Here is a 230,686-nt window from a genome sequence, read left to right as displayed (position 1 = left end):
TTTACTTAGATAATAAGGCTATATGTGCTATTTTATATAGCAAGACCTGTGAAGCAAAAGATAAAAATATTGATTTTATTTGTGATATTAAAGATAAGAAACTAAATCTTCCCTTAAAAGAATACGAGATTTCAGAAGTTCTTAGTAATCTAATTGATAATGCATTTGAGGAGACTTTAAACTTTGAAAGTAATAGAAAAGTATATTTAACAATTGATACTATAAAGAACAATCCTTATATAGAAATAAAGAATATGAGTAGACCAATATCTTCTGAGCATATAAGAAAAATTTTTGATAAAGGGTTTTCCACAAAAGCTAAGGAAGGTAGAGGGTATGGTTTATATAATGTTAAAAAAATAGCTAACTTTTATAATGGTAAAATTGAATTATCATACGAAGATGGATATGTTATATTTAAAGTTATATTTTAGATATTAAACTGTAATAAATATTATTATGGTGTAAATTATATGAGCTATATACTAATGAGATAATTAATATTAAATATCATAAACATAATTCACCATTAAAAAGTACATATTTACCATTAAATTTTGACATGAAAGGCCCAAATTTAGTTATAAAAGAAAGGAATTTAAATCTTTTATAACGATAAATTTGACTTTCATGTCTTTTTTATTGATTTAATATTTTAAAAAAATATAATGAACTTATAGTGAAATTTATCACAAATTCATAACAAAATTGCAACAAATATTTAACATTTAATTTTAAAGTAAGATTGAATAAATTATATTCTAAGCACATGAAAGTAATAGTTTTAAAAATGGCTTAATTAGCTATATAAAACTGTTAACCTATAAATCAAAGCAAAAAGGAGGTTTTATAAAAGAAGCGGGAAAGAGTTTCAGAAAATAAATATGTATTCAAAATGTTAGGTACAACTCAAAATTAAGATGGGGGGGATAAAAATGATTAATTTAAAAAAGTTGCTTAAACCTATTTCTCTTAGTTTACTATTATTAGGAACGCAGCTTGTATCTCCGGTGTATAATCAAGTAGCTCATGCCGCTACAAATGATTTAATACAACAAGAACCTAAAATATATGCATTCAATGATGAAGAAGAGCTAAAGGCAAAGATTTTTAACGATCCTAATTTTATTAAAAAATATGCCACTCTTGGCGATAGACTAGGATTTGGATGGTGTGGAGGTACTAGGTCTCAATATGTAGGAGAGGATTTTGATTTTTATAAGTCAGGAGATAGCTATGTTTTAAAAGGTCATTATGATCCAAATGACCCCCTATGCAGATGGATATAGGGCTAGTGAAACATTAAAAATGACAATTTCTAACGTAAAATTCTATATAGATCCTAAGACTCTAGTTACAGGAGAAACAAAAATTACAGAAATGAAAGAGGCAATAGCAGGGAATGCTAACTTAGATAACTTAGGACCAACTACCGATAAAGTTACATCAAAGCTTAGTTATCAGTTGAATACAACAACTTCCCATGCTTCTACTTATAAATTTGCAGAGGGCCTTGGAATAAAGGAGACTTTTAAATTTAACGGAGGACTGCCAGGGATAGCATCAACAGAAAAAAGTACAGAATTAAGCTTTACTTTCACAGCAGAACAAGGATGGACAGACACTGAACAAAAAACAGTATCAAATACTTTTGAAACAGCTTATACTGGAGATGTTCCTGCAAATAGTAGAAGACACTTACAGTTAATAGCAGTAACTAATAAAGCAGAAATACCATATAATGCAAAAAAATTATGTTGATTATACTATTACTTTTGAAGGATTCTTGAGACATGGAGGTAATGCTAGACCAGATCATACTAAAGATAGGCCTACAATTTGGTAAAGCAGGTCAAAAGAGTGCTGCAGAGGATATAGTAGATCAATATATTCATAGAAATATACCAGGATATTCATATTGGGATTGGAATTGGATGATAAATCAATATGGAGCCGATGCAGTAAGATGGAATTTAGGTGATTGTTCAAACAAATTAGGTGCAGTACAAAAAGGTGTTTTCAAATTTGATAATGCTAGCACTATGAATATTAGGGCAGAAGCGCCTACAGCTATCCCAGTTAATACAAGTAATATGCAAGCTTCTTCTAGAACTTTAAGATCTATACAAGAGAGATCTTTGGAGCCAGTAGCTAGTGCTTTAGTGGCAGCAGAGCCAAATGCTTCAACATCAAATACAGTAATTAATAATTTTGTAGATAATAAGCTTCCACAAGTTATAATTGATGATTTGGATATAAGTGGTGGTGGAATTATATCAGGAGTAGAAGATTCATTAACAAGAAATATAAAAGATATAAAAAGCAAAAATATATCTATAAGAAAAAGGTTAGTAACTAAAAAAGATAGAGAAAAGAGTTTAAATCAAAAAGGAATAGTAATATGGCTTACTGGAATGCCAGGATGCGGAAAGAATGAAATAGCAGTGAAGCTTGAAAAAAAATTATTTGATCTTGGACGTAAAGTGTATTATATTGATTCTTCTCATGTAAGATTTGGATTAAGTTCTGATTTATCATTTACAGGAAAGGATGCGCACGAACAAACAAGAAGAATTGCAGAAGTTGCTAATATGTTTGCAGATAGCGGAACAATAACAATAGTTACATCTGTAAGTAGATTTAAAGATGATAGGGAATATGCAAGAAATACAATAGGTAAAGAAAATTATATAGAAATATTTGTAGATGCCCCAGAAGATATATGCAAAAAGAGAAATTCAAATGCCTTTAAAGAGGATGGAGATGGATTACTTTCCTATGAAACTTCAGATTACCCGGTTACAGCTTTATATATAAAGGATGCTGAATTTAACTCTGATAAAAAAGTACAAGATATTTTAGATATAATAAAATAAAAATTTTTATTTAAATTATAAAAGTCAATGTTTCTAATAAAAGAACCATTGGCTTTTTATGTCCCTACTAGTATAGTAAATAATTCTATGATGAAATTTAGATTTAGGTTTAGTAGTATAAATAACTATATAATGCTATGAAAATAATATTATTTAAATGTTTACTAAAATCTAAAAATAAAGCATATACTATTTTTATATATGTATATTATTTAAATTATGATAAAATTATATTAATTACATTAGTATAAAAAGAAAAGTAAGGGGTTGTTTTTATGTCAGAAGAAATAACAATGAAAGACATGATGGAAGAAATAAATTCTTCAATGAAAAGAATTCATAAAGGAGAACTATTAAAAGGTAAAGTAATCTCAGTTTCAGATAAAGAAGCAGTATTAAACATAGGCTACATATCTGATGGAATATTACCTAAGAATGAAGTTATAGATAATGAAGATATAAATCTTAAGGATATAGTAAATGAAGATGATATAATCTCCGTTTGCGTATTAGAAGTAAATAATGGTGAAGGAAATGTACTTTTATCTAAGAAGAAAGCAGATGTTATTGAAGCATGGTCAAATTTAGGAAACGCATTTAAAAACCAAGATTTATTAGAAGTTAAGGTAGAAGAAATAATAAAAGGAGGAGCTGTAGCACATATAGAAGGTATAAGAGTATTTATACCAGCTTCTCAAATAGATAACAAATACGTTAAAGATCTAAATGTATTTAAAGGTGAAATGTTAAAAGGAAGAATAATAGAATTAGATAAACAGAAAGGAAAAGTTATTTTTTCTAGTAGAATAGTAAAAGAAGAAAAGCAAGCTAAAAAAAGAGAAGAACTATGGAGTAGTCTAGAAAAAGGACAAAAAATACATGGAGTTGTAAGAAGACTAGAAAAGTTTGGAGCTTTCGTAGATATAGGAGGAATGGATGGATTAGTTCATAATTCACAGCTATCTTGGGGAAGAGTAAATCATCCTTCAGAAGTTGTGTCTAGTGGAGATAAAGTAGAAGTTTATGTTTTAGATTTTGATAAGGAATCTAATAGAATATCATTATCTTTAAAAGATGTTAAAGAAGATCCATGGAATAAAGCAAAGAATAAGTATGCCGTAGGTAGTGTCGTAGAAGGAACTGTAGTTAAATTGTTAAGCTTTGGAGCCTTTGTAGAAGTTGAAAGTGGTATAGAAGGATTAGTTCATATATCAGAAATAACTGATGAAAATATAGCTAAGCCATCAGAAAAATTAAATATAGGTGATAAAGTTAAGGTAAAGGTATTAGAAGTAAACTCAGATGAAAAGAGAATGTCATTAAGTATAAAAGATGCAACAGAAAAACCAAAGGAAGATTTCTCAAAATATGATGATTCTAAAAAAGATGATGTAACTTTAGGAGATTTATTTGGAGATAAATTAAAGGATTTATTTTAAATAGTATAAATATAGTTTTAGATTAACATAAAATCAAGATTTTTTATAAAATAGATGTTAAATAAAATATTTTTATGTACACATTTAATAATTAAAAATGGAAAGCTATAGGGAATAAGAATACTATATTCTATACCTATAGCTTTTTAAAATTATGGTTTAATTTTAGACAGGAATTAAATTTAAAATATAAAATTATAATTAGGAAGGTTAAATGAGGAAAATTATTAAAAAGTAAAGAATTTTTATAAATAGTATGATTAACATGATATATGCATTATAATATAAATAAGTTAAATATAAGTTAAAAACATTTTTATTAATAAATGTAGTTTATTAGATGTATATTAGGAGTGAATAGATATGTATATTAATACAACAGAAACAACAGTTAGATACGTAGAAACAGATCAAATGGGAATAGTGCACCATTCTAATTACTATCCATGGTTTGAAATGGGAAGAACGGAGTTTATAAAAGCTATAGGAATGAAATATACGGATATAGAGAACATGGGAATAATGATGCCTCTAACAGAAAGCCATTGTAAATATATAAAAGCAGCAAAGTATGAAGATGAGATTGTTATAGAAACATATATAGAAAAATTAACACCAGTAAAAATTGTATTTAGTTATAGAATTATAAAAAAAGATAATAATGAGTTATTGGCAAAAGGAGGTACTACCCAAGCCTTTGTAGATAAAGAAAATTTTAAAATAATAAATTTAAAACAATCTAATGAAAATTTATGGAATAGATTCATGGATTTAACCAAATAACTTATTATTAAAATACAATACATATTAAAATTTATTTTTTAAAATATATTAATAATGGTATAATTTACTTACAGTGTATAATTAAAATTTGAAATTTCTATAAAACTTTTCTAATGTGATTATATGGATAAGATATAAAACTTTTATGGGAATTTCATGATAAGGGGTGTTATTGTGAAAGTAGAAAGTGAAAAGGTGGCTAAGGCTTCGGTTAAAATGGCAATTTCATCAAGAGAAGAGGAAAAGATACTAATAGAAAAGTTTAAGTCAAAGGATATTTTAAGTACAGCAGTAGATGTAGGTGGAAACATAAATTCATCTATGAGTAAAATAATAGAAAGGGCACTAGTTGCCTCTAAAAGATGTGGACTTATAAAGGATTGTCATGTAGATGATGGAGCTGTGGTTGGGGCTACAAGAGAAGCACTACTTCAAATTATGGAAAAGGCTAATGGGCTGAATGTAGGTGGGAAAATAGGTATAGCAAGATCAGAAGAACATTTAAGTGTATGCATATTTATGAGTATAGGTCTTTTACATCTAAATGAAGTAGTTATAGGATTGGGACATAGATCAATTCCCAATGATTAAAAGTAATTAAAATAGTTTTAAAAAGATTTAGAAATGAATTTATAATTGAATTCCAATAAATATTGACAATAACATATGATTTATGATATCATTCCTAACTATAAGATTAAAGCAAAACAAAGCTTTAATGTGTAGTGATTAAATTTGTAGGTAAGAAATATAATTATATTATATTTTAAGTATTAGCCTAATATTGTATAGAAGTATAATATTAGTTATGTAGCATGGTAGATTAGTAGTATTAAATATAAGGGTTGTTAAAAGTAAGCTTATATTTGTGTAGTAAAGTATTACGGGTGATATGTTAAATAAAATATTATGTTTATATTTTCATTTGACAATATCAGTACAATAGTCTATTTAGAAAATGTAGTAATTAAGTAGGAAATTTAATGTATAGTAGTAAAATAAATTAAAAAGTATTATTAATGTATGTTAATATAATTTAAAAACAGTAGTATGGTAGTTTATATAGTAGGAGATATGGCGGTCTTTAATTAAAGGCTTTGTTTGAGTACTCTTCTACTGGAAGGGTTTTTTTATTTATGCAAATAAAATATTTACTAATTATTGTTTTTCATTATATTTTGCAAAATAAAATATATAAATTTAAATTTTGGAGGATGGTAGTATGGTAGTAAAAAGAAAAATTTCAATTCTATTAGCACTGATGCTTTCAGTTGCTATCTTTGGAGGTTGCTCAAAAACCTCATCATCAAAAGCTCTTAAGGATAAAGATGTTATAAAAATAGGTATAGCTCAAATTGTGGAGCATCCAGCTTTGGATTTGGCTAAAAAAGGATTTGTGGATAGATTAGCAGAAAAGGGATTTAAGGATGGAAAAAATCTAAAAATAGATTTTCAAAATGCTCAAGGGGATATGGCTACAATTCAAACCATAAATCAAAATTTTGTATCTCAAAAAAATGATATGATATATGCAATAGCCACACCTTCAGTTCAAGCGGCTTTTAATGCCACTAAAAAAATACCTATAGTTATGACAGCTGTTACAGATCCAGTACAAGCAGGAGTTGTAAAATCATTAGACAAATCAGGTACTAATGTAGCTGGTACTTCAGATAAAATATCCATAGAAGAAAACTTTAATTTAATAAAAAAAATATTGCCTGGGAAAAAAACAATAGGAATATTATATAATACTAGTGAAAAGAATTCTGAAATACAGGTTAAAGAAGCAGAGGAAAAGGCTAAGAAATTAGGATTCAAAATTGTTAAAAAAGGTATAACAAATGTTAATGATATTCATCAATCTTTAGCGGCTATATTAAATCAAATTGATGTTATGTTTATCCCTACAGACAATACAGTAGCTTCATCTATGCCATTTATAAGTAATGAATGTAATAAGAAGAATATACCAATAATAGGTTCAGAAAAAGCTCATGTAGAAGGAGGAGCATTAGCTACATCAGGTTTAGATTATTATAATTTAGGAAAAGAATCTGCAGACGTAGCCATAGAAATTATAAATGGAAAAGATCCTAAAGACATGAAAATAAGATTTATGAAAGATACTAAATTATCAATAAATATGGAAGCTGCAAAAAAATTAAATATAAAAATACCAAAAGATATAGAAGATAAGGCTGAAAAGATTAAGGGAGGCCAAAAATAATGGACATCATACTAGGAGTATTAGAACAGGGATTTATATTTTCTATTGTTTGCTTTGGAGTGTATATAACATATAAAATATTAGATTTTCCTGATCTTTCTGTAGATGGTACATTCCCATTGGGAGCAGCAGTTGCAGCCGCTTTCTTGGTAAAGGGTTATAATCCAATTTTAAGCTCTTTAATTGCTCTAATAGCAGGAGCTGTAGCGGGATTAGTAACAGGAGTACTACATGTTAAATTTAAAATAACTAATTTGCTTTCTGGAATATTAGTTATGGTAGGATTATATTCTATTAATTTAAGAATAATGGGAAAATCAAATATACCTTTGTTTAATAAAACACATTTATTTTCAAATACAACAGATCCTATAATTATAATTGCAGTATTTCTTTTAATATGCAAAATTGCCTTAGATCTATTTTTAAAAACCAAAGCAGGATTTATATTAAAAGCAACAGGTGATAATGAACAGTTGGTGTTATCTCTTGGTGTAAATAAAGATTTAGTTAAAATAATGGGATTAATGATATCTAATGGGTTAGTAGCATTAGGTGGAGCTCTAATGGCTCAATATCAAGGATTTTCAGATGTAGGCATGGGAACAGGAATAGTAGTTATGGGTCTTGCATCTGTAATTATAGGAGAATCCTTATTTGGAAGGATAAAAATCTTAAATGCAACTACAAGAGTGTTACTAGGTTCTTTAGTATATAAATTAGCAGTATCAATGGCTTTAACCATGGGGTTAGCTCCTACAGATTTAAAACTTGTAACAGCAGTGATTGTTGTAATAGCTCTAAGCTTAAATAAAAATCCTTTAAAAATAATAAAAAAGCAAAAAGCTAAAGAAGGAGGGATTTTAGATGCTTCAAATAGAAAATCTGTGCAAAGTGTTCAATAAAGACACTGTAAATGAAAATAATTTGTTTGGGGATTTTACTCTAGATGTAAAAGATGGCGAATTTATAACTATAATAGGAAGTAATGGAGCAGGGAAATCCACTCTTTTAAATATAATATCAGGAAGTATAAAACCAGATCAGGGAAAAATAAAGTTAGAGCAAAAGGATATAACTAGTAGAAAGGAATATAAGATTTCAAAATATATAGGTAGGGTATTTCAAGATCCATCTAAAGGTACGGCTCCATCTATGACTATATTAGAAAATATGTCTATGGCAGAAAATAAGGGAAAGAGATTCGGACTTACTTTAGGTATAAATAAAAAGAAAAATTCTAAATTTATAGATATGTTAAAAGAACTGAACTTAGGCTTAGAGGATAAACTAAATGTAACAGTAGGTTCATTATCCGGTGGTCAAAGGCAGGCACTATCATTAATTATGACAGCTATGAATAAGCCTAAAATATTGCTTTTAGACGAGCACACAGCGGCATTGGATCCTAAAACATCTAAAATAATAATAGATATAACAGAGAAAATAATAGAAGAAGAAAAAATTACAGCCTTAATGGTAACCCATGATCTAAACCAAGCCATAAATGTAGGAAATAGATTAATAATGATGCATAAAGGTAATGTGGTTTTAGACATAAAAGGAGAAGAAAAGAAAGTCTTAACAAAAGAAAAAATATTAAAATGTTTTGAAAATCTTAATATAGAAGATGGGCTAAGTGATAGAACCTTACTTTCATAGTTAATTTTAAATAATAAATATAAAAGATACCAAGTGATTATAATGATTTACTCCTTAATAATGGGGCTGTCGCACTAAGAATAAATCCTGCAATATATTGTGTTAAGTTTGAACTTGTAAAACAATATATTGTGATTAAATTCTTTAATGCTACAACCTCATTATTATATTTAAGTGAGTTTTTATAAGTATTACTTTTGTAATCATTTATATGAATTTTATTATTGTTAATCAGTATATTATAAAAAATTATACATATATTTTTGTTGTCACAAAAGCCATGGTGTTTATTGTATTAAGTATTAATAGGTATTATAAAATTTAGCAAAAAACATTTAGGGAATTTAACTTAAAATTTGAAATTAATGGTATAATTAATATAGTTTATAATTTGATTATGAATGGGAGGCTTAATATGCTTAGAGTAATATATATAATTACTTATGCAATAATGTGTTTACTTATGCTCTATTGGTCATACAATTCAATAGTAAAAAAGGAAATAAAAGTTTATGTTGGAGTACATAGAAAGATAACAGATAAAGATAAATTTACTAAATCCCTTGGAATAAATTATTTAATGCTTTCTTTATGTTTTTTATTTTATGCTATATTATTATATTTTGATCAAACTCCTAAGTATCCTATATTTACTATAGCTTTTATTATTCTTCTTATGGCCCCTTTTATGTTAGTAAATAAGTATACAAAGAAATAAAATATGAATTACTTGAAAACTGCTTATTTTTCTTAATAAATTGGCAGTTTTAATATTTTTAAAATTTATCATATTAATAAGACATTCTGATATTTTCTTTGTTAAGTAATACAATTATCCATCAAAGTTTATTTTTCTATAACTTAAGATTATGTTATTTTTATAAATTAATAATTAACTATAATTTACATGCTTTGACACAGAAAATAGCCATAATTATAATGTAAATTAATGAAGTTATAATTTCGAAATCAATAACATTTTGAATGAAATTATTTATATAACAGATAATTTGTACAATATGAACCTAGGGATATATTAACAATACATACTTTTATAGGAATAGTTTTTAAAGACACTGGACAATATAATTTAATAAAAAGATTTTTATTAAAATTTAGCAATTGCATTTGTAAAGGGAGGAATTTTTAATGGATAATCCTAATATTCAACGTATAGAATTAGAACGTATTTATGGAAAGATTAGTCCGTTTGAGCTTAAAAATAAATTAATTAGCCTTGCTAAAGGGGGACAAATAGCAAAAAGTGCCCATGCTCTTTTAGACGCAGGAAGAGGAAATCCAAATTGGACAGCAGCAGCCCCTAGAGAATCATTTTTTACTTTTGGTCAATTTGCAGTAGAGGAAACTCGTAGGGTATGGAATGACGGAGCACTAGCGGGAATGCCTAAAAAAGAAGGCATATATGAAAGATTAAAAGAATACATAAAAAAACATAAAGATGAACCAGGAATAGATCTTTTAAATAATATAGTTGATTATGGTGTAGAGGTGAAAGGTTTTAATAAAGATTGCTTTATATATGAACTGGCAGATGGAATTATTGGAGACAACTATCCAGTTCCAGATAGAATATTAATTCATATAGAAAAATTGGTACGAGATTATCTTATGCAAGAAATGTGTTACAATAAACCACTAAAAGGAAAATTTAATTTGTTTGCAGTAGAAGGAGCTACTGCAGCTATGTGTTATATATTTGATTCTTTAAGAGCTAATGAATTACTTCAAAAAGGAGATAGGATAGCTATTATGACTCCTATATTTACTCCATATCTTGAAATACCTTTAATACCTCGCTATAGTTGTGATGTAGTTAATATTAATGCAAGTGAGACAAATGAAGATGGAACTCATACTTGGCAATATCCTGAAGAAGAATTAGAGAAATTAAGGGACCCAAGTATTAAAGCACTGTTTGTGGTTAATCCTAGTAATCCCCCATCTGTAGCTATAAAACCGGATTCTATAAATAAAATAGTAGAAATTGTAAATCAAAGCAATCCAGATTTAATGATAATTTCTGATGATGTATACGGAACATTTGTAGATGAATTCCGTTCTCTAGTAGCGGATTTGCCGTATAACACAATAGGTGTTTATTCTTTTTCAAAATATTTTGGAGTAACAGGATGGAGACTTGGAACTATTGCCCTTTATGAAGATAATGTATTTGATAAATTAATAAGGCAATTACCAAAGGACAAGAAAGAAGATTTAAGAAAGCGATATGGAGCTCTTTCTACTAATCCAGAGCAAATTCCTTTTATCGATAGGATAGTAGCAGATAGTCGTCAAGTAGCCCTTAATCATACAGCAGGATTATCTACTCCACAACAAGTTCAAATGGCATTCTTTTCTGTGTTTGCTATATTAGATAGGGAAAATAAATATAAACAATTAACACAACAAATATGTAGACGTCGTCAAAAATTATTATATGAAGGATTAGGTATAAAATTTGAAAGACAAGAAGATGATGCTTCATACTATACAGAGTTTGATTTGCTTGAGTGGGCAGATTCTAATTATGGAGAAGAATTTAGTAGTTATTTAGAAAAACAGTATAAACCTGTAGATATACTATTACGATTAGCAGAAAAATCTTCTATAGTTCTATTAGGTGGAGGAGGATTCAATGGGCCAGAGTGGTCTATTAGAATATCACTTGCCAATTTAAATGATGAAGCATATTCTAAAATAGGAAAAGTTCTTCACAATGTATTAGATGAGTATGTAGGGGAATGGAAGAATTATAAATCATCCAAAAAATAAATTGTTGTTAAGATTTAAAGCTTTATAATATATAGGACCAATGGATTTAAATTTAATATATAAATAAAATAAAGATACAGTCAGTAAATAGAATTATTGATTGTATCTTTATTTTAATTTTAACGAGTTGTTTAATTTAAATAGATAATAATAATATTATTATTAATTAGATCTTTAGAATTACATTTAATTGTCCGATGATTTTTAATTTTTGTATAAAAATTAAAAAAATAAATATTGAAAATTATAAGAATTTATGATATCCTTTTCTTAAACAAAAGCTTACTTTATAAGCACTTGTTTAAGAAAAGGTTTTTAGAGGGGATAAATATGACAAATAGAGAAAAAGAAATTTTAGAATTAATAAAAAAAGATCCAATGATATCCCAAAAGGACTTGGCAGAAAAGCTAGGTATAACTAGATCTTCTGCAGCAGTGCACATAGCTAATCTTTTGAAAAAAGGGAATATATTAGGTAAAGGTTATATAGTTTCAAAAGAAGAGGAATATGTTTCTATAATTGGTGGAGCAAATATGGATATACAAGGATTCCCTAATGATCAGTTAATATATAAAGATTCTAATCCAGGAACAAGTAAAATATCCTTGGGTGGAGTAGGCAGAAACATAGGGGAAAACTTAACTAGATTAGGAGTAAATACGAAGCTCATAACCGCTTTAGGGGCGGATATGTATGGAACTAAGATATTAGAAGAAGCGAAACTTATAGGTATGGATATGGAACACTCCATAATAATGAGAGAAAATTCAACATCTACGTATCTTTCAATACTAGATGAAAAGGGAGATATGGTAGTTGCAATAGCTCATATGGATATATTTAATAAAATGCCATTAAGTTTTATTAAAACTAAAAAACATGTTATAGAGAATTCTGGAGTATGCATAATTGATACTAATATACCCCAGGATATTATAGAATATATAGTTAACAATTATACAAATACACAATTCTTTTTAGATACAGTATCTACTACTAAAGCTAAAAAGATAAAAAATATGGTAGGGAAATTTCATACTATTAAGCCTAATAAAATTGAGGCAGAAATGTTATCTGGAATTTCTATAAAAAAAGATAATGACTTAGAAAAAGTATCAGAGTTTTTTTTAGAAAAAGGAGTTAAAAGGGTGTTTATAACTTTAGGTGAAGAAGGGGTTTATTATAATGACGGAAAAGAAAAAGGTAAAATATCTACTCCTAAAGTTAAAGTTATAAATGTAACAGGAGCAGGGGATGCTTTTATGGCGGCTATTGCATATTGTTACTTAAAGGATTTTTCCATAGAAGAAACTGTGAAGTTTTCCATGACAGCTTCCATATTAGCATTGTCCCATGAAGACACTATAAATCCAAACATGTCAGTTTGGAACATAAATAATAAGATGAAGGAGATAGGATTATGTTAGAAAAATATTTAGACATTAATAAAGAAGTATTAGAGGCTTTAAAAGAAAATAAACCAGTAGTGGCACTAGAATCTACTATAATATCTCACGGAATGCCATATCCTAAAAATGTAGAAACTGCATTAAATGTTGAAAAAATAATAAGGGATAAAGGAGCGATACCAGCTACTATAGCAATATTAAATGGTAAATTAAAAGTTGGTTTAACAAAGGATGAAATAGAATATTTAGGTAAAAAAGGTACAGAAGTAATTAAAACTAGTAGAAGGGATATCCCATTTATATTAGCTAAAAAATTAGATGGAGCAACTACAGTAGCATCTACTATGATCATAGCTAGTTTAGCAGGAATAAAAGTATTTGGAACTGGTGGAATAGGTGGAGTTCATAGAGGGGCTCAAGAAACTTTTGATATATCAGCAGATCTTCAAGAATTATCTCATACTGATGTGGCAGTAGTTTGTGCTGGAGCAAAATCTATTTTAGATATAGGTTTAACATTAGAATATTTAGAAACTCAAGGAGTACCAGTAGTAGGATTTGGCACAGAAGAATTACCAGCATTCTATACAAGAAGAAGTGGATTTAAGGTAGACTATAAAGTGGATACACCGAAGGAATTAGCAGAAGCTTTAAAAGCTAAATGGGATTTAGGTCTTCAAGGTGGAATGGTAGTAGCTAATCCAATCCCAGAACAGTACCAAATGGACTATGATGCTATAACAAAAGCTATAAATGATGCAGTTAAAGAATCAGAAGAAAAAGGTATAAAAGGTAAAGAAAGTACACCATTCTTATTAGCTAAAGTAAAAGATATAACTGCAGGAAAGAGTTTAGAAGCTAATATACAATTAGTTTACAATAACGTTGCAGTAGCTTCAGAGTTAGCTATAGAATTATGTAAGCTTAATAAATAAATTAAAATAAAGATTTATAATAAATTTAAAGGGGCTGCGGCATTAAAGAATTTAAGCCAATATATTGTTTTATAGTTTAAAGTTAACACAATATATTGTAGCATTTATTCTTAGTGCCACAGCCACTTTTTTATGCTTTTATTATTATATGATGATATAATCTATAGAAAAGATGAAAACAATAAAGTATTAATTTGTCTGTGAATTTGTACTATTTTAGCATTTAAAAGATCAATTTTTATATAAATTTATACAGCAAGTTAATAAATATGGGGTGAGAGTATGAAAATTGCTATAATAGGATCTGGAGCTATGGGATCTTTATATGGAGCTTATTTACATAAAAATGGTGAAGATGTTTATTTAATTAATACATGGGAAGAGCATATAAATACTATAAATAAACAGGGATTAATAATAGAACAAGGAGAGAAAAAACTAAAATTTTATCCTAAGGCACTTGTAAATTCTAAGGGTATAGGAATAGTAGATTTGGCAATTATCTTTGTAAAATCCACAAAAACTGAAGAAGCTATTTTACAAAATAAGAGTATAATAGGAAAGAATACTTATGTTTTAACACTTCAAAATGGGTACGGTAACGGAGAAAAGTTAGAAAAATATATAAATAAGAATAAAATAATAATAGGGACTACGGGGGAAGGCTGTACTACAGTAAGAGCTGGACATATAAAGCATGCAGGCTCAGGAGATACTTATATAGGTATGTTCTCTGGGATAGAAAATAATATTTTAAAAGATTTAGAAACTATTTTAATTAATAGTGGTTTTAGGACATATATAAGCAAGGAGCCTAAAATTCTAATTTGGAATAAGCTAATTATAAATGTAGGAATTAATGCTATTACAGCTATTTTAAGAATAAAAAATGGAGACATTTTAAAAAAAGAATCTACAATGAAAATTATGAAATCTGCAGTTATAGAGGCAATAGAAGTGGCTAATGCTAAGGGTTTTGATTTTAATTGTGAGGAAATGATAAAAAAAGTAGAACAGGTAGCTTTAAAAACAGCAGAAAATAAATCCTCTATGTTGCAAGATATTTTAAATAATAAAAAAACAGAAATAGAAACAATAAATGGAGCAATTATAAAAGAAGGTAGAAAATTAAGCATAAATACATCTGTAAATGAAATATTAACTAATTTGATAATTTCCTTAGAAAATAAATAAGATCTTATAAAATTAATAAAATATAAAATAATATAATAATATAGTTATAAAAAATAATGTATAATATAAGATATATAAGACTATCAAATATAATTAATATTTGATATAACAAAAATAAATTAATAAGGTAGGCGGATTTCTATGCTAGATAAAAGTTGTAAAGAGTTTGTAGATATGCTATCTTCTAAGGGAGCAGTGCCAGGCGGAGGCGGTGCTTGCGCCTATGTAGGAGCTTTGGGCATGGCTTTAGGTAATATGGTAGCAAATCTAACTATAGGAAAGAAAAAATATAAAGATGTAGAAGATGAAGTAAGGGAAATATTAAAACAAGGAGAAATTTTAATAGAAAAATTAGAATCATTAGTTAACAAAGATGCTGAAGCATTTTATCCATTGTCAAAAGCCTATGGATTACCTAAAAATACAGAAGAAGAAAGAAAGTATAAAGATGAAGTTATGGAAAAGGCTTTATATGAAGCTAGTTTAGTACCACTACAAGTAGCCAAATGTGCAGCAGAAACTATAGATCTTCATTATAAGTTGGCTAAAATAGGAACACGAATTGCAATAAGTGATGTAGGAGTTGGAGTATTGTTTTGTAAGACAGCTCTGGAGGCTTCTAAATTAAATGTATATATAAATACTAATATGATGAAAAATAACGATGCAAAAAATTCATTAGAAGAAGAAATTAGTACATTAGTTTCAAAGTATTCAACTAAAGCAGATAAAGTTTATAGTTATATAGAGAATTTAATAAGGGGAAATGAATAGTGAGTAAAATATTATATGGAAATGAAGTAGGTTTAAAAATAAAAGAAGATTTAAAATTAAGAATAGATAAATTAAAAGAAAAAAGTATTATACCTAAGCTTGCTATCATACGCATTGGAAATAAACAAGATGACATTGCTTATGAAAAAAGTATAATAAAAAGTTGTGAAAAGCTAAATATAGAAGTAAAAGTACATGAACTAAAAGAAGATATATTACAAGAAGAATTTTTAAAATTAATGGAAATTTTAAATAATGACAAATACATTCATGGTATATTAGTATTTAGACCATATCCTAAACATTTAAATAACAATATAATAAATTCTTCTATATCATTAGAAAAAGATGTAGATTGTATGAATCCTTTAAATCTGGAAAAAATATTTGAAGGAAATTTAAATGGATTTATGCCTTGTACTCCGGAGGCTGTAGTAGAAATATTAAAGCACTATGATATAGATTTAAATAGCAAAAATATAGCTATTATAAATAGAAGCATGGTAGTAGGAAAGCCTTTAGCTATGATGGCTTTAGCTAATAATGCTACAGTTACTATATGTCATTCTAAAACTAAGGATTTACCAGCTATAACTAAAAAAGCAGATATAGTAGTAACAGCTATAGGGAAAGCTAAATTAATAAAAGAAGAATATTTTAATGAAAATTCTATAGTTATAGATGTAAGTATAAATGTAGATGAAGATGGGAAATTATGTGGAGACGTAGATTTTCAAAATGTAGAACATAAAGTAAGTGCCATAACTCCAGTACCAAGAGGAGTTGGAAGCGTTACAACTACCTTACTATTAAAACACATAGTAAAGTCAGCAGAAAAACATTAAACTATAAAGTTAATAAATAAAAGCAAAGCTTATTTTTTATATTAATAAATATAAAAAATAGGCTTTAATGTTTATATTTACAATATCTTAAGTTATCAATAAAATTTATTGATAACTTAACATTGTTCAAAAATCCCATGCATTTACATAAGGTTTTATAATGGTTTAATTATTATAATATATTATTTTTAAAAATAATATATGTTGTTAATTTTTAACACAAAGGTATTTAAGGTGAAATTAAACAAATATTTTAGTTATGCTATAATATAAAAGGATAAAAAATATATTATTAGGATATACAAAGTAGCATGTGATTTTCAAATATAAAATCACCATAATACAGAGGAGGAAAAACATGATAAAATTTATAGCTACAGATTTAGACGGAACACTAGTAAATAGTGATGGGAAAATATATAACAAAGTATTCAATTTAATAAATGATTTACACAAGAATGGAATAAAATTTGCAGCAGCTAGTGGAAGATTTTATTCTCAATTAAATGAAAATTTTAATAATGTAAAAGAAGGTATGATACTTATAGCTCATAATGGAGCACTTATAAAATATAATAAAAATGGACAAACTCTCTATGCCAATTATATAGATAAAAAATATATAAAATCAGTGGAAAATTTAAAGAGAAATTTTGGAGAAGAGTTGATTTTGGCAGGAGAAAATGAAGCGTTGGTTGTTAACCCATCTCAAAGTATTAAAGATGAGTTTAGTTTTTATAACGTACCTTATATAGAATACAAATCTTTTGATGATATAGATCAACCTGTTCAAAAGATAAGTTATTATGTTAAAGATGGTATTAAAGCTAATATGACGGATTACTTAAAAGAAAATTTAGATAAAAACCTTCAATTTGTAGCTTCAGGAGATAAATGGATAGATATTATGAATAAAGAAGTAAGTAAGGGTCATGCAATAGAAATACTTCAAAAAAAGTTTAATATAAATAAAGATAATACTATGGTTTTTGGAGATTATTATAATGATATAACTATGTTTAATCAGGCTTATTATAGCTATGCTATGGAAAATGCACCAGAGGATGTAAAGGAAAAGGCTAAATTTATAGCTGGCAACAATAATGATAATGCAGTATACAAAACTATAAATAAATATGTAGGCATGTGCTAATTCAACAACTACCAAAGTAGGCGTGATACAAAACACCCTTTGTATTAAATAACTAAATATAATAGCATTTAATATAAGTTCATATTGATTTTTTGATTTCTTATATTTTTTACAGTAGCTTTAAAAAATCTTTTCCTTATAATTTATTATCCATTAAAAATGTAAAGTTATATTATATAAAAATAATATGAGAACATTTTGAGAATAATATATAGTGAATTTAAATAATATAAGGAAGTGATTATATGAGTAAGAACTCTGATATAAAATCTAAAAATCAAAGTGCAATAAACAATAGTGAGAATAGCAAGAACTCTACTACAGGATATATGGATAGAGGAAATTCTAGCAAAATAGCAGCAAAACAAGGAATTAGAAATAAATAAAAATAATAAACCTACTGATAAATTATCGGTGGGTTTTATTAATATATAATAAAAAGCGTTGGAATTATTATATTTGGGTAAATATTAGCTAACTTTAACATATATATATAATAAAACCAAATGGCGTATAAAAATATGGAAATAATATAAGAATAATTATATTTGGCAATTAAAATTTAGGAGTGAAAATATTGATAATAAAAAATATAAAAAGCAATGCTATTAAAATATTATTAACCATAGATTTTATAATATATTTATTTATTTTAGTTATGGATTTTTTTCAAATTCAAAGTTTATACAAATATTCTTCAAATATAAAATTTATTAGTATAGTTATTTGCTTTGCCATCACCTTATTTATATCTAAACATAACATATATGATAGAGTAGATATAACTATTTTAAGACTAGCTTTATTTTTTACAACTGTAGCAGATTTTAATATGGTTATTTTACAAAATAATAAGGTAGGAATTTTATTTTTTATCATTGTGCAGAGCCTATATATAATACGACATGGAAGGTTTATAGATATAAATGGACAGGTACAATATAAACATAAAGATATTTATATGTTTATATTGTATATATTTATATTTGTTTTTATAAAAAATATAAATATATTTTCAAGGGAAAATACTATATTATCTTTGGCTTTAATGTATACATTATTGCTTATTCAAAGCTTAATAATAGCTTACAAAACATTTAATAATAATTTTTTTAAACCTGTAACCTGTAAAATTATAAGTATAGGTATTACCTTATTTTTTCTATGTGATTTAAATGTGGGTTTTTCTAATATTAGCTTTTATTTATTAAATATACAACATATTAAAAATTTAGAAAATATATTTTTACCTTTAATCTGGTTTTTTTATCTTCCAAGTCAGATATTAATTAGTTTAAGCGGATATAATATAGATCCCAAAAATAAAAGTAAATATTGATTATGCCAATATTACATGATAAAATCAAAATAAGAAATTATCAAGTAATAATTATTATTATATATTAAAAAGTAGAGAGAAGGTGATACTATGACTTGGTTTAAAGAATTGAATCCGATTATGCAGGCACTATTAGCTACATTCTTTACATGGGCCGTTACAGCATTGGGAGCTTCATTAGTGTTTTTCTTTAAAAATATAAATAAAAAAGTATTAAATGCTATGCTAGGTTTTGCAGCAGGAGTAATGATTGCAGCTAGTTATTGGTCACTTTTAGCACCAGCCATACAAATGTCTGAATCTCAAGGAAAAGTTGCATGGATACCAGCAGCAGTTGGTTTTTTATCAGGAGGAATATCTTTAAGGATAGTAGATAAAATTCTTCCGCATCTTCATATAGGTAAGGATAAAGAGGAAGCAGAAGGTATAAAAACAAGTTGGCAAAAAAGTGTTTTGTTGGTTTTAGCTATAACTCTTCACAATATACCAGAAGGATTAGCTGTGGGAGTGGCTTTCGGAGCTGTAGGTGCTAATATAGAATCTGCATCTTTGGCAGGTGCCATAGCATTAGCCTTAGGTATAGGAATTCAAAATTTCCCTGAAGGTGCTGCGGTATCTGTACCACTAAGAAGAGAAGGGAATAGCAGATTAAAGAGTTTTTGGTATGGTCAAGCTTCTGGAATAGTTGAACCAATAGCAGGTGTTATAGGAGCAGCTTCTGTACTGTTTATAAGAAACTTGCTACCTTATGCATTGTCTTTTGCGGCTGGAGCAATGATATTTGTTGTAGTTGAGGAACTAATTCCAGAATCACAGGAAGGAAATGATACAGATATATCATCTATGGGTGTATTAATTGGATTTACTGTAATGATGATATTAGATGTAGCTTTAGGATAAATACATTTAGCTAATAAAAAATACTATGATATAATAATTATAGCATAGTATTTTTTATATATATGCTTGGTGTATTATTAAGTGAACATATCTACATTAGATATGGTAAATTAAAAATTCAACTGAAAACACCCCTTTAATTTATAGCGAATATATGGGTAAGGAGGGCTTCCTAGATTTAATTTAGTAGGAGGTTTAAATCTAGAAAAATATTCACTATAAATCAAAGAGAGCTTTGTGTGGTTTCAATTAATTATATGTGATTGTTTCTTATGATAATAAGTATACAGCAAATGAAAATCAATTTCAATAGTAAAAGTGAAAAATTTTAAAAAATATTGACATATATTAATGAAAGTAATATAATCATAGTAAATAGATAGGAATACTATGAAAGAGGAGATTTTATGAAGATATCCACTAAAGGAAAATATGGAATAAAAGCTATAGTAGATTTAGCTATAAATTCTACTGAAGAAGTTGTTACTTTGAAAAGTATTTCTGAGAGACAAAACATATCGGAAGGATATTTAGAACAAATATTTTCCTTGTTAAGAAAAAATAATTTAATAAAAGGTAGAAAAGGAGCTCAAGGTGGTTATGTGTTAGAAAAGGATTCAGCACATATAACTGCAGGTGAAATATTAAGAGCTCTTGAAGGGGATCTATCTGTTGTAGAATTAAATGATAACTATTTAAATAATAGAATGGAAAAATCTATTAAAACAAATTTATGGGATAGAATTAATGAAAGTATAGAAAGAGTAGTAGATTCTATAACATTACAAGATTTAGTAGAAGCCTATAAAGCATCAGATAATGGAAATATAATGTACTACATATAATATTGTAGTACGGTTTATTTTAATATAAATACCTAGTAAACACATGTGAATAATTGGACTAAAAGGGGATGGTTTAATGTGTAGTCAGTGTATATTTTATAAAGAAACCGTAGAAATTAAAAACAAAGTTTTCAGTTTAAACCTAGCAAACTAATATGTGAACTCATACTGTATGTTAATAATAAACATTGAGAGGAGAAATAACTATGAAAAAAATATATAAAAATTTAACAGAATTAATAGGGAATACACCATTACTAGAACTTAACAAAATAAAAGAAGAAAATGAATTAAAGGCTAATATAATAGCTAAAGTAGAATATTTTAATCCAGCAAGTAGTGTAAAAGATAGAATAGCATTTGCAATGATAGAGGAAGCAGAAAAACAAGGATTAATAAACAAAGATACAGTAATAATAGAACCTACTAGTGGTAACACAGGGGTTGGACTTGCTTTTGTAGCAGCGGCTAAAGGATATAAACTTATATTAACCATGCCAGAGACCATGAGTGTGGAAAGAAGAGTTATATTAAAAGCTTATGGTGCAGAATTAGTTCTAACACCAGGAAAGGATGGAATGAAGGGAGCTATAGAAAAAGCAGTAGAACTATCAAAAGAATATAAAAACTCTTTTGTTCCACAACAATTTGAAAATAAGACTAATCCAGCTATACACAAAAAGACTACAGGGGTAGAAATTTGGAATGATACAGAAGGAGAAGTAGATATATTTATAGCAGGAGTAGGTACTGGTGGAACAATCTCAGGGGTAGGAGAATATTTAAAAGAAAAAAATAAGAATATAAAAATAATAGCAGTAGAACCAGAAGATTCACCAGTTTTATCAGGAGGAAATCCAGGACCACATAAGATTCAGGGAATAGGAGCAGGTTTTGTACCAAGTATTTTAAATACAGATGTTTTAGATGAAATAATTAAAGTGTCTAACACAGAGGCATTTGAATCAACAAAACATGTAGCAAAAACAGAAGGCCTATTAGTAGGTATATCTTCAGGAGCAGCAATATATGCGGCTATACAAATAGCTAAGAGACCAGAAAATCAAGGTAAAAATATAATAGTGTTACTTCCAGATACAGGTCAAAGATATTTATCTACAGGAATTTTTGAATAATAATTAATGATAAAACCATAGAATAGGAGAAAAAAATTGAAAATTTTTGATGAAAAATATTTATTACAATCAGTAGGAGTTCTTTTAAAATATGCTCATATAACTTTATCTATAGCTGTTTTATCTATGATTATAGCTGTTACATTAGGAGTTATATTGGCCATAATAAGAATGTATAAGATTAAAGGTATTTATAGAATAAGTGAAGTTTATATATCTTTTTTTAGAGGAACACCTATCCTAATACAGCTTTTCCTTTTTTACTATGGTATGCCTCAAATTATTCCCTCATTTAAAGAGATACCTGCATATATGGCAGTAGTAATTGCATTAAGTATGAATGGATCTGCTTATATGGCGGAAATAATAAGGGGTGCAATAATGTCTATAGATAGAGGACAAATGGAGGCTGCATTATCCTTAGGAATGACTGAATTCCAAGCTATGAAGAGAATAATTTTACCTCAAGCTTCTAGAATTGCAATACCTTCTTTAGGCAATAGTTTTATTGATCTTTTAAAAAGTTCATCTTTGGCTTTTACTGTAGGAGTTGCAGAGATATTATCAAAAGCCCAAATGAATGCAGCATCTAGCTATAGGTTTTTTGAAAGCTATTTAGCAGTAGCTTTAATATATTGGGGGATGATAGAATTATTTAATTTTATGCAAAGAGTATTAGAAACAAAAATGGCAAAAGCATATTAGGCTTAATATAAATACATGGAGGAAAAAACATTGAAAACAAATTATATAAAAAAATCATTTGTAAGTATTTTATTAGTTATAGCATTAGGAGTAGTATTAACAGCATGTTCTTCTAAAAATAAAGAAGCAGAAGGGAATACTACAATAAAAATAGGAACATCAGGACAGTATTATCCATTTACATTTGTGGAAAAGGATAGCAATAAAGTACAGGGATTTGAAATAGATATTTGGGAGGAAATAGGTAAAAGAACAGGATATAAACCAGAATTTGTAGTGGCAGAATGGACAGGTATTATGGGTATGTTGGATACAGGTAAAATAGATACTGTGGCTAATGAAATTACTGTTACAGATAAGAAAAAAGAAAAATATAACTTCTCAAAACCTTATGTTTATTCAGGAGTTCAGTTAGCTGTAAAAAAAGGAAATAATAATGTAAAATCTTTAAAAGATTTGGAAGGAAAAACTGTAGCTACTCAAGTAGGAACTAATTATTATAAGACTATAGAAGACTATAATAATAAAGGCGGAAATATAAAAACAAAACAATACAGTAGTTTTCCCGGAATGTTTCAAGATGTAGATTTAGGTAGAGTTGATGCTTTAATAGAGGATAGATTAGCATGTCTTACAAATATACAAAAATCAAAATTAAATTTACAATTAGCAGGGAAACCTATAGAAGAAATGGAAAATGCTTATCCTTTTGCAAAGAAAGAAGAAAATAAAGAAAGAATAGAAAAAGTAAATAAAGCTTTAGATAGCATGAGGAAAGATGGAACATTAGCAAAAATATCTAAAAAGTGGTTTGGAGAAAATGTTACAGAGAAAAGCAAATAATGATTTTATTCATTTAGTTTAATGTTATAAATATATAGTTAAAAAAATATTAATATAAAATGTATATTTACAAATAATAAAATAAAAAATAGTGGTGATTATATGAAAGACAAAATATACATGGATTATGCAGCAACTACTTATATAAAGGAAGAAGTATTAGAGTGTATGATGCCTTACTTAACAAAATACTATGCTAATCCTTCTTCTATATATAATATGGCTAATAATATAAGAGTTGCCATAGATGAAGTTAAGGAAGAAATTGCAGATTTTATAGGAGCAAGGTCAGATGAAATATTTTTTACATCTGGTGGAACTGAGGGGGATAATTGGGCTATAAAAGGAACAGCCTATGCGAATACAAGCAAAGGCAAACATATAATAACTTCTTCTATAGAACATCCAGCAGTTTTAAATAGTTGCAAATACTTAAAAGGAAATGGATTTGATGTAACATTTTTATCTGTGGATAGCTATGGTAAAATAGATTTAAATATATTGGAGAAAAATATAAGAAAAGACACAATATTGGTTTCTATTATGACAGCTAATAATGAAATAGGTACAATACAAGATGTAAAATCTATAGGTGATATATGTAGAAAACATAAAGTTTTATTTCATACAGATGCAGTTCAAGCTTTAGGGCACACGCCTATAAATGTAGAAGATATGAATACAGATTTAATGACTATAACAGCTCATAAAATATATGGGCCAAAAGGAATTGGGGCCTTATATATAAGAAAAGGAACAAAAATTCATAACCTTCTTCATGGTGGAAGTCAAGAAAGAGGAAAAAGAGCAGGAACGGAAAATCCAGCAGCTGTAGTTGGTTTTGGAAAAGCAATTTCATTAATAAAGGAAAAAGGCAAGTCTGACAATGATAGAATAGAAAAACTTAGGGATAAGTTTATAAATGGCCTTTTAAAGATAAAAGGTACAAAGATAAATGGTGCCTTAGGAAAAGAAAGACTAAGTGGAAATATAAATGTGAGTTTTAAAGATATGGATTCACAATTAATACTCATGATGTTAGATAATGAAGACATATGTGCTTCAGCAGGAAGTGCATGCTCAGCAGGGGCCTTAGAACCATCTCATGTACTTTCAGCTATAGGAATAGATGAAGATTTTTCTAGAGGAACTATAAGATTTACCCTAGGGGATAAAAATACAGAAGAACAAGTGGAGTATGTACTAGAAAAATTAAAAAAAATAGTAAAGTGAGTTTAAGACTCAGATTATATAAACTATTATATAGACCTATATAACTGAGTCTTAAAATCTTGTTATTATATGAAAATGTGTTTATGTATTATTTTTATAATATATATTGGAAGTCATATAAATGTAAAAAACAAGTAAGATGGGGATGATATGAAAATGAACTATAAGTATAATAATCTTATTAGTTATTTAAAAGAATTAGATAGTGTAGCAGTAGCTTTTTTTGGAGGAGTAGATAGTACATTATTGCTAAAAGCGGCAAAAGAAGCCCTAGGTGATAAGGCAGTCTCTATTACCATAGTGTCTCCTTATATTCCAAAATGGGAGATAGAAGAAGCTAAAGAACTTGCCCAAAATATAGGAGTAAAATCATATTTTTTAGAAGTACCAATGATTGAGGAAATAAGGTTTAATCCAGAGGACAGATGCTACATATGTAAAAAAGGTGTATTTAGTAAAATAAAAGAATTAGCAAAAGAAAAAGGTATTAAATATGTAATAGATGGAACAAATGTAGATGATACTAAAGATTATAGACCAGGTATGAGGGCTTTAAAGGAATTATGCGTGAAAAGTCCATTGTTAGAAAACTCTATAAATAAAGAAGAAATAAGAGATTTATCTAAAGAGCTAAGTTTAAAAACTTGGGATAAACCAGCTTATGCATGTCTTTTGTCTAGAATTCCTTACAATCAAAAAATAAAAGAAGAAGATTTGGATAGAATAGAAAAGGCAGAACTATATATGATGAAATTAGGGTTCAGAGCTGTAAGAGTAAGAAGTCATGGAGATTTAGCAAGAATAGAAGTGCCCCAAAAACAAAGAGGGAATTTGCTTAGAGAAGAAACTTTGGATAAAGTATCAAAAAGTCTTAAAGATTTAGGATTTAAATATGTTACTATAGATGCAGAAGGTTATAAAATGGGAAGTTTAAATGCCCAAATAGATAAAAAGTAAATTTATTATCTATTTTTATAGAATTATAAAGGAGGTGTATATTTTGAAAAAGAAAGTTTTAGTTGGTATGAGTGGAGGAGTAGATAGTTCGGTAGCAGCCTATCTTTTAAAACAGCAGGGCTACGATGTAATAGGCGTAACTATGCAAATTTGGCAAGATGATGAGGAATTTGTAGAAAAAGAAGGGGCATGTTGCTCTTTAAGTGCAGTAGCAGATGCTAGAAGAGTAGCTAATAAAATAGGTATACCTTTTTATGTTATGAACTTTAAAGATGCTTTCAAAAAAAATGTTATTGATTATTTTGTAGATGAATATATGGAGGGTAGAACTCCAAACCCTTGTATAGCCTGTAATAAATTTATAAAATTCTCTTCTTTCTTAGATAAAGCAATAGAAATGGGTATAGATTATGTCGCTACAGGACACTATGCTATCATAGAAAAGCAAAATGATAGATATGTGATAAAAAAATCAGAAGATGATAAAAAGGACCAAACTTATGCGCTTTATAATTTTACACAGTTTCAATTGGAGAGAACATTGATGCCGTGTGGACAATACAAAAAAACTAAGATTAGAGAAATAGCTAAGGATATAGGTTTTAGAGTGCACAATAAAAAAGATAGTGAAGAAATATGCTTTATACCAGATAATGATCATGGAAGATATATTAAAAATAGATTTCCAAACAGAGTTAAAGAAGGAAAGTTTGTAGATAAAAATGGAAATGTTTTAGGTACACATAAAGGAATAGTTTACTATACTATAGGTCAAAGAAAAGGATTGGGTTTAGCTTTAGGAAAACCTATGTATGTAGTAGATATAAATCCTTTTAGAAATGAAGTAGTATTAGGAGATTTAGAAGATCTTTTAAATACAGAGCTTATAGCTAAAGATGTAAATTACATACCTTTTGATAGTTTAAAAGAACCTATGGAAATAGAAGCTAAAATTAGATATTCACAAACACCTTCAAAGGCATTACTAATTCCTATGGAAGATGGCAGGGTAAAAGTAAATTTTAAAGAAAAGCAAAGAGCTATAACTAAAGGTCAATCTGTAGTTTTCTATAAAGGGGATTTATTAATAGGAGGAGGAATAATAGAAAAGTAAAAAATAAAAGAAGTTCTCAAGATAGAGGTACCATTTTAATCTTGAAGACTTCTTTTTTATTTTAGTATATTTGAATGTAGTTGTTTACTGATTTTAGTTATTAACTTTAGTTATGCAAAATAAAAATCTAAATTGGTAAAACTACCAAAAAATAAATATGGCATACTTTCTCTCACTGTGTTATATAAAAGTTACCATACAAATATAAACACAGGAGGTAAAAAGTATGCCAAGTACTAATATTGTATCCATTAATAATGAACTTTACAATTACTTAAATGATGTAAATTATGGAATGTCTAAGCCTCAATTTAATCATTTAACCAATATTGCCAATGGATTAATTAATTTACCTGGCACTAAAACTTTATCTGAAATTGCTAAAAATGTGTTGCATTCAAAAGACAAAAGTTGTATTTATAGATTTTTAAGCCATTCTAAATGGGACCATAGTCTTCTGAACAACAATAGAATTAGCTATTTAAACTTTTTCCTTGAGCATAATATTAAACCTAAATCCGTAGGGTTTTTGATTATAGATGATACTGTAAATCCCAAGAAATCAGCAAAGAAAATGCAAGGATTATCTTATAATTACTCTCATACAGAAGACAAAAATATTTGGTCACATTGTGTGGTTACTTCAAATTTTGTTGTAAATGATAAATCTATTCCTTTACAATATAAACCTTACTATAAAAAGGAATTTTGCAAAGATTTAAATAAAAATTTTAAATCTAAGATTGATATTGCAAAAAATTTTATAACTTCTTTTAAAACTCCATCTAATTGTGAAAAAATGTATTGTCTTATGGATTCATGGTATACAAATAATAATTTAATAGAAGCATCTTTAGCAAAGGGCTACCACCTAATAGGAGCAATTAAATCTAACAGAAAAATATCTCCATTAGGAATTTCAATGCAGTTATCAAAATTTGAAAAATTCCTTAGTCCTAACACCTTAGACCTTGTTACAGTTGAAGGTAAGGACTATAGAGTATATACCTATGAAGGTAATGTTTCTAAATTCCCTTATGCTAAAATACTTATTTGCTATGAAGTCACCCATGATGGATTCAAGAACCCAGTATATTTGCTGTCTACCGACATCTTATTAAATGCAGAAACTATAATTAAATATTATTCTCACAGATGGACTATAGAAACTTCATATAAATATTTAAAAAGCAATTTAGCTTTTGATAAATATAGAATGCGTAGCATTTTGTCTATAGAACGATATTTTCTTATAGTATTCTTAATCTATAATTTTTTAGAATTATTTAGAGTTAGTTCCAACCACGGAGATTTTAAGACTATAGGTGAAACTCAGAAATATCTAAACAGCCTGACGGCAAAAGCACTTGTGTGCTTTATATATGAAAAATCAAAACAGAATATTGAACTAAAAGATATTTTATGTGAGCTAAAAATCCCTTAGAGTTTTTAAAAATTCATCATATAAAATTGGGCAAGTGTTTTCATATTATATGGATAATATATCATAATAAGTATAATATAGTCTCAATAGGTAATTTAGCTTTTGAAATTGCCTAACTAAAGTTATTAAGTTTCATTATAAATTTTTTTAATAAGTATTATATAAGCAAATTAAATTGTAGCAAAATGGTTTAATGAAGTGAGCAATAAATTCAAAATTGATGATTATTATTAAATGTGATACCATTTATAATATCAATACGCTTGTAATATGTGTATGTTTTCCTATATTATATGCATAAAGGACATTATAATAATGAAAATATAATTAATGCAAGTGATTTTTATAATATAATTGATTTAAAGTTTATATAACAATAATCAAAACTTTAATGTTAAGTAAGGAGAAAAATAATGTTAGAAGTAATGATTTGTGAAGATAATGAGGTTCAAAGGGGAAAGCTTAAGCAACTTGTTGAAAATACTATTTTAAGGGAAAAGTTAGACTTAAATATAGCTATTTCCACAGGAGAGCCAAATGACATAATAAGTTATATAAAAGAGAATAATAGTACAGGAATATATCTTTTAGATGTAGATTTAAAAAGTGATATAAATGGTGTAAAGCTTGGTGAAAAAATTAGAGAACTAGATTCTCTAGGATATATAATATTTACAACCACTCATTTAGAAATGAGTTATTTAGCTTTTAAATACAAAGTAGAAGCTATGGACTATGTAATTAAAGATGATGATGACTTTAAAAATAGGGTAAATAGCTGTATTATTAAAGCTTATGATACTTATCACAGGCAACAATATAAAGAAGAGTATATTTCAATAGATACAGACACAAGGGTAATAAATATTAGACCAAGGGATATTTTATTTGTTGAAACTACAGGAACTCCCCATAAAATAAGAATACATGAGGAAAATAGACAGATTGAAATGTATGCTAATTTGAAGGATATTCAAAATAAGCTTCCACTTAATTTTTATAGATGCCACAAATCATATATTGTAAATAAAGATAAGATTAAGGAGATAGATAAAAAACACAACAAGATAATTATGATCAATGAAGAAGAGTGTTATGTTTCCTTTAGATATATGAAGGGATTGTTGTTATGACTTTAACTGTTTTTTTTGAGAGGATATTACGTTATTGGATTATACCAGCAATATTAAATAGTATTTTATGTTGTATTTCAATATACATGTTATATAAAGATGCTAGAACTATAAGTGGTTTTAAAAAGAATTTTATGGTTTCTTTTGGAGTGGGAATGGCTGTAGGTACTGGATCTTACATGATAATACTTCCTATATTGTCCATTATAACCATTGTTCAACTAAAAAATAATAAAAATCAACTAAAGATATTAATAACTATTTATAGTGTATATTTTGGAAATACAATATATACTTTAATATATACATTTTCAGGGGTTAACTTATATTATAATAAATCATTAAAACATGTATTAATTCAATTTATAATAATGCTATTTGTTATATTATTATCATGTTTAATTATAAATAGTATCTTATTAAATATAAAAAAACAAATTGCATCAGAACAAATAAGATTTAGAATAATAATAGGAATAGGTATATTAGTAACTATTATGATATTTTCAATTTTTATATTTAATAATACATCATTAATAGGAAATAAAAAGATAGAATTATTGATGGGAAACTTTGTTCCAGAAGTTCTACCTTTAATATCAATTATAATCACAAGTATCATAGTTTACTATTATGATAAGGGTGTTGAGTATAGAGTTAAGCTAATAAGAGAAACAGAAGAAAAAAATGAAATAAAAGAATATTCTCATATGGTAGAGGATATGTATAGCGAGACTAGAAGATTTAAACATGATTATATGAACATGCTAGTACCTCTTAAAGAATATATAGATAGTGAAGATATGAAATCACTTAGAGAGTTTTTTTATAACAATATTATTGACATGGATAAAAGTATAAAATGGAGCAATAGCAATATAGATAAACTTAAATATATTAAAGTTTCTGCCTTAAAAGCAATATTATCAACAAAACTTATAAAAGCATTGTCCATGAACATAGATATAAGTGTTAATATTGTAGAGAATATTGAATATGTACAAATGAATGTAATGGACTTGTGTAGAATAATAGGAATATTAATGGATAATGCTATTGAAGCTTCAATAGCATGTGAACATCCCAAAATAAGTATAGTTGTGGCAAATAAAAATAATTATGTGGTCATAGCCATACATAATAATTTCTTTGGAGAAAAGCCTTTAATACATAAAATATATAAAGAAGGATTTTCTACTAAAGGTAAGAGGCGAGGGCTTGGTTTATATACAGTGAAAAATATTATAGATACAAAATATGGAAATATATTTTTAGATACATCTATTGAAGGGAATACATTTATTCAAGAAATATGGATAAAATATATAAAAGGAGCATCTTAATTTAAGATGCTTTTTTATGTGTTATTTAGATTTTTATAATAAATATCATTTTGCATGCGTACTGTTAACTATATCTAAAATATATTTATTGAGTAGAAAATCAAAATTTTATTTCATAAGCGTGAAGTTTCATTTCATGACCGTTGCTATTAAAATATTGGTGAAAAAATTTAATAACATTTAAGAAAAATGAAAAAACACGATATATAATTTTGATAATATATTACTATAATTAAACATAAGGAGGTATAAATAAAATATGAAAAATAATAATTTTTTTAAATTTGAAAATAAAAATGTTGATTTCCCATTTTATAAGGATGAGCCATCAAATTTAACACCTGTAGCAAGTATACTTCTTTTTATAATAACTATTGGAAGTGTTATATTTTATGATTTTGCAGGAAGCATAATTCCTGGAGTTCTAGCTCCTTTTATTAATATAATTATTCCATTGGGTGCTCTTATCATTATAGTTAAATCAGATTGGAAAAAACTTTTTAGAAAAATTGATGGAAAAGATTTATTACTAGTAATAATTACCGTTATATTTCTTTTCTTTTGTAATATTATATTAGGATTATTATTAAATAAATTTTTTGGTGCTAAACCAAATCCACTTTCACATATTATTGAATCAAGTTCAGTTTATGAGATTATATTATTATTAGCTAAAACTATTCCAATGCTTTTAGGAGAAGAACTAATTACTATTATACCATTTTTAATTATATTACGATTTGGTACTCGCATATTAAAAGTTTCTAGAAAAAAAGCAATAATTATAGCATGGATAGTTACATCTGTTATTTTTGGCGCAATACATTTAAAAACATACAGTTGGAATATTATTCAAGCTGTCTTTGGAATAGGTATAGCTAGAATAATTCTTACTTACCCATACATTAAAACAAAAAATATTTGGATTTCTTTCCTTGTACATTTATTAAATGATTGGATTATCTTTTTACCATCATTATTGAAGTAAATAATATATTAGAATAAATTATACTATTAGTTTTTATAAAATTAACCTGTTGTACTAGTTAAATCTTTATAATCTTGAAAATACTATACTAATATGTTAAGTATTTATTATATTCAAAGTAAGTAATTTAAATATAAAAATTAAATTTATAAATCATTATTGCCTAAAAGGAGGAATTTTATGTTCTTATCAGAGACGAAATTAATTAGAGAAGCGAAAAAATCAAGACATTTATATAATGTTATTATTGGATATTTATTAATATTTTTATTTCTAATTGTAGGACAGTTAGCAGGGCTTATGGTATTTAATATAATAAAATCAGTTTTAAACATTTCCAGTAGTTCACCTATATATTTTTCTATTTCTTTAATGACTGATTTTTTATTCTGTACTTTAGCTGTATTTATTTGGGTAAAAAAATATGAAAAGCGTAGAATTAGTGGTATGGGATTTTATAGGGATAGATTTATTAAAAAATATATTTTAGGATTTATTGTTGGTGTTATATTATTTTCTTTAGTAGTATTACTTCTTACAGTTACAGGTCATATAAATTTATTAAGTGGAATAAATACTAGCAGCATAATTGGGTTAATTGTGGTTTTGCCAGGATGGATGATACAAGGTGCAACAGAAGAAATATTGGTTAGAGGATGGCTTATGAATGTATTAGGTGCAAAATATAATAGTACTACTATAGGCGTTATATTTTCATCTTTACTATTTGCTATTATGCATTTGCTTAATCCTAATGCTAGCTTAGTTGCATTTTTAAATTTATTTATAACAGGAATACTTTTCTCCCTGTATGTTATAAAGACAAAAAACTTATGGGGAGCCTGTGGACTTCATACTGCTTGGAATTTCTTTCAAGGAAATATATTTGGATTTGAAGTAAGTGGTTTACAACCAGGTGGTGGAAGTCTTATGAAACTAAAATTAGTGGGATCAAAGTTATTTACAGGAGGTTCTTTTGGTCCAGAAGCTGGGTTTGCATGTACTATAGTTTTATGTATAACTATAATAATATTATTTTATATGATAAAAAAGAACTATGATAATTAAATATATAGTATTTTAGTATACAATTAGCTTGGGGTAGAAAGTTGTTTAGAGATTATATTTTTATATAATTACTAAACAACTTTTTTTATTTGTAAGTTTACTTTTATAAAAGAAAGGTTAGTTTTTATAGAATATTATAAAAAATATGAATATTCCTTTCACAATTGAAAATATTCAAAAGGGTATAAGAATTGAAATAGACAAGGGGAATTTCCAAAGAATAAATAAGCTTTTAGTTTCTAATGATGTTAATGTTGAAAATTTATATTGTAAAGAAAATTTTTTAGAAGATTATAGTAGAGGAACTATGAAATTTTCTTTGATGACACCTATTAAAAAAGGTGAGTTTATAGTTGGTAAGTTTTTATTTATAGCTTTATATGCATTAATATTTTTAGTTGTAGGTTTTATTGGAAGCTATATGGTAGGCACTATTTCTTTTGGTCTAGGAGCTAAACGAGAATTTTTAAATACATTTATTAATAATTTGAAAGACTACGCTAGTGTACTATTACCTTTAATATCCTTTAGTACAGTTATAACCTTTATTGCACTAATTGTTAATAATAGTGGAGCTACTATAACACTAGGAATTGGAATAGATATTATTATGATTGTGATAGATCAAATGAAGAATATGGTTTACTATACCTTTTCTGGCGGAATGTATGCTCCTGGTATAGTTAATAATTTGAGACCTAATTCTACCTTAATATTTTCTTTTACTTCAATTATATATATAGTAATATTTATGTTACTTAGTATAATTATAGCTAAAAAGAAGGATATAGTGCTATAAAGTTTAATAAAATTAACATAGATATATTTAGTTATTTTAAAATATGAGAAGTAAGATTTCGTGAAAATAAAATAAGATTAATGAAACAATGTTTAGGGAATACTAAAATAAATTAAACTTAAAATATAATTTTGAAAGGATGATAGATGTGGATAGAAAAAATTTTATAGAAAAACCTATAGAAAAGCATGATACTGCTGCTTGGGCTAATATTAAAGATATGAAACCTATTTCTAAAGTACCTATACCAAGTGAAACTGAAGTAAGAAATGGTAAAGAATGGGTAGACACCAATGAAAAATAGAAGGGAATCTTATAGTTCCCTTCTATTTTTTATTTTTATTTATTTGATAAATTTTTGTAGTTTTCATATCTTTCACGTGCATGTTGTTCAGCCATATCTGACATTTTATCAGCAATATTAGGGAATACATTCATAAGTGAAGAATATCTAACTTCCCCTTGAATAAATTCTTTAAAAGGTTTTGTTGGTTCTCTTGAGTCCAATGTGAATGGGTTTTTTCCATCATCTTTTAAAAGAGGATTATACCTATAAAGATGCCAATATCCTGATTCCACTGCTTTTTTCTCCTCGGCTATACTTGTTCCCATGCCTGTTTTTATTCCGTGACTTATACAAGGTGCATATGCAATTATTAATGAAGGGCCCTTATATTCTTCTGCTTCAGTAATTGCTTTAATAGTATGATTCATATTTGCTCCCATGGCTATTTGGGTTACATATACGTATCCATAGCTCATTGCCATCATTCCAAGATCCTTTTTCCTAATTCTTTTACCAGCAGCAGCAAATTTAGCTACGGCTGCAGTTGGAGTAGCTTTTGAGCATTGACCACCAGTGTTAGAATATATTTCTGTGTCCATAACGAATATATTAACATCATCTCCAGAAGATAATACCTGATCTAATCCACCAAATCCTATATCATAAGCCCAGCCATCTCCGCCTATCATCCAATGAGATTTTTTTATTAGATAATCCTTTTTCTCCATTATTTCATTCAACATAGCATTATCTTTATAATTTTCATTTTTTATAGCTTCTAATATTTTTGATGTAGCCATTTTTGATTTTTCCCCATCATCCATTGATTCTAACCATTCTTTAAATGCATCTTTAATATCTGGAGATATTTCTGTATTTAATGCTTCTTCTATTAATTGAACTAATTTTTCTCTAATCTGTTTTACGGCAAGATACATACCATAACCATATTCCGCATTATCTTCAAATAGAGAATTACCCCAAGAAGGGCCTCGTCCTTGTGAATTTTTAGTATATGGTATTGATGGAGCACTGCCTCCCCAGATAGATGAACAGCCAGTAGCATTTGCAATCATCATTCTATCCCCAAATAGTTGTGTTAGTAGCTTAATATATGGAGTTTCTCCACAACCTGGACATGCTCCGTGAAATTCTAATAATGGTCTTATAAATTGGCTACCTTTTAATGTTTTTGGATTCATCAGAGATTCTTTAGTAGCAATATTAAGACCAAATTCCCAGTTTTCAGATTGCATTTCAATTTGTTCTTTAGCATTTTTCATAATTAAAGCTTTACCAGGAGCTGGACAAACATCTGCACAGTTGCCACAACCAGTACAATCCAATGGACTTATTTGAATACGATATTCTAGTCCTTCTAGTCCTTTTCCAGTAGCTTTTTTTGTTTCGAATGAATGAGATGCTTTTGCTTTTTCTTCATCATTCAATAAATATGCTCGTATTACTGAATGTGGGCAAACGTAGGAACATTGATTGCATTGTATACATTTTTCTATTTGCCATTCTGGAATCATAACAGCTATGCCGCGTTTTTCATATGATGTAGTTCCTAATGGGAATACCCCATCTTCCATTCCGTTAAAGGCACTAACTGGAAGGTTATCACCTTCATTTTTAGCCATAGGTCTTTGTATATTTTTAATAAAATCAGGCACTTTTTCTATGGTAGTTGGTGTGGTTTCAACATATTCCCATGAATCTGGAATGCTAACTTTATGTAATGCATTAATACCTTGGTCAATAACTTGTTTATTCATTTCTACAATGTTTTCACCTTTTTTACCATAAGTTTTTTCTACAGAATTTTTTAATAGTTCTAGGGCTTTAGCTACAGGTATAACATTAGCCAAATTAAAGAATACAGATTGCATTATCATATTAATTCTTCCACCCAAGCCTATTTTTTGTGCAATAGATATAGCATCTATAGTGTAGAAATTAATATTATTTTTTGCAATATACTTTTTCATAGAACTAGGTATATGTTGATCTAATTCTTCAGGGTTCCAAGGACAATTTAATACGAAAGTACCATTTTTCTTTAATCCTTTTAATACATCAAAATTATATATAAATGATTTATTATGACATGCAATATAGTCTGCATTATAAATTAAATAAGGTGATTTAATCTTTTGTTTACCAAATCTTAAATGAGAAATAGTGCTTCCACCAGATTTTTTACTGTCATAGGAAAAATATGCTTGAGCGTATAAATCTGTATTATCTCCAATAATTTTTACAGCAGTTTTATTTGCGCCTACGGTACCATCAGATCCTAATCCCCAGAATTTACAGCTTATAGTTCCATCAGGAGTAGTTTCAACTATATCTTTATTTTCAGATAAAGATGTATTGGTAACATCATCTACAATTCCTATTGTAAATCTATCTTTGGGTTGGTTTTGTTTCAAGTTTTCAAATACTGATATAATTTGAGATGGTGTGGTATCTTTAGATCCTAATCCATATCTACCACCTACAATAATAGGCTTATGCTCTGTATTATAGAATACTTTGCATACGTCAAGATATATAGGTTCTCCTAGTGAACCAGGTTCTTTTGTACGATCAAGAACAGCAATTTTTTTTACAGTTTTAGGCAGTGTCTTCATAAAGTATGTTGGGCAGAATGGTCTATATAAATGTATTTTTATAACTCCTACTTTTTCTCCTTTACCTATTAGATAGTCCACAGTTTCTTCTATAGTATCGCAGACAGAACCCATAGCCACTATGATATTTTCAGCATCAGAACATCCATAATAATCAAAAGGGTGATAAGCTCTTCCTGTAATTTTTTCTATTTCTCTCATGTAGTTTTCTACAATATTAGGTACAGCTTCATAAAATTTATTTGATGCTTCTCTTCCTTGAAAATAAATATCTGGGTTTTGAGCAGTACCTCTAAGTGTTGGATGCTCTGGATTTAATGCTCTAGCTCTGAATTTTTCTATAGCATCATAATCTACTAGTTTAGCTATATCATCATAGTTAATAACCTCAATTTTTTGATATTCATGAGAAGTTCTAAATCCATCAAAAAAATGTAAGAAAGGAATTCTAGATTTAATAGCAGATAGATGAGCTATGTTTGCTAAATCCATTACTTCCTGAACATTAGAAGCTGCTAATAACGCTACTCCAGTTTGTCTTGTAGCCATTACATCTTGATGATCACCAAAAATTGATAAAGCATGAGTTGCTATTGCTCTGGCACTTACATGAATTACACCAGGTAATAATTCTCCAGCCATTTTATAAAGATTAGGAATCATTAATAATAACCCTTGAGAAGCTGTATAGGTGGTTGTAAGAGCACCAGCAGCTAGGGACCCATGAATAGCCCCTGAAGCTCCAGCTTCAGATTGCATCTCAACAACTTTTACAGTCTGACCAAATATATTATTTTTCCCATGGGCAGACCACTCATCTATACCTTCAGCCATAGGAGTAGAAGGAGTAATTGGATAAATTGCTGCAACTTCAGTAAAGGCATATGATGCTTCTGCAGCTGCTTGGTTTCCATCCATTGTTTTCATGATTTTTGCCATAAAATATCTCTCCTTAATATGTTTTATTTTGCACATGGTTATTATTTGCCAGTAAAACATTATAAATGCATACGATATAAAATTATTAAACACAAAACATATATTGATATACATATATTTTTATAGTTAATAAAAAAATAATATATTTATTATCATAAATAACAATTAGTATGTTAAAATTTTATAAGAGGTGAGAATATGAAGAGTTTAATAGTTTTTTATTCATTAGAAGGACATACTAAATCCATTGCTAATATAATAAAAGGGGAGTTAGACTGTGATTTACTTCAATTAGAACCAGAAAAAGAAATCCCTAAAAAAGGATTTAGAAAGTTTTTCTGGGGAGGAAAAAGCGCCCTATTTAATGAAAAGCCAAGTTTGATAAATAAATCTCCCGATTTAGATAAGTACCATACAATATTTATTGGAACACCTATTTGGGCTGGCAGATATGCTCCACCAATAAATACTTTTATTTCTGAGAATAAAATTACAGGGAAAAATATTGCCATCTTTGCATGTCATGCTGGTGGAGGAGCTAAAAAATGTTTTGACAAATTAGAAGATATGTTAAAGGGCAACAATATACTTGGAACTACTGATTTTGTTGATTCTAAGGATGATGAGAAAGAAAGGGTGTCTAAAACAAAAGAATGGTTAAATACATGTATAATGCCTAATATAAATAGCTAAAATGGTTTATTTCGAAAGTCATAATTAAATTTATGAGATTATATAAACTATAAATTTAAAGATAAATGAAAAGTTTAATGAAAATAACATTATGAAAAAATTATACACAGATGTTTATTTAATATGTATTAATTACTTAGATTTTGAACAAGATATATAATATAATTTTAACATGATTGTTGACATTGTATTGGGAAAGTGATACAATTCATTCAAAACATTAAATTAAAAGCTGTGACGAGAATAAGTAAAAATGTGAATTCTTTTAAAGAGAGCTTCTGGTTGGTGAAAAGAAGAAAAGAACTATGTTTTGAATACATCTCTGAGCGGAGCACCAAATCCTTAGTTTAAGGTAGTAGGCTGTTTTCGGAATCCCTGCACCCGTTATAGTGCTAGAGTATAAAACTTTCATAGTTTAGTACTCGAAAAGGTTAGGTATGGTAACATATCTAATAAAACGAGGTGGTACCACGTGAGTATAACTCCCGTCCTCTAGTTAATCTAGAGACGGGATTTTTTGTATTTAAAATTAAAATTTATAAGCATAAAAATAGATTGTGTATTAAAGTATATAATGCTTATTAAATGCCAAATTGAAATTTTAAATAAATATAAAATATTGTTTAAACATTAGTTATGTTTGTTAAAAGTATAATTTTAATAAAAATAATTTATATAAATAAGCGCGGATTTATATAAAATTTAAGTATAAAAATATAACAAGTACCATATGCATATGGCCTTATAAAAATATAATTTTAGGAGGCTATAAAAATGAAAAGTATAGAAGAACAAATAAAGATAATATCTAAAGGTGTAGATGAGATCATAAATATAGAGGATTTAAAAAATAAATTAGAAAGATCTCAAAAAACAGGCAAACCTTTAACAGTTAAGTTAGGCTTAGATCCTACAGCCCCAGATATTCACATAGGTCATTCAGTAGTTTTAAGAAAAATAAGACAGCTACAAGACTTAGGACATAGAGCAGTTATAATAATAGGAGATTTTACAGGCAGAATAGGAGATCCAACAGGAAAATCAAAAACTAGAAAACCACTTACACAAAAAGAAGTTATGTTTAATGCTAGAACTTATGAAGATCAAATATTTAAGATTATAGACAAAGAAAAAACAGATTTAAGATTTAATAGTGAATGGTTAAGTAAATTAACCTTAAGGGATACAATAGAATTAACTTCAAAATATACAGTGGCTAGAATGCTTGAAAGAGAAGATTTTAAAAAGAGATTTGAAAGTCACTCTAGTATAGGGATACATGAATTCTTTTACCCATTATTACAAGCATTTGATTCTGTTAGTATAAAGGCTGATATAGAGCTAGGAGGAACAGACCAAAGATTTAACCTTCTTATGGGAAGAACTATACAAAAGGATTTTGATCAAGAAAGTCAAGTAGCTATCCTTATGCCATTACTAGAAGGAACAGATGGAAAAGATAAAATGAGCAAAAGTTTAGGAAACTATATAGGAATAAATGAAGAACCTAATGACATATATGGAAAAGTTATGTCTATACCAGATGATATGATAATTAAGTATTATGAATTAGCTACAGATATACATCCAGATGAAGTAGCAAAAATAAAAGAAAAATTACAAGAGGACAATGTTAATCCAAGAGATATTAAAATGGAATTAGCAAAAGAAATAGTAAGATTATATCAAGGAGAAGAAGCATCTATAAAGGCAGAAGAAAACTTTAAAAATATATTTCAACAAGGTAATATACCAGAAGATATAGATACTTTAAAAGCAAACTCAGATGAATCTATAGTAGATTTAATAGTTAAAGCTAAGTTTGCTCCTAGTAAAAATGAAGCTAGAAGATTAGTAAAACAAGGAGCAGTAAAAATAAATGGAGAAAAAGTAGATGAGGAATGTAAAGTAAAAAATGAAGATATACTTCAAGTAGGAAAGAAAAAGTTTATAAAAATATTATTGTAAGAATAATATATGTGATATTTGCTATTGGAATAGTATCATATTTATTTTACATATCATTTATAAATATAAATGATGGAGATTATATATTAAAAAATCTTCATATGTATTTGGAGCTTATATATGTTTACAGATAATAGCTTTCTTAATTACACCAAATAAGTATCTTAGATAGATAATTAAGTAGATAGATTTAAGATAAGTAAAAATTAAGTAAATAAAATAATAAGTAAATAAAAAATATATTTTATAAAATATTGACCTACTAACTTTCATGCAATCTATGGAAAAATTCTATTTAACCAAGATAATAAACAGTGGCAATGGACACAAACAAGTCACATTTTAAGTTATTTACAAGCGTATATTTGCTATTTTGCATTATATGCATTTTTATTTATGCTAGGATTATCAATAACTATGATTTATTTTAGGCTAAATAAATTAGGTCAATTAATAATATCAATTATTCCAGTTACAATAATTATACTTATAAATGAACTTTACAGATATATACCTGATGCAGTTTTTACATTTTTTCAGGATACCTTTGGAAATCTGTATAGGGCCACAATGATGTTTATTATACTAGCTATTTTAGGAATGATATTTCAATATATGCTAATTAAAAAAGCAGTTCCGGATAAAAATTAATTTTATAAGGGAGCTGTAGCATTAAAGAATTTAAGCACAATATATTGTTTTACAAGTTTAAAGTTAGCACAATATATTGTAGGAGTTATTCTGAGTGCTACAGTTCCTGCTTTTATTTTATGAGTAATCATATTAATTAATAATATGATAGTAAAAAAGTATATAATTCATGTGTCAGAATAATAAAATTAATGATATAATTATAAATTATATATTAAGTAGTGTATGCATTAGATTATACTAAAGAAAAAAATAAAGTGTGGTTTTTTTATTCATAGAGAAATTAATTTAAAATAGCATGAAATTTACAAAATAAAATAAATCATAATTAAATAAATGAATATAATATATATTTAATAAATAGTATAAATTTCAAATAAAACAATTTTGAATATAACTTTATAGTATACAAAGGAGGAAAATATATGGGTTGGAATTTAAAAAAATTTAATGAATTAACTACAGAGGAAATATATGAAATATTAAGAGTTAGAAATCAGGTTTTTGTTGTAGAACAAGAATGTGCTTATGAAGATTGTGATGGTAAAGATAAAAGTTCTTATCATTTATTTTATATGGAGGAAGGAAAGGTTATTTCTTATGTAAGAATACTACCAAAAGGATTAACCTTTCATGAAATATCCATAGGAAGAGTTTTGGTAAATAAAGACTACCGAGGAAAAGGATTTGCAAGACAGAATATATCAAAAGCTATAGAGTTTGTAGAAAATAATTTGAAGGAAAATTCTATAAGAATTTCAGCACAGCATTACTTACTAGAATTTTATAAAAGTTTTGGTTTTAAACCAGTATCAGAGGTTTATTTAGAGGATGATATACCTCATATAGAAATGTTATATAATAGTTAAATTGTTAAAGAAATAAAATTAAGCTTCCATGGAATTAGTTTTCCATAGGAAGCTTAAACTTTTTTCTAAAAAATTAAAATAATATTAAAGATTTAATATTAAATTAATAGCAGTGGAAACTATCTATTCTGTTTAGGTCAATTCCCGCATACACCCAATTACGTCCAGTCCATCTCCATCCTGAGATAGATTTTCTTCCTATATAAACAATCCACATCCAGAAAGGGTTTCCTCTGGATGGCCAAATGTAAGTAAATTTATATCTACAAAATCTTATAGCTCCAGGATCAATGGCTTTAACATTAGGTCCACTTTTAGCAGGTTTATTTGGAGGCCTATTTGGAGGTGGAGTAGATGGAGGGCCACCAGGTTGTGGACCCATAAAAGGTGGTCTTGGAGGAGGTGCTGGGCCTCTCATATAGTTATTATAATAAAAGCAGTAATAACAAGGATACATAAAGGTAACTCCTATAAAATTATTTACAATATTAATGTATTCTAAATTTTTAAAAATGCTAACAAATACTTAAATATTAAATACTTCATAATATAAGATCTTATGATATAAGTTTAAGCAAAAATAAATACATTATAATATTCACTAATATGTGTGTAAAGCAATAATATATAGAGGTGACAATTTTTAAGGCTTTTTCTAAAAAATAATAACCAGTTGTAACAGTTATTATTAGTAACCAAAAAGCTTGTCTATCATAAGATATAGTATAAAGTAAAAAAAACAAATTACAAAGAAAAAAGATTTAAAAAATATTTTTAAAACTTGGGAGGAATAAGTGATGTCAATGGAAGAAATGAGAGATAGTTACGATAATTCATATAAATCAGCTGATTGTGATTGCCATAAGGATTGCGGTAAGGTAATAGAAAGTAAAACTTTACCAATGTGTGATGGAACCAATCTAACTCCACCAGCTGTAACAACACCAGTTGTAGCTAAAATACCAGTAGTTCTTGCAGAAAGAGAAATACAAGTAGATATAGAAGCTAAAATGACATTAAAAGAAAAATATTATGAAATAAAAAGAATAAAAAAAGATGTATTCTTAACTCAATGTGAATTATTGCCAAGAGCTGGTACTATAGTAGGTGGCGTTCCTGTAACAGGAAAATTATTTATAAGTGGATATGTTAAAAAGAATATAGAATATGCTACTGCAGATTGCGTAAAACGTGATGTAGTAAGTGGAGAAATAAAACACACAACACAAAAAATACCATTCCACTGTGTAACAGAGGTAACTTATATAACACCTCCAGTAATAACTAATAGAGGAATTCAACAAACAACAGATCTATATTGTGGTGGATGTATGTGCGATTGCAACTGTGAAAAAGAACAATTAGGAAAACTTAATTGTCAAGAATATCTAGAAGACGTAGTTAACTATATAGAAAAACCATATTGTGAACTATTAGGCGCTAGAATATTCGAAACAGATATACAAAGACAACCTTGTTATGAACACGGTGAAAAAGTTTACGATGAACTATTAGAAAAAATGGTAGTTTATGTTAGAGTAAAAGTTCTACAATTACAACAAGTAGCTATAGGTGATGATGCTGCTACTAGAATAAATGGAAATAACTGCAAATAGTTATAAAAGATAAGAATAATAAGAACTGTATTATAAAATGATTAATAAACAACACTAAGATAATTTAGGAGAAAGAATTTCTCCTAAATTATCTAATTTTTATATGTGGATTTTTATTTGGAGCGGATAGGGTTTATTAATATTATATGGATAAATTAAATAATTATTCTCATAGTAGTAATATTTAAGGAGATTTTTCATTGTGAAAAATAATAATTTAAAAAATTTCATTATACTTATAATTATATTTCAATTACTACAAGAAGAACAAATAGAAAATAATACAAATAATTTAGTTAATCTATCCAATATAAATAAAATGGAAGGGTTAATTAGGAAAAGTAAAAAGGAAAACAGCTTAATAAATACTGAGGTAAATAAAGATAATTCCCTAAAAAACATTCAATTAGATGTGGAATCAAATAGAAATGTAGGAAATGACTATTTAAAAAAGGATAATAAAGAAAAAAAAATAGCTTTAAAAGATAATATTAAATCACATAATGTAAAGAAAAAACAGGCTGAAAATAAAACTAGTACAGTAAAGAATTTAGAAAGTAATCCACCTGAAAATCATGCCATATCAATAAATAATCAGATCTCAAAAAATAATATAGAATTAAATCATGAAAGAAAAAAACATATAGAAAATTTAAATATGAAAATTAAACATAAGGATGAATCAATTTTAAATAAAAATAAAAAGCTAAAGTATGAAGGAAAACATAATTATATAAACAGAGATATTGAATTAGATAATAGAGAGAAAAAGAAAGTTACAGAGGAAAATATAGAATTAGATAATTTAAATAATAAAGAAAAAGTTGATAATATTAAATTAAACAATGAAAATAATAATATCTCTAATAAAAATAGTAAATTAAATGATGAATATAATAATAAGGCTTCTAATAATATACAGGTTAATAATAAGGAAAATAAAAGGGTTGAAAAATGTAATGATAAAGCAAGTACTAAAAATCAAAAGCAAATTTTAAAATCTGATGCTCAGTTAAATAATAAAAAAAACAAACAACATTTCCAAAAGTGTGATAAACCTAATGTTAGTTATAATAAGCATACATGGCAAACAAATATTAAACCAAATGAAGAGAAAAAGAATGAAACTACTAATAATATTGAACTAAATAAACATAGTGAGTTTAATAATGAGGAACAGAAAAAAATTAAACGACAGAATGTTGAAATTAAGAATGAAAAAAATAATGAAGTTTTAAAGAACAATATGAATTTAAGCAATATAAATAAAAAAAAGTATGAAGATAAAGTAATAAAACTAGATGATATAGCGAAGAAACAGCTTAAAAGAAAAGATATTAAAACAAAAAAAATCGCAAAAGATAAATTTTTACAAGTTAATACACAATTCAATGATGAAAGAAAAAAATGTATACAAAATGGTGGTATGGAACTACAGTATAAATATAATAAGAATATATTAAATAATAGTGATATAAAAGAACAAAAAAATGAACAAACTTCAAAAAATATTGTTCATTTTAAACATAAAGAAAAAAGTTATAATTCCAGTGAAAATATTGCTATAAGTAATAAAAAATATAAGCATGTGACAAAACAGAATATTGATTCCAATGGAAATATGCCCATAAGTAACAAACAAAATGATTTGGCATTAAAGAAAAATAGTAATTTAAAGTATAAAGAAAAGAAACATGTATGGAAGAAAAGTGTTAATTTGGAACATGAAAAAAAGAAGCAGTCCAAAATAAAGGATATAAATACTGCAAATAAAGAACAAGTCTTAAATAAAACTGTTAAAGAAAATAAAGATATTTCAAATAAAAATACTGAAATAAAAAAAGAAGATATTGCAAATATTTCAGACAGAAATATTAAAATGAAAAAGGAAGATAACATACATGTTCCAGATAGAAATATTGAAATAAAAAAAGAACATAGTACACATATTCTAGATAGACATACTGAAATGAAGAAAGAAGATAGTACACACATTCCAAGCAGAAATATTGAAATAAAAAAAGAAGATAACACATATATTTCAAAGAAAAATACTGAAAAAAACAGTGATAGAAATAAACATGTTTCAAATAAAAATATTAAATCACATGGTGTAAATAAATTTACCAAAGTGCCTATAGTTATATCTAATTTTGAAACGGAAATAGTGGATAGGATTTTTACTAATATTGAAAATACATTTATAGACATAAAGGAAATCAAAAATAGTATTATTATTGAAAAAGCTGATTTAATAATATTAAATTCTAGTAAAGCTAAATTATTTATTAATGGATACATTAGAAGTTATATAGAATATATAACTTTAGATCAAATTAACAAGGAATTTATTGCAACTAAAACTGAAGGTATAATCTCACACAAAGATTTTAGCAAGTCTGTAAATATAGAGCTAATACTTTTTAATAATATAAAGGAAGGGAATTCTTTTAATGTAAACTTTAATAATGATGTAGAAGATAAAGGATCTTTGTTAGGGAAAATAGAAAAATTAGATATAAAATCAGCTAATCTTTATAAGAATATTAAGAGCTCTCCCCTTGAGAGAGAAAGGTGTTATTTAACACTACAACAAAATCTATCAATAATTATGAATATTAGCATTTTACAAAGAAATACAATTAGTTTATAACTGTATTATTAATTATAGAATCAAAAAAAATTATAATGAATATTATAAAAGTGTAACCAATACTAGAAAGGGATATATATGTGGAGACAACCTAATATAAGTTATATAGTTAAGCCAGGAGATAGTTTATTTAAGATTGCTAGATCTTATGGTGTAACTGTGGAACAATTAAAGGAATACAATGGACTTGTTTCTAATGATTTGTATGTAGGACAACAAATTTTTATACCTATATCTACTTATGAAGTAAAAAGAGGAGATAGTTTATATAGCATTGCTAGAAAATTTAATACTACTGTAGAAAGCTTAATGTTATTAAATAGCTTAGATAATATAAACTTAAATATTGGTCAAATTCTTTATATACCTCTTTATACAGAGGCTATAATGCAAGTACAAGGTGGAAATATAAGAAGTGCACCAGATGTAAACTCAGAAATATTATATAAAATGGATAGAGGTGCTAAGCTTCCTATTTTAGACGTTTATGAGGACTTTTATAAAATAAGATTATTCAATGGAAGAGACGGTTTTGTATCAAAAACTATAGTAGAATTTAGAACCTATGGAAATACCAAGCCTGTGGTGGCCATAGATGGATTTTATACATTAGAAGAAGGACCAGATTTACCAAGTTCTTATGATTCCTTTGTTAGAAATGTAAATTTAATATCTGAAATATGCTTATTTATGTTTAGGATAGATCCTAACGATGCTACAGCTATAGAGAATTTTGGGAATTTCACAGACCAGTATGTAGAAGAATTAGTGGATATTTCCCATAGAAATAATGTTAGAATATTAGCTGTTGTTCATAATCTATTATATAAGCCTGGTGGTACTACAAAGGCTAAAGATCTTATTAAAGAATTAGTTTCTACAAGAGAAAATAGAGAAACTTTCATAAATAATTTGATGAATTTAATAGAAAAGTACAATTTTGATGGAGTAAATATAGATATTGAAGATGTTTATATAGAAGATAAAGATAATTTATCTTCCTTATATGTGGAGATGGGAAGAGAATTTAGAAGAAGAGGATATTTCTTATCCGCTTCTATACCTTCAAGAGTTAGTGATGATCCTTCTAATCCTTTCTCAGATCCTTTTGATTATACAATTATAGGTAGTGCTGTAGATGAATTTATGGTTATGTTATATAACGAACACGGATGGCCAGGAAGCGGACCAGGTCCAGTGGTTTCTATAGGTTGGATGAATAGAGTATTGAATTATACTATAACCAGAGTTCCAAGAAATAAAGTAGTTGGTGCAGTTTCTGTGTTTGGATTTGATTTTAATCTAACTACAGGAAGAAATAACTATGTTACCTATGCAAGAGCAGTAGAAATAGCAGAAAGATATGGTAAAGATATAATCTTTGATGAAGAAACCAAGACTCCAATGTTTAGGTATACAGATGAAAATGGAAACAATCATGAAGTTTGGTTTGAGAATGATGAAAGCATATATGCAAAAGCAGAATTAGCTTTTAATAAAGGTATAAAAGGAATAGCATTATGGAGATTAGGTATGGAAGATAGTAAAATTTGGAATACCATACAAGAAGATATAGTAGTAGCCATGAAATGATGCTATAATTTAACTATTAACCCAGTACGTGGTACTGGGTTAGCTAGTATATAGATTAATATATAATTAAATCTTGATATTATTAATTATAAAAATAAATTAAGTATAAGATATAGTTCATACTATATAAGATATGTTAATAATATAATAATATATAACTGAACATAAGAGGTGAAACTATGAAAAAGAAAAATTCAATAAAACAAATAGAATTATCTGTTATAGAAAAAATGGGTATAGCTTATTGTTATGGAAAAATAAGTTTGGACTCATATGGTCAGTTAGAGGATTTTATTTTTACAGAAAGTAATGATCATTTTATAGATTTAACAGGGTTTACAAAAGAATACATAAAAAATAAAAAAGCTAAAGATATTAATCTTTTTCAAAATAATAGAATGAATATGATGATAGGTTTAGAAGAAATTTTATTGTATGGTAAAAATCAAACAGAATTTGAAGATTTCTTTTGTATTACGGAAAAGTGGGCTAAGATATCTATGTATTTACAAGAATACAACGAGATTTTTATAATATTATATGATATAACAGAATATAAAACTAAGGAATTAGAATTAAAAAATAACATCAAAAAATATAGATCTCTTATAGAATTAGCTGTAGATGCAATAATAATTAGAAATTTAAATGGAGACATAATATATTGTAACAGATCTTCTCTTAATTTATTTGGTTATTCTTTAAAAGAAATGAAAAGTTTAAATATGATAGATCTAATACCAAGAACATCTATGAAGGATACTAATTTTAACATGTCATTAGGAGATAAACCAGTTGAAAGAGTACATAAAAGAAAAGATGGAACACATTTTTATTCAGAAGAAACAACTAAGCTTATAAGTGTAGAAGGGGAACTAGGTATTGCAACTTATATAAGGGATATAACAGAGAGAAAGCTGTATAATGATAAGACTAAACATATGGCTTATTATGACTCTCTTACAGAGTTACCTAACAGAAATTCTTTTTTAAGACAATTGGATAACGAAATAAAATTAAGCAAAAAAAAGCAAACTTTACTGGCTATAATGTTTTTAGATCTTGATAAATTTAAAGAGGTGAATGATAATTTTGGTCATTGTACTGGAGATAAACTATTATGGCAAGTAGCTAAAAGGGTGAAGAATTCTATTAGTCCTAAAGACTTAATAGCTAGATTTGGTGGAGATGAATTTACTATACTAATAAGAGATGTAGTTCATGAAAAGCAGGTAGAAGATATAGCTAAGAGTATAATAGAAGTTTTTCATGAACCTATATATGTAGAAAGACTATATGTAGATATAAAAACTAGTATAGGTATAAGCTTTTTCCCAAGAGATGGTGATAAATCACAGGAATTAATACAAAAAGCAGACAAGGCTATGTATGAAGCTAAAAAAACAGGAAATAATAAATTTGAATTTTATAAAGATTAAGTAGAATTGTGCATAAAGTTTAATCATAATAAATTGATATTTTCAATAAAAATTAAGGATATATTTATATAAATAACAGTTAGATATTTGTATAAATATATCCTATTTTATTATATTATAAATGAATTTATTATGAATCTGAAAAATTTAGAGAAAATTTAAAAAAAATATTGAAAAAATCATTGAATAAAGTATACTAGAGGTAGAAGATTTCAAAAAAGTGAAAAACAAATCAAAAATATGAAATGTTTTGATTATGAAAATTGTTATACTGTAATATTGCTTTAACTTAGTAACATTACATAAATGCGTTTTACAAAATCATAGTTTAATATTTGATTAAACTTAAAGTACATAGTTTTGTTTTAAATATAAAGGTTTACATACACTTTGAGGAGGAAAAGATAATGAAGGATTTTAGTGTGTTTGATGTGATAGGACCAATTATGATAGGACCTTCTAGTTCACATACAGCAGGAGCAGCAAGGCTGGCTAAGGTGGCTTGTTCCATAGCAGGAGATAATAATATAGAAGAGGTTAAGTTTTATTTGCACGGATCTTTTGCTAAGACTTATAAAGGGCATGGTACAGATAAGGCATTAATAGCAGGTATGTTAAATATGGATCCATGGGATGAAAATCTTAGAAAATCTTTTGAGATAGCAGATAGAAAAGGATTAAAATATGAATTTATAGAAACAGATTTAGGAGATGCTCATCCTAATACTGTTAAATTTGTTATTAAGAAAACAGATGGCAATAAATCAGAGATCATAGGTTCTTCTATAGGAGGAGGAAACATAATTATAACATCTATAGATGGGCAAGATATGGAGTTTACAGGAAATAACACAACTATTGTAACTCATCATAGAGATGTTCCAGGAGTAATATCAAAGATAAGTACAATAATGTACTCAGAGGGTATAAATATTGGGGCTATGAAAGTTTTTAGAGAAAATAAAGGTAAAACTGCTACAATGACTTTTGAAACTGATGGGTTAATAACAAAAGAAACTATAGATAAAATAAAAGCTATTAAGGATATAGAAAATGTTAAAATTATAAATCCAATAAACTAGGAGGAAAAATTAATGTTCGTAAACACAGGTAAAGAACTTATAAAAGTATGTAATGAAGAAAATTTAAATATATGGAAATACACTTTAAAAATGGAAGCTCAAAATAGAAATATAAGTGAAGAAGAAGTATTTGAAACTATGAGAAATGCTTTAAAAGTTATGCAAAATTCAGCAAAAATAGGGAGAGAAAAAGAAATTAAATCTGTAAGTGGATTAATAGGTGGAGATGCTTTAAAACTAGAGAAGTATTCTAAAGGTGAAAATACATTAACAGGAAGCTTTATGGTAAGAGCTATGGCTATGGCTATTTCTACATCTGAAGTTAATGCGGCTATGGGAAGGATAGTAGCATCTCCCACAGCGGGTTCAGCTGGAATATTACCAGCAGTTGTAATAGCAGCAGGAGAGAAATTAAATAAAAGTGAAGATGATTTAGTTAAGGCATTACTTACTGCTTCAGGATTAGGAATATTGATTTCTAAAAATGCTACAACAGCAGGAGCAGAAGGTGGATGTCAAGCAGAATGTGGTTCAGCTGCAGCTATGGCATCTGCAGCAGTGGTAGAAATGATGGGAGGAAGTGTAGAGCAAGCTTTAGATGCAGGTGCTATAGTTATAAAAAACATATTAGGGCTTGTTTGTGATCCAGTGGCAGGACTTGTAGAAATACCTTGTGCCAAAAGAAATATTGCAGGAACGGTAAGTGCATTAACCACAGCAGATATGGTAATGGCAGGAGTTATAAGTCATATTCCTTTTGATGATACAGTGGAGGCAATGTATAAAGTTGGTAAACAGCTTCCATCTTGTCTTAGAGAAACAGCCTTAGGTGGAGTAGCTATTACTAAATCAGGATTAAAACTTAAAGAAAAAGTATTTGGATGTGAAGGTTGTAAAAAATAGATATATAGTCACAAAAAATCAAAGCTATGAAATTTAAAAATAACAATTTAATTTCGTAGCTTTCATTTTTTTTAGACATACTTTCCAAAGCTTTATCTGTAGAGGTTAAATTCTCAATAGAAGAATTTATTTCTTCTACTTCAGAAGCTTGAGATTGAAAAGAAACATTGATGTCATTTATATTTTTTGTAATATTAGAATAAAAATAAAATAATAATTATATATAAATATAATTTTAATTTATTTCCTATAATTTTTTTTATAATAAAGGACAAAATAGTAATATAACATTTAAAAGGAGGAAGACAATGAGTAAATATGAATTTGATATAAATGATATAAGAAATATGACTGTAGGAGATTTACCTTCTGCAAAACTTGGTATAATTGATAGTTTGTCAGGAAAAGATAAGCATAAAAATACTATAGAGCAGGATAAAATGGCTTCTTATATTACAGGACATAAATTAGGAACAGAAATAGAAAACTTGTTAAAAGGTGACCAAAGGGACTATTAACTAAATAACTGATTACAATTTATTTAAAAGATTTTAATAAACAAAGCTATGAATTTATATATTAATTTATAAATTCATAGCTTTAAATTTTAATGCAAATTTTATTAGTAAGTTATTGTAAATTTATTAACTAGAATAATTAATCTAATTAATAGAAAAATTTAATACAAGCTAAAATTAGCTTATATTAAAATTATCATACTTTTATACTTCTTATACTATCTAATACCATTTGTTGTCTTTTTTCTTGATTTTCGTCTAAATTAGAATCTGGTTTTCTTTCAAACATTCTATCGGTAGTTTCTTTAATATTATCTTTTTTTTGTGTAGTTTTATGATTCATGAATATTACCTCCTTAAAAGGATTGTTATTTTATTTATGAATATAAAATCTGTACATTTATAACTTAACCAGCATATATATAATGTATACTATAACCTTTTTTACTAGAATATAATAAAATGTATATAGTTGATGTTTTTGTTATTAACTATAATTTAATACATTCTTAAATTTTTGTGTTAATATAATTGTTATAGGTTAAAAAGTATAATGTTTAAATAAAAAACTAATATACATTAAACAAAACAAAAGACAGGGGGATGGAATAATGAATAATCTAAATATATGTATAGATATAGATGGTACAATTACAGATCCGTATTATTGGCTAGATATAAGCAATAAATATTTTAATAAAAATGTTAAACCAGAGGATGTAACTGTCTATAATATTGAAGAAGCTTTAAAAATAACAGAAGAAGAGTATATGGAATTTTACGAAAAGCATAAATTTGAAATTCATACAAAAGAACAGTTAAGACCAGATGCTAAAGCTATTCTAAATAAATTAAATAAGTATAATAATATATATTTTGTAACAGCAAGAGATGAATCATTAAGGGTTTTAACAAAATTGTATTTAAAGAATCATGGTATAAATTTTAATGGATTATATGTATTAGGAAGTCATTATAAAGTGGATAAGGCCCAAGAATTAAATTGTGATATATTTATAGAAGATAATCCCAATAATGTATTAGAACTTTCACAGGCGGGCTTTAAAGTTATTATAATGGATACTTATTATAATAGGTACATTAAAGAAAATGATAATATTATAAGGGTAGATAATTGGCATGAAGTATATAATATAGTTAAAGAAATTTCATCTACAGAGGAAAAAGCTATTTAAAGTAAAATTAATCATACAATTAAATTAATAATAAAAAACAATACCCAATATCTAAACTAATAATAAAAAACAATATCTAATATCTAAACTAATAATCTTATATGGTAACTGGTGGCACATGGTTAAGTAAACAATATGTTTACTTAACTTTTAGATATTAGTTTATCCTTATGAGCCATTCATTAACTAATGAGGTAAATAGTTCTTCCTGTTCTATTTGTAAATTATGTCCAGCTCTATCAAGTACAGCAAAAGTTGCTCTAGGAAAGTTGTTTAATATATTCCATGCATCTTTATATCCTACACAAGAATCTTGTTTACCTAATAATATAAGGGCAGGCTTATGAAATTTGTTATTTATGTGGTCTACATTAAATGAAAACTCATACCCATTTTTTTTAATAGACTTTAAAAAACTTTTGTTTGCTATTTTTATACCAGACATTATTTCCTTTGTATATTTCTTATAAATATTTTCATTTTGAACTACTGTCATAGAATTAAAACTTTTAGCATCTTGGGAAGATAATGTTGATAATAATTTATTATCTTTTACCAGTACAATATGCTTAGGAACATTTCTTTTTTTATGGTTTGCTATTATAACTGGACAAATTAATAGAACTCCATCTACCATATGAGGAAGTTTATAAATTATTCCTCTTGATAGATATCCTCCGTAAGACTCTCCAGCCAGTAGAAAATTTTCATTTGGTATAACATTATTTATAAATTCTATTACAATATCTAGCATAGTATCAGAGTTTGTAATCCACTGTGAACTTTCTGACTTTCCCATACCAGGTAAGTCTATATATATTCTTTTATAATTGCTTTTATGGTTGAAAATAGGTTCCATACATCCTTTCATTAATCTATGATCTGCAGCATATCCATGCAGCATAATAATAGGTTTTCCATTACCTATTATTTCGTAGTTTATAGATAGATCTTTTATCTTACATTCCATACTTAAATCTCCTTGTGAAAATTGTGTTATATTTTTGTAAGAATATAAACCAAGAGCTCTTGTTTATATCTTGATTATAGTTTGATATAAAATTATAATCAAGAGTGGAAAATTATTTATTTTTATATCATATATAAATAATTATAGCATTATTTTTAAATAGTTTATCTATAAAGATTCCTTTATAACTCTAAGAGTGTTCTTATAAAGTATTTTTTCTATTTCACTTTCATGAAAACCTTCATTTTGTAATGCATATATCAGTTTATTTATGTCATGAGAAAATTTTATTTCGCTAGGAATTTGTATGCCATCAAAGTCTGAGCCTACGCCTAGTACATCAATTCCACCTACATTTTTTACATGTTTTATATGATACACCATTTCTGATACCTTTCCTTTTTCACTTTCTCCTAAGAAAGTTCTTTCAAAGTTTATTCCCATAACTCCACCTTTATTAGACAAAGTTTTAATCATGTGGTCTGATAAGTTTCTAGGATGATCTGTAACAGCTCTAGCATTTGAGTGAGATGCAACAAAAGGGTATTTTGAATGTTTTACCACATCATAAAATCCACCATCAGATAGATGAGACACATCTATTATCATTTTTAATTTATTCATTTCTTCTATTACTTCTAATCCAAAGGAAGTTAGACCCTTATTCATAAATTCTTTATTGCAGTTTGGGAAGCCTATCTCGTTAGGAAAGTTCCAGGTTAGGGTTATAAGTCTAACACCTAATCTATAAAAATTTCTAAGGCTGTATAAATCGCCCTCTAGCACACCTCCTTCTTCTATAGCTAGAAGGGCAGAAATCTTATCTTTGGATACATTCCTATCTATATCATTATAGTTTTTAGCCAGTTCTATATGATTGGAGTATTTTTCTAATTGGTTATGGAATAAATCTAGCATGTCAAGAGCAGTTTTTAGAGGGGTTTTAGTTTCATCTAAGGATACATATATAGCAAAAAATTGAGCCAAAGAATTAGCTTTTTTAAGTTTTTCTATATCTACACTTAATGAGTTAGTATATAAATCTTCATTTTCATTTATTTTTATGTTTTCATTAGAGCAAGTTTTTTTATTTTTTAGAGCATATAGTGTATCACAATGTAAATCTATAACTTTCATTATTGAACCTCCATTTTATATGAAATTTGTTATCTTAAAAAACATAGTGAATATAATTAGAGTTAATTTTAGAAATAATTATAATATTTATGAGTGTACATAAATTTATTATAGTAGTTTTTATATAAAAATACATAATAAAAATATTATAAATTATTTATTAGAGCATAATTCATCTATTTAAAGTATATGTAATGTATATTTATTTTGTTATATTTGTTTCTAATAAATAAGTGTAATAAATTATAGATGAAGATTGTAAAAATACTTGTGAAAGATTAAAATAGAAAAATTGAAAGCGTGGAATTTTCCACGCTTTTTAATTTTATTGCTTTTTATTTATAAATTTTTGAAGCTGCTGCTAGAACAGCAAGTCCGATAGATATAACTGCTAATATTACAGTTATTATAATGGCTTTTTTCTTAGAGGTTTTACCCATAGCATAAATACCAATACCTATAAGCACATAGTACCATATGGAGAATATGTTCAGATTATTCATTAATGTGTTTTTTACAGAAGGATCCAATACAATATTAATATCTGTTGGCTTTTGTGTTATAAGCATATATATAGTTTTAAATATATTACCTACACAAATAGCTAAGTTAGCCACTAAGTATAATGTTACAGTTTGTTTATAGCTTAGAGCAACTTTACAAATTTTAAAAATTATAAATATTAAAAGTGCGCTCATAAATATACTAAACACGATACTTATTAGAGTAAGAGGTATTTGTATAGATGGAGTATGCATAAAGTCACCAGTTTTTTTTGCTATTTCTGCAGCTTGAGGATCTAATCCTTGAAATTGTTTTTGTAGATGTTTTTCTATAATATCTTTTGATAAGTTAGATTGTATTACAGTATAAATAACTGAACAAATAAGTGTTATTAAAAATAAGATTCCATATTTAGGCTTTTCTCTATAGTATTCAAATAATCTGGCAGGGGATGTAAAGAAAAATTTGAATTTTTCTTTTAAAGTTAAATTTAAAGTAGTATTTACATTTTCTTGTTGTTCCATAAATGAAACCTCCTATACAATATAATAAATTTGTTTAACTATATATAAATAGAAATAATTATATTATTAAATCTTTATAGAAATTTTAAGGATTCTTATAAAAATTTAATTATTCATCCTTTATAGAGCTTATTACGTCTAATTTAGCTGCTTTAGTAGCAGGATACAGCCCAGATAAAAATCCTACTCCTGATGAGAATAGTAATACAAAAGCCACAAGTCCTATGCTAGCTACAGCTATTTTTACATTACCACCATTAGAATTAGAAGAAAGCTTAGATTTTAATGCTGTATTTATTACAAAACTTATAATGGTTCCTATAAGTAGTCCAACTACACCACCTGAAAAACCTATTGCTGTAGCTTCCCCTATAAATATTTTCTTAATATCTCCTATAGAGGCACCAACTACCTTCATAACTCCAATTTCTTTTTTTCTCTCTAATATAGACATATTCATGGTATTAGCTATACCGAAGGCTGCCACCAGTAAAGAAATACCTCCTATGGCACCTAATATTAATTTTACTCCGTTTAAAGTGCCGCTTATGCCTTTTTGCATTTCTTTAAGAGATTGATATAGGTATCCATTATCCTTCAAATATTTTTCCGCCTCACTGCTTACATCTTGACTCTTTAAAATCAAATCTATACTGTCATATCCTTTATTTTTAAAGAATTTGTCGTCATTATTCTTATACATTAGCATATCTTTAATAAAAGATATAGGAGCTTTAACGTCATAATCATCTGAAAAGCCCTCTTTACATATGCCGCTTACTCTTACAGAATAAGTTATAAATTCTTCTTCGCCTTTTTCATTTTGTTTAGAAACTTTTATTTTCACTCTTTTTCTCAGGAGTTTTTCTATTTCTTCCTTTTTTATAGTGTCTACATCTTTTTTATTTAAAAGATGTGAAGCTATTTTATATCCTAGAACCACTTCTTTTTTTGAATCATTCGGATATTTACCAAATAAAAGTTCATGATCTTTGCTATAGTCTTTAAATTGCATGCCTGTTAAATTACTAGATTTCATTTCTGATTTTTTATAAAGTATATCTGCATTTGAACTAAGTTTTGGAACTAAATATTTTACAGATTCTAATTTGTTTAATTCTTTTAAAGCTTTATCGTTTAATATTTTCTTTTTATTTTTTTCATTGGACCCTTGTCCCATTGAAGCAACATCTGAATTTGGAAAAATGTTTAAAGTGTTTACATCTCCAAAGGAATTTAGTTGTGAGGACATATATTTTTCAAATCCATTTCCTAGAGATATTATTACGTATATAGCTACACTACCTATAATTACTCCTAGCATAGTTAAAAATGTTCTACCTTTTCTTTTTAAAAGGTTTCTCCATATAATTTCTGCAAGGTCAGTAAGTTTCATGTTAATCACCTATTCCTAATAAGCTTTTGAAAAAGCCTAGTATGCCAGAACTCTTTTTCTGTTTTGGTGCAGTGTTAGTATCGTTAACTTTTCCTTTTATACTAAATTCTTGTGAGATTTTAGAAGACTTGTTTAATTCATCTTTAAAGCTTATTTCTACAGTACCTTTTACATCTCCAGATAAAGCTAAGCTTTGTTTAAAATCATTTTCGTCCTCTGGTTCCATGGTTCCAAAATATTTAGTGAATGTTTTATTATTAGTTTTAACATTTAATACTACATCTTTTAAAGAAGACTTACCACTATTTACAAAGTTTAATGATACTTTTTTACCTTCTCCATCTTTGTTAGTAGCATCTAAAGAAGTTATAAGTAAACTTGGTTTATTTCCTAAGATTAAGCCTATTACTCTATTTTCTTCAATATATTCTCCATTTAATTTATAACCTATTTTAACTAAAATATTATAGTTACCAGCTTTTAAATTAGGATCACATGCCATTTCTATAGATGCATCTTCAGAAGTTTCTCCATCTATATGACCTACATAAATTTCATTTGTGGTTCCAACTGGAGAAAAGCCAGTTAAAACATTTTTGCCTTCTAATCCAGCCAATGTTATAACTACATCTTTTATATTTGCTTCCTTATTATTAGTTATAGTAAAATTAATTTTAAATTTACTACCAGGTTCCACTGTTTCAGGAGAAGAAGTGACTTTATTTAAAGTTATCCTTCCTGATTCAGCGTGAACTAATGAAATAGGGAAAACACATAGAATTAGTAAAAACACTAAAGGAAAAAATTTTTTTATCATTATAAGTGACCTCCTACATAAATTTACGCTTAATTAATCATTTGATATTTTTCCATCTACCACTTTTATTATTTTACTTGCATAATCACAAACTTGAGAAGAGTGAGTAACAATTACAAAAGTTTGTCCAGTGGTTTCGTTTAGTTCTTTTAGTATGTTTAGAATTTCTGTACCATTCTTACTATCCAAATTTCCAGTAGGTTCATCAGCAAGTACTATTTTTGGATAGTTCACAAGAGCTCTTGCAATAGAAACCCTTTGTTGTTGTCCACCAGACAATTCTGATGGCTTATGATTAGCTCTTTCTTCAAGTCCAACCTTTTTTAACATTTCAAAAGCTCTATTCTTTCGTTCTTTTTTAGAAATACCTGAAAAAATAAGAGGCATTTCTACATTTTCTAAAGCCGTAAGCTGAGGAATTAGATTATAGGATTGAAAAACAAATCCTATATTACGTCTTCTAAATAAAGCTAAATTGTTTTCTGAAAGACCATTAATCTTTTCATTTTCTATAAAAATATCACCAGAGGAGGGAGGCATTAGACCACCTAAAATATTAAGAAAAGTAGATTTGCCAGAACCCGATTCTCCAATGATAGCAACAAATTCACCTTTTTCAATTTCTACAGATACTCCTTTGAGTATATCCACCTGCATTTTTCCTAAAGTGAAAGTCTTTTTTACATCATTAGCTTTAATTATACTCATTAGACCACCTCCTTTAACACTTAAACAGTAACTGTATATAGGAATTATATGCTGTATATATACGCTATGTACAGTATATGATTTTGTGAACAGTTTGTCAATGATTTACTTTACGTTCATAAAAAATAAAAGAAAATGTTAATATAATCTAAAAAACAATTTATTATAAAATATTATGTTCTATTAATATATTTTTTAAATAATAATATCATTATAATTTACTTAATTTTTTATAAAATTATTTATTAACTTTTGGATCAAATGCAGTAGCAAAAATATCTCCCAATATGTTAAAGCTTAAAACTGTAAAAAGTATAAATAATCCAGGGAATATAGCTAAGTGAGGAGATGAAGAAATAAAGCTTTGAGCATTTTGTAACATACTTCCCCAAGAGGAATTAGGTGCTGTAACTCCTAATCCTAAGAAACTAAGGGCAGATTCTGTAAGAATAGCAGATGCAATATTTATAGTGGAGGATACTATTACAGATGGAGCAACATTAGGTATTATATGCTTAAAAACGATTCGGCAATTAGAGGCTCCTAAAGCTTTAGAGCATAATACGTATTCTCTTTCCTTTAACGAAAGTGTTTCAGATCTAACTATTCTAGCAATTCCTATCCAACCAAATAGTCCAATAATAATAATAATATTTTCTATTCCAGGTTTTGAATAGGCATTAATTATAAGTATAAGAAAAAAGCTTGGTATGCACATTAATATATCTATAATTCGCATTATTATATTATCTACAGTACCTCCTATGTAGCCACTAAATGTTCCTACAATGGTTCCTATAGTGGAGGATATAATCATGGACATAAAGCCTACCGTTAAGGAAGCTCTTCCACCATATAAGGAACGAGTGAAATAGTCTCTACCAATATCATCTGTACCAAATAAATGTTTTAAAGTTGGATTTGATAATTTGTTGTATAAATCCATTTTATTAGGGTCGTAAGGAGATAAGAAAGCAAAAATAGAAGAAAGAGTTAATATTAATATTATAATTAATGATATATATCCTAATTTATTTTGTTTAAACTGTATTTTAAAATTTATTTTAAGACGTTTATTTAAAATCAAATTTATCACCTACCTAATTTTTGATTCTAGGATCTGCCAAGGTATAACACACATCTGCTATAAGATTTCCTATTATAAGCAAAATAGAACTTAGCATTGTTATAGACATAATAAGAGGATAATCAAAGCCTAATATAGCTTTCATTCCTAATCTACCCATACCAGGCCAACCAAAGATGGTTTCAGTTATAAACGCCCCTGCAAATATATCTGGTAATGACATGCCTAATATAGTTATAATAGGAAGAAGGGCGTTTTTTAAAACATGTTTATATAATATTTTTTTCTTAGATAATCCTTTAGCATAGGCGATCATAACATAGTCCTCAGATAGTTCAGATATAGTATTAGAGCGTATATATCTACTAATAACAGATATACTGCTAAAGCTCAATACTGTACAAGGTAAAATAAGATGCTTTAATACATCAAGTTTAGAATCTACATCTATGGTGTGCATGCCAACGCTTGGTAATAAATTAAGATTAACAGAAAAAATATATATAAGTATCATGGCAAACCAAAAGCTAGGGATAGATATACCTATATAAGATATTACTGAAATCAGATTATCTATGAAGTTATTTTTGTTAACAGCAGAAATCACTCCAAAAATTATACCTAAAACTAAAGATATCAATAAGGATGATCCCATAAGAAGCAAAGTAGCAGGGAGTCTTTCTGTTATTTGGGTAGCAATTGGTCTAGAATTAATTAAAGAATATCCTAAATCGCCTTTTAATACATTTTTTAGCCATAAAATATACTGTATATGTATAGGTCTATCAAGGCCTAAATTATGCCTAATTCTAGCTATATCTGAAGCTTTCATTTTAGGATTTATGAAAGTTCTAATAGGATCTCCAGGGGCTAGTTTTATTAGTAAAAAAGAAACTATAGAGATAAAAATAAGTATAGGAATTGCATGTAGAACTCTTTTTATTATGTATTTTCTCAAATATATCCTACCTTTCTCAAATATATTTATTGTATGATTATAAAATAATAATTCTAAATATTTATTAATGCATAATACAAAATAAGTACAATGTTTTTTATAAAGGATTAATTTATTATAAAGGTTTAGTATAACTATTTTAAAATAAAAGGTATTAAAAGGATAAATCCCATTAATACCGTCCTTTTTATTGAATTTTTATTTCTCTTTCATATAAAGTTTTGATAAATCTTCAAACATACATACAGGTACTGTTTTAGCTTCTTTTATTCCACCTATATTTTTATTTACTGCTATGGTAGCCATAGAATATGATATAGGATATAGTGGCATATCTTCTATAGCCTCTTTTTGAAGAGTTTTATAAATTTCTTGTCGTTTTGTTTCATCAGTTTCTAAAACTCCTTTATTCCATAGGGCATCTAATTTTGTATTATTATATCTAGATATATTATAGGCTCCATTTGTCATAAAGATCTCTTTGTAAGAATCAGGTTCACTAGTCATTACATAGGAATTAAATATTAAATCATAAATACCTTTACTAGGATTATCTATCTGTTGATAAAAGGCATTTGCTTCTAATCCTTTTAGTTCCACATTTATACCTATATCTTTTAAATTATCTTTAACAACTAGTGCTTGATTTTCTAAGGCTTTTCTTGTGGTTGGATAAACTAATCTAAGTTTTAAGTTATTAACACCAGATTTTTTTAGTAGTTCTTTAGCCTTTTCTTTATTCAAATCATACTTATTAACTTCATCTGTAAAATATAGAGTGGTTTTAGGAAAAGGAGAATAAGCCTTAGGAGCATATTTTTCGCTGTCATATGCTGCTTTTATTAGACTATCTTTGTTTAAAGCATATGCTATTGTTTGTCTGACTTCTTTTTTATCTAAACCAGGAGTCTTACAATTTAAAGCTAAAGTATCTACCATGCCTTCATCATAGGAAATTACTTTTAAATTTTTATTTTTTTCGAATTTATTTACATCTGAAATTTCTACATACTTAGCAGAAATTTCTCCATTTTCTATAGCTACATTAGAAGAATTTGGATCTCCAATAATTCTGTATGTTATAGTATCAAGATGAGGCTTTCCTCCTACATAGTTATCAAATCTTTCTAAAGTGATACTTTCCCCTTTTTTAGCTTCTTTAAATTTAAAAGCACCAGACCCTATAGGTTTTTCATTTTTAACACTTTTTTTAATATCTTTTTCTCCTTCAAATATATGTTTAGGAATAGGGCATACTTGTGCTAAAGAATTCATAAAAGGCATTTGAACTGATGGTAGTTTAAAATCTACTGTTCTGTCATCTACTTTTTTTACTTGTATAGATTTATCATTTATAACAAAAGCGCTTCTAAAAGGTGAGTCTTGTTTTTTATCCATTATTTGCTTCATAGTAAATATTAAGTCATCAGCAGTTATAGGTTTGCCATCGTGCCATTTTAAATCTTTTTTTAATTTTACTGTATAAGTTAAAAAGTCATCTGAATGTTTTACTTCTTCTGCTAGGGTGTAATCAATTTTATTTCTATTCATATAGAATAGAGGAGCAAAAAGAGCATTATCCATTGTCATAGTAGCTCTATCGTAGGCGTAAAGTGGATTAAGTATTTCAGGATCACCGCATATACAAAATGTAAGATTTCCTCCATCTTTAATGTTCTCTTTTTGAGACTTGTCCTCTGTAGAGGTACTAGAACTATTACTATTTCCACAAGCAGTAGCAACCAAAGTAGTAGAAGCTATCAATGCTATGGCCAATAGTTTCTTCATTTTCATAAAAAAACCCCTTTCTAACAGTAATCAATATACTAATGCTAATTGAGCTGGCTAGTATCTTAATAAAGCATACCATTTTAATAAAAAAATGTTAAATAATAAAAATAAATTGATAATAAGGAAGGTATTTGTTTTATTTATATTTATTGTAAAATGAAAAACAACAAAAATACATTTTAATTAGTCATTAAAAATGAAGTGTGACAATATATATATAAGTTACATACTATGTTAGTAAAACACAGGGATTTTAACTTGAATCCTTTTTTATTGTGTAGAATCATATTTTTAAGGAGTTGATAATATTGAAATGTGAAAAATGTGAACCATGGGGAATGGATAACTGTGAGCTGGCAAGAGCTTATATATGTCCTCAAAAATTCAAAAGAGTTTATAAGGTTGAAAAGGCACTTCAAAGAGGAACATTGTTTCCAGAATTATACCAACCATATAAATCTAAATATTAGAAAGAGGTTATATTTATACTTGGAGGAGATTGTATGTTAGATAAATATTCAAGAAAAGAATTACTATTAATGATACAAGAATATGGTTTTACAGCTGTGGAGTTAAATTTATATTTAGATAACTATCCAGATAACAGAAGAGCATTAGAATATTATAATGAAATACATTGTAAACTAATGGAATTAACAGAGGCATATGAGGAGAAATATGGTCCTTTATGGAACTTTGGTTATAGTAAGAGTAGATTCCCATGGAAGTGGGCAACAGAACCATGGCCTTGGGAAAAGGAATATTTAAAAATGTAGCTGCAATATTTAAATAGGAGTGAATAATATATGTGGATTTATGAAAAAAAATTAGAATATCCGGTTAATTTAAAAAGTAAAGATTTAGGTATGGCAAAGTTCCTTATGGCACAGTATGGTGGTCCAGATGGAGAACTAAGTGCAGCTTTAAGATATTTATCTCAAAGATATACAATGCCAACTTCTAAATCCAAAGGACTTTTAACAGATATAGGTACAGAAGAATTAGCTCATGTAGAAATAATTGCTACTATGGTATATCAAATAATGGAAAATTCTACGCCTAAGGAATTGAGAGAAGCTGGATTAGGATCCTATTATACACAGCACGGAACAGCTATATATCCAGCAGATGCTAATGGTGTGCCTTGGACAGCAGCATATCTTCAATCTACCTCTGATCCTATAACAGATCTTCATGAAAATATGGCAGCGGAACAAAAGGCTAGAACAACTTATGAGCATCTTATGAACTTAACAGACGATCATGATATAAAAGATGTTTTAGCATTTTTAAGACAAAGAGAAGTGGTACATTTTCAAAGATTTGGAGAGGCTTTAATGAGTGTAGAGGATAAATTAAACAGTAAAACATGTTATTAATAAAGTATGTTATAAGTATAAATTAGTGATAATGTATATTTATATATATTAGATAATAAAATATATTAATTATATAAAAAACAATCCAAAATAAAAAATTTACAATTTATTTGGATTGTTTTTTTATATTTGTAACTCATTTGTTACAAATATAATGTATAATTACAATATAATCTATATGTTAATTACAAATAATTTTAAAGTGAAAAAGGAGAATTTATGTCTACAAAAAGACAAAAGAAAAAAAATAAAAAAAGAAATAGAAAAAAATCATTCATAGGAAGATTCTTTTTATTTTTAATCTATGAGGTTATAGCTTGTGGAGTTTTCTCTTTATTAATAGCATTTTATGGGCCTTTTGATAATGTTAAAAGTACATTGGTAGGAACAGCTATGGCTACATATAAACATCAGTATATTGCAACTACTTTTTTGTCTAAAGATGAAATAAATAAAATATTAAATAAAGGAAAAGGTACAAGCAATCCAAGTTTAGAAGAAAATTATGGTGATATAAAAATAGAGAACAAATTTGGTAACTCTGTAGAAAGATATGATATAAGTACAACTAAATTTGATGGTTATATATTAGAAATTAAAAATCCTAAAAAAGTAAAGATAGGATATACAAATTATATGGGTAAAATGGGTGAAAGAACCAGTAAAATGGCTGAAAGGCATGGAGCTATAGCTGCTATTAATGGCGGAGGCTTTAGAGATGTATCATCCACAGGAAAGCTTTGGACAGGTACTGGAGCTTATCCAGAAGGTCTTGTAATATCTAATGGTAAAATTGTATATAATGATTTTAAATCTGGAGAAAAGGTTAATGTGACAGCTTTTACAAAGGAAGGTGTACTAGTTGTGGGAGACCATACTGTAGATGAACTTTTAAAAATGGGAGTAGTAGAAGCTTTGTCTTTTAGGAACACATTAATAATTAATGGGAAGGCTATACCTTATAATGAAGGTATAAATCCTAGAACTGCTATAGGACAAAAACAGGACGGAACTGTAGTTCTTTTAGTTATAGATGGAAGAAGAGGTATAAAACAAGGAGCTACTCTAGAAGAGGTGGAAAACATACTCTTACAAAGAGGAGTAGTTAATGCTAGTAACCTAGATGGAGGATCATCTTCAACTATGTACTATAAAGGAAGGGTTATAAATAGGCCTTGTAATTGGGATGGAGAGAGAACAGTAGCCACCTCCATATATGTAGAATCTTAAGGGAGGAGACTTACTAATGAAAAAAATTAAAACTATATTTGTTTGGACACTAATCGCTATATGTGTATCCTCTGCAGTATTGCTTTTTGTAGATAAAGTTTATTTATCTGCTTCTAAAACATTTAAAATAAGCAAGGTAGAAGATGATGATAGAAAAATTAAGAAAACTGTTTCTATAGATATACCAGATTATGCAGAAAATATAAAGATATCTTACAACGGAGAGTATATATCTTACCACAATGAAAATAAAGTCACTATAATAAATGTAGCTAAAAAAGAAGAAAAATATGTAGATTTTAAAAATGGAAAGGTTAGTTATACAACTTGGCTTCCAGATAGGAACATATTATTTATAGGAGAAAAATCTCAGGGAGATAATGGTGATTTTTTAGCCTTATTTTCCTATGATAGTGAAAAAAATGAAAAATTTCAGTTAGAGAATGAAAATAGAGAAAAAACTATAATAAATCTACCAAGTAGTGATTATGATATAAAAAATATGACGTTATCTACGGCTACAAATACTATGTATCTAAATGTAAAAAGTGAGCAAGGAAGAAGTAGAATTTATAGAATAAATACAATGGCTCAGTTAGAACGTATAAGAAGTTTAGGTAGTAATCTAGGACAGATAGCTCTTATGAATAGTGAGGATAGGGTTGTTTACGAAAATAAAAATGATGATAACATTCATATAGAAGGAAAAGACTATCCAATAGCTATAAGAGACGGAGCTAATCATTGTCTCTTAGGGGTAGATGATAAAGATGTAATGTATATAGGAAAGTTAAAAGGGTCTAGAGAAGAAGGCATTATAGACAAAATATATTATTGGAACCTGGATGATAAAACTATTAATAGAAAAGAAATAGAACTAGAGAGTCCAATTAATAAAAAGGATATAAAGATTCTTTCCAGTGGTAAAATATTTTTTATCAATAGTAAGGAAAATAAAATTAAAGAACTTATATCTAAGGATCAATTTGAATATAGTGGAAATTTTGAAGATGTTTCAAAAGATGCTGTTGTGTCTAAAGAAGGTAACAAAGTCATTGTAAAGCCTATTAGTTTAAAATAGTATTTAGGTAATTTATATATTTTATTTGTTATATGAAAATTGAATTTGATAGTATAAAAAATTAAGTATAGTTATATTATAACTGTCTGATAGAAACAGTAATACACTAAATTATTAGTATATAATAAATTTAATCTTATTAATTCACCAAGATAGTTCTTTTATTGTTGAGATTTTCATAATAAAGGAACTATTCTTTATTTATATAGAATAGAGAAATAATTGTAAGTTTTATGTAGAAGAATTAAATTTATTTTAGTACAATATATTTAACAATAAAATTGTTTTAGATTATTAGTGTTTTTTTTATAAGTTATACATTTATAGGTATACACTTAATATTAAGTAGAATAAGATTACTATATTAAATTATAAGAAGGATGATACATATTGAAGTTTATAATAAAACAAAAATTATTTTCTATAACGGATAAATATATAATAGAAAATGAATATGGAGAAAAGATATATAAAGTCCAAAAAATACTTATGTCTATGTTTAAAAAAATAAAAATATATGATATGGAAGATAGGGAGCTAGTATATATTAAAGATAAATTTATAAAAATTTTACCTACTTATTTAATATATATGGGGGGGAATCATGTAGCTACTATGAAGAGAGATATAAGTATATTAATGCCTAAGTTTACAGTGGAAAGTATTATAGGAGACTATGATGTAAAAGGAGATATTTTAGATATTAATTTTACTATACAAAAAGCTGGAGAAACTGTAGCTATAGTAAAAAAATATTTTCCTTCCATAAGAGATTCTTATGAAGTGGATATTAAAGAAGGTGCCAGTCAGAGTCTCGTTTTGGCTATGGTTATAATTATAGATGATGTAGTTCATAATGCAAGAAAAGAAGATGATGATTGATTTAATTTATTAAGAAGCGTTACTGTAAGGATTAGATTTTTCATTATGGTCAGTGTGGTTTAATTAAGTTTCTAATGAATTAGTACTAAGAAGTTAAAATTTATACCTACACTATAAATCCTATTTGTATATAAGTAGGATTTAATGCAGGTATAAAATAGATTTAAATTTTTGTAATAAACTATAATTGTTTTAAGAACATTTACTAGATTATATGAGGCAAAATTTGTTATTAATTTTACAGCGGGTCTGTTTTATTTATAACATGAAAAGTACTATATTATAAGATAAGTTATAATCATAGCTATGTGTTAGAACAAGTATTGTTTTTGTAAGGACATTTATTATTACAACCATTAGTACAACTAGAAGAAGTAGTGCTTTTACAACAACCATTAGTACAGCTAGAAGAAGAAGTACTTTTACAACAACTATTAGTTTCTAGTGGAGTAATCTTCATCATAAAATCATGATTTTTATAGATTATTTCAACGTTCTTTACATTATTAAGAACTTCCATATCATAAACTATTGTAAGTGAATCATATTTATAGGTTAAATCATTTTTATTAATATCATCTAATATTATATCTAATCTACCTTTAGCACAACAGCTTTTTACATAGGAAAGTCTAACGCAGGAATAATTATTTTGTTTTAGTAATTCTGATAAATTTTTTAAAGCTTTTTTTGATATATCTATATCTAGAATATTTTTTTGCATATAAACACCTCAAATATAATTATTATAACTATCTTGTTTTAAAATAAAAAAATCATCAATTGATATTATAATATTGTTTGTTAATAAAACAGAAAATATCAATAGAGGATTACTTAAATATGATTATAACATTAAATATGAAAAGTGAAAATCATTATTAAACAATTACTTCATGTTAACCTTGTATAATATTCTCCATAAAGAATAGTTTATAATATATAATTATATATTTTTATAGTATAATATATATTTGAATAGGTAATAAAAGTACAAATTATGCTTAAAGAGGTGAACTAATATGGATAACAAAGTTAATGTTTATATAAAAGTTGGGAAGGATAGTAAAATCCCAAGTTATGGGTCTTTAAATGCTGCAGGGTGTGATTTATATGCAACAAAAGATATGTGTATATTGCCAGGAGAGATAAAAGTTATGCCATTGGATTTTGTTATGGCTATGGATGAGAATTTAGAAGCACAAATAAGGCCAAGAAGTGGACTATCTTTAAAAACTAATTTGAGGGTACCTAATAGTCCAGGAACTATAGATAGTGATTATAGGGATGCAGTTGGAGTTATTCTAGAAAATACATATAGTATATCTAATTTGATCTATGATATAATAAGAGATCCTAATATATTAAAAACTTTAGAAAAAAAATATAAAGAACTATCTTTAATTGATTATTTAAAAGATAGACAAGCTATGGATTCAAATAGTGCTCATAATTTAAATGTATTACAAGAAAAAATATATATAGATGAAAAAGGCAATCCTTATGGAACAATATATATAAATAAAGGTGATAGAATAGCTCAGATGGTATTTAAAGAATATAAGAGAGCTAATTTTATAGAATGTGAAAATCCCGAAGAAATAGGACAAAATAGAGGCGGTGGATTTGGACATACAGGAGTAAAGTAAAACTAATAATGGTGATGAAATTTAATTTTCATCACCATTATTAATATTTATAGTATGTTTTTTTATAATATATAAATAATATAAATGGGACTAAATTAATAATATTATTTTTGGAGGAGAGACTATGAAAAAGAATAATAATAGTAAGCCTAATAAACCTATGGAAGGAAATAAAGATGCTAAGTTGAGACAACAAAGCGGTCAAAAAAATGCTAATAAACCTAAAAATTAAGGCTTTACATTTAGTAAAGTATAGGTATATTAATGTAAGATATGTGTAAAATAATGTATATACTCCTAAGTTTTAAATCTAACTTCTTCTAAATTATTTTTTTAGGGGAAGTTAGATCTTAAATGAATACTTATATTAAAATAAAAAGCTAGTCTTATTTAAGACTAGCTTTGAAAACTATTTTTATTTTTTTTCAGGAGCTTTCATAAAGAAAGCAATTTTATCTTTTTCTGGTGTAGAAACACTTAAATTTCTTTTATGCAATGTATCGTTGTAATCGGAAGTTTGTCCATCACATACATAAGCATAATCTGTTTTACCTTCTTTTACCCAACCCATAAATATATATGTATGGGAAGGAGAATCAGCATTGTCTACAGTAGTGAAGCAAATATCACCTTTTTGTAATTTTTTATAATCTGTTTCTTTTGTCCAATTTTTTTTACTTAATTCATCTAAAAGTCCTTTAGTACTAATGGTATTTTTAGGAATATCATATCCATTATCTCTATATAATTGAGATACGAATATTACAGATACACCTTTATTACTACCTTTGTTTATAGAAACAGCTTGTTTTAGAGATTTGTCTCTGTTGTTTTTATCTTGTATGTATTTTGCTATTTTTTCATTTAAAGCAAGTTCTTCAGGTTGTATATTTTTAGTTGTTTCGTTACTATCTTTTTCATTGTCCTTGGTTACATTTTTAGTTACATTACTAGTGTTTGTTTTTGCTGAATCATCAGTTTTAGCCAAGTTAAAAGAAAAAGAAACCATTTGCTTAACAACCAATATACAAACAATAACAATAGGTATAACCACTGCTCCAAAAATTAGATTGGTTTTCTTAGCTGCTTTATCTGCCATTTCATGCATTTCTTCTACATATTTTTCTTGATTTTCTTCATTTAAATTATTAACATGTTTATCAAATTTATGATTTTTACTCATATTTATCCTTCCTTATATGAAAAAATTTATTTCAGTTAAAATACAACAATATAACAAAATATACTACTTTATAATTGTAGCAGATAAACTATATTAAGTAAAGAAACATAAAATAACAATTTGTAAACAAAATTAGATATTTTAATGTATTTTAAGTATAATAAAGTGTAGTTAATATTAATTTATATAAGGTAATATTGTAAGATTATTATGAAAACCTTTGTATAAAATAAGGAATATATGTATAAAAAATACATATGTGTAATATAATAAAAACAAATACCATCTATAGGAAATAAAAATAGTTAATTTGATAATTTAAGTTGAAATTTATGGTAATAAAATGTATAATAAAATACGTATTTTATAAAAAATGTATGGGGATGGTAAGAAAGATGGGTAAAATTTTAGAACAAACAAGAGAAACATTGAATAATTTGATAGAAAAAGATTCTATTTTGTATGAAGGGGAAATATTAAAGTTAAGCCAAGAATTGGACAAGTTAATATATAAATATTATAAGCAAGAATTAATTGTATAATTAATTCTTGCTTTTTTATTTTAAAAGCTATAAATTGAATTTTACTAATGGATTGTTTTTTATTCAAAGCATAATTATGTAGTATATATTATTCTTTTAGAGAGAACCAATAGGTTACATTAACTTCTTCACAAGGATTCTTATATTTATGAGGAGTAAATTTGTCTAAATAAATACTATCCCCTTCATGAAGAGTGTAAGTTTGAGAATTCATTTGTATTTCTAAAGTGCCTTTTACTACAATACCTAACTCATCATAATTATGTCCCCAAGAGGTATCGTTGTAATCTGTATTTCCTTCTATAGTGATAGCTATAGCATTTAGTTCTTTATTTCCATTAGTTAACATTTCAAATCTTATTTTCTTATCATCTGTAGAAAAAATTTCACTACGACTATCTTTGCATACAATATATTCTTTATCATCCGTAGATTTTAATATTTCCATTAAATTTATTCCTAATACTTCACAAATCTGTTGTAGATTACTTACAGAAGGACTATTTAAGTCTCTTTCTAGATTGCTTATAAAGCCTATAGATAAGCTTGTTAATTCTGATAATTCTTTTATAGTAAGACCTTTTTTCTTTCTGTAATATTTAATTTTTTCACCTAACTGCATTTTTTCCTCCTAATGTAGTTTTATAGTTTATACTATTATAGCATAAAAAGCGTTACTTATTAAATGTTTTGCAAAGTATTATATTTCAAGACTTTTAAAAAATTGTTTTCAATAAAAAATCATTGAAAAAAATTCATTTTAATGAAAAAAATAATATTAATAAAATTTTGAAATATATTTTTATAAAAAATATAGAATAATTACTAATATATCGAAATATAAGGGTTTGTGGCAGAAATGTATATTCGTAATAATGAAAAAAATAATAAAAAAGTGAAAAAATATATAGACAATTATAAAAATTTTGATATAATAAATAATTGTTGGCCGGTTTACATATGAAAAACGTTAAAGAAAACGTTAGCAATTTTAAAATTTTATATTTAATTTCAATATTTTGTAAAGGGAGGAAATGAAATTGGAAATTTTGAAAGGAACTTTATTACTATTACTTTGTTTAACTGCCTTTTCTTTGTTTAGCTTAAAAGCTCCAAAAGGTATGAAGGCTATGGGAGCTTTGGCAGATGCGGCAGTAGCTACATTTCTTGTGGAGGCTTTTCAAAGTTATGTAGGAGGGGACATGCTACATATTAAACTGTTAAAGGATACAGGTTTAGCAGCAGGTGGAATGGGAGGAGCTGCTGCTGCTACTTTAGTTCCATTGGCATTAGGGGTTTCGCCAGTATATGCTGTATTAATAGGTGCTTCATGTTATGGATTAGGTATATTGCCAGGATTTGTAGCGGGTTATTTACTTTCTTTTATAGTACCTATAATAGAAAAAAAAGTACCAAAAGGATTAGATTTAATTATCTGTGTGGCTTTGGTAGCGCCATTAGCTAGATTAATAGGAAACGGTGCAACTCCAGTTGTAAATTCTACACTGTTAAATATAGGTGGCATAATAACAGTAGCAGCTAATGAAAGTCCAATAATAATGGGATTTATACTAGGAGGAGTTATAACAGTAGTAGCAACAGCACCACTAAGTTCTATGGCATTGACAGCTATGTTGGGGCTTAAAGGTTTACCAATGGCTATAGGGGCTCTTTCTGTAATGGGATCTTCTTTCATGAATTTTGTTTTATTTCATAGATTGAAATTTGGAGATAGAAGCACAACTATATCAGTAGCTATAGAGCCTTTAACACAGGCAGATGTTATCACAGCTAATCCCATACCTGTATATGTTACAAACTTCATAGGTGGAGGGTTTGCAGGTGTTATAGTAACTCATTTTGGATTAATAAATAATGCTACAGGAACAGCCACTCCAATAGCAGGACTTATGGTTATGTATGGATTTAATGATCCTAAAACAGTTACAATAGCAGCTATATTCTGTGCTTTGGCTGGAGCTTTAGCTGGATTATTAGGTTCAATAGTATTTAGAAATTATAAAATAAGAACAGTTGCAGAATTAAAAGCTGCTTCCCATGAAGAGTTTGAAAAAGCTACAGCTTAAAAATACATAGACTTTATACAATATAATAGAAATCATATAATAAAGATCCTACTAAACAGAATGTAGGATCTTTATTTACTAAAAATAATTTGAAATTATTATCTTAATTATAATATAAGAATACACTTAATAAATTTATCTATGAATTTATTAAGTGTATTTGTTATATTGAAGTATTTTTAATTATAATAATTAAATTTCTTAACAGTATTATGCTAGTTTTTCTACATCTTCACGACTTGGCCAACATTCTATATTGTTTAATCCTTCAATGCTATCTGAGTAGAAAACAGGTTCTATGCCTTGTTTCTTTTGTCTATCATAATCTTTTAAAGCTGCAAAAGCTATTTTAGATAACATAGATATAGCAATTAAATTTATTATTGCCATGAAGCCCATAAATAAATCTGCCATATCCCAAACTATTTGTATTTTAGCTATAGATCCGAAAAGAACCATACCTATTACACATAATCTGTATAAAAATAAACTAGATTTACTTCCTTTTAAAAATTCAATGTTTGTTTCTCCATAATAGTAATTTCCTATTACGGAACTAAAAGCAAAAAGGAATATGCAAACAGCAATAAAAATATTTCCCCAAGAACCTACTTGAGAACTTAATGCATTTTGTGTAAGTTGAATTCCTGTTAAATCGGTTTTTAAGTAGCTGTCAGAAATTAAAACTATAAAAGAAGTTGCACTACATATTAATATAGTATCAGTAAACACACCTAAAGTTTGAATGAGACCTTGCTTAGCAGGGTGAGTAACATTTGCTGTGGCAGCAGCATTTGGTGAACTACCCATTCCAGCTTCGTTAGAGAATAAACCTCTTTTAATACCCATAAGGATGGCAGCACCTAATCCTCCACCTACAACTTGTTTTACACCAAAGGCATTTTCTATAATAAGAGAGAATATACTAGGAATACTACCTATATTTTTTAATATAACAAATAATGCTACTACTACATAAGTTATAGCCATTATAGGAACTATAATTTCACTAGCTCTGGCAATTCTTTTAACACCACCAAATATAATAAATGCAGTGAATATTGCTAGTATAGCACCTATAATTAAAGTATTTGCACCAAAAGCTTGTTCAAAAGCTAAAGAAATTGTGTTGGCTTGAACAGAATTAAATACAAGACCGTAACTTACAGTTATTAATATAGAAAATATTATACCCATCCATTTTTTATTTAAAGCTTTTTCCATATAATAAGCAGGTCCACCCCTAAAGCCGTGCTTATCTTCTACTTTATATATCTGTGCTAGAGTGCTTTCAACAAAACTTGAAGCACCACCGATTAGAGCTATAAGCCACATCCAAAATACTGCACCAGGACCACCAGAAGCGATAGCTATAGCTACACCTGCTAAATTACCAGTACCAACTCTTGATGCTGTACTTATGCAGAAGGCTTGGAAAGAAGAAACACCTTTTCCTTTATGTTCTCCTTTAACAGATTTATTTGCTCCTTCTCCTAGTAATCTAAACATTTCTTTAAAGTATCTAATTTGAACAAATTTAGACCTGAAAGAAAAGAATAAACCTAAAATTATTAATAGTGCTATCAGTACATAAGACCACAGATAATTATTTAATACTGATATAAAATTCCCTAAAAAACTCATATAATTTTCCACCTTTCTAAAATATATTTATGTTCATCAAATTATTTACTTAATATAAATACATTTAAAATTGTATCAGAAAAGCCATTCAATATCAATTTAATGTTTATTCTGAAAAATGAATTTTGACAATCAAAAATTGATTATAATAAAGAAAAGCCTGCTATAACTCATATTTTGGAAAATTTTTTTAAAAATTCATATAAACAATATACATATTTAAATATATTGTTTAATTTTATATTTGAATAAAAAGCTGCAGTAATATTCAAATACTAGGGTGAGAACAAATTTACAGTAGTAATGTGGCTATATTTAACAATATTAACAGTGAGACAATGAGGAAAAGCCTATTTATTGTAAAAAGATACAATAAAAATGTTTGTATATTTTGAAATAAATGATTCATAAATATTTTAAAAAAACATAGATATATCAGCAATATAAAATTTAAAAAATATATGAAAGTTTTTATTCTAAAAATTCATGTTATATATAGGGAGTTTAGAATATTATTATTATTATTAAAACTTTTTAACTTAGTGTTTTGTTATAAGTTTTTCTTATTTGATTTATAAAAAAATATAATATATACTAGTTTTATTGGTAAATAAAAATTTACCTAGAGGACTTTATAATATTACCCCAAAAAACCCAAAACTACAGTTATAAGCTACCCTCTTGTTTTAAGGTTTTGACATTGCCTTTGGAACAAAAAGATAACTTCATAACGTATTTAAAAATAAAGGGGCTGTCGCATTAAAGAATTTAAGCACAATATATTGTTTTACAAGTTTAAAGTTAACACAATATATTGTAGCATTTATTCTTAGTGCGACAGCCACTTTATTTTCCATTAATTAAAAAACGCTTATATTTAATTAAAGGAGTAAAGGAGAGTTAGCATAATAAGGTTAGTATAAAAATTTAATACAAGGGATCTTTGCAACAGAAGGAAAACCTTCTAATAGTATATTATGAATAATTTTATGTTATTGATATATGTAATTTAAAAAACAATGAAAAAGTATGGAAAATGGTATAATTTTTAAGAATAAAGACCAGTATACCTTACAAATATAATAATATAAAAATATAGTGAAAAAATAGAATATATTAGACTTTACTATATTTCAATATTATTGTAAAATGATGCAAATAATAAAAATTGAACACATAAATTATATGGAATTTTGAAGGGAGTTAGATTATGTGTAAGATGATAACCCAAGACAATAGTAAGGATTGTATTGGGGAAAACGCTATAGCTATAAATGGAGCTATAAATATACCAAAAGGTGAAGATAGAGAGAAATTTTTAAAAGAATTCACAAAATGGCTTAAAAATAACAATTGTTCCTTTTTTGGTATGACAGATTATGTTAACACAGAGAAAGAAGCAAAAGAAAGAGCTAAAGAAATATTATTCCATTATGCTAATGAGGAGCTTGAAAAAAGCTTAGAAGATTTTGAAAATGAAGAAAAGGTGATAGAATTATCTAGATATAGAGCTTTATAAATATTTCATTAATTTTTATTTTTATAATATTTAAATATAATAATGTAAATTTAGTAGTATATTTATTAATATAAAAGTACAATACCATTTAATTATTAATACAATTATTTTAATATGATGAAGTTAAGGGGCTGTCGCATTAAAGAATTTAAGCACAATATATTGTTTTATAGTTTAAAGTTAACACAATATATTGTAGGATTTATTCTTAGTGCGACAGCCCCTTTTGTATAAACAAAAGTATGTTTACTCCTTAAGGATAAAATAGGCGTATTCTTAATGTAGATGAATAAAGATTTTATGTGTTTAAAATAAAATCTAATTTAAAATGAATTTTTAAATTTAAAATATACAATTGATCATTAATAATTTCTTAAATAAAGTAAATTTTAGTATTATAATGATGAATTTGATTGTATAATTAATGGTAAAAATGGATTTTAGTGGAGGGATAAAATGAAATTTAAAAAATTTTTTTCTATAGTACTATTAGTTTTTATTATATTTCTTACAGCATGTACAAGTTACAATGAGGAAAATAGTTCAAGTAATAAAGATAACAAACCAACAGAAGAAACAAAAATTTTAGAACTTAATGGAGTGGAAAAAGCAAAGATTAATTTAGATTTTCCAGCAGGAATATTAAATATAAATGGTAACGAAGAAAAGCTTATGAAGTGGAAGTATATATAGTAAAAAGGAATGGAAACCCGAAGTAAAATATGAAGTTAAAGATAAGCAGGGGAATATTTCAATTTCTCAGCATTTGTCTAAGAGCGATAAAGACAATACAAGAAATGAATGGAATATTAACTTAAATGATAAAATACCTATGTATATAAAATTGGGATTAGGAGCCGGTGATTTTAAAGCAAATTTAAGTAATGTAAATTTAAAAGAGTTATATGTCCACATGGGCGTAGGAAGAGTAAATTTAGATATATCAGGAGCTTACAAAAATAATATTAAGGTAAATATACAAGGTGGTGTAGGAGAAGCCACTGTATATTTACCTAAATCTATAGGGAGTAGAATAAAAGTTCAAAAGGGAGTAGGAGCTGTTAATGTTAATGGATTTATTCAGGAAGAAGGAGACATTTATAAGAATTCTCAATATGGAAAAACCAAAAATAATATAGAAGTTAATATTGAAACTGGAGTAGGATCTATTAAAGTAAAACAAAAATAAAGTAAAGAATAAATTATAATAATTAACCATAATGTTAAATTTCAATAATAAAGTAATTATAAAAATACAATTCCTATAGTTACTTTAACTAGCACAATAGATTAATTTATAACATAAGTTAAATTATATAATAATAAAAATATAAGTTTATAATATAAGTTGAATTATACAGTAATAAATTCTTAGTATAAAATTATAGTTTAATTAGATGATATGTATGAATAAAATTATAGTTTAATTAGATCATATGTATGAATAAAATTATATATATGACTAAATCTATATACAGGACATAAATAATGTGATACAATGTAAATACAGATAAGGATAATTACAATTATGTAATAATTATTATTAAAAAGGACGTGATTATATGATCAAAGTATATACATCAGAAGGATGCCCATGGTGCGTGAAAGCAAAGAAATATTTAACAACAAAGGGAATAGATTTTCAAGAATTAAATGTTGAAAGAGATGAACATGCAAGGGAAGAAATGGTTAGAAAATCTAACCAAAGAGGAGTACCAGTATTAGATATAAATGGGAAAGTTGTAATAGGTTTTGATAAACCAGCTATAGATGAAGCAATTAATTTATAATATAAGAAAATTACGACGTAAAAGGTTACTACCTTAGATTAAAAAGGGGATATGTGGATTTAAAGGCAATTCACTTCAATAAGAGATTCTAATTTGTTTCTCCTTAAAATATATGATTCCAAATCATAACTCGCTGAACGCTCAAACAATAATTTGGAATATACATATATTTTGGGAAAACAAATTAGAATCTCTAATTTTGTTCAAATGCCTTTTACACCACATATCCCAATTTTTTAATCTAAGGAAAGATAGTATAACTATTTAAACGTAATTTTCTGTGGAATAGGAAGTAAAAAAAGGAGGATTTTACTCCTCTTTGTTACGTAAAATCTGCAATTATTTTTTTCATTAAAAGAAAGGGCTTTAAAAAAATTTTCGTTAGAAAATTCATGCGTAGCATGTGGAGTAAGTATATCATTAATAAAATTTACCTATATTGATTTTTATGCTAAATATTTATGTGTTAGCAAACAAATTTTATACTTCAATTTAAAATATTTATATGAAACTGAAAATTTATATAACAGTCTTTAAATGGATTAAAACAAAGAATACTTTTAGAGAAAATAGATATCTAGAAAAATAAATAGAATACTTTATTTGTGTCCTAATATTTAAACGTGAAGTAATCAGGACGTTTACTTAGCCCTGTCGCCACAGGACGTGGCGTTAGGGTGTTAGTTTAAATATTAGAGCACAAATATAGTATTTTCTATTTTTATAGCCATCTATTGACTAAAAGTATTCCTTGTTTTAATTTTAATCCTTTAAAGTCTGTTATGTCGTAATTTCATTAATTTATCCATTTATATTTAAAACGATAGCTTTAGGTCTAGACATAGCTTCTATAGAGTATTTTATACCTTGTGTTCCAAGTCCAGATGCTTTAACGCCTGAGAAAGGAAAATGATCTGGTCCTCGTTCAGGTTTATTATTAATTTGAACTGTACCTACTTCTAGTTTTTCTGCCACATAAAAAGCTTTGTTAATATCTTTAGTGAATACAGATGCTTGAAGTCCATATTCAGATTGGTTAGCAATTTTTATAGCTTCATCTATATCTTTAACTCTTATTATTGGAAGTATAGGAGCAAAAGGTTCTTCCCAAGCAAGTCTCATATCCAAATTAACATTGTCAAATAAAGTAGGATAAATTAAATTTCCTTCTCTTTTTCCACCTACTAATAATTTGGCTCCTTTATCATTAGCTTCTTTCATTAAGGCTTCAACATAATCTGCAGCTTTATCATCTATTAAAGGAACGATATCCACTTGATTTTCTAAAGGATTTCCTATTGTTAAGTTTTCTATTTTTTCTTTTACTTTTTCAACTAGAGTATCGGCTATTTTGTCTACAACTAGTATTCTTTTAACTGCAGTGCATCTTTGGCCTGAATAAGAGTAGGCACCAGATACTATGTTTTTAGCTGTTAAATCCATATCTGCATCATCTAAAACTATAGCTGCATCCTTTCCACCTAATTCCATTAATAGTGGTTTCATAACAGAAAGGCTGGATATTCTTTTCCCAATTTCCGTACTACCTGTAAAATTTATAAAATCTATCATAGGGTGAGAAACTATATAATCTCCTATTTCACTACCCTTACCTGTAATTGTGTTTAAAACACCCGAAGGGAGTCCTGCTTTTTCAAAGACTTTTACTAAATGAAGAGCGCTGATACTTCCTTGAGTAGCTGGTTTTAAAACTACGCTATTACCAGCCATTAATGCTGGGGCTATTTTAGAACCAGATAAATTAACTGGATAGTTAAAAGGAGAAATAGCTAAAACTACACCTAAAGGAACTCTGTTTACTATAGAAATTTTGCCTTTAGAGGTTCCAGGAAAAGAGTCTCCAGGTAAAGTTTCGCCTACCATATTTTTGGCTGTATCTGCAGAGAATCGTATATAATCAGCAGTTCTATGAACTTCTGAAATAGAGCTTTTTTTATCTTTAGCTATTTCTCTAATCATTATATTAGCTATTTCTTCAGCTTGTTCATCTAATATATGAGCAGCCTTTAGAAGTATAGATGCTTTTTCGTTTATAGGAACTTCATTCCAAATAGCTTGAGATTCTTTGGAATTCTTTATAGCTAGATCCACTTCTTCTTTGCTCATAGAAGGGACTTTACCTACTATAGATCCATCTATTGGAGAATGTATTTCTATAAATTTATTTGTTGTACTTTTTACCCAATGTCCGCCTATAAAGTTTTTATATAAATTATTTTCTATGCATAAGTTTTTAAACATATAAACACCTCTTATTTTTCTTTTGTAATTATAAATATAGTTTTGTATATTATTTTTCTCTTCTTTTTTGTATAATATATTTTTCAGCAGTTAATGCAGCTATAGTTCCATCTGCTACAGCAGTGGTTATTTGTCGGAATTGTTTTTCTCTAACATCACCAGCGGCATATATACCTTCTATGTTTGTTTCCATGCTTTCATTAGTCTTAATATATCCATTTTGAGTTAAATCTATATATTCTTTGAATAATTCAGTTTTAGGCTTTGAGCCTATAAAACCGAATATAGCATCTAATTTTAGTTCTTTTTCTTCATCTGTTTTAACATTTTTAATTAAAGCTTTTTCTAAAAAATTTGTACCATAAACATCTATCAAATCCCAGTTATAAAGTATTTCTATTTTATGGTTCTTTTCAACAGCTTCTAATGTAGCTTTTTCTCCTTTGAAATAATCGTATCTTCTTATCATATAAACTTTTGATGCAAATTTAGTTAAAAATAAGGCTTCTTCTAAAGCAGCATTTCCACCTCCTATTACACCTACAGTTTTTTCTTCGTACATAGCACCATCACAAATAGCACAATAGTGTATTCCTTTGCCAGAAAATTTATCTTCACTAGGAATAGGAAGTTTCCTGGTTTCAGCTCCAGTAGATATAACTAAAGTTGTTGGTTTATAAATATATTCTGAGGTTTCTACTATTTTTTCAGTATCACTCAATTGAACTTTTTCTATCATATCAAATTCATCTATAGTAGCACCCAGTTCAGTAGCTTGTTGTTCCATTAATTCTGCTAACTTGCTTCCTTCAATCTTACTAAACCCAGGATAATTTTCTATTGTATAACTATTTCTAACCTGACCACCGATTATTGCATCTTCCATTAGGAGCATATTAAGCTTTGCCCTAGCAGCATATATTGCAGTAGATAATCCAGCTGGACCTGCTCCTATAATCATTAGATCTAAATTTTTAACTTTTTTATTCATATAAGATCACCCCCTTACTACCCTGATAGGGTATATACATTATTATACTACTTTTTTTATATTACACAATATAATTAATAAAAATTATTAATAAAAAAAAATTATTGATAGAATAGTTTTGCCATTATAAATGTATTAACTATTAAAAATAAATAAGCCATTATAAATATATTAACCATTAAAAATAAATAAAATTACAAATTATTATTAAATATAGTTAACCAAACAGAACCCTTGAACTTAAATAACAATAAATAAATAGTATAATTTGTTATATCAATATAAGTATAAATTTGTTCTATAACTCATATATTTTACTATAAAGAAAAATTATTACAAATAAATTTAATAAATACCAGATAAAAATAAGAAATGTTTATATATTTATAAAAAGTGTATAAGAAATATTTATAGGTACTATTTGGAAACAAAATTCATTATTTTCTGAAAAATGTGTAAAATAATATTGGAATGTTGTATAATATAGTTAAATATTTAATAAAGGTTGGATGAAATTTTCGGGAGATTAAGTTTTATACTTAGCTATGTAGTTTTTTAAATAAACAGTTATTCTACATAGTATCCTCAGAGGATAGCCGAAGGAATTAAGTGTTATACTCATAAATAACATGAATATCTCAGGCAAAAGGACCGGAAATTGACAAAACTCTGGAAAGCGTTAAGCACCGACGGAGCAAAACTCTCAGGTTAATGAACAGAGATAAAAGTTATGAACTTTTGTCTCTGTTTTTTGTATATATGTATAATTAAAAATTTAACAAGAAAGCAATAAATGGGGTGATGACTAAATGAATAATAAGGTTATTATGGTTACTAATAACAAATTAGCTAGTGAAAAATTTAACAATAAATGTGAAGTACAGTTTATTTCAGGTAATGTAAATGAAGTTTTTAAAGTAGCAAGAGATTATATACACAAAGGGCATGAACTTTTGACACATCCATTAATGAGTAGTGTAAAACCTAATGAAACACCCTATAGAACTGTGGTTATTTCAAAATATCATGAAAATAAAGTTAATATGGAATCTTTGAATTATATTGAGGAATCAATACAGTCCTTAGAAAAATTTCAAAAGTCCTCAGGTATTCCAGAATGGAATGACAATATTTTAAATGATTTCAGACTTATTGATTATGATCTTATATATAATGCATTGCATTAATCTAATATAAGATTTATATAAAAATTGCTAAATAATTTAGCAGAACAAAATTATAAAGTACTAAAAAATTAATTTGGGGGTTGATATTATGCGTCTAGAGATTGGGAAAATATTCATAAGTGATATGCAGTTTTCCGATGAAACAAAAATCAAAGATGGAGTTCTATATGTTTGTAAAGAAGAGCTTTTAGAAGCAATTGGTACAGACGAGAGAATCAAAAATGTCAATTTAGAAATAGCTAAACCAGGAGATAAAACTAGAATTATTCCAGTAAAAGATGTAATAGAACCAAGGGTTAAAGTAGAAGGAAATGGTGGGATTTTTCCTGGATTTATAAGTAAAGTTGATACTGTTGGTTCAGGTAAAACAAATGTACTAAAAGGAGCTGCAGTAGTAACTACAGGTAAGATAGTGGGATTCCAAGAGGGAATCATTGATATGAGTGGAGAAGGAGCTAAATATACACCTTTTTCAAAAACTAATAATTTAGTAGTAGTATGTGAACCTAAAGATGGAGTAAATCAATATGAACATGAGGAATTTGTAAGAACTCTAGGATTTAAAGCAGCTACTTATTTAGGAGAGCTTGCAAAGGACATTATACCAGATGAAACTAAAGTTTATGAAACATTACCTTTATTAGAACAAGTAAAGCAGTATCCAGATCTTCCTAAAGTAGTATATGTATATATGCTTCAAAGCCAAGGGCTTTTACATGATACATATGTATATGGTGTTGATGCTAAAAGAATAATACCAACATTTATATATCCAACAGAAGTATTTGATGGAGCTATAGTTAGTGGAAACTGTGTTTCAGCTTGTGATAAAAATCCAAGCTATGTACACATGAATCATCCAATAATTGAAGATTTATATGAAAAGCATGGAATAGAGTATAATTTTTTAGGTTGTGTTATAACTAATGAAAATGTTTACTTAGCAGATAAAGTTAGATCTTCAAATTATACTGCAAAGTTAGTGGAATATTTAGGTGCAGATGCAGTAATAATTTCAGAAGAAGGCTTTGGAAATCCAGATGCAGACCTTGTTATGAACTGTAATAAGATAAGTGAAAAAGGAATAAAAACAGTATTAGTAACAGATGAATATGCAGGGCAAAATGGAGCTTCTCAATCATTGGCAGATTCTACACCAAATGGTGATGCTGTAGTTACAGGAGGAAATGCAAATGAACTTATAACATTGCCACCAATGGAAAAAGTTATAGGACATGTTGAAGTTGCAGATGTAATTGCCGGTGGACACGTTGGCTCCTTAAAAGAGGATGGTTCCATAGAAGCAGAAATTCAAGTTATTACAGGCGCTACAAGTGAAGTTGGATTTAATTATTTAAGTGCTAAAGGCTATTAAATTGTAGTTATATAATCAAGGGGGGAAAATAAATGATTAAGGTAATTCATTATATAAATCAGTTTTATGCAGGTATTGGTGGAGAAGACAAAGCAGATTATAAACCAGAAGTGAGAGAAGAGCCTGTAGGACCAGGAACTCAACTTAATTCTTTATTTAAGGGTGAAGCTGAAATAATTGCAACAATTATTTGTGGAGATTCATATTTTAATGAAAATATAGATGAAGCTAAAGAAACAATATTAGAGATGATTAAAAAATATGACGCAGATGTATTTGTAGCAGGTCCTGCTTTTAATGCTGGAAGATATGGTGTTGCTTGTGGAACCATTGCAAAAGAAGTAGAGGATAAGTTAAATATAAAGGTTATTACAGCTATGTATGAAGAAAATCCAGGAGTAGATTTATATAAAAAATCTTTATATATTGCTAAGACAAAGAAAAGTGCAGTAGGTATGAGAAAAGCATTACCTGTTATGGCTAAATTAGCATTAAAAATGGCAAAAGGTGAAGAATTAGGACTTCCTGAAGAAGAAGGATATATAGAAAGAGGTATAAGAAAAAATTACTTTAATGAGGAAAGGGGATCTAAAAGAGCAGTAAACCTTCTCATAAAAAAATTAAAGGGAGAAGAATTTGTTACAGAATTTAAAATGCCGGTTTTTGATAGAGTAGAACCTAATAAGGCTGTGGAAGATATATCTAAATGTAAGGTTGCTATTGTAACTTCTGGCGGTATAGTTCCAAAGGGAAACCCAGATCATATAGAATCTTCTAGTGCATCAAAATACGGTAAATATGACATAGAAGGAGTTATGGATTTAAATTCAGAAACTCACGAAACTGCCCATGGAGGATATGACCCTAATTATGCAAATGAAGATTCAGATAGAGTCATACCTGTAGATGTATTAAGACAAATGGAGAAAGAAGGGAAAATAGGATCTCTTCATAGATATTTTTATAGTACTGTTGGAAATGGTACAGCAGTAGCATCATCTCAAAAATTTGGAAATGAAATACTAAACCAATTAAAAGAAGATGGTGTGGATGCTGTTATATTAACTTCCACATGAGGAACTTGTACTCGTTGCGGTGCAACACTAGTAAAAGAAATAGAACGTGGGGGACTTCCAGTTGTGCATATGTGTACAGTAGTTCCAATTTCTCTTACAGTTGGTGCTAATAGAATAGTTCCAACTGTAGCAATACCTCATCCACTTGGAAATCCAGCATTAGAGAAAGATAGAGAATATGAATTAAGATATCATCTTGTAGAAAAAGCATTAAAAGCTTTAGAAACAGAGATTGATGAGCAGACAGTTTTTGAATAAAGTTTTTAGAAAAGTTACAAAATTCAAAATATTGTCTTTGATTTGGACAAATAGCATAGTAAAATAAAAATAATAAAGCATAGGAGGGATAAAATATGGACAATATTTATGATCTTATAATTATAGGTTCTGGGCCAGCAGGTTTATCAGCAGGCTTATATGCTTCAAGAGCTAGACTTAAAACTTTAATTTTAGAGAGAAAAAAAGCTGGTGGACAAATCGTAATAACAGATGAAGTTGCTAATTATCCAGGGTCCATAAGAAATGCTACAGGACAAACTTTAGTAGCAAGAATGGAAGAACAAGTAGAAGAATTTGGAGCAGAAAGAAAAAAAGATAATGTTAAAGAAGTAGATTTTACAGGAAAAATTAAAATTATAAAAGGAGAGAATGAAGAATATAAAGCAAAAAGTGTAATTATAGCCACTGGTGCATCTCCTAGACATATAGGTTGTAAAGGAGAAAATGAGTTAATAGGAAAAGGTGTATCCTATTGTGCTACTTGTGATGCAGATTTCTTTACAGACTTAGAGGTATTTGTAATAGGCGGAGGAGATTCAGCTTTAGAAGAAGCTTTATACCTTACAAAGTTTGCAAGAAAGGTAACAATAGTTCATAGAAGAGATGCTTTAAGAGGAGCTAAATCAATTCAAGAAAAGGTATTCAAAAATCCTAAGATAAAAATTATGTGGGATTCTGTAGTAGAAGAGATAAAAGGAGATGGCATAGTAGAATCTGCTGTATTTAAAAATAAAAAAACAGGAGAAACATTTGAATACTTTGCAGATGAAGATGATGGAACCTTTGGAATATTTGTTTTCGTAGGATATTTACCTATAAATAATTTATTTAAGGGTATTATTGATATGGATGAAGCAGGATATATAAAAACTAACGACAAAATGGAAACAAATATAGAAGGTGTATTTGCAGCTGGGGATATAAGAGTTAAAACATTAAGACAAGTGGTTACGGCAGCAGCAGATGGCGCTATAGCAGCAGTTGAGTCTTATAAATATGTAGAGGATACTTTTTAAATATATAAAAAATTTATGTGAAAGGCGGTTATAAAATGTTAGTAGTAGATAAAAAAACTTTTGAAGATGAAGTATTAAAGGATGAGGGTTATGTATTAGTAGATTATTTTGGAGATGGTTGTGTTCCATGTCAAGCTTTAATGCCTGACGTAGAAGAATTATCAAAAAAATATGAAGATAAGGTTAAATTTTGCAAGCTAAATACTACAAAGGCTAGAAGACTTGCTATATCTCAAAGAGTTTTAGGACTTCCAACTATAATTTTATACAAAAATGGAGAAAAATTAGGAGAAGTAGTTAAAGAAGATGCTACTAAAGAAAATATAGAAGCTATAATACAAAAAAATATAGGATAGAAATCAAAGGTTTAGTTAACAAATTAAAATGTGTGTATATAAAGATCAAGGAGTTAAAAGCATTAATAAATTAAGGGAGGAATTTTAATGAGCTTATTTGAAGGCAAAAAAGTAATAATAATTGGAGATAGGGATGGAATACCAGGTCCAGCTATAGAAAAATGCATAGAAGGTACAGGAGCAGAAGTGGTTTTCTCATCCACAGAATGTTTCGTTTGAACTGCCGCCGGAGCAATGGATTTGGAAAATCAAAAAAGAGTAAAAACATTAACAGAAAAATATGGTGCTGAAAATATATTAGTACTTTTAGGTGCAGCAGAAGGAGAAGCAGCAGGTCTTGCTGCGGAAACTGTTACTAATGGAGATCCAACTTTTGCAGGTCCATTGTCCAATGTCCAGTTAGGACTAAGGGTTTATCATGCGGTAGAGCCAGAATTTAAGGAAGAAGTAAAAGAAGAGGTTTATGAAGAAGAAATAGGCATGATGGAAATGGTTTTAGATGTAGATGAAATCATAGAAGAAATGACAGATATAAGAGAAGAATTTTGTAAATTTACTGATTAAATAATATAAAAATCTAAATAAAAAAATTAAGGAGGCTGTACTATAAGTTTATAATTCAGCCTCCCAAATACTAAGGGGGAAAATCTATGAATTATCCAGTAATAAAAGGAGCATCATATGTTTTGGTTCATACTCCAGATATGGTACTTCATAATGGGACTACTCAAACTACAGAAAAAATAGTCAATCCAGATTCTGAATATCTTAAAGAACTTCCAGATCATTTAAGAAGTTTTGAAGAAGTTTTAAATTATGCTCCTAACCAAACTTATATAGGAAATATGACACCAAATGAGTTAGGTAAAATAGAAATGCCTTGGTGGGATAAAAAAATAGAACAAAGTAGTAGATTTGGGAATATGGGCGAAATTATGCCTCAAGATGAATTTATAGGTCTTATGGAAATATGTGATGTATTCGATTTAGTTTTATTAGAAAGATCATTCGTAGATATAGTAAAAAACAAACTAGAAAAGCACCCACTTATAAATGAAAATATGATTTCTCAAATAAAAGAGGGTATATCTATAGAAGAAATCAAAAAAATTGTAGATGAAGAAGATGCAGAAGGATTATATAATGAAGGCACATTAGTAGGATGCGTAAAGAAAGCTCATGATGTAGATGTGAATTTAAATGCTCACACTATGTTAGAAAATTTGGTTGTAAAAGCTTCTGGAGTTTTATCATTATTAAATCTTATAGCTAAAAATGACATAGATCCAGATTCTATAGATTACGTTATAGAATGTTCTGAAGAAGCTTGCGGAGATATGAATCAAAGGGGTGGAGGAAATTTTGCCAAATCTCTTGCAGAAGTAGCAGGATTTACTAATGCTACAGGTGCAGACATGAGAGGATTCTGTGCAGGACCTAGTCACTCTTTAATAGCTGCTTCAGCTTTAGTACAAGCAGGAGTATATAATAACGTAGTTATAGCTGGTGGAGGTGCTAGTGCCAAATTAGGCATGAATGGTAAGGATCATGTTAAAAAAGGAATGCCTATATTAGAGGATTGCCTTGGTGGATTTGCTGTTTTGATAAGTAAGAATGATGGAGTAAATCCAGTACTTAGAACAGATTTAGTAGGAAAACATACTGTAGGCACAGGAGCCTCTCCACAAGCGGTAATAAGTTCTTTAGTAACAGATGCTTTAGATAAAGCAGGATTAAAAATAACTGATGTTGATAAATATTCTGTAGAAATGCAGAATCCAGATATAACAAAACCAGCAGGAGCAGGAGATGTACCACAAGCAAACTATAAAATGATAGGAGCTTTGGGGGTTAAGAAAAAACATATAGAAAAGAAAGAATTGAAAGACTTCATAGAAAATCATGGTATGCCAGGTTGGGCTCCAACACAAGGCCATATTCCATCAGGAGTTCCTTATGTAGGATTTGCTAGGCATGATTTAACAGAAGGTAGTTTAAATAGGGTTATGATAGTAGGAAAAGGAAGTCTATTCTTAGGACGTATGACAAATCTATTTGATGGAGTATCTATAATTGTAGAGAGAAATACAGGGTATGAAGAAGAGGAAAAAGGAATTTCAGAGGATAAAGTAAGAAAAATAATTGCAGAATCCATAAAAAAATTAGCATCACAGCTAATAGAAGATTAAGAGGTGATGTATAGTATGGATAATAAAGAAGTGAATAAAATAATAGGAACAACTCTTCTTAATATCGCTGAATCCATAGAAAGTGGAGATTTTAGCAAAAAAGTAGTAGTTGGAATTACTACACTAGGCAGTGAACATGGCATTGATAATTTAGTAAAAGGTGCTGAAGTTGCTGCAAAAAAGAATAAAGATATAAAGATAGTATTAATAGGACCTAAAGTAGACACAGAATTAGAAATAGTAGAAGCTAACAAAGAAGATGAAATGTATAATAAAATGGAAGAATTATTAGATACAAAATATATAGATGCAGCAGTTACAATGCATTATAATTTTCCTATAGGAGTTTCTACTGTAGGGAAGGTTGTTACTCCATCTGTAGGAAAAGACATGTTTTTAGCTACAACTACAGGAACGGCTTCTATGAATAGAACAGAAGCTATGGTTAAAAATGCAGTGTATGGAATAATAGCTGCTAAAGCTATGGGGATAAAGGAACCAACTGTAGGTATACTAAACTTAGATGGAGCAAGACAAGTTGAGAAGGCATTAAAAGAATTAGATAAAAATGGATATAAAATAAATTTTGCTAATTCTTTAAGAGCAGATGGTGGAGCAGTTATGAGAGGAAATGATCTTTTAGCAGGAACACCAGATGTTATGGTAACAGATACACTTACAGGAAATCTTTTGATGAAAGTATTTTCTTCCTATACTACTGGGGGAAGTTATGAAGGATTTGGATATGGTTATGGACCAGGTATTGGAGAAGACTATGATAGAAATATATTAATTTTATCCAGGGCTTCAGGTATACCAGTGGTAGCAAATGCTATAGAGTATGCAAAGGATTTAGCTAAGGGAGACATAAATAAAATAATAAAAGAAGAATTTAAGAAAGCTAATGATGCTAAATTTGTTGATATACTAAAATCTATAACTAATAAGGATGATAAAGAATCAAAAAATGAAGAGGACATTCCAATGCCTACAAAGGAAATAGCTACAGCTTCTATTAGTGGCATAGATGTAATGGATATAGAAGATGCAGAAAAAACTCTTTGGAAAAATAATCTATACGCAGAAAGTGGAATGGGATGCACGGGTCCTGTTATAAAAGTTAGTGATAAAAATTATGATAAGGCTATAAAAATATTAACTGAACAAGGTTTTATAGCTTAGAATAAGTAGCTAAAAATATATTTATGAGTATAAAAGATAATATAAACTAGTTGTAGATGAATTAAATATGAAAAACCCATTTATAATAGTTTAAGTAAAACTGTATTTTCCGGAGAATAGAGATTTTACTTAAATTATAAAATGGGTTTTTATTATAATAAAAAAATTAATAACTCAATTGAAAGTATTTTAAATCAAGGGCTGTGGCACCAAGAATAAATCCTACAATATATTGTGTTAATTTTAAACTGTAAAACAATATATTGTGATTAAATTCTTTAATGCCACAGCCCCATTTTATTGCATTATGGGATTGTGTGTAAATTTTATGCTAAAGGTTAGTATAAAATATATAAGAGTGTTAATATAAAAATATAACATTAACATATAACAGTGAGTAGCAAATATATTATTAAAACGTTAAGTTCTAGGAGGAGTAACATTGAGATTAACAAGGTATTTTTATAGTAGAGACGCTAGATTATTAGCAAAAGAGTTATTAGGAAAAGTGCTGGTGAGAGAAATCAATGGTGAAAAATTAAAGGGAAAAATAGTGGAGACAGAAGCTTACATTGGAGCCATAGATAAGGCTGCTCATGCTTATAATGGTAGAAGAACTGAGAGGACAGAACCTCTTTATGGAAAACCAGGTATATCATATGTATATTTTATATATGGTAAATATTTTTGCTTTAATATAATATGTAAACAAGAAGGGGAAGCAGAAGGAGTTCTTATAAGAGCATTGGAACCTGTAGAAAATATAAATTTAATATCAAAACTGAGATTCAATAAAGAATATGAAAAATTAAACAAATATGAAAGGAAAAATTTGACTTCAGGCCCTTCAAAGCTTTGCATGGCTTTTAATATTAATAAGTCCAATAATTGGGAAGACTTATGTGAGAGTTCAAGCTTATATGTAGAGAATACTGAAGATAATAATTTTGAAATTATTGAGTCTAAAAGAGTAGGTATAGATTATGCTGAAGAGGCTAGAGATTTTTTATGGAGATATTATATAAAAGATAATGATTTTGTTTCAATAAAATAAGGGATTATTAATATATAAGTAAAAGTATTAGGATATTTTATTTAAAAAAATTTTTTTAATGAAGGGTTAAACATATAAAATATTTTGGAAAATATTAAAAATTAAATCAAATAACAAATTATAACAAAAGTTATGAAAAATATTGACAGGTAAATATTTGAAATGGTATTATTTTCATATATTACAAATTATAGCCGTGAATATGAAGTCATCTGTAAATGATGCAGAATATAATTATAAAAAATATTTTTGTAATAATATTTAAAAGATTACCATAGATTTCTTTTTATGTAGAATAGTTTTTATAAATTTTAAAAATTCACATTAAGATATGATATTACATTAAACTCAATTTAATTTATATAAATTATTAATGGTGGGGGTGTCTATATGGCAGAATATAAGCCCATGGATTGTGAATCAATAATAAAATATATTAGGGAGCTAAAATTAGATATATTTGATGAAAACTCAAATTTAGATGCAAAAGAAATAGGGGATGGTAATTTAAATTTAGTTTTTAGGGTTAAAGATATTAATACAGGAAAATCTGTTATTGTTAAACAAGCTCTTCCTTACTTAAGAGTGGCTGGAGAGGGATGGAAATTAACTGTAGAAAGAAATAAAATTGAAGCTCAGGCTATGATTGAACAAAATAATGCTTGTATAAATAGTGCACCTAAGATTCACTACTGTGACAACGATTACAAATTGTATGTGGCAGAAGACCTTGGGAATATGGATATTTTAAGAAATGGATTAATGAATATGAAAAAATATTCTAAATTCCCAAGGCAAATAGGGAAGTTTCTAGCAAGAAACTTATTTTATACTTCAGATTTAGGATTAGGTGCTGTGGTTAAGAAATCATTGGTGGGCCAATTTATAAATCCAGAACTATGTGATATCACAGAGAGGTTAGTTTTTACTGATCCATATATTAGTGCAGAATCAAATGACATAAATCCTAAAATTTTGTATGAAGTTAGAACAATGTGGAAAAGAAAAGATTTTACATTAGAAGTTGCAAAATTAAAAAATATATTTATGACTAAAGCGGAAGCTCTTTTACATGGAGATTTACATACAGGATCTATATTTATAACAGAAGATTATATAAAAGTTTTTGATACAGAGTTTGCTTTCTATGGTCCTTATGGATATGATATAGGACTTTTGTTTGCAAATTTTATTTTAAATTATGTGTCATGGGAAGGTAGACAAGATAAATCAAAAGAAGAAATAAGAGAATTTAGAAAGTATCTATTAAATACTATAGAAGAAATTTGGAGTGAATTTGAAAAAAATTTATATAATATTTGGGATAAAAATAGTAAAGAAGTATATTCAACTGTTGAAGGATATAAAGAATATTATATAAACAATTTACTTCATGAAACTTTAGGGTTTGCATCTTGTGAAGTTATTAGAAGAATAGTTGGAATGGCACATGTACCGGATTTTGATATATTAGAAGATTTGGACGAAAAGGCTAAAGCTCAAATACTAGGATTGAAAATAGGACAAACTATGATTATGAGAAGAAATACAATAAAAAATATAGAAGAGTTATCAACACTTATTTTAGAAATTACAAGATAATATTTATGTAAAAACAATAAAAAATTATAAATATTTTTATAGATAAATGATATGTTAAATGCAATCATAGTTAGTAAATAAAACTAATTTAAGAGGGGGATTAAAAATGTCAGAGTTATTAGCCATAAAATGGGATGATAAAAGAGATAAGTTAATACTTTTAGATCAAACAATATTGCCAAATAACATTGAGTATATAGAATATGATACTGTAGAAGATATATATCATTCTATAAAGGACATGATAGTTAGAGGTGCTCCAGCTATAGGAGTTACAGCAGCTTATGGCTTATATTTTGCAGCAAAAGTAGCCCCAGAATATAATTTTGAGGAATTCTTTAAATATCTAAAGAACAAGGCGTCTTATCTGGATTCCAGTAGACCAACCGCAGTAAATTTATCATGGGCTTTAAAGGTTATGATAAACAAGGCTTTAGAAAATAAGCATAAGAGTATTAAAGATATAAAAAGTATATTAAGAGAAGAAGCTAAAAGAATTCATGAAGAAGATATAAAAATATGTAGAGCTATAGGAGAAAACCTTATAATTTTACTGAAAGATGGGTATGGAATATTAACTCATTGTAATGCGGGCCAACTTGCTACTTCTAAATATGGAACAGCTACTTCACCTATGTATATTGCAAAGGAAAAAGGGTGGAATTTGAAAGTTTATTCAGATGAAACTAGACCAAGGCTTCAAGGATCTGCTTTAACAGCACTAGAGCTGTATGAGGCTGGAATAGATGTAACTACAATAACGGATAATATGGCTGCAATGGTTATGTCTCAGGGTAAAATTGATGCCGTAATAGTAGGTTGTGATAGGATAGCAGCTAATGGAGATACTGCCAATAAAATAGGAACTATGGGTGTTTCAATTTTGGCTAAGTATTTTGGAATACCTATGTATATTGCAGCACCAACTCCAAGTATAGATATGAATACAAAATCAGGGGAAGATATACAAATAGAAGAAAGAAATTCAGAAGAGGTTACTTGTAGATTTGGAATTTGGACAGCTCCTCATGGTGTAAAGGTTTATAATCCAGGGTTTGATGTTACACCTAACCAAAATATAACTGCAATTATTACAGAAGAGGGTATAGTATATCAGCCATTTGGAAAAAATTTAAAAAAATTATTTGAAGATAAAATTTATAAAAGATATTAAAACAATAAAAAATTTATAAATATTGAAATATAAAATTTATCATGGGTTTTAAAGTCAAATAATAGTTTATTCTTAAATTTATTAATTGGTTAATGGAGAGGGTGACAATTTGGATAATGAAACATATGTAAGAACTCAGATTGTAGAAGCAGGTAAAAAGCTTCAAGAAAGATTTTTTGTAGCCTCTAATGATGGAAATATAAGTGCAAAACTTGATGATAATACTATATTAATTACTCCTACAGGAGTTAACAAAGGAGAAGTAACACCAGACCAAATAATAAAGGTAGATAGAGAGGGAAATGTTATAGCAGGACATATGAAGGTTACATCTGAAATAAAAATGCATTTGGTGGTTTATAATATGAGATCAGATGTAAGGGCTATAGTTCATGCCCATCCACCAGCATCCACAGCTTTCGCAGTATCAAGACAAAAATTAGAGGAACCTGTTATTCTTCCAGAGGCGGTTTTTTCGTTAGGGAAAATAGGATATTGCGAATATGGAACTCCTTCAACTAATGAAGTATCAAAGTCCGTGAAAAAAGAGATTACACATAGTGATGTACTTTTATTATCAAACCATGGAGCACTTACTGTGGGAGCAGATGTAATGAGAGCTTATTATAAAATGGAAAATTTAGAAATGGTTTCAAAAATAACTATTTATTCAAAAATAATAGGAGATATAAAAACTTTAAATGAATTACAAATTGAAAAATTAAATATAGTAAAAAAAGGAAAGGGGTGGGGTAGTTTGTAAGTTTAAATATATGAACACAGAGATAACGATGTCTAAATAATTTATATATAGATGTATATAAAACTAATAATATATAAATTAATTATTTAAATTTGAGAAAGGATAATGTTAAGTGTAAAATTTTACACTTAACATTATTGTTTTTATTATAAAAGCTTTAATTGTATTAATTTAATCTATTGTACTAGTTAAAGTAGCTCTAGTTTAATGTGCAAAATATGATTTTGTAAGCTTAATTTAACTAGCACAAAAAGTTAATTTATTTAGTATAAGTAAGTTGATAGTTATATAAAGGTTGTTGTATTATATGGGTATGACTTAAAATAAAGGAGGTTTTTTAGTGAGAAATGGATTTGTATTTTCTCTTATAATGGCACTTATTGTAGCTATATTCGCTATACAAAATTCAACTGCTATACCAGTAAAAATTTTATTTTGGCAGATAGATGTTTCTTTAGCAATTATAATTTTGGTATCTGCTGTTATAGGAGCTGTTATCACAGGAATTATGGGAATAAAAAAAGAGAGAGGTATAAAAAGACAAAATAAAGATCTTTTAAATAAAATAAAAGAATCAGAAGAAAATAATGGATATTTATCAAATAAACTAGAAAAATCTAATTCAGATTCTAAAAAAGCATATTACATAAAAGATTCAGAATATACAAATATGAATGAACAAAAAGAAAATGAAAAATAACTTTATACTATTCATTTAATATAAAATGTATATAAAAAATAATATAATTAATCTAATATTATAAAGATAAAAAGTACATTTATGAATTGTGTTGTTTAAATAATAAGCTTACCAGTTACTATTTATTAAAAAATTTTTTGTTAGTTTAAAGATTCTATTACTGTATTTATTAAATAGATAGTTTAAGAAACACTACAGTTCATTTGTATATTTACTATGTGTACTTTTTATCTTTAATTATATCAACAATAAATTCCATGTTTGGGTATGAAATAAACTATTAAAAACAATATTAAGTTATCCCTCATAGGGATTTACGTGAATCATACAATGAATAATATCATTGTTACTTGCTTCTATTTTGTCATGGACTTCTTGTGCTATACTATGGGATGCTTTTAATGATAAACTGTAATCAAGAGCAATTTCCACATCCACATAAAGTTTACTTCCATGAAGTCTAGTCTTTAATTCATCTATTCTCTTCACTTCTTTAATAGATTTAATTTGATTTTCTATCATATCAATGGTTTTTTCATCAGCAGAATGATCAACAAGTTGATTTATAGCGTCTTTATAAATATTTATAGAAACTTTAATTATAAATACACATATTATTAAAGAGGCTATAGGGTCTAATATTGGATATTTAAGTCTGGCACCTATTATGCCTATAAGTGTTCCTATAGATGAAAAAGCATCGGATCTATGATGCCAAGCATCTGCTTTAAGGACTGTGCTATTTATTGTATTGGCTGCTTTTAAAGTGTATCTATACATCCATTCTTTTGTTATTATTGATAAAATAGCTACATAAATAGTCATTTTAGAAGGAACGGAGAAATTTTTGTTTATTATAATGCTTATGCCATTATAACCTATAAATAAAGCAGTTAAAGATAGCATGCCAGCCAATAATTTAGAAGTTATGGCCTCAAGTCTTTCATGACCATAGGGATGATCTTTGTCTGCAGGTTTAGAAGATATTTTAAGGCCTATAATTACTGCTATGGTACTTAGTACGTCAGATAGAGAATGAATACCATCTGCAATAGTAGCAGAGCTATGTCCTATTATTCCAAATAGTATTTTTATAAAAGATAATATTATATTTACAATAATGGTTATATTAGAAACTTTATTACCTATTTTTAGTCTTTCCTTAGTATTCATTTGCACACCTCATTATTAGTTGAAAAAAATATAATTAACATCTATGCATAGTATATGCTACATAGAGGAGAAATGTAACATTGTATTTTAAAATAATTGTTATCAATTGATATTAATAATTAATATTTCATATAATGAATATGAATGTTAGGTTCAAAATTTACAAGTATAATAAATCTAATCTATGTATATACAAATAATAGATAAGGTTATGAATGTATAAAAAAAGGAAATAGTAGAACACTATTTGTATAAAAATTTTTATAGGTAGGGAGTGTTCTAATTGAACGAAGCTTTAGTTGTATTTGTTAGAGCTGTAATAGGATTCTTTACTCTTTTAATATTTGCCAGAATATTAGGAAAGCAACAAATAAGTCAGCTTACATTTTTCGAGTATGTTCTTGGTATAACTATAGGATCCACAGCGTCTACATTAAGTACAGAATTAGAAAGCACAGCATGGTCACATTGGGTAGGCCTTTTGACTTGGTGTAGTTTAGGATTCTTAATGCAATGGATAACATTAAAATGGAGATATGCAGCTAAATATATAGAGGGGGAACCAACTATAGTAATAATGGATGGCAAAATAATGGAAGATACTCTTAGAAAAATGAGATATAGAGTAGCGGATATCATGGAACAACTTAGAGGAAAGGGAGTTTTTGATCTTTCAGAAGTAGATTTTGCTGTATTAGAGTCTGATGGCCAATTATCAGTGCTAAAAAAACCAGATGAAGAACCATTAACTCCTAAGGATCTAAACATGCGTAAACAAAAGACTGGTATAGGTAGAGAACTTATATATGATGGTGAAGTTATAGAAGATAATTTAAGAGAAATAAAAAAAGATAGAGAATGGCTTAAAAACGAATTAAAAAAAAGAAAAGTTAAAAATTTTTCAGATGTTTTTTTAGCTACTATAAATGATAATAATAAGATTTATGTAGATACATATAAGGATCATCTAAAAAGAATAATAGATATAGGAGATTATAAAGGACCTTATTAATTAGATTATTTAATTTATATATAGCAATATATATTAAATAACATGAATAAGAAAATTATTAAATATAAGGTTTTAAATGACATTTAATTATATTTATAAAATAACTTCTAAAGGGTGGTTATATGAGAAGATTTTTAGTAAGAACAATTCCAATAGTAGCATTAAGCTTTTTTGTTATGATTATGCTTAGTGGAGGATATATGAAAAGACCTAGAAATCAAGCAGAAAATGTGGATGAATTTATAAGTACTACAATAGAATATGTGGAAAGCGAAGATTGGTCTGAGGCAGAAAAAGAAATAGAAAAATTAGATTTAGCATGGAACAAGATCTTAAAAAGAGTTCAATTTAGTTGGGAAGTAGATCAAATAAATTTTTTAAATGAAAATATAAATAAGGCTAAAGGTGGCATAATGGCTAAGGATAAAGGTGTAACCTTATCTAATTTATACAGTTTCTATCAGGAGTGGAAAAGTATAGATAAATAAAAATATAATTATTGTTTAATAAAATTTAACACTAAGTTATTTGCATAATTGTATAAGAAAAGAATAAAAAATAAGTAGGTTTCATAAATTTATACAGATATATAATATTTGTTAGGTGAATTTTATGAAAGTTTTTGTAGAGAACTTACTATATAGTTTTATGGTATCCTTTGGCATAGTAATAGGAGCAAGTATTTTTTCGGGTATTAGTGCAATTTTACTAAACCATCCTCCTTTAAAGATTATGATGGACTTATCCAATTCTATAAAAATATGGGCAGTAGCTACAGCTTTGGGAGGGACATTTTCTTCTTTTTCTATTTTAGATGAGGGCATATTTAAAGGTGAGTTAAGGGGAATGATAAAACAGATATTTTATATTCTAGCATCTTTAATAGGGGCTAATCTAGCAGTAAACTGTATAGGGCTTTTGGAAAAATGGGGAGAATATTTTAATAAATGAACCAGAAGAATAAATATTTTTTTTCGTTTTGTGTAGGATTAGTTACAGGAGGATTAGTAGGTATAATTTTTTTTAGTTTGTTTATAAGTTATAAAATTGAGAACTACCATAGAGAAATAACTTATCTAAATAATGTAATAGAGGATCAACAGGTAAGATTAGATGGGTTAGAAAATAAGTTAAGTAAAAAAAAGCTTATAGTTAAAAAGATAGAAATAGACATGCAATTTAAAAATACAGAAGAGCATGATGAGTTGGTGTCTATTGAATTAGAAAAATATATAAAAGAAAAGTTTAATGATCTAATTGGAAAAGATGTAGATAAGCTTGATGGAGATATATTGCTACAAGTAGTAGATAACAGAATAATGAAAATAAACAATAAGCAATACAAACTAAAAGTGCAAAAAATAATAATATCTCAAAATATAAAATTTCATATACAAGTAGAATAATTATATTATATGTTTATCTATTATGGATTTACTATATTTTGATATAAATAAAAAAACAAACTAGTATAGTTTATAAATTCAATGACACATTATAATGAACATTTATTAGTAAAAGCTTTACCTATAGCATTTATTTATAAATATATAAAAATATATTATAATACATTATAATATATAAAGAAAGGAAAATTATAAAATACTTTGATATATTTTATAAGATAAAACATAAAGATATGTTAAACGGGTTAACTTATTAAATTGTAAAGATAATAGATTAAATAGTATATTATTGGCAAAAATGTTAGCCTTAATTTAAAATGCCTTCCTTGATTTATTATACACACACACTAAAGGACTGCCTTAAATATAAACAGGCAGTCTTTTTATCTTTTATAGAAAATATAATATTTAACTATAATTTGCTCTGATATTAGTTTTAAATAGCAATATATTATATAAATATATTGCTATTTAAAAAGAATAGATATAATTAATGGTATAATAGTAATAATATAACTAAGTCAGGAGCTGATTTATGTGAATTTTAAAAGAGAAAAAGATAAAGACAGTTTCTCCTTTTTTAACAAGAGTAAATGGTATAAACTAAAAACCCCAGGAATTATATTAACTCAAATACTAGGTATATCTATAGCTGTATCAGTAGTAGGACTTATCTATTCATATATAATAAATTACACCTATATAGAAGAGATTTATTTGGATATGGTAGAGGTAATTGTATCATTTATAATTATTATTCCAATGCATGAAATTATGCATAAATTGATATTACCAGATTTAAAACAAACTATCTTTAGGATTATACCTAATAAGATAATATCATGTTCTTTTTTAAAGAGGGAAGTATCAAGGAATAGGTTAGTCATATCTTTAATTTTTCCTTTCGTAATGTTAACAATATTGCCAATCATAGTATTAAGTTTTATAAGAGTAGAAAATAATTTTGTATGTATATTGATAATTATAAATGCAGTGGTTTCCTATGTAGATATTTTGACTATATTTTCGTTATTGTTACAAGTCCCCAAAAGTGCCTATATAAAAAATATAGACAATGAGACTTATTGGAAGTGGAACTAAAATATTAATGACTATTGTAAATTTATATTAAGACAGGGAGAGGTATAAGAGTATAATGGAAGTTAAGTATATGGAGATATTTGATGATGAATGTAATAGATTAACTTATTGTACAGAGGTAACAACAGCTAAATCCTTAAACAAGTCTACAGATAAAATAAAAGTATTTTATTATAAATATGTAACAGGGGAAAGCTATTTTGATTTTTATTTTGGGAGAACATATGATGGAAAATTGATAGAAAATAAATTTTATATGTTTAAAGAAGATTTAAAAGTATATATACATTTCCTTCATAATTTTTATAATGTAATAAAAACAACTTTAATTAAACAAGAGGATATTAAACATTTTTTTCTTATTAAAGGTCAGGGAGAAGTAAGCTTATCTTTAATAGGCCAAGAATATGTAAAATTAACTTCTGAAGATAATAACAAAATTAGAGTATTTTTTATATTAAATAAAGATGAACTCTCATATTATATAAAACTTATGGAAAATATATATTATGAAAGGAATATAATTAATGAATTAGATTATTTAAAAAATCCTTTAAGTACAATTAGTAGTAAAGATTATATTAAGGAAAGTAATGAGTATAGTAAAATAGGAATAAATAAAGATTATATATTAAGTCAAAAAGAAAAAAATAATGTATGTTTACAGGCATTATATGCTTTTATAGATGAAGCATTAGATAGAAAAGATGAACAAGCTTTTCATTCTATCTGCGATGAAATGGAGAAATACAACAAAAAATAATAATAGTTTATCTTTATTAAGCAACTTGTTATTTTTATGTAAATATGTTTTTATAATAAATAAAACCTCTTGAATACATTTCTGATACAAGAGGTTTTATCTATTATAAATTTTATACCGCTATAATTATTTTCCATACTTTGTAGACACAAATGTATATAAGAATTATTAAGATTTAAGCATTACACTGATAATATTAATTATTTATTTCGTCATTATCATTAGTGCAACACTGCTCTTTAGAATTAGAGGCTAAAAAAATTGAACCAATAGCCAATGTGGATAATAGTATTCTAAATAAAGTTTTCTTTTTATGTTTTTTTTCCATAAGATCAACCCTTTCTTATGATTTATCATATTAATTATACATTAAATTATATGGCATAATATAACATTACTCAATATTAACATAAAGTTTAGAATTAATTTTATCATAGTTTAATATAATTTTTAAAATTTAATATAACAGATAACAATTAATTTGTTTAGTATTAAATATATTTTTGAAAAACTATAAATGTTGATTTATAAACCTTAGTATGATAAAATATACGGAAAACAAAATATTACCAATTGTATTCCGCAAGGGGAGCCTATATGAATAGGCTGAAAGTAGAATGTTATTCTAGACCCACATAACCTGATTTGGATAATGCCAACGTAGGAAAAGGAAATATATGATCTTAAATTTTATTTTTAATAATAAAATTTTATTATCATAAATGAGGTTATGAACGAAGCTATTAAGCTTCCTTTTTTATTTGAAGATTTTTATTTTGCATAACTAAAGTAATTAAATTTATTTAAGGAGGGTAATATGATATATGCAGTTACTAACAGAAAGTTAATAGTAAATGAGGACATTTATTCTGTAGTAGAAAAATTATGTAAATTTGGAGCAGATGCCATAATATTAAGAGAGAAAGATTTAGAATCAAATGATTTATTTAATATGGCTTCAAAGATAAAATACATAACTAATAAGTATAACAAATTATTGATAATAAATAGCAATTTACAAGTAGCAAAAAAAGTTCAAGCATATGCAGTTCACTTTGGATACAGAGAATTTATAGAATTAAAAATGCCTTTGGATATTAATGTAGGGGTGTCTGTTCATAGTATGGACGAAGCTATAAATGCAGATCAGTTAGGAGCTGGATATATACTTTTAGGAAATATATATGAAACAGATTGTAAAAAGGGACTAAAGGGAAAAGGAGAAATTTTTTTAAAACAGGTAATTAAAACGGTATCTATACCTGTAATAGCAATAGGAGGCATAAATGAATATAATATTAAAAATATAAGAAAAACAGGTGCTTATGGAGTAGCTATAATGTCTTTAGCTATGAAAAGCCCTGACAAGATAAATAAAATTACAAATTATAATATTATTTAATTAAAAATAATTAAATAATATTGGAAATATATTTTCAAAGATATGATGAATTAAAGTACTATCAAATTGATAAAGCTTAGGGAACAAATCTACATTTATTCCCTAAGCTTTTAATTATTATATTAAAAATCAAAGAAAAATATAATATAATCTTTATAAGATATTAGGAATAATTATAGATCAGTATTCTTAGTAAATTGAATATATTATAATACATTTAATATAAATGATAAATGAAAAGTTAATTTATAGAAATCCAGTAATAAATTAATCTACCAAAATATATTCTAATAAGTATCAAAATGATAATAAACATATCATTTTGATAAAAATACCATTTATACCATAACTTATTAATAATTGAACAAAGAAAGAATATTATCTTTTTTATAATAAATTACTGATATAATATAAGAAAAATACATAAAATAATCGGAAATACACGTAAAAAATACTATTATGGGTAATTCATTTTGGTATAATTTTTGCATCTATACATATTTAATGACCAATATTTATATTAAGGAACAGGAGGAATGAATATGAGTCTAATAGTCGGATTGTCGGGAATTTTAATTAATATTGAAGAAGGAAACAAAAATTAAATAAAAGAAGGGAGGGACTTATTTTTAAAATTAAAACTAAAAGTTTTTATTATATGTAAAGGTTTTAATTGAATAAAAATAAGGGTGCTATGAGTGGTTTAATAAAATTTGGAACAATTATAAATATTATAGGAGGAGTTTTAGTATTATATTCTTTCATACCACAAATCTATACTATATTAAAGACTAAGAGTTCGGGAAATAACAGTATACAGTATTGGATAGTGATGTCTTTTGGGATATTTTGTATATGTATAAATCAATTCATATGCAAAGTTCCCAAAGTACAATTGGTTATACAGTCCATAAATGTTGCATTTGCTGTTTGTAGTACTGTATTAATAGTTCATTTTAGTATAAAAGAAAAAAAGGAAAAATATGAAGAGTTTTAATAGATTTGATGATAGGAGAGGATAATTATGACTGACTTACATTTTTGGGGCAACATTGCTCAAGCTTTAGGAAGTTGTACTTTAATATATTCATTCTTCCCACAAATATGTAAATTAACAAAAGCGAAAAATGCAGATGGCATGAATCTTCAATACTGGGCTATATTAACTGTGGGGGTAGCATGTATAGCAATAAACTTAACTATAAGTAAGGTAAACATATTTATTCAAATAACTCAATGGTTAAATGCAGTTTTAGCATTGATAGTGTTACTTATATCTAGTAACTATCAAAGGGAAGTGAAACAAAAAAGAACTTATAAATAATATATATAGCTATTATAAAACATAAGCCGTTAAAGGGGGAACTATACATGAAAGATTCTTACGATTTAATCGGTAAAAGTATAAATAGAGTAGATGCAGTAGCTAAAGTTACAGGTAAGGCTAAATATTGCTCAGATTATTTTGAACCTGATTGTCTTATAGGAATGGTTTTAAGAAGCCCTTATGCTCATGCAAAAATAAAAAATATAGATACTAAAGAAGCTGAAAAATTAGAGGGCGTTGAAGCTGTATTGACATATAAAAATGTACCCAATACAAAATTTCCTACAGCAGGACATCCATATTCATTAGACCCAGCCCATAGAGATATAGAAGATTATTCATTACTTACACATAAGGCACGTTTTGTAGGAGATGCAGTGGCAGCAGTTGTTGCAGTGGATGAACTTGTAGCTAAAAAAGCATTAAAATTAATAAAATTAGAATATGAAGTATTACCTTTTGTAATAGATCAAGAAGAAGCAATAAAAGAAGGGGCTCCAATTATTCATGATGAGAGACCTAATAATATAGTTAGTGATTTTGGTATAACAGTAGGAAATCCAGATGAAGTGTTTAAAAATGCAGATAAAATTTATAAAGGACAATATGAAACTCAAATAGTACAACATTGTCAGATGGAAACTCATAATGCTATAGCAAAGATTGATGAGAAAGGCAGAATGCTTATTATAACATCAACACAAATACCACATATTGTACGAAGAATAGTTTCACAAGCTTGCAATTTACCTATAGGAAAAATAAGAGTAATAAAGCCTTATGTTGGTGGAGGTTTTGGAGGAAAACAAGATGTTGTAATAGAGCCCCTTACAGCTGCAATGTCTCTTGCTGTTAACGGAAGACCTGTAAGATTACAATTAAGTAGAGAAGAGGCAATTGTTGCAACTAGAACAAGGCATGCAATGAGAGTAAATCTTAAAGTGGCCTTATCAAAAGATAATAAAATAGAAGGTTATGACATAGAAAACTTTGTAAATAATGGAGCTTATGCATCTCATGGACATTCTATTGCTATGAGTGCTGGAAGCAAGATTAGACCTCTTTATGATATAAAAGCAGAAAAATACAGACCTAAAACCATATATACCAATCTTCCAGTGGCAGGAGCAATGAGAGCTTATGGTATACCGCAAATGTGTTTTGTGTTAGAGGCTATGATTGATGATATATGTAAGGATTTACATATAGATCCTATAGATTTTAGACTTAACAGCTTTATAAAAGAAGGACATATAGATAAAGCATCAAATCTTGTAGTAAGGACATTCGGATTACCACAATGTTTAAAAAAAGGAAGGAATTTAATAGATTGGGATAGAAAAAGAGAATTATATAAAAATCAAAGTGGACCTGTAAGAAGAGGTGTTGGAATGGCTTGTTTTAGTTATTTTTCTGGAACTTGGCCTGTATCACTTGAAGCGGCAGGAACAAGAATAGTAATGAATCAAGATGGTTCAATTCAAGTTCAAGTAGGAGCCACAGAAATAGGACAAGGTAGCGATACAGTGTTTAGCCAAATGGCAGCAGAAACTATTGGTATACCATTTGATATGGTAACTATAGTTTCTCAGCAAGATACAGATGTAACACCTTTTGATACAGGATCTTATGCATCAAGACAATCTTTTATAGCTGGGCAAGCCATAAAGAAAGCAGCTACAGAAGTAAAGAGAAAAGTTTTAGAAATTGCTAGTGATAAATGTGGACTAGATGCAGAACTATTAGATATTGTAGATGGAAAGGTAATAGAAAAGGGAATAAAAAGAGAATTATATCCTTTAAAAGAAATTGCAATGGAAGCTTATTACGAAAAAGAAAAATATGCCCCTATAACCAGTGATTTGACTGTAAAGGTTAAGAATAATGCTATAGCCTATGGAGCAACTTTTGTAGAAGTTGAAGTAGATATAAGAACAGGAAAAATAAAAGTAGTAGATATTTATAACATACACGATTCAGGAAAAATCTTGAATAAAAAATTAGCTGAAGGACAAGTTCATGGAGGAGTTAGTATGGCTTTAGGATTTGCATTATCAGAAAAATTCATAATAGATGAAAAAACAGGATCAGTAATAAACAACAATCTTTTACATTATAAAATTCAAACTATTATGGATACGCCAAATATAAAATGTGAATTTGTAGATACTTATGATCCAACATCTAGTTACGGACAAAAATCTTTAGGTGAAAATACAACTATTTCTCCAGCACCTGCTATACGTAATGCTGTATTAAATGCCACTGGAGTAGCATTTAATAAATTGCCAATGGATTCACAATCTGTTTTTGAAAAATTCAAGGAAGTTGGACTTATATAGGAGGCGAAACAATATGTATGATATAAATGAAATATTAGAACCTAAAACATTAGAAGAAGCATTGGAATTATTGTCAGAACGTGATGACTTAACTGTTATAGCTGGAGGAACCGATGTACTTGTAAAACTTCATGAGGAAAGATTCAAGTCTTTAAATTTAATAAGTATTAGAAATATAAAAGGACTAAATGATATAAAAATATCTGAAGATGGTTCAATAGAAATAGGTGCTATGGCAACTTTTTCAGAAATATTTAGGAATCATATAATAAATAATAATATTCCTATATTAGCAGAGGCTGCAGTTTCTATGGGAGGGCCTCAAATTAGAAATATGGCAACTATTGGAGGAAATGTTTGTAATGGAGCTGTATCTGGAGACAGTGCACCATCATTATTTACATTGAATAGTAAACTAAAACTTAAGTCTATAAATCATGAGAGAGTAGTAAAAATTGAAGATTTTTATACAGGTCCTGGTCAGGTTAGTATCAAAAATGATGAAATACTAATCAGTATAATTATTGAAAAGAAAGATTATGAAAACAAGTATGGAAATTATATTAAATTTGCTAGTAGAAATGCCATGGACATAGCTTTAATGGGAGTTGCTGTATTAGTAGAAATTAAAAATAATAAGATTGAAGATTTAAGAATAGCTTTAGGAGTGTCAGGTCCAACTCCTATAAGATGTGAAATAGCTGAAGAACAAGGAACCCATATGAAAGTTACTGATGAAAATATAAAACTAATAGGAAAATTAGCTTTAAAATCTTCAAGGGCAATAGATTTTTGGAATGCTTCAAAGGAATTTAAAGAGCATTTAATAGATGAGTTAACTTATAGAGCACTTAAAGAATCTATTAAAAGATCAGAAAATGATAAGTATATAAAGTAGTAGGATACAATGAGGGGAATGGTGAACATATGGGACTAAAAAAGAAAATAAATCTTATAGTTAATGATAGAAACTACGAAATAGATGTAGATATTAGAGAATCTTTATCAGAAGTATTAAGAAGTAGATTGCATTTAACAGGTGTTAAACAAGGATGCTGTGTAGGCGAGTGTGGAGCCTGTACGGTTTTAATAGATGGTGTTCCAACAGACTCATGTATTTATTTGGCAGCTTGGGCTGATGGTAAAGAAATAAAAACCATTGAAGGTGTAGATAAGAATGGGAAACTTTCAGATGTTCAAAAAGCTTTTATAGATGAAGGTGCTGTGCAATGTGGATTTTGTACACCAGGATTAGTATTAACAACAACAGCTTTAGTAGAAAGTGGAAAAGATTATACTGATGAGGAAATAAAAAGAGAGATATCAGGACATTTATGTAGATGCACTGGATATAATAAGATATTTAATGCTACTAAAAAAGCTATTTTGAAAAGAAAATAATATTTAGCTTTTATATACTTATGATTTTTATAAGGAAAAGAAGCATAGGAAATTAAACAAATTTATATTATAAAAAAATATTAAATTATATAGTTTAATTATTAAAATATTTTGAGAGGTTATTTAGATGAATAAAAATGAAATTATGGATTTATGTGTGAAAAGTTGTATGGAGGGCATGAAAAATAATGAAGGAGGTCCTTTTGGAGCTGCAATTGTTAAGGGTGAACAAATAATATCAGTGACTCACAATACTGTAATAGCAGATAATGATCCAACAGCACATGGGGAAATGAATGCCATAAGAGAGGCATGTAGAAAGCTTAATACATTCGATTTAAGTGGATGTGAACTGTATACCACATCAGAGCCTTGTCCTATGTGCATGTCTGCAATTATTTGGGCAAACATATCAAAAGTATATTATGGATGCACTGTAGAAGATGCAAGAGATATTGGTTTTAGAGATGAACACATATTAAAATTTTTAAAAGAAGGTTGTAAGGATGATAAAATACTTGATTTAGAACACATTGATAAGAAATCTTCTTTAAAAGCTTTTGAGTATTGGGTTAAGGACATATCTAAAACTGAATATTAAAAAATATTTGTATATATTTTTAAAATAGTTTTAAAAAATCCAGTGGAAAGTATTAAGAATATCTCTACTGGATTTTTCTAATTAAGATTTTTAGAAATTAGGTTTATAGTAAAAATAAAAAATGTTATGAAATTCATACTCTAAATCTTTATTACATAGTTAAATTTTTTGTATTAATTAAATATTTGGTTTATAATTAAATAAATAAGTAAGAAGAATTAATTGTTTATTGTGAAAGAAAATATGCTTAAATAGGTAATATTATATATACATAATAATATTAAGATATGATATGTCTATATGGTTTTACTTTCAATTTAATATATATTTATATAATGTAAGGGTAGTAAATATACTTATCTATCCTTATTTTTTATTGAAACAGCAATTATTTATGGAAGGACGATAATTATTTATGGGAAAAGTATTAGTTTTAGCAGAAAAGCCTAGCGTAGGAAGAGATTTAGCTAAGGTCTTAAAATGTAATAAAAAAGGCAATGGTTATTTGGAAGGAAATAAATATATTGTGACTTGGGCCCTTGGACATTTAATAACTTTATCAGATCCTGAAAGTTATGATGAAAAGTATAAAAAGTGGAGCATGGATACTCTTCCAATGTTGCCCAAAAAGATGAAAACTACAGTTATAAAAAAGACTTCAAAGCATTTTAGTGAAGTTAGAAAAGTTATGACAAGAAATGATGTAGATGAGCTTGTTATAGCTACAGATGCAGGACGAGAAGGAGAACTTGTAGCTAGATGGATAATCGACAAAGTGGGATTTAGAAAGTCAATAAAACGTCTTTGGATTTCATCACAAACAGATAAAGCTATCTTAGATGGATTCAGAAATTTAAAGCCAGGAAAAAATTATGAGAATTTATATGAATCTGCAGCATGTAGATCAGAAGCGGACTGGATTGTAGGGCTAAATGTTACAAGAGCTCTAACTTGCAGATATAATGCTCAGCTTTCAGCAGGAAGGGTTCAAACTCCTACTTTAGCTATGATAGTTCAAAGAGAAGAAGAAATAAAAAAATTTAAATCAAGAGATTATTATAGTATAGAAGGCAAATGTAAGGGCTTTATCATGCATTGGGAAAATCAAAAAGGTGGATTTAATACTTTTAATGAAGATTTAGCTAAAAAAATTATATCAAAGGTTACTGGTAAACAGGGAGAAATAATAGAAGTTACAGAAAGTAATAAGAACAAATATTCTCCAGCACTTTATGATTTAACAGAACTTCAAAGAGATGCTAATAGAATATTTAGTTATTCAGCAAAGCAAACATTATCTATAATGCAAAGATTATATGAAAATCATAAAGTTTTAACTTATCCGAGAACTGATTCAAGATATATTTCAAAGGATATTGTGGCTACTCTAAAAGACAGGTTAAAGGCTATATCTATTGGTAGTTATAGTAAACCTGCCAATGAAATATTAAAAGGAAATATTAAAGCACATAAAGGTTTTGTAGATGATAGTAAGGTTTCAGATCACCATGCCATAATTCCTACAGAAGAAAGACCGAAATTAGGTAATTTAAGTAGTGAAGAAAGAAATATATATGATTTAGTTATTAAAAGATTTTTATCAGTTATGTTGCCACCTTTTGAATATATTCAAACTACCATTAAAGCAGAGATCATGAGTGAAAAGTTCGTAGCAAAAGGAAAAGTTATTAAAGCTAAGGGGTGGAAATCAGTCTATGATAAAGAAGATATGGATCATGGAGATGATAATTTACATAGTGATAGTATAAAAGATCAAAATCTTCCTAAGGTTAATAAAGGAGATATTGTAGAGTTTTCTCATTTTAAAATAAATAAAGGACAAACAAAACCACCAGCTAGATTTAACGAAGGAACTTTATTATCTGCTATGGAAAACCCACAAAAATATGTTAATCTAGATAAACAAAGTTCTAAAACATTAGGAGAAACTGGTGGACTTGGGACTGTTGCTACTAGAGCTGATATAATTGAAAAATTATATAATACTTTTTATATAGAAAAAAGAGGAAAAGAAATACTTCCAACTTCCAAGGGAAAACAGGTTGTAGACCTAGTACCAGAAGATTTAAAATCACCTCTTTTAACAGCAAAATGGGAAACTGAACTAGACTCTATTAGTAAGGGAAATCTAAGGGGAAATGTATTTATAAATAAAATGAGAGATTATGCTACGAAACTTGTAGAGAATGTAAAAAACAGTAAAGATAAATTTGTTCATGATAATTTAACAGGCAAAAAATGTCCACAATGTGGTAAGTATATGTTAGAAGTAAAAGGTAAAAATGGAGTTATGAATGTATGCCAAGATAGAGAATGTGGATATAGAGAAAATATAAGTAGATTTACTAATGTAAGATGTCCAGAATGTCATGTTAAATTAGAGCTTAGAGGAGAAGGAGAAGGTCAAATTTATGTATGCACAAGGTGTAGCTTTAGAGAAAAACTTTCTTCTTTTAATAAAAAATACAGGAATAATCAAGAAAAATTAAATAAAAGAGATGTAGCTAAGTATATGAAAAAAATGAAAACAAAGAACGATGAGCCAATAAATTCGGCTTTAGCAGATGCTTTAGCTAAGTTCAAATTATAAGTAAAAATAAGAGAAGAGTGTTATTATTTATATTTAATTTTAAATTATAAAAATAGTTAATTATTTGTTTAAAAATAAAAAATTGTTGACCTTGAGCCTGTATATAACATATAATTAATTAAAAGACATTATATTAATTAATATAAATAGTGATTGTGAGGGAGTAATTGGCACCATATTAAAATATGGTGTGGCAAAGTCAACATATTGACTTATAAAAGTCTGGCTTGTCTTGAATAATGAGACTCATGTATAACTTTTAGTTATACATGAGTCTTTTTTTATTGTATAAATTTGATAAATATGTGGATTACTATCTTTATTATAAATTATATGGGTTGTTAAATATTATTTATATAAATTTATAAGAATTATTTTAAGGAGGGAAATAATGGATTTATTTAGTATAATATTAATAAGTATAGGTTTATCCATGGATGCCTTTGCTGTATCTGTAACTAATGGAGCTATGATATCTCAGGGTATAGTTGCAGAAGGAATAAGAATAGGAGCATTTTTTGGAGGATTCCAAGCATTAATGCCTTTGATAGGCTGGTCTGTAGGAATAAAGTTTCAAAGTTATATAGCCGCTCTAGATCATTGGATAGCCCTTATATTACTTTCTTTAATTGGAGGAAAAATGATATACGATAGTCTAAATGAGAATGAAGATGAAATTGCCTGTGATTATAAAGCTACTCAAAAAAGATGTTTAAGTAATAAGACCCTTACACTTTTAGCTATAGCTACTAGTATAGATGCTTTAGCTGTAGGAGTAAGTTTTGCATTTTTAAATGTTTCAATAGTAAGCACCATAATAATTATAGGAATTATAACCTTTTTTATATGTTTTATTGGAGTTGTAATAGGTAGAAAATGTGGAGAGCTTTTAAAAAAGAAAGCAGAAATTTTAGGTGGAGTTGTATTAATATTGATAGGTATTAAGATATTTATAGAACATACTAATATTCTATCTAGAATATTTTAGACTAATGAATTTTAACATGATACAATATTTGTATGGAGAATATATATTAATTGGAGGTAAAGTTTTGAAGAAAAAAATGTTATTAAAATAGATAACCATAAGAAAAAAAATTATGATGGACTCTATAAAAGAATATTTTTATAATGAAAGAGATGAAGAATTAGGAGACTTAGCTGCAAGCATGATTTTAGATTTTTTCTTAGAAGAATTAGGCCCAGAGATTTACAATAAAGGGGTTTATGATGCATATGAATATTCTTTAGAAAGAATTGAAGATATGCTTTCAATACAAAAATATTAATAAATTCAGTGTCATTAATATAAAATTACCTTTAAATTTAGAAATATTAGATTGTTTTAAATTAGATACATAACAATAATTTCTATAAATCATATTAAATATAATATTTATATGATTTATAGAGATTATGTGAATAAATTAGTTAATATAAGAAAAAGTCATAAATATTCAGACAATAAAAGCAATTCATAAAAATATTAAAATAAAAGCAGTAAAATGAATTTTGAAATTTATGGAGTAAATTGTATAATAGTAAATATGACTATTGTAGACAATCTACATAAAATATTTAAGGGAGATGACAAAATGAAAATATTTATAGATACAGCCAATGTAGAAGAAATAAGAAAAGCAAGTGAATTGGGAGTTGTATCAGGGGTTACAACAAATCCTTCACTAATAGCAAAAGAAGGAAGAGATTTAAAACAGGTAGTGGAAGAAATTTGCAACATAGTAGATGGACCTATAAGTGCAGAGGTTATAAGCTTAGAACATGAAAAAATGATAGAAGAGGGAAAAGAATTAGCTAAATTGCATAAAAACATAGTTGTAAAAATACCTATGTGTGAAGAAGGATTAAAAGCAGTTAATGTTTTATGTAAAGAAGGAATAAAAACAAATGTAACTCTAATATTTTCATCAATGCAAGCTTTATTGGCAGCTAGAGCAGGAGCCACTTATGTAAGTCCTTTTTTAGGAAGATTAGATGATATAGGCAATCCAGGTGTTGAAGTTGTAAAACAAATAGCAGATATGTTTAAAATTCACAAAATAGAAACAGAAATAATTGCTGCAAGTGTAAGAAATCCTATGCATGTGTTTGAATCCGCAATGGCAGGAGCTCATATAGCAACTATTCCATATAAAGTGATAGTGCAAATGTCAAAACATGCATTGACTGACATAGGAATTGAAAAGTTTATGAAGGATTACGAAAACGTATTCGGAAAGAATAAATAATCTAGATTAAACAATATATGAAAAAACACTATTAGTATTATTTTAAATTAATAATATTAATAGTGTTTTTGTGTTTATAAAAATTTTTGTATAAAAATATTATTAAAAGTGTAGATTAAAATAATTTATTTCAAATAATATATAAAAATATTATTAAGGGTTATTATAATAGATGTATATTATATAGTAATAATGGTATGATTAAGTAAAGACTGATAAAATATAAATAAAAGGAATTAATTTAGGTTAGAGTAGCCAAAATAATATAAATAAAGTCTTTATAATAAACATTAATTTTAATTGGAGTTTAATATTTTAATTTAGAATATATTATATAAAAATTTAAAAACACTAAAATAGGAGGTTAGAAAATGAGTAATATGGATAGTGTAAAGATTATTCCCTTGGGTGGACTTGGAGAAATTGGTAAGAATATAACTGCCTTTCAGTATGAAGATGAAATAATTATTATAGACTGTGGTATATCTTTTCCCGATGAAGAGCTGTATGGTGTAGACTTGGTTATTCCAGATATAAACTATCTTTTAAATAACAAAGATAAAGTAAAAGGTATTTTTTTGACTCATGGACATGAAGATCATATAGGATCATTACCATATATTTTACAGCAATTAAACACACCTGTTTATGGTACAGCATTAACATTGGGGATAGTAGAAAATAAACTAAAAGAACACAACATGCTTTCTGATTGTGAGCTTAATAAAGTGGAAGCAGGAGATATAATAGAACTTAAAAATTTAAATGTAGAATTCATAAGAAATACTCATAGTATAGCAGATTCTTGTTGTATAGCTATTCACACACCAGTGGGAGTTATATTACATACGGGAGATTTTAAAATAGATTATACCCCTATAGATGGGTTGGTAATGGATTTTCATCGTATTGCAGAATTAGGACAAAAGGGAGTACTCCTTCTTATGGCTGATAGTACAAATGTACAGCGTAAGGGCCACACAATTTCAGAAAAAGCCATAGGTGAAACTTTAACTAAAATTTTTTCTAATGCTAAAGGAAGAGTTCTTGTAGCAACTTTTGCTTCCAACATACATAGAATGCAACAAATAGTAGATGCATCTATAGAGTATGGAAGAAAAGTAGTATTTAGTGGAAGAAGTATGGAGAATATATCCAAGGTAGCAATGGATTTAGGATACCTTCATATATTAGAAAATTACTTAATAACTGTGGATGAAATAAAAAATTATCCTAATGAGCAAATAACTATAATAACTACTGGAAGTCAAGGAGAGCCCATGGCAGCTCTTGCTAGAATAGCTTATTCTAATCATAGAAAAATATCCATTGAGCCTAATGATTTGTTTATAATTTCTGCCTCACCAATCCCAGGAAATGAAAAGTTAATATCAAGAGTAATAAATGAGTTGTTTAAGAAAGGGGCAGATGTAATATATGAAGCCTTAGAGGAAGTACATGTATCCGGTCATGCTTATGAAGAAGAATTAAAATTAATTCATGCATTAGTACATCCTAAATATTTTATGCCAGTTCATGGAGAATATAGGCATTTAAGACAACATGTTAATTTAGCTATGGAATTAGGTATGAAGAGAGAAAATATTTTCCTTGTAGAAACAGGGCAAGTATTAGAAATATCAAAGAAAGAGGCAAATATATCAGGAAAAGTTCGTACAGGATCTATATTTGTAGATGGTATAGGAGTTGGAGATGTAGGAAATATAGTCCTAAGAGATAGAAGGCATTTAGCACAGGATGGTATGTTAACTATAGTAGTAACTTTAGAAAAAGAATCTTATAGTATAATAGCAGGACCAGATGTAATAACTAGAGGATTTATATATGTAAAAGAATCAGAACAACTTATAAATGAAGTAAAAGGCATAGTAAAACAAGAACTAGATAATTGTTTAGAAAGTAAAATAATTGAATGGTACGTATTAAAATCAAATATTAAAAGATCTGTAGAAAAACATTTATATGAAAAAACTAAGAGAAGACCTATTGTACTACCTATAATTATGGAAATTTAAAACTATATAGAAAATAATAAAAGCTAGGATTTTTATAAATAATAAAGTCCTAGCTTTTATCATTTGTATAAATATGGGATTTTATATTATATAAAAACAACTAAACACATATTTAATAATAAGATATTTATTATTAAAAGTGATAATAAATAATATTATATTTTGTAGTTATTATATTTAGGATACATCTTTTGAAATAATATGTTAATAAAATAATAGAGCCAAAGGAATTTATATGATTATATGGAATATATATGTAGTGTGTGTATTACAATCATAGGGAGGAGTATATATGGATTTATTAAATGCTGTTAAGAGCATAAATAATGTGTTGTGGAATTATATACTTATTTTTTTGTTGTGTGGAACAGGGGTTATATTTACTTTTTCTTTAAAATTCGTTCAAGTTTCTAGGTTTAAGAAAGCTTTTAAAAAAGCTTTTGGTGGAATAAGTTTAAGAGGAAAAAAGGCAGGTAAAGATGGAATGTCTTCATTTCAGTCACTTGCCACAGCAATAGCAGCCCAAGTAGGCACAGGAAATTTGGCTGGAGCAGCAACGGCTATAGTGTCTGGAGGACCTGGAGCAATTTTTTGGATGTGGATCAGTGCATTCTTAGGAATGGCAACTATATTTGGAGAAGCGGTTCTAGCTCAAATTTTTAAAGAAAAAATTGATGGTGAAGTAACAGGCGGTCCAGCTTATTACATAAGCAAAGGACTTAAAAGCAATTTTTTGGCAAGTTTTTTTTCTGTGAGTATAGTATTAGCATTGGGATTTATAGGTAATATGGTTCAGGCTAATTCTATAGGAGCAGCTTTTTCAAATATATGTAATATACCATCATGGATAATTGGAATATTAATTGCAATACTTGGATTATTTGTTTTCATAGGAGGCATAGAAAGAATAGCCTCTGTTACAGAAAAAATGGTGCCAATAATGGCCTTATTTTATGTTATAGGAAGCATTATTATATTATGCAGAAATTATGTAAATATATTGCCAGCTTTTAGATTGATATTCCTATCTGCTTTTAATCCTAAGGCTGTTTTAGGCGGAGCAGCAGGTATTACTATAAAACAGGCTGTAAGATATGGGGTGGCAAGAGGATTATTTTCAAATGAGGCAGGAATGGGATCAACACCACATGCTCATGCAGTAGCTAAAGTAAAACATCCAGTAGAACAAGGATTAGTGGCTATGGTAGGTGTGTTTATAGATACTTTTGTGGTTCTTACATTTACAGCTTTCGTAATACTTACAACAGGGGTATTAGATGGAAAGACCACAGGGATAGAATTAACACAAAATGCATTTACTCAAGGATTAGGTAGTTTTGGGGCATATTTTATAGCCATTGCCTTATTTTTCTTTGCCTTTTCAACTATAATTGGATGGTATTTTTTTGGAGAGGCTAATGTGAAGTATCTTTTTAAAGGAAAAGGGTTAACAGTGTATAGATTATTGGTAGCAGCTTTTATAGTAATAGGAACAACATTAAAAGTAGAGTTAGTTTGGGAACTTGCAGATACTTTTAATGGTCTTATGGTAATTCCTAATGTAATAGCGTTAATAGCTTTAGTAAAATTAGTAAAAGACTCATTAAAAGATTACAATGAAAATTTGCAAATATCAGATAGATAAATACAGGGCATACATCAATTATATTATGATATTATAATTGATGTTAATGAACATTATATAGGTTATTTCCTAATAAATGTAATAATATAGAAAATTATAGAATGATAAAAATATATTTAGAAATATTATATGTTTATTTTGCTAAATAAGGTAATAAAACTATTGATTATTAATTTTATATGTGATATGATTAATTACGTTGTAAGTTTAAATTTACAGCGACTATGGATTTAATATGATAATAACATCTCCTCTTTTTAAGAAGTTATGTGAATCAGTTTTAAATCTTAATAATTAGAAGGAGGAATGTTAAAATGGCAGATAAGAACATAACATGTAAAGATTGTGGAAAGGAATTCGTTTTCACTGAAGGAGAACAAGAATTCTACAAAGAAAAAGGATTCGAAAATGAACCACAAAGATGCCCAGAATGCAGAAAAGCAAGAAAACAACAAAATAACAGAGGATTCAGAAGATAATCGAATTCGTAATTATGCCTGTAAGAGTAATCTCTTACAGGTTTTTTGCTGTATATTAGATTATTTTTATATAATTTATAATAATTAATTGGTATGAATGGTATATACAAAAAAAGTTTGTTTTATTATAGTTAAGTTGAAATGATATAATAATTGTATTATGATATTTAGGAACATATGGATTATAAACATTTTATTATTATATTTAGTTATATATGGAGAGTTAAAATTAAGATTGTATTTTATGAACACAGTATATTTAAAATAAAATTTAATTATTTAATTTGTTGGCTATCATATAAAGAATAAAGTTTACATTTAAATATAATATAATTTATATACTTTAGGAGGGAAAAATGTCTATACAAATTATAATCGTTCTTATTCTTACGTTTATTATTTATGTAATATCAACTTTAGCCTATTCAGTAAGGATTGTAGGGGTGAGAACTGGAAGAATAGCAATATCTTTTGCTGTATTTAATGTTTTTGCACTGTTATCTAGAACTGCCAACACTATACAAGCACCGTTATTAGCCAAAACCATTGAAAATAGCATAAATTTAGGTAATTCACAAGGATTACTATATATTTTCAGATGGATACTTTTATCAACAACTTTAGCAACAATAGTTGGAGCACTGCTAATGCCTACATTTATAAAAGTTTTTACTAAGGCAGTAGCCTCTTTTAGTGTCTATCGTTCTATACCTAAATTATTATTCCATGGATTTTCAAGATCAGGTATAACACAGTTTAAAAACAGTGTAACAAAACCTAAAAAAGAAAATTTTACATATATAAAGGAATATAAAAAGATACCTAAAAAGTTGGTTTTATTAAATACAATAGCATTTTCCATATCTACAGTTGGAATATTGGCATCTTTATATGCAGGGTGTTTAAATCCAGAAATAAGAACAACTTGTAGTACATTATCATCTGTTGTAAATAGTATAGCTACAATTCTTATGTTTATATTTATAGATCCGTTTATATCTATGTTAACAGATGACGTAGTTGTTGGGAAATGTAGTGAGGTTAATTTTAACAGATGTGTAGCTTTTATAGTTGGAGGATTAATAGTAGGTACACTTTTGGCGCAAATTTTACTGAAGCCTGCAGCTGAGATTATTGCCACTATTGCAAGATTAATTTAAATATTTATACTAAAGTGACCAATATGGGAAATGTTTACAATGAATCTTAAAAATTAAGGGGGGCTTCAGAATGAATGAAAAAGAATATGAGAAAGTGGATAGAACAATAAACTTATTAAAAGCTAATTTGATTAGTATTATCTTCTTTATTCTAGTTTTTAGTATAAATGGTGGGGTGTATTATAAAATATGGGGAGAAAGTGTACGTTTAATAATCAATAACAATAATAATATATATAGTCTTGCGTTAGTTATGATTTTTATAATATTACATGAATTTATTCATGGAATAGGATTCTCTATAGCAAAAGGAGTTACTTGGAAGGATATAAAACTTGGGTTTAATATTAAAACTCTTACCCCTTATGCTCATTGTAAAATTCCCATATCTTCCAATATATATAAAATGGCCATATTACTACCTACTATAATAGTTGGATTTTTACCTACAATAGTAGGTCTAGTTCTGGGAATAAAAATGCTTGTTTTTGTTGGTAGTTTTTTGATTGTCGGTGGTACAGGCGATTTTATGATCTATTGGGTAATTAGAAAATATGATGCAAAAGCTTTAATTTATGATCATCCAGTAAAGGCGGGGTGTGAAGTTTATTTACCCAAAAAACAATATAATAATTAAAATTAATTGAAGATGATGTATCAAAATGAATTTAGATTTATTTTGATACATATTTTTTATTTATTTTCTAAAAAGTATTGAAAAATGATATCAATTGTGTTTTAATGTAAGTATACCCCCCTAGGTAGGGGTGGTATTAAAATTTTAAGTTATTTAAATAAAAAATTATATATTATAAATACTTACATTTAACAATGAAAAACTTATATAAGGAGGTAATATAATGAATAATGAAAAGAAAGCAGCCATACAAGCTTTAAAAACTTCTAAAGGACAAATAGAAGGGATAATAAAGATGATAGAAGATGGCCGATATTGCATAGATATATCAAATCAAATGACTGCTGCTCAATCTTTATTAAAAAAAGCTAATATGCTTATTTTGAAGCAACATCTTAATCATTGTGTAAAACAGGCTTTCCTTCATGATAATGGAGAGGAAAAGGTAGAAGAGATTATAGACACATTAACTAAATTACTGGGTAAATAACAAATTTATATAATTAATGATTAAATGAATTATTAATTACCATTGGTATAGTATGTTTGATTTAATAGATCATAATATAAAATGTTAATTTATATATAACAACAATAAATTATATGAAAACATAGTACTTTAAATATAAATTTGAAGGTGGTATAGAAATGAAAAAATTATTTTTTAATATACAGGGAATGACCTGTGCGGCTTGTGCAAAAGCTGTAGAGCGAGTTTCAAAAAAAATAGAAGGAGTAACTGAGGCAAATGTTAACATAGCCACAGAAAAGTTAAGTATAACTTTTGATGAAAAACAAACAAGTATCTCAGATATAGAAAGAGCTGTAGAAAAAGCAGGATACGAGGCATTTTTAGATGGAGAACACAGGAATTTGAGAATAGAGGGAATGACTTGCGCATCTTGCGCCAAAGCTGTAGAGAGAGCTACAAAAAAATTGGAAGGTGTTATAGAGGCAAATGTTAATATAGCTACAGAAAAATTAGATATAACCTTTGATAAATCAATGACAAGTGTTAGTAATATAAAGATAGCTATAGAAAAGGCTGGATACAAGGCTATAGAAGAAAAGAATATAGAAGAAGAGAAGAAAGGAAAAGAGGATGCAATTAAATCTTTATGGAGAAGATTCATAGTTTCTTTAGTGTTTTCAGTACCATTACTTACAATATCTATGGGAAGTATGATGGGCCTTCAGTTACCTAAAGTTATTAATCCTATGGATAATGCGTTGAATTTTGGGGTAATACAGCTTATTTTAGTAATACCAATTGTATTAGTAGGAAATAAGTTTTTTAGAGTAGGATTTAAATCTTTGATAAAAGGAAGCCCTAACATGGATTCATTAATTTCTATAGGTACATCAGCTGCTGTATTGTATGGTATTTTTGCTATATTCCAAATCTCTAAAGGTAATATGCATTATGCCCATGATTTGTATTTTGAATCTGGAGCTACTATATTAACTTTAATAACTTTAGGAAAATATTTAGAAGCTGTATCTAAAGGAAAAACATCTGAAGCTATAAAAAAATTGATGGCTTTGTCCCCTAAGAATGCAACTATAATAAGGGATAATAAGGAAGTAACAATTCCTATAGAAGAAGTCAAAATAAATGATATAGTTTTGGTTAAACCAGGAGAAAAGCTTCCAGTAGATGGAGAAGTCGTTGAAGGTTCTACAACTGTAGATGAGTCTATGCTTACAGGAGAAAGTTTACCAGTGGAAAAACATGTAGGAGATTTAGCGGTAGCAGGAAGTATAAATAAACATGGAGTAATAAAATACAAGGCTACTAAGGTTGGAGCTGATACTACTTTAGCACAAATTATAAAACTAGTAGAAGAGGCTCAGAGTAGTAAAGCACCAATTGCAAGACTAGCTGATAAAATTTCTGCTTATTTTGTGCCAATAGTAATAACTTTGGCTATAATTTCTTCCATAGCTTGGTATATTAGTGGAGAATCTTCAATATTTGCATTAACTATATTTATATCTGTATTAGTAATAGCTTGCCCATGTGCTTTAGGCTTAGCTACACCAACAGCTATTATGGTAGGTACAGGAAAAGGTGCAGAAAATGGAGTTCTAATAAAAAGTGGAGGAGCATTAGAAACAGCTCATAAGGTTCAGAGCATCATATTTGATAAAACAGGAACTATTACAGAGGGAAACCCAAAAGTGACAGATATTTTAGTTTCAGATGATATGGATAAAAAATATTTACTTCAAGTGGCAGCAACTGCAGAAAAGGGATCAGAGCATCCTTTAGGAGAAGCTATAGTTAAAAAGTCAGAAGAAGAAGAATTGGATTTATTTATAGGTAAAGACTTTAGAGCTATACCTGGTAAAGGTATAGAAGTTATTATAGAAGATAAAAAAGTACTTCTTGGAAATGTAAGACTCATGGAAGAATATAAAGTAGAAATAAAAGATTTTATAGATAAATCCCATGAGCTTTCAAAGGAAGGAAAGACTCCAATGTTTATAGCTATGGATAATAAAATAAAAGGTATAATAGCTGTAGCAGATACTCTTAAAGACAATAGTAAAAAAGCTATAGATAAGCTTCATAATATGGGTATAGAAGTAGTTATGATAACTGGAGATAATAAAAATACTGCACATGCTATAGCAAAACAGGTAGGGATAGATAAAGTATTTGCAGAAGTTCTACCTAGTGATAAGGCTAATTGGGTTAAAAAACTTCAATCAGAAGGAAAAATTGTAGCTATGGTAGGAGATGGAATTAATGATGCTCCAGCATTAGCTCAGGCAGATATAGGTATAGCTATAGGTTCTGGAACAGATGTAGCAATAGAATCAGCTGATATTGTTCTTATAAAAAGTGATTTAATGGATGTACCAACTGCTATTAAATTAAGCAGAGCTACTATAAAGAATATAAAAGAAAATTTATTCTGGGCCTTTGGATATAACACTTTAGGGATTCCAGTAGCTATGGGTATTTTACACATTTTTGGAGGACCACTATTAAATCCAATGATAGCAGCAGCGGCTATGAGTTTTAGTTCAGTATCAGTACTTTTAAATGCGTTGAGATTAAGAGGATTTAAAGCTTAAATTAGAAAATATAATTTTGATTACTTTTAATATATTTGATAATACTTAAAATTTTAATATGTTTAAGTAAACAAAATCATATAAAATAAATTGTAATATAAGAATGGAGGAATATTATTATGAAAATGAAGGCCATAATAGAGGGAATGAGTTGCATGCATTGTGTTGGTCATGTTAAGGAGGCTCTTTCAGAATTAAAAGGTATATCAAACATAAAGGTTTCTTTAGAAGAAAAATTTGCAGAGTTTGATAGTGACGGTGAAGTAAGTGAGAATGATATAAAATCTGCTATAGAAGATTTGGGATATGAGATTAAAAAAATAACAACAATTTAATAAAATTATTAAGTTAAAGGGCTGTGGTACTAAGAATAAATCCTACAATATATTGTGTTAATTTTAAATTTGTAAAACAATATATTGTGCTTAAATTCTTTAATGCCACAATCCCTTTTGCTTTTATATAATCTTTGTGATGATGAAGATATTATAGGAGAAACACTTAGAATATTAAAAGAAATGGGATATTAAATTAAAGTATTTATAGAAAGCTAGCAAAATACGCTAGCTTTCTATTTTTTTAAAAAATTTATCATGTATTTTTTAAAAAAAGTAATATTAATAATGTCAATATAAATTTTAATAGTTAAGTTAAATAAAAATATCTTATTAAGATTTATTAGAGCAAATATGTCATTTAAATTAGATATATAACATTGTTGTTAAAATCATAATATATTTAATTATATTTGAAATAATAAACTATATAATGATTATTTTATAGAAAAATTATTGTTAAGTATTTTTATTGACATTAATTTGTAATAAATAAGTTTACACTATATTTATTATTAGGTGGTGAGAGTATGATGAAAAAAGATGATATAAATGAAAGCATAATAAAAGGTCTTAGCAAAGATGATGTATTGCATAGAGTAAAAGAGGGAAAGGTCAATATATTGCCTAAAGCTCCATCACGAACACTAGGTCAAATAGTTAGAGCAAATTTATTTACTAGCTATAACGCTTTAAATGCTATTTTAGCTATAATTGTATTTATAGCAGGATCACCTAAAAATGCTGTTTTTGCAGGAGTTATAATTACCAATACTATAATAGGAATGTTTCAAGAAGTTCGTGCTAAAGGTGTATTAGAAAGATTATCTGTGTTAAATGAGAAAAGTGTAAATGTCATAAGAGAAGGAGAGCCTATTAATATAAATGTAGAAGAAATTGTATTAGATGACATAATAGTTTTAAAAGTAGGAGAACAAATATTAGTAGACTGTGAGATGCTTTTCAATAATGAAATAGAAGTGGATGAATCCCTAATTACAGGAGAGTCTGATTCTATATTAAAAAAAGAAAAGGATAAGCTTTTATCTGGAAGTTTTGTATCTTCAGGTAGTGCTTACGCAAAAGTAATCAATGTAGGAAAGGATACTTATGCAGCAAAATTAGCAGAGGAAGCTAAAAAATTTAAGGTTATAAATTCAGAATTTCAAATTTCTATAAATAATATATTTAAAATTATAATGTGGCTTGCTATTCCTATAGGATTAATACTTATTTTTACACAATTATTTTATGTTAAAAAAAGCTGGCAAGATGCGCTTTTAGGTTCTGTTTCTGGTATAGTTGGTATGGTACCAGAAGGTTTGGTACTTTTGACTAGCGCTACCTTTGTGGTGGCAGTTATAAGACTTTCAAAATGGAATACTCTTATTCAAGAATTACCTGCTACAGAAGTTTTGGCAAGGGTTGATGTTTTATGCTTAGATAAAACAGGAACTATAACTAAAGGTGATTTAAAAGTAACTGATGTAAAATATTTTTATAAGGAGAATAGAGAAGATATAGATAAAATAATTTCAGCTATGGTTCATAGTTTTAAAAATGGAAATTCTACAGAAAAAGCTCTTCTTAAAAAATATAAAAATGATCCAAATTTGAAAATTAAAAATAAAATAGTATTTTCATCAAAACGAAAGTGGTCAGCAGTAGAATTTCAAGAGAAAGGAGCATTTATATTAGGGGCTCCAGAAATGATATTAAAAGATAAGTATAAAAATATAAAGAAGGAAATAGAAAAGTCAGCTAAAGAAGGAAAACGGGTACTGCTTTTAGCTAAATATGAGGGAGAAAATCTTAATGAAGAACTTAAAGGAAATGTTAAAGAAATAGCTTTAATATTTATTGAAGATATTATAAGAGAAAATGCTAAAGAAATTATTGATTATTTTAATAAGGAAAGAGTTAGTCTGAAAATAATATCTGGAGATAATCCCATTACGGTATCTTCTATAGCTAAAAAAGTAGGAATAACAAATGCAGAAAACTATATAGATGCTAGAGAACTACCAGAACAGCAAGATGAGTTAAAAAAGGTTGTGGAAAATACTTGTGTATTTGGTAGAGTTTCTCCACATCAAAAGAAGAATATAATAAAAGCTCTTAAAGAATATGGTCATACAGTAGCTATGACTGGTGATGGTGTAAATGATGTCTTAGCATTAAAAGAATCAGATTGTGGTATTGCTATGGCAAGTGGATCTGATGCAACAAAGGCTGTAGCCCAATTAGTTCTTTTAAATTCAGATTTTGCAGCTATACCAGAAGTGGTTATGGAAGGAAGGCGACTTATAAATAATTTAGAAAAGGTATCAGAACTATTTTTGTCAAAAACATCTTATTTTATAGTGTTATCTATAATTTTTGTATTATTGGAAAAGCCATTTCCTATGCTACCAATACAGCTTACATTAGTAGGATCATTGGGAATAGGAATACCATCTTTTTTCTTAGCAATATCACCTAATGAAGATATTATAAAAAAAGATTTTTTAAGAAGAGTTCTTCAAGCGTCTATACCTAATGGTATTTTAATCGCAATAAGTACAACTATAATGTTTTCATTAGGATATAATACAGGATTATCATTAGAGCAATGTAGAACATTAGCTTTGTTAACTTTTGGAAGTTTAAGTTTATTTATTTTACTTAAAGTATCTACACCATTAAATGGTTATAGAATTTTTATAGTTTTTTCTATGACAATATCATTTGTATTAGCTTTTATAATACCATTTACGAGAAGAATTTTTGTTATGGAATATTTTGGAGCAAATTATATGGTACCTATAATACTTATATATTCTATATCCATGATTCTAATATTAATTATGCCGAGGATAAATAAAGTCATATTTCAGAAAGTTAGTTTAAAAATGAACATGAATAGATTGTAATATGTTAAATATTTGAAAATTTTCTTTTCTTTAAAACATAACATTATTATTTAATAATAAAAATAGAATAATATATTTATTTTTGTATTTAATATGATAGAATATATAATATGTTTAGTTAAAGAAAGAGAGGAAATGTTTATGGTTAAAGAGTTTATATCTTATTATAAGCCTCATAAAAAGTTGTTTATCTTAGATATGATAGCAGCTTTTATTGTGGCTTTGTGTGATTTGTTTTATCCTATGATAACAAGACAAATTATAAATGATATTATTCCAAATGGAAAGATCAGATTACTTTTCTTTTGGGCAATAGCTTTATTAGTTATATATATAATAAAATATTTTTTAAATCATTTTATTCAGTATTGGGGACATATGGTTGGTGTTAGAATGCAAGCAGCTATGAGAAAAAAAGTATTTAATCATCTTCAAACGTTACCCTTTTCATACTTTGATGAAAATAAAACCGGTGTAATAATGTCTAGAATAATAAATGATCTTATGGAAATATCAGAGCTTGCACATCATGGGCCAGAAGATCTTTTTATTTCCATTATTATGTTAATAGGATCCTTTATCATACTGTGTACTATAAATGTACCATTAACAATAATAAGTTTTATATTCATACCAATCTTAGTGTGGTTTTCTATGAAAAGTAGGTTAAGAATGGAAAAGGCATTTATGGATAGCAGAGTTAAAATTGGAGATCTTAATGCAGAATTAGAAAATAGCGTTGCAGGTATAAGGGTGTCTAAAGCCTTTACCAATAGATATCATGAAAACAAGAAATTTGAAAAGGGAAATAAAAAATTTGTTGATGCTAGACAAATGGCTTATAAATCTATGGCAGACTATTTTTCAGGAATGTACTTTTTTATAGATATATTAAGCTTAATAGTACTTATTGCTGGTGGATATTTTGTATATAAAAAATTAATTAATTTTGGTGATTTGGTTGCATATCTTTTATTTATAAATATGTTTATGACTCCTATTAGAAAGCTTATCTCATTTGTAGAGCAGTATCAATCAGGAGTAACAGGATTTGAAAGATATAGTGAACTTTTAAGGATTAAACCGGAAAAGGATAAGAAAGAAGCAAAAGATATAGAAAGCATTAAAGGTGCTATAGAATTTAAAAATGTGGGTTTTAACTATGATGAAAATACTCATATATTAAATGATTTAAGTTTTAAAGTTGAAGCAGGAAAAACATTAGCCTTAGTTGGTCCTTCTGGTGGAGGTAAGACAACCCTTTGCAATTTGATACCTAGATTTTACAATATAGATGAAGGGGATATATTAATAGATAATAAAAGTATATATGATATAACTATAAGTTCATTAAGAAAAAATATAGGTATTGTCCAACAAGAGGTATTCTTATTCACAGGAACTATAAAAGATAATATATTGTATGGTAATCCAGAGGCTAATGATGAAAAGGTAATAAAAGCGGCTAAGCTTGCTAATATACATGAGTTTATAGAAAGTTTACCAGAGGGATATGATACATATATAGGAGAAAGAGGAATAAAATTATCTGGAGGACAAAAACAAAGATTGTCTATTGCAAGGGTATTTTTAAAGAATCCCCCTATACTTATATTAGATGAGGCTACTTCAGCATTAGATAATGCTACAGAATATTTAATACAAAGATCTTTGGAAAAATTATCCCATGGAAGAACAACTATAGTAGTAGCTCATAGATTATCCACTATAAAAAATGCAGATGAAATAATGGTTTTAACGGATAAAGGAATTGAAGAGAAAGGAACTCATGAAGAATTATTGACATTAGGTGGAATCTACAGCGAACTTAATAAAAACATTGAAAATACCACATATAACTAAATATATATTATGACTTAATAAAATTATATATCTTCAGTATATTTTAAGATAAAAACAGATAAAAGCTATGAAATTAATATATTTCATAGCTTTTATTTTTGAAATCAATTTAATAAATAGTAAACATATTAAAAGAAATTTCTAAATAGGAAGAAAAGGTAGTAAATCATATAACTGTATAAATTAAAAATCCTAGTATTATCATTTATAAAATTAAATAGTAAAACTAGGATTTTTTATTTAATATAAAATTACTGGTATTATGTACAAATTCTTATGCGTGAATAACAATAAATATATACAATTAACTACTTAAATGGTAAAATATATAATGTATATAATATTGATATAGTTATTTAACCTAGTTAGCAACAAAGGAGGACAAAATGGAACATAATACAATTATAGAATATAAAAATAAATCAGAATCATGTGAAATTATGAATGTTATTATGGATTTGTTTTTTTACCAGATAGCATTTTGTATAGTATTTAGTAATTTAGCAAATTTTTTAGGGTATATTGGATTAAATAAGCATGCTATAGAACCATGGATTCAACTGACGGGAGAAACATTATCATATATTGTTTTTATTAAAAATTACCTAAACTATAATAAGCGCAAATTAAAGACTGATAATACATTAAATTTAAAAGGTTATATTCTCATAATTATTTTACTTATAGGATATACTCTGGTTTATGATAATACAATTGAAATTTTTTTATTAAAACTTATAAAGAATGGTTGGATTTGTAATGGTATTAATAAGCAAGTTAAGAATCCAATATTATGTTTTATAAGTACAGTGATTATGGCACCTATTTTTGAAGAAATAGTATATAGACAAGTAATATTGGATGAATTGTTAGTTAAATATAATTATAAAAAAGCTATAATTATTTCTTCATTAATATTTTCAATATATCATTTAAATTTAGTACAATTAGTAGATGCTTTTTTAGTAGGTATTATTCTTGCCATGGTATATTATAAGAGTAAATCATTAATACCATGTATTGCACTCCATGGGATAAATAATTTGTATTGTAATATAGCACAATTTTATCCTAATATATATAAGGGAACATTTAATATTATAAAATTAAGTATTGGTATAGTTATATTAGTAACATTAGCATTTTTTTTGTGGAAGAGAAGTAAAAAAATGTTTATGGCAAATGACAGTTAGAATTTTAAAGAAAAAGGTTACATATGTATAGATAATTACTTTGCTTAACTAAAATTAACACATAAAGATATGATTGTAAATTAGAAGTATAAGGATATATGTGTTAATATACCAGTATACAAGAAAATATAAGTGGAGTGTGATATAAATGAAAATAGCAATGCCTAAGAATGAGGAAATAATTAATCAACATTTTGGGAAAAGCAAAATGTTTGCTATAGCTACAGTAGAGGACAATAAAGTTGTAAATATTAAAGAAATATCAACAGAAAGTTTACAACATAATCATGGTGGTCTATCCAGTTTGTTAGTGAATGAAAAAGTTGAATTAGTTATAACAGGAGGTATTGGTCAAGGAGCCTATGATGCTTTGCTTAAAGGAGGATTGAAAGTTATAAGAGGAGCAAAAGGTACAATTGAAGAAGTATTGGATCAATACTTAAAAGGGCAACTTGAAGATAAAAAAGTAATGTGTAATCATCACGGTGAACATAATCATAATTAATAGTAAAAGGAAAGTACTGAGTGCTTTCCTTTTTTAGAGGTTTATAATTTAAATATTCTAAGTTAGTATCTAAACATTTAATTATGATTCATTAATGAAACATACATTTATACAAGGGAAAAAGTTTTTATTTAATATATTATGACTAATAAAAGGGAGTTTAACTTATAAAATGAATAATAAGATTTTGTAACACAATATCAATAATCAACTATTTTTATAAAAATGAAATAAATATTATTAAAATATATTATAATTTTTAATAATATCTGATATATTAGTTATAATAGAAAGGTTTTATGATTTTATTAAATATAGTTAAATATTAATATATAAATATACTTTTATGCAATTTGTTTGAATTAAATATAAGTTTATTATCATAGTATGTATTTTATCTTAAATTATAAAAATTTATCTTAAAGAGGAGATTATTGATGAAAGATTATATTATAATGACAGATTCTTGTTGTGATCTACCTAGTGAATATATAATAGAAAATGATATTCCTTATGTTTCATTAATTTGTAATGTTGAAGGGAAAGAATATATGGATGATTTTGGACAAAGTCTTTCCTATAAGGATTTTTATTTAATTATAAGAAAAGCAGAAATGCCAAAAACATCACAACCAAGCCCGGATGTGTATTACAAGGCTTTTAAAGAATACATAGAGAAAGATAAAGATATATTATATGTATGTGTTTCTTCAGGATTAAGTGGAACATATAATAGTGCTAATATAGCGAAAAATATGATAATAGATGAATTTGAAAATGTAAAAATAGAAATAATAGATGTATTAACTGCATCCTTAGGACAAGGGATTATGGTAATGAAAGCCATGGATATGAAAAAAAAGGGCATACTATTGGTGAAGTTACTAAAAATTTGGAAGAAAGCAGGTTCAAATTAAATAGCTATATGCTTGTAAACCATCTTATTCATCTCAAAAAAGGAGGAAGAATTTCAACAGCAGCAGCTTTTATAGGAACAGTTCTTAATATTAAGCCTATACTAACTATAAATGATGAGGGAAGAGTTATAACAGTACGTAAAGCTAAAGGAAGAAAGATGGCCATAAGTAAATTAGCAACAACTCTTATAGAGAGAACAAAGAATCCAGAAGAAGAGATAATAGCTATTTCTCATGGAGATTCAAATATAGATGCAGAGAATTTGAAAGAACGTATATTGAAAGAAATAAAAGTGAAAGATGTAATAATAAATTATGTAGGACCAGTAGTAGGAACTTATGGTGGACCAGGCTCCCTTAATGTGTTCTTTATGAGTGATCATAGGCAAAATCATATAATAGATATAAATTCATAATATAAGAAAATTACGACGTAAAAGGGTTACTACCTTAGATTAAAAAGGGATATGTGGATTTAAAGGCAATTCACTTCCATAAGAGATTCTAATTTGTTTCTCCTTAAAATATATGATTTATAAAATTTATATAGGCATTATTAATACTAAATATTTATGCGTTAGCAATAAAAATTCGTATGATCAATTTCCTGGCTACGCCAATCATTTTATATTTAAATTTAAAATATTTATATGAAACTGAAAATTTATATAACAGTCTTTAAATGGATTAAAACAAAGAATACTTTTAAGGAAAATAGATATCTAGAAAAATAAATAGAATACTTTATTTGTGTCCTAATATTTAAACGTGAAGTAATCAGGACGTTTACTTAGCCCTGCAGCCACAGGACATGGCGTTAGGGTGTTAGTTTAAATATTAGAGCACAAATATAGTATTTTCTATTTTTATAGCCATCTATTGACTAAAAGTATTCCTTGTTTTAATTTTAATCCTTTAAAGTCTGTTATGTCGTAATTTCCTTATATTTTACCTTTGCCTGTAATGTGGTCTATTTCAATTTTTATAACAGTTGTTGTATCTTGAGCCCTTTCTATATAGTTAGTACCTTCTTTTATATAATCTTTTGAATATTTATTTATAAGAGATAGTAGTACTTGTTTCTTCTCATCTTCAAATACTTCATAAGCTTTACCAAATACTATTACACTTGTATATTTTGTACTAAATTTTGAAGGAAGTAATTCTATATTATCTACAATAGAAAATGAGACTTTATTATTTTCATTTATTGCTTCAAGTTTTTGTCCTTCTTTTGCGCAATGAAAATAAATAGCACCGTTATTATAAGTGAAATTTAATGGAATACCGTAACCGTATCCATTATTAAGACATATTGAAAGAATTCCGTAATTAGCTGTTTCTAATAACGATATACTTTCCTTTTCAGTTAATTTTTTATCTTTTCTTCTCATTTCTTTAAACATATCAAATCCTCCTTACGGTAATATATGAAGATAGTATAACATTTTATATTTATAGGGTCAAAACAATATAAATAGAATCACATTTGTGCTAATTTATAAAAAAAGTTAAAGTAAGAGACTGTTTTATTTGTATAGATGTACTCTTACTTTATTTTTGTTTTGGACATGAAGTAATTTATAGGTTATTATAAATATATAAGGTTATATTTGTTAGCGATTGGGGGAAAATAAATGAAGATAAACAAGGCAACTGTAACTTTTTTAAAATTTGTAATCTCTTTTATAATATATAAGCTAATAATTGGTTATTTTAATTTTAGCTATAATCTTTTTAGTGACAAATTTAGTATATTAAAGCTTCTTATAGATTTTGCTGGTTGGAGTATAGTATATTTAATAGTACATTTAGTTTTTAAAAAGTTAAGTAAAAGAGAAAAGAGTAGATAAGTATTTATTTTAAATTTTTATAATAAAGGAGATAAACATGATAAGCACTACTGAAAATTGCATTTTTTGCAAGATGATAAACCATGAGAAAAGCGCCAATATAGTATATGAAAATGACTTAGTTTGTTGTTTGTTGGCAGATGAACCTATTAATGAAGGACATATGCTTATAGTCCCTAAAAAACATTATTTAGATTTAGATGAAATGGATGATAAAACGTGTAAAGAAATAATGGCATTATCAAAAATTATGGTAAAAATATTAAAAAATACATATAAACCAGATGGATATAGCATAATGCAAAATGGTGGAACTTTTAATAATATGGGTCACTATAATATGCATTTATTCCCAAGATATAAAGGCGATAGCTTTAGTTGGAGTTATGGAGAAGAAGATAATAGCACTCTTACAATTGTAAAAGAAAAAATACAACAACAACTTAAAGAATACATAGTAAAATAAATATAAAATTAGAAAGTCTGTTATAATTAATGCTAAATAATTATATAAATAGTTAATTTATATTTAAATAAAAACTACTTAGATGTAAAATACATCTAAGTAGTTTTTGTTTTATAGATTTACATAAACCTTCCTGGAATTATAGCATCTATAATTCCAATAACTAAAGCTGCAATTAAAGCACCTATTATAGAAACTCTCATGGTTGGTACTAAAAATTGAGCTAAATATATGACTATAGCTGATACAATAAAGCCTTTTATTCCTTTACCAAAAGGAGATGCATCTACTCCCATAAATTTTTCTATTAAATAATCTATAGCACTTATGATTACAGCAGCTAATAAAACTGCCCAAAAACCACTTATAGTAAAACCAGGTGTTAAAAATGCAGTTATAGATAAAACAATCATAGCTACTATTAATCTTATAATGTATCCCATTATACCGTTTGAATTATTATTATTTTTTCTTTCATCCATTTTTCATACCTCCAATTTGAATTAAAATTATGACTATGTATATTTTGTGCATTATTTTTAAAAATATTATAAAATCATATATTAAATTTATATAAATATAAAAATTAAGATTTTTTTAAAATTTAATTTGATTTTAATGTTTAATAAATCATCCATATTGTATTTAAAGCTATATTATGATGATTAAAAGATATAACAATAATAAATTCACTTTAATAAATAAAAAATATATGGATATAATTAGAAATAAAAATAGTGATTAAATAACATTGTAAAAATGTTACAAATTTTAATAGGAGGTTTGAAATGAATATAATAATCTTAATTTTAGGACTAATTATGGGAAGCTTTCTAAATGTTTGTATTTATAGAATTCCTAAAGAAGAGTCTATAATTTATCCACCTTCTTATTGTGAAGAATGTGGATCAGATATAAAATCATACAATTTAATCCCAGTAGTAAGTTATATATTTTTAAAAGGTAGATGCAAGTCTTGTAAAAGTAAAATATCATTAAGATATCCATTAGTAGAGATATTAACAGCTATATTATTTTTAGAAGTATATAACATATGTGGCATGAGCTTTAATTTCATTAAATATACTACATTTATTTCTTTTATAATTGTTATAGGATTGATAGATTTAGATACTAAATATGTGTATAGTAAAACAACTATAAGTGCTATGATAATAGCATTAATATTTATACTAATTGAAAAATTTTACTTAGGATATAGTATAAAAACATACATATATTCAGTAATATTATGTATTACCATTATAGGTACTATAATTTTTATTACAAAAGGAATGGGAAGTGGAGATTTAGATATATATATAATAGTTTCTTTATTTTTGGGATTTAAAATTACTTCTATGACTTTATTTTTCTCTTTTATTTTTGGAGCATTCATAGGAATTATACTTATAACTTTAAACAAGAAGAATAGAAAAGATGTTGTCTCATTTGGACCTTTTATAGCTATGGCATCTATATTTTCTATATTATTCGGAGATAAATTACTTTTATTTTATATATCTTTTATAACTACTAAAATATATTAAATGTCAGTTTAATTAAATAATTTTATAAATATATTATATACCCATAACGCATAATATAATTTAATATCAAAATAGCAGTAAATTGGGTAAAGTATAAGATAATTTTAAAAATAATTGTTATAATGATTATTTTTAAAAAAATATGAAATAAATCTATATAATTAAAGCAAGATTAAGTATATATTATTATACAAAATATTAATAATTTGCTACAAATACATGTGTTATAATTAGACCTGTATATTTAAAAATAAACAGTAAGTATTAATATTAATTCATTACATTATTAAAGGAATTACTATAGGAGATGAAAAAAATGGATTTAAAAGATATAGTAAAAAGAAGTTTAAAGAAATTAACTAAATCTGATATTAAAATAATAATTTTAACCATTATAGTTATAATAGGTATGCTAATGCCTAGTCAGTACATAAGAAATGAAGCTATACATGGAAAGATTATAGAATTAGAAAATAATGATGGTGATAAAAGGCAGTTATCTAGAAGCAAAGTAAAGGTACAAATTTTAAATGGTAAATATAAAAATAAAGTAATAGATATGGATAATTTAGTTAGTGATAAAACTTATCATGAAACTTATGCTAAAAAGGGAAATGAAGTTTTAATAAATATAGAAGAAGATAACAAAGGAAACATAAAGAAATCATATATATATGAAGTGGTAAGATACAAATATTTAAAAGGAATAATTATATTATTTTTAGTTCTATTGAGCATTTTAGGTGGAATGCAAGGTATACGTTCAGTTTTAGCATTACTTATAACTACATATGCAGTACTCAAAATACTTATACCATTAATAATGTTAGGATTTAATCCTATATTAATATCTATAATTATATGTATAGGAGTAAGTGTTTTAAATTTACTTATAATAAGTGGTAAAAACAAAAAAAGTTTTGCAGCAATTATAGGAACTTTAGGAGGAGTAATGGTAGCTGGGATTATAGCTCTTATAAGTAGTAATGTAATTCAAGTAATAGGTCTTACAGATGAGGAAGCTCAAATGCTCATATATATAACTGGAAATCCAAAATTTAATTTTAGAGGATTATTATTTTCAGGAATACTTATGGGAGCTTTAGGAGCAGTAATGGATATAAGTATGTCTATAGCATCATCTATGAAGGAAGTAAAAATAAATAATCCCAATATAAGTAAGAAACAGCTTGTAAAAGCAGGATTTAATGTGGGAAGAGATATAATGGGAACTATGGCAAACACTCTTATTTTAGCCTACGCAGGAGGAGCTATGTATACTTTATTACTTATATCTTCCTATCAACTGCCATTTGAAAGAATGTTAAATCAAGATGTGATGGCAGCAGAAATAATACAAGCTTTATGTGGCAGTATAGGATTAATATTTACAATACCTATAACTACTTTAGCTGTAAGCTTAATAGGTATAGATAAGGAATGATTGTATAGAATTTAATAATTTAATGGGACAGTCTTTAAATATTAAGGATCTGTCCCTAATTTATTACCGTTTATATAAAATAAGTTACCACTTGTTGTTATTTTATACTATATAACACATATATCACCTATAATAAAATTAGAGGAGGGATAATAATTGAAAATTGATATTGAAATTGATGAAGGAATTAAAGAAACAAGGGTGGTTATATATACTAGTGAAATTACAGAAGAAGTACAGGGCGTTTTAAATAATTTAAAAAGAACTCAACAAAAGCATATTGTAGCCACAAAACAAGAAAGAATATATATTTTAAATCCCGATGATATATATTATTTCTATAGTGAATCTGGAAAAGTATTTGTGCAAGTGCATAATGAAAACTATGAGATAAAAGATAAGCTTTATAAATTAGAAGAATTTTTTAAAGGGACTTCTTTTATAAGAATTTCTAAATCAGCTATTGCTAATGTAGATAAAGTTAAAAATTTAGAGATATTTTTTAATGGTAGTATGAGTATAAACTTCATAAATGGCAAACAAGAATATATATCAAGAAGATATGTGTCTAAAATTAAAGAATATTTAAATATGGGAGGAAAATAGAGTGCATTATTTAAAGAAAGGATTAAAAAGGGGCTTATATGGTATAACTATAGGGGTATTTATAAACCAAATTATTTTTGCAATTATAGCTTTAAAGGAAGGATTACGTGGAACAGTAGACGTTAATATGATGTTTAATCAGTTTATAATATCAGTTATATTAGGTTTTGGACTTGCAGCTTTATCTATTGTATTTGATGTAGAACATTGGAGTTCATTAAAGCAAACAGTGGCGCACTTTATAATTTTTAGTTTTATATATTTTCCTATAGCTATTTATGGTGGATGGATGCCAGGTCGAAATATAGCACGATTAAAGTTTGTTGCTTTTTATATAATTATATATATAGTAGCATGGTTTATTTTAAAAGCTTATTGGAAGAGGAAGGCAATAGAGATCAATAAGACATTAGAGTTAAGACGTAAATAAAGAATTTAAATATTGATTCATATTATATAATTTTATGTTCAAAATATTTAAAATACAATGTCTTTAAGATAAAAAAGATTTATTATAAGATTATGCATCGGAAAGATAGGTACACTTTGATAAAAGCATTTAATAATATAGCCACTGTTAATAAAAATTGAAAAGTAAATAGAACTTTACAAATAATAGAGCTAAATATGATAGAATATAAAATATATGGGAGGTGTATCCTATGTCAAATATAGATTTTAACGACAAACAACAAAAAGTAATAAATACATTAGACAAAAATATACTTCTTTTATCTTCAGCAGGAACAGGAAAGACCAAGACATTAAGCATGAGAATAGGTAATATAATAGATAAAAATCTAGCTATTGGAGATGAAATACTTTGTTTAACATTTACTAATAGAGCTTGTAAGGAAATGAAGGAAAAAATAATAGAGACCGTAGGAAAAGAAGGATTAAAAATTAATGTAAGAACTTTTCATGGTTTTTGTTTCGATATAATAAAAAAAGAAGCTAAAAAAAATACAGATATTTCTTTTGATTTTACCATATATGATGAGGAAGATACAAAAGAAATAATAAATGAGTTAAATCCTTATAAATTTAACGTTTCTTGCCTTCAAAGATTTATAAATATGGTTAAAGAAAAAAGCATAAATTATAAGGAAAGAAATTATAAAGATGTTATAGATGGTATGGTAAAATACAATGCAAATATTTTTAATGATATATGTAAAAATCAAAAGTATATGGTAGATAAAACTTTAGTAGATTATTTAAAGATATATGGATATTTAATGGTAACAACTTATGATAAGAAATTATATGAAAGACACGGATTAGATTTTAATGATTTAATAATTAAAGTTTATGATTTATTTAGAAACGAAAGTATATATACATATTGGAGAAAAAAATATAAATTTATTCATATAGATGAAGTACAAGATACCAGTGAAATAGAGTATGAAATAGTATCAAAACTATTTGAAAATAATAATATAATGATGAGTGGTGACTATTACCAAACCATATATGAATGGAGAGGATCTAATCCATCTATAATATTTGATAAGTATAAAAAAGAATATAATCCAGAATTTATAGTTTTTGATAAGAATTATAGATCATCAGAAATATTGTTAAAAGCATCTTATGAATTTTTAGTAAATGCTTTTGGTGAAGGGGTTAATGAAATATATAAAGAAGGTATAGAGCCTAAAGTCAATATAAAGGGAGAATTAATACAGTTTAGGGAAGCTTATGATACTATGGCAGAAGCAGATTTTATATTTAATAAAATAAAATCATTAAAGGTAGAAAATCTTTCGAAAATTGCTATACTAACTAGAAATAATAGAATAAATATAGCGTTAAGTGAAAAGTTTAAAATACTAAACTCTAAGATTCCAAAGGAAGAAAGAATAGGATTTCTTTTAGTAGATGAATTTAAATTTTTTAGGAGAGAGGAAATAAAAGATGTGTTAGCCTATTTAAAACTTATAGTAAATGATTTTGATAACAATAGGTTTAAAAGGATAATAAAGAAAATTGGAAGAGGAATAGGAGAAAAGACCATAGAGGAAATAGAAAAAGAGGAAAATATAAGATCAGGTGTAAGACTTACAGATTTAATTAATAAAAATACTCAAGAATATGGAGATTATTATGAACTTTTAATTAGGGAATTAGACAGCAAAAATGTAGTGATTTTTGATGTGGAGAGTACAGGTATTAATACTACATTGGATGAAATTGTACAAATTGCAGCAATTAAAATAAATAATAAAGGAGAAGTAATAGAAAGTTTCCAAAGATTTTTGATTCCATGTAAGTCTGTAGGAGATTCTTATTTGGTTCATGGTTTTAGTGATGAATTTTTAAAACAAAAAGGAGAAAATAAGAAAGTAGTTTTAAAAGACTTTTTGGAATTTATAAAAGATACAGTGATAATAGGGCATAATGTAACTTTTGATATAAGCATATTAAATAGTGAACTTAAAAAAATAGGGTTATGGAAAGCAGCATTTAAAACTTATTATGATACATTAGATATAGCTAGAAGATTTTATCCCAATTTAACAAATTATAAATTAGAAACTTTAAGTAATCTATTTAATACAGAAACAAAATCTAGCCATGATGCCATGGATGATATATTAGCTACGAAGGATGTTCTTATGGTTATGTTAAATGAAAAAGTTAAACCAACCATAATAAATAGAATGGGGATTTACAACAAATATATTAAAAAATTCATGCCTATATATGAAGAAATAATGAATTTAAGGGAATTAAGTTATAAAAAAAATCCTAAAGAATTAATAGGAGAAATAGTTAATAAAACAAAGATAAAGGAGACATATAAGGATCAATATATTAAGATAAATAATTTGAGAGAATTTTTTATTATAGCTAAAGAAGTAGAGAATAAAGAGAGTTGTCCAAGAGATAATTTAGTAGAACTTTTAAAGATAACGTCCTTATCTAATAGCGAATTAGATAGAATGCTTATAAAATATCCTAGAGTACCAATAATAACAGTACATCAAGCAAAAGGAGCAGAATTTGACTATGTATTTTTAGCTGGACTTCAAAATAATATATTCCCTAATTATATGTCAATAAAAGAAGGAAATGAAATAGAAGAAAAACGATTATTTTATGTAGCAATGACTAGAGCAAAGAAATCCTTATATTTAAGTTTTTCACAATATGAACATAATAAAAGAAAGGCCAAAAGTATGTTAATAGATTATATACCTGAAAATTATTTGAACTATATAGTATAGATTTTAAATATTAAAAAGCCACACAAGTATAAATGTAATTGTAATGTTTTTACTTGATGTGGCTTTTTATAGAATAATTGAAAGATACATCATATTCCTCTATTAGATTATTTTTATTCATGAGAGACCTCCATAATTTTCATTTGTAATAAAAACTAACCAGATGTTTACAATGTTTTATAAAATTACCTTATTAAAAGAATATATAATTGGTATTTAAAATTATTCAGACAAGCATTCGCTTAAGCATTCTTCTATAATGTCTGGTGTTAAATTTATTAAAATTTCTTTATCCATTAGACCACCTCCTTGTAAATCTTTTAAATAAAAAAAATTATATATAAATACAAAAGTGCATAAATATATAATCTCTAAAATATATTGTACTTTTTGCCTAAGAGTTTTATATAAATACCCTTACAAAATACAGTATAACATATATTTAAAAAAATAACAATTATTTAAAATAATGAAGTTAATGTTAATTTTATTTAGGGAAAAAGCTGATATTATAGATAGCATTATTATTAAAATCAAAATAATATATATAATTAACTTGTATATTTATCAATACAGTAATTAAAATTATTATAATAGGAATCAGATTAGAATTTATAACTGCCTATGCGTCTATCTATATTTACATACCCTTTAGCTATGCCTTAAATTATTTGTCTTTTTAATTGTTGGTGTATAGGTATGTGAGATTCAAAGTCTATTTGTAGAATCAATAATAATCACCACCTCTTATGTATGTTATAGTATAAAATACATAAAAAAGTTTCTCTTACAAAATAGTACATAATGTTAACTTTAAATAAGGAAAATGTACACTTATAAGAGAAACTTTTTTATATTATTAGTATAAGGGGTATATATAAAATTGATATAATTTTAAGCATTTTAATAAATTTCTAATGAAAAAGTTTTTAATTATATTATGTATATAATAATATTTTTAATATTTATCTTTTTATAGTTAATATTATTTAGCATAAATCATTTTACCAATTTTAACTGTTACAGGTTTGGCTTTAAGCCATTTGTTTGTAGCTGTATTATCAAAATAGTATAATGCACCTTTGCTTGGATCAGAACCATATAAAGCTTCTTTAGTAGCTTTTTTTGATGTTTCTGTAGCAGGCTTATTTATCCAACCATTTTTTACAGGTGTAAATTGGTAGTGACCATCACTTTTATCATTAATAACTGCTGAAATATTATTTGGGAATTTTGAACTTTTTATTCTATTTATTACTACTGATGCTACGGCTACTTGGGCACTATAAGGCTCACTTTGGGCTTCAGATGTTATGAGTCTAGCTAATAGATCTAAATCTGATGATGTGTAACTTACTACAGATTTTGTAGCTGGAATTTTATTAGCAGCTTTTGTAGTAGTAGGTTTACTGGCCTTATTGTTAGTAGTTAGAGTATTAGAAATTTTTCCTGGCATATTTAAAACTTGACCCGGATAAATCATGTTGTCCCATTTATTATTTACTTTCCTTAAATCATATAAATTTAATTTATGCGCTTTTGAAATTAAAAACAAGCTATCTCCACTTTTTACTGTATAAGTGTTACACGGTATATTCAGAACTTGTCCTGATTGAATTTGTAGTTCTTTAAGATTATTATTTTTAATAATGCTGTCTGAGGATAAGCCAAATAACTGACCTATTTTATATAAAGAATCACCAGAAGTTACTTTATACTCCCCAGCAAAAGCTGTGCTAGATAAACTTATACATAAGGTTAATGTAGCTAAAAATGTTTTTAATGAATTATGTTTAGTCATTAGTTAAATCCCTCCATAGTGCCTCCCAGGTTAGTTGACGGGTTTGGGCTAGAGGTACCCTACTCTTTAGGAGATTCACCCCAAAAATATCCCCGGTACTTCATAAAGAAGATTCGGCATGATTTTATTAAATTCATTTAGTCACATTCTAACAAAGTTTTTAAAAGCTTGTCTATATAAAATATATGGAATAACAGGAATAGTAGGGGGCGTATACAATTATGAACCATGTATTTTAGAATATTTAACTATAAAAGTATATTAATTGAGAAATCAAGTAGTGTATTAATAAAGAATTTCTATTTGATGCTAAATTTTTTTATTGGATATAATGGATATGAAATATTAAATTGCTAATATTATGATATGATTTAAATAAACGAGTTTTGATTAATAATAATTTTAAAATAGATAAATGGAGAATAGTAAATATAAATTATAAAAAACACAAGAGTATGTAAATAAATTAAGTACAAATATTTAATTTTATAATTTCTAAAATTATTAGAGGAATTTTAATAAGAATATAGAAATTAATAAAGTATTGGAATCTTTTACATTATTAATTTGTAATAAAAATAGAATTCATATATAAACATAATGGATAATTATTATTTATTAGTAATTAATATTGACAAATAATTATTGCTAATATATAATATAATTATGGTGAAAAGTTAAATTAAGTTATTGAATTGTTCATTAAAGAACATTAACTATATGACAATATAAAATAATATACAAATATATAATAGGAGGGTTTTTTATGAAATCATTAAGAGGAACAAAAACAGCAGAGAATTTATTAAAATCTTTTGCAGGAGAATCTCAAGCAAGAGGAAGATATACTTATTATGCTAGTGTAGCTAAAAAGAAGGATTCTTACAAATTTCAAAAATTTTTATAGAAACAGCAGAACAAGAAAAGAACATGCTAAGAGATTTTATAAATTTTTAAAAGAAGATCTTCAAGGAGACGCTATTGAAATAACTGCTTCTTATCCAGTAGCATTATATGATAATACTGCAGACAATCTAAAAGCAGCTGCTTCTGGAGAAAATGAAGAATGGTCAGAATTATATCCAACTTTTGCAAAAGTAGCAAGAGAAGAAGGATTTACAGAAGTTGCAGTAGCTTATGATATGATATCAAAAGTAGAAAAAGAACATGAAAAAAGATATCTTAAATTATTAGAAAATGTTGAAAATGATAAAGTATTTAAAAAGGATGAAAAAGTGCTTTGGAAGTGTAGCAACTGTGGATTTATCTATGAAGGAACTGCAGCACCAGAAAAATGTCCAGCATGTTTACATCCAAAATCTTATTTTGAATTAGCATGTGAAAATTATTAATATATAGATTGTAATAATGTAGATATATTAAAACTTCAATCTGTAAGATCTTAAAAATATTAAATATTATGTTGAATATAAAAAGCTATGAAATATCAGGTCAATACCTTGTTTCATAGCTTTTATCTTATAATGCAGTCATAATTAAGAGTAATAGTATAAAATATTATTAAAATAATAGGCTTAAATCCCATTAAACATTAGATTTAAGCCTACTTTTCAATGCTTATTATTATTTTATTTTAACTATATTTTCTTCTTTAGCTTTTACATCTTTACCAAGTTTAACAATTTCTAGCTTTTGATCTTCAGCTAAATTAGTAAATATTATTGGAGTTATTATTGAAGGAACTTTATCTTTAATCTTGTCAATATCTACCTTTAATATTGGATCTCCAGCTTTAACTTTAGCATCTTGTTCTATTAATGCTTCTAAGCCTTCACCTTTAAGATTAACTGTATCTATTCCGAAGTGGATTAAAAGTTCAAGTCCGTTATCTGCTGTTATACCTATAGCATGTTTAGTTGGGAATAATGTAGTTATTACACCATCTACAGGGGATACTACAGTTCCATTTTTAGGTTCTATAGCAAATCCATCACCCATCATTTTTTGAGAAAATACTTCGTCAGGAACATCTGTTATAGGGATTATTTTACCTTCTAATGGAGCTATAAATTTATCATTAGAAGAAACTTTTACAGTTTCTTTTTTTGGTTCTTCTATATCTATGTCATCAACAATAACTTTTCCTGCTATAACGTCTTTAATTTGTTCTTTTAAATTATCAGATTTAGGTCCGAAGATAGCTTGGAAACTGTTACCTACTTGCATAACACCAGATGCACCTAAGTTTTTAAGTTCAGCTTTATCTACTTTTGCAGCATCATTTACATCTACACGCAAACGAGTTATACAAGCATCTAGGTTTGCTAGATTTTCTTTTCCACCTAAAGCTTTTAATACTGCTGCTGCTAATTTACCACCTTTAACATTAGTTACAGCTCCCGCTTCAGAGTCATCTTCACGGCCTGGAGTTTTTAAATTCCATTTTCTAATGGCAAATCTAAATCCAAAGTAGTAGATTACTGAGAAACATAAACCTATAGGAATTACAAGCCACCATTTAGTTCTATTTGGAACAACACCAAATATTAAGAAATCAATTATACCACCAGAGAATGTCATACCAATTTTGATGTTTAACATTTGCATAACCATGAAGGATAATCCTGCAAATACACAGTGAATTCCGAATAATACTGGTGCAACAAATAAGAATGAAAATTCAATTGGTTCTGTTATACCTGTTAAGAATGAAGTTAAAGCTGCAGATGCCATTATACCACCAACAAGAGCTTTCTTTTCAGGTTTAGCTTCTTGATATATAGCTAAAGCTGCTGCTGGAAGACCAAACATCATGAATGGGAATTTACCAGTCATAAATGTACCTGCTGTAAGAGGAGCGTGATCTTTAATTTGTTGAAAGAATATAGCTTGATCTCCGTTTATAACTTGACCTGCTTTATTTATATATTCACCAAATTGGAACCAGAATGGGTTATACCAAATATGATGTAATCCAAATGGGATTAATGCTCTTTCAATAACACCGAATAAGAAAGCTGCCACTGTTCTATTTGCATCTATCATATTATGTGAGAATGAATTTAATCCATGTTGAATTGGAGGCCAAATAACTACCATTATTAAACCAACAATTATAGCAACTGCTGCAGTTATTATAGGAACAAATCTTTTACCTGCAAAGAATCCTAAATATGAAGGTAATTCTATACTATGAAATTTATTATATAATGATGCCGCAATAATACCAATTATAATACCGCCAAACACTCCAGTTTGTAGTGTAGGAATACCTAAAACATTTGCAAACTCAGGATGAGCTCTTCCTATTAATTCAGGAGTTACTCCTGCTACAAGTCCCATAGTAGTATTCATTATTAAGAAACCAACTATGGCTGCAAGTCCTGCAACGCCTTCACCTGCTGCTAATCCCACAGCAACACCTACTGCAAAGATTAAAGCTAAGTTAGCGAAAATGATATTACCTGATTGTTCCATAACTTTTGCAAAAGCTTGAAATCCAGTTGAACCAAAGGCTGGAGCAAGTTTTAAAAAGTCAGGGTTTTGGAACATGTTACCAAATGCTAATAATATTCCTGCTGCAGGTAATAAAGCAACTGGAAGCATAAGGGATTTACCTACTTTTTGTAAGGTACCAAATGATTTTTTAAACATTTATATTTCTCCTTCCATATATTAAATTATTTTATTAATAATATTGTTTACTAAAATACAAAAGGCATGAGCAAAACTTTAAATAAGATTAAAAAGTATAAAATATACCTATAGTAACCTTAAAGCTTTACTCATGCCTGATCGAATCAGTAACACGTAAACTTAACTATTAAATTTAACTATCATAGTATATCATATAGTTTTTTTATTATCAATATGAATTTTAAAAAAAATTTAAAATGTATTTAAATTTTATTCTTATTTTTATGCAATATTAAAGATTGAAATTTGTAATGAAATATCTAATTTTAGATGCAAGAAAGTGATAATATGTTTAAAATTTACATTATTGTAAATACTAATGGTAACTAAAAAAAGCAATTTAAAGGAGGATAATTTATGAGATTACCAAAGCATGTAGGTATAATTCCGGATGGAAATAGAAGATGGGCTAATAATAAAGGGATAGAAAAACAGTGTGGATACGATTTTGGTTTAAACCCTGGACTTATGCTATTTAGGCTTTGTAAAGCTGCAGGAATAAATGAGATTACATATTATGGATTTACTACAGATAATACTAAAAGACCTAGAGTTCAAAGAGAAGCCTTTACTAAGGCCTGTATTGATGCAGTAAATATGTTGTGTAATGAAGATGTTTCATTACTTGTGGTAGGAAATACCCAATCACCAATGTTTCCTAAAGAGCTTCTTTGTTATACTAAGAAAAGAAAAGTGTTTAATAAAGGGACAATAAAGGTAAATTTTTTGGTTAACTATGGTTGGGAATGGGATATTAAAGCTTTAGAAAATAATAAATTAAGTAGTAGAACTAAAATAAATGAAAATATAAGATCTACGGATATATCTAGAGTAGACTTAATAATAAGATGGGGAGGCAGGAGAAGGTTAAGTGGATTTTTACCTATACAATCAGTATATTCTGATTTTTATATAATAGAAGATTATTGGCCAGATTTTAAACCAGAACATTTTTATAAAGCATTAAAATGGTATGAAGAGCAGGATATAACTTTAGGTGGCTAAGCACATCTACAAATTATAATCTTTTAAACTTATTATTATAACTGTCATTTGGATATAGTACTAAAATAATATTATTAAAATGTAAAATTAAAAAGAAATTATTGTAAATTTCAAATAAATATGCTAGAAATATAGTTTTTTCATTTTAAATAAGAGATAAAATATAGAATTAGACATAAGCGCATGTTAAATACAACTCATTAAATGTAAAAATAATTGTATATATGCAAAATATAGAACATATAAATAATCCTAAGATAGTACCAATAGTATATTGTTATATAAAAATATGGAAACAAAAACAAGTATAAAGCATAGCATAATACTGTAATTTAAATTATTTAATGAGGTGTATTTATGAAAGATTGTAAAATGAGTAAGATGCCGGCCAAGATGAAAGAAAAATCAATGGATAAAAAAGACATGAAACATATGATGTATCCAATGGATATGATGGGAATGTGTAATATGATGCCAATGTGCCACATGATGCCAATGCATCAAATGCCTATGGATGGAATGATGAATCCAATGCAATGTATGTGCTTTGTAATGATGCCTTGTTACATGATGGGAATGAATAATCCTATGATGGGAATGAATAATCCTATGATGGGAATGAATAATCCTATGATGTCAAAGGGGATGGATAGAGATATGAGTACTATGGCAATGATGGATCCAATGGAAGATATGAATACTATGGTAATGAATGAAGATTATATAGATATGGAATAGCGTTATTATAGTAAGCATATGTTTTTATCAAAATAAAAAAGTGTAAAGGTACATAAGATAATATATACTATTAAGATGTTTAATCATAAGTAAATTTTACTTTTGAAATTATATATAAATAATAATTTAAACATAATTATGTTTTTGATTTTAATATATCTTAATAGTATATATTTATGTGCCTTAAAATACAAATTTAAAACTAAAATATTTATTAAAAGTTTCCTTAAAATCATTGACAGTTTTATAACAAAGTAGTATATTGAAACTATACTTATTGAGTATAGTTTTTTAGGAGAGTAAATATGAAAATTACACAAGAGGCAGATTATGCTCTAAGAGTAATACTCCATTTATCCAAATTAGGTTATGGAGAAAAAGTGGAGGCTAGAGCTATATCAGAAAACGAAGAATTACCTTTAAGATTTTTATTAAAGCTTTTAAGAAAACTTACCAAGGCAAGAATAGTGATATCATACAGAGGGGTTAAAGGTGGATATGCACTAAATAAGGAACCAAAAGACATAAATCTAAAGGATGTAATAGAAGTTATAGATGGTCCAATTTGTATAAATAGATGTATATATAATCCTGAGTATTGTAATGCAGGTAAGAATGGCAATTGTGAAATACATAGATCTTTATGTAAAATACAAAAAAAGCTTGCCAATGAATTAGAGGCTGTGAATTTTCAAAATATTTTAGATGAAAACAAAGGAACAATTATTCAAGAAATCAAATAATAAATAAAATGTATAAAAACATTTTATTTGTGCAAAAGTATACTTAAAAGGTATACTTTTGCATGTAGATCTAAAATTTTATAAGTAGTAATAAATATAAAAGTTAAGGGAATTAAAAATATTCCTTTTATTAATAAATAAAACTATACCAAAAAGGTAGATATTATAAGGAGGATGGGTTATGTCAATGTATGGAAATTGTAAAACATGTAAATCAGCAGATAAAGTTCTTGAAGGATTTATATCTAATATGGATATGGAAACTTCTCATCATAGGGTGGAAGATCAGAAAATAAAATGTGGTTTTGGTCTTCAAGGAGTTTGCTGTAGACTTTGTGCTAATGGCCCTTGTAGAATAACACCTAAAGCACCAAAAGGAGTATGCGGTGCCAGTGCAGATACTATAGTTGCAAGAAATTTTTTAAGAGCAGTAGCAGCAGGAGCAGGATGTTATCTTCATATAGTAGAAAATACTGCAAGAAACTTAAAATCAACAGGAGAAAATAAGGGCAAAATAAAAGGTGAAAAAGCCTTAGACAGATTAGCAGAAATGTTTGAAATAAAAGAAAGAGATACATACAAAAAAGCAGTTAAAGTAGCTGATATGGTTTTAAAAGATTTATATAAACCAAGATATGAAAAGATGGAAATAGTAGAAAATATGGCCTATAAACCAAGATACGAGAATTGGCAAAAACTTAATATATTACCTGGTGGTGCTAAATCAGAAGTTTTTGATGCTGTAGTAAAAACTTCTACAAATTTAAGCAGTGATCCTGTAGAAATGTTATTACATTGTTTAAATCTTGGAATATCAACAGGTCTTTATGGATTAACTTTAACAAATCTTTTAAATGATGTAATGCTTGGAGAACCGGTTATAAGACCTGCTAAAGTTGGATTTAAAGTTATAGATAAAGATTATATAAATATCATGATAACGGGACATCAACACTCTACTATCGCTCATCTTCAAGATAGATTAATAGAAAAGGATGTAGTAGAATTAGCAAAAAAAGTTGGAGCTAAAGGATTCAGATTAGTTGGATGTACTTGCGTGGGACAAGACTTACAATTGAGAGGAGAACACTATAAAGAAGTATTTTCAGGACATGGTGGAAATAATTTTACTAGTGAAGCTATGATTGCTACAGGAGCTGTAGATGCTATAGTATCAGAGTTTAATTGTACACTACCAGGTATAGAACCTATTACAGAAAAATTAAAAGTAGAAATGATTTGTTTAGATGATGTAGCTAAAAAGGCTAATGCTGAGTATGTAGAATATTCTTATGAAGAAAAAGAAAAAATAAGTGAACATATTATAAAAAAAGCAGCACATGCTTATAAAGAAAGAAGATCAAATATAAAAATAAACATACCGGAAAATCATGGTTTTGATGATGTTATAACTGGAGTAAGTGAAGTTTCTCTTAAAGAATTTTTAGGTGGAACTTGGAAGCCATTATTAGATTTAATATCAAAAGGAAAAATAAAAGGAATAGCTGGAGTTGTAGGATGTTCTAATTTAACAGCTATGGGACATGATGTATTTACAGTAGAATTAACAAAAGAGCTTATAAAAAGAGATATAATAGTTCTTTCAGCAGGATGTTCAAGTGGGGGACTTGAAAATGTAGGATTGATGTCACCATCATCAGCTTCACTTGCAGGGGATAATTTAAGAGAGGTATGTGAAAGCTTAAAGATTCCACCAGTACTTAATTTTGGACCATGCCTTGCTATAGGAAGACTTGAAATTGTAGCTACAGAACTAGCTAAAGATTTAAAAATAGATTTGCCAGAGCTTCCATTAGTGCTTTCAGCTCCACAATGGTTAGAGGAACAAGCTTTAGCAGATGGAGCTTTTGGATTAGCATTAGGATTACCACTACATCTTGCTAAGTCACCATTTATAGGTGGGAGCAAAGTAGTATCTAAAGTTTTAACAGAAGATCTTAAAACCTTAACTGGTGGACAACTAATAATAGAAGATGATGTTAAAAAAGCTGCAGATAAATTAGAGGCAATAATTATAGATAAAAGAGAAAATTTAGGACTTAAGTATTTTGCTAAGATAGTTTCAGAACTTAAAAAAGGTAATACACTATAAATTTTAGGTTAATTCCTATAATAGGGTAAGGGGGTAATCTTTAATGAGAAGGATTATGATAAAAAAGAATTTATGTGAAGGCTGTATGAACTGTGTTTTAGCTTGCATGGCAGAACATAATGGAAAAGGTAAATCCATATATGAATTAGATTTAGAAGATGAAGCTAATGAAAGTAGAAATCACATAGAATTAGATATGCTAGGAAATAAAACCCCTATATTTTGTAGACATTGTGACAATCCAGAATGCGTAAATACTTGTACAACTGGAGCTATGACTAAGAATCCTAAAACTGGTATTGTATCTTATAATGAGGATAAGTGTGCATCATGTTTTATGTGTGTAATGAATTGTCCTTATGGTGTATTAAAATCAGATGAAAAAAATAGTAAAGTTATAATAAAATGCGACTTATGTAGTGAAAGAGAGATACCTAGATGTGTAGAAAACTGTCCTACAGGAGCTATTTATGTAGAAGAAATTTAAATATTAGCTTTAATATAATACTTTTGATTAATAATATAGGTGTTATAATATTATTAGGAATATTAAAATGCAGGAGGTAATTAGCATGAAATATGTGATAATAGGTTCCAGTGCTGGGGGAATTTCAGCAGTAAAAACATTAAGAACATTGGATAAAGATGCTGAAATAGTTATTATTTCTAAAGATGATAAGGTATATTCAAGATGTTTACTCCATCATTTTATAGGTGGAAGTAGAGATGTAGAAAGATTATCTTTCGTAGAAAAGGATTTTTTTGAGAAGTATAATGTGAAATGGATAAAAGGTAATAAAGTACAAAACATAGATATAGACAAAAAGGTAGTAAAAGTAGAAAGTGGAATTGAAGAAAAATATGATAAACTTCTTATAGCATCAGGGTCATATGCATCTATACCACCAATTAAAAATTTAAGAGAGGCAAAAAGAGTATATACTCTAAGAAATTTAGATGATGCAATAGTTATAAAAGAGGAAGCTAAAAAAATTAAAAAAGCAGCAGTAATAGGGGCAGGTCTTGTGGGCATAGATGCCACTATGGGATTAGTAGAGAACAATGTAGAGGTAACTGTTATAGAAATGGGAAATAGGATGCTTCCATTACAATTAGATGAAAGAGCTTCAAAATCCTATGAAGATTTATTTAAACAGCATAATGTTAATATAAAAACTAGTGTAGGTGCAGAAGAAGCATTATTAGATAATAAGGGTAATGTTTGTGGAATAAAATTAAACAATGGAAAAGTAGTGGAGTGCGATATTGTAGTTGTAGCTGCAGGAGTTAGACCTAATGTGGATTTTATAAAAGATGACAGGATAAAGATAGAAAGAGGCATAGTAATAAATGATAATTGTGAAACCACAGGTAAGGATATATATGCGGCTGGAGATGTAACCTTTAGAGCGCCAATATGGCCAATAGCTATGAAACAAGGTAGAACAGCTGCATCCAATATGGCAGGACAAAAGATGGCTTTAGAGGATAATTTTGGAGCAAGAAATTCTATGAACTTTTTAGGTGTATATACTATATCTTTAGGAATAGTAGAGCCTAAAGATGAAAGTTATAAAGTAGATATAATAGATAAAAATGGAGTGTATAAAAAAATAATACACAAAGATGGAATAATATATGGAGCTATACTTCAAGGTGATATAGCTTATGCTGGAGTTTTAACAGAACTTATAAAAAATAAAATAGATATATCAAAAATAAATAAAGATATATTTGATATAAGTTTTGCAGATTTTTATCATATAAAAGAAAATGGGGAATTTAGCTATAAATAATAATAAAATTACAATATGATAAAATCTTTAATATTATAATTATAATAAAAATACTTTTGTGAAAATAGATATTAAAAAATAGTTAAACTACTTTATTTTTATAAATATCTATTGACCAAAAGTATTTTTCATTTAATATATTTAGAAGTTTTTATTTGGCTTTTTAAATAATTTTAATAAATCTGATTTTTTCAGTTCCAATAACATTATAGAAAAAAGTATTAATGTCATTCCCATCATTTGTACATAATTTAATCTTTGTTTAAATATTATAAATCCTAGAAAAGAAGAGATAATTAGTTCAAAAGAAGATATCATACTGGCTATACTAGCTTCTATATATTGTACAGATTTTACATAAGCAGTATTAGCAATAATTGTACTTACAACTCCCCAAAATATATTTTGAAATATAAAAAATAAGTTATTAGAATTTTTAAATATATGTATATTATTTTTCATGTCCATAAATGGAAATAAAAATATAGTTCCAAATAAAAAAGAATAAGTTAATAGAGAATTATAGTGATATTTTTTATTACTTATTTTAGCTAAAATTATTTGAAGTGCAAAGGTAAATCCAGATATAAGTCCCCAAAAGACACCTTTGGTGCTTAAGTTAATATCACCTAATTTATATAATTCGCACATCATAAAACAGCCTATTAATATAAATATAATAGCTAATGCTTTTTGTAATGTAAATTTTTCTTTAAACATAAAGTAAGATAGGATTACTACCCCAATTTGAGAAGTATATAAAAACATAGTACCAAGGGCTAAGGAGAGTGAATTTATAGCTATATTAAAAGCAATAAGACAACCTGCTATAACTACTATGCCATAAAATATAAAAAATAAAATACCTTTTTTATCTACTTTGAATAAATAAGGATCTTTTCTAAATGTATATATTAAATAAAATAGTGCTGGTAGACTTGTTCTAAAAAAGGAAATAGTATAATTATCAAAGCCTAAATCTGCTAGGTTTTTAGTAGGAACTCCTACATATCCCCAGAATATAGCTGCTGAAAGTACTAATATAAATCCAATTTTTTTATCATCTGTTTTTCTTAGCATTTTATCACCCCATAGTATAGTCAAATATTTATATTGTGTACTTATAATATCTAAAAGTTAAGTGGATATATAGATTAGATTTATTGAATTAACCCAAATTATTAGATTTAATAATTTTAGTTAATTCAATAATAGCAATATCATTATAGCATTTTATTTATGTTATTATAATATTTTGTGTATTAAAAATGAGAAACAGCTAAATTCCATTACTATTCTTGACGGTAAATTATTTCAATAATATAATATTGAAGTCTTGCTACATATAAATACAAAAAATAGATCTAATGCGTAGTTGAAAATTGACTAGTTAGTATGCAATAGAAAGGATGTAAATTATGAAAAATTTTAAAAGAAAAATATTATTAATTATGTGTATTATGTTAACTTTTGTACTAGTATCATGTAATTTAAAAAAGGATACAAATAAACAAACACAAAAGAATATAAAAATAACAGATTCTTACGGAAAAGAATTGATCTTTGAAAAGTCACCTAAAAGAATAGTTAGCCTTTCCCCTGGAGCAACAGAAACTATATATGCTTTAAAAAAAGAAAGTGTATTAGTTGGGAGATCAGACTATGATGATTACCCAAAGGATGTTAGTAAAATAAAATCAGTTGGTGGAGTAAAAGATCCAAGCATAGAGAAAATAACAGAATTAAAACCAGATTTAGTTATAGGTGGAGCTCATTTTTCAAAGGATAATATAAAAAAGCTTGAAGATTTAGGAATAAAAGTAGCTGTACTTTATGGTGAGGATGATTTAGATGGAGCTTATAAAAACATAATGGGTATTTCTGCTATATTAGGAGTTACTGAAAAAGGGCAAGATATAGTTAATTCTATGAAAAAGAAAGTTGATAATATTGAGAAAAGAGTTAAATCATTAAATAAACCTAAAGTTTATTATGTGGTGGATTTTGGAAAATCAGATTTTACTGCTGGAGGAGATACTTTTATAGGCAAAATGATTGTAAAAGCTGGTGGATATAATATTGCAAAAGATACAAAGGGATGGAATTATTCTTTTGAAAAAATAGTAGAAAACAAACCGGAAATGATAATATTGTCTGATAAATTTAATACTAAAAAGAATTTCTTATCTATTAATAAATATAAGGAACTCTCTGTAGCAAAGAATAATAAAATATATGAAATTGATGATAATATGCTATTAAGACAAGGGCCAAGACAGGCAGATGGACTGGAAGCATTAGCTAAAATAATTCATCCTGAAGCATTTAAATAATTAATAACAAGGGGACATCAAATGAAAAAAAAGAGTGTATTCATTGCTTTAATATTAATAACTATAGTAGCTTCTATAATTTCCATTACTATTGGAGCTGCAAATATTACTTTTATTAAGGTATTAGAAGCTATATTTAACAGGTTTACAAATAATATAAACGATGATATCATTGGAAAAATAATATGGAACATAAGAATGCCTCGAATAATACTGGCAGCCTTAGTTGGAATGGGATTATCTGTTACAGGAACAGTTTTTCAAGGGATATTTAAGAACCCTATGGCAGACCCATATGTTCTTGGAATATCATCAGGAGCGGCATTAGGAGCAACTATTTCTATAGTTTATAAATTAGAGTCAAAGGGTGTGTTAATAACAACTATATTTGCATTTATAGGTGCTATGATAACCATTCTTATAGTTTACAATGTAGCTAGAGTGGGAAATAAAGTCCCAACCAATACATTATTATTATCAGGAATAGCTTTAAATTTTTTTATGTCCTCTTTAATTTCCATGTCAATGATACTCCATAGAGAATCTATAGATAGTATTATTTATTGGACAATGGGAAGTTTAGGAAATGCTTCTTATAAACAAATTTGTTTTTTAGCACCAATAATTATAGTAATAACTTTTATATTTTATTATAATCATAGATCCTTAAATATAATGGCAACAGGAGAGGAAAGTGCATATATATTAGGAGTGGAGGGTGAAAATTTTAAAAAGAAGATCATATTCTTAAGTTCTATAATGGTAGCAACTATAGTATCTGTTAGTGGAATAATAGGATTTGTAGGATTAATTATTCCCCATATGGCAAGGCTTATAGTGGGAGCTAATAATAGAGAAGTAATACCATTTTCAATTATTTTAGGAGCTTTATTTTTAATAGTATGCGATGCCCTAGCAAGAGGCATGATGCCTCCTACAGAACTGCCAGTGGGTGCTGTTACTAGTCTTTTTGGAGCACCTTACTTCATATATTTGCTTTGGAAAAAGAAAAGAGGATAAAAATGAATTTTTTAAATTTTAAAAATGTCTCTTATAAAAAAGGAAATAATGAAATATTAAAAGAATTAAATATAGAATTTGAAAAAGGGCAGTTTTATGTAATTGTAGGACCTAATGGCAGCGGGAAAACTACTTTATTAAAAACTATAATAAAAAATATAACACCTTCAATTGGAAATATAGAATTAGAGGAAGAGAATTTAAAAAATATAAAGGCAAACCAATTAGCTAGTAAAATTAGCTATGTTCCACAAGATATATCCATAGAACTTGAGTTTACTTGCTATGATTTAGTTATGATGGGAAGAAGTCATAAGCTTAAAGCTTTTCAATGGGAAAGCAAAGAAGATAAGAATATAGTTTTAAATGTAATGGATAAGATGGAAGTATTACATCTTAAAGATAAACCTATAACACAAATAAGCGGAGGAGAACGGCAAAGGCTTATATTGGCTAGGGCAATTGCTCAAGATACCAATTTAATATTATTAGATGAACCCATTTCCAATTTAGATATAAAACATCAAATATTAGTTATGGAATATTTAAAAAAATTAAGACAACAAGGAAAAACTATTATTACTGTATTACATGATTTGAATTTTGCCTTAAATTATGCTGATTATGGAATTATTCTTAGTAAGGGCAGTATATTTTCTAAAGGCAAAATAGAGGATGTAATAACACCTAAAACAATAAAACAAGTTTATGGTGTAGAAAGTGAAATCATTAAGAAAAATAATAAATCTTTTATAATTTATTAAGCTATTGTTATATTTTTTTCTGTAATAAAAATTGTGATTTAAATTTCAACATAAAGAGACTGTCTCATTAAAGAATTCAACCACAATATATTGTTTTACAAGTTTAAAGTTAACAAATATATTGTAGGATTTATTCTTAGTGCCACAGCCTCTTTTAATTTTTATATATTAAAATAAAAAACTAGAAAAAAGAGAAAACTAGTATGATATTTGTTATAATTAACTTTGTATGAAATATATGTATTTTTTTAAAATTATTAGGAGGTTAATTATGATATTTATTAATCATAACAATACTAATCCTTATTTTAATCATGCTGCAGAGCAATATGTATTAGAAAATATTAACCATGAATGCTTTATGGTATGGAGAAACGAGCCCTGCATATTAGTAGGTAGAAATCAAAATATTATGGCAGAAGTAAATTGGGATTATGTAAAAGAAAAAGGTATGAAAATAGTGAGAAGACTTACAGGTGGTGGAACTGTTTTTAATGACTTAGGTAATATAAATTTTACATTTATAAGAAAAGCTTCAGAGAATGTGGAGGAAAACTTTAGAAAGTTTACAAAGCCCATAATAGGAGCACTAAATTCTTTAGGAGTGAAAGTTGAGTTTTCAGGTAAAAATGATTTAATTATAGAAGGAAAAAAGATTTCAGGTAATGCCCAATATTATTATAAAGATAAGGTTTTACATCATGGAACATTGCTTTTTTCAACTTCTATGGGGGAACTATTTAAAGCCCTTACAGTAAACCCATTGAAGTTTAAGGATAAAGCTGTTAAATCTGTGGAAGCTAGAGTAATTAATATAAATGAATATTTAAATAATATGGATGTTATAGAATTCAAAAATTATATGGTAAATTATGTGATGAAGTACTTTAATGAAACAAAATTATATGAGTTTTCACAAAATGAATTGGCACAAATAGATGAAATAGTAAAAAAAAGATTTTCAACTTGGCAGTGGAATTTAGGGAACTCACCTAAATACAGTTATTCAAAAGAAGGAAGATGTGGTGAAAATACTATTCAAATTAATTTAAATGTTGAAAATGGTTATATAAAGGAAATGAAGTTTTATGGAGATTTCTTTTTTAAAAAAGATATAAAAAAACTGGAATATAAATTTAAAGAAATAAAACATGAAGAAACACATGTAAAACAAGTAATAGATACTATTAATATTAATCAATATATAGATGGTGTAAAAAATGAAGAAATCTTAGAACTCATGTTTTAGGATGCATTTATAGAGTTAAAAAAATAATTGATTTTGGGGTGGAAAGTATGTATAAAAGAAAACCGGAATGGTTAAAAGTAAAGCTTGAATTTAGTGACAGCACAAAGAAAATTAATGCAATTAAAAGATCATTAGAATTAAATACAGTTTGTGATGAAGGTAATTGTCCTAATAGATTAGAGTGTTATAATAAAGGAACTGCAACTTTTATGATATTAGGTAGTGTGTGTACAAGAAATTGTAAATTTTGCAATGTAAAAACAGGTAGCCCGCAGTGTATAGATAAAGAAGAACCACTACATGTAGCACAAGCTGTAAAGGAATTAGGATTAAAGCATGCAGTTATAACTTCTGTTACCAGAGATGATTTGGAAGATGGGGGTGCAAGTCAATTTGCAGAAGTAATAAGACAAATTAGAAATTTGACACCAAATACAACCATTGAGGTACTTATTCCAGATTTAAAAGGTAATTGGGATGCATTAAAGGTTATTTTAGATGAGAAACCAGAAATATTGAATCATAATATAGAGACCATAAACGGATTGTATAAAAAAGTAAGACCGCAAGCTATATACACTCGTTCTTTAAAACTTTTAAGGAAAGTAAAAGAAATAGATAAAAGTATACTTAGTAAATCAGGATTTATGGTAGGTCTTGGAGAAAAAGAAGAAGAAGTTGTAAGGTTGCTAAAAGATTTAAGAGAATATCAGTGTGATATAGTCACTATAGGTCAATATCTGCAACCTTCTAAAGAACATGTTGAACTTGTAGAATATGTACACCCACATATATTTGATAAATATAAAAAGATAGGACTTGACATGGGATTTAAATATATTGCTTCATCACCATTAGTCAGAAGTTCTTACAATGCAGCAGAAGCTTTAAAATAAAACCAATTTTTCTCATAAGAAAAATTTATAATTCACAATTGAAAAGATTAAGGAGTACTTTAATTTTGGTAGTGATTCATGTTGAGAATAAAAATTCTCAACATGAATCACAACTTATTTTCATTATTGAAAATATTAAATTATATAAAATAGCTATGTTAATAAGAAAATGTAGGTAGACTTGCATAAGAATAAACTTATCTACATCTTTTGTGTGATTAATTTATGAATCTTAAATAATACTATTAAGAGTAATTAAGTGGATTTATAAAGGTGACATTTCGTTAGAAACCCGTTCTATTAAATTTATAAAATCTTCCTCTGTTTTAACATTTAAATATATATTTAATAAAGATTTAGTAGACATGCTATTATAACCTTTCCAGCCATTTCCCAAAATCTCAGTTAATTGATGTATAAAATAATCTTTGCTTTTATCTATATCTTTAAGCATTTTATCAGCTTTATCATTTACTAGTTCTATTTTTATATGATTTTTAAGTGTTTCAGAGTAATTTTTCATATAAATTTGTGCTTCCTTTGGATATGCTGAAAAGTTTTCAGATAAAATATCTTCTATTTTTATCAATGATAAAACCTCATTTCTGTTTTATATATTAACTTTTAATATAATAGGTTATATTATTTTAAACTATATATGATTATTAATTATATAATTACATATATCAGTAATCAATGCAATAATCTATAAGGTTTTAATTAATAATTATATAATTTGATGCTATAATAAAATTAATTAATAAATTATAACAATATTAATAAATTTTAAAATATAGTTAGAAAAGAGGGGTTACATATGGTTAAGCATATTGTTATGTGGAGATTTAAAGAGGAGTTTGAAGGGAAAAACAAGAAAGAAAATTGTTTAAAAGTAAAGGAATTAATTGAATCTTTAAAGGAAAAGATAGATGGGATAATATCATTAGAAGTTGGTATTAATTTTGAAAAATCAGATCAAGCATTTGATATAGTTTTAAATTCTGTATTTGAATCAAATGAAGCTTTACAGGCATATCAGATACATCCTGAACATGTTAAGGTTGCAGATTTTATAAAAAAAATTGTGAAAGAAAGATCAGTGGTGGATTATAAATAGCCTAGAGTTAATAATGAAGAATCGGATTATAAAATTTTTCCGATTCTCTATTTATGTGTAATATACAACACTATGAATTAATATCATCCCCTTTTATTACCTTCAAAATAACAATAGAATTAGTAGGGAAAATGAGATATAGTACAGTTAAAATGAAATGATGTGTATGAATTATTTCATTGAGTTTTATTAAAAATAAACGATTTAATAAGTAATAGTAGCTATAGAAAGAACATTTAGTATAAAATAAGTTAAATGTTTTTTTTATGAATTTATTGAAATTTGCATATAAATATGATAATATTTTCATATGATATATGGGATAATTATTATTTGTTAATAATTAATATATCAAATACATAATAATGTATGGAATAATTTATTGATTTGTCAATAAATTAGCAGTTATTTTAGGAGGATTGTTTATGGAAAATCTAAAAGTAAAAAATAAAATACTTTTTATGAGTTCAATTATGTTAATCTTTACAATAATTGTAGGAGTAACAGGGTATTATTTTAATTCTAAATCTGATAAAGCTATTAAAAGATTATATGAAGAGAATCTCATTAGTGTAAAAGTATTAAACGATAGTAGAGCTCAAGCAAGAGCTACAGAAGCAGATATTGCTAGAATAGTTCTTTTGTCTAAGGATGGAGTAGCTCAAGAAAAACTGAAGGAGGATATTGGTGCTAGAATAGAAAAATTTGATAAAGATATTGAAGAATTTAAAAGAATAGGTGTTAGTAGTGAAAAAGAAAAAGAACTTCTAAATTATATGGAGAAGAATTTAAATGAATTTAGAAAAGGAAGAGAAGAGGTATTTAAATTAGCTAAAGAAGGAAAGACGGAACTGGCAGCTATAAAATTTAGAGATCTAAATGAGATAAATGAAAATTATCAAAAAACTCTTATAGAATTATCAGATTTTAATGTTAAAGAGGCAGAGCAGTTTAAAATTGAAAATGATAAATCTAATGATTTTTCAAATAAATTTATAACAATAGTTTTAATTTTAAGTATTGTTATAGCTATACTTACAACTACTATAATAGCTAGATCAATAGTTACACCATTAAATGAATCAGTGGAATATTTAAATAAATTATCTACAGGAGATTTTACAGAAAAAGTTTCTCTTAAACTTTTAAAACGTAAAGATGAAATTGGACAATTAACTAATTCTGTTAATAAAATGTATGAATCTATAAGAAACATAATTAATAATGTTGTAAATGAAATGAATAATTCAACTAGCGTGGTGGGCAACATATATGACAATATAAATAATTTGGATAGAAGAATACGAGAAAGTTCAATAGCTACAGAAGAGTTATCAGCTAGTATGGAGGAAACAGGAGCCTCATCAGAGGAAATGAGTGCAACTTCAGAGGAACTAGAAAAAGCTGTGGAAAATATAGCTTTAAAGGCAGAAGAAGGCGCTAACAGCGCAGGTGAAATATTAGCTAAGGTGGAAAAGTTAAAGGCTAATGCTATAGAGTCTGAAAAAAATGCCAATAAAGTTAAGAATAATATATATGATGCTACTAAGGATGCTATAGAGAAATCTAAAACTATAGAAGAAATAAATATATTATCTGATGCTATACTTCAAATAACTTCTCAAACAAATTTATTAGCATTAAATGCAGCTATTGAAGCAGCAAGAGCAGGAGAATCAGGTAGAGGATTTGCAGTTGTAGCTGAAGAAATAAGAAAGTTAGCAGAACAATCAAGTGAGACTGTGGTGAGAATACAAGAAACTACGAAAGAAGTGCTAGGGGCTGTTGAAAATCTTAAAGAAAGTTCAAGTAATGCATTAAGTTTTATAGATAGTTATATATCTGAATCTCATAAAAGTAAAGTGGAAGTATTTAAATCATATAGTAATAATGCTACTTATTACAATGATATATCTAATGATTTAAGTGCTACATCAGAAGAATTATTAGCATCTATAAAAAATATAGTAGAAGTAATTGGGAATGTAGCGGCTGCTGCCAATGAAGGAGCTAAAGATACTAGTAATATAGCTGGAAATAATGATAAGATAGTTTTAGCTAGTAAAGACATAGTCAAGTATACGGATTTATTAAAAAATAGTTCTAAAGAATTAATGAATTCTGTTGCACAATTTAAAATTTAAATGATTATAAAAAATTGTAAAATTTATTTTTACAATTTTTTAATTCCAATTATATAGATTAAAATAAGTACAAGTAAATAGTTAGCAACAAATTGAGCCCTTCTGTATAAGATAATAATATAATAGAATTTTATGACTCAGAATTTAATTTCTTAAGAAAAAGAGGGGAAAAATATGGACAACCAAAGATAAAGTATAAAATGATGATGATAACTATTATTTTTATAGTGTTTGTTTCTTTTTCTGGATTTACAGGAGCATACTTTAATAGAAAAGCTAATACAAACATTAAAAACCTTTATAAAAATAATTTAGTTACTTCAGACTTATTAAATGATAGTAGAACCCAATCAAGAGTTATAGAATTAGATACAGCTAAAATAGTACTAGAGAGTAGGGATGCTAGGATTATAGAACAACTAAAAAAAGAAATATATGAAGTAGAAAATATATTTAATAAGAATATTAAAATGTATAAATCTATGGAACTAGATCCAAAAGAAAAAGAATTGATAAGTTCTATTGAAAAAAAGATATTAGATCTTAGACAGGATAGAAATGATGTAATAAAACTAGCTCAAGAAGGAAAACAGCAAGAGGCAATTAAAAAATTAAACAATATAACACCAGCTATTAATGACTATCAAAAAAACATTTTAGAATTGATACAGCATAACAAAAATCAAGCTTCTCAGTTTATGGAACAAAATGGTGTATTTATGAAGAAAACTATGATAATTATAATCTTTATAATCATATTTAGTATTGTTGTAGGTATAGTTTTAGTAGCATTGATATCAAGAAAATTACAAGCAGACTTAGAAGAATTAACGGAGTATTTGAATAAACTATCTGAAGGAGATTTTACAGAGGCCGTTCCAGAGGAACTTTTAGATAGAAAAGATGAAATAGGGCAAATATCTAATGGATTAGATGATGTTTATAAAACATTTATGGAAGTGCAAAGCAACACATTTAAAGAAATGGACAACTCCATAAAAATTATAGAAAATATCACTAATAGTCTCAAAGATTTAAATTTTAAGATTCAAAATACGTTTGCTGCTACAGAACAATTATCAGCATCCATGGAGGAAACTGGTGCTTCTACAGAAGAAATGAATGCTACTTCAGAAGAAATAGGAGTAGAGATTGAGAGAATATCAACTGAAGCATCATCAATAGATAAAAATTCAGAAAAAATAGTAAGGAAATCTGAGAAATTAAAGGAAGATTCAATAAAATCTAGAGAAGAAGTAAGAGATATGAAAATAGATATAAATGAGAATATGAAAAAAGCTATAGAAAAATCTAGAGTTATAGAACAAATAGGAGTTTTATCAGAAACTATATTAGAAATAACATCACAAACTAATCTTTTAGCATTAAATGCAGCCATTGAGGCAGCTAGAGCAGGAGAAGCTGGAAAAGGATTTGCTGTGGTAGCAGATGAAATTAAAAAGTTAGCAGAAGAATCTAATAAAGCTACTATAGAAATTCAAGATGTAACTAAAATTGTTGTAGAAGCGGTTGAAAATTTAAAAATAAATTCTGAAGAGTTAATGAACTTTGTGGATGAATATTTAAAGAAGACTTATGATGAAATGGAAAATTTAAGTGACGAATATAAAAATGATTCAGATTATTATAGAGAATTTTGCAATACTTTAAGAAGTACCACTGAACAACTATCTAAATCTGTAAAAAACTTTGAAGAAGTCATAAATAACGTAACTAAGGCAACTAATGAAGGAGTTCAAGGTATAAACAATATAGCAGAAAACTCAGAAGAAGTAGCTAATTTTGCAGAAATAATGTTAAAGGATACTAAAAATTTAAATGAAAGTTCGGATAGACTAACCAAATTTGCAGAAAAATTTAAAATTAATTAAAGTATAGGGCTGTGGCACTAAGAATAAATCCTACAATATATTGTGTTATTTTAAACTGTAAAACAATATATTGTGATTAAATTCTTTAATGAGACAGCCCCATTTTCTCATGTTGAGAAAAAACCACTATATTATCAAAATGACACAGTGTTTCTTCTCAAAATGACACGAAAATTTAAATTTTAACAGAATTTCCTGCTTAGAACATTGGCATGTATTTTGCTAATTAATATGTATGTGCATAAAATATAATAATTTTAGGAGAGTGGAGGGCAACATGAAAACAAAAAAAATAATTAAAAAAGTTACCACTATATTGTTGCTTGCCTTATTTACATTGCCAATAGTATTTACTGGTTGTTCTACTAAGGATAATCAATGGGTAAAGAATAATGAAAAAGGTAAGACAGTGGTATATGGGGCTGAATTTGAAGATGAAAAATTAAACCCTATATTAGGACCAGCCTATGCAAATGATTTAATATTTAGAGGCCTCATGAGATTTGACAAGGATAATAAGCCACAATGTGATATTGCAGAATCTTATAATAAATCTAAAGATGGACTAACTTATGATTTTAATATTAAAAAAGGTGTTAAATTCCATGATGGGAAAGAACTTAAGGCAGAAGATGTTGTATTTACAATAAAATCAATACAGGATCCAAAGACCAATACAGAAATGAAACCAGAATTTGAAGAAGTAAAAGATATAAAAGCTAGAGGAGATTATAAGGTTACGGTTACATTAGCTAAAGCATTTCCAGCCCTTTTAGATAAGCTTACAATTGGAATAGTACCTAAACATGTGTTACAAGGAAAAGATATAAATAATGCTGAGTTTAATCAAAAACCAATAGGAGCAGGCCCTTTTAAATTTGTAAAGTGGGAAAAAGGTAATAATATAACATTATCAAAATTCCAAGATTATTATGATAAAAATAAAACAGGGAATGTAGATAAATTTATATTTAAATTTATACCAGATTATAATGTGCGTGCTATGCAGCTTGAAACAGGAGAAATTGACCTAGCTTATGTAGAACCAAGTCAAGTTGATAAATTAAAAAAATTAGATAAGATAAAAATATATAATGAAAACACAGCAGATTATAGATGCTTTATGTTTAATATGAGAAAAGAATTGTGGAAAGATGTTAATATTCGTAAAGCTTTTAACTATGCAGTAGATAGAAAAGGTATGGTAGATGGCATAATAAAAGGTTTCGGAGTAGAGGCATATTCGCCACTTCAAAAGAATGAATTTAATAATCCTAATATAGAAAAATATACTTATGATTTAAATAAAGCTAATGAATTATTAGATAAAGCAGGTTGGAAAAAAGGAAAAGATGGAATAAGAGAAAAACATGGTAAAAAATTTGAATTTACTTTAACTGCTCCAAGTACTGATGAAGTTAGAGTAAAAATAGCTAATTATTTATCTTCTCAATTTAAGAAGATAGGAGTTACTGTTAAAGTTGCTGCATTGGATTGGAATGCTATAAAAATAGACCAATGTGAAGCTTTTGTATTAGGATGGGGAAGTCCTTATGATGCAGACGATCATACATATAAATTATTCCATTCAAGTCAAATAAAAAATGGTAACAATTTTGGCGGCTATTCTAATCCTAAAGTAGATAAATTATTGGAACAAGGAAGAACTACTGAAAATAAAGAAAAAAGAAAAGAAATATATGGTGAGATTCAAGAAGAATTGGCAAAAGATCCACCATATAATTTTGAGATTTATGTGAACGCTATATATGCTGTAAACAAGAAAATTACAGGAATAAAAGAAAAGATATTAGGTCATCACGGAGCTGGATTCATATGGAATGCAGAGGAGTGGAAGATCCAATGACCCTAAGATATATATTTAAAAGATTGGGACAAGGTATATTAATTATATTTTTCTTAAGTATAATATCATTTCTTATAATAAATGCTGCGCCGGGGGATCCGGCGGTAGCTATTTATGGAGGAAAAGCGGATAGACTAAACAACGTAGAAAGAAGTAGAATAATAAAAAATTATGGTTTGGACAGACCCCTAATAGAAAGATACATAAAATGGACTGGTGAAATGATAAAAGGTGATATGGGTATATCCTACATAGAAGGAAGACCAGTATCAGAAATATTAAAAGAAAAAGTTCCTAATACTATGGTGCTTTTTATAAATTCTATATTTTTAATAAGCTTAATTTCAATAATACTAGGACTAAAAGCAGGGTTTAATGAAGGCTCCATATGGGATAAGCTTCTTAGTGTTTTAAGTATAGTATTTTATTCTATTCCACCTTTTTGGTTAGCTCTTATTTTTATATTGGTATTTTCTGTATATGGAGGGTTGTTGCCATCTTCAGGAAATATGAGCGTAGATGGAGATGGTAGCTTTTTAGATGTAGCAAAACATGCTATACTACCCATATCTGTTATAGTAATTACTCATGTAGGAGCTTATTCAAGATTTATACAAGAAAAGGTTAAAGAGGAGAATAGAAGCTATTATGCTATGGTAGCTAGAGCAAATGGTTCTTTAGAAAATAATATAAGAAGAGGAATAACAAAAAATGCTTTGATACCATTTATAAATTATTTAGGAATAACTATTCCTACTTTTTTTAGTGGATCTGTAATGATAGAAACTGTATTCTCGTGGCCAGGCCTTGGAATGCTTACAGTAAAAGCTGCTAATTCAAGAGATTATCCTTTACTTATGGGAGCTATATTTATAACTGGAGTTTTAGTAGTCTTATGTATGATAGTAACAGATATAATAGAAATAATACTTAATCCACATCTTAGGAAGTAGGTGGAATATGAGAAAAAAATATTACATAGTATGGATTGCTATTTTTTTAATAATAATATTAAGTTCTGTTTTTGCTCCTTTATTAACTAAATTTAATCCTTATGAAGTAGAACTTACAAAAACACTTATTAAACCTAATGTAATACATATAATGGGTACAGATAATATGGGAAGAGACGTTTTTTCTAGAATACTATATGGGGGGAGAGTTTCTTTAAGTGTGGCGTTGATATCTGTAGTTATATCAACTACTATAGGAACTTTATATGGGAGTGTAAGTGGATATATGGGCGGTGTAGTAGATAATATTATGATGAGAATATTAGATACATTTTTAGCCATTCCTGTATTAGTAATAATGCTTGCGTTTCAATCTATTATAAGGGGGGGAATAACAAGCATGATTATAATAATGGGTGTTACGGGATGGCTTCAAACTGCAAGAATAGTCAGATCTCAAGTAATGAGTATAAAAAATAAAAATTATATTAAAGCAGCTAGAGTATTAGGAACTCCCATTTATAAAATTATGATAAATCACCTGCTGAGAAATAGTTTGCCTGCTATATTAGTCATATTTGTTTTAAACTGTTCGCAGGCTGTTTTTACTGAGGTTGCTATGAGCTTTCTAGGTATAGGAGTACCACAAGGTATGCCGTCTTGGGGAAGTATGCTAAACTCTGCTCAAAATGATATATTATCAGGAGCTTGGTGGATAGCGTTTTATCCAGGAATATTTACTATAATATCAATGCTTAGTATAAATTTCATAGGAGAAAGTATAAAGGAAAAATTAGCTAGTTATTAATATGAATTTTTGTATAACTATTAAATTAATGGTAAAACTCTAAGGTTATTAGAAGTGTTATATGAGGGGGGATAGTTTGAATATTTTAGAAATGGATGATGTTACAATAGAAACAGAAAATGGTAAAATAAATTTAGTTGAGAAGGCTAATTTGGAAGTGGAAAAGGGAAAGATTACTTGTATAGTAGGAGAAAGTGGAAGTGGAAAAACCATGACAGCTATGTCTATAATAAGAATGCTTCCAAAAGGAGTTAGAGTAAAAACAGGAGAGATTTTATTTAATGGGGAAAATATTTTTCACTTTTCTAAGGATAAATTAAGAGCTTTTAGAGGAAAGAAAGTTTTTTCTATATTTCAGAATTCTATAAATTGTTTTAATCCTTCTATAATTATGGAGAAACAAATATATAATATGGTATCTAGCCATTATAAAATAGATAAGGAAATTTTTAGAGATAAACTTATTAATATAATGCATCATATTAATTTAAAGAATCCTGAAGTTATATTAAAGCAATACCCTTTTCAGCTAAGTGGAGGCATGCTTCAAAGAATGATGATTGCAGCAGCTATAATTATGGAGTCAGATATGATAATAGCTGATGAACCAACTACTGCCTTAGATTTAACATCGCAAAAGGATATATTAAATCAATTAAAAATAATAAAACGAGAATTAAATACTACTATATTAATGATAACTCATGATTTTGGAGTAGTAGCAGAAATTGCAGATAATGTGGTAATTATGCATAATGGAAAGATCATAGAAAAAGGCAATGTATATGATGTATTTGACAATCCAAAACAACAGTATACTAAAACTTTGATAAATGCTACTTTTAAAAGAGAGGTAATTTCTATATGTTAGAAGTTTCTAATGTAGTAAAAAGTTATAATAGGAAATTAAGTTTATTTAAAAAAAATAAATTAGATTTTAAGGCTGTAGACAATGTATCATTTACCTTAAAAGAAGGAGAAATTATAGGACTTGTGGGAGAATCAGGGTGTGGTAAAAGTACTCTAGGGAGACTTATTTTAAGACTTGAAAATGTTACAGAAGGCTCAATAAAATATAAGGGGAAAGACATATGGAGTTTTAAAGGGAAAGATTTAAAAAGTTTCAGGCATGAATGTCAAATAATATTTCAAGATACATATTGTTCATTAAATCCTAATATTAAAATAATGGATTCACTTATGGAACCATTATATAATTATTTCCCCAATATGTGTAAAGAAAATAAAATAGCTAAAATAGAAAATATTATAGGATTTGCTAGGTTAAGTAGAGGTATATTAGAAAAATATTCTTCATCTATAAGTGGGGGAGAAAGACAAAGAATAAACATATGTAGAGCATTACTTTTAGAGCCTAAGCTTTTAATTTGTGATGAGATAATATCTAGTTTAGACGTGTGTACTCAAGCATTTATAATGTCTATGATAAAAGAACTTAGAGAAAAAAGTAATACAGGTATATTGTTTATATCGCATGATATAAGTGCTGTGGATTATCTTTGCGATAAGATTATTGTAATGGAATCTGGAAGGATAATAGAAATCATAGAAAATAAAAAATTAGGATTATATTCATATAAGAAAGATTATACTGAAACACTTATATCTTCAGTACCTATAAATCATCCATCAAAAAGAGCAAAAACTATTTTAAAATAAATAATCATGTTAATAATATGGCCATTTAATACAGAATTTTAAATTTAATTAGAGTTTGCTTTAAGTAAGAATAAGTGTATCAATATTTTAATTAGAGTATTGATTGTTTTACCCCATAATTTGTTGATTAATATTGTTAAATAGAAAGCAAATATCTAATATTAAATAGTCATATTTAAATAGTTGAATATAGATTTATATTCAACTCCAGGCTGTTGATAAACATACTTTATCAGCAGTCTTTTTATATTTATACAAAAAGTTTCATTATTATTTTATTATAATGTTTACCATAAATTAAAATTTTATATATAATATACTAACAAAAAAAGTATACAATAAAAATTAGATTTATATATTAATTGATTAAATAATTCATATATAATATATAAATCTAATAATACAGTGTTTAATTTCATTATTGGATTCATAAATATTTGGGAGGAGTTTGTATGACTAAAGGTATAAGGATTCTAATAGTTTTTATATTAGTAAGTATGATAGTATTTTCTTGTACCTATAACATTGTTGACGATAGAAAAGAGTCGGAGAAAGTGGTTAGAGACTATATAAACCTACTATACACAGTTAAGCCTAAGAAAAAAACTAATAGAAATATGACTTTAGAACAAGTATATACCAAAGATGTTTTTGGAAATCTGATGACGGAAAGTGCTTATCATAATTTATGGAAAGATCAGATTCCATTAGTATTGTCACTTATAGTTAATACAAACGACTATTGTGTAAATGTAAATAAGATAAATGTGAATAATTATCGTAAAAATAATGATGGAACAGCTACTTATGATTATAACGTTCAGTTAAAAATATTTTCTTATTTAAACAAAAACCATAAAGAAAAAAAAATAAATGGTAAAATAACCCTAAAAAAAATTAGATTTAAATGGAAAGTTTTAAAGGATAGACAGTTTAACCTAGAGAATATTATTTTAGAAAAATAGATCTAACCATTAATTACTATTAAATAAATTATTAAGAATATCAAATAATATTATAAAGATTATATATGTATAATATTATTAATTTATAGAAAAGAGGCTATCGCATCAAAGAATTTAAGCACAATATATTGTTTTACAAGTTTAAAGTTAACACAATATATTGTAGAATTTGTTCTTAATGCGACAGCTCCTTTTATAAAGGGGATCTTAAAATTATAAGATTATATTGTCTTGTATCTTTTGGGGGAGTATACAAGAGTGATATATAATATTAATAAATAATTATTATTTATTAATATTATATACTGAGCAACTCAAAATGTCAATAAATTAAAACTAACTTTATTTAATTTTTTTTAATATCATAACTATAAGTAAAGTAAGAACAGAAATAAGAGCAGTTATTCCTCCAGGAGCGCAATCTAGATAATAGGATAAAAATAAGGCTGATACTACATCAAGTATGCTTATTAATATGGATAAAAATAATGTGCTTTTAAATCCTTTTTTTAATTGTAGAGCAGTAGCTACTGGGAGAGCTATTAAAGAACTTAATACTAAAACTCCAACTATTCTAATAGATACAGATATGGTAGCGGCTACTAAAATAGAAAAAATGTAATTTATAAGTTTGACTTTTATATTAGCTACTTTAGCTCCTTCTTCATCAAAAGCTATATATAAAAGTTCATTATGTAATAAAATTAAAGTAAGGCAAGATATTATGCTTAATATAAATACAGTTAAAAGTTCATATTTTGATACTGTAAGAATACTTCCAAATAGAAAAGAATTTATATTACCAGAAGCCCTACCTGAACTTACTAAAGTTATAGCAATACCTACACTTAAAGAAAGCACTATAGATAAAATAAGTTCTGCATATTTTTTATAATAATTTCTTAAAAATTCTATAAAAACTCCTGCTACAGAAGTAAATATAAAGGAACTTAATATAGGATTTTGACCTAGAGATAATCCTATAGCTATACCTGCCAGTGAACTATGAGCTAAGGTATCTCCAATCATTGAATATCTTCTAAGAACTAAATATATGCCTATACTAGGACATAGTATGGATATAAATATAGAAATAATTAAAGCTGTTTGCATGAAAGTGTAATTTAACATTACATCACCTCTTTTAGTTGTATGTATTGATCTTTAGTATAAAGTTTTCCAATGCCATCTGTAATTTTAAATAAATGACTAGAATTAGAAAGCGCTGCAGAAATATTATGTTCCACGGATAAAACAGTTAGATTATGGCAATTATTTAGATGGCTTATTATTTTATATATTTCACTTTGACTATTTACATCTATGCCAGTAGAAGGTTCATCTAATATTAAAAGTTCTGGTTCTCCCATTAAAGCTCTAGCAATAAATATTTTTTGCCTTTCACCTCCAGATAGATTACCTATAAGACAATGTTTATAATCATTCATTTTTACGATATTTAAGGATCTATTTATAGAATTAGAATCTTGTATTTTTAATACTTTTTTATGACATTTAAGCACCTCTTCTACAGTTATAGGAAAATCAGAATTAAAGTTTTCATATTTTTGAGGTACATATCCTATTTTACTATTTTTTAAATTTATGCTTCCTGAAGTAGGGGTTAAAAAACCAAGTATCAATTTTAACAATGTGCTTTTACCAGAACCATTAGAACCTAGAATGGAAACATATTGACCTCTTTCTATATTAAGATTTATATCTTGTAATATGTAAGGTTTTTTCTTAGTATAAGAAAAACACAAATTATTTATTTCTATCATGTTTTACCTCCTGAATGTTTTTAATAAATAACATATTTATTTTAACAATTATTTATGTTATATTAGTAAATGAATTTAATTTTCGTTTTCAATTAATATTGACAGTTTAATAATATACGTTTATATTATACATATAAATGCAAATGCTTTGCAACAACTTCAAGAAAAATATTAATAATAATTATGTAAAGATAATTATTTAAAATAAGGAGTGATAATGTGAAAAAAATTTTAAGCTTTGTTTTAATTCTATCCAATTTAATATTTTTTACTGCTTGTTCAACTCAAAATAAAGAAAGTTTTTCATCAAAAGATAAAAAACTTAAAGTTGTAGTTTCTTTTAATCCACTTAAAGAATATGTGAAGGCCATAGGAAAAGATAAAGTAGAAATAAAATCCATAATACCTGAAGGGGCAGAACCACACGATTTTGAGCCTAAAATAAAAGATATGGAAGCTTTAAGTAATGCCAATATATTCGTATACAATGGTATGGGTATGGAGTCTTGGGTAGATAAGACTTTGAAGAATATAGACAATAAAGATTTAGTTGTAGTAGAATCTTCTAAGAATGTTGAACCTATAAAAAACAAGGATGATGAAGAAATAAAAGAGCATGGTCAATATGATCCTCATACTTGGTTGAGCGTAAAGTCTGCTGTAAAACAATCAGAAGTTATAAAAGACGCTTTGATTAAGGTAGATCCTAAAAACAAAAATTATTATGAAACTAATTATAAGGATTTTAAAGATAATTTAGAAAAATTATATAGTGAATATAAAAATAAGTTTCAAAGTGTAAAATCTAATCATTTTGTAACAGGTCATGCAGCTTTTGGTTATTTATGTAGAGATTTCAACTTGGAACAAAATAGTGTAGAAAATGTTTTTGCAGAAGGCGAACCAACTACTAAAAAGATGAAGGAACTAATAGATTATTGCAAAAAAAATAAAATAAAAACAGTATTTTTAGAAGAAAATGTTAGTGAAGAAGTTTCAAAAACTTTAGCAAAGGAAGTAGGAGCTAAAGTAGAAAAAATATATACTTTAACAAGTTCAACTGGAAATAAAGGATACATAGAAGCAGTGAAATATAATCTAGAAAAAATATATGAAAGTTTAAAATAACATAATATATATTGGCAAATAAATAAAAAAGTCTTTCTTGTAAAAATATTTTAACATCTATTACCTTAAGGATAAGATGATTTAACAAGAATGACTTTTTTATTTATTTAATATTTTCTTTTGATATCGTAGTATTCTTTTCAATAGCATCAATAGATAATTCCTCTGCAAAAGAATCTTCCTCTTCTAATCTTTTGTCACGAGCTGAAAATAAGTATTTTTTTATAAAGAATATGCCAGCTAAAGATAGAACTCCTAAAAATATCTCCATGGCAGTAGAGCCATAAACTAACATTTTTCTAGCTACTGCATAAAGCATTACTTCTACTACACTATTTGGAGTATGTCTTACTAACATCAGTGCTAATTCTAATGCTATTACTAATAGTAAAAGATGAGATAAAAATTTTTGAAACATATCGTAAGATAGTACTGCATCTAAGGTGAAAATTTGTACTATAAAGCTTATGAGATCTTTAGAACTTAGTAACACAGAAATAACCATAAATATAGCTAGTAAGGTTTCCAAATACATAACATATGATACTATCTTAGATTTTAAATTTTTTAATTTAATATTATTAGATTTTTTCACTATTATATCAACATCCTTAATAATCAAATTTTTTAATAATTTATGAAAATAGTAAAGTGGTTTTAAATAACTTATATAAATTATAATATATAAATGTATAGGTTATCAATAGAAAAAGCAATAAAATATAAGGAATTAAATTAATTTAAAGAAATTAATAAACATTATTTTATGAGGCAAAATATAACATGTATATATAAATTACAAGATAAATTGGAGGTATTCTTATGAAGAGAGGCTCTATAGAGAGAAATTTTAGGAAAATAAAAAATTCTTATACTCATATAGAAGATGTAGTAAGGCATTCAAAACTTAATAGTTTATGGGAGCAAGAATCCTCTATTAGAAAAAAAATTAAGATTTTAGAATCAATGAAGGATGAAAATATAAAAGATTTTAATGAAGTTTATAATAATTATTTGGAGCTACTAGATAATATATCTAAAAGATTAGTAGAATATTATAATAAAAAGCACAATACTAATTTTGATTTTGGAGAAATCATAAAAAATAATAGAAAGAATTATTTAAAATCTGGCATAATAAGTGTTCTTATAACTAATCATATTCCTTCTATGATATTTAAAGAATTTGATAGAATATTCCCTAAAAATCCTAAAGATGAATATAAAAACGTTAGACATATGAATAGGAAATTTTATCTTCATTTAGGAGAGACTAATACGGGAAAAACTTATAATGCCATGGAAAGGCTGAAAAAAAGTAAGAAAGGTGTATACTTATCGCCTTTAAGAATACTTGCTTTAGAGAATTTTGAGAAATTAAACAAGGAAGGGATATTGTGTAATCTTTTAACTGGAGAAGAAGAAATAAAAAAAGAAGGAGCATCACATTTATGTTGTACTATAGAAAAATTAAATATTGATAAAGAATACGATGTAGCTATTATAGATGAAATACAAATGATAGATGATGACCAAAGGGGAAGTGCTTGGACTAGAGCTATATTAGCATTAAAGTGCAAGGAGATACATGTTTGTGGAGCACTAAATACAAAAGAATTAATAATAAATATTATAGAAGATTGTGGAGATGAATATAAATTAAAAGAGTACATTAGAAAAATACCTCTTAAAATTGAAGATGAACCATTTAAAATGAAAGATATACAAAAAGGAGATGCATTAGTTACTTTTTCTAAAAAAAGGGTTCTTGAATTAGCAGATTACTATGGAAATTTAGGAGTGAAAAGTAGTGTAATATATGGTAATCTTCCACCAGAAGTTAGAAAAAAACAATATGAAGAGTTTATAAAAGGAGGAACGAATATATTAATAACTACTGATGCTATAGGCATGGGAGTAAACCTTCCAATAAGAAGAATAGTATTTATGGATATTAGGAAGTTTGATGGAAATGATGTAAGATATTTAACTTCTCAAGAGGTTAAACAAATAGGTGGTAGAGCAGGAAGATATGGTATATATGATATAGGTTATGTATCATCTTATAAAAACAATCAAAATTTTGTAAAGGAAATGATGGAAGTATACGATAGAAAAATATATGCGGGTGTAATAGAACCAAGTGAAGCTATATTAAAGGTGAAAAATCTTTCCTTAAGAGAAAAATTAGCTCTTTGGACTACAAGAGAAGAGAAAAGTTTATTATATAGGAAGATGGATATAGGAGAAAAAATTTTAGTGTTAGACAACATAAAAAATTATAAATTGCCAGAAAAGTTTCAGTGGGAACTATTAAAGGTACCTTTTGATGTCACTAATATAAATGTAATGAATACTTTTTTAAACTATGTAGATGAAATATTTATAGGTAATTTTAAAAGTATATCTAAACCGAAACTTAACTCTAATGATTTGTATGATTTGGAGTTATATTATAAAAAAATAAATTTATATTATTCTTTATCAAAAAATTTTAACTTAGATTTTGATGAAAGTTGGGTATATAATGAGAGAATTAAGCTAAGTGCAGAAATAAATAAAGTGCTTAGAAAAAGATTTAATTTTTCAATTTAAAAGAAATCTTATGTAAATAATCATATTTTTTAAGAAGTTGAATATAAATATACAGTTATTTGTAAAAATAAATTTGTAAGATGTTATAAATTAATTTTAAGGAGTACGGGTGTTTATTTATGAGTTATGAGTCCATGACCAGAGAAGAGCTAATAGTTGAGTTAGAAAAGAAAGATAAAATTATTAAGAATATTGCAAAATGCGCTAATACAGATTGTCTAACATCAGTTCTTAATAGAAAAAGAGGATTAGAATATTTATACAAGGAAATAGAATTGGCTAAAATTAACAAAGATAAGCTAACTGTAGGGTTTGCCGATGTGAATAATTTAAAATATGTAAACGACAATTATGGACATATTACAGGAGATTATGTATTGATAACTTTATGTAATATAATAAAGGATAATATAAGAAAGCATGATTTTATATTTAGATATGGTGGGGATGAATTTATAATAGTATTGCCTAATACAAATATAGAACAGAGTAATATGGTATGGAATAGGATAAATCATAAAATAGATGAGATGAGTAAAGAATTTAAATATGAAGTAGGTATGAGCTGTGGTTTCGTAGAATACAATGAATTCTATAATAAATCTCTTAAAGAACTAATTAAAATGGCAGATTATAGAATGTATGAAAGTAAAAGTAAAATCGGATAGAACTAAAATTTTTAGTATGTTATAATATTATATAAGGAGGGGTTGTTTTGAAAAAAGCATTAAATAAAATTTGACAGAAAAATCATAATATAATTAATATAATAAAAATATAAAAAGTACTAAGATAAAAGAATCACTATTGGGTTCTTTTTTTGTTGGCGTTAATTAGTTTCTAATTGTTTAAGTTAATTATAAATGTGGTTAAATAAGGATATATTTATAAATAGTGTCACATAAAACACTACTTTCATATAATGATACCTGAATTATTTAGGAGAAAGAAGGAGATAAAATGACAGGAAAGATAAAAGAACCATTTTATAAAAAAAATTGGTTTTGGGTTATTATTATAATAATTATATGTGGAGTAGCTGGATATGGTGGTAATAAGAATATAAGCATTCCATCTATTAAAAGTTCAATAACAACAGAAGTTAAAAAAGATGATAATAGAAAAGTCACATATGATAAGTTTTCTAAAATAAAGATAGGTTCAACTTATGAGGAAGTAAAGAATATATTGGGAGAAGGTAAAGAGTCAAAATCTTCAGAAGTTGGCAAAATAAAGGAAGTTATATACACTTGGTACAATGAAGATGGTAGCAATATGAATATTACTATTAAAAATAATAAAGTTATAGGTAAGGGTCAAGCTGGGCTTTCAAGTAAAAAAGCAGAAGTAAATATGATAAAATACACAAAAATAAAAAAAGGAATGGACTATAATAAAGTCAAAGAAATATTGGATGATGGACAATTAATATCCATATCTGAAGTTAATGGAATTACCAGATCAGTGTATTTATGGATTAATCCAGATGGAACAAATATGAATGTAACATTTGAAAATGGTAAATCAATTGCAAGAACTCAGCTTGGATTAAAATAAATAATGAAAAAGAGATGCTTAATCTTTAAGTGTCTCTTTTGCTAGTATAAGTCATTAATGAAGTATTATAGTTATAGAAGATATAAAGGTAGAGTAGTTAATGGGGTGAAATAATTTAATACTTCCGAGGAAATAATACTATTTGGAGGTGGTAATAATGGCTAATAAACTTAAAGTAAAAGATAAGGAATATGCAAGATTGGGAATAAGAAAAAATTCAAATGGAGATTTTGAATATATAAATTCAAATGATAAAAATAAGTCAAAATATAAATCAGTTAAAAAAGAGTCTTAGTATAGACTCTTTTTTAATATTCAATGTAAAATATAAGAGAGAATATTTTATACATTAAATTAACCCTAAATCAACTGATAGCAAGATTGGTTCAAAGATTAAATTAGCAAAATGTGAAATAATGTTTAAATTTATTGCATGATAATTTTAATAACTTGTAGTACAATAATAATAAATTATAATGAATATTTTGGAATTATATATTAATTATGATATGTATAGATTACATTAAGAAAAAATATTATATGTAAGGATTGTTTATAAATAAAACCAGGTATGATCTTTATAAGCTTTCAAAAACAAAAGTTTATCAATATTTATAGAAAGAGGTTATATATATGAAAAAAAGAATTGGTACATTATTAATAGCATTTCTTTTAGTTTTTTCAGTACTATTGGTGACAGGTTGCTCAAATAACACTGAAAAAAAAGAGGAAACAAATACCGTAGAAAGTAGTAGTAAAAAAGAAAAGATTAAAATAGCTACTTTAAAGGGACCTACTGGTATGGGAATGGTTAAATTAATTGAAGAAAATAAAGATGATTATGATATTTCTTTATTTGATGCTCCAGATCAATTGGTTTCAAAAATAGTAAGTGGTGAAGTTGATGGGGCAGCTGTTCCATCTAATTTAGCATCTGTTTTATATAATAAAACAAAAGGTAAAGTTCAATTGGTTGGAGTAAACACTTTAGGTGTTTTATCAATTGTAGAGAATGGAAATACTATAAAGAGTATAAAGGATTTAAAAGGACAAACCATTTATGCCACAGGAAAAGGAGCTACACCAGAATTTATTCTAAACTATATATTAAAGAAAAATGGGTTAGATCCAGAAAAAGATGTAAAAATAGAATATAAAGCTCAACATAATGATTTAGCAACTTTAGTGGCTTCAAAAAAAGCTAAAATAGCAGTACTTCCAGAGCCTTTTGTAACAATAGTAAAAACCAAAAATAAGGATTTAAAAGTTCAATTAGATTTGACAAAAGAGTGGAAAAAGCTATCTAATGGAGAGGGGAAATTAACAATGGGAGCGTTAATCTTCAGAAAGGATTTCATAGATAAAAGAGATAAAGATGTAGAAACTTTTATAAATAATTACAAAAAATCTGTACAGTTTGTAAATGATAATAATAAAGAAGCTGGAAAACTTATAGAGAAGAATGGTATAATTCCAAATGCTAAAATAGCAGAAATTGCTATACCTAAATGTAATATAGTATTTATAGATGCTAAGAATTCAAAGAATTCTTTAGAAAAATTCTATAATATTTTAAAAGAAAATGATCCAAAATCCATTGGAGGAAAGCTACCAGATGAAAACTTCTATTATAAGGGAAAATAAGGTTGTTTTAATGTTAATTAGAAAAGTTTTAATAATAATATTTTGGATATTTGTATGGGAGCTTAGCTCCCTTTTTATAAATAATGAAATATTGCTTCCATATCCTAAAGATGTACTTAATACACTAATTATTCTTGTATTAAAAAGATATTTCTGGATAAGTGTGTTTAAAAGCATATCAAGGGTAATTATAGGCATTATGATATCTATAATATTAGGTATTATCTTAGGTTCAATGGCAGGATTAAATGATTTTGCGGAAGAATTCTTAGAGCCACTAGTAACAACTATAAAAGCAACTCCAGTGATGTCTATTATAATAATAGCTTTAGTGTGGTTTAAATCATCTAATGTAGCCATATTTACTAGCATACTTATGTGTTTTCCTATAATATATACTAATATTTTATCAGGAATAAAGTCTGTAGATATAAAATTAATTCACATGGCTAATTTATATAATGTTAAAAATAGATATATATTAACGGAAATTTATTTTCCTTCTATAAAATCTTATATTATATCAGGAATACTTATGTGTTTAGGAATAGGGTGGAAAGTTTGTGTAGCATCAGAAGTTTTAAGTACTCCTAGGTATTCTATAGGACTAAATTTATTAAATGCAAAAGCAACTTTAGCCACAGAACAATTGTTTGCTTGGACTATAGTGGTGGTTTTGCTTAGTCTTATATTTGAAAAAATATTTAAATATTATGCTAGAAAAGTGTTTTAAATTAAAACATAGTATAGCTTTGTAATATTAATTATTATGTATATATTTTACAGTGAAATGTTACATATTATAATTTTCAGTTGGATTGATTTAAATCTAGAATTATTTAGTATGGAGATAAAATTATGAAAAAACATGATGCAATATATGAGATTCAGTTTATAAATGCTTGTAAATCTTATAAAGATAACACAATTTTTAAAAATTTAAATTTAAAAATTGAAAAAAATAAGATAACAGCTATTCTAGCTCCTTCTGGTTATGGTAAGACTACGTTATTAAATATTATGGCAGGGCTGGAACCTTTAGATAGTGGTGAGATTATGATGAAAAAACAGAAAATATCTTATATGTTTCAAGAAGATAGACTATTGCCTTGGGCTACAGTATATGAAAATATAGCTTTTGTGTTAAAGTCAAATACAACTCCAAAATGTATAGGAAAAATTATAGACAAGTATTTAGATTTAGTTAAGTTGAAGGAATATAAATACTATACTTTGGAAAAATTAAGTGGAGGCATGAAAAGAAGAGTAGCTTTAGCTAGAGCCTTTGCTTATAACAGTGAAATTATCATTATGGATGAACCTTTTAAGGGGCTAGATTTAAATCTTAAACACGAAATCATATGTGAATTTTTAAAGATCTGGAAAAAAAACAAAACAACAACTATAATAGTAACCCATGATACAAAGGAAGCTCATAGCATAGCTCATAATGTTTGCTTTTTAGAGGAATATAATACATTATAATTATAAATTAATTTTATAAGCTACATTGTTTTTTAGATTTAATTTTATAGGTATTAGTAAAATCCTTAAAAGAAGATAATATCAAGATTATTATTAGAAAGCTGTACTCAATTAAATGCCCAGGAAATATATGATGAAATTAAAGAATATAGTATAGGAATTGCTACAGTTTATAAAAATGTAAAACTTTTTAAAATACTAGGTATAGTTAAGGAATTTAATATTAACTCTATTAGTTATTACGAAATAAAAATATTTAGTGAAAAACCCTTGCATATACATTTTAAATGTTTAAAATGTAATAGTATAATAGATATTAATAATATTAATTTGAATTTACAATATCTGAACTTAGATAGAAATATAGAACATAGAGAAAACTTACAAATTTATGATATTAATATATTATTTTTAGGGTTATGTAGTAAATGCAAGGAGGAAGACAAATGCCAAGACCAACAAAGTTTAGAAGAGTAGAATTTTTCCCGGAAAATAATTATTTTGTGCCTTGGGGAATACCTAAATGTGAAATACATGAAGTAGTATTAAAAGTTGAAGAATTGGAAGCCATGAGGCTTAAAGACATAGAGGAATTAAATCAAGAACAATGTGCAGAAAGAATGCAAATCTCTCGTCAAACTTTTCAAAATATAATAGATAGTGCTAGAAAAAAAGTGGCTATAGCTTTAACTAATGGAAAAGCTATAAAAATAAGTGGAGGGCATTATACCACTAAGATATGTAAATTAAAATGTATGGACTGTGGAGAAATTTATGAAATAAATTATGAACAAGATAGACATTTATGTCCTAAGTGTGGTTCAGAAAAAGTAATATGTAACAAGAAAGCACATTTTTGTAGAAGATGGTGTAAGGGTCAAAATAGAGAAGATCAATACGAGAAAACTAATAATAAGTAAATAATAATTTGAAAAGCAAGGATTAGCATTTATAAGTTAGTGTTAATCCTTATTATTTATATATTTCACTTGTAAGCTTATAAAATCATATAATGCTATGAGGTGATTTTATGACAGTTTTAAAAAAAGGTGATAGGGGATCAGATGTAAAAAAAATTCAAGCAGTACTTAAAAAAATAGGCTATAATCTAGGAGTAATAGATGGAATATTTGGAAATATAACAGAAGATGCAGTTAAAAGATTTCAACAAAACAATAGATTAATTGTAGATGGAATTGTGGGACCTAAAACTTATGAGGTGTTGAACAAGTTTATGTTAGGATATAATACTTATACTATAAAGCCTGGAGATACTTTATATAATATAGCTAGAAGATACTATACAACTGCAAATAAAATAATTACTGCTAATCCTAATATAAATCCTAATAATCTTATAATAGGTAATAAAATTGTAGTTCCAATAGGTATTAATATAGTAGATACTAATATTGATTATACTTATGAAATTATGGAAAATGATATAAGAGCCTTGAAAGCAAGATATCCTTTTATAGAGGTAGGAGTAGCAGGTAGAAGTGTTCTAGGGAAAAATTTATATTATATAAAATTAGGCAGTGGTCCTAATGAGGTGTTTTATAATGGATCCCACCACGCATTAGAATGGATAACCACACCATTGCTTATGAAATTTATTGAAGATTTTTCTAGAGCTTATAGTGAAAATGGAGAAATAAAAGGGTACAACATAGAAGATATATGGAATAAAAGTAGTATTTATATAATGCCAATGGTAAATCCAGATGGAGTAGATTTAGTTATAAATGGGCTTCAAAGGAATAACCCTTATTATAATGATTTAATAAAATGGAATAATGGAAGTACAAATTTTTCACAGGATTGGGAAGCAAATATAAGAGGCGTAGACTTAAATCATAATTACAATGCTTCTTGGTATGAATCTAAAATGGCAGAAGAATCTTATGGAGTTTATGGTCCAGGGCCTACTAGATATGGGGGCCCTTATCCGCAATCAGAACCTGAAAGTAGAGCTGTAGCTGATTTTACAAGGAAGCATAATTTTAGATTAGTATTAGCGTACCACAGTCAAGGAGAAGTGATATATTGGACATATAGAGACATAGTTCCAAAAGATGCAAGAGAAATAGGTGAATTATTTTCAAAAGTAAGTGGATATGAATTGGAAGAAACTACTGGAATAGCATCATATGCAGGATATAAAGATTGGTTCATATCCCATTATATAAGACCTGGCTATACTATAGAGGTAGGAAAAGGAGAGAATCAATTGCCTATAAGCCAATTTGATGAAATATATAAAGACAATATAGAAATACTTTTATTAGCGCCTATTGTTTAGCAGTCATTAATATGAGCACTATAGAGGAATAGATATTATTATATAGTTTTTTATAATTATCTATTCCTTATGTTTTATTTTAAAAATAATTATAAGGAATATAGATTAAAATATAAGTAGGTAAAGATAATATAAAATACTAATAATTATGATTATTAAAAATAAAATGAAGGAAATATTAAAGATTATAAAAATATATTTTACAATCAAGAACTAGGAGGAATAGCATGTTAGATTTAGTTTTGTTAGGCTGTGGAGGTGGTATGCCAACTCCAGATAGGTTTTTGTCTTCTCTTCTTATAAATTATAGAGGAAGAAAGTTGCTTATAGATTGTGGTGAGGGAACTCAGGTATCTATGAAAATGGTAGGATGGGGATTTAAAACTATAGATATTATATGTATAACTCATGTACATGGAGACCATATAATTGGATTACCTGGTCTTTTAGCTACTATTGGCAATAGTGGTAGAAGAGAGACTTTAACCATTATAGGGCCAGAAGGTATAAAAGAAGTAATAAGTTCTCTTAGAATTATAGTGCCCTATTTACCCTATGATATAAATATAATAGAGAATCCTAAAAATTCATTAAAAATAAAATGGATTAATGACAGTATGGAAGTATTTAAAACACAAAATATTGATAATTTTATAAATAACCATGATTTTAATAAAACTATAGAAAATGAAAATACCTTTAGTAATGAGTATAAAAAGAATGAAGATACATTAGATTATGATATAAAAATCTCTACATTAGAACTAGAACATTCTTGTCCTTGCATAGGATATAGTTTTTATATTAATAGAAAAGCCAAATTTAATTTAGAAAAAGCAGAAAAGAATAACGTGCCTAAATTTCTATGGAGTAAACTGCAAAAAGGAGAAAATTTAATTTATGAGGGGGTAAAATATACTTCTGATATGGTTATGGGAAGAAATCGTAGAGGGATAAAATTAAGCTATATCACAGATACAAGACCTGTAGAATCCATAATAAATTTTATAGAAGATAGCGATTTGTTTATATGTGAAGGAACTTATGGTCATAATGAAGACTTACATAAAGCTATAAAAAATAAACATATGACTTTTATAGAAAGTGCTGATTTAGCTGTTAGAGCTGGAGTAAAAGAACTTATTCTAACACATTTTAGTCCAGCTTTAATGGATCCAGAGAATTTTAAGGAAAATGCTATAAACATTTTCCCTAATACTATAATAGGAAAAGACAGATTTATGAAAACATTATCTTTTATAGAGTAGATTTATGTTGAAACATGATGTATTACATGATAAAATGTTTTTGTTAATATAATTAAAAATTTAATTATATGTGAATGAAGATTATTGGAGATATTTTTATAATAACCGAAGAAGAAAGGAGTGGGAAATGCTAAAATCCTATTCTGAAGCTTTCAGGTTCAATATAATAATCGGACACTACTCTGGAGAGATTGTTTAAATACAGCATCAAAGAAGAAACCTATGTTTTGTTCAATAGGGTAGCTTTCAGATAAAAGGACAGAAGGTAAATTTAGCTTTGTTTGCTATGCAAATAAATAGAATTTATCACTGTTCTTTTGTGCTTTTATGGATAAATATAATACAAAATCTATGAGATCTTAATTAATATATAGCCTACTTAAAAATTCAACTTATATAATGACCTGTTAAAGGGTTACCACATATTATTAAGCAAGTGTTGAAGAGGGGGAAAATCATATGACAAATGCAAAAGAAGAAAAACTACAAAAAAACTTAGGATTATTTGATGCCATAGCTATAGTTATAGGGATGGTTATAGGATCAGGTATATTTTTTAAACCAGCTATTGTCTTTAAAAATGCTGGTTCACCTACCTTAGGTGTAGTAGCTTGGCTAGTTGGTGGAATAATTACTTTAGCTTCTGGCCTTACAGTGGCAGAAATTGCAGCAGCTATTCCTAAAACAGGAGGAATATTTGTTTATATTAAAGAATTATATGGAGAAAAAGCTGCATTCTTATTAGGCTGGGTTCAATCAATTATTTATGTGCCAGGATCAGCAGCAGCTCTAGCTATAATACTTTCTACACAGATTACTAGTTTTATACCTTTAACAGCCACAGAGCAAAAGATTTTAGCCATAGCTTTTATAGTATTTATTATGATTTTAAATATTATATCCACTAAATTAGTAAGTAAAATGCAAGGTATAATGACCATTGCTAAATTAATACCTATAATTGCTATAATAGCTTTAGGATTTATAAAGGGGACAGCAAAAGGAATTACATTAGATATTAGTTCCTCAAGTACTATATCTGGATTTGGAGCAGCTCTTTTAGGAACCTTATGGGCTTATGATGGATGGATAAGTGTAGGCAATATGGCAGGAGAACTTAAAAATCCAAAAGAAGATTTACCAAGATCTATAATAATAGGATTAGGTACTACTATAATAGTATATGTGCTTATAAATTTAGCTCTAATTAAGATAATACCTATGGATGCAATAATAGCCTCTGAAAAGCCAGCTTCAGATGCAGCAGTAGTGCTACTAGGAAGTACAGGAGCAAAAATTATTTCAGCAGGTATATTAATTGCTATATTTGGAGCTTTAAATGGTTACTTGATGACAGGAGTCAGGATACCCTTAGCTATGTCTCAAGACAACATTATACCTTTTAGCAACTTTTTTAGTAGAGTTCATAAAAAATCAGGAACTCCAGTAAATGCATTTATATTTGAAGCAGTATTAGCTTGTTTATATGTACTATCAGGATCTTTTAATATATTAACAGATTTAGTGATGTTCGTATTATGGCTATTCTTTACCATGACAGTAGTAGGTATATTTGTTTTGAGAACTAAATTTAAGCATTTAGAAAGACCTTATAAGGTACCACTGTATCCAATAATACCTCTTATAGGTATAATAGGTAGTGTTTATATAATAATAAGTACGCTAATAACAAATACATTATATGCTATTTGCGGCATAGTAATAACTTTAATAGGAATACCAATATATAACTATATGAAAAAGAAAAATTTAAAAGTATCTAATTCATTGAAGTCTACACTAAATAATCATGATGAAGTATCATAATATAATATTTTTTCAATCATTGTTTTAAATAGTAGATGGGATATTTATAATCAATATATTTTATAAAAATGTAAAATAATATATAATTATATTTTAGTTTTTCGCTATGTTATAATATAGGAAATAGTTGTGCAAGATAAAAAAAAATAGTATCATTAATTTAGATTCTTTTATAAAATATGATTTAAATTAGATTTAGGAGGACAGAAATGGGATTATTTAACGGGTTAATGGGAAATGCCTCAGAGGTTAATGTAGCAGACATAGAGAAAGATTATGAAGATATATTAGCTGATAATGAAAAAGTAGAAAGAGCTTACAAGCTAATTAGAGATATGTTTATTTTTACAAATAAAAGATTAGTTTTAGTAGATAAGCAGGGAATGACAGGTAAGAAAATAGAATATCATTCTATACCATATAAATCTATAACACATTTTAGTATAGAAACTGCAGGAAACTTTGATTTAGATGCAGAACTTAAAATATGGATTTCAGGAACTCAACTACCAATAGAAAAGCAATTTAATAGTAGCTTAAATATATATGAGCTTCAAAGTGTACTGGCTAACTATGTTTTAAAATAATATATAAATTGTTAAGAAGTATTTTAAAATTGAAATAAGAATACAGTTTAAATAAATTTATTCGTATATACAAATGTTTATATTTAAAAAGAAAATGGGACAGTTTATTATAAATTAGTTTTTTAACTGAATTTAATAGACTGTCCCTGTTTAATAAATATTTCTTGTTTTAATTTTTATCCTTTAATTTTCTGTTACGTCCTAATTTCCTTATCTTATGTAAGTTATAACGTTTCCCTTTCTCTTTGGGGCTCTAGCATCACTTACATTTTTATAACCAAAGGCTACTCCAAAATAAGGTTTATATCCATTAGGTATATTTAGTTTTTCAAGGATTTCTTTATTTTCGAAAGCTAATGAAATAAGACCTATCCATAAAGAACCTATGTTTAAGCTTTCAGCAGCAATTAACATATTTTCTATAGCAGCAGAACAATCAACTAGAGGAGAATAATTTCCTTCTTGTCCAGATACTACGATTAAAGTAGGTGCGCCATGAGTTAAATCAAGTTTCTCATTGTTGCCCATATTTCTAAAGTTTTCATTTGGAGAATCTTTAAGTTTTTCTTTAGCAATGTTGCTCATAGTTGTAATTAGCTCTCTGTTTTGGATAACAGTAAAGTTCCAAGATTGATTATTACAACCAGAAGGAGCGTAGATACCAGCTTCTAATATGCATTGAAGTTCTTCTTCTTTTATTTGTTCAGACTTATAACCTCTGGTGCTTCTTCTGTTTTTTATAGTTTCTAATACAGTGTTCATATAAATCCTCCTTAACAAAATGAATTTATTTAATTATAGTTATATTTTATTTTAATCAAATAATAGGTTAAAATAAAATATTCAGTTAAACAAAAGTAATAAAAAACAATATAAAGAGTTAATAAAGTACAAATTAATATAATTTACATTAATTGTAACATAAATTAATATGAATTTTCATTACATGAATAAAAAACTATATAAAAACAAATATATAATTAGTATGCACTTATATATTTAAAATATAAATAATAAGTATGTATCTATTTAATAAAGTTTAAGGTAAAGTTGGGGAGTATTAGAAGTCTATAATATGAAATTGTTGTAAAATCATATCATGTAAAAATACAATAAATAATTTTTATATTAAATATGTACAAAAGAGCTTATATTAGTAAAAACTTTTAAAATAGTTTTTACTAATATAAGGACATATATGTGACAATACATGCTCTTATTTTAAGAATTAATTATTTTTTTCATTAGCTAACATTTCATGGACAATTTTTAAATATCTTTGAGATACTTCTGGACAGGCTTCTAATAGAGAATCTATTACATAATCAATGTTAGTATCATCTATTTTCTTTGCTGTTGTATCTTCATTTATAAGCATATCTATATCATCTAGAGATTTATATATTTTATCTACTACTGGTGATTGCATAACTCGTTCATTTTCTATACAACTATCACTAAAATATAAATTATTATCTTCAATTACAAATTGTCCATAAGAATATTCTTTTTCAAGATTTTTGCCATTTAGATCATTACAAGGATACTTAGTGTGCTCCACATGTTTTATATCCAGTTTGTTTCTGTGTTCATTTCTTGTTAAAACAGTTCTTATTTCTAATTCTAACAATCTTTCTTTTGCTTTTTCAGAAAAAATTTCTCCAAATTCAGAGATAAAGCCTTTCATAGCTATGGTCTTTTTCATGTTATAATTTTTTTTCATTAATACTACTCTCCTTATACTAAACTATTTTTAAGCAAAGATTTGGTGAGCTTTATAAAAGTTTAATAAAAATTGTATATAATATAAAAACCACCTTAATAAAGGTGGCGTGGTATTTGCTATTTATATATTACAAAGTTATATTATAGCTTTATAACATTAGCAGCTTGAGGACCTTTTTGACCTTCTTCTACTTCGAATTCAACCTTTTGTCCTTCTTCAAGGTTTTTTCTTGGTTCATCTCCTTGGATTGCTGAGAAGTGAACGAACACATCTTTTTCACCTTCTACTTCGATAAATCCAAATCCTTTTTCTGAGTTAAACCATTTTACTGTTCCAGTTTTCATTGATTGACCTCCTAGTGTAAAACATTATGCTTTACTAATTAAATTTTATTCTATTATTATAACATATTATTAAGAAATAAACAAACATAAATATTATGTTTATGTACAAAAATATTTTAATCTTTATTATAACACATATATGTGACCTAAAATTACTAATATATAATGCTACTTTTAGTAACTTTATATATAAAATAACAGACTATAGCAGTTAGCAATAACTATAGTCTGTTGTTTATTTATAATATTAAATATATTTATTAAAGAGAATTACTTCTCAAACTCGTCTAAAGACATAAGTCTTAATAAACCATTTCGTAACAAAATAAGTATTACACCAAATACAATTACAACACCGGCTATGAAGCCGAAGATTTCTGTGTATCCCATGGTATCTGTGAACCCTGCAAGTCTGCCAGAAATTAAATTTGAAAAGAAGAAACTTAGATACCATGCGCCCATTGCAAAGGAACCATATTTTGCAGGAGCTAGTTTATTGAACATTGCCATTCCGATTGGGGATAGGAAAAGTTCACCTAATGTCAATAAGAAGTAAGCTACAATAATAAATAGTATATTCATTTGCTTGCTTCCGTCTGTGACACCTCCAAGAGTAGATATACCTAGGATCAAGGTAATAAAGGAAGCTCCAGCTAAGATCAGCCCAAAGCCCATCTTAGTAGGAACAGATAAGTCTCCCTTTTTAGTATTTGAAAGTTTTACCCATATATTTGCAAGTATTGGAGAGAATACCACGCAAAAGATTGCATTAACAGAAGTAAGCCAAGGTACTGGCATTGTAAATCCACCAAATTTTCTGTTTACTAGTTTATCTGCCAATAAAGAAAAGGAGGTGGCAGTTTGATACCAAGCTGACCAGAATATGATTACAAATAGGAACATAACAATCATAGCCTTGATACGATTTTTTTCTATACGTGTTAAAGGAAGGTTTGTGGCTTCTTTTTCAGATTCTGAAGAATCTATCTTAGTTTCAGTTTTTGATACTGGATATTTCCCGATATCTCCTAGCCATTTTGGAGATAAGATTAGGATTAAACCACATACAAATATCATTACAATAGCACACATAAGAAAAATATATTTATAACCATATGCTGCAACTTCCCCGTTAGCGGCTACTTTAGCAAACCATTTATCAGAGATAAATCCTGCAATTATAGGTCCAAAGAAAGAACCAATATTTATGAACATATAGAATATGCTATAAGCAGCATCTTTTTTTGATAACTCATTTTTGCCATAAAGTGAACCAACAAGGGTACTAATTTGACCTTTAAAAAATGCTCCTGCTATAATCAAGACTATAAGTCCCAACCATATACTTCCAATGTTAGGTTTTGCAAAAAACAGAACTAAATATCCGCAGGCAGTTAAAAAAGAACCTAGAGCTAGTGATTTCTGAATTCCTAGCCATTTATCAGTAATATATCCTCCAACAAGAGAGCCCATATAATTAACTCCTTGATATAGGCCGATTATAGAAGCTGCTTTTGTAACGCTTAAGCCTAAACCATTCTTACTAATGTCTGATGTGAAGAATAGTATTAATATGGAGGACACCGCATAACCTGCATAGCTCTGTAGAGCTATAGATATGTTTAATAATGATAAACCAATAGGATGTTTTTGCCTTTTTTCTACCATTATTGAATACCTTCTTTCTATTATTGGTTAGGGTTATAAAGTATTTTTACAACCTAGGGCTAAGAAATATTTCTAGTATACTCTTTTAACCATTCTTTTTCATTCTCATCTAGATATGGTGATATAGTGTCATATACAGATGTATGATATTCATCTAACCATTGTTTTTCTTCTATAGTCATAAGATCAGGATTTATTGCGTCTAAATCTATAGGCACATAGCTAATTGGTTCAAAGTACATGAATTGGCCGTATTCATTTTTTGTGCCTTTACATACAAGAAGTTCATTTTCAATACGAATTCCATGTGAGCCTTCAATATATATACCAGGTTCGTCAGTAATAATCATTCCTTCTTCAAAAGGATGAGTTTCGTTTGCTCGGTATTGCCATCTAAATCCAGTTGGTGCTTCATGGATGTTCATTAAATATCCTACACCATGGCCTGTACCATGATTAAAGTTTAAGTCTCTATTCCAGAATGGAGCACGTGCAAGGATATCCAAGTTCATTCCATTACAGCCATAAAGGAATCTGGCATGAGCAAGGTGAAGATTACTATTAACAGTCATAGTAAAATGATCCTTCATTATCTGTGGTACTTCTCCTAATGCATAAGTTCTTGTAATATCTGTAGAACCTTCATAAAAACCAGCACCTGTATCTGTTAAGAATAAAGAACCTTCTTTTAGTTCTATATCTGTTTCAGGAGTTGGGGCATAGTGTACTATAGCTGCATGCTCACCAAATGAAGAAATAGGTTCAAAACTTGGGCGAATAAATCCTCCTTGTTGTGCTCGGAATTCATCTAGTTTATTAGAAGCACTTATTTCTGTGATAACTTCTTTACCTATACTATGTTTAAGCCAGTACATAAATTTAGTATGAGCTACTCCGTCTTTTATTTGAGCTTTTTTAATATTCTTAATTTCAATTGGATTCTTAATAGCTTTAAATAGAACAGATGGATTTCGTTTTTCTACTTTTTTCACATCTTTTGGAATATTATTATATAATGCATAATTCATTCTAGCTGGATCAACTAAAACAATATCAGAAGTTTTAAGTTTTTTTACTGCTTCATATATTTCATTATATGGATGTATAAATGACACACCATTTTTCTTAAGAGTTGATTTGATATTATCACTTAATTTATCTTCATTTATAAATAGATGAACTTCATCCATTGTAATAATAAGGTAGCTCAAAATTAGTGGGAAAAATTCGATATCGTTTCCACGAATATTAAGAATCCAAGCAATATCATCTAGAGATGTAATAACATGTGCGTTTGTACCTGCAGCCATCATTGCTTCTCTAACACGTTTTAATTTAGAAGAAGTAGATTCTCCAGTGTATTTTATATCAAGTTCAAATGCTGGCTCCTCAGAAAGTGGTGAGCGATGTTCCCATATATCATTAATTAGATCACAGTCATAGTTGATATTGGCATTTTTTCTTGATAATATTTTTTCATAAGTTTGTCCATCTACCATAGAAATAACCCGACCATCAAATCCAAGAGTTCCTTTATCAGGAAGTGTGTTTGTTATATATTCTTCTACTGTTGGAACTCCAGGTTCTCCCATTTTAAATAATTCTACAGTAGTTCCTTTTAATTGATTTTCAGCTTGTATAAAATACCTGCCATCTGTCCAAAGACCTGCATGATTTTGGGTTATAACTGCAGTTCCTGCAGAACCAGAAAAACCAGTAATATACTTTCTAGCTTTGAAATGTTCCCCTACGTATTCACTCTGATGAAAATCAGCAGTAGGTACGATGTACATATCAATATTTTTTTCTGCCATTAAACCCCTTAATTTTGTAATTCTTTCAGATACTTTCATTATGTTAGTCCCCTTTCAATTAGTATTAATTCTAGTAAAATTATAGCATAAAATAAAAAGAAAAATAACAATGAATGTAATAAATAGAAAATAAATAAATAATTACATAAGTATACGGACATTGAAGTTCATGATAGTTGATAAGTAAAATTATTATACGTAGTGTGAAACTATAAGATATATAGCAACAAAATTTTTAAATTGTATGGGTACAGTTGAAAAAATATTAATTTTAGTATAACTTAAATATAAATTATATTAATTGAGATGATTTAGGAGATGGATGTATGAAAGTAGATACAAAAAAAGTAGCAGCTATACAAGATATATCAGGTTATGGAAGAGCATCATTAACTACAGTAATACCTATAATATCTCTTATGGGATCTCAGGTATGCCCCATTCCTACAGCAGTTTTATCTACACATACAGGAGGATTTGGTAATCCTGAAATAATAGATTTAACTGGTAATTTACAAAATTATATAAAACATTGGGAACAATTACATTTATGTTTTGATTGTATATATAGTGGGTATTTAGGTTCCGTAGATCAAATAAATATAATATCAGATTTTATAAAATATTTTAAAAATGAAGATACACTGGTGGTTATAGATCCAGTAATGGGAGATAATTGTGAGTTGTATTCGGCTATAGATTATAATATGGTTCATAAGATGAGAGAGTTTATAAAATTGGCTCATGTTATAAGTCCTAATTATACTGAAGCCTGCTATCTTTTAGATATGGATTGTTCTCACTATAAAGTTTCTGAAAAAGAAGTGAAAGAAATGCTTGTAAGTTTAAGCCATATGGGCCCAGAAAATGTTATAATAACCAGTGTTCCATTATATGATAATATAATAGCTACGGCCTCATATAATAAAACAAAAAAAGAATTTTATATAGCAAAGGCTGATAAATTAAATGCTAACTATCCTGGTACAGGAGATGCTTTTACTAGTGTAATTGTAGGAAGCTTATTAAACAAAGAAGACATAAAAGATGCTGTAGATAAAGCTGTAGATTTTATAAATTATGGAATAAGAGTTAGTATGGAATATGATTATGATGAAAGAGATGGCATAATGTTAGAAAAAGCCTTAAAAAGATTAATATAAGAAGCATATAAAACTATCTCATATAAAAATAAATTTTTCATTATATTTTTTTCTACAATTATAAAACATTGTAATTATAAAAAATGAAATTTAAAATATAAAAAATAAATAAAAAAATTATTGCAAACTATTGAAAATAATATTATAATGAATAAAAATAATAATTATTAATTAAAATATATTATATCATATTTGGAAAATAATCAGTGATAAGTTAAATTTTGTGAAGAAAACTTCACTAATTTAAAAAGATATATTTAATAAAATATGATTATAGTATATATATTTAATAATTAAAACAATCCCTCTAAAATATACCCCCAATAATAGTGAATAAAAGTAAGGAGAGAAGTATAATACTTATCTCCTTACTTTTATTTTATATATATGTATTATTTTATTTATCATTAGAAAATACACATTATAACATAAGTTTTTAAATAAGGTATCAACATTATGTGTAATTACATATAATGGTACAGAATTAATTATATAGGAAAGATATAATATGAACTTTATACCTTTTGATAGTTATAGTATGTGTAGATTTTGTTACTTGAATAGATATAACCAAGTTATGAGAAATATGTGTAGAGGATATAATGGCTATCATAGACAATGCAATATGGGTGCTATTTCTTTAAGTGAACAAAATTTACAACCTAAAAATTTTAAAATAACATATCCTTTTATACAAGAGGTGGCTGACGAACCTATATCAAAATTAGTAAATGAAGCTATAGCTAATGAGGTAAGTAATTTATTTAAACAGCAAGCTTTGATACCTAGTAAAATAAATGTGGAAGAAGTTATAGGTTTTTATGATGTTAAATTAAATAACAAATGTATATTAAGTATACTATTTGGTATGTATACCTATTATACAAATGCAGCTCATGGATCTACATTATACTCATCTTTAAATATTGATTTAGACACAGGGAAAATTTATAAGTTAAGTGATCTTTTTACCAGTAAAATAAACTACAAACCTATTTTAGAAGAAAAAGTTAGGGGATATATAAAGGTAAATAATGTTCCTATGCTAGAAGAATATAAGGGGTTAGATCCTAATCAACAATTTTATCTTACTCCTGATTCATTAGTATTGTATTATCCAGTGTATCAGTATACTCCATATGCATATGGCCTATTTCAGATACCTATACCATATAAAGATATATTAAATTTATTAGGACCAGTAAGTCCTATACAAAGATTACTTAGATAATAAAATAATTAATAGTATAAGAAATATGAATATATTAATCATCATTAATAATGCAATATATTTATTTATAGCTTAACATGAAACCAATATGAGTTATATTAAGTTAAAATAAGAAAGTACTATAGCTTATTTATAAAAAAGTATAACATAATATCTTTTAAATATAAGTATTATGTGTTACAATCATTTTGTGAGTTTAATTAATTTTATATTAGAGTTTATTTTTGTATATTATATAAATTAGTATAGATATGACTAATAAAAAATCAGTGGGTATTTACTAGTATGAATATTATAAAATTTATTGGTGGTGGGGAATTATTAAAAATGGGGAAGAATTTTTTCTGTGAAAAAGAAATAATAAGTCCAGTGAACATATGTAAGAGTAATGGTACATTAAATGAAGAAAGTATAGGATGGAGTAGGAAACCTATATTTAATTGTAATATTAGAGGGAAGAATTTTAGAAAGAAAAAGTGGAATTATTGGTATATGATAAACCAGGATTGCTTATTTTCTGTCACTATAGCACATTTAGACTATATAGCAATGAGTTTTGTATATTTTTATGATTTTAATACGAAAGAGTTTGCTGAAAAAACTGTTATCACGCCTTTGGGGAAAGGTTGTACTATAGGAAAAAATGTTTTTGACAATGTAGAGTTTTCTAATGATAAATTGCAGGTACTTTTTAAATGGAATAAATACTTAGAAACTATGAATATATTGATACATTGTAAAGATTTTATGGGGAGAAATCTTACAGCTAAATTTAATGTTCTTTGTTTTCAGGAGCTGGAAACTATAAATGTATTAATACCTTGGAGCAGAAATAAGTTTCAATTTACATCAAAGCAAAATTGTTTACCCGTTGAAGGAAGAGTTATGATAAATAATAAAACTTATATATTTAATAAAAAAGATAGTTTTGCTGGATTAGATTTTGGAAGAGGGATATGGCCTTTTAAAATTATGTGGAATTGGGCTACTGCCGCAGGAAAGCAGCATGGAAGAATTATAGGATTTAATTTAGGTGCTAAGTGGACTGATGGAACGGGAATCACAGAAAATGGTCTATTTATAGATGGGAAGATTTTAAAATTAAATGAATGTATAGTTTATAATTATGATAAGAATAATCTTATGAAATCCTGGATCTTAAAGACAGAAATATCTGATAAAGTATATCTTGAATTTAAGCCTATATATAATAGGCTTGCTAAGACTGATGCAGTATTTTTAAAATCTACAGTACATCAAATAATAGGTGAATTTTATGGTAAAATAAAAGACAATGAGGGGAATATTATTAATATAGAAGCCTTAAAGGGCTCCGTAGAAGAACATTATGCTAAATGGTAAAGAATATAATAAATTTAGATAAAGCCTATAAGGAATTTAAAACCTTATAGGCTTTATCTATTAATAAAAAGCTTTAATTGTGTTAAAAAACACTTTATTAAAAAACAAAGAAGGCTGTAATATAGATTATTTAGTAGCATTCAATTGTAAACTATGAAATAATAAATATTAATAGATATAATATTTATTATAAATAAATTATATTTAACTAATTTTATGTACTATGATATTATGAAAAATATATGAGAATAACAGAAATATCATAATACTTTCGGTAGTTACAAAAAATATATTTGTAATTAAGGTATTAATTTAATATAATTAAGTAAATTTTTATAGCATTAAAAATAATTTTAAAATATAAATATTTAAAATAATTTTATATGGGGTGATAGTTATGAAATATAATTTTGATAAAATAATAAATAGGGACAACACTAATTGCAGTAAATGGAATTTTAATAAAGAAACCTTTGGTTATGAGGATGTAATATCTATGTGGATAGCTGATATGGATTTTGAAACAGTTCCAGAAGTAAAAGAAGAAATAATAAAAAGAGCTCAACATGGTATTTATGGTTATACAGCTACCACAGAAAGTTATTTTGAAGAAGTTGTAAATTGGATGAAAAAGAGGCATGGATGGAATATTAAAAAGGAATGGATAACAAATACACCAGGTATAGTTATGGCTACAAACACTATAATTAGAACATTTACTCATTCAGGAGATAAAGTATTGCTTCAAAGGCCTATATATTATCCATTTTTTAAAGCTATAAACAATAATGGATGCCATATAGTAAATAATCCATTAAAATTTAATGGGGAAAAATATGAGATGGATTTTGATGATTTAGATAATAAGCTTTCAGATCCTAGAGTAAAGATAATGGTATTGTGTAGTCCACATAATCCTACAGGAAGAGTTTGGACAAAGGAAGAACTTATAAAAGTAGGAGATCTTTGTTTAAAGCATAATGTATTAGTAATTTCAGATGAGATACATTCGGATTTAATATACAAACCTAATAAACATATACCTTTTGCTTCTATATCAAAGGAATTTGCAGATATAACTATAACTTGTACTGCCCCAAGTAAAACCTTTAATATAGCAGGACTTCAAGGATCAAATATCATAATACCTAATGAGAAGTTGATTAGTGAATTTAAAATAACCATGGAGAATATAGGAATATCAAGATTAAACATTTTTGCATATATAGCCTGTGAGGCAGCTTATAAATATGGAGAACAGTGGCTGGAAGAATTAGTAAATTACTTAGAAGGAAATATAGAATTTGCAAAAAAATTCATTGAAGAAAAAATACCTATGCTAAAAGTAATAGAACCAGAGGGAACCTATCTTTTATGGATAGATTGTAGACAATTAAAAATGTCAAAAGAAAAGCTTGAAGAATTTATGCTAAAAGAAGCAGGTGTAGCTTTTGATGAAGGGTATATATTTGGAGAGGAAGCTATAGGTTTTGAAAGAATGAATATAGCTTGTCCTAGAAGTGTGTTAAAAGAAGCTTTAAATAGAATGGAAAAAGCTATAAACAATAAAATATGAAGCAGTAAAAGATGTTATTAAGTAATAAATTTTAAAATAAAAGAAAAATGAATAATGTCTATTAATAAGATAGGAGATATCATATGATAAAAATAAGTAACTTGCATAAATCTTTTAATGGTGTAGAAATATTAAAGGGACTAAACTTAGATATAAAAAAAGGAGAAGTGGTTGCAGTTATAGGGCCATCAGGAACTGGTAAATCTACTTTTTTAAGATGTATGAATTTCTTAGAGAAAGCAGATAAAGGATCTATAGAAATAGAGAATCTAAAGGTGGATGTAGAGAAGGCAACAAAAGAACAAATACATCAATTAAGAATGAATACATCCATGGTTTTTCAAAATTACAACTTATTTAAAAATAAAACTGCTTTAGAAAATATAATGGAACCATTATTAATGGTGAAAAAAATGGATAAACATAAGGCCAGAGAAATAGCTATTAATATACTTAAACAGGTAGGATTAGAGGAAAAGAAGGACTATCATCCTTCTAAATTATCTGGTGGACAACAACAAAGGATAGGGATAGGTAGGGCTATGGCAGTAGACTCTAAAATAATGTTGTTTGATGAACCTACTTCTGCATTAGATCCTGAACTAGTAGGAGAAGTTTTAGAAGTTATTAAAAAGTTAGCAGATCAAGATATTACTATGATTATAGTCACTCACGAGATGAAATTTGCAAAGAATGCAGCAGATAGAGTAATATTTATGGATGATGGAAATATAGTAGAAGAGGGTACACCAAAGGATATATTTAGTAATCCTAAGAATGAACGAACAATAAAGTTTTTAAACAAAGTTGAAAACAAATAATAAAATTAAAAAACGATTTATTTTAAATTAATAGTAATAAAAAGCTAAGGCCCCTTATAGAATTAAGTATATCAGTTTTTTATTTTAATAAATTACCCTAACTTTACAGAGAATACAATAAAAATATGTATAAATTTTTTGATTTTTATTGTATAATTAAGTTGAAAATTAAACATTGCTTTACCAATTCATAAGGGGGATTTATATGTTGAATGGAAAAAAAATCCGAGAAGCTAGAATTAAGTTAGGTTATACTGCTCGGGACATTGAAAATCTTACTCATGATCCTAAGTTTACAACAGCTATTTCAAAATCTTATCTAGAAGAATTAGAAAGAGGGGATAAAAAAAATCCAAGTTTTGAGAAAGTAGTAGTTTTATCTCAAGTGTTGATGTGTAAATTAGATGATTTAGTCAGTAGGTAAAGCATTTGATACTAAAATTATAAAATTAATTTTTATATGAAATCAGAGAAAAATAATAAAAAGAACCAAACTATAAAATATTTAAAAACATAGGTGATTACAATTTAATATAACAAAAGCACTATCAATTTTCTAATCTTGATAGTGCTTTTAATTATGTAAGAACATAATTAAGAGAGTTTTATATATAATATTAATGCCTTAATACCAATATTTATTTTTATTTCTTTTATTTGATTTTGTTTTAATAAATCTTGATAAAAAGAATATTACAGCAATTATAGCTAATATTACAATTATAGAAACCACATAAAAAGGTATATTCTTTTTAATTATATCTTCCTTAGTTAATCCAGAGTATAATTCATATTTTTTCTGATGATCTCTTTCCTTTACTGTTAATGTTCCCATACTTTTTTTCCCTGAAAGTCCACTATAAGAGGTATTAACTATATTTATTGTATTGTTAATTTCTTTATCATTTGCTTCATTTTTATAGTAAGTAACATCTTCTTTTACAATTACAGGAACATCTATAGTTACGGAAGGCCCTATGAATTTTAAGGGATTATAAGATACTGTTTCTGTTTTTAAACTGGAGTCTTTCTTATACAAAGTTGAAGGCTTTGTATTATAACTCCAATCTATAATTTTTTTCATATCTTCAAAAACAAAAGAATCTTTAGCATCATATATAGATCCCATAACTACACCCAGTATTTGTCTACCATTTCTATTAAATAAAGTTACTAAACATCTACCAGCAGCATCAGTGTAACCTGTTTTACCTGCAACACAACCATCTTTACCTAAAAGCTTATCAGTGTTTTTTACTGCCATTTTAGTACCTTTAGAAGTAGTTATAGAACTTTCCTGTTTATTAGAAGATTCATAGACCCAATGATTTTTTAAAGCAGTTCTGCTTATTATGCTCAAATCATAAGCCGTAGTATAGTGATTAGAATCATGTAATCCATTAGGAGTTACAAAATGAGTGTTTTTTAAATTTAATTCTTTTATTCTTTTATTCATCATGTCTTCAAAATTTTTACTATTACCAGCTAATGCGTCACCTATCATGTAGGCTGCATCATTACCAGAAAAAAGTAATAGCCCGTCCATAACATCCGCTGCCTTCATAGTCTCACCTATAGCTATAGGATGAAGGTTTTTGTTTAGAGAATATTCAGGTTGATTTTTAGCCGAAGCTGTATAAGGGATAGCATCTGTTTTAGATTTATTTTCAGCTAATAAAAGTGCTGTTAAATATTTTGTAGTGCTAGCAGGATACATACGTTTATCAATATTTTTAGCATATATTATTTCTCCAGTTGCAACATCTACGGTCATAGCTGTTTTACCATGAATATTAGGAACTGGTGCAGGTGGATCTATTGCAGCAAATGCAGTAGATGTGAATGTAAAAATAAAAATAAAAAGTGTAATTAAAAACAATTTTTTTCTTTTCATAGGTCATCTCTCCGTTTACTTTTTTTCTAATTTCAAAAACAAAATATACTTTATATACTTTGCTAGTATAGCATTACACCATATATTTTACAAATACAAAAAATAGAAATGTATTTTTTTATGATTAGTATTTGTGATATTATCATAGACTAAAGTAAAATAAATAAATTTTATTACTATATTGTATATTTTCGTTTATAATTATTATAAATAAAATATGTTGTAATTATAAACAAAAGGTATTAAATACTTATTGACAATTAAATAGTTAGAATTTACTTAGGAATATGTGGAATATGTGATTTTTAGGAGGAAATATGAAAAAGGAATTTATAGATAAAGTATATGAAAAGTTTCAATATAGAAAACCAAAACCTATAGGGAATTTTAAGAGAAGTTCAGTAATGATATTATTAAATAAAGTAGGACAAAACATTAACATAGTATTTGAAGTAAGGGCATTAACTTTAAAAAATCAACCAGGAGATGTTTGTCTTCCAGGTGGGAAAATAGAAAAGGGAGAGAAACCTGTAGAAGCAGCTTTAAGAGAAACTATGGAAGAACTTAACATAGATAAGGAAAAGATACATTTAATAGGACAGATGGATTATTTTATTAGTCCATATAATTTTGTCATGTATCCTTTTGTTGCTATAGTAGAAAATGCAGAGATAAAACCTGATAAACAAGAGGTAGATCATGTATTTCAAGTACCTATAGGATATTTTATGGAAAACACGCCTACTTGTTATGAAATAGAGGTAGTACCTAATATAACAGGAGATTTTCCTTTTTCTCTTATAAGAAATGGGAAAAATTATAAATTTGGTAAAGGAACTATTCCAGAGTACTTTTATGAATACAAGGGCAATGTCATATGGGGGTTTACAGCACTTATTGTGAAAAATTTTATAGATATAGTCAGAAGTGAAAATAACTAATATAATAAAAATTCCACCAACTAATTAAAAGTTGGCGGAATTTTTTAAATACTTTTTTCTTTCTCACCCATACCAGCTATTGCAACTGATATAACTATTAATATAATATAACCTATAACATATATTATAGGTATTATTCCAGTCATAGTAAAAAATTTTAAATATATAAATAGAACTAATGATACAATAGCCCAAAATAAAGAAATATAGGCCATTTTATTATTACGATTTAACCAAGTTTTAGGATTTTTCATATGGCCAATTATATCTTTACTTTTTTCTTCTTCTCTAGATGAGTTAGTAGTTAATATTTTAAAATAAGCAAAAAAACTTAAAGATATCAAACATATACCTAAGAATAAATAAGATAATGATATACTAGTTACGTTCATCATAAAGCGCCTCCTATAAATGGAAATATGTTTTCATTGTACATATTTTTATTTTAACCAGTAATGTAGAAAAAATACCCAAAAATATAAAAATCAATATAGGTCAATTTATAATGTTATTACTTATTAAAAATGCAAACTAATAATGATTGGAAAAATAATAACATATTTGTAATAAAAAAGGATTTATTGAGTAAGTATAGAATTATTTATACTAAACCAATAATGAGTATAATAAAATTAAAATAATTTTATATTAACTCATAGAAGTATAAATGTTTATCTTATAATATAATTTTAAAACATTTTTAAAAGCTATATTTAACTAAAGGCATAAAAGGAGGAAGTGTAATGCTAAATTTTAATTATTCCATACCCACACGAATTTTCTTTGGTAGAAACCAAATAGAAGTTTTAGGAGAACAAATAAAAAAATATGGTTCTAGAGTATTACTTGCCTATGGTGGAGGAAGCATAAAGAAGAACGGAATATATGATAAAGTTATAGAAATTTTAAAAAGTAATGATATAAAATTTTTCGAGCTTTCAGATATAGCCCCTAACCCAAGAGTAACTAGTGTAAGAGAAGGGGTAAAAATATGTAGAGAAAATAATATAGATTTCATATTAGCAGTAGGGGGTGGAAGTACTATAGATTGCTCAAAAGTAATAGCAGCATCATATTATTATAAAGGAGATCCATGGGATATAGTAACTAAAAAAGTTAAGATAAATAGGATATTGCCTATAGGAAGCATACTTACATTAGCTGCAACAGGATCAGAAATGGATGCTGGTGCAGTAATTAGCAATATGGACACTAATGAAAAAATAGGAGTTGGACACCCAGCTATGACACCTAAGTTTTCTATATTAGATCCACAGTATACCTTTACAGTGCCTAAAAATCAGACAGCTGCAGGAACTGCAGATATAATGAGTCATATATTTGAAGCTTATTTTAGTAAGACAAAAGAAGCGTATATTCAAAATAGAATGGCAGAGGCTATTTTAAAAACTTGTATAAGATATGGTAAAATAGCCATAGAAGAGCCGGAAAATTATGAAGCTAGGGCCAATCTTATGTGGGCATCTAGTTTAGCTATAAATGGATTATTAAGTTATGGTAAATCAGAACCTTGGAGTGTTCATCCTATGGAACATGAGCTAAGTGCTTTTTATGATATAACTCATGGTGTAGGATTAGCTATATTAACTCCAAATTGGATGAAATATGTTTTAAGTAATGAAAATGCAAATGATTTCTATGAGTATGGGGTAAATGTTTGGAACATCAATCCGGATGAAAGCAAATATGAAGTAGCACAAAAAGCTATAGATAAAACTAGACAGTATTTTAATGAATTAGGAATCCCATCTACATTAAAAGAAGTTGGAATAGGGGAAGAAAAACTAGAACAGATGGCAAAAGCTGCTACTAGAGGTGGAGATTTAGAAGGATTTAAGCCTTTAAATTGGGAAGATGTTTTAAATATATATAAATTATCTCTTTAATTTTAAAAGAATGTTTTATTATGATAGTTAAGGAGAGGGTTAAAACAGTGAATATTTAGTTAATAAAGTTATGTAGGAATTTGTAGATATCAGAGGAAATGATTGAATTTAATGAAGATTTAGTTAATTTTATAAGAAAGCCATTTAAATGCTTTTTTTCTGATGTATAATGTTATGTGTATTATAGTGGGAGAAAGGGGAATTTTCATGGATTGTCCATTTTTAACTACTTTTGATGAAGAAATAAAATGTTTTAAAGAATGCGCTTTATATGATTATAAAAATAATGATGGCGTATGTCCTTTTAAGGAACTAGAGGACAACAAGGTAAGTATTGAAAAGGATTTTAATGATATAGATGATGCAGTTGTAAATGAAGGCCTAGATTTTATAAGAGAGCATTATAAACTTACAACAGAGCATTATTTATAATATTATATGTTTAAATTTAAAAATAAAAAAATTAATATATATTTTAAATTTATATATAGCAGTAATATATTAATACAACATAACATTTAACTAAGTTTACTTCTTAAGTTTATTAATATTCCTCTATATTATCTTTCAGTTTATATCACTTTTAGATATAGGATGATGATTTTATTAATTTTTATATTGATTTCTATTTTACTAAAAGTAATATTTTTAAGATTAAAATATTATATTTAAGTATAAAGAGAAAATCAATTTTTAGAAATAATAATAAAATAGGGGAGGAATTGTAATGAAAAAAAAGAAAAGAAGTTTTCCCACGGCTTTTACGGTATTGTTTATTGTATTAATTATTGCTGCTATACTTACTTATGTGATTCCAGCAGGGGCTTATTCCAAACTAAGCTATGATAGTGAAAAGAATGTTTTTAATATAATTAAGCCTGATGAATCTACAAGTGAGTTACCAGCAAAACAGTCTACCTTGGACAAACTTAAAATTAAAGTAAGTGTAGAAAAATTTAAAGACGGTAGTATTAATAAACCTGTAGCTATACCAGATACTTATGAAAAGGTAGAACAGAAACCTCAGGGATTTTATGAGGTGGTTCAAGCACCTATCAAAGGTGTATATGATACTATTGATATTATAATGTTTGTGCTTATTTTAGGAGGAGTTATTGGAATATTAAATAGTAGCGGGGCTTTTGATGCGGGAATTGCAAGATTATCCGTAGCTACTAAAGGTAAGGAATATCTTCTTATAGTTATCATTACTACATTAATTGCTTTAGGTGGAACTACGTTTGGACTTGCAGAAGAGACCATAGCTTTGTATCCAATACTTGTTCCAGTTTTTGTAGTTGCAGGTTATGATGCTTTGGTTTGTATTGCAGCTCTTTATATGGGATCATCTATAGGAACTATGTTTGCTACAGTAAATCCTTTTTCTGTTGTTATAGCCTCTAATACTTCTGGCATATCCATGGCATCAGGATTTATATTTAGAATTATAGGACTTATTATAGCAGTGGCTATAACTGTTGCTTATATTGTAAAATATGGATTAAAGGTTAAAAAAGATCCCAGTAAATCCATAATATATGAGCAAAAAAAAGAAATTGAAGATAGATTTTTAAAGGATTACAATAATAAAGAAGTACCAGAATTTACTTTAAGTCGTAAACTTATGCTAATAATATTTACTGCCACTTTTGTGATAATGATATTGGGAGTGTCTAAGCTAGACTGGTGGTTTACTGAAATGACAGCCTTATTCCTTGGAGTAGGAATAATTTTAGGAATAATTTCTCGTATGGGAGAAAAACAGTTTGTAGATAAGTTTGTAGCTGGTTCAGCTGATTTAGTAGGAGTTGCATTAGTAATTGGTGTTGCAAGATCTATTAATCTTATAATGGAGAATGGTATGATTTCAGATACAATACTTTACTATTCTTCAAATGCAGTATCAGGAATGAATTCAAGTGTATTTATAATAGTCATGCTTATTGTATTTATAGGACTAGGATTTTTTATACCATCATCTTCAGGACTTGCAGTACTTTCAATGCCTATTATGGCTCCTCTTGCAGACAGTGTGGGGTTACCAAGAGAGGCTATAGTAAATGCATATATGTTTGGTCAAGGACTAATTGCTTTTATAACTCCAACAGGACTTATACTGGCAACTTTAGCTATGGTAGATGTTACTTATGATAAATGGCTTAAATTTATAATGCCACTTATGGGATATATAGCTGCATTATCTGCTATAATGTTACTAATACAAAGTTTTGTAGGATAATTTTATAATAAATAAAAAAGCTGTTGATAAAATATGTTTAGCAACAGCTTTTTAGTTCAACTTTAAATTTATAATATAAATTGTTCTTAGTTACTCTTCATAAATCTCTGAAAATTTATGCAAAAGTTCTTGTTTAATTCTCCAAAGTTTTGGAGAAAGGTCCACATAGTAATTATGAGGATTTTCAAATCTTAAAACTTCAGGCCACAATCTTTCAGTTTGTTTTTTAGCAAAATGCTTTATATCCATAACATTAGGACTTTCGTAAACTTTATTTCCTTTATCAAATATTTTAACTAGCAATTCTTCCGCATAGTAATTTTTGATTTTTTTCTTTTTCCATGTAAATAAAGGATCAAATATTTCAAGTGGTTTAGTCTCATCTATTTTCTCATCATGAATAGCTATAAGATCGACAATAGCTTGATGAGAATCTTTATCATATATTCTGTAAACTTTTTTAAATCCTGGATTAGTTATTTTTTCTTCGTTTTCACTTATTTTAATTTTAGGTGTTATTATTCCGTCAAAAGCTTCCACTGCAGTCAACTTGTATACTCCACCAAAAACAGGTTCAGATCTTGCTGTTATAAGTCTTTCTCCTACACCAAAGCTATTAATTTTGGCCCCTTGATTTAAAACATCTCTTATTATAAATTCGTCTAAAGAATTTGATACTACTATGCTTACATCCTCATAGCCAGCATTATCTAACATTTTTCTGCATTTTTTTGTGAGGTAAGTTATATCACCACTGTCTATTCTAATTCCCTTAGGCCTAATACCCTTAGGTTTTAATACTTCATTAAATACTTTTATAGCATTAGGAATACCAGATTTCAGTACATTATAAGTGTCTACTAAAAGTACACAATTCTCTGAATCTACCTCTGCCCAAGTTTTAAATGCCTCATATTCTGTAGGAAAAAGTTGTATCCAACTGTGAGCCATAGTACCGGCAGTTGGTATACCAAACATTTCTTCAGCTATAGTACAAGCTGTTGCACTACAACCGCCAATTACAGCTGCTCTAGCACCATAAATAGCACCATCATAGCCTTGAGCTCTTCTAGAACCAAACTCCATAACAGGACGATTTTCAGCAGCTCTACATATTCTATTAGCTTTAGTAGCTATAAGAGTTTGATGATTTATAGTAAGAAGGATCATAGTTTCTACAAATTGAGCTTGAATAACCGGTCCACGAACTGTAACTAAAGGTTCATTTGGAAAAACAGGATATCCTTCCGGTACTGCCCAAACATCACAAGAAAATTTGAAGTTTTTTAGATAGTCTAAAAATTCCTCGGAAAATTGTTTTTTAGATCTTAAATATTCTATATCATCTTCCGTAAATTTCAAGGTGGATAAATATTCAATAAGTTGTTGAACTCCTGCCATAATACAATAGCCCCCACCATCAGGAACTCTTCTAAAGAACATATCATAGTAGGCTATTTTGTCTGCCATGCCACTTTTTAAATATCCATTTCCCATAGTAAGTTCATAAAAATCTACTAACATGGTAAGATTTCTATTGTTTCTAACATCGAAGTTTTTACTGTATTCCATTATTAATTCTCCTCTATGTAATAGTAAAAATATATAACAACATTGTAATACTTTACAAGATCTATTACAATACTTAGTGATGAAAATTAAAATATTAGTCACTTTTTTATGAGCCTTATGAAAAAATATAGAGAATATATGGAAGTAATTAAATATAAATGAAATTTTATATTTATTCTATTTATAAAGTTATAGAATCAGTTTTAAATATAAAGCTTTAGATATTGTATATAGATCTCTATAATGAATATAAATATATATTTTGTAATAAATTTCATTGTCATACATTTGATATTTTCTCTAGGTTTTAGTAAAGTATACTTGATTGAGTATTAGAAGATTAAGGGAGTTTTTATATGATAGATTATAGTTTTTTAGATCACTATCAGAAAGAAGCGGTGAAGAGCCATAAGGATAATACTTTAATTGTAGCTCCACCAGGTTCTGGCAAAACCACTGTTATTATAAATAGAGTTGCATATTTAATAGAAAATCTAAGTATAAATCCCAATAATATATTGGTAATAACTTTTACTAGAGCTGCAGCTATGAACATGAAAGAAAGATATAAGGAAATAAGCAGTAATAAAAAAGCACCTTTTTTTGGAACCTTTCATGGCCTTTTTTATAAAATACTAAATAGATACTATAAAAATATAAATATAATAGGGAGAAAAGAAACCTATTCTTTAATAAATAATATACTGATATCCTATTTGGATTCTGTAAATGAAGACAAAGTAAGAGATGTTTTAAATGATATCTCTCTTTTTAAAACTAGTAATTTAACTATGGATAAGTTTGTATCTAAAATTGACAAAAGTATATTTGAGCATTGTTTTAATAGTTATGAAGAATATAAAGAAAAGAAGGAACTTTTAGACTTTGATGATTTGCAAATAAATATGTTTAAGCTTTTGAGTGAGGATAAATATCTTCTTAATGGATATAAAAAATTATTTAAATATATATTAGTAGATGAATTTCAAGATTGTGATATATTACAAATAAATATTCTTCAAATGTTATGTAATGGTAATTCTTTGTTTGCAGTAGGAGATGAGGATCAATGTATATATTCATTTAGAGGATCCAAACCAGAGTGTATGGTAAATTTCAGCCAATATTTTCAAAATGGAGAAAAGATATATTTAAGATATAACTATAGAAGCCCCAAAAATATAGTAAATATTTCTAAAAATCTAATTTCAAACAATAAGTTAAGAAATAATAAAAAAATAGATGCTTATAATAATTATGATAAAAAAATACTATTAAAGTGTTTTTTAAATGAAAGAGAGCAGGCAGAAGAAATAAGTAGAATAATTAGTAATATTATAAATGAAGGTTATACATATAAAGATGTAGCCATACTTTATAGAACCAATATGGAAAGTAGAAGTTTAACGGATTTATTTTTCAAAAAAAGAATACCATTTAGACTTTTGGATAAAGGTTATAATTTTTTTAATCATTTTGTATGTAAAGACATACTAAATTATATGCAGATATGTATAGATCCTTATGACAAAAAAACCTTTATAAAAATTATAAATAAACCTTTTAGATATGTAAGTAAACTAAATGTAGAAAGATTAAGAAGACATAAATATTATAAGAATAGTTTTGATATATTAAAAGAGCAAAAAGATATTCAACCTTTTCAAATAAAGAATTTAGATGATGTTGAAAAGGATATAAATAAAATGAATAAAATGAGTGCTAGAGATGCAATAGGTCATATAATGCATACTTTAGGGTATGAGCAGTATATTAAAGAATATAGTGAAAGAATAAAAGTAGACAAGGAAGAATTTTTACAAATAGTAGATGAATTAAAAGAAGCAGCTGAAGGATATACAAGTATTTTAACTTTTTTAGTTCATGTAGAGGAAGTAGAAAAAGAAATAAATAAAAAAGAGGTAGATGAAAATAGTGTAATATTAAGTACAATTCATGGAGTTAAGGGTATGGAATTTAAAAATGTAATTATTGTGAATTGTAATGAAGGGAATATTCCATATAATAAGGCTGATGAGAAAGTTAATATAGAAGAGGAAAGACGGCTTTTTTATGTAGGTATTACAAGGACAAAAGAAAACTTATACCTAACTGTGCCAAAAGCTATAAGAGGGAAAAATAAAGAAGCATCTAAATTTATAAAAGAGTGTAAGTTAGATAATCAATTGCTACAAAATGATTATTTCAAAGGAAAAGAAAGGATAATTCATAAAGTCTTTGGTGAGGGAATTATTGAAAGTCAAGGAAAAGACTATGTAGAAATAGTATTTTTGGATGGTATGAAAAGAAAATTTGATATGAATGTTATAACTAAAAGTAATATTATTAAAAAGATTTAATTGAAACAACATTGTGAATAATAATTTCATGATGTTGTTTTTAGTTTGAGAAAATAGATGTATAATCTACTATTAGTTTAAATAGTAGATTATTAGTATATGTTCACATAATTTATTTGAAATATAATCTTAAATAAATTATGTGAACAATAAAATTATCATGTATATACTAATAATAACAAGAGCTATAAATAATATAATTAAATATAAAAACTGACAAAGTAAAATATTATAGCTATTTATAAATAATGGGGAGAAGGACTTAAAGAATAACTATATATAATAGATTTATTTAAAACCTTTTCTATATAAAAATATATAAAAATATATTAAAATACATATTAATATGTGTATTAAATGTCTTATAAGTTCTAATATATTTGACATAAAAATAAAATATGGTATACTATATTTGAAAAATATGATAGAGATTAAAAGCATTTAAGTTTAAGGAGGAAAGAATCATGATTCATTTTAAAACAATGTGGGATGATGTATGTAATATTTTAAGTGATAATGAAATAGAAAATCTAGAGATCCTTGAAAATTATAAAACAGGATTTATAGTAAAAACAGAACATGGAACAGAATTTATAACTAAAGATGACTTTGTTGATTTTTGGTGTCATATGCTGTGCTTTAATAAAGTAACAGAGATAGATATAGATATAGACAAAAACGGTAGAGAAACTAAGAAATGTATTTGTGATATTGTGAAAAACTTACCTTATATAAATGATAGCAATGGTATAATAACCTTAGTAGAACAATAAAAAATCATAGTATACATTTGTATATTTTTATATAAACAATAACTTAAATGCAAGATTAGGATATTATTATAATTATAATAATATGCTTATAGGTATTTTAAAAAGGCTACTTTTGTTGAATGTTTCAATAGAATATTATATAATTTTATTAGGCTCATATTCTAAAAATTAAGAATATGAGCTTTTAAATTATGAAAAAGAGGTAGTATACTATGGAAAAAATTCATCTTGATAAACAGAATGTAGTATTTGCTTTAGATATAGGCACTCGTTCCATATTAGGATCAGTAGGAATAGTTAGAGATAAGAAATTTCATGTTATAGAAGAAAGTTACATAGAGCATGAAGAAAGGGCTATGATAGATGGTCAAATTCATGATGTTTCCCTGGTAGCCAATGCAGTAGAAAAAGTAAAAACAGAGTTAGAAGAAAAACTAGATATAGAATTAAATAAAGTATCTATTGCTGCAGCAGGCAGATTTTTAAAGACATATACAGCTAAATCTGAATTAAACATAGACACTGAAATGGAAATAGATAAAGATACTATAAGAAGTCTAGAGCTTACATCAGTAAAAAAGGCAGAGGAAGAAGTAAGTAAAAAATCTGGTGGTAAACTTTATTGTGTAGGGTATACTGTTAAGAATTATTATTTAAATGATTATATTATAGGAAACTTAATGTTGCAAAAAGCATATAAAATAGCAGCAGAGGTTATAGCTACGTTTCTTCCAAGACATGTTATAGATAGTCTTTACTCTGTAATGAAAAAAGTAGGACTCATAGTAGATAGCTTAACTTTGGAACCTATAGCCGCTATGGAAGCTGCTATCCCTAAAAAATTAAGACTTTTAAATTTGGCGTTAATAGATATAGGAGCAGGAACTTCAGATATAGCCATATGCAGTAGAGATAGTATAACAGCTTTTGGCATGGTTTCTTTAGCGGGAGATGAAGTAACAGAATCTATTGTTCAGAATTATTTGGTAGATTTTGAGACAGCAGAAAAAATAAAGAAGCAATGTACACAATCACAAACAGTAGAATATATAGATGTTTTAGGACTATCTAATAAAATTCCATCAAAGGAAGTACAAAAAGTTATAGAACCAGTAGTTAGAAAAATATCACAGGAAATAGGGAATAAGATAATTGAAATAAATGGAGAAAAATCTCCTAATGCTGTATTTTTAGTAGGAGGTGGAGCTCATACACCTCTTTTAAAAGAATTTTTATGTGAAAAGCTTAATATACCTTTAGAAAGAGCCGCTGTAAAAGATAGAGAAGCAGTTATAGATTGTAGCATTGATAATAGTAAATTTGGTAGTGAAGGGGTAACAGTATTAGGAATAGGATTGATATCAATAAGAAGATTAGGAAATGACTTCATAGATGTAATGCTAAATGGGAGTATAATAAGCTTATTTAACTCACATAAACACACAGTTATGGATGTAATACTTCAGGCAGGAATAAATCCTAAAGTGCTATTAGGCAAAAATGGTAAAACCGTAAAGTTTGTACTGAACGGTATAAAAAGAATGGCTTTTGGAACTTTAGCTACAAATGCATCTATAAAAATTAATGGAAGTAAAGCATCTGTAGAAGACAATGTAAAAGAAGGAGATAAAATAGAAATAGAATTTGCTAAAAATGGACATGATGCAAAGCCTACTTTAAAGGATTATATAAAAAAAGTGCATTCTATAACCTTTTTTATAAATGATATTATAGAAAATTTAATTCCATTAGCTTTTGTAAATAATGAAAAAACACATGTTAACTATATAATAAAGGAAGGGGATAATGTTAAAATTTTATTTCCTGAAACCTTAGGTCATTATAAGGAATACTATGAGAATATGAAGGATTATAGATATTATTTAAATGGAGAAGAAATAGGAGAAAATTATATAATAAAAGAAGGAGATAGAATATATAAATTAAGAGAAGAAGTAAAAGTAGATAACCAAGAAAATGTTGAAATAAATAAACCAGATGAAAAAGAAATAGAAAGTGGTAGTGATGAATTTAACGAAAAACAAATAATTAAAACTGATGAAAAAATAATTCTTGAAGAGAAAATAGACAGTAATTATAATGAGGATAGAGATAATAAAATAAATAAAACAGAACTATGGAAAAAAGAAGCTGCATTAACTATGGAATCTTCTATAGAAAGCAATGATGAAAATATAAAATCGGAAAGTTTAAATGTAAATAAAACAGATATAAAAGTTAGAGTTAATAATGAAGAAGTAACTCTCAAGGGAAAAGATAAATATATTTTTATAGACATATTTAATTATGTTAATTTTGATTTATCCATAGCTAAGGGACAAATAGTTCTTCTTTTAAATGGTAATAACGCTGGGTATCATGATAATTTAAAAGATGGAGATTCAATAGAAATAAAATGGGAGTAATTAAAAAGTAATTTTAAACAGGTATATAGTTGACAACTAAATATTAAAAAGCTAAATTACATTAATATAAAATTGGAGGTAAGTATGGGGGAAATAGATTTTTTAAAAGAAGCTTTAGGTATAAAAGAAGAAGTTATAAAATTAAGAAGAGATTTTCATGAACATCCAGAACTAGATTATGATCTTTTTAGAACTTGTGAAAAGGTAAAAGAATTTTTAAAAAATGAAGGCATAGAGTATTACGATACTGCTAGTACAGGTGTCTGCGCTATAATAAGAGGGAATGGTTCCAAAACAGTAGCTATAAGAGGAGATATGGATGCTCTTCCTATACAAGAAAAAAATGTTTGTGATTACTCTTCAAAAGTAGAAGGGAAAATGCATGCTTGTGGCCATGATGCCCATACAGCAATACTTTTAGGTACAGCTAAGGTTTTAAATTCTATAAAACATGATTTAAAAGGTAATGTAAAATTATTATTTGAACCAGCAGAAGAAACTACTGGTGGAGCTAGACTTATGATTAAAGAAGGAGTTCTTAAAGAACCAGAAGTAGATGCGGTCATAGGTCTTCATATGGAAGAAAAGATAGAAACAGGCAAAATAGGATTAAGAAAAGGTGTAGTAAATGCGGCATCAAATCCCTTTACTATAAAAATAAAGGGAAAGGGAGCTCATGGAGCTAGACCAAATAATTCTGTAGATCCTATAATTATAGCTAGCAATGTGGTAGTGGCTCTTCAAAATATAGTAAGTAGAGAATTGCCTCCTACAGATCCAGGAGTAATAACTATAGGGACTATCCATGGAGGTACAGCTCAAAACATAATACCAGAGGAAGTTGTATTTTCTGGTATTATAAGAGTTATGAAAAAGGAACATAGAGAATATGTAAAGAAAAGATTGAGAGAAATAGTAGAAGGTATATGTAAAGCTATGAGAGGCCAATGTGAAATAAATATAGAGGAAAGCTATCCATGCCTTTATAATAATGATGAAATGCTGAACAGCTTTATAACTTCTGCAAAAGGTATAATAGGAGAAGAAAATATAAAAATGTTAGAAGAACCAAGCATGGGAGTTGAGAGTTTTGCCTATTTCTCTATGGAAAAACCTTCAGTATTTTATTATTTAGGTTGTAGAAATGAAGAAAAAGGTATAGTACATCCAGCTCATAGCAACTTATTTGATATAGATGAAGATTCCCTATCATTGGGAGTAGCACTTCATTGTAGAGCTGCCTTTGATATCCTAAATTCTTAATATATTTTAATAGTATAAATAAGAATAATATGTAGTTTAATTGAAAGTATTGGGCTTAAATAAGTAACGTTAGATAATAAAAATTTATTTGAGATGTATTATGAGATCTCTCTAAGGTAGATTTTATCAAGATTCTGCTTTAGGGAGATATTTCATTTAAGTAAGTTTGTTAGATTAGTATGCTTAGTTTATATATTGAGCTAGTATATAAATTAAATTTTGTTAAGAAAGGATAATATAATATTAAAATTATTATATTATTATTCATAAAGCTAATGATGGTCAGAGGTTTCTTTACTTGATAAAAATATGATAGTAATATATAATAAGTTGTTAGTATATACATTATAATCATAAATTACATAATTTAGAAGGAAATTGTGCATTTTTAGCAAAAATAAGAAAGGGTATACTACATAGGAATTACAAGGATGCATAATATATAAATAATAAAGTTGTACTGTAAGGAGTGTTTTCATGAAAATAGTAATAGGAGCTAATGAAGCAGGGCAAAGATTAGATAAATTTTGTAGAAAATGGCTTAAAGATGTACCTTTAAGTGCTATATATAAGTCTATAAGAAAAGGTGAAATAAAGGTTAATGGTAAAAAGTCTAAGGAAAAGTATTTTATTGAAGAAGGAGATTTAGTAGAATCTTTTAATGTAAAATCTAAAGGAGAAAAAAAGAAATTTGTTAGAATAGATAATAATCTTAAGATTACATATGAAGATGAAAATATGGTATTGGTAGAAAAATGGCCAGGAGTTTTAGTTCATTCAGATAAGAAAGAAGGAGAGCCTACTTTAACAGACTATGTGCTGTCTTATCTTTATGATAAAGGGGATTACACTCCAGAGCTAGAGGTTACTTTTACACCAGCACCTTGCAATAGATTAGACAGAAATACTTCTGGTATAGTTATATTCGGTAAGAATTATGAATCATTAAAAAATTTAAATGAAATGATAAGAGACAGAAAAATAGAAAAATATTATTCATCTTTAGTAAAGGGTAGAATTAAAGATGGTACTTATGAAGCTTATATATCTAAAAATGAAGATATGAATATGTCTAAGATATATAATGAATCAAAACCTAATACTAAAAAAATAGCAATGAATGTTAAAACTATTCAAACTTGTGGATCTTTTTCATTTATAGAGATACAACTTTTAACAGGAAGAAGTCATCAACTTAGAGCTCATTTAAGTCATTTAGGAAATCCTATAGTAGGAGACTCTAAATATGGAGATAAAAAGCTAAATAGTTTCTTCCACAATAAATATGGATTAAGTTATCAATATTTATATTCCTATAAACTTATATTTAGAGAAACTATGGGCAATTTAGAATATATGAAAAATAAAACCATAGCAGAAACTTTACCACCTATTTTTAAGAAAATAAAAAAAGATGTGTTTAAGTTCTAATAATATATAAGTATGGGATGGGGAGTACATTATGAAAAAGCAATCAGTAACTAAAGGATTTGCCATATTATCTATAGCGGGAATGTTGGCAAAAGTTTTTTCTTTAATTTACATACCGGCATTAATAAATATACTTACAGATCAAGGGTATGGTATTTATATGGCTGCTTATCAGATTTTTGCATTTATATTTGTTTTAACTAATTCTGGTATACCTGTGGCCATATCTAAGCTTGTATCAGAGCTTATAGCAACAGAAAACTATAAAGATGCCCTAAAGTCTTTTAGAATAGCTAGATATATGTTACTATTTTTAGGATTTATCATGGCTTTATTTACTGTTTGTGCATCAGGAGTGTTATCTAAGATTATAGGATATGAAAAAGCTCAATTAGCAGTATTAGCTTTAGCACCATCTATATTATTCACATCTGTTTCTTCTGCTTATAGAGGATATTTTCAAGGTATGGGTAATATGACACCTACTGCAATATCTCAGGTTATAGAGCAACTTGTAAATATAATATTTTCTTTATTATTTGCAGTCATGTTTATAAAATATGGTTTAGAGGCAGGATGTGCAGGCGGTACCGTTGGAACTTCTTTAGGAGCGTTGGTTTCTGCTTTGTTTTTAATTTATTGTCATAAAAAAGACGGAGCTATAAAAGTAAGAGATAAAAGTAATATAAAAGATGAAAAATATAGCATGGCATATTTAATGAAAAAAATTGTACACTATGGATTGCCAATAACATTGTGTGTAGGCATGAATTCTGCAGGAGCTTTGGTTGATTTATATAATACAAAAGCAAGACTTATGGTGGGTGGATTTAATGAAGTAAATGCCACTGTACTCTACGGGTATTTAGCTAAGTACCAGCAACTTATAAATGTTCCAATAGCTATTATAAGTTCTCTTTCTATGGCGGTGCTTCCTGTTATAGCGGCGGCAGCAGCAAAAGGAGATAAAAAACAGGTTAAAAATAATATAAATTATGCTTTTAAATCTTGTTTTTTAATTTCTATACCAGCTGCTGTGGGATTAGGTTTCTTAGCAAAACCTATATATAGTATGTTACATATAGGTGGCGGTGTAGATATAATGAAATATGGGGTTATAGTATTAGTTTTAATGGCTGTAGCCCAAATACAAACTACTATACTTCAAAGTATAGGTAAACTTTATGCTGCTACATTATATTCTGTTATAGGAATATGTTTTAAAATAGCTATTAATTATTTATTAATAGCAAATCCAACTATAAATATAATGGGAGCAATATATGGTAGTGCCATTGGTTTTTTAATACCTATTATATTAAATCATAGGATGATTAAAAAATCTCTAAAGGTGAATTTTAATATTATAACTCCTGCTATAAGGCCTTTTATATCTGCTCAAATAATGGGATTTGTAATAGTACCTGTTTATACTGTAGTTAATAATGGTATAATAGTTGGGCTTAAGAAAGTTTATATAGCTAATGCAGTGGCAACTATGCTGGCTATAATATTAGGCATATTTATATATGCTTATTCCTTGATATTAATAGGAGGATTAAAAAAGAAGGATTTAGATAGGATGCCTTCTAAGTTGAGAAAGTTAATACCGGATTTTATTATAAAAAGAATGAAATAAAAACAATAGATTAGCAAGAATTATTTTGCTAATCTATTGTTTTTATTTGTAATATTTATAAGCATAAACATTAATAAAAATCCAAGAAATATTATTAAAATATTTTTTATATAAATATTGTGTATAAATATAACATTATTTAAAAGGTTCAATATAAGATATACTAAAACTGTGCATAAAGTGTATATTATTTTTTCATGTAAATCTATTTTTATAAAACAATATTTTTTTATTTCTATAAAATTTAGTATTATGGACGTTATAGAGGTTATTATTAAAGTAATACCATATCCATATATATTTATAAAAGATAATCCTGTTAATATATACAATAATATTAAATCTTCTATAGATACAATTATAGAATTCCTTAAAAGTATTTTTTGTTTTCCTATACCATTTAATATAGCATAACTGATGGTAGATACATATACAAAAGGAGCAGAAAAAGATAAAAATCTTATATAATTTCCAAGATCCTTTCTATTAAAAAACATAAATCCTAATTCATTAGGTATAGCAACACAAATAGCTAGAGTACTTAAACTCAATATTAAGGCTATCTTTATGATTTTTACTATCCTATTTTCCATAGAAAAGTAATTACCTTTACTCATGCTTTCTGATAAATCAGGTATTAATATAGTACAAATAGAAATTAATATTATTGAAGGAAATAAAGGTATAGATAAAGCCATATTAGAAAATTTACCTATCAACGCTAAAGCTTGTTTGTAATTTATTCCAGCACTTACTAATCTTCTTGGTATTATAAGCGTTGAAAGTGTAGATAAAGCTGTAGTTAAAAAACCATTTAAGCATAAAGGTAAAGATACTATGAGTACATTAAAAAGAAGTTGGAGACCGTCTTCGGATTTTTTATAGTTAAATTTATACTTTAATTTGCTTTTTATATAAAAAATATATAGAAAAATTAAGCTTATAAATTCACCTATAGTTAGAGTAGTATAAGCAGTGGTTACAGTTCCAGATACTGAAGAAATATTTAAGGAATAAATTATAATAGAAAATACCACAACTCTAAGTCCTTTTTCTATTATATCTATAATAGCAGGAATCTTAGATGTTGATATTGAATAAAAATATCCCTTCAATATGGCAGATAGAGCAATAAAAATCATAGCAGGGCACATAACTCTCAAAGCTTTAAGTGATCTAGGGTCTTTTATTATATGAGAGCTTATGTAAGAAGAATTAATAAAAACAAAGCATACCACAATTATAGCCCATATAGTATCAAAAGTTAGAGTAGATTCTACGGTTTTATGTAAATTACCAAAATCATTTTTACCAAAATAAATAGCACAATTTCTAGATATGGCTGCAGTCATACCACCGTTTATAAGGCAAATGAATAAATCATAAATAGGCATAATTAATCCATAAAGTCCCATACCCTCAGCTCCAAGTTTATTAGAGATAAGTATAGAGAAGGTAAAGCCAAAGATTCCTGTAGTTAAATTAGAAACTATTAATGTAAGAGATTCTTTAAAAAAAGTACTTCTTTTTTTTAGCATAAGAAATATAATTCAACTCCTATAAAGTGATTGGCAGGATATAGTTGTAATATTTCAAAATATAAAATTAATAAAATACTAACACTTAATAAATATGAGAAGAATTTAAAATATATTCTACTAAATAGCAATGTATAATATAAAAAATAAAAGTGTTTCAAAATAAACTTTATTTTGAAACACTTTGTTTTTATGAGGTTTGTTTAATTTTTTCTACTATAACTGCACAAGAAGCGTCCCCTACTACATTTACTGATGTTCTTAACATATCAAATATTCTATCTACACCAAATAAAAGAGGAAGACCAACCACAGGGATATTTGCAGCTAGTAACACTGCTACAACTAATAGCGATGGACCTGGAACACCTGCTTGTCCTATTGAACCTATAGTTGCTGTAAATATTATAGCTATGTATTGGGCTGGTCCTAGATGTATATGAAATACCTGAGCAAAAAAGCAAGCTACTAAAGCATAATATATTGCATTACCATCCATATTAATGGTAGCACCCAAAGGTAATACAAAAGAAGCAGTTTCTTTTGATACTCCTAAATCATTTTCACAACTTTCTATATTTAAAGGTAAAGCTGCCATAGATGAAGACGTTGAAAAAGCCATTAATTGAACTTTATATATAGATTTCCAAAATTTTTTTAATGAAGTTTTGGAAAGAAGTTTAATAAATAAAGAATAAACTCCAAAGTTATGAACACATAAAGCTAATATATCTACTATTAACAAGAATAATAAACTTTTTAATATTTTGTATCCAAAGGTTCCTGTGGCATCTGCCATAAGAGCAAAAACACCTATTGGGGCTACGTACATAACTTTTGTTATAACATATATTAAAGCATCATTAGTATAATTAAAAACATTAGTTAGCAGTTCTTTTTTTTCTTTTGGTAAAGAAGAAATACCAAATCCTAAAAATAAACTAAAAAATATAACTTGTATTATGTTCCCCTCTACTAAAGCTTTAATAGGATTGTCAGGAATGAAGCCTTGTACAGTTTCCCAAAAGCCTGGTATATGTCCCTTAGATGCAAATTCATTTGAGAACATAGATTTAAAAGCTTCTATTTCAACTGATGCACCAGGTTTAAATAGTTCTCCAAATAAAAGGCCTATGCAAACGGCTATAGCTGTAGTTGCTAAATAGTATACAAAGGTTGTAATCCCCATCTTACCTGCCGATTTACTTTCACCAATAGATGATGCTCCAGAAACTATTGAACAAAATACTAAAGGCATTATTACCATCTTTATGAGTTGCATAAAGATATTACCTAAAGGAGCAAACATACTAGCTTTTTTTCCCATTAATGCTCCTACTAAGATTCCTAATATCATAGAAATTATAATTGCAGTTCCTAAATTAAGAAAAGAACTTTTTTTCCGATTCTTCATAAAATCCTCCCTTTATGATGTCAAATTTATAATAACAACAATAATTTTATAACAAACTGTTAAAATAAGCAATAAAAATTTTTGTGCTTTTTCTTATAGTTATGTTATACTGTATAGGTAAAAGTTGGAGCTTATTGTATAATTATAATCAGTAATATAATAGGGGGAAACATTATGCAAAAGTTATTTTGTAATATTTGTGGCATAGAAATAAATGAAAGAAACTACAGTTTTAATAAGGAGGCTTTTTCACATGAGAATACTTTTGATTTTATAAGATTTTGTCCTATATGTGGAGCACCTTTAAAATATTTAACTAAGGAAAAGTTTATATATAAACTAGAAAAGGACGAGCTTACTAAAGAGGTGTGTAAAATATTAGATCATGCTGTAAAATTAGAAGTATTCAATGGTGATTTTTATAAAAGAGCTTCACAATTATCTCATAGTGAAGAAGTAGAAAAACTTTTTAAAGCCTTAGCTAATATAGAATATGGACATGCTATGGTGCATAAAAATTTGGCTGGTATAAAGGAGATGCCAAAGCTTACTAAAATAAATTATGATAAATATGATAATGATAATATATTATTAGAAATAGCTGAGAAGAGAGAAAAACATGCAGTGAATTATTATAATAAATATAGTAAGAATGTTAATTCAAAAGCTTTGCACATAGTTTTTCAAGCTTTAAAAAATGTGGAAATAGATCATATACATATAATAAATAAAAAATAGAACTTAGATGGAACTAAGTTCTATTTTTTTACTCTTTGTACTTTTCTAACTTTTTGTACATTACCTTCCATAGGTATTAAATCTTTTTTAGTAGTCATATTTCTAACATTTATTATTTCAATAGATTCTCTGTTTTCTTTACCTTTTTTACCTTTCAAACCTTGTACAAGAATGAAATTTCCCTGTGATACATTTATAAATTCAGGCTTTTTAAACCATTTTTTCTTTATATAAGTACATTTGATAACATTTTTGCTTCTTTCAGGTTTTACAAGTAAAATTACTGTGATTTTATTAAAAATCCAAAGTATAGATTTTTTTTCAACTTTAGCTGAAATTACATTACCTTGAACTTGAGTAATTCTATCCCCATATTTTTTTAGGTATGCGTCTGTGTAGTATGATCCAAGTTTTTCTTTAAAACCCATAAGTATAACTCCTTTACTAATATGTATTTAAAACAATAAATAATTGCTATAATTTATGTATATTATAACATAGTATTGATAAATTTAAAATAATATAATTTTAAAGCTATTGCCATATAAAAAATTACTTATTATATAATAAATTTGTGACTTATTACTATAATAGTATTACCATAAAGATTGTAACAATACAGTAATAATTTATAAATATAAGATGAAATATTTATAGCATAATATACATATATAAATGTAGGGTAATTTTATATTTTTATACAATATTAAAATATAAAATATTTATATATATAAATAAATTTAAATAAAACTATAAAAAATAAAATAAATATCAAATATTTTGAAGTATAATAAAATAAATTTCACTAATATAATATTTAAAAGAGTGCAAAAATTCTTACAATATATTGTTTAAGCATATCTAATGTGTTACTATTTAATAAATATTAAATTTTAGATAGGGGGCAGTGAAATGAACATAAAAGAAAGAATAAGTGCACTTAAAAAACTTATGGATGAAAAGGGAATAGATGCTTATATTATACCTTCCTCAGATTATCATCAAAGTGAATACGTAGGAGATTATTTTAAATGTAGAAAATTTATATCAGGATTTACTGGGTCTGCAGGAACAGTAGTAGTAACTAAAGAAGAAGCTGGACTTTGGACTGATGGAAGATACTTTATCCAAGCTGCTAAGGAATTAGAAGGAACAGGAGTAACTTTGTTCAAAATGGGAGAAGAAAATGTTCCTACCTATGAACAATACATATATAATAGTTTGAAAGAAAATAGTGTAGTAGGATTTGATGGGAGAGTTGTATCAGCTTATGATGGACTAACATTAGAAAAAGAACTATCATCTAAGAATATGAAGATAAAATATGATTGTGATTTAATAGGAGATGTATGGAAAGATAGACCAAGTATGTCTGATGCAAAAGCATTTAAATTAGATTTAAAATATGCTGGGGTAAGTACAGGAGATAAAATAACTATATTAAGAGATAAAATGAAAAAGCAAGGGGCTACTATGAATATTATAGCAAGTCTTGATGATATAGCATGGCTTTTTAATATAAGAGGTGGGGATGTTCAATTTAATCCTGTAGTTCTTTCTTATACAGTAGTTACACTAAATGAAACTTATCTATTTATAGATAAGGCAAAGCTAAATGATGAAATATTATCAGACTTGGAAAAAGAAAAAGTAATCCTAAAAGATTATTTTGGCATATATGATTTTGTTAAGGCTATAGATGAAAAAGAAAAGGTGATATTATTTACAACTAAGATTAATTATAGTATATATAATGATATTCCAGAAAAAGTAGAAAAAATAGATGACATAAATCCAACCACATATATGAAATCTAGAAAAAATGAAATAGAGATAGAAAATTTAAAAAACTGTCATGTAAAAGATGGAGTAGCTTTTACTAAATTTATGTATTGGTTAAAGAAAAACATAGAAAAAGAAGAAATAACAGAATTAAGCGCTAGTGAAAAACTAGCAGAACTAAGAAAAGAGCAGGAAGGATTTTTAGATTTAAGCTTTGGTACTATAGCAGGATACAAAGATCATGCTGCTATGATGCATTATAGTGCTACAAAAGAAAGTGATGTTAAATTGGAACCAGAACATTTATTTTTAATAGATTCAGGTGGTCAATATTGTGATGGAACTACAGATATAACAAGAACTATAGCATTAGGCAACTTAACAGAGGAGCTAAAAAAACATTTTACTACTGTATTAAGAAGTATGATAAGCTTATCAAGAGCTAAGTTTTTATATGGAGCCAGAGGATATAATCTAGATATATTAGCAAGAAATCCAATATGGCAATTAGGTATTGATTATAAATGTGGCTCAGGCCATGGAGTAGGATTTTTATTAAATGTTCATGAAGGTCCAATGGGATTTAGATGGGAAAAGGTCATAGGAAAACTAGATTATGAACAAATAGAAGAAGGAAATGTAATAACTAATGAGCCAGGTATATATATTGAAGGTTCACATGGAATAAGAATAGAAAATGAATTAGTAGTTAAAAAAGATGAGAAAAATGAATTTGGACAATTTATGAGTTTTGAAGCTATAACTTATGCTCCTATAGATCTAGATGCTGTAAATGTAGACTTATTGACTTATGAGGAGAAAGCATATTTAAATTCTTATCACAAACTAGTATTTGAAAAAATTGCTTCTCATTTAACAGAAGAGGAAAAAGAATGGTTAAAGGAATATACTAGAGAAATATAATTTAATATATTTAAGCATAAAATACAAACTTTAAAATTGTAGTTCTATCAATAAAAATAAAAAATAACTACTATATTAAAATAAATTTAATATAGAAAATATAATAGATACACTTCATAAATTATGGATTAGTTTATGAAGTGTATTTTTTATTTTTAACATTAAAGTTATTTACAGTGAAGTATTATTAAAACAATTTTTAACGTATTTTTAATGAATTGAATTATATAAACATAGTTTGAAAAAGATTATTTATTTCAAATATAAAAAAATTTGTAAATGGGTTTATAAAATTAATATTTTTAAAGAAATTACTTTAGCTTTAATGAAAATAAGCTAAATTTTAAATATTAATGAAAGTTATAATTCATATTTAAAGATGTAATAGAAAAATAATAAATTGAATAAATTGCTATAGAATGAGCATATATTCATATTTATTTATATAAATATGAGAAGAAATATAGAGAAAAAATTGTTAAGATAATAGCATATTAATATATAATCAATTTTATGGTGCAATTTTAAGAAAATTTAGCAATTACTTAATTTGATTGAAAAACATATATATATTATTATATTTATATAGTATGGTCAAAAGAAAAAAAATAGGAAGTGGTTTTGTGGGTAGTAATAACTACGCTTTGCGTAGAGTTTTTATAACTTTTCTATTAAGTGGTGCAGCTGTAGCCATAACATATGTACTTATAAGGCTTAGAAATGTTCTTCTTTAATATATAATGAATAATAAGAAAGTCAAATTACTGTTGTTATTAAGTAGTTTGACTTTTTTTGATAATATATTTAAAAATTATCTCTAAATTATATATATAAATATAAAAAAGTCTTTATATGGTTTATATAAATGATTTTATAATTTAAGTAAAGCTACCTAAAGGATTAATATATAGGAATAAAAGTATAAACAAAACATTATTTATATTAATTCTTAAAGTAATCATTTTTTAGGTAGTTTTCTTATGATGGCAATAAAATAATTGTATATAAAAATCTTATAGTTATAGATAAATTTGAAAGAGATATTAATAAAATAGCTGATTTTTATGTTTTTATTAATAAAACAACAATATCTTTAGTTACTAAAACAAAGCTCAATGAATATTAATATATTAATGACTAAAAGGGGGAGTGAAAAATGTTAAGAAAAATACAACCCAAAGACTTGTTATATAATTTAGAATTTGATGATATTAATATAGATGAAACAAAAAAGAATATTCCAGAATATAACTCTATATATGAAAAGATAAATATTGCATTAGGTATAGATAAACCAGGATATAATTTATACTTAGTAGATGATTTTTCTAAAGAAAAATTAGATAGTATAATGAATTTTATAAATGAAAAGTTAGAAAAAAGGAGTAAGCCAAAAGATATTTGTTATGTGGTTTTAGAAGAGGAAAAATATCCCTATGGTATATATCTTCAAAATGGTAAAGGGAAGGTTTTAAAACAAAAGTTAGATGATATTCAAACAGAATATAGTGAATGTATATATGAATTTTATAATAAATCTGCTAATAAAGAGAAAGAAATCATTTTGGATAGTATGGAAAAAAAGAGAAATGAAATAGTAAATGAACTTATAGAAGAATCAAAAAAAGAAGGATTTGAGATAAAAACAGGTGTATCAGGGTTTGTTTTTATGCCTATAAGAGATGATGAGGCTCTAACTGAAAGTGAATATGAAGATCTAGATAAAGAAGAAAAGGATGAAATATTAAAAAAAGTATCTAAATTAAAAGAAAAAGCAGAAATTTCTTTGGAAGTACTGGCTGATATAGAGTTGGAAGGATTAGAAAAGATAAAAAATATAATGAAGATATATTTTGAACTAGAAATGAAAAGTTTAAAAGAGGAATATAGAATAGAATTTGAAGATAATGTTCAAGCATTGGATTTTTTAAACAGCGTTTGTAGAAATATAGAAAATGAACTAATAGACATATACACTTCAAGCTATGAAGATGATAAAGAACTTATAGCACATGCTATATATAAATACAAAGTAAATGTAATAGTAGATAATACTTTAAATAAGAGTCCACTAGTTATATTCGAAGAGAATCCATCAGTAAATAATTTAGTTGGTAGTATAGAATATGAAAATAAGAATGGAGCATATTATACAGATGCTAGTTTGATTAAAGCAGGATCTCTTTTAAAGGCCAATGAAGGTTGCTTAATTATAAGAGCTAATAGTTTATTTACAAATGGTTCAGCTTATTTTCATTTAAAAAAAGCTCTTATGAATGATAAGATAGATTTTGAATACAATAAAGGATATCTTGAAGTATTGTCATTAGGAGGGTTAAAACCAGAGCCAATAACTGCAAAATTGAAGGTAATAATTATAGGAGATTACGAAACTTATAATTTACTTTATAATTATGATGAGGATTTTAAAAATATATTTAAATTAAAGTCAGAATATAATAAGGTAGTAGATATAAATAGTGATAGTAAGAGATGGATATGTGAAAAAATATATAATGTATGCCAAAATGAACAAATAAGAAATATAGATGAAGAAGCTTTAAAAGAACTATGTAAATATCTATCAAGGAAAGTTGAAAACAAAAATAAATTTTATCTTGATAATTATGAAATATATAGATTGTTAATACAGGCAGATAACAGGGCTAATGGAGAAGATAGAGATATAATAACAAAGGAGGATATCCAATTTATAGGTTATGAAAAAGAAGAAATAGAAAAAGAAATAATGGAAGCATATGAAACAGATAAAATATTTATAGATGTAAAAGGAAACAAAGTAGGTCAAGTTAATGGATTATCCGTAGTAGATTTAGGATATGCAAGCTTTGGAAGACCCATTAGAATAACTTGTTGCTGTTATAAAGGAAATGGAAATATAATAGATATTCAAAAGGAAAGTAATTTAAGCGGAAATATACACAATAAGGCTATAAGTATTTTAAAGGGATATATAAATAGTGTAATAGGAAAATACGACACATTGCCGGTAGATTTCCATTTGAGCTTTGAACAAATATACGGAAAAGTAGATGGAGATAGTGCATCAGTTGCAGAGGCTGTAGCAATGCTATCAGCTTTAAGTAATATTCCTGTAAGACAAAATATAGCAGTTACAGGGTCAATAAATCAATTTGGTCAGGTTCAACCTATAGGTGGAGTTAATGAAAAAATAGAAGGATTTTATGAAGTATGTAGGCATAAAAAAGATGTAAAAGGAAAGAGTGTACTAATACCCAAAACAAATGAAGAGAATTTAGTTTTAAATAAAGAAGTAGAGGAAGCCATTCAAAAAGGAGAGCTTAGTATATATACTATGGAAAACTTAGAAGATGCAGTAAAAATACTATTAGCTGCCAAAAATTTAAGATTCAATGATTTAATATTAGAAATAGAGAAAGAGGTAAAAAAATATAATAAAAGATTTAGAAGATATAAATAAAAATGTAATAAATTTATCTATATTCTCTAATATGATTTAAATTTATACAAAATTAGTGACAGATTTAAAGGGACTGCGGTATTAAAGAATTTAAGTACAATATATTGTCTGAAGTTATATGAATCCTCTTTACACAAAGGTAACACAATATATTGTAGGATTTATTTTTAGTGCCACAGCCCATTCTTTAAATCTGCTTATTGGTGCCAATTAAAGTAGGTGTATTATTGAATTTATTTATTATGGAACCATTTTCTGCATTAACAAATACTTTCCAATCTCCTTCATCTGTACATAAATCTATGAGATAAACTATATAAGGAGTTCCATTAAAGTTATATAAATATAAATTTGATTTGGGTTCAGATGAATGTTTATATTTTATGGTATTTTTAGCTTTTTCTATAGAATCATTTTTTGATAGCTTAATCTTATTTTTCCAATTACCATTTTCAAAAGAAGTATCAACTCTACCAGTTATAGAATCCATTGAAAAGTCTTTATCAGTTGTAAAAACAATTCTTCCATAGTACACAGGTATTCCTTCAACCTGATAAATAGTATGGTAGTAGGTTTTACCTTTATTATCTTTTAAAATTTTAGTACTTTTAAGAGAACCTTTTTCCAAGCCAAATTTAGAGATATTATATTTGAAAAATTTATTTATTTCTTCAAAGTTATTAAATTTCTTTTGAGTTATATCTGTAGTGGCTATTTTGTTTTTTTGTTTGCTTTTTTCCCAAAATATAGTTGTAGTTTTAGGTTCACTTTTACTTTCTTTCCCTATAGGGGCTCCATAAGCTGTGGAAATTGTTGAGAAAGTGATTATAGAACTTAAAACTGTGGCTAATAATTTTTTCCTTTTCATAAATATCTTAACCCCCAATATTATTTAATTATATTTGTTAATTCATAATGTTAGTTATATATAAGGATAAATATGATTCTATAAGTTGACTTTAACTAGCACAATCAGTTAAACTATTAAATATTTATATGAAAAATAATCATTATGAAATGTATAAACTATAATTATTATGAAGTAAAAACATTATAATTATTACAAATAAATAAGATGATTTCTAAATATTAAGAAATCATCTTATTTATTTTAATTTTTAATATTATTTATAAATAACGTTACATAAATATATCTATGGGTTTAATAATATTTTTATTATAATGGTAATTGAGGTGTAGCAGATATTCCAACTTTGTCGAAAGCATTTTCTACAATTTTAACATAGTTATTGTTTTCACCATAAAGATTTTTAGTAACTTTAACTACATCATTTCTACATTTAGCAAAATTAGTTGTTTCGTCCCATTGATAGCAATTAGCATCATAGAATATTTTTCCCATAATGTCTTTGCTATCTTTTGCACCTGCTTTTTCTAATCCATCGGCTATTAAATAAGCTGCGTGGTTTATTATGCCTGAATTTGTATGAACACCACCATGATCTTCATTTGTGTATACAAAATCTTTCATGTGGGCAGGTTGATCTCCTCTAGATGGATCTTTCATGTCTCTCATTGTATCTCCTGCAACTTTAGGTGTAAAGCACTCTTCACCTATTTCAAAGTTTTTACCATCAATAGCTACTCCCATAATATCTGAGAATGCTTCATTTAAAGCACCAGATTCATCTTCATAAATAAGAGCAGATTCTTTACTAGTTACACCATGGCTTACTTCATGACCTACAACATCTAAAGATTTTGATAGAGGAGAAAATAATTTTCCATCACCATCTCCAAAGAACATAGAGCCAAGATCATCTCTCCAAAAAGCATTATTGTAGCTTTGACCAACATGAACAAATCCTTCTACATTCATACCTTTGTTATCTATACTGTTTCTATTTAATTTAGATTTATAATAATCATAAGTTTTGCCTAAGTTTACATGAGCATCTACAGCAGAAACATGTTTATCATCTATAAAATTATTATTGTTATTTTCTACAAGGTTTGAATATTGTAATATATATGATTTAGATACATTGTATAGAGGTAACCAGCTATTGTTTATATCATAAGTGAACACATTTTTATTACTATCTTTTAAATAGTATTTTCCGTCTTTATAAGTTAGATCAATATCAACTATTCCGTCTAATGAAGTTTTACCTTTTCCTTTAACAGATTGACCTTGAACATCGATTATATTATTTGTTTTATTAGCTTTTTCAGCTTCAGCTTTAACTTCTTTAGCATTGGGTAATTTTTGATCATTATCATCAATTAAAGTAGGAGTATTGTTAAATTTATTAACTATAGAACCATTTTCAGCATTAACAAAAACTTTCCAATTACCGCTATCAGTAACTAAATCTACTAGGTAAACTACATAAGGAGTTCCTTCAAAATTATATAGATATAATTTTCCTTCTGATTTTGATATTTCTTCATCCTTGATATTATTTTTAGCCTTTGCTATAGCATCATCTTTTGAAATATTAATCTTATTTTTCCAATTTTCATTTTCAAAAGCTGTGTCGATTCTACCATTTATAGAATTCATAGTAGCATCTTGGTCAGTTGTGAAAACAATTCTTCCATAGTAAACAGGTATCCCTTCTACTTGATAAATTGTATGATAGTGAGTCTTGCCTTTTGCATCTTTTACAGATTTAGTATTTTTAAGATCACCTTTTTTTAAACCAAATTTAGAGATGTTTTCTTTAAAGAATTTGTTTATTTCTTCTGAACTTCTAAATTTCTTTTGAGTTACATCAGTAGTAGGTTTCCTAGTATTTTGTTTGCTTTTCTCCCAAAAGATTGTTGTAGTTTTAGGTTCGTTTTTACTTTCTTTTCCTACAGGCGCAGCTGAAACTGCAGAAACTGCGGAAAAAGTGATTACAGCACTTAATACTGTAGCTAATAATTTTTTACTTTTCATAAATAATTTAACCCCCAATATAATTTGTTGATAGTTAAAACTTACAATATTAATTATATATTTGAAAGTGTTCAAGAACAAACTTGAAAATTTACTATTTATTTACAATAAGTTTAAAATTATAAATTATTCTTTAATTTTATAAACATTTCTTTAATTTTCAAAATTTAATATATTATGTGTAAATTTTGAAAATTATGCAAAGCGTGAATAGATGATTTATCAATGTAAATAATATTTTATTAATATTTCATAGTAAAATGAACGTGATATAATTTATTTAAATAAAGCCTATGCTATAATAATATTTATTATCATTATTATAATTAATAGTTTATAGATAAATTTATAAATAAGAAGATTAGAAGGGGTTATATGAGTTATTTAAATTATATTTCTAATAAGGTTGCTAAAGAATTTGGAATAAGACATACTTATATTGAAAAGACAAATTTTTTAGAGTTTATAGACATGGAATTAAAATCTTTGGGATATGAAACAGAAATAATACAAGGGAAGAACATAAAGATATGCAGAAACTTATGTACTAAAGAGAATAATGCAGATATTATATTTACTGCTCATTACGATACTCCAGGTACAATGCCCAAATTGTTTGCATTTATATTTAAACTCTTTGGACATACAAGACAAATAATAGGTACTATAGTATATATAATTACTATTTTATTTATAATTTCATTTATAAGAAATATACTAAATGTAAGTATATCTTATATGATATTAGGAATATTAATGTTCTTTCCCATTCTTGTAAAGAATAAAAAAAATTATAATGATAATTCAAGTGGAGTTATAACTCTTTTAAATATTGCTTATGAATTAAAAAATAATGAGGATTTAAAAAATAAGGCACATAGAATAAAAATAGTTCTTTTAGATAATGAAGAAAGCGGACTTTTAGGTTCTAGTTTGTTATCAAAGTATTGGAAAGAAAATGATAAATACTTTAAAGAAAAGAAGATAATTAATTTTGATTGTGTAGGAAGAGGGAATATACCTATGGTTTATTATTCGAAAAAAATGGATAGTAACTTAGCTAATTTATTGTATAATACCTTGAGTTTACATAAAAGTAATAGTAATAAATTTGTGTGTAAATATTATCCACTATCTGATGATTTTTCTTTTAAAGAAAACCCAGCTGTAAGCATAATTTTTTCTAATAATAGTATAATACCAGGTGGATACTATATACCTAATATACATTGTACAAAGGATAATGTGTTAGAACTTGATAATATTCAATGGTTAACAAGAGAAGTACTTAATATAATTTAATCTTAAATATGAGAAATTTAAAGTTTTATATATAAAGAAAAACACTATGAAAACATTATATAATTTCATAGTGTTTATTATTTAATTTGAAAATATTATTTAATAATTGTCATATCTGCATTTATCTGGGTATCATATAAAAAAGAGAGAAAAAATGAAAAACACTTCCTCCAATTACAAACAAATGCCATATAGGATGGTTATAAGGTATATGATCTAACATAAAAAGAAATGCTCCCACAGTATAAAGAACTCCTCCTAATACAAGATATATAAGAGATATTTTAGGTATAACCATAATTAGCTTTCTAGCATGAAGCATTATAAGCCAACCCATAAAAATGTATATACCAGTGGAAAGTTTTTCGTATTTTCCAGTAGTAAATGCCTTTAAAGTTATTCCTATTAAAGTAAGACCCCATTCTATACCAAATATAGTCCAACCCAATGGATCTCTAAGAGAAGTAAGTATATAAGGGGTATAAGTACCTGCAATTAAAAGGAAAATACACGAATGATCGAATATCCTAAATACCTTTTTAACTTTTTTACCCTGAAGACTATGGTATAAAGTAGATTCTAAATATAATATAAAAAGGCATGCACCAAATATACTGTAACTTGTTACATACCAAGCATCTCCATATTTAGCTGAAAACACAATCAAAATAACTAGACCGGCTATAGACAATAAAGCACCAATACCGTGAGTTATAGCATTGGCTATTTCTTCACCTTTAGTGTAAAATTCATTTAACATAAACATATCTCCTTTTATAATATATATTATATTATACTATAATGGTAAAAACACGTATAGATTGCTAATAAAAATTAACATATGAATATGTATAAATTATTAAAGAGTATAGGATAGTATAGTTTGATTTATGTATTTTAAAGTTTTTTCAGTGGCTGTATCTATAGAATAATCTACCAAATTATTAAGTATGTTATATAGCATACTTTGATATATACATATTATCATTTCGTTTAAAGCATTTAAATTTTTTTCAGATACAATATTATTTCTTACAAAGCTATTTAGTAAGGATAGATTTTTATGGTAAATATTTTCTTTTAATAATGATGGTAACAAATTTTTTCCAGTATCATCTATATCGTCAAATATCATTTCAAAGTATTCTTCAATAGAACTTTGGTATAAAGTATAGTTAGTAAAAAATAAATGAAAATAAATCTTAGGATTTCTATAAGAATGATAACAAAAACATTTCCATATATTTATGTAATATTCAAATGTATTTTTATGATTTTTTGTATTCACTATATCATATTTATCTTTTGAATAATCTGCTAGATATTTTATACAACTAAAATATAGTAATTCATCTAAGTTTTTAAAATAATTATAAATAGTAGCACTATTAAAGCCAGCCAGATTAGAAACTTTTCTTGCAGTTACTAAATCAAAGGATTCATTTTCTATTATTTGTTGAGTAGCATCTATAAAATATTTCATCATTCTTCTTTTCTGAATAATTTTTTTATCCATATTAATCACCATTCTTTTTATATTATTAAAAGCTATAAGTATTATAACTTAGAGGTTAATAAAAAGTAAAGCAATTATAAGGAAAAAATTACTATATGCATTTTAGATTATTTATAATCAAAAGTTATTAAGTTCATTTGTTATTTTAATAACAAAAATAAACGTGTTTATATTACAAACACGTTTATTTTGTGGTAATATTAGAACAAGACAGATTATTGTAAACGTATAAAGAAAAAATGCTTATTCATTGTATTAATTTTAAAAAATGGAAAAGGGGTGTAAATAATGAAATTGCAAATTGGAAATTTCCCGGTGGATGATATTCAATTTGGAACAGCACTATGTTACAAAGATGGAGTTCTAACAATTAATAAGGAGGAAGCTTTGGAATTTGTTAAAGAAGATGAACATATAACAGATGCAGATATTTTCATTGTAAGACCCGGGGATAAAGTTAGACTTGTTCCTGTTAAAGAAGCTATTGAACCCAGAGCAAAAGTAGAAGGTGGCAAAACAATTTTCCCAGGATTCATAGGAGAAGTGGCTAAAACTGGATATGGTATAACTCATGCATTAAAGGAATGTAGCGTTTTAGTTGTTGGAAAACATTGGGGTGGATTTCAGGATGGACTTATAGATATGTGTGGAGAAGGCGCCAAATATACTTATTTTTCGAAACTTAAAAATATAGTACTGGTGGCAGATACTGACGAAGATTTTGAAAAACATGAGCAACAAAAGAAAAACAGAGCATTGAGGTTGGCAGGGCATAAATTAGCAGAGTATATAGCTCAGTGTGTAAAGGATTTAACACCCGCAGAGATTGAAGAATATGAATTGGAAGCAATTACAAAAAGATC

Annotated in this window: 207 protein-coding genes, 5 pseudogenes, 4 riboswitches and 1 other annotated feature (2 of these 217 only partly in view); of the genes and pseudogenes, 168 read left to right on the top strand and 44 right to left on the bottom strand. The window is 27.0% G+C overall.

The genetic code is table 11. From position 1 onward, the window contains the following. From NGI68_RS02550 to NGI68_RS02380, 36 genes and pseudogenes are all read left to right on the top strand, one after another. Positions 1-434: the final stretch of a sensor histidine kinase gene (locus NGI68_RS02550; RefSeq protein ID WP_251859915.1), read on the top strand. The gene continues 826 nt to the left of window position 1, outside the view; the window shows 434 of its 1,260 coding nt (coding positions 827-1,260); its start codon lies off the left edge, out of view; the stop codon is at positions 432-434. Positions 435-935: 501 nt separating this feature from the next. Then, the gene (locus NGI68_RS02545) at positions 936-1,289 is read left to right on the top strand and encodes an aerolysin family beta-barrel pore-forming toxin (protein WP_251859914.1); all 354 of its coding nucleotides are present in this window, start codon (positions 936-938) and stop codon (positions 1,287-1,289) included. Next, positions 1,255-1,761: an aerolysin family beta-barrel pore-forming toxin gene (locus NGI68_RS02540; RefSeq protein ID WP_251859913.1), complete on the top strand. Its 507-nt coding sequence runs from the start codon at positions 1,255-1,257 to the stop codon at positions 1,759-1,761. The genes NGI68_RS02545 and NGI68_RS02540 overlap by 35 nt, the downstream gene beginning before the upstream one ends. Beyond that, a pseudogene (locus NGI68_RS17025) lies at positions 1,742-2,090 on the top strand (aerolysin family beta-barrel pore-forming toxin); the annotation flags it as partial. The gene NGI68_RS02540 and the pseudogene NGI68_RS17025, both read left to right, overlap by 20 nt. A gap of 3 nt (positions 2,091-2,093) precedes the next feature. Then, a complete protein-coding gene (locus NGI68_RS02535; RefSeq protein WP_353505349.1) occupies positions 2,094-2,876 on the top strand; it encodes an adenylyl-sulfate kinase in 783 nt (260 codons plus the stop codon). A 275-nt stretch (positions 2,877-3,151) separates the two neighbouring features. Then, complete coding sequence (rpsA, locus tag NGI68_RS02530; protein WP_251859911.1) at positions 3,152-4,315, top strand: 30S ribosomal protein S1; 1,164 nt, start codon at positions 3,152-3,154, stop codon at positions 4,313-4,315. 363 nt (positions 4,316-4,678) lie between these two features. Next, positions 4,679-5,098, top strand: a complete 420-nt coding sequence (locus tag NGI68_RS02525; protein ID WP_251859910.1) for an acyl-CoA thioesterase — start codon at positions 4,679-4,681, stop codon at positions 5,096-5,098. A 174-nt stretch (positions 5,099-5,272) separates the two neighbouring features. Further along, positions 5,273-5,689 (top strand): HutP family protein, encoded by a 417-nt coding sequence (locus NGI68_RS02520; protein ID WP_251859909.1) that lies wholly within the window; start codon positions 5,273-5,275, stop codon positions 5,687-5,689. Between the two features lie 631 nt (positions 5,690-6,320). Next, positions 6,321-7,328: an ABC transporter substrate-binding protein gene (locus NGI68_RS02515; RefSeq protein ID WP_251859908.1), complete on the top strand. Its 1,008-nt coding sequence runs from the start codon at positions 6,321-6,323 to the stop codon at positions 7,326-7,328. Beyond that, entirely contained in the window at positions 7,328-8,233 is a 906-nt protein-coding gene (locus tag NGI68_RS02510) for an ABC transporter permease (protein WP_251859907.1), read from the top strand. Before NGI68_RS02515 ends, NGI68_RS02510 begins: the two co-directional genes overlap by 1 nt. Further along, complete coding sequence (locus NGI68_RS02505; protein ID WP_251859906.1) at positions 8,196-8,990, top strand: ABC transporter ATP-binding protein; 795 nt, start codon at positions 8,196-8,198, stop codon at positions 8,988-8,990. The genes NGI68_RS02510 and NGI68_RS02505 overlap by 38 nt, the downstream gene beginning before the upstream one ends. 415 nt (positions 8,991-9,405) lie before the next feature. After that, positions 9,406-9,708: a hypothetical protein gene (locus tag NGI68_RS02500; protein ID WP_251859905.1), complete on the top strand. Its 303-nt coding sequence runs from the start codon at positions 9,406-9,408 to the stop codon at positions 9,706-9,708. A 431-nt stretch (positions 9,709-10,139) separates the two neighbouring features. Beyond that, complete coding sequence (aspD, locus tag NGI68_RS02495) at positions 10,140-11,783, top strand: aspartate 4-decarboxylase (RefSeq protein WP_251859904.1); 1,644 nt, start codon at positions 10,140-10,142, stop codon at positions 11,781-11,783. Between the two features lie 330 nt (positions 11,784-12,113). Further along, on the top strand, positions 12,114-13,211 hold the full coding sequence (locus tag NGI68_RS02490; protein WP_251859903.1) for a PfkB family carbohydrate kinase: 1,098 nt from the start codon (positions 12,114-12,116) through the stop codon (positions 13,209-13,211). Then, entirely contained in the window at positions 13,205-14,128 is a 924-nt protein-coding gene (locus NGI68_RS02485) for a pseudouridine-5'-phosphate glycosidase (RefSeq protein ID WP_251859902.1), read from the top strand. The genes NGI68_RS02490 and NGI68_RS02485 overlap by 7 nt, the downstream gene beginning before the upstream one ends. Before the next feature lie 282 nt (positions 14,129-14,410). After that, a complete protein-coding gene (locus tag NGI68_RS02480; protein WP_251859901.1) occupies positions 14,411-15,322 on the top strand; it encodes a ketopantoate reductase family protein in 912 nt (303 codons plus the stop codon). Positions 15,323-15,463: 141 nt separating this feature from the next. Then, positions 15,464-16,096 carry a cyclodeaminase/cyclohydrolase family protein gene (locus NGI68_RS02475; protein WP_251859900.1) on the top strand — a complete coding sequence of 211 codons (633 nt, stop codon included), beginning with the start codon at positions 15,464-15,466 and terminating at the stop codon, positions 16,094-16,096. Further along, positions 16,096-16,941, top strand: a complete 846-nt coding sequence (locus NGI68_RS02470) for a bifunctional 5,10-methylenetetrahydrofolate dehydrogenase/5,10-methenyltetrahydrofolate cyclohydrolase (RefSeq protein WP_251859899.1) — start codon at positions 16,096-16,098, stop codon at positions 16,939-16,941. The genes NGI68_RS02475 and NGI68_RS02470 overlap by 1 nt, the downstream gene beginning before the upstream one ends. Before the next feature lie 358 nt (positions 16,942-17,299). Next, positions 17,300-18,094, top strand: coding sequence for a Cof-type HAD-IIB family hydrolase (locus tag NGI68_RS02465; protein ID WP_251859898.1), 795 nt, complete (start codon positions 17,300-17,302; stop codon positions 18,092-18,094). A gap of 245 nt (positions 18,095-18,339) precedes the next feature. Then, positions 18,340-18,480 (top strand): hypothetical protein, encoded by a 141-nt coding sequence (locus NGI68_RS02460; RefSeq protein WP_251859897.1) that lies wholly within the window; start codon positions 18,340-18,342, stop codon positions 18,478-18,480. A 191-nt stretch (positions 18,481-18,671) separates the two neighbouring features. Beyond that, entirely contained in the window at positions 18,672-19,433 is a 762-nt protein-coding gene (locus NGI68_RS02455) for a hypothetical protein (RefSeq protein WP_353505339.1), read from the top strand. Positions 19,434-19,523: 90 nt separating this feature from the next. Continuing rightward, positions 19,524-20,333 (top strand): ZIP family metal transporter, encoded by an 810-nt coding sequence (locus NGI68_RS02450; RefSeq protein WP_251859895.1) that lies wholly within the window; start codon positions 19,524-19,526, stop codon positions 20,331-20,333. 407 nt (positions 20,334-20,740) lie between these two features. After that, entirely contained in the window at positions 20,741-21,178 is a 438-nt protein-coding gene (locus tag NGI68_RS02445; RefSeq protein ID WP_251859894.1) for an RrF2 family transcriptional regulator, read from the top strand. Between the two features lie 206 nt (positions 21,179-21,384). Beyond that, the gene (cysK, locus tag NGI68_RS02440) at positions 21,385-22,314 is read left to right on the top strand and encodes a cysteine synthase A (RefSeq protein WP_251859893.1); all 930 of its coding nucleotides are present in this window, start codon (positions 21,385-21,387) and stop codon (positions 22,312-22,314) included. A gap of 36 nt (positions 22,315-22,350) precedes the next feature. Further along, entirely contained in the window at positions 22,351-23,019 is a 669-nt protein-coding gene (locus tag NGI68_RS02435; protein ID WP_251859892.1) for an amino acid ABC transporter permease, read from the top strand. Positions 23,020-23,049: 30 nt separating this feature from the next. Continuing rightward, positions 23,050-23,862 carry an amino acid ABC transporter substrate-binding protein gene (locus NGI68_RS02430; protein WP_251859891.1) on the top strand — a complete coding sequence of 271 codons (813 nt, stop codon included), beginning with the start codon at positions 23,050-23,052 and terminating at the stop codon, positions 23,860-23,862. A gap of 102 nt (positions 23,863-23,964) precedes the next feature. Beyond that, positions 23,965-25,095 (top strand): cysteine desulfurase family protein, encoded by a 1,131-nt coding sequence (locus NGI68_RS02425; RefSeq protein ID WP_251859890.1) that lies wholly within the window; start codon positions 23,965-23,967, stop codon positions 25,093-25,095. Between the two features lie 156 nt (positions 25,096-25,251). Beyond that, on the top strand, positions 25,252-26,052 hold the full coding sequence (gene larE / locus NGI68_RS02420; RefSeq protein WP_251859889.1) for an ATP-dependent sacrificial sulfur transferase LarE: 801 nt from the start codon (positions 25,252-25,254) through the stop codon (positions 26,050-26,052). A gap of 43 nt (positions 26,053-26,095) precedes the next feature. Further along, on the top strand, positions 26,096-27,166 hold the full coding sequence (mnmA, locus tag NGI68_RS02415) for a tRNA 2-thiouridine(34) synthase MnmA (protein ID WP_251859888.1): 1,071 nt from the start codon (positions 26,096-26,098) through the stop codon (positions 27,164-27,166). A gap of 226 nt (positions 27,167-27,392) precedes the next feature. Then, entirely contained in the window at positions 27,393-28,610 is a 1,218-nt protein-coding gene (locus tag NGI68_RS02410; RefSeq protein WP_251859887.1) for an IS701 family transposase, read from the top strand. 413 nt (positions 28,611-29,023) lie between these two features. Further along, the gene (locus tag NGI68_RS02405) at positions 29,024-29,743 is read left to right on the top strand and encodes a LytR/AlgR family response regulator transcription factor (protein WP_251859886.1); all 720 of its coding nucleotides are present in this window, start codon (positions 29,024-29,026) and stop codon (positions 29,741-29,743) included. Continuing rightward, a complete protein-coding gene (locus NGI68_RS02400) occupies positions 29,740-31,086 on the top strand; it encodes a sensor histidine kinase (RefSeq protein ID WP_353505338.1) in 1,347 nt (448 codons plus the stop codon). The genes NGI68_RS02405 and NGI68_RS02400 overlap by 4 nt, the downstream gene beginning before the upstream one ends. 259 nt (positions 31,087-31,345) lie before the next feature. Continuing rightward, entirely contained in the window at positions 31,346-32,074 is a 729-nt protein-coding gene (locus NGI68_RS02395) for a CPBP family intramembrane glutamic endopeptidase (RefSeq protein ID WP_251859884.1), read from the top strand. Between the two features lie 180 nt (positions 32,075-32,254). Then, positions 32,255-33,142, top strand: a complete 888-nt coding sequence (locus NGI68_RS02390; RefSeq protein WP_251859883.1) for a CPBP family intramembrane glutamic endopeptidase — start codon at positions 32,255-32,257, stop codon at positions 33,140-33,142. Between the two features lie 145 nt (positions 33,143-33,287). Next, positions 33,288-33,941 (top strand): ABC transporter permease, encoded by a 654-nt coding sequence (locus NGI68_RS02385; RefSeq protein WP_251859882.1) that lies wholly within the window; start codon positions 33,288-33,290, stop codon positions 33,939-33,941. A gap of 139 nt (positions 33,942-34,080) precedes the next feature. After that, on the top strand, positions 34,081-34,245 hold the full coding sequence (locus NGI68_RS02380; RefSeq protein ID WP_251859881.1) for a CDIF630_02480 family spore surface protein: 165 nt from the start codon (positions 34,081-34,083) through the stop codon (positions 34,243-34,245). Between the two features lie 35 nt (positions 34,246-34,280). On the opposite strand, the gene nifJ is transcribed toward NGI68_RS02380, so the two are convergent. Next, positions 34,281-37,802, bottom strand: a complete 3,522-nt coding sequence (nifJ, locus tag NGI68_RS02375; RefSeq protein ID WP_251859880.1) for a pyruvate:ferredoxin (flavodoxin) oxidoreductase — start codon at positions 37,800-37,802, stop codon at positions 34,281-34,283. 198 nt (positions 37,803-38,000) lie between these two features. Here nifJ and NGI68_RS02370 point away from each other — a divergent pair, with 198 nt between their 5' ends. From NGI68_RS02370 to NGI68_RS02355, 4 genes are all read left to right on the top strand, one after another. Next, positions 38,001-38,495 (top strand): flavodoxin family protein, encoded by a 495-nt coding sequence (locus NGI68_RS02370; protein WP_251859879.1) that lies wholly within the window; start codon positions 38,001-38,003, stop codon positions 38,493-38,495. A gap of 225 nt (positions 38,496-38,720) precedes the next feature. After that, positions 38,721-38,991 (top strand) — a binding site (T-box leader). A 278-nt stretch (positions 38,992-39,269) separates the two neighbouring features. Then, on the top strand, positions 39,270-40,463 hold the full coding sequence (gene tyrS, locus NGI68_RS02365; RefSeq protein WP_251859878.1) for a tyrosine--tRNA ligase: 1,194 nt from the start codon (positions 39,270-39,272) through the stop codon (positions 40,461-40,463). Positions 40,464-40,859: 396 nt separating this feature from the next. Beyond that, complete coding sequence (locus NGI68_RS02360) at positions 40,860-41,114, top strand: hypothetical protein (protein WP_251859877.1); 255 nt, start codon at positions 40,860-40,862, stop codon at positions 41,112-41,114. A gap of 425 nt (positions 41,115-41,539) precedes the next feature. After that, positions 41,540-41,983: a GNAT family N-acetyltransferase gene (locus NGI68_RS02355; protein WP_251859876.1), complete on the top strand. Its 444-nt coding sequence runs from the start codon at positions 41,540-41,542 to the stop codon at positions 41,981-41,983. A 103-nt stretch (positions 41,984-42,086) separates the two neighbouring features. On the opposite strand, the gene NGI68_RS02350 is transcribed toward NGI68_RS02355, so the two are convergent. Continuing rightward, positions 42,087-42,440, bottom strand: coding sequence for a hypothetical protein (locus NGI68_RS02350; protein ID WP_251859875.1), 354 nt, complete (start codon positions 42,438-42,440; stop codon positions 42,087-42,089). Positions 42,441-42,786: 346 nt separating this feature from the next. Between NGI68_RS02350 and csxC the strand changes: the two genes are divergently transcribed. From csxC to NGI68_RS02315, 7 genes are all read left to right on the top strand, one after another. Then, a complete protein-coding gene (gene csxC, locus NGI68_RS02345; protein ID WP_502799373.1) occupies positions 42,787-43,599 on the top strand; it encodes an exosporium protein CsxC in 813 nt (270 codons plus the stop codon). A gap of 202 nt (positions 43,600-43,801) precedes the next feature. Beyond that, positions 43,802-46,252 (top strand): hypothetical protein, encoded by a 2,451-nt coding sequence (locus NGI68_RS02340; protein WP_251859873.1) that lies wholly within the window; start codon positions 43,802-43,804, stop codon positions 46,250-46,252. Positions 46,253-46,330: 78 nt separating this feature from the next. Further along, the gene (locus NGI68_RS02335) at positions 46,331-47,845 is read left to right on the top strand and encodes a LysM peptidoglycan-binding domain-containing protein (protein ID WP_251859872.1); all 1,515 of its coding nucleotides are present in this window, start codon (positions 46,331-46,333) and stop codon (positions 47,843-47,845) included. Positions 47,846-48,024: 179 nt separating this feature from the next. Further along, positions 48,025-49,284, top strand: coding sequence for a sensor domain-containing protein (locus tag NGI68_RS02330; RefSeq protein ID WP_251859871.1), 1,260 nt, complete (start codon positions 48,025-48,027; stop codon positions 49,282-49,284). Positions 49,285-49,691: 407 nt separating this feature from the next. Beyond that, complete coding sequence (gene sdaAB, locus NGI68_RS02325) at positions 49,692-50,366, top strand: L-serine ammonia-lyase, iron-sulfur-dependent subunit beta (protein WP_251859870.1); 675 nt, start codon at positions 49,692-49,694, stop codon at positions 50,364-50,366. 12 nt (positions 50,367-50,378) lie between these two features. Next, positions 50,379-51,269: an L-serine ammonia-lyase, iron-sulfur-dependent, subunit alpha gene (sdaAA, locus tag NGI68_RS02320; RefSeq protein ID WP_251859869.1), complete on the top strand. Its 891-nt coding sequence runs from the start codon at positions 50,379-50,381 to the stop codon at positions 51,267-51,269. 308 nt (positions 51,270-51,577) lie between these two features. Beyond that, complete coding sequence (locus tag NGI68_RS02315; protein ID WP_251859868.1) at positions 51,578-51,787, top strand: hypothetical protein; 210 nt, start codon at positions 51,578-51,580, stop codon at positions 51,785-51,787. Positions 51,788-51,983: 196 nt separating this feature from the next. Here NGI68_RS02315 and NGI68_RS02310 read toward each other — a convergent pair whose 3' ends face one another. Next, entirely contained in the window at positions 51,984-52,130 is a 147-nt protein-coding gene (locus tag NGI68_RS02310; protein ID WP_251859867.1) for a hypothetical protein, read from the bottom strand. Between the two features lie 268 nt (positions 52,131-52,398). On the opposite strand from NGI68_RS02310, the gene NGI68_RS02305 reads away from it, so the two are divergent. Then, complete coding sequence (locus tag NGI68_RS02305) at positions 52,399-52,983, top strand: 5' nucleotidase, NT5C type (RefSeq protein WP_251859866.1); 585 nt, start codon at positions 52,399-52,401, stop codon at positions 52,981-52,983. 157 nt (positions 52,984-53,140) lie between these two features. Here NGI68_RS02305 and NGI68_RS02300 read toward each other — a convergent pair whose 3' ends face one another. From NGI68_RS02300 to NGI68_RS02260, 9 genes are all read right to left on the bottom strand, one after another. Further along, the gene (locus NGI68_RS02300; RefSeq protein ID WP_251859865.1) at positions 53,141-53,953 is read right to left on the bottom strand and encodes an alpha/beta fold hydrolase; all 813 of its coding nucleotides are present in this window, start codon (positions 53,951-53,953) and stop codon (positions 53,141-53,143) included. A gap of 168 nt (positions 53,954-54,121) precedes the next feature. After that, positions 54,122-55,090, bottom strand: a complete 969-nt coding sequence (locus tag NGI68_RS02295; protein WP_251859864.1) for a dipeptidase — start codon at positions 55,088-55,090, stop codon at positions 54,122-54,124. Between the two features lie 335 nt (positions 55,091-55,425). Next, the gene (locus NGI68_RS02290; protein ID WP_251859863.1) at positions 55,426-56,118 is read right to left on the bottom strand and encodes a Yip1 family protein; all 693 of its coding nucleotides are present in this window, start codon (positions 56,116-56,118) and stop codon (positions 55,426-55,428) included. A gap of 109 nt (positions 56,119-56,227) precedes the next feature. Next, positions 56,228-57,514, bottom strand: a complete 1,287-nt coding sequence (locus tag NGI68_RS02285) for an ABC transporter permease (RefSeq protein ID WP_251859862.1) — start codon at positions 57,512-57,514, stop codon at positions 56,228-56,230. A gap of 1 nt (position 57,515) precedes the next feature. Next, a complete protein-coding gene (locus NGI68_RS02280; RefSeq protein ID WP_251859861.1) occupies positions 57,516-58,331 on the bottom strand; it encodes a COG1361 S-layer family protein in 816 nt (271 codons plus the stop codon). 33 nt (positions 58,332-58,364) lie between these two features. Continuing rightward, positions 58,365-59,039, bottom strand: coding sequence for an ABC transporter ATP-binding protein (locus tag NGI68_RS02275; protein ID WP_251859860.1), 675 nt, complete (start codon positions 59,037-59,039; stop codon positions 58,365-58,367). Positions 59,040-59,277: 238 nt separating this feature from the next. After that, on the bottom strand, positions 59,278-60,126 hold the full coding sequence (locus NGI68_RS02270; protein WP_251859859.1) for an ABC transporter permease: 849 nt from the start codon (positions 60,124-60,126) through the stop codon (positions 59,278-59,280). A gap of 13 nt (positions 60,127-60,139) precedes the next feature. Further along, complete coding sequence (locus NGI68_RS02265) at positions 60,140-61,084, bottom strand: ABC transporter permease (protein ID WP_251859858.1); 945 nt, start codon at positions 61,082-61,084, stop codon at positions 60,140-60,142. Positions 61,085-61,282: 198 nt separating this feature from the next. After that, a complete protein-coding gene (locus NGI68_RS02260; RefSeq protein WP_251859857.1) occupies positions 61,283-62,878 on the bottom strand; it encodes an ABC transporter substrate-binding protein in 1,596 nt (531 codons plus the stop codon). A 305-nt stretch (positions 62,879-63,183) separates the two neighbouring features. Here NGI68_RS02260 and NGI68_RS02255 point away from each other — a divergent pair, with 305 nt between their 5' ends. The 6 genes from NGI68_RS02255 to NGI68_RS02230 all read left to right on the top strand — a co-directional run bounded on the left by NGI68_RS02255 (position 63,184) and on the right by NGI68_RS02230 (position 67,447). Then, complete coding sequence (locus tag NGI68_RS02255; protein ID WP_251859856.1) at positions 63,184-63,345, top strand: spore coat associated protein CotJA; 162 nt, start codon at positions 63,184-63,186, stop codon at positions 63,343-63,345. Positions 63,346-63,378: 33 nt separating this feature from the next. Further along, positions 63,379-63,651: a spore coat protein CotJB gene (locus NGI68_RS02250; protein WP_251859855.1), complete on the top strand. Its 273-nt coding sequence runs from the start codon at positions 63,379-63,381 to the stop codon at positions 63,649-63,651. Positions 63,652-63,681: 30 nt separating this feature from the next. Continuing rightward, on the top strand, positions 63,682-64,254 hold the full coding sequence (locus tag NGI68_RS02245) for a manganese catalase family protein (RefSeq protein ID WP_251859854.1): 573 nt from the start codon (positions 63,682-63,684) through the stop codon (positions 64,252-64,254). A gap of 219 nt (positions 64,255-64,473) precedes the next feature. Continuing rightward, positions 64,474-65,484 (top strand): phosphodiester glycosidase family protein, encoded by a 1,011-nt coding sequence (locus NGI68_RS02240; RefSeq protein WP_251859853.1) that lies wholly within the window; start codon positions 64,474-64,476, stop codon positions 65,482-65,484. A 16-nt stretch (positions 65,485-65,500) separates the two neighbouring features. Next, the gene (locus NGI68_RS02235) at positions 65,501-66,565 is read left to right on the top strand and encodes a hypothetical protein (RefSeq protein ID WP_251859852.1); all 1,065 of its coding nucleotides are present in this window, start codon (positions 65,501-65,503) and stop codon (positions 66,563-66,565) included. Positions 66,566-66,955: 390 nt separating this feature from the next. After that, a complete protein-coding gene (locus tag NGI68_RS02230) occupies positions 66,956-67,447 on the top strand; it encodes an LURP-one-related/scramblase family protein (protein ID WP_251859851.1) in 492 nt (163 codons plus the stop codon). Positions 67,448-67,751: 304 nt separating this feature from the next. On the opposite strand, the gene NGI68_RS02225 is transcribed toward NGI68_RS02230, so the two are convergent. Next, on the bottom strand, positions 67,752-68,171 hold the full coding sequence (locus NGI68_RS02225) for a hypothetical protein (protein ID WP_251859850.1): 420 nt from the start codon (positions 68,169-68,171) through the stop codon (positions 67,752-67,754). A gap of 298 nt (positions 68,172-68,469) precedes the next feature. Here NGI68_RS02225 and NGI68_RS02220 point away from each other — a divergent pair, with 298 nt between their 5' ends. Next, positions 68,470-69,096 (top strand): dUTP diphosphatase, encoded by a 627-nt coding sequence (locus NGI68_RS02220; RefSeq protein ID WP_251859849.1) that lies wholly within the window; start codon positions 68,470-68,472, stop codon positions 69,094-69,096. 415 nt (positions 69,097-69,511) lie between these two features. On the opposite strand, the gene NGI68_RS02215 is transcribed toward NGI68_RS02220, so the two are convergent. Then, a complete protein-coding gene (locus tag NGI68_RS02215) occupies positions 69,512-70,279 on the bottom strand; it encodes a hypothetical protein (protein ID WP_251859848.1) in 768 nt (255 codons plus the stop codon). 395 nt (positions 70,280-70,674) lie between these two features. On the opposite strand from NGI68_RS02215, the gene NGI68_RS02210 reads away from it, so the two are divergent. Then, positions 70,675-70,821, top strand: a complete 147-nt coding sequence (locus NGI68_RS02210) for an aspartyl-phosphate phosphatase Spo0E family protein (RefSeq protein WP_251859847.1) — start codon at positions 70,675-70,677, stop codon at positions 70,819-70,821. Positions 70,822-70,909: 88 nt separating this feature from the next. Here the strand turns inward: NGI68_RS02210 and NGI68_RS02205 are convergent, their stop codons facing one another. Then, positions 70,910-71,443 (bottom strand): helix-turn-helix domain-containing protein, encoded by a 534-nt coding sequence (locus NGI68_RS02205; RefSeq protein WP_251859846.1) that lies wholly within the window; start codon positions 71,441-71,443, stop codon positions 70,910-70,912. A gap of 418 nt (positions 71,444-71,861) precedes the next feature. Here NGI68_RS02205 and NGI68_RS02200 point away from each other — a divergent pair, with 418 nt between their 5' ends. Further along, on the top strand, positions 71,862-72,908 hold the full coding sequence (locus tag NGI68_RS02200; RefSeq protein WP_251859845.1) for a PTS sugar transporter subunit IIC: 1,047 nt from the start codon (positions 71,862-71,864) through the stop codon (positions 72,906-72,908). Between the two features lie 210 nt (positions 72,909-73,118). On the opposite strand, the gene NGI68_RS02195 is transcribed toward NGI68_RS02200, so the two are convergent. Further along, on the bottom strand, positions 73,119-74,552 hold the full coding sequence (locus tag NGI68_RS02195; protein WP_251859844.1) for an alanine/glycine:cation symporter family protein: 1,434 nt from the start codon (positions 74,550-74,552) through the stop codon (positions 73,119-73,121). A 1,210-nt stretch (positions 74,553-75,762) separates the two neighbouring features. Between NGI68_RS02195 and NGI68_RS02190 the strand changes: the two genes are divergently transcribed. The 4 genes from NGI68_RS02190 (at position 75,763) to NGI68_RS02175 (ending at position 77,861) form a co-directional block, all read left to right on the top strand. Next, positions 75,763-76,071, top strand: a complete 309-nt coding sequence (locus NGI68_RS02190) for a hypothetical protein (protein WP_251859843.1) — start codon at positions 75,763-75,765, stop codon at positions 76,069-76,071. Between the two features lie 456 nt (positions 76,072-76,527). Next, positions 76,528-76,764, top strand: coding sequence for a hypothetical protein (locus NGI68_RS02185; RefSeq protein WP_251859842.1), 237 nt, complete (start codon positions 76,528-76,530; stop codon positions 76,762-76,764). Next, a complete protein-coding gene (locus NGI68_RS02180; RefSeq protein ID WP_251860187.1) occupies positions 76,757-77,260 on the top strand; it encodes a toast rack family protein in 504 nt (167 codons plus the stop codon). Before NGI68_RS02185 ends, NGI68_RS02180 begins: the two co-directional genes overlap by 8 nt. A gap of 373 nt (positions 77,261-77,633) precedes the next feature. After that, positions 77,634-77,861 (top strand): glutaredoxin family protein, encoded by a 228-nt coding sequence (locus NGI68_RS02175; RefSeq protein WP_251859841.1) that lies wholly within the window; start codon positions 77,634-77,636, stop codon positions 77,859-77,861. 801 nt (positions 77,862-78,662) lie between these two features. Here NGI68_RS02175 and NGI68_RS02170 read toward each other — a convergent pair. After that, complete coding sequence (locus tag NGI68_RS02170; protein ID WP_251859840.1) at positions 78,663-80,123, bottom strand: NADP-dependent glyceraldehyde-3-phosphate dehydrogenase; 1,461 nt, start codon at positions 80,121-80,123, stop codon at positions 78,663-78,665. A gap of 49 nt (positions 80,124-80,172) precedes the next feature. Then, a complete protein-coding gene (gene trxB, locus NGI68_RS02165) occupies positions 80,173-81,114 on the bottom strand; it encodes a thioredoxin-disulfide reductase (RefSeq protein ID WP_251859839.1) in 942 nt (313 codons plus the stop codon). Between the two features lie 659 nt (positions 81,115-81,773). Beyond that, a riboswitch (glycine riboswitch) is annotated at positions 81,774-81,843 on the top strand. An 80-nt stretch (positions 81,844-81,923) separates the two neighbouring features. Between trxB (NGI68_RS02165) and NGI68_RS02160 the strand changes: the two genes are divergently transcribed. From NGI68_RS02160 to NGI68_RS02100, 13 genes are all read left to right on the top strand, one after another. Beyond that, positions 81,924-82,301, top strand: coding sequence for a GrdX family protein (locus tag NGI68_RS02160; RefSeq protein WP_251859838.1), 378 nt, complete (start codon positions 81,924-81,926; stop codon positions 82,299-82,301). 88 nt (positions 82,302-82,389) lie between these two features. Then, positions 82,390-83,676, top strand: a complete 1,287-nt coding sequence (locus NGI68_RS02155; RefSeq protein WP_251859837.1) for a glycine/sarcosine/betaine reductase component B subunit — start codon at positions 82,390-82,392, stop codon at positions 83,674-83,676. Positions 83,677-83,708: 32 nt separating this feature from the next. Beyond that, on the top strand, positions 83,709-85,010 hold the full coding sequence (gene grdB / locus NGI68_RS02150) for a glycine reductase complex selenoprotein B (protein WP_251859836.1): 1,302 nt from the start codon (positions 83,709-83,711) through the stop codon (positions 85,008-85,010). A 95-nt stretch (positions 85,011-85,105) separates the two neighbouring features. Continuing rightward, positions 85,106-86,047 (top strand): thioredoxin-disulfide reductase, encoded by a 942-nt coding sequence (trxB, locus tag NGI68_RS02145; RefSeq protein ID WP_251859835.1) that lies wholly within the window; start codon positions 85,106-85,108, stop codon positions 86,045-86,047. 35 nt (positions 86,048-86,082) lie between these two features. Beyond that, entirely contained in the window at positions 86,083-86,403 is a 321-nt protein-coding gene (trxA, locus tag NGI68_RS02140; RefSeq protein WP_251859834.1) for a thioredoxin TrxA, read from the top strand. An 87-nt stretch (positions 86,404-86,490) separates the two neighbouring features. Then, positions 86,491-86,967: a glycine/sarcosine/betaine reductase complex selenoprotein A gene (grdA, locus tag NGI68_RS02135; protein ID WP_251859833.1), complete on the top strand. Its 477-nt coding sequence runs from the start codon at positions 86,491-86,493 to the stop codon at positions 86,965-86,967. A gap of 86 nt (positions 86,968-87,053) precedes the next feature. After that, a complete protein-coding gene (gene grdC, locus NGI68_RS02130; RefSeq protein ID WP_251859832.1) occupies positions 87,054-88,592 on the top strand; it encodes a glycine/sarcosine/betaine reductase complex component C subunit beta in 1,539 nt (512 codons plus the stop codon). 15 nt (positions 88,593-88,607) lie between these two features. After that, positions 88,608-89,774, top strand: coding sequence for a glycine/sarcosine/betaine reductase complex component C subunit alpha (gene grdD, locus NGI68_RS02125; RefSeq protein WP_251859831.1), 1,167 nt, complete (start codon positions 88,608-88,610; stop codon positions 89,772-89,774). 442 nt (positions 89,775-90,216) lie between these two features. After that, a complete protein-coding gene (locus NGI68_RS02120) occupies positions 90,217-90,828 on the top strand; it encodes a DNA-3-methyladenine glycosylase (RefSeq protein WP_251859830.1) in 612 nt (203 codons plus the stop codon). A gap of 390 nt (positions 90,829-91,218) precedes the next feature. Further along, positions 91,219-92,430 carry an S-methyl-5-thioribose kinase gene (gene mtnK, locus NGI68_RS02115; protein WP_251859829.1) on the top strand — a complete coding sequence of 404 codons (1,212 nt, stop codon included), beginning with the start codon at positions 91,219-91,221 and terminating at the stop codon, positions 92,428-92,430. Positions 92,431-92,536: 106 nt separating this feature from the next. Further along, positions 92,537-93,604 (top strand): S-methyl-5-thioribose-1-phosphate isomerase, encoded by a 1,068-nt coding sequence (gene mtnA, locus NGI68_RS02110; RefSeq protein ID WP_251859828.1) that lies wholly within the window; start codon positions 92,537-92,539, stop codon positions 93,602-93,604. Between the two features lie 109 nt (positions 93,605-93,713). Beyond that, positions 93,714-94,367, top strand: a complete 654-nt coding sequence (locus NGI68_RS02105) for a class II aldolase/adducin family protein (protein ID WP_251859827.1) — start codon at positions 93,714-93,716, stop codon at positions 94,365-94,367. A 340-nt stretch (positions 94,368-94,707) separates the two neighbouring features. Next, positions 94,708-95,067 (top strand): LapA family protein, encoded by a 360-nt coding sequence (locus NGI68_RS02100; RefSeq protein WP_251859826.1) that lies wholly within the window; start codon positions 94,708-94,710, stop codon positions 95,065-95,067. 297 nt (positions 95,068-95,364) lie between these two features. On the opposite strand, the gene NGI68_RS02095 is transcribed toward NGI68_RS02100, so the two are convergent. Continuing rightward, positions 95,365-96,240, bottom strand: coding sequence for a cation diffusion facilitator family transporter (locus tag NGI68_RS02095; RefSeq protein ID WP_251859825.1), 876 nt, complete (start codon positions 96,238-96,240; stop codon positions 95,365-95,367). Positions 96,241-96,523: 283 nt separating this feature from the next. Between NGI68_RS02095 and NGI68_RS02090 the strand changes: the two genes are divergently transcribed. The 6 genes from NGI68_RS02090 to NGI68_RS02065 all read left to right on the top strand — a co-directional run bounded on the left by NGI68_RS02090 (position 96,524) and on the right by NGI68_RS02065 (position 100,522). Next, the gene (locus NGI68_RS02090; RefSeq protein ID WP_251859824.1) at positions 96,524-97,252 is read left to right on the top strand and encodes a DUF421 domain-containing protein; all 729 of its coding nucleotides are present in this window, start codon (positions 96,524-96,526) and stop codon (positions 97,250-97,252) included. A gap of 122 nt (positions 97,253-97,374) precedes the next feature. Next, on the top strand, positions 97,375-97,740 hold the full coding sequence (locus tag NGI68_RS02085) for a DUF4363 family protein (protein WP_251859823.1): 366 nt from the start codon (positions 97,375-97,377) through the stop codon (positions 97,738-97,740). A 124-nt stretch (positions 97,741-97,864) separates the two neighbouring features. Continuing rightward, positions 97,865-98,203: a YtrH family sporulation protein gene (locus tag NGI68_RS02080; RefSeq protein WP_251859822.1), complete on the top strand. Its 339-nt coding sequence runs from the start codon at positions 97,865-97,867 to the stop codon at positions 98,201-98,203. After that, on the top strand, positions 98,200-98,658 hold the full coding sequence (locus NGI68_RS02075; RefSeq protein WP_251859821.1) for a sporulation membrane protein YtrI: 459 nt from the start codon (positions 98,200-98,202) through the stop codon (positions 98,656-98,658). The genes NGI68_RS02080 and NGI68_RS02075 overlap by 4 nt, the downstream gene beginning before the upstream one ends. Positions 98,659-99,195: 537 nt before the next feature. Continuing rightward, entirely contained in the window at positions 99,196-99,759 is a 564-nt protein-coding gene (locus NGI68_RS02070; protein WP_251859820.1) for a DUF3267 domain-containing protein, read from the top strand. Between the two features lie 55 nt (positions 99,760-99,814). After that, the gene (locus NGI68_RS02065; RefSeq protein ID WP_251859819.1) at positions 99,815-100,522 is read left to right on the top strand and encodes an IDEAL domain-containing protein; all 708 of its coding nucleotides are present in this window, start codon (positions 99,815-99,817) and stop codon (positions 100,520-100,522) included. Between the two features lie 196 nt (positions 100,523-100,718). Here the strand turns inward: NGI68_RS02065 and NGI68_RS16905 are convergent, their stop codons facing one another. Beyond that, positions 100,719-100,850: a hypothetical protein gene (locus tag NGI68_RS16905; protein ID WP_286010067.1), complete on the bottom strand. Its 132-nt coding sequence runs from the start codon at positions 100,848-100,850 to the stop codon at positions 100,719-100,721. Between the two features lie 247 nt (positions 100,851-101,097). Beyond that, positions 101,098-101,206, top strand: a riboswitch (TPP riboswitch). A 133-nt stretch (positions 101,207-101,339) separates the two neighbouring features. Between NGI68_RS16905 and NGI68_RS02060 the strand changes: the two genes are divergently transcribed. From NGI68_RS02060 to NGI68_RS01945, 24 genes and pseudogenes are all read left to right on the top strand, one after another. After that, on the top strand, positions 101,340-101,924 hold the full coding sequence (locus NGI68_RS02060) for a thiamine phosphate synthase (RefSeq protein WP_251859818.1): 585 nt from the start codon (positions 101,340-101,342) through the stop codon (positions 101,922-101,924). A gap of 694 nt (positions 101,925-102,618) precedes the next feature. Further along, on the top strand, positions 102,619-102,921 hold the full coding sequence (locus tag NGI68_RS02055; RefSeq protein ID WP_353505348.1) for a hypothetical protein: 303 nt from the start codon (positions 102,619-102,621) through the stop codon (positions 102,919-102,921). Positions 102,922-102,948: 27 nt separating this feature from the next. Beyond that, positions 102,949-103,248 (top strand): PQ-loop domain-containing transporter, encoded by a 300-nt coding sequence (locus NGI68_RS02050; RefSeq protein WP_251859816.1) that lies wholly within the window; start codon positions 102,949-102,951, stop codon positions 103,246-103,248. Between the two features lie 47 nt (positions 103,249-103,295). Beyond that, on the top strand, positions 103,296-105,593 hold the full coding sequence (xdhA, locus tag NGI68_RS02045; RefSeq protein WP_251859815.1) for a xanthine dehydrogenase molybdenum-binding subunit XdhA: 2,298 nt from the start codon (positions 103,296-103,298) through the stop codon (positions 105,591-105,593). Between the two features lie 13 nt (positions 105,594-105,606). After that, entirely contained in the window at positions 105,607-106,491 is an 885-nt protein-coding gene (xdhB, locus tag NGI68_RS02040) for a xanthine dehydrogenase FAD-binding subunit XdhB (RefSeq protein WP_251859814.1), read from the top strand. A 29-nt stretch (positions 106,492-106,520) separates the two neighbouring features. Beyond that, positions 106,521-106,994, top strand: coding sequence for a xanthine dehydrogenase subunit XdhC (gene xdhC / locus NGI68_RS02035; RefSeq protein ID WP_251859813.1), 474 nt, complete (start codon positions 106,521-106,523; stop codon positions 106,992-106,994). Between the two features lie 127 nt (positions 106,995-107,121). After that, positions 107,122-107,595, top strand: a complete 474-nt coding sequence (locus NGI68_RS02030) for a nucleoside deaminase (RefSeq protein ID WP_251859812.1) — start codon at positions 107,122-107,124, stop codon at positions 107,593-107,595. Between the two features lie 415 nt (positions 107,596-108,010). Beyond that, a complete protein-coding gene (locus tag NGI68_RS02025) occupies positions 108,011-110,206 on the top strand; it encodes a DNA topoisomerase III (protein WP_251859811.1) in 2,196 nt (731 codons plus the stop codon). A 391-nt stretch (positions 110,207-110,597) separates the two neighbouring features. Further along, positions 110,598-111,194 carry a manganese efflux pump MntP gene (locus NGI68_RS02020; protein ID WP_251859810.1) on the top strand — a complete coding sequence of 199 codons (597 nt, stop codon included), beginning with the start codon at positions 110,598-110,600 and terminating at the stop codon, positions 111,192-111,194. Positions 111,195-111,275: 81 nt separating this feature from the next. After that, a pseudogene (locus tag NGI68_RS02015) lies at positions 111,276-111,495 on the top strand (DUF2164 domain-containing protein). Positions 111,496-111,801: 306 nt separating this feature from the next. Further along, a complete protein-coding gene (gene fsa, locus NGI68_RS02010) occupies positions 111,802-112,455 on the top strand; it encodes a fructose-6-phosphate aldolase (RefSeq protein ID WP_251860186.1) in 654 nt (217 codons plus the stop codon). A 371-nt stretch (positions 112,456-112,826) separates the two neighbouring features. Beyond that, the gene (locus NGI68_RS02005; protein WP_251859808.1) at positions 112,827-114,491 is read left to right on the top strand and encodes a ribonuclease J; all 1,665 of its coding nucleotides are present in this window, start codon (positions 112,827-112,829) and stop codon (positions 114,489-114,491) included. Between the two features lie 292 nt (positions 114,492-114,783). Continuing rightward, positions 114,784-116,136: an alanine/glycine:cation symporter family protein gene (locus NGI68_RS02000; protein WP_251859807.1), complete on the top strand. Its 1,353-nt coding sequence runs from the start codon at positions 114,784-114,786 to the stop codon at positions 116,134-116,136. Positions 116,137-116,450: 314 nt separating this feature from the next. Beyond that, positions 116,451-116,615: a zinc-ribbon domain-containing protein gene (locus NGI68_RS01995; RefSeq protein ID WP_003393739.1), complete on the top strand. Its 165-nt coding sequence runs from the start codon at positions 116,451-116,453 to the stop codon at positions 116,613-116,615. A 356-nt stretch (positions 116,616-116,971) separates the two neighbouring features. Then, entirely contained in the window at positions 116,972-117,775 is an 804-nt protein-coding gene (locus NGI68_RS01990; RefSeq protein WP_251859806.1) for a lipid II flippase Amj family protein, read from the top strand. 70 nt (positions 117,776-117,845) lie between these two features. Beyond that, complete coding sequence (locus tag NGI68_RS01985) at positions 117,846-118,412, top strand: DUF3267 domain-containing protein (protein ID WP_251859805.1); 567 nt, start codon at positions 117,846-117,848, stop codon at positions 118,410-118,412. 223 nt (positions 118,413-118,635) lie between these two features. Further along, positions 118,636-118,902, top strand: a complete 267-nt coding sequence (locus NGI68_RS01980; protein WP_251859804.1) for a metal-sensing transcriptional repressor — start codon at positions 118,636-118,638, stop codon at positions 118,900-118,902. 158 nt (positions 118,903-119,060) lie between these two features. Continuing rightward, positions 119,061-121,496 carry a heavy metal translocating P-type ATPase gene (locus tag NGI68_RS01975; RefSeq protein ID WP_251859803.1) on the top strand — a complete coding sequence of 812 codons (2,436 nt, stop codon included), beginning with the start codon at positions 119,061-119,063 and terminating at the stop codon, positions 121,494-121,496. Positions 121,497-121,615: 119 nt separating this feature from the next. Continuing rightward, complete coding sequence (locus tag NGI68_RS01970; protein WP_251859802.1) at positions 121,616-121,831, top strand: heavy-metal-associated domain-containing protein; 216 nt, start codon at positions 121,616-121,618, stop codon at positions 121,829-121,831. 530 nt (positions 121,832-122,361) lie between these two features. Further along, entirely contained in the window at positions 122,362-124,743 is a 2,382-nt protein-coding gene (locus NGI68_RS01965) for a cation-translocating P-type ATPase (protein ID WP_251859801.1), read from the top strand. Between the two features lie 141 nt (positions 124,744-124,884). Next, entirely contained in the window at positions 124,885-126,606 is a 1,722-nt protein-coding gene (locus NGI68_RS01960) for an ABC transporter ATP-binding protein (protein WP_251859800.1), read from the top strand. Positions 126,607-126,992: 386 nt separating this feature from the next. Further along, positions 126,993-127,799, top strand: coding sequence for a CPBP family intramembrane glutamic endopeptidase (locus tag NGI68_RS01955; RefSeq protein ID WP_251859799.1), 807 nt, complete (start codon positions 126,993-126,995; stop codon positions 127,797-127,799). 148 nt (positions 127,800-127,947) lie between these two features. Continuing rightward, complete coding sequence (locus NGI68_RS01950) at positions 127,948-128,304, top strand: NifB/NifX family molybdenum-iron cluster-binding protein (RefSeq protein WP_251859798.1); 357 nt, start codon at positions 127,948-127,950, stop codon at positions 128,302-128,304. 437 nt (positions 128,305-128,741) lie between these two features. Further along, positions 128,742-129,637, top strand: a pseudogene (locus NGI68_RS01945) (DegV family protein). 525 nt (positions 129,638-130,162) lie between these two features. Here NGI68_RS01945 and NGI68_RS01940 read toward each other — a convergent pair. Continuing rightward, complete coding sequence (locus NGI68_RS01940; protein WP_251859797.1) at positions 130,163-130,627, bottom strand: pyridoxamine 5'-phosphate oxidase family protein; 465 nt, start codon at positions 130,625-130,627, stop codon at positions 130,163-130,165. Between the two features lie 231 nt (positions 130,628-130,858). Between NGI68_RS01940 and NGI68_RS01935 the strand changes: the two genes are divergently transcribed. Both NGI68_RS01935 and NGI68_RS01930 read left to right on the top strand, forming a co-directional pair. After that, on the top strand, positions 130,859-131,074 hold the full coding sequence (locus tag NGI68_RS01935; protein WP_251859796.1) for a hypothetical protein: 216 nt from the start codon (positions 130,859-130,861) through the stop codon (positions 131,072-131,074). A gap of 37 nt (positions 131,075-131,111) precedes the next feature. Further along, a complete protein-coding gene (locus tag NGI68_RS01930) occupies positions 131,112-131,540 on the top strand; it encodes an HIT family protein (protein WP_251859795.1) in 429 nt (142 codons plus the stop codon). 119 nt (positions 131,541-131,659) lie between these two features. Here NGI68_RS01930 and NGI68_RS01925 read toward each other — a convergent pair whose 3' ends face one another. Continuing rightward, a complete protein-coding gene (locus NGI68_RS01925) occupies positions 131,660-132,022 on the bottom strand; it encodes a phage holin family protein (RefSeq protein WP_251859794.1) in 363 nt (120 codons plus the stop codon). Positions 132,023-132,328: 306 nt separating this feature from the next. Here NGI68_RS01925 and NGI68_RS01920 point away from each other — a divergent pair, with 306 nt between their 5' ends. The 5 genes from NGI68_RS01920 to NGI68_RS01900 all read left to right on the top strand — a co-directional run bounded on the left by NGI68_RS01920 (position 132,329) and on the right by NGI68_RS01900 (position 138,373). After that, positions 132,329-133,090, top strand: coding sequence for a prepilin peptidase (locus NGI68_RS01920; RefSeq protein WP_251859793.1), 762 nt, complete (start codon positions 132,329-132,331; stop codon positions 133,088-133,090). 316 nt (positions 133,091-133,406) lie between these two features. After that, positions 133,407-134,534 (top strand): YibE/F family protein, encoded by a 1,128-nt coding sequence (locus NGI68_RS01915; RefSeq protein ID WP_251859792.1) that lies wholly within the window; start codon positions 133,407-133,409, stop codon positions 134,532-134,534. A 156-nt stretch (positions 134,535-134,690) separates the two neighbouring features. Next, positions 134,691-135,140: a LytTR family DNA-binding domain-containing protein gene (locus NGI68_RS01910; RefSeq protein ID WP_251859791.1), complete on the top strand. Its 450-nt coding sequence runs from the start codon at positions 134,691-134,693 to the stop codon at positions 135,138-135,140. 1 nt (position 135,141) lies between these two features. Further along, positions 135,142-135,570, top strand: a complete 429-nt coding sequence (locus tag NGI68_RS01905; protein ID WP_251859790.1) for a DUF3021 domain-containing protein — start codon at positions 135,142-135,144, stop codon at positions 135,568-135,570. A 232-nt stretch (positions 135,571-135,802) separates the two neighbouring features. Then, complete coding sequence (locus NGI68_RS01900) at positions 135,803-138,373, top strand: 3'-5' exonuclease (protein ID WP_251859789.1); 2,571 nt, start codon at positions 135,803-135,805, stop codon at positions 138,371-138,373. A gap of 985 nt (positions 138,374-139,358) precedes the next feature. Here the strand turns inward: NGI68_RS01900 and NGI68_RS01895 are convergent. Next, a complete protein-coding gene (locus NGI68_RS01895; protein ID WP_251859788.1) occupies positions 139,359-140,174 on the bottom strand; it encodes a cell wall hydrolase in 816 nt (271 codons plus the stop codon). Positions 140,175-140,178: 4 nt separating this feature from the next. Next, positions 140,179-140,303: riboswitch (cyclic di-AMP (ydaO/yuaA leader) on the bottom strand. Between the two features lie 637 nt (positions 140,304-140,940). Between NGI68_RS01895 and rbr the strand changes: the two are divergent. Beyond that, positions 140,941-141,526: pseudogene (gene rbr / locus NGI68_RS01890) on the top strand (rubrerythrin). Between the two features lie 232 nt (positions 141,527-141,758). On the opposite strand, the gene ptsG reads toward rbr, so the two are convergent. Continuing rightward, the gene (ptsG, locus tag NGI68_RS01885; RefSeq protein ID WP_251859787.1) at positions 141,759-143,789 is read right to left on the bottom strand and encodes a glucose-specific PTS transporter subunit IIBC; all 2,031 of its coding nucleotides are present in this window, start codon (positions 143,787-143,789) and stop codon (positions 141,759-141,761) included. A 399-nt stretch (positions 143,790-144,188) separates the two neighbouring features. Between ptsG and uppS the strand changes: the two genes are divergently transcribed. From uppS to NGI68_RS01855, 6 genes are all read left to right on the top strand, one after another. After that, positions 144,189-144,836 carry a polyprenyl diphosphate synthase gene (gene uppS, locus NGI68_RS01880; protein WP_251859786.1) on the top strand — a complete coding sequence of 216 codons (648 nt, stop codon included), beginning with the start codon at positions 144,189-144,191 and terminating at the stop codon, positions 144,834-144,836. Positions 144,837-145,193: 357 nt separating this feature from the next. Beyond that, entirely contained in the window at positions 145,194-145,574 is a 381-nt protein-coding gene (locus tag NGI68_RS01875; RefSeq protein WP_251859785.1) for a hypothetical protein, read from the top strand. A 305-nt stretch (positions 145,575-145,879) separates the two neighbouring features. Beyond that, positions 145,880-146,317, top strand: coding sequence for an Rrf2 family transcriptional regulator (locus NGI68_RS01870; RefSeq protein WP_251859784.1), 438 nt, complete (start codon positions 145,880-145,882; stop codon positions 146,315-146,317). Positions 146,318-146,498: 181 nt separating this feature from the next. After that, positions 146,499-148,430, top strand: coding sequence for an anaerobic carbon-monoxide dehydrogenase catalytic subunit (gene cooS / locus NGI68_RS01865; RefSeq protein WP_251859783.1), 1,932 nt, complete (start codon positions 146,499-146,501; stop codon positions 148,428-148,430). A gap of 43 nt (positions 148,431-148,473) precedes the next feature. Next, complete coding sequence (locus tag NGI68_RS01860) at positions 148,474-148,917, top strand: 4Fe-4S dicluster domain-containing protein (protein ID WP_251859782.1); 444 nt, start codon at positions 148,474-148,476, stop codon at positions 148,915-148,917. Positions 148,918-149,002: 85 nt separating this feature from the next. Further along, positions 149,003-150,226 (top strand): NAD(P)/FAD-dependent oxidoreductase, encoded by a 1,224-nt coding sequence (locus NGI68_RS01855; RefSeq protein ID WP_251859781.1) that lies wholly within the window; start codon positions 149,003-149,005, stop codon positions 150,224-150,226. A 141-nt stretch (positions 150,227-150,367) separates the two neighbouring features. On the opposite strand, the gene NGI68_RS01850 is transcribed toward NGI68_RS01855, so the two are convergent. After that, entirely contained in the window at positions 150,368-151,306 is a 939-nt protein-coding gene (locus tag NGI68_RS01850) for a DMT family transporter (protein ID WP_251859780.1), read from the bottom strand. 338 nt (positions 151,307-151,644) lie between these two features. Here NGI68_RS01850 and NGI68_RS01845 point away from each other — a divergent pair, with 338 nt between their 5' ends. The 5 genes from NGI68_RS01845 to lipA all read left to right on the top strand — a co-directional run bounded on the left by NGI68_RS01845 (position 151,645) and on the right by lipA (position 156,488). Next, positions 151,645-152,559: an ABC transporter substrate-binding protein gene (locus NGI68_RS01845; protein ID WP_251859779.1), complete on the top strand. Its 915-nt coding sequence runs from the start codon at positions 151,645-151,647 to the stop codon at positions 152,557-152,559. Positions 152,560-152,580: 21 nt separating this feature from the next. Beyond that, positions 152,581-153,579 carry a FecCD family ABC transporter permease gene (locus NGI68_RS01840; protein ID WP_251859778.1) on the top strand — a complete coding sequence of 333 codons (999 nt, stop codon included), beginning with the start codon at positions 152,581-152,583 and terminating at the stop codon, positions 153,577-153,579. Positions 153,580-153,581: 2 nt separating this feature from the next. Next, positions 153,582-154,343 carry an ABC transporter ATP-binding protein gene (locus NGI68_RS01835; RefSeq protein ID WP_251859777.1) on the top strand — a complete coding sequence of 254 codons (762 nt, stop codon included), beginning with the start codon at positions 153,582-153,584 and terminating at the stop codon, positions 154,341-154,343. Between the two features lie 271 nt (positions 154,344-154,614). Beyond that, positions 154,615-155,592: a lipoate--protein ligase gene (gene lplA, locus NGI68_RS01830; protein WP_251859776.1), complete on the top strand. Its 978-nt coding sequence runs from the start codon at positions 154,615-154,617 to the stop codon at positions 155,590-155,592. A 47-nt stretch (positions 155,593-155,639) separates the two neighbouring features. Continuing rightward, positions 155,640-156,488 carry a lipoyl synthase gene (gene lipA, locus NGI68_RS01825; RefSeq protein WP_251859775.1) on the top strand — a complete coding sequence of 283 codons (849 nt, stop codon included), beginning with the start codon at positions 155,640-155,642 and terminating at the stop codon, positions 156,486-156,488. 265 nt (positions 156,489-156,753) lie between these two features. On the opposite strand, the gene NGI68_RS01820 is transcribed toward lipA, so the two are convergent. Then, positions 156,754-157,077, bottom strand: coding sequence for a hypothetical protein (locus NGI68_RS01820; protein ID WP_251859774.1), 324 nt, complete (start codon positions 157,075-157,077; stop codon positions 156,754-156,756). A gap of 228 nt (positions 157,078-157,305) precedes the next feature. On the opposite strand from NGI68_RS01820, the gene NGI68_RS01815 reads away from it, so the two are divergent. The 9 genes from NGI68_RS01815 to NGI68_RS01775 all read left to right on the top strand — a co-directional run bounded on the left by NGI68_RS01815 (position 157,306) and on the right by NGI68_RS01775 (position 167,914). Beyond that, the gene (locus NGI68_RS01815) at positions 157,306-157,605 is read left to right on the top strand and encodes a Dabb family protein (protein WP_251859773.1); all 300 of its coding nucleotides are present in this window, start codon (positions 157,306-157,308) and stop codon (positions 157,603-157,605) included. Positions 157,606-158,030: 425 nt separating this feature from the next. Continuing rightward, the gene (locus NGI68_RS01810) at positions 158,031-159,749 is read left to right on the top strand and encodes a methyl-accepting chemotaxis protein (RefSeq protein WP_251859772.1); all 1,719 of its coding nucleotides are present in this window, start codon (positions 158,031-158,033) and stop codon (positions 159,747-159,749) included. Between the two features lie 188 nt (positions 159,750-159,937). After that, on the top strand, positions 159,938-161,641 hold the full coding sequence (locus NGI68_RS01805) for a methyl-accepting chemotaxis protein (RefSeq protein WP_286010074.1): 1,704 nt from the start codon (positions 159,938-159,940) through the stop codon (positions 161,639-161,641). Between the two features lie 277 nt (positions 161,642-161,918). Beyond that, positions 161,919-163,508, top strand: coding sequence for an ABC transporter substrate-binding protein (locus NGI68_RS01800; protein ID WP_251859770.1), 1,590 nt, complete (start codon positions 161,919-161,921; stop codon positions 163,506-163,508). Then, positions 163,505-164,461 carry an ABC transporter permease gene (locus NGI68_RS01795; protein ID WP_251860185.1) on the top strand — a complete coding sequence of 319 codons (957 nt, stop codon included), beginning with the start codon at positions 163,505-163,507 and terminating at the stop codon, positions 164,459-164,461. Before NGI68_RS01800 ends, NGI68_RS01795 begins: the two co-directional genes overlap by 4 nt. Before the next feature lie 7 nt (positions 164,462-164,468). Beyond that, a complete protein-coding gene (locus NGI68_RS01790) occupies positions 164,469-165,269 on the top strand; it encodes an ABC transporter permease (protein ID WP_251859769.1) in 801 nt (266 codons plus the stop codon). Positions 165,270-165,345: 76 nt separating this feature from the next. Then, positions 165,346-166,140 (top strand): ABC transporter ATP-binding protein, encoded by a 795-nt coding sequence (locus NGI68_RS01785; RefSeq protein WP_251859768.1) that lies wholly within the window; start codon positions 165,346-165,348, stop codon positions 166,138-166,140. Beyond that, positions 166,134-166,949, top strand: a complete 816-nt coding sequence (locus NGI68_RS01780) for an ABC transporter ATP-binding protein (RefSeq protein ID WP_251859767.1) — start codon at positions 166,134-166,136, stop codon at positions 166,947-166,949. Before NGI68_RS01785 ends, NGI68_RS01780 begins: the two co-directional genes overlap by 7 nt. Positions 166,950-167,401: 452 nt before the next feature. Further along, complete coding sequence (locus NGI68_RS01775) at positions 167,402-167,914, top strand: hypothetical protein (RefSeq protein WP_251859766.1); 513 nt, start codon at positions 167,402-167,404, stop codon at positions 167,912-167,914. A gap of 342 nt (positions 167,915-168,256) precedes the next feature. Here NGI68_RS01775 and NGI68_RS01770 read toward each other — a convergent pair whose 3' ends face one another. Both NGI68_RS01770 and NGI68_RS01765 read right to left on the bottom strand, forming a co-directional pair. After that, entirely contained in the window at positions 168,257-169,045 is a 789-nt protein-coding gene (locus NGI68_RS01770) for a metal ABC transporter permease (RefSeq protein ID WP_251859765.1), read from the bottom strand. After that, entirely contained in the window at positions 169,045-169,698 is a 654-nt protein-coding gene (locus NGI68_RS01765; protein ID WP_251859764.1) for a metal ABC transporter ATP-binding protein, read from the bottom strand. The genes NGI68_RS01770 and NGI68_RS01765 overlap by 1 nt, the downstream gene beginning before the upstream one ends. A 219-nt stretch (positions 169,699-169,917) precedes the next feature. Between NGI68_RS01765 and NGI68_RS01760 the strand changes: the two genes are divergently transcribed. Next, positions 169,918-170,826: a metal ABC transporter substrate-binding protein gene (locus NGI68_RS01760; protein WP_251859763.1), complete on the top strand. Its 909-nt coding sequence runs from the start codon at positions 169,918-169,920 to the stop codon at positions 170,824-170,826. 103 nt (positions 170,827-170,929) lie between these two features. Here the strand turns inward: NGI68_RS01760 and NGI68_RS01755 are convergent, their stop codons facing one another. Then, positions 170,930-171,421 carry a hypothetical protein gene (locus tag NGI68_RS01755; RefSeq protein WP_251859762.1) on the bottom strand — a complete coding sequence of 164 codons (492 nt, stop codon included), beginning with the start codon at positions 171,419-171,421 and terminating at the stop codon, positions 170,930-170,932. A 227-nt stretch (positions 171,422-171,648) separates the two neighbouring features. On the opposite strand from NGI68_RS01755, the gene NGI68_RS01750 reads away from it, so the two are divergent. The 13 genes from NGI68_RS01750 to NGI68_RS01690 all read left to right on the top strand — a co-directional run bounded on the left by NGI68_RS01750 (position 171,649) and on the right by NGI68_RS01690 (position 184,091). Then, positions 171,649-173,421 (top strand): helicase-related protein, encoded by a 1,773-nt coding sequence (locus tag NGI68_RS01750; protein WP_251859761.1) that lies wholly within the window; start codon positions 171,649-171,651, stop codon positions 173,419-173,421. A 119-nt stretch (positions 173,422-173,540) separates the two neighbouring features. Beyond that, entirely contained in the window at positions 173,541-174,089 is a 549-nt protein-coding gene (locus NGI68_RS01745; RefSeq protein ID WP_251859760.1) for a GGDEF domain-containing protein, read from the top strand. A 292-nt stretch (positions 174,090-174,381) separates the two neighbouring features. Next, the gene (locus tag NGI68_RS01740) at positions 174,382-174,978 is read left to right on the top strand and encodes a DUF3862 domain-containing protein (protein ID WP_251859759.1); all 597 of its coding nucleotides are present in this window, start codon (positions 174,382-174,384) and stop codon (positions 174,976-174,978) included. A gap of 157 nt (positions 174,979-175,135) precedes the next feature. Then, complete coding sequence (locus NGI68_RS01735; RefSeq protein ID WP_251859758.1) at positions 175,136-175,273, top strand: hypothetical protein; 138 nt, start codon at positions 175,136-175,138, stop codon at positions 175,271-175,273. 338 nt (positions 175,274-175,611) lie between these two features. Beyond that, positions 175,612-176,622: an ABC transporter substrate-binding protein gene (locus tag NGI68_RS01730; RefSeq protein ID WP_251859757.1), complete on the top strand. Its 1,011-nt coding sequence runs from the start codon at positions 175,612-175,614 to the stop codon at positions 176,620-176,622. Beyond that, complete coding sequence (locus NGI68_RS01725; protein ID WP_251859756.1) at positions 176,594-177,355, top strand: ABC transporter permease; 762 nt, start codon at positions 176,594-176,596, stop codon at positions 177,353-177,355. Before NGI68_RS01730 ends, NGI68_RS01725 begins: the two co-directional genes overlap by 29 nt. A 125-nt stretch (positions 177,356-177,480) precedes the next feature. Then, on the top strand, positions 177,481-178,107 hold the full coding sequence (locus NGI68_RS01720) for an ABC transporter ATP-binding protein (RefSeq protein WP_251859755.1): 627 nt from the start codon (positions 177,481-177,483) through the stop codon (positions 178,105-178,107). 75 nt (positions 178,108-178,182) lie between these two features. After that, positions 178,183-178,584 (top strand): Fur family transcriptional regulator, encoded by a 402-nt coding sequence (locus NGI68_RS01715; protein WP_353505347.1) that lies wholly within the window; start codon positions 178,183-178,185, stop codon positions 178,582-178,584. Then, complete coding sequence (locus tag NGI68_RS01710) at positions 178,554-179,027, top strand: DUF134 domain-containing protein (RefSeq protein WP_251859754.1); 474 nt, start codon at positions 178,554-178,556, stop codon at positions 179,025-179,027. The genes NGI68_RS01715 and NGI68_RS01710 overlap by 31 nt, the downstream gene beginning before the upstream one ends. 110 nt (positions 179,028-179,137) lie before the next feature. Next, positions 179,138-180,409, top strand: a complete 1,272-nt coding sequence (locus NGI68_RS01705) for a M14 family metallopeptidase (protein ID WP_251859753.1) — start codon at positions 179,138-179,140, stop codon at positions 180,407-180,409. 227 nt (positions 180,410-180,636) lie between these two features. Continuing rightward, positions 180,637-181,677, top strand: a complete 1,041-nt coding sequence (locus tag NGI68_RS01700) for a ribonuclease Z (RefSeq protein ID WP_251859752.1) — start codon at positions 180,637-180,639, stop codon at positions 181,675-181,677. A gap of 172 nt (positions 181,678-181,849) precedes the next feature. Next, a riboswitch (glycine riboswitch) is annotated at positions 181,850-181,949 on the top strand. 187 nt (positions 181,950-182,136) lie between these two features. Beyond that, on the top strand, positions 182,137-183,504 hold the full coding sequence (locus NGI68_RS01695; protein WP_251859751.1) for an APC family permease: 1,368 nt from the start codon (positions 182,137-182,139) through the stop codon (positions 183,502-183,504). 209 nt (positions 183,505-183,713) lie between these two features. Continuing rightward, positions 183,714-184,091, top strand: a complete 378-nt coding sequence (locus NGI68_RS01690) for a PH domain-containing protein (RefSeq protein WP_251859750.1) — start codon at positions 183,714-183,716, stop codon at positions 184,089-184,091. Positions 184,092-184,301: 210 nt separating this feature from the next. Here NGI68_RS01690 and NGI68_RS01685 read toward each other — a convergent pair whose 3' ends face one another. The 5 genes from NGI68_RS01685 to NGI68_RS01665 form a co-directional block, all read right to left on the bottom strand. After that, on the bottom strand, positions 184,302-184,853 hold the full coding sequence (locus tag NGI68_RS01685) for a nitroreductase family protein (protein ID WP_251859749.1): 552 nt from the start codon (positions 184,851-184,853) through the stop codon (positions 184,302-184,304). A gap of 466 nt (positions 184,854-185,319) precedes the next feature. After that, a complete protein-coding gene (locus tag NGI68_RS01680) occupies positions 185,320-185,814 on the bottom strand; it encodes a hypothetical protein (protein ID WP_251859748.1) in 495 nt (164 codons plus the stop codon). A gap of 143 nt (positions 185,815-185,957) precedes the next feature. Continuing rightward, positions 185,958-186,161, bottom strand: coding sequence for a cold-shock protein (locus NGI68_RS01675; protein ID WP_003362301.1), 204 nt, complete (start codon positions 186,159-186,161; stop codon positions 185,958-185,960). Between the two features lie 270 nt (positions 186,162-186,431). Further along, positions 186,432-187,829, bottom strand: coding sequence for a peptide MFS transporter (locus NGI68_RS01670; protein ID WP_251859747.1), 1,398 nt, complete (start codon positions 187,827-187,829; stop codon positions 186,432-186,434). 59 nt (positions 187,830-187,888) lie between these two features. Next, positions 187,889-189,682: an aminopeptidase P family N-terminal domain-containing protein gene (locus tag NGI68_RS01665; protein ID WP_251859746.1), complete on the bottom strand. Its 1,794-nt coding sequence runs from the start codon at positions 189,680-189,682 to the stop codon at positions 187,889-187,891. A gap of 287 nt (positions 189,683-189,969) precedes the next feature. On the opposite strand from NGI68_RS01665, the gene NGI68_RS01660 reads away from it, so the two are divergent. From NGI68_RS01660 to NGI68_RS01635, 6 genes are all read left to right on the top strand, one after another. Beyond that, entirely contained in the window at positions 189,970-190,806 is an 837-nt protein-coding gene (locus tag NGI68_RS01660; RefSeq protein WP_251859745.1) for a pyridoxamine kinase, read from the top strand. A gap of 508 nt (positions 190,807-191,314) precedes the next feature. After that, positions 191,315-192,037, top strand: a complete 723-nt coding sequence (locus NGI68_RS01655) for a DUF3298 and DUF4163 domain-containing protein (protein WP_251859744.1) — start codon at positions 191,315-191,317, stop codon at positions 192,035-192,037. 327 nt (positions 192,038-192,364) lie between these two features. Next, positions 192,365-193,399 (top strand): DUF2804 domain-containing protein, encoded by a 1,035-nt coding sequence (locus NGI68_RS01650; RefSeq protein WP_353505346.1) that lies wholly within the window; start codon positions 192,365-192,367, stop codon positions 193,397-193,399. 397 nt (positions 193,400-193,796) lie between these two features. Then, on the top strand, positions 193,797-194,975 hold the full coding sequence (locus NGI68_RS01645; protein ID WP_251859742.1) for a MalY/PatB family protein: 1,179 nt from the start codon (positions 193,797-193,799) through the stop codon (positions 194,973-194,975). A gap of 83 nt (positions 194,976-195,058) precedes the next feature. Beyond that, a complete protein-coding gene (locus NGI68_RS01640) occupies positions 195,059-195,796 on the top strand; it encodes an amino acid ABC transporter ATP-binding protein (RefSeq protein WP_251859741.1) in 738 nt (245 codons plus the stop codon). 205 nt (positions 195,797-196,001) lie between these two features. After that, on the top strand, positions 196,002-196,220 hold the full coding sequence (locus NGI68_RS01635) for a helix-turn-helix domain-containing protein (protein WP_251859740.1): 219 nt from the start codon (positions 196,002-196,004) through the stop codon (positions 196,218-196,220). Positions 196,221-196,421: 201 nt separating this feature from the next. Here NGI68_RS01635 and NGI68_RS01630 read toward each other — a convergent pair whose 3' ends face one another. Further along, on the bottom strand, positions 196,422-197,690 hold the full coding sequence (locus NGI68_RS01630) for a D-alanyl-D-alanine carboxypeptidase family protein (RefSeq protein WP_251859739.1): 1,269 nt from the start codon (positions 197,688-197,690) through the stop codon (positions 196,422-196,424). Between the two features lie 317 nt (positions 197,691-198,007). Here NGI68_RS01630 and NGI68_RS01625 point away from each other — a divergent pair, with 317 nt between their 5' ends. Beyond that, a complete protein-coding gene (locus NGI68_RS01625; protein ID WP_251859738.1) occupies positions 198,008-198,631 on the top strand; it encodes an NUDIX hydrolase in 624 nt (207 codons plus the stop codon). A 44-nt stretch (positions 198,632-198,675) separates the two neighbouring features. On the opposite strand, the gene NGI68_RS01620 is transcribed toward NGI68_RS01625, so the two are convergent. Continuing rightward, positions 198,676-199,023, bottom strand: coding sequence for a hypothetical protein (locus tag NGI68_RS01620; protein ID WP_353505345.1), 348 nt, complete (start codon positions 199,021-199,023; stop codon positions 198,676-198,678). A gap of 351 nt (positions 199,024-199,374) precedes the next feature. Between NGI68_RS01620 and NGI68_RS01615 the strand changes: the two genes are divergently transcribed. The 3 genes from NGI68_RS01615 (at position 199,375) to NGI68_RS01605 (ending at position 202,777) form a co-directional block, all read left to right on the top strand. Next, positions 199,375-200,538, top strand: coding sequence for an iron-containing alcohol dehydrogenase (locus NGI68_RS01615; RefSeq protein WP_251859736.1), 1,164 nt, complete (start codon positions 199,375-199,377; stop codon positions 200,536-200,538). 207 nt (positions 200,539-200,745) lie between these two features. Next, on the top strand, positions 200,746-200,970 hold the full coding sequence (locus NGI68_RS01610; protein ID WP_251859735.1) for a hypothetical protein: 225 nt from the start codon (positions 200,746-200,748) through the stop codon (positions 200,968-200,970). A gap of 289 nt (positions 200,971-201,259) precedes the next feature. Further along, positions 201,260-202,777, top strand: coding sequence for a YfcC family protein (locus NGI68_RS01605; protein ID WP_251860183.1), 1,518 nt, complete (start codon positions 201,260-201,262; stop codon positions 202,775-202,777). Between the two features lie 90 nt (positions 202,778-202,867). Here NGI68_RS01605 and NGI68_RS01600 read toward each other — a convergent pair whose 3' ends face one another. Then, positions 202,868-204,349: a nicotinate phosphoribosyltransferase gene (locus NGI68_RS01600; protein WP_251859734.1), complete on the bottom strand. Its 1,482-nt coding sequence runs from the start codon at positions 204,347-204,349 to the stop codon at positions 202,868-202,870. 356 nt (positions 204,350-204,705) lie between these two features. Here NGI68_RS01600 and NGI68_RS01595 point away from each other — a divergent pair, with 356 nt between their 5' ends. From NGI68_RS01595 to NGI68_RS01570, 6 genes are all read left to right on the top strand, one after another. Next, positions 204,706-206,709, top strand: coding sequence for an ATP-dependent helicase (locus NGI68_RS01595; protein WP_251859733.1), 2,004 nt, complete (start codon positions 204,706-204,708; stop codon positions 206,707-206,709). 464 nt (positions 206,710-207,173) lie between these two features. Further along, positions 207,174-207,482, top strand: a complete 309-nt coding sequence (locus tag NGI68_RS01590) for a hypothetical protein (protein WP_251859732.1) — start codon at positions 207,174-207,176, stop codon at positions 207,480-207,482. Positions 207,483-207,694: 212 nt separating this feature from the next. Beyond that, the gene (locus tag NGI68_RS01585) at positions 207,695-209,908 is read left to right on the top strand and encodes a cell division protein FtsA (protein ID WP_251859731.1); all 2,214 of its coding nucleotides are present in this window, start codon (positions 207,695-207,697) and stop codon (positions 209,906-209,908) included. Between the two features lie 84 nt (positions 209,909-209,992). After that, positions 209,993-211,171: a M20 metallopeptidase family protein gene (locus NGI68_RS01580; protein WP_251859730.1), complete on the top strand. Its 1,179-nt coding sequence runs from the start codon at positions 209,993-209,995 to the stop codon at positions 211,169-211,171. A 477-nt stretch (positions 211,172-211,648) separates the two neighbouring features. Next, positions 211,649-212,602, top strand: a complete 954-nt coding sequence (locus NGI68_RS01575) for an RluA family pseudouridine synthase (RefSeq protein ID WP_251859729.1) — start codon at positions 211,649-211,651, stop codon at positions 212,600-212,602. Positions 212,603-212,633: 31 nt separating this feature from the next. Then, a complete protein-coding gene (locus NGI68_RS01570) occupies positions 212,634-214,241 on the top strand; it encodes a putative polysaccharide biosynthesis protein (RefSeq protein WP_251859728.1) in 1,608 nt (535 codons plus the stop codon). A 20-nt stretch (positions 214,242-214,261) separates the two neighbouring features. On the opposite strand, the gene spoVB is transcribed toward NGI68_RS01570, so the two are convergent. Both spoVB and NGI68_RS01560 read right to left on the bottom strand, forming a co-directional pair. Next, positions 214,262-215,779: a stage V sporulation protein B gene (spoVB, locus tag NGI68_RS01565; protein WP_251859727.1), complete on the bottom strand. Its 1,518-nt coding sequence runs from the start codon at positions 215,777-215,779 to the stop codon at positions 214,262-214,264. Between the two features lie 190 nt (positions 215,780-215,969). Then, positions 215,970-217,193 (bottom strand): dicarboxylate/amino acid:cation symporter, encoded by a 1,224-nt coding sequence (locus tag NGI68_RS01560; RefSeq protein ID WP_251859726.1) that lies wholly within the window; start codon positions 217,191-217,193, stop codon positions 215,970-215,972. Positions 217,194-217,367: 174 nt separating this feature from the next. Here NGI68_RS01560 and NGI68_RS01555 point away from each other — a divergent pair, with 174 nt between their 5' ends. Beyond that, positions 217,368-217,931 carry a ferritin-like domain-containing protein gene (locus tag NGI68_RS01555; RefSeq protein ID WP_251859725.1) on the top strand — a complete coding sequence of 188 codons (564 nt, stop codon included), beginning with the start codon at positions 217,368-217,370 and terminating at the stop codon, positions 217,929-217,931. 20 nt (positions 217,932-217,951) lie between these two features. On the opposite strand, the gene NGI68_RS01550 is transcribed toward NGI68_RS01555, so the two are convergent. Next, complete coding sequence (locus NGI68_RS01550; RefSeq protein WP_251859724.1) at positions 217,952-218,359, bottom strand: hypothetical protein; 408 nt, start codon at positions 218,357-218,359, stop codon at positions 217,952-217,954. A gap of 484 nt (positions 218,360-218,843) precedes the next feature. Between NGI68_RS01550 and NGI68_RS01545 the strand changes: the two genes are divergently transcribed. The 3 genes from NGI68_RS01545 to NGI68_RS01535 all read left to right on the top strand — a co-directional run bounded on the left by NGI68_RS01545 (position 218,844) and on the right by NGI68_RS01535 (position 224,100). After that, positions 218,844-220,637: an aminopeptidase P family protein gene (locus NGI68_RS01545; protein WP_251859723.1), complete on the top strand. Its 1,794-nt coding sequence runs from the start codon at positions 218,844-218,846 to the stop codon at positions 220,635-220,637. A 590-nt stretch (positions 220,638-221,227) separates the two neighbouring features. Then, positions 221,228-221,371 carry a hypothetical protein gene (locus NGI68_RS01540; protein ID WP_251859722.1) on the top strand — a complete coding sequence of 48 codons (144 nt, stop codon included), beginning with the start codon at positions 221,228-221,230 and terminating at the stop codon, positions 221,369-221,371. 422 nt (positions 221,372-221,793) lie between these two features. Then, positions 221,794-224,100 (top strand): AAA family ATPase, encoded by a 2,307-nt coding sequence (locus NGI68_RS01535; RefSeq protein WP_251859721.1) that lies wholly within the window; start codon positions 221,794-221,796, stop codon positions 224,098-224,100. Between the two features lie 193 nt (positions 224,101-224,293). On the opposite strand, the pseudogene NGI68_RS01530 reads toward NGI68_RS01535, so the two are convergent. Together NGI68_RS01530 and NGI68_RS01525 are read right to left on the bottom strand one after the other, a co-directional pair. After that, positions 224,294-224,968, bottom strand: a pseudogene (locus NGI68_RS01530) (PepSY domain-containing protein); the annotation flags it as partial. A gap of 309 nt (positions 224,969-225,277) precedes the next feature. Beyond that, on the bottom strand, positions 225,278-227,005 hold the full coding sequence (locus tag NGI68_RS01525; RefSeq protein WP_251859720.1) for a M4 family metallopeptidase: 1,728 nt from the start codon (positions 227,003-227,005) through the stop codon (positions 225,278-225,280). 375 nt (positions 227,006-227,380) lie between these two features. Here NGI68_RS01525 and NGI68_RS01520 point away from each other — a divergent pair, with 375 nt between their 5' ends. Then, positions 227,381-228,307, top strand: coding sequence for a M28 family peptidase (locus NGI68_RS01520; protein WP_251859719.1), 927 nt, complete (start codon positions 227,381-227,383; stop codon positions 228,305-228,307). A 121-nt stretch (positions 228,308-228,428) separates the two neighbouring features. On the opposite strand, the gene trhA is transcribed toward NGI68_RS01520, so the two are convergent. Both trhA and NGI68_RS01510 read right to left on the bottom strand, forming a co-directional pair. Beyond that, positions 228,429-229,067: a PAQR family membrane homeostasis protein TrhA gene (gene trhA, locus NGI68_RS01515; protein WP_251859718.1), complete on the bottom strand. Its 639-nt coding sequence runs from the start codon at positions 229,065-229,067 to the stop codon at positions 228,429-228,431. Between the two features lie 99 nt (positions 229,068-229,166). Then, positions 229,167-229,823, bottom strand: coding sequence for a TetR/AcrR family transcriptional regulator (locus tag NGI68_RS01510; protein WP_251859717.1), 657 nt, complete (start codon positions 229,821-229,823; stop codon positions 229,167-229,169). A gap of 288 nt (positions 229,824-230,111) precedes the next feature. Here NGI68_RS01510 and NGI68_RS01505 point away from each other — a divergent pair, with 288 nt between their 5' ends. Then, positions 230,112-230,686: the beginning of a glycine/sarcosine/betaine reductase component B subunit gene (locus tag NGI68_RS01505; protein WP_251859716.1), read on the top strand. 754 nt of this gene lie beyond the right edge of the window; only the first 575 of its 1,329 coding nucleotides appear in the window; the start codon lies at positions 230,112-230,114; its stop codon lies off the right edge, out of view.

This window comes from Clostridium sp. Marseille-Q2269 (assembly GCF_943736985.1).
Taxonomy (GTDB): domain Bacteria; phylum Bacillota; class Clostridia; order Clostridiales; family Clostridiaceae; genus Clostridium_F.
This window is presented reverse-complemented; position numbering and strand designations above follow the sequence as displayed.

Bases quoted from the DNA above. Each gene is read 5' to 3' on its own strand.
- NGI68_RS02545 (WP_251859914.1), top strand. From the start codon at position 936: ATGATTAATTTAAAAAAGTTGCTTAAACCTATTTCTCTTAGTTTACTA.
- NGI68_RS02540 (WP_251859913.1), top strand. From the start codon at position 1,255: ATGATCCAAATGACCCCCTATGCAGATGGATATAGGGCTAGTGAAACA.
- NGI68_RS02535 (WP_353505349.1), top strand. From the start codon at position 2,094: ATGCAAGCTTCTTCTAGAACTTTAAGATCTATACAAGAGAGATCTTTG.
- rpsA (WP_251859911.1), top strand. From the start codon at position 3,152: ATGTCAGAAGAAATAACAATGAAAGACATGATGGAAGAAATAAATTCT.
- NGI68_RS02525 (WP_251859910.1), top strand. From the start codon at position 4,679: ATGTATATTAATACAACAGAAACAACAGTTAGATACGTAGAAACAGAT.
- NGI68_RS02515 (WP_251859908.1), top strand. From the start codon at position 6,321: ATGGTAGTAAAAAGAAAAATTTCAATTCTATTAGCACTGATGCTTTCA.
- NGI68_RS02510 (WP_251859907.1), top strand. From the start codon at position 7,328: ATGGACATCATACTAGGAGTATTAGAACAGGGATTTATATTTTCTATT.
- NGI68_RS02505 (WP_251859906.1), top strand. From the start codon at position 8,196: ATGCTTCAAATAGAAAATCTGTGCAAAGTGTTCAATAAAGACACTGTA.
- NGI68_RS02500 (WP_251859905.1), top strand. From the start codon at position 9,406: ATGCTTAGAGTAATATATATAATTACTTATGCAATAATGTGTTTACTT.
- aspD (WP_251859904.1), top strand. From the start codon at position 10,140: ATGGATAATCCTAATATTCAACGTATAGAATTAGAACGTATTTATGGA.
- NGI68_RS02490 (WP_251859903.1), top strand. From the start codon at position 12,114: ATGACAAATAGAGAAAAAGAAATTTTAGAATTAATAAAAAAAGATCCA.
- NGI68_RS02485 (WP_251859902.1), top strand. From the start codon at position 13,205: ATGTTAGAAAAATATTTAGACATTAATAAAGAAGTATTAGAGGCTTTA.
- NGI68_RS02480 (WP_251859901.1), top strand. From the start codon at position 14,411: ATGAAAATTGCTATAATAGGATCTGGAGCTATGGGATCTTTATATGGA.
- NGI68_RS02475 (WP_251859900.1), top strand. From the start codon at position 15,464: ATGCTAGATAAAAGTTGTAAAGAGTTTGTAGATATGCTATCTTCTAAG.
- NGI68_RS02465 (WP_251859898.1), top strand. From the start codon at position 17,300: ATGATAAAATTTATAGCTACAGATTTAGACGGAACACTAGTAAATAGT.
- NGI68_RS02460 (WP_251859897.1), top strand. From the start codon at position 18,340: ATGAGTAAGAACTCTGATATAAAATCTAAAAATCAAAGTGCAATAAAC.
- NGI68_RS02450 (WP_251859895.1), top strand. From the start codon at position 19,524: ATGACTTGGTTTAAAGAATTGAATCCGATTATGCAGGCACTATTAGCT.
- NGI68_RS02445 (WP_251859894.1), top strand. From the start codon at position 20,741: ATGAAGATATCCACTAAAGGAAAATATGGAATAAAAGCTATAGTAGAT.
- cysK (WP_251859893.1), top strand. From the start codon at position 21,385: ATGAAAAAAATATATAAAAATTTAACAGAATTAATAGGGAATACACCA.
- NGI68_RS02425 (WP_251859890.1), top strand. From the start codon at position 23,965: ATGAAAGACAAAATATACATGGATTATGCAGCAACTACTTATATAAAG.
- larE (WP_251859889.1), top strand. From the start codon at position 25,252: ATGAACTATAAGTATAATAATCTTATTAGTTATTTAAAAGAATTAGAT.
- NGI68_RS02410 (WP_251859887.1), top strand. From the start codon at position 27,393: ATGCCAAGTACTAATATTGTATCCATTAATAATGAACTTTACAATTAC.
- NGI68_RS02405 (WP_251859886.1), top strand. From the start codon at position 29,024: ATGTTAGAAGTAATGATTTGTGAAGATAATGAGGTTCAAAGGGGAAAG.
- NGI68_RS02400 (WP_353505338.1), top strand. From the start codon at position 29,740: ATGACTTTAACTGTTTTTTTTGAGAGGATATTACGTTATTGGATTATA.
- NGI68_RS02395 (WP_251859884.1), top strand. From the start codon at position 31,346: ATGAAAAATAATAATTTTTTTAAATTTGAAAATAAAAATGTTGATTTC.
- NGI68_RS02390 (WP_251859883.1), top strand. From the start codon at position 32,255: ATGTTCTTATCAGAGACGAAATTAATTAGAGAAGCGAAAAAATCAAGA.
- NGI68_RS02385 (WP_251859882.1), top strand. From the start codon at position 33,288: ATGAATATTCCTTTCACAATTGAAAATATTCAAAAGGGTATAAGAATT.
- NGI68_RS02380 (WP_251859881.1), top strand. From the start codon at position 34,081: ATGATAGATGTGGATAGAAAAAATTTTATAGAAAAACCTATAGAAAAG.
- nifJ (WP_251859880.1), bottom strand. From the start codon at position 37,802: ATGGCAAAAATCATGAAAACAATGGATGGAAACCAAGCAGCTGCAGAA.
- NGI68_RS02370 (WP_251859879.1), top strand. From the start codon at position 38,001: ATGAAGAGTTTAATAGTTTTTTATTCATTAGAAGGACATACTAAATCC.
- tyrS (WP_251859878.1), top strand. From the start codon at position 39,270: ATGAAAAGTATAGAAGAACAAATAAAGATAATATCTAAAGGTGTAGAT.
- NGI68_RS02360 (WP_251859877.1), top strand. From the start codon at position 40,860: ATGCTAGGATTATCAATAACTATGATTTATTTTAGGCTAAATAAATTA.
- NGI68_RS02355 (WP_251859876.1), top strand. From the start codon at position 41,540: ATGGGTTGGAATTTAAAAAAATTTAATGAATTAACTACAGAGGAAATA.
- NGI68_RS02350 (WP_251859875.1), bottom strand. From the start codon at position 42,440: ATGTATCCTTGTTATTACTGCTTTTATTATAATAACTATATGAGAGGC.
- csxC (WP_502799373.1), top strand. From the start codon at position 42,787: ATGGAAGAAATGAGAGATAGTTACGATAATTCATATAAATCAGCTGAT.
- NGI68_RS02335 (WP_251859872.1), top strand. From the start codon at position 46,331: ATGTGGAGACAACCTAATATAAGTTATATAGTTAAGCCAGGAGATAGT.
- NGI68_RS02330 (WP_251859871.1), top strand. From the start codon at position 48,025: ATGAAAAAGAAAAATTCAATAAAACAAATAGAATTATCTGTTATAGAA.
- sdaAB (WP_251859870.1), top strand. From the start codon at position 49,692: ATGAAGGATTTTAGTGTGTTTGATGTGATAGGACCAATTATGATAGGA.
- sdaAA (WP_251859869.1), top strand. From the start codon at position 50,379: ATGTTCGTAAACACAGGTAAAGAACTTATAAAAGTATGTAATGAAGAA.
- NGI68_RS02315 (WP_251859868.1), top strand. From the start codon at position 51,578: ATGAGTAAATATGAATTTGATATAAATGATATAAGAAATATGACTGTA.
- NGI68_RS02310 (WP_251859867.1), bottom strand. From the start codon at position 52,130: ATGAATCATAAAACTACACAAAAAAAAGATAATATTAAAGAAACTACC.
- NGI68_RS02305 (WP_251859866.1), top strand. From the start codon at position 52,399: ATGAATAATCTAAATATATGTATAGATATAGATGGTACAATTACAGAT.
- NGI68_RS02300 (WP_251859865.1), bottom strand. From the start codon at position 53,953: ATGGAATGTAAGATAAAAGATCTATCTATAAACTACGAAATAATAGGT.
- NGI68_RS02295 (WP_251859864.1), bottom strand. From the start codon at position 55,090: ATGAAAGTTATAGATTTACATTGTGATACACTATATGCTCTAAAAAAT.
- NGI68_RS02290 (WP_251859863.1), bottom strand. From the start codon at position 56,118: ATGGAACAACAAGAAAATGTAAATACTACTTTAAATTTAACTTTAAAA.
- NGI68_RS02285 (WP_251859862.1), bottom strand. From the start codon at position 57,514: ATGAAACTTACTGACCTTGCAGAAATTATATGGAGAAACCTTTTAAAA.
- NGI68_RS02280 (WP_251859861.1), bottom strand. From the start codon at position 58,331: ATGATAAAAAAATTTTTTCCTTTAGTGTTTTTACTAATTCTATGTGTT.
- NGI68_RS02275 (WP_251859860.1), bottom strand. From the start codon at position 59,039: ATGAGTATAATTAAAGCTAATGATGTAAAAAAGACTTTCACTTTAGGA.
- NGI68_RS02260 (WP_251859857.1), bottom strand. From the start codon at position 62,878: ATGAAAATGAAGAAACTATTGGCCATAGCATTGATAGCTTCTACTACT.
- NGI68_RS02250 (WP_251859855.1), top strand. From the start codon at position 63,379: ATGTTAGATAAATATTCAAGAAAAGAATTACTATTAATGATACAAGAA.
- NGI68_RS02245 (WP_251859854.1), top strand. From the start codon at position 63,682: ATGTGGATTTATGAAAAAAAATTAGAATATCCGGTTAATTTAAAAAGT.
- NGI68_RS02240 (WP_251859853.1), top strand. From the start codon at position 64,474: ATGTCTACAAAAAGACAAAAGAAAAAAAATAAAAAAAGAAATAGAAAA.
- NGI68_RS02235 (WP_251859852.1), top strand. From the start codon at position 65,501: ATGAAAAAAATTAAAACTATATTTGTTTGGACACTAATCGCTATATGT.
- NGI68_RS02225 (WP_251859850.1), bottom strand. From the start codon at position 68,171: ATGCAAAAAAATATTCTAGATATAGATATATCAAAAAAAGCTTTAAAA.
- NGI68_RS02220 (WP_251859849.1), top strand. From the start codon at position 68,470: ATGGATAACAAAGTTAATGTTTATATAAAAGTTGGGAAGGATAGTAAA.
- NGI68_RS02215 (WP_251859848.1), bottom strand. From the start codon at position 70,279: ATGAGTAAAAATCATAAATTTGATAAACATGTTAATAATTTAAATGAA.
- NGI68_RS02210 (WP_251859847.1), top strand. From the start codon at position 70,675: ATGGGTAAAATTTTAGAACAAACAAGAGAAACATTGAATAATTTGATA.
- NGI68_RS02205 (WP_251859846.1), bottom strand. From the start codon at position 71,443: ATGCAGTTAGGTGAAAAAATTAAATATTACAGAAAGAAAAAAGGTCTT.
- NGI68_RS02195 (WP_251859844.1), bottom strand. From the start codon at position 74,552: ATGAGTTTTTTAGGGAATTTTATATCAGTATTAAATAATTATCTGTGG.
- NGI68_RS02190 (WP_251859843.1), top strand. From the start codon at position 75,763: ATGTGTAAGATGATAACCCAAGACAATAGTAAGGATTGTATTGGGGAA.
- NGI68_RS02185 (WP_251859842.1), top strand. From the start codon at position 76,528: ATGAAATTTAAAAAATTTTTTTCTATAGTACTATTAGTTTTTATTATA.
- NGI68_RS02175 (WP_251859841.1), top strand. From the start codon at position 77,634: ATGATCAAAGTATATACATCAGAAGGATGCCCATGGTGCGTGAAAGCA.
- NGI68_RS02170 (WP_251859840.1), bottom strand. From the start codon at position 80,123: ATGTTTAAAAACTTATGCATAGAAAATAATTTATATAAAAACTTTATA.
- trxB (WP_251859839.1), bottom strand. From the start codon at position 81,114: ATGAATAAAAAAGTTAAAAATTTAGATCTAATGATTATAGGAGCAGGT.
- NGI68_RS02160 (WP_251859838.1), top strand. From the start codon at position 81,924: ATGAATAATAAGGTTATTATGGTTACTAATAACAAATTAGCTAGTGAA.
- NGI68_RS02155 (WP_251859837.1), top strand. From the start codon at position 82,390: ATGCGTCTAGAGATTGGGAAAATATTCATAAGTGATATGCAGTTTTCC.
- trxB (WP_251859835.1), top strand. From the start codon at position 85,106: ATGGACAATATTTATGATCTTATAATTATAGGTTCTGGGCCAGCAGGT.
- trxA (WP_251859834.1), top strand. From the start codon at position 86,083: ATGTTAGTAGTAGATAAAAAAACTTTTGAAGATGAAGTATTAAAGGAT.
- grdC (WP_251859832.1), top strand. From the start codon at position 87,054: ATGAATTATCCAGTAATAAAAGGAGCATCATATGTTTTGGTTCATACT.
- grdD (WP_251859831.1), top strand. From the start codon at position 88,608: ATGGATAATAAAGAAGTGAATAAAATAATAGGAACAACTCTTCTTAAT.
- mtnK (WP_251859829.1), top strand. From the start codon at position 91,219: ATGGCAGAATATAAGCCCATGGATTGTGAATCAATAATAAAATATATT.
- mtnA (WP_251859828.1), top strand. From the start codon at position 92,537: ATGTCAGAGTTATTAGCCATAAAATGGGATGATAAAAGAGATAAGTTA.
- NGI68_RS02095 (WP_251859825.1), bottom strand. From the start codon at position 96,240: ATGAATACTAAGGAAAGACTAAAAATAGGTAATAAAGTTTCTAATATA.
- NGI68_RS02085 (WP_251859823.1), top strand. From the start codon at position 97,375: ATGAGAAGATTTTTAGTAAGAACAATTCCAATAGTAGCATTAAGCTTT.
- NGI68_RS02080 (WP_251859822.1), top strand. From the start codon at position 97,865: ATGAAAGTTTTTGTAGAGAACTTACTATATAGTTTTATGGTATCCTTT.
- NGI68_RS02075 (WP_251859821.1), top strand. From the start codon at position 98,200: ATGAACCAGAAGAATAAATATTTTTTTTCGTTTTGTGTAGGATTAGTT.
- NGI68_RS02065 (WP_251859819.1), top strand. From the start codon at position 99,815: ATGGAAGTTAAGTATATGGAGATATTTGATGATGAATGTAATAGATTA.
- NGI68_RS16905 (WP_286010067.1), bottom strand. From the start codon at position 100,850: ATGGAAAAAAAACATAAAAAGAAAACTTTATTTAGAATACTATTATCC.
- NGI68_RS02060 (WP_251859818.1), top strand. From the start codon at position 101,340: ATGATATATGCAGTTACTAACAGAAAGTTAATAGTAAATGAGGACATT.
- NGI68_RS02055 (WP_353505348.1), top strand. From the start codon at position 102,619: ATGAGTGGTTTAATAAAATTTGGAACAATTATAAATATTATAGGAGGA.
- NGI68_RS02050 (WP_251859816.1), top strand. From the start codon at position 102,949: ATGACTGACTTACATTTTTGGGGCAACATTGCTCAAGCTTTAGGAAGT.
- xdhA (WP_251859815.1), top strand. From the start codon at position 103,296: ATGAAAGATTCTTACGATTTAATCGGTAAAAGTATAAATAGAGTAGAT.
- xdhB (WP_251859814.1), top strand. From the start codon at position 105,607: ATGTATGATATAAATGAAATATTAGAACCTAAAACATTAGAAGAAGCA.
- xdhC (WP_251859813.1), top strand. From the start codon at position 106,521: ATGGGACTAAAAAAGAAAATAAATCTTATAGTTAATGATAGAAACTAC.
- NGI68_RS02030 (WP_251859812.1), top strand. From the start codon at position 107,122: ATGAATAAAAATGAAATTATGGATTTATGTGTGAAAAGTTGTATGGAG.
- NGI68_RS02025 (WP_251859811.1), top strand. From the start codon at position 108,011: ATGGGAAAAGTATTAGTTTTAGCAGAAAAGCCTAGCGTAGGAAGAGAT.
- NGI68_RS02020 (WP_251859810.1), top strand. From the start codon at position 110,598: ATGGATTTATTTAGTATAATATTAATAAGTATAGGTTTATCCATGGAT.
- fsa (WP_251860186.1), top strand. From the start codon at position 111,802: ATGAAAATATTTATAGATACAGCCAATGTAGAAGAAATAAGAAAAGCA.
- NGI68_RS02005 (WP_251859808.1), top strand. From the start codon at position 112,827: ATGAGTAATATGGATAGTGTAAAGATTATTCCCTTGGGTGGACTTGGA.
- NGI68_RS02000 (WP_251859807.1), top strand. From the start codon at position 114,784: ATGGATTTATTAAATGCTGTTAAGAGCATAAATAATGTGTTGTGGAAT.
- NGI68_RS01995 (WP_003393739.1), top strand. From the start codon at position 116,451: ATGGCAGATAAGAACATAACATGTAAAGATTGTGGAAAGGAATTCGTT.
- NGI68_RS01990 (WP_251859806.1), top strand. From the start codon at position 116,972: ATGTCTATACAAATTATAATCGTTCTTATTCTTACGTTTATTATTTAT.
- NGI68_RS01985 (WP_251859805.1), top strand. From the start codon at position 117,846: ATGAATGAAAAAGAATATGAGAAAGTGGATAGAACAATAAACTTATTA.
- NGI68_RS01980 (WP_251859804.1), top strand. From the start codon at position 118,636: ATGAATAATGAAAAGAAAGCAGCCATACAAGCTTTAAAAACTTCTAAA.
- NGI68_RS01975 (WP_251859803.1), top strand. From the start codon at position 119,061: ATGAAAAAATTATTTTTTAATATACAGGGAATGACCTGTGCGGCTTGT.
- NGI68_RS01970 (WP_251859802.1), top strand. From the start codon at position 121,616: ATGAAAATGAAGGCCATAATAGAGGGAATGAGTTGCATGCATTGTGTT.
- NGI68_RS01965 (WP_251859801.1), top strand. From the start codon at position 122,362: ATGATGAAAAAAGATGATATAAATGAAAGCATAATAAAAGGTCTTAGC.
- NGI68_RS01960 (WP_251859800.1), top strand. From the start codon at position 124,885: ATGGTTAAAGAGTTTATATCTTATTATAAGCCTCATAAAAAGTTGTTT.
- NGI68_RS01955 (WP_251859799.1), top strand. From the start codon at position 126,993: ATGGAACATAATACAATTATAGAATATAAAAATAAATCAGAATCATGT.
- NGI68_RS01950 (WP_251859798.1), top strand. From the start codon at position 127,948: ATGAAAATAGCAATGCCTAAGAATGAGGAAATAATTAATCAACATTTT.
- NGI68_RS01940 (WP_251859797.1), bottom strand. From the start codon at position 130,627: ATGTTTAAAGAAATGAGAAGAAAAGATAAAAAATTAACTGAAAAGGAA.
- NGI68_RS01935 (WP_251859796.1), top strand. From the start codon at position 130,859: ATGAAGATAAACAAGGCAACTGTAACTTTTTTAAAATTTGTAATCTCT.
- NGI68_RS01930 (WP_251859795.1), top strand. From the start codon at position 131,112: ATGATAAGCACTACTGAAAATTGCATTTTTTGCAAGATGATAAACCAT.
- NGI68_RS01925 (WP_251859794.1), bottom strand. From the start codon at position 132,022: ATGGATGAAAGAAAAAATAATAATAATTCAAACGGTATAATGGGATAC.
- NGI68_RS01920 (WP_251859793.1), top strand. From the start codon at position 132,329: ATGAATATAATAATCTTAATTTTAGGACTAATTATGGGAAGCTTTCTA.
- NGI68_RS01915 (WP_251859792.1), top strand. From the start codon at position 133,407: ATGGATTTAAAAGATATAGTAAAAAGAAGTTTAAAGAAATTAACTAAA.
- NGI68_RS01900 (WP_251859789.1), top strand. From the start codon at position 135,803: ATGTCAAATATAGATTTTAACGACAAACAACAAAAAGTAATAAATACA.
- NGI68_RS01895 (WP_251859788.1), bottom strand. From the start codon at position 140,174: ATGACTAAACATAATTCATTAAAAACATTTTTAGCTACATTAACCTTA.
- ptsG (WP_251859787.1), bottom strand. From the start codon at position 143,789: ATGTTTAAAAAATCATTTGGTACCTTACAAAAAGTAGGTAAATCCCTT.
- uppS (WP_251859786.1), top strand. From the start codon at position 144,189: ATGAGATTACCAAAGCATGTAGGTATAATTCCGGATGGAAATAGAAGA.
- NGI68_RS01875 (WP_251859785.1), top strand. From the start codon at position 145,194: ATGAAAGATTGTAAAATGAGTAAGATGCCGGCCAAGATGAAAGAAAAA.
- NGI68_RS01870 (WP_251859784.1), top strand. From the start codon at position 145,880: ATGAAAATTACACAAGAGGCAGATTATGCTCTAAGAGTAATACTCCAT.
- cooS (WP_251859783.1), top strand. From the start codon at position 146,499: ATGTCAATGTATGGAAATTGTAAAACATGTAAATCAGCAGATAAAGTT.
- NGI68_RS01860 (WP_251859782.1), top strand. From the start codon at position 148,474: ATGAGAAGGATTATGATAAAAAAGAATTTATGTGAAGGCTGTATGAAC.
- NGI68_RS01855 (WP_251859781.1), top strand. From the start codon at position 149,003: ATGAAATATGTGATAATAGGTTCCAGTGCTGGGGGAATTTCAGCAGTA.
- NGI68_RS01850 (WP_251859780.1), bottom strand. From the start codon at position 151,306: ATGCTAAGAAAAACAGATGATAAAAAAATTGGATTTATATTAGTACTT.
- NGI68_RS01845 (WP_251859779.1), top strand. From the start codon at position 151,645: ATGAAAAATTTTAAAAGAAAAATATTATTAATTATGTGTATTATGTTA.
- NGI68_RS01840 (WP_251859778.1), top strand. From the start codon at position 152,581: ATGAAAAAAAAGAGTGTATTCATTGCTTTAATATTAATAACTATAGTA.
- NGI68_RS01835 (WP_251859777.1), top strand. From the start codon at position 153,582: ATGAATTTTTTAAATTTTAAAAATGTCTCTTATAAAAAAGGAAATAAT.
- lplA (WP_251859776.1), top strand. From the start codon at position 154,615: ATGATATTTATTAATCATAACAATACTAATCCTTATTTTAATCATGCT.
- lipA (WP_251859775.1), top strand. From the start codon at position 155,640: ATGTATAAAAGAAAACCGGAATGGTTAAAAGTAAAGCTTGAATTTAGT.
- NGI68_RS01815 (WP_251859773.1), top strand. From the start codon at position 157,306: ATGGTTAAGCATATTGTTATGTGGAGATTTAAAGAGGAGTTTGAAGGG.
- NGI68_RS01810 (WP_251859772.1), top strand. From the start codon at position 158,031: ATGGAAAATCTAAAAGTAAAAAATAAAATACTTTTTATGAGTTCAATT.
- NGI68_RS01800 (WP_251859770.1), top strand. From the start codon at position 161,919: ATGAAAACAAAAAAAATAATTAAAAAAGTTACCACTATATTGTTGCTT.
- NGI68_RS01795 (WP_251860185.1), top strand. From the start codon at position 163,505: ATGACCCTAAGATATATATTTAAAAGATTGGGACAAGGTATATTAATT.
- NGI68_RS01790 (WP_251859769.1), top strand. From the start codon at position 164,469: ATGAGAAAAAAATATTACATAGTATGGATTGCTATTTTTTTAATAATA.
- NGI68_RS01780 (WP_251859767.1), top strand. From the start codon at position 166,134: ATGTTAGAAGTTTCTAATGTAGTAAAAAGTTATAATAGGAAATTAAGT.
- NGI68_RS01775 (WP_251859766.1), top strand. From the start codon at position 167,402: ATGACTAAAGGTATAAGGATTCTAATAGTTTTTATATTAGTAAGTATG.
- NGI68_RS01770 (WP_251859765.1), bottom strand. From the start codon at position 169,045: ATGTTAAATTACACTTTCATGCAAACAGCTTTAATTATTTCTATATTT.
- NGI68_RS01765 (WP_251859764.1), bottom strand. From the start codon at position 169,698: ATGATAGAAATAAATAATTTGTGTTTTTCTTATACTAAGAAAAAACCT.
- NGI68_RS01750 (WP_251859761.1), top strand. From the start codon at position 171,649: ATGAAGAGAGGCTCTATAGAGAGAAATTTTAGGAAAATAAAAAATTCT.
- NGI68_RS01745 (WP_251859760.1), top strand. From the start codon at position 173,541: ATGAGTTATGAGTCCATGACCAGAGAAGAGCTAATAGTTGAGTTAGAA.
- NGI68_RS01740 (WP_251859759.1), top strand. From the start codon at position 174,382: ATGACAGGAAAGATAAAAGAACCATTTTATAAAAAAAATTGGTTTTGG.
- NGI68_RS01735 (WP_251859758.1), top strand. From the start codon at position 175,136: ATGGCTAATAAACTTAAAGTAAAAGATAAGGAATATGCAAGATTGGGA.
- NGI68_RS01730 (WP_251859757.1), top strand. From the start codon at position 175,612: ATGAAAAAAAGAATTGGTACATTATTAATAGCATTTCTTTTAGTTTTT.
- NGI68_RS01725 (WP_251859756.1), top strand. From the start codon at position 176,594: ATGAAAACTTCTATTATAAGGGAAAATAAGGTTGTTTTAATGTTAATT.
- NGI68_RS01720 (WP_251859755.1), top strand. From the start codon at position 177,481: ATGAAAAAACATGATGCAATATATGAGATTCAGTTTATAAATGCTTGT.
- NGI68_RS01710 (WP_251859754.1), top strand. From the start codon at position 178,554: ATGCCAAGACCAACAAAGTTTAGAAGAGTAGAATTTTTCCCGGAAAAT.
- NGI68_RS01705 (WP_251859753.1), top strand. From the start codon at position 179,138: ATGACAGTTTTAAAAAAAGGTGATAGGGGATCAGATGTAAAAAAAATT.
- NGI68_RS01700 (WP_251859752.1), top strand. From the start codon at position 180,637: ATGTTAGATTTAGTTTTGTTAGGCTGTGGAGGTGGTATGCCAACTCCA.
- NGI68_RS01695 (WP_251859751.1), top strand. From the start codon at position 182,137: ATGACAAATGCAAAAGAAGAAAAACTACAAAAAAACTTAGGATTATTT.
- NGI68_RS01690 (WP_251859750.1), top strand. From the start codon at position 183,714: ATGGGATTATTTAACGGGTTAATGGGAAATGCCTCAGAGGTTAATGTA.
- NGI68_RS01685 (WP_251859749.1), bottom strand. From the start codon at position 184,853: ATGAACACTGTATTAGAAACTATAAAAAACAGAAGAAGCACCAGAGGT.
- NGI68_RS01680 (WP_251859748.1), bottom strand. From the start codon at position 185,814: ATGAAAAAAAATTATAACATGAAAAAGACCATAGCTATGAAAGGCTTT.
- NGI68_RS01675 (WP_003362301.1), bottom strand. From the start codon at position 186,161: ATGAAAACTGGAACAGTAAAATGGTTTAACTCAGAAAAAGGATTTGGA.
- NGI68_RS01670 (WP_251859747.1), bottom strand. From the start codon at position 187,829: ATGGTAGAAAAAAGGCAAAAACATCCTATTGGTTTATCATTATTAAAC.
- NGI68_RS01665 (WP_251859746.1), bottom strand. From the start codon at position 189,682: ATGAAAGTATCTGAAAGAATTACAAAATTAAGGGGTTTAATGGCAGAA.
- NGI68_RS01660 (WP_251859745.1), top strand. From the start codon at position 189,970: ATGAAAGTAGATACAAAAAAAGTAGCAGCTATACAAGATATATCAGGT.
- NGI68_RS01655 (WP_251859744.1), top strand. From the start codon at position 191,315: ATGAACTTTATACCTTTTGATAGTTATAGTATGTGTAGATTTTGTTAC.
- NGI68_RS01650 (WP_353505346.1), top strand. From the start codon at position 192,365: ATGGGGAAGAATTTTTTCTGTGAAAAAGAAATAATAAGTCCAGTGAAC.
- NGI68_RS01645 (WP_251859742.1), top strand. From the start codon at position 193,797: ATGAAATATAATTTTGATAAAATAATAAATAGGGACAACACTAATTGC.
- NGI68_RS01640 (WP_251859741.1), top strand. From the start codon at position 195,059: ATGATAAAAATAAGTAACTTGCATAAATCTTTTAATGGTGTAGAAATA.
- NGI68_RS01635 (WP_251859740.1), top strand. From the start codon at position 196,002: ATGTTGAATGGAAAAAAAATCCGAGAAGCTAGAATTAAGTTAGGTTAT.
- NGI68_RS01630 (WP_251859739.1), bottom strand. From the start codon at position 197,690: ATGAAAAGAAAAAAATTGTTTTTAATTACACTTTTTATTTTTATTTTT.
- NGI68_RS01625 (WP_251859738.1), top strand. From the start codon at position 198,008: ATGAAAAAGGAATTTATAGATAAAGTATATGAAAAGTTTCAATATAGA.
- NGI68_RS01620 (WP_353505345.1), bottom strand. From the start codon at position 199,023: ATGAACGTAACTAGTATATCATTATCTTATTTATTCTTAGGTATATGT.
- NGI68_RS01615 (WP_251859736.1), top strand. From the start codon at position 199,375: ATGCTAAATTTTAATTATTCCATACCCACACGAATTTTCTTTGGTAGA.
- NGI68_RS01610 (WP_251859735.1), top strand. From the start codon at position 200,746: ATGGATTGTCCATTTTTAACTACTTTTGATGAAGAAATAAAATGTTTT.
- NGI68_RS01600 (WP_251859734.1), bottom strand. From the start codon at position 204,349: ATGGAATACAGTAAAAACTTCGATGTTAGAAACAATAGAAATCTTACC.
- NGI68_RS01595 (WP_251859733.1), top strand. From the start codon at position 204,706: ATGATAGATTATAGTTTTTTAGATCACTATCAGAAAGAAGCGGTGAAG.
- NGI68_RS01590 (WP_251859732.1), top strand. From the start codon at position 207,174: ATGATTCATTTTAAAACAATGTGGGATGATGTATGTAATATTTTAAGT.
- NGI68_RS01585 (WP_251859731.1), top strand. From the start codon at position 207,695: ATGGAAAAAATTCATCTTGATAAACAGAATGTAGTATTTGCTTTAGAT.
- NGI68_RS01580 (WP_251859730.1), top strand. From the start codon at position 209,993: ATGGGGGAAATAGATTTTTTAAAAGAAGCTTTAGGTATAAAAGAAGAA.
- NGI68_RS01575 (WP_251859729.1), top strand. From the start codon at position 211,649: ATGAAAATAGTAATAGGAGCTAATGAAGCAGGGCAAAGATTAGATAAA.
- NGI68_RS01570 (WP_251859728.1), top strand. From the start codon at position 212,634: ATGAAAAAGCAATCAGTAACTAAAGGATTTGCCATATTATCTATAGCG.
- spoVB (WP_251859727.1), bottom strand. From the start codon at position 215,779: ATGCTAAAAAAAAGAAGTACTTTTTTTAAAGAATCTCTTACATTAATA.
- NGI68_RS01560 (WP_251859726.1), bottom strand. From the start codon at position 217,193: ATGAAGAATCGGAAAAAAAGTTCTTTTCTTAATTTAGGAACTGCAATT.
- NGI68_RS01555 (WP_251859725.1), top strand. From the start codon at position 217,368: ATGCAAAAGTTATTTTGTAATATTTGTGGCATAGAAATAAATGAAAGA.
- NGI68_RS01550 (WP_251859724.1), bottom strand. From the start codon at position 218,359: ATGGGTTTTAAAGAAAAACTTGGATCATACTACACAGACGCATACCTA.
- NGI68_RS01545 (WP_251859723.1), top strand. From the start codon at position 218,844: ATGAACATAAAAGAAAGAATAAGTGCACTTAAAAAACTTATGGATGAA.
- NGI68_RS01540 (WP_251859722.1), top strand. From the start codon at position 221,228: ATGGTCAAAAGAAAAAAAATAGGAAGTGGTTTTGTGGGTAGTAATAAC.
- NGI68_RS01535 (WP_251859721.1), top strand. From the start codon at position 221,794: ATGTTAAGAAAAATACAACCCAAAGACTTGTTATATAATTTAGAATTT.
- NGI68_RS01525 (WP_251859720.1), bottom strand. From the start codon at position 227,005: ATGAAAAGTAAAAAATTATTAGCTACAGTATTAAGTGCTGTAATCACT.
- NGI68_RS01520 (WP_251859719.1), top strand. From the start codon at position 227,381: ATGAGTTATTTAAATTATATTTCTAATAAGGTTGCTAAAGAATTTGGA.
- trhA (WP_251859718.1), bottom strand. From the start codon at position 229,067: ATGTTAAATGAATTTTACACTAAAGGTGAAGAAATAGCCAATGCTATA.
- NGI68_RS01510 (WP_251859717.1), bottom strand. From the start codon at position 229,823: ATGGATAAAAAAATTATTCAGAAAAGAAGAATGATGAAATATTTTATA.